At 70.7% G+C, this 230,686-nt stretch carries 201 protein-coding genes, 1 tRNA gene, 1 pseudogene and 1 riboswitch (2 of these 204 only partly in view); of the genes and pseudogenes, 121 read left to right on the top strand and 82 right to left on the bottom strand.

The window, feature by feature from the left end:
* A protein-coding gene (locus tag OG257_RS07130) for a phage holin family protein (protein WP_329205753.1) crosses the window boundary here: on the top strand, positions 1-463 show its final stretch. The gene continues 1,700 nt to the left of window position 1, outside the view; only the last 463 of its 2,163 coding nucleotides appear in the window; its start codon lies off the left edge, out of view; its stop codon occupies positions 461-463.
* 30 nt (positions 464-493) lie between these two features.
* Here OG257_RS07130 and OG257_RS07125 read toward each other — a convergent pair whose 3' ends face one another.
* The 3 genes from OG257_RS07125 to OG257_RS07115 all read right to left on the bottom strand — a co-directional run bounded on the left by OG257_RS07125 (position 494) and on the right by OG257_RS07115 (position 3,238).
* The gene (locus OG257_RS07125; RefSeq protein ID WP_329205750.1) at positions 494-1,546 is read right to left on the bottom strand and encodes a LacI family DNA-binding transcriptional regulator; all 1,053 of its coding nucleotides are present in this window, start codon (positions 1,544-1,546) and stop codon (positions 494-496) included.
* A gap of 51 nt (positions 1,547-1,597) precedes the next feature.
* Positions 1,598-2,008 carry a DUF305 domain-containing protein gene (locus tag OG257_RS07120; protein WP_443054319.1) on the bottom strand — a complete coding sequence of 137 codons (411 nt, stop codon included), beginning with the start codon at positions 2,006-2,008 and terminating at the stop codon, positions 1,598-1,600.
* A 294-nt stretch (positions 2,009-2,302) separates the two neighbouring features.
* On the bottom strand, positions 2,303-3,238 hold the full coding sequence (locus OG257_RS07115; protein ID WP_329205748.1) for a DUF1996 domain-containing protein: 936 nt from the start codon (positions 3,236-3,238) through the stop codon (positions 2,303-2,305).
* Between the two features lie 238 nt (positions 3,239-3,476).
* Between OG257_RS07115 and ligA the strand changes: the two genes are divergently transcribed.
* The 5 genes from ligA to OG257_RS07090 all read left to right on the top strand — a co-directional run bounded on the left by ligA (position 3,477) and on the right by OG257_RS07090 (position 10,452).
* Entirely contained in the window at positions 3,477-5,576 is a 2,100-nt protein-coding gene (gene ligA, locus OG257_RS07110; protein WP_329205746.1) for an NAD-dependent DNA ligase LigA, read from the top strand.
* Positions 5,577-5,724: 148 nt separating this feature from the next.
* Positions 5,725-6,564 carry a rod shape-determining protein gene (locus OG257_RS07105; RefSeq protein WP_329205745.1) on the top strand — a complete coding sequence of 280 codons (840 nt, stop codon included), beginning with the start codon at positions 5,725-5,727 and terminating at the stop codon, positions 6,562-6,564.
* Entirely contained in the window at positions 6,561-7,226 is a 666-nt protein-coding gene (locus OG257_RS07100; protein ID WP_329205743.1) for a hypothetical protein, read from the top strand. Before OG257_RS07105 ends, OG257_RS07100 begins: the two co-directional genes overlap by 4 nt.
* A 33-nt stretch (positions 7,227-7,259) precedes the next feature.
* A complete protein-coding gene (gene secD / locus OG257_RS07095; RefSeq protein WP_329205741.1) occupies positions 7,260-9,566 on the top strand; it encodes a protein translocase subunit SecD in 2,307 nt (768 codons plus the stop codon).
* 142 nt (positions 9,567-9,708) lie between these two features.
* Positions 9,709-10,452, top strand: a complete 744-nt coding sequence (locus OG257_RS07090; RefSeq protein WP_329205739.1) for a YoaK family protein — start codon at positions 9,709-9,711, stop codon at positions 10,450-10,452.
* On the opposite strand, the gene OG257_RS07085 is transcribed toward OG257_RS07090, so the two are convergent.
* A complete protein-coding gene (locus OG257_RS07085) occupies positions 10,442-11,236 on the bottom strand; it encodes a helix-turn-helix domain-containing protein (RefSeq protein WP_329205738.1) in 795 nt (264 codons plus the stop codon). The genes OG257_RS07090 and OG257_RS07085 overlap by 11 nt on opposite strands.
* A 58-nt stretch (positions 11,237-11,294) precedes the next feature.
* On the opposite strand from OG257_RS07085, the gene OG257_RS07080 reads away from it, so the two are divergent.
* A complete protein-coding gene (locus tag OG257_RS07080; protein WP_329205736.1) occupies positions 11,295-11,600 on the top strand; it encodes a 4a-hydroxytetrahydrobiopterin dehydratase in 306 nt (101 codons plus the stop codon).
* On the opposite strand, the gene OG257_RS07075 is transcribed toward OG257_RS07080, so the two are convergent.
* Positions 11,533-12,570 (bottom strand): LysR family transcriptional regulator, encoded by a 1,038-nt coding sequence (locus tag OG257_RS07075; protein ID WP_329205735.1) that lies wholly within the window; start codon positions 12,568-12,570, stop codon positions 11,533-11,535. The genes OG257_RS07080 and OG257_RS07075 overlap by 68 nt on opposite strands.
* A 91-nt stretch (positions 12,571-12,661) precedes the next feature.
* Here OG257_RS07075 and OG257_RS07070 point away from each other — a divergent pair, with 91 nt between their 5' ends.
* The 3 genes and pseudogenes from OG257_RS07070 to OG257_RS07060 all read left to right on the top strand — a co-directional run bounded on the left by OG257_RS07070 (position 12,662) and on the right by OG257_RS07060 (position 14,732).
* On the top strand, positions 12,662-13,405 hold the full coding sequence (locus tag OG257_RS07070; RefSeq protein WP_329205733.1) for a class I SAM-dependent methyltransferase: 744 nt from the start codon (positions 12,662-12,664) through the stop codon (positions 13,403-13,405).
* A gap of 116 nt (positions 13,406-13,521) precedes the next feature.
* A pseudogene (locus tag OG257_RS07065) lies at positions 13,522-13,767 on the top strand (helix-turn-helix domain-containing protein); the annotation flags it as partial.
* Between the two features lie 50 nt (positions 13,768-13,817).
* Positions 13,818-14,732 carry a class I SAM-dependent methyltransferase gene (locus OG257_RS07060; protein ID WP_329205732.1) on the top strand — a complete coding sequence of 305 codons (915 nt, stop codon included), beginning with the start codon at positions 13,818-13,820 and terminating at the stop codon, positions 14,730-14,732.
* 9 nt (positions 14,733-14,741) lie between these two features.
* On the opposite strand, the gene OG257_RS07055 is transcribed toward OG257_RS07060, so the two are convergent.
* The 4 genes from OG257_RS07055 to OG257_RS07040 all read right to left on the bottom strand — a co-directional run bounded on the left by OG257_RS07055 (position 14,742) and on the right by OG257_RS07040 (position 19,231).
* Positions 14,742-15,215: an RICIN domain-containing protein gene (locus OG257_RS07055; protein ID WP_329205730.1), complete on the bottom strand. Its 474-nt coding sequence runs from the start codon at positions 15,213-15,215 to the stop codon at positions 14,742-14,744.
* A 73-nt stretch (positions 15,216-15,288) separates the two neighbouring features.
* On the bottom strand, positions 15,289-16,122 hold the full coding sequence (locus OG257_RS07050; RefSeq protein WP_329205728.1) for an aldo/keto reductase: 834 nt from the start codon (positions 16,120-16,122) through the stop codon (positions 15,289-15,291).
* Between the two features lie 187 nt (positions 16,123-16,309).
* Positions 16,310-18,109: an AMP-dependent synthetase/ligase gene (locus tag OG257_RS07045; RefSeq protein ID WP_329205726.1), complete on the bottom strand. Its 1,800-nt coding sequence runs from the start codon at positions 18,107-18,109 to the stop codon at positions 16,310-16,312.
* A 228-nt stretch (positions 18,110-18,337) separates the two neighbouring features.
* Positions 18,338-19,231 (bottom strand): LysR substrate-binding domain-containing protein, encoded by an 894-nt coding sequence (locus OG257_RS07040; RefSeq protein ID WP_329205724.1) that lies wholly within the window; start codon positions 19,229-19,231, stop codon positions 18,338-18,340.
* 117 nt (positions 19,232-19,348) lie between these two features.
* Between OG257_RS07040 and OG257_RS07035 the strand changes: the two genes are divergently transcribed.
* The gene (locus tag OG257_RS07035; RefSeq protein WP_329205722.1) at positions 19,349-20,380 is read left to right on the top strand and encodes a bile acid:sodium symporter family protein; all 1,032 of its coding nucleotides are present in this window, start codon (positions 19,349-19,351) and stop codon (positions 20,378-20,380) included.
* Between the two features lie 31 nt (positions 20,381-20,411).
* The gene (locus OG257_RS07030; protein ID WP_329205720.1) at positions 20,412-20,627 is read left to right on the top strand and encodes a DNA-binding protein; all 216 of its coding nucleotides are present in this window, start codon (positions 20,412-20,414) and stop codon (positions 20,625-20,627) included.
* A gap of 161 nt (positions 20,628-20,788) precedes the next feature.
* Here OG257_RS07030 and fdhD read toward each other — a convergent pair whose 3' ends face one another.
* Genes fdhD through OG257_RS07005 form a run of 5 tightly spaced genes read right to left on the bottom strand, consistent with a single transcriptional unit; the run spans position 20,789 to position 27,339 of the window.
* Positions 20,789-21,637, bottom strand: coding sequence for a formate dehydrogenase accessory sulfurtransferase FdhD (gene fdhD / locus OG257_RS07025; RefSeq protein WP_329205718.1), 849 nt, complete (start codon positions 21,635-21,637; stop codon positions 20,789-20,791).
* Positions 21,638-21,642: 5 nt separating this feature from the next.
* A complete protein-coding gene (locus OG257_RS07020; RefSeq protein ID WP_329205716.1) occupies positions 21,643-22,503 on the bottom strand; it encodes a 2Fe-2S iron-sulfur cluster-binding protein in 861 nt (286 codons plus the stop codon).
* Positions 22,500-24,407, bottom strand: coding sequence for an NAD(P)H-dependent oxidoreductase subunit E (locus OG257_RS07015; RefSeq protein WP_329205714.1), 1,908 nt, complete (start codon positions 24,405-24,407; stop codon positions 22,500-22,502). Before OG257_RS07015 ends, OG257_RS07020 begins: the two co-directional genes overlap by 4 nt.
* The gene (locus OG257_RS07010; RefSeq protein ID WP_329205712.1) at positions 24,398-26,353 is read right to left on the bottom strand and encodes a molybdopterin oxidoreductase family protein; all 1,956 of its coding nucleotides are present in this window, start codon (positions 26,351-26,353) and stop codon (positions 24,398-24,400) included. Before OG257_RS07010 ends, OG257_RS07015 begins: the two co-directional genes overlap by 10 nt.
* Positions 26,350-27,339: a 2-dehydropantoate 2-reductase gene (locus OG257_RS07005; protein WP_383800872.1), complete on the bottom strand. Its 990-nt coding sequence runs from the start codon at positions 27,337-27,339 to the stop codon at positions 26,350-26,352. Before OG257_RS07005 ends, OG257_RS07010 begins: the two co-directional genes overlap by 4 nt.
* 277 nt (positions 27,340-27,616) lie before the next feature.
* Here OG257_RS07005 and OG257_RS07000 point away from each other — a divergent pair, with 277 nt between their 5' ends.
* From OG257_RS07000 to OG257_RS06920, 17 genes are all read left to right on the top strand, one after another.
* Positions 27,617-28,567: a beta-ketoacyl-ACP synthase III gene (locus tag OG257_RS07000; protein ID WP_329205710.1), complete on the top strand. Its 951-nt coding sequence runs from the start codon at positions 27,617-27,619 to the stop codon at positions 28,565-28,567.
* Between the two features lie 65 nt (positions 28,568-28,632).
* Positions 28,633-29,310 (top strand): GntR family transcriptional regulator, encoded by a 678-nt coding sequence (locus OG257_RS06995; protein ID WP_329205709.1) that lies wholly within the window; start codon positions 28,633-28,635, stop codon positions 29,308-29,310.
* 262 nt (positions 29,311-29,572) lie between these two features.
* A complete protein-coding gene (locus OG257_RS06990; protein ID WP_329205708.1) occupies positions 29,573-30,754 on the top strand; it encodes an ROK family transcriptional regulator in 1,182 nt (393 codons plus the stop codon).
* Positions 30,755-30,955: 201 nt separating this feature from the next.
* On the top strand, positions 30,956-32,482 hold the full coding sequence (locus OG257_RS06985; RefSeq protein WP_329205707.1) for a sugar ABC transporter ATP-binding protein: 1,527 nt from the start codon (positions 30,956-30,958) through the stop codon (positions 32,480-32,482).
* Positions 32,479-33,531, top strand: coding sequence for an ABC transporter permease (locus OG257_RS06980; RefSeq protein ID WP_329205706.1), 1,053 nt, complete (start codon positions 32,479-32,481; stop codon positions 33,529-33,531). Before OG257_RS06985 ends, OG257_RS06980 begins: the two co-directional genes overlap by 4 nt.
* Positions 33,532-33,601: 70 nt before the next feature.
* A complete protein-coding gene (locus OG257_RS06975) occupies positions 33,602-34,639 on the top strand; it encodes a substrate-binding domain-containing protein (protein WP_329205705.1) in 1,038 nt (345 codons plus the stop codon).
* Between the two features lie 47 nt (positions 34,640-34,686).
* Positions 34,687-35,925, top strand: coding sequence for a Gfo/Idh/MocA family protein (locus tag OG257_RS06970; protein ID WP_329205703.1), 1,239 nt, complete (start codon positions 34,687-34,689; stop codon positions 35,923-35,925).
* Between the two features lie 12 nt (positions 35,926-35,937).
* The gene (locus OG257_RS06965; RefSeq protein ID WP_329205702.1) at positions 35,938-36,942 is read left to right on the top strand and encodes a sugar phosphate isomerase/epimerase family protein; all 1,005 of its coding nucleotides are present in this window, start codon (positions 35,938-35,940) and stop codon (positions 36,940-36,942) included.
* Positions 36,943-37,331: 389 nt separating this feature from the next.
* Positions 37,332-41,030: a ThuA domain-containing protein gene (locus OG257_RS06960; RefSeq protein ID WP_329205700.1), complete on the top strand. Its 3,699-nt coding sequence runs from the start codon at positions 37,332-37,334 to the stop codon at positions 41,028-41,030.
* 97 nt (positions 41,031-41,127) lie between these two features.
* Positions 41,128-42,246: an inositol-3-phosphate synthase gene (locus OG257_RS06955; RefSeq protein WP_329205697.1), complete on the top strand. Its 1,119-nt coding sequence runs from the start codon at positions 41,128-41,130 to the stop codon at positions 42,244-42,246.
* Positions 42,243-43,415, top strand: a complete 1,173-nt coding sequence (locus tag OG257_RS06950; RefSeq protein WP_443054318.1) for an SCO3242 family prenyltransferase — start codon at positions 42,243-42,245, stop codon at positions 43,413-43,415. Before OG257_RS06955 ends, OG257_RS06950 begins: the two co-directional genes overlap by 4 nt.
* On the top strand, positions 43,412-44,275 hold the full coding sequence (locus OG257_RS06945) for a sugar phosphate isomerase/epimerase family protein (RefSeq protein WP_329205695.1): 864 nt from the start codon (positions 43,412-43,414) through the stop codon (positions 44,273-44,275). The genes OG257_RS06950 and OG257_RS06945 overlap by 4 nt, the downstream gene beginning before the upstream one ends.
* Positions 44,269-44,892, top strand: a complete 624-nt coding sequence (locus OG257_RS06940; RefSeq protein WP_329205693.1) for an EboA domain-containing protein — start codon at positions 44,269-44,271, stop codon at positions 44,890-44,892. The genes OG257_RS06945 and OG257_RS06940 overlap by 7 nt, the downstream gene beginning before the upstream one ends.
* Positions 44,892-45,740, top strand: a complete 849-nt coding sequence (locus tag OG257_RS06935) for a TatD family hydrolase (protein WP_329205691.1) — start codon at positions 44,892-44,894, stop codon at positions 45,738-45,740. Before OG257_RS06940 ends, OG257_RS06935 begins: the two co-directional genes overlap by 1 nt.
* Positions 45,741-45,744: 4 nt before the next feature.
* Positions 45,745-46,920, top strand: a complete 1,176-nt coding sequence (eboE, locus tag OG257_RS06930; protein ID WP_329205690.1) for a metabolite traffic protein EboE — start codon at positions 45,745-45,747, stop codon at positions 46,918-46,920.
* On the top strand, positions 46,917-48,299 hold the full coding sequence (locus OG257_RS06925; RefSeq protein WP_329205688.1) for an alkaline phosphatase family protein: 1,383 nt from the start codon (positions 46,917-46,919) through the stop codon (positions 48,297-48,299). Before eboE ends, OG257_RS06925 begins: the two co-directional genes overlap by 4 nt.
* Before the next feature lie 40 nt (positions 48,300-48,339).
* Complete coding sequence (locus tag OG257_RS06920) at positions 48,340-49,395, top strand: sugar phosphate isomerase/epimerase family protein (protein ID WP_329205686.1); 1,056 nt, start codon at positions 48,340-48,342, stop codon at positions 49,393-49,395.
* A 73-nt stretch (positions 49,396-49,468) separates the two neighbouring features.
* Here OG257_RS06920 and OG257_RS06915 read toward each other — a convergent pair whose 3' ends face one another.
* From OG257_RS06915 to OG257_RS06900, 4 genes are all read right to left on the bottom strand, one after another.
* Positions 49,469-50,860 carry an OFA family MFS transporter gene (locus tag OG257_RS06915; RefSeq protein ID WP_329205684.1) on the bottom strand — a complete coding sequence of 464 codons (1,392 nt, stop codon included), beginning with the start codon at positions 50,858-50,860 and terminating at the stop codon, positions 49,469-49,471.
* Positions 50,861-50,986: 126 nt separating this feature from the next.
* Positions 50,987-53,143, bottom strand: a complete 2,157-nt coding sequence (locus OG257_RS06910) for an acetate--CoA ligase family protein (protein ID WP_329205683.1) — start codon at positions 53,141-53,143, stop codon at positions 50,987-50,989.
* 2 nt (positions 53,144-53,145) lie between these two features.
* Positions 53,146-54,384 (bottom strand): formyl-CoA transferase, encoded by a 1,239-nt coding sequence (gene frc / locus OG257_RS06905; RefSeq protein ID WP_329205681.1) that lies wholly within the window; start codon positions 54,382-54,384, stop codon positions 53,146-53,148.
* 16 nt (positions 54,385-54,400) lie between these two features.
* Positions 54,401-56,092 (bottom strand): thiamine pyrophosphate-binding protein, encoded by a 1,692-nt coding sequence (locus OG257_RS06900; RefSeq protein WP_329205680.1) that lies wholly within the window; start codon positions 56,090-56,092, stop codon positions 54,401-54,403.
* Between the two features lie 166 nt (positions 56,093-56,258).
* Between OG257_RS06900 and sucC the strand changes: the two genes are divergently transcribed.
* From sucC to OG257_RS06885, 3 genes are all read left to right on the top strand, one after another.
* Entirely contained in the window at positions 56,259-57,395 is a 1,137-nt protein-coding gene (gene sucC / locus OG257_RS06895) for an ADP-forming succinate--CoA ligase subunit beta (RefSeq protein WP_329205679.1), read from the top strand.
* Positions 57,396-57,397: 2 nt separating this feature from the next.
* Entirely contained in the window at positions 57,398-58,282 is an 885-nt protein-coding gene (sucD, locus tag OG257_RS06890) for a succinate--CoA ligase subunit alpha (protein ID WP_329205677.1), read from the top strand.
* A gap of 203 nt (positions 58,283-58,485) precedes the next feature.
* Entirely contained in the window at positions 58,486-60,039 is a 1,554-nt protein-coding gene (locus OG257_RS06885; protein WP_329205676.1) for an aldehyde dehydrogenase family protein, read from the top strand.
* A gap of 13 nt (positions 60,040-60,052) precedes the next feature.
* On the opposite strand, the gene OG257_RS06880 is transcribed toward OG257_RS06885, so the two are convergent.
* Entirely contained in the window at positions 60,053-61,414 is a 1,362-nt protein-coding gene (locus OG257_RS06880; RefSeq protein ID WP_443054316.1) for a DUF2254 domain-containing protein, read from the bottom strand.
* Between the two features lie 202 nt (positions 61,415-61,616).
* Here OG257_RS06880 and OG257_RS06875 point away from each other — a divergent pair.
* A tRNA-Leu gene (locus tag OG257_RS06875) sits at positions 61,617-61,704 on the top strand.
* A 122-nt stretch (positions 61,705-61,826) separates the two neighbouring features.
* Positions 61,827-64,607, top strand: coding sequence for a SpoIIE family protein phosphatase (locus tag OG257_RS06870; protein WP_329205674.1), 2,781 nt, complete (start codon positions 61,827-61,829; stop codon positions 64,605-64,607).
* Positions 64,608-64,650: 43 nt separating this feature from the next.
* Here OG257_RS06870 and OG257_RS06865 read toward each other — a convergent pair whose 3' ends face one another.
* Entirely contained in the window at positions 64,651-65,529 is an 879-nt protein-coding gene (locus tag OG257_RS06865; RefSeq protein ID WP_329205672.1) for an ABC transporter substrate-binding protein, read from the bottom strand.
* Positions 65,530-65,782: 253 nt separating this feature from the next.
* Between OG257_RS06865 and OG257_RS06860 the strand changes: the two genes are divergently transcribed.
* From OG257_RS06860 to rbsD, 8 genes are all read left to right on the top strand, one after another.
* Positions 65,783-66,523: an HAD family hydrolase gene (locus OG257_RS06860; protein ID WP_329205670.1), complete on the top strand. Its 741-nt coding sequence runs from the start codon at positions 65,783-65,785 to the stop codon at positions 66,521-66,523.
* A 2-nt stretch (positions 66,524-66,525) separates the two neighbouring features.
* Positions 66,526-68,919, top strand: coding sequence for a glycoside hydrolase family 65 protein (locus OG257_RS06855; protein ID WP_329205668.1), 2,394 nt, complete (start codon positions 66,526-66,528; stop codon positions 68,917-68,919).
* A 103-nt stretch (positions 68,920-69,022) separates the two neighbouring features.
* On the top strand, positions 69,023-69,478 hold the full coding sequence (locus OG257_RS06850) for a universal stress protein (RefSeq protein WP_329205666.1): 456 nt from the start codon (positions 69,023-69,025) through the stop codon (positions 69,476-69,478).
* A 302-nt stretch (positions 69,479-69,780) separates the two neighbouring features.
* Positions 69,781-70,806 carry a LacI family DNA-binding transcriptional regulator gene (locus OG257_RS06845; protein WP_329205665.1) on the top strand — a complete coding sequence of 342 codons (1,026 nt, stop codon included), beginning with the start codon at positions 69,781-69,783 and terminating at the stop codon, positions 70,804-70,806.
* Complete coding sequence (locus OG257_RS06840; RefSeq protein ID WP_329205663.1) at positions 70,803-72,359, top strand: sugar ABC transporter ATP-binding protein; 1,557 nt, start codon at positions 70,803-70,805, stop codon at positions 72,357-72,359. Before OG257_RS06845 ends, OG257_RS06840 begins: the two co-directional genes overlap by 4 nt.
* Positions 72,349-74,316: an ABC transporter permease/substrate-binding protein gene (locus OG257_RS06835; protein ID WP_329205662.1), complete on the top strand. Its 1,968-nt coding sequence runs from the start codon at positions 72,349-72,351 to the stop codon at positions 74,314-74,316. Before OG257_RS06840 ends, OG257_RS06835 begins: the two co-directional genes overlap by 11 nt.
* Positions 74,317-74,347: 31 nt before the next feature.
* Complete coding sequence (locus tag OG257_RS06830; protein WP_329205661.1) at positions 74,348-75,286, top strand: ribokinase; 939 nt, start codon at positions 74,348-74,350, stop codon at positions 75,284-75,286.
* Entirely contained in the window at positions 75,283-75,672 is a 390-nt protein-coding gene (rbsD, locus tag OG257_RS06825; RefSeq protein WP_329205659.1) for a D-ribose pyranase, read from the top strand. Before OG257_RS06830 ends, rbsD begins: the two co-directional genes overlap by 4 nt.
* A gap of 9 nt (positions 75,673-75,681) precedes the next feature.
* Here rbsD and OG257_RS06820 read toward each other — a convergent pair whose 3' ends face one another.
* Positions 75,682-76,728 carry a questin oxidase family protein gene (locus OG257_RS06820; protein ID WP_329205657.1) on the bottom strand — a complete coding sequence of 349 codons (1,047 nt, stop codon included), beginning with the start codon at positions 76,726-76,728 and terminating at the stop codon, positions 75,682-75,684.
* Between the two features lie 281 nt (positions 76,729-77,009).
* Here OG257_RS06820 and OG257_RS06815 point away from each other — a divergent pair, with 281 nt between their 5' ends.
* The 4 genes from OG257_RS06815 to OG257_RS06800 all read left to right on the top strand — a co-directional run bounded on the left by OG257_RS06815 (position 77,010) and on the right by OG257_RS06800 (position 82,879).
* Positions 77,010-78,398: a hypothetical protein gene (locus OG257_RS06815; protein WP_329205655.1), complete on the top strand. Its 1,389-nt coding sequence runs from the start codon at positions 77,010-77,012 to the stop codon at positions 78,396-78,398.
* 106 nt (positions 78,399-78,504) lie between these two features.
* The gene (locus OG257_RS06810) at positions 78,505-79,767 is read left to right on the top strand and encodes an AAA family ATPase (protein ID WP_329205653.1); all 1,263 of its coding nucleotides are present in this window, start codon (positions 78,505-78,507) and stop codon (positions 79,765-79,767) included.
* Positions 79,764-81,008: a vWA domain-containing protein gene (locus OG257_RS06805; protein ID WP_329205651.1), complete on the top strand. Its 1,245-nt coding sequence runs from the start codon at positions 79,764-79,766 to the stop codon at positions 81,006-81,008. The genes OG257_RS06810 and OG257_RS06805 overlap by 4 nt, the downstream gene beginning before the upstream one ends.
* A 269-nt stretch (positions 81,009-81,277) precedes the next feature.
* Entirely contained in the window at positions 81,278-82,879 is a 1,602-nt protein-coding gene (locus OG257_RS06800; RefSeq protein ID WP_329205649.1) for a hypothetical protein, read from the top strand.
* Here OG257_RS06800 and aac(3) read toward each other — a convergent pair.
* A complete protein-coding gene (gene aac(3) / locus OG257_RS06795) occupies positions 82,804-83,658 on the bottom strand; it encodes an aminoglycoside 3-N-acetyltransferase (protein WP_329205647.1) in 855 nt (284 codons plus the stop codon). The genes OG257_RS06800 and aac(3) overlap by 76 nt on opposite strands.
* 221 nt (positions 83,659-83,879) lie before the next feature.
* Here aac(3) and OG257_RS06790 point away from each other — a divergent pair, with 221 nt between their 5' ends.
* Positions 83,880-84,296, top strand: a complete 417-nt coding sequence (locus tag OG257_RS06790) for a VOC family protein (protein ID WP_329205645.1) — start codon at positions 83,880-83,882, stop codon at positions 84,294-84,296.
* A gap of 131 nt (positions 84,297-84,427) precedes the next feature.
* On the opposite strand, the gene OG257_RS06785 is transcribed toward OG257_RS06790, so the two are convergent.
* Positions 84,428-85,465, bottom strand: coding sequence for an alcohol dehydrogenase catalytic domain-containing protein (locus tag OG257_RS06785; RefSeq protein ID WP_329205644.1), 1,038 nt, complete (start codon positions 85,463-85,465; stop codon positions 84,428-84,430).
* 75 nt (positions 85,466-85,540) lie between these two features.
* Positions 85,541-85,954: a (R)-mandelonitrile lyase gene (locus OG257_RS06780; protein ID WP_329205642.1), complete on the bottom strand. Its 414-nt coding sequence runs from the start codon at positions 85,952-85,954 to the stop codon at positions 85,541-85,543.
* Positions 85,955-86,117: 163 nt separating this feature from the next.
* Between OG257_RS06780 and OG257_RS06775 the strand changes: the two genes are divergently transcribed.
* Entirely contained in the window at positions 86,118-86,984 is an 867-nt protein-coding gene (locus tag OG257_RS06775; protein ID WP_329205641.1) for a helix-turn-helix domain-containing protein, read from the top strand.
* A 37-nt stretch (positions 86,985-87,021) separates the two neighbouring features.
* Here OG257_RS06775 and OG257_RS06770 read toward each other — a convergent pair whose 3' ends face one another.
* From OG257_RS06770 to OG257_RS06725, 10 genes are all read right to left on the bottom strand, one after another.
* The gene (locus OG257_RS06770) at positions 87,022-87,813 is read right to left on the bottom strand and encodes an N-formylglutamate amidohydrolase (protein WP_329205639.1); all 792 of its coding nucleotides are present in this window, start codon (positions 87,811-87,813) and stop codon (positions 87,022-87,024) included.
* A 112-nt stretch (positions 87,814-87,925) separates the two neighbouring features.
* On the bottom strand, positions 87,926-88,906 hold the full coding sequence (sph, locus tag OG257_RS06765; protein ID WP_329205637.1) for a sphingomyelin phosphodiesterase: 981 nt from the start codon (positions 88,904-88,906) through the stop codon (positions 87,926-87,928).
* Positions 88,907-89,051: 145 nt separating this feature from the next.
* Positions 89,052-89,666, bottom strand: a complete 615-nt coding sequence (locus OG257_RS06760; protein ID WP_329205635.1) for a class F sortase — start codon at positions 89,664-89,666, stop codon at positions 89,052-89,054.
* Between the two features lie 83 nt (positions 89,667-89,749).
* Positions 89,750-90,112, bottom strand: a complete 363-nt coding sequence (locus OG257_RS06755; protein ID WP_329205633.1) for a hypothetical protein — start codon at positions 90,110-90,112, stop codon at positions 89,750-89,752.
* Positions 90,113-90,229: 117 nt separating this feature from the next.
* On the bottom strand, positions 90,230-92,233 hold the full coding sequence (locus OG257_RS06750; protein WP_329205632.1) for a sensor histidine kinase: 2,004 nt from the start codon (positions 92,231-92,233) through the stop codon (positions 90,230-90,232).
* Positions 92,217-92,936 (bottom strand): response regulator transcription factor, encoded by a 720-nt coding sequence (locus tag OG257_RS06745; protein WP_329214949.1) that lies wholly within the window; start codon positions 92,934-92,936, stop codon positions 92,217-92,219. Before OG257_RS06745 ends, OG257_RS06750 begins: the two co-directional genes overlap by 17 nt.
* Before the next feature lie 49 nt (positions 92,937-92,985).
* Positions 92,986-94,254: a hypothetical protein gene (locus OG257_RS06740; protein WP_329205630.1), complete on the bottom strand. Its 1,269-nt coding sequence runs from the start codon at positions 94,252-94,254 to the stop codon at positions 92,986-92,988.
* Between the two features lie 167 nt (positions 94,255-94,421).
* A complete protein-coding gene (locus tag OG257_RS06735) occupies positions 94,422-94,910 on the bottom strand; it encodes a GtrA family protein (RefSeq protein WP_329205628.1) in 489 nt (162 codons plus the stop codon).
* A gap of 273 nt (positions 94,911-95,183) precedes the next feature.
* Positions 95,184-95,435, bottom strand: a complete 252-nt coding sequence (locus tag OG257_RS06730; RefSeq protein ID WP_329205626.1) for a hypothetical protein — start codon at positions 95,433-95,435, stop codon at positions 95,184-95,186.
* A gap of 102 nt (positions 95,436-95,537) precedes the next feature.
* On the bottom strand, positions 95,538-96,635 hold the full coding sequence (locus tag OG257_RS06725; RefSeq protein ID WP_329205624.1) for an ATP-grasp domain-containing protein: 1,098 nt from the start codon (positions 96,633-96,635) through the stop codon (positions 95,538-95,540).
* A gap of 379 nt (positions 96,636-97,014) precedes the next feature.
* Here OG257_RS06725 and OG257_RS06720 point away from each other — a divergent pair, with 379 nt between their 5' ends.
* Positions 97,015-98,103 (top strand): alpha/beta fold hydrolase, encoded by a 1,089-nt coding sequence (locus tag OG257_RS06720; protein WP_329205623.1) that lies wholly within the window; start codon positions 97,015-97,017, stop codon positions 98,101-98,103.
* A gap of 21 nt (positions 98,104-98,124) precedes the next feature.
* On the opposite strand, the gene OG257_RS06715 is transcribed toward OG257_RS06720, so the two are convergent.
* On the bottom strand, positions 98,125-99,000 hold the full coding sequence (locus OG257_RS06715; RefSeq protein WP_329205622.1) for a septum formation family protein: 876 nt from the start codon (positions 98,998-99,000) through the stop codon (positions 98,125-98,127).
* Positions 99,001-99,161: 161 nt separating this feature from the next.
* On the opposite strand from OG257_RS06715, the gene OG257_RS06710 reads away from it, so the two are divergent.
* Together OG257_RS06710 and OG257_RS06705 are read left to right on the top strand one after the other, a co-directional pair.
* On the top strand, positions 99,162-99,791 hold the full coding sequence (locus tag OG257_RS06710) for an ankyrin repeat domain-containing protein (RefSeq protein ID WP_329205620.1): 630 nt from the start codon (positions 99,162-99,164) through the stop codon (positions 99,789-99,791).
* 89 nt (positions 99,792-99,880) lie between these two features.
* Positions 99,881-101,254 carry an FAD-dependent oxidoreductase gene (locus OG257_RS06705; protein WP_329205618.1) on the top strand — a complete coding sequence of 458 codons (1,374 nt, stop codon included), beginning with the start codon at positions 99,881-99,883 and terminating at the stop codon, positions 101,252-101,254.
* Positions 101,255-101,275: 21 nt separating this feature from the next.
* Here OG257_RS06705 and OG257_RS06700 read toward each other — a convergent pair whose 3' ends face one another.
* The 4 genes from OG257_RS06700 to OG257_RS06685 form a co-directional block, all read right to left on the bottom strand.
* Positions 101,276-101,626 (bottom strand): DUF6234 family protein, encoded by a 351-nt coding sequence (locus OG257_RS06700; RefSeq protein WP_329205616.1) that lies wholly within the window; start codon positions 101,624-101,626, stop codon positions 101,276-101,278.
* 75 nt (positions 101,627-101,701) lie between these two features.
* Positions 101,702-102,253: a DinB family protein gene (locus OG257_RS06695; protein WP_329205614.1), complete on the bottom strand. Its 552-nt coding sequence runs from the start codon at positions 102,251-102,253 to the stop codon at positions 101,702-101,704.
* A gap of 48 nt (positions 102,254-102,301) precedes the next feature.
* Complete coding sequence (locus OG257_RS06690) at positions 102,302-102,796, bottom strand: cupin domain-containing protein (RefSeq protein ID WP_329205613.1); 495 nt, start codon at positions 102,794-102,796, stop codon at positions 102,302-102,304.
* Between the two features lie 155 nt (positions 102,797-102,951).
* On the bottom strand, positions 102,952-103,758 hold the full coding sequence (locus OG257_RS06685; protein WP_329205611.1) for a class I SAM-dependent methyltransferase: 807 nt from the start codon (positions 103,756-103,758) through the stop codon (positions 102,952-102,954).
* Positions 103,759-104,016: 258 nt separating this feature from the next.
* Between OG257_RS06685 and OG257_RS06680 the strand changes: the two genes are divergently transcribed.
* Entirely contained in the window at positions 104,017-104,700 is a 684-nt protein-coding gene (locus OG257_RS06680; RefSeq protein WP_329205609.1) for a DUF899 family protein, read from the top strand.
* Positions 104,701-104,807: 107 nt separating this feature from the next.
* Here the strand turns inward: OG257_RS06680 and OG257_RS06675 are convergent, their stop codons facing one another.
* A complete protein-coding gene (locus OG257_RS06675) occupies positions 104,808-106,868 on the bottom strand; it encodes a HEAT repeat domain-containing protein (RefSeq protein WP_329205607.1) in 2,061 nt (686 codons plus the stop codon).
* A 228-nt stretch (positions 106,869-107,096) separates the two neighbouring features.
* Here OG257_RS06675 and OG257_RS06670 point away from each other — a divergent pair, with 228 nt between their 5' ends.
* Together OG257_RS06670 and OG257_RS06665 are read left to right on the top strand one after the other, a co-directional pair.
* A complete protein-coding gene (locus OG257_RS06670) occupies positions 107,097-107,651 on the top strand; it encodes a DUF6234 family protein (protein WP_329205605.1) in 555 nt (184 codons plus the stop codon).
* Positions 107,652-107,722: 71 nt separating this feature from the next.
* Entirely contained in the window at positions 107,723-108,475 is a 753-nt protein-coding gene (locus OG257_RS06665) for a class I SAM-dependent DNA methyltransferase (RefSeq protein WP_329205604.1), read from the top strand.
* A 3-nt stretch (positions 108,476-108,478) separates the two neighbouring features.
* Here OG257_RS06665 and OG257_RS06660 read toward each other — a convergent pair whose 3' ends face one another.
* Complete coding sequence (locus OG257_RS06660; protein WP_329205603.1) at positions 108,479-109,294, bottom strand: SAM-dependent methyltransferase; 816 nt, start codon at positions 109,292-109,294, stop codon at positions 108,479-108,481.
* A gap of 129 nt (positions 109,295-109,423) precedes the next feature.
* Entirely contained in the window at positions 109,424-110,020 is a 597-nt protein-coding gene (locus tag OG257_RS06655; RefSeq protein WP_329205602.1) for a TetR/AcrR family transcriptional regulator, read from the bottom strand.
* 366 nt (positions 110,021-110,386) lie between these two features.
* Here OG257_RS06655 and OG257_RS06650 point away from each other — a divergent pair, with 366 nt between their 5' ends.
* Positions 110,387-111,262 carry an NmrA family NAD(P)-binding protein gene (locus OG257_RS06650; RefSeq protein ID WP_329205600.1) on the top strand — a complete coding sequence of 292 codons (876 nt, stop codon included), beginning with the start codon at positions 110,387-110,389 and terminating at the stop codon, positions 111,260-111,262.
* A gap of 51 nt (positions 111,263-111,313) precedes the next feature.
* Here the strand turns inward: OG257_RS06650 and OG257_RS06645 are convergent, their stop codons facing one another.
* A complete protein-coding gene (locus OG257_RS06645) occupies positions 111,314-113,848 on the bottom strand; it encodes an ABC transporter permease (RefSeq protein WP_329205599.1) in 2,535 nt (844 codons plus the stop codon).
* Positions 113,845-114,546 carry an ArsR/SmtB family transcription factor gene (locus OG257_RS06640; protein ID WP_329205597.1) on the bottom strand — a complete coding sequence of 234 codons (702 nt, stop codon included), beginning with the start codon at positions 114,544-114,546 and terminating at the stop codon, positions 113,845-113,847. The genes OG257_RS06645 and OG257_RS06640 overlap by 4 nt, the downstream gene beginning before the upstream one ends.
* Positions 114,547-114,714: 168 nt before the next feature.
* On the opposite strand from OG257_RS06640, the gene OG257_RS06635 reads away from it, so the two are divergent.
* Both OG257_RS06635 and OG257_RS06630 read left to right on the top strand, forming a co-directional pair.
* The gene (locus OG257_RS06635; RefSeq protein WP_329205596.1) at positions 114,715-115,359 is read left to right on the top strand and encodes an NADPH-dependent F420 reductase; all 645 of its coding nucleotides are present in this window, start codon (positions 114,715-114,717) and stop codon (positions 115,357-115,359) included.
* 132 nt (positions 115,360-115,491) lie between these two features.
* Positions 115,492-115,707 (top strand): hypothetical protein, encoded by a 216-nt coding sequence (locus tag OG257_RS06630; protein WP_329205594.1) that lies wholly within the window; start codon positions 115,492-115,494, stop codon positions 115,705-115,707.
* 18 nt (positions 115,708-115,725) lie between these two features.
* Here OG257_RS06630 and OG257_RS06625 read toward each other — a convergent pair whose 3' ends face one another.
* From OG257_RS06625 to OG257_RS06615, 3 genes are all read right to left on the bottom strand, one after another.
* Complete coding sequence (locus tag OG257_RS06625) at positions 115,726-116,178, bottom strand: hypothetical protein (protein ID WP_329205592.1); 453 nt, start codon at positions 116,176-116,178, stop codon at positions 115,726-115,728.
* Between the two features lie 119 nt (positions 116,179-116,297).
* On the bottom strand, positions 116,298-116,708 hold the full coding sequence (locus OG257_RS06620; RefSeq protein WP_329205590.1) for a VOC family protein: 411 nt from the start codon (positions 116,706-116,708) through the stop codon (positions 116,298-116,300).
* Between the two features lie 85 nt (positions 116,709-116,793).
* The gene (locus tag OG257_RS06615) at positions 116,794-117,186 is read right to left on the bottom strand and encodes an AraC family transcriptional regulator (RefSeq protein WP_329205588.1); all 393 of its coding nucleotides are present in this window, start codon (positions 117,184-117,186) and stop codon (positions 116,794-116,796) included.
* A gap of 124 nt (positions 117,187-117,310) precedes the next feature.
* On the opposite strand from OG257_RS06615, the gene OG257_RS06610 reads away from it, so the two are divergent.
* Both OG257_RS06610 and OG257_RS06605 read left to right on the top strand, forming a co-directional pair.
* Positions 117,311-117,691 carry a hypothetical protein gene (locus OG257_RS06610; protein ID WP_329205586.1) on the top strand — a complete coding sequence of 127 codons (381 nt, stop codon included), beginning with the start codon at positions 117,311-117,313 and terminating at the stop codon, positions 117,689-117,691.
* 66 nt (positions 117,692-117,757) lie between these two features.
* Positions 117,758-118,345 carry an Imm21 family immunity protein gene (locus OG257_RS06605; RefSeq protein WP_329205584.1) on the top strand — a complete coding sequence of 196 codons (588 nt, stop codon included), beginning with the start codon at positions 117,758-117,760 and terminating at the stop codon, positions 118,343-118,345.
* A gap of 64 nt (positions 118,346-118,409) precedes the next feature.
* Here OG257_RS06605 and OG257_RS06600 read toward each other — a convergent pair whose 3' ends face one another.
* Positions 118,410-119,054, bottom strand: coding sequence for a YceI family protein (locus OG257_RS06600; RefSeq protein WP_329205582.1), 645 nt, complete (start codon positions 119,052-119,054; stop codon positions 118,410-118,412).
* Positions 119,055-119,648: 594 nt separating this feature from the next.
* Here OG257_RS06600 and OG257_RS06595 point away from each other — a divergent pair.
* Positions 119,649-120,026 (top strand): hypothetical protein, encoded by a 378-nt coding sequence (locus OG257_RS06595; RefSeq protein ID WP_329205580.1) that lies wholly within the window; start codon positions 119,649-119,651, stop codon positions 120,024-120,026.
* A 56-nt stretch (positions 120,027-120,082) separates the two neighbouring features.
* On the opposite strand, the gene OG257_RS06590 is transcribed toward OG257_RS06595, so the two are convergent.
* Positions 120,083-120,250, bottom strand: a complete 168-nt coding sequence (locus OG257_RS06590; protein WP_329205578.1) for a hypothetical protein — start codon at positions 120,248-120,250, stop codon at positions 120,083-120,085.
* Between the two features lie 146 nt (positions 120,251-120,396).
* Here OG257_RS06590 and OG257_RS06585 point away from each other — a divergent pair, with 146 nt between their 5' ends.
* The 15 genes from OG257_RS06585 (at position 120,397) to OG257_RS06515 (ending at position 141,121) form a co-directional block, all read left to right on the top strand.
* Complete coding sequence (locus tag OG257_RS06585) at positions 120,397-121,686, top strand: cytochrome P450 (protein ID WP_329205576.1); 1,290 nt, start codon at positions 120,397-120,399, stop codon at positions 121,684-121,686.
* Entirely contained in the window at positions 121,683-122,906 is a 1,224-nt protein-coding gene (locus OG257_RS06580; RefSeq protein ID WP_383804829.1) for a cytochrome P450 family protein, read from the top strand. The genes OG257_RS06585 and OG257_RS06580 overlap by 4 nt, the downstream gene beginning before the upstream one ends.
* Before the next feature lie 126 nt (positions 122,907-123,032).
* Positions 123,033-123,143: riboswitch (SAM riboswitch) on the top strand.
* A gap of 49 nt (positions 123,144-123,192) precedes the next feature.
* Positions 123,193-123,603 (top strand): hypothetical protein, encoded by a 411-nt coding sequence (locus OG257_RS06575; RefSeq protein WP_329205574.1) that lies wholly within the window; start codon positions 123,193-123,195, stop codon positions 123,601-123,603.
* Positions 123,604-123,880: 277 nt separating this feature from the next.
* On the top strand, positions 123,881-124,864 hold the full coding sequence (locus tag OG257_RS06570; RefSeq protein ID WP_329205572.1) for an arabinan endo-1,5-alpha-L-arabinosidase: 984 nt from the start codon (positions 123,881-123,883) through the stop codon (positions 124,862-124,864).
* Positions 124,846-126,330, top strand: a complete 1,485-nt coding sequence (locus tag OG257_RS06565; RefSeq protein ID WP_329205570.1) for a family 43 glycosylhydrolase — start codon at positions 124,846-124,848, stop codon at positions 126,328-126,330. Before OG257_RS06570 ends, OG257_RS06565 begins: the two co-directional genes overlap by 19 nt.
* 70 nt (positions 126,331-126,400) lie before the next feature.
* Entirely contained in the window at positions 126,401-127,192 is a 792-nt protein-coding gene (locus OG257_RS06560) for an ATP-grasp domain-containing protein (protein WP_329205568.1), read from the top strand.
* 135 nt (positions 127,193-127,327) lie between these two features.
* Entirely contained in the window at positions 127,328-128,416 is a 1,089-nt protein-coding gene (locus OG257_RS06555) for a pectinesterase family protein (protein WP_329205566.1), read from the top strand.
* A 191-nt stretch (positions 128,417-128,607) separates the two neighbouring features.
* Entirely contained in the window at positions 128,608-129,615 is a 1,008-nt protein-coding gene (locus tag OG257_RS06550) for a LacI family DNA-binding transcriptional regulator (RefSeq protein ID WP_329205564.1), read from the top strand.
* Between the two features lie 149 nt (positions 129,616-129,764).
* Positions 129,765-131,291, top strand: coding sequence for a VMAP-C domain-containing protein (locus tag OG257_RS06545; protein WP_329205562.1), 1,527 nt, complete (start codon positions 129,765-129,767; stop codon positions 131,289-131,291).
* Positions 131,288-132,337 carry an AAA family ATPase gene (locus OG257_RS06540; RefSeq protein ID WP_329205560.1) on the top strand — a complete coding sequence of 350 codons (1,050 nt, stop codon included), beginning with the start codon at positions 131,288-131,290 and terminating at the stop codon, positions 132,335-132,337. Before OG257_RS06545 ends, OG257_RS06540 begins: the two co-directional genes overlap by 4 nt.
* Positions 132,337-136,659 (top strand): FxSxx-COOH system tetratricopeptide repeat protein, encoded by a 4,323-nt coding sequence (gene fxsT, locus OG257_RS06535; RefSeq protein ID WP_329205559.1) that lies wholly within the window; start codon positions 132,337-132,339, stop codon positions 136,657-136,659. Before OG257_RS06540 ends, fxsT begins: the two co-directional genes overlap by 1 nt.
* A gap of 96 nt (positions 136,660-136,755) precedes the next feature.
* Positions 136,756-137,925 (top strand): hypothetical protein, encoded by a 1,170-nt coding sequence (locus OG257_RS06530; protein WP_329205557.1) that lies wholly within the window; start codon positions 136,756-136,758, stop codon positions 137,923-137,925.
* Positions 137,922-139,028, top strand: a complete 1,107-nt coding sequence (locus tag OG257_RS06525; RefSeq protein WP_329205555.1) for an effector-associated domain 2-containing protein — start codon at positions 137,922-137,924, stop codon at positions 139,026-139,028. The genes OG257_RS06530 and OG257_RS06525 overlap by 4 nt, the downstream gene beginning before the upstream one ends.
* Positions 139,029-139,129: 101 nt before the next feature.
* On the top strand, positions 139,130-139,318 hold the full coding sequence (locus OG257_RS06520; RefSeq protein ID WP_329205552.1) for an aldo/keto reductase: 189 nt from the start codon (positions 139,130-139,132) through the stop codon (positions 139,316-139,318).
* 39 nt (positions 139,319-139,357) lie between these two features.
* Positions 139,358-141,121: an HEXXH motif domain-containing protein gene (locus OG257_RS06515; protein WP_329205550.1), complete on the top strand. Its 1,764-nt coding sequence runs from the start codon at positions 139,358-139,360 to the stop codon at positions 141,119-141,121.
* Positions 141,122-141,178: 57 nt separating this feature from the next.
* Here the strand turns inward: OG257_RS06515 and OG257_RS06510 are convergent, their stop codons facing one another.
* The 7 genes from OG257_RS06510 to OG257_RS06480 all read right to left on the bottom strand — a co-directional run bounded on the left by OG257_RS06510 (position 141,179) and on the right by OG257_RS06480 (position 152,110).
* Positions 141,179-141,889 (bottom strand): glycoside hydrolase family 12 protein, encoded by a 711-nt coding sequence (locus OG257_RS06510; protein WP_329205548.1) that lies wholly within the window; start codon positions 141,887-141,889, stop codon positions 141,179-141,181.
* Positions 141,890-141,918: 29 nt separating this feature from the next.
* On the bottom strand, positions 141,919-144,138 hold the full coding sequence (locus tag OG257_RS06505) for a glycosyl hydrolase family 95 catalytic domain-containing protein (protein WP_329205547.1): 2,220 nt from the start codon (positions 144,136-144,138) through the stop codon (positions 141,919-141,921).
* Entirely contained in the window at positions 144,135-146,111 is a 1,977-nt protein-coding gene (locus OG257_RS06500) for a beta-galactosidase (RefSeq protein WP_329214945.1), read from the bottom strand. The genes OG257_RS06505 and OG257_RS06500 overlap by 4 nt, the downstream gene beginning before the upstream one ends.
* Before the next feature lie 14 nt (positions 146,112-146,125).
* The gene (locus OG257_RS06495) at positions 146,126-148,381 is read right to left on the bottom strand and encodes a WD40/YVTN/BNR-like repeat-containing protein (RefSeq protein WP_329205545.1); all 2,256 of its coding nucleotides are present in this window, start codon (positions 148,379-148,381) and stop codon (positions 146,126-146,128) included.
* A gap of 90 nt (positions 148,382-148,471) precedes the next feature.
* A complete protein-coding gene (locus OG257_RS06490; protein ID WP_329214943.1) occupies positions 148,472-149,395 on the bottom strand; it encodes a carbohydrate ABC transporter permease in 924 nt (307 codons plus the stop codon).
* A gap of 17 nt (positions 149,396-149,412) precedes the next feature.
* Positions 149,413-150,435, bottom strand: a complete 1,023-nt coding sequence (locus OG257_RS06485; protein ID WP_329205543.1) for an ABC transporter permease — start codon at positions 150,433-150,435, stop codon at positions 149,413-149,415.
* Between the two features lies 1 nt (position 150,436).
* Positions 150,437-152,110, bottom strand: a complete 1,674-nt coding sequence (locus OG257_RS06480; protein WP_329205540.1) for an extracellular solute-binding protein — start codon at positions 152,108-152,110, stop codon at positions 150,437-150,439.
* 382 nt (positions 152,111-152,492) lie between these two features.
* Here OG257_RS06480 and OG257_RS06475 point away from each other — a divergent pair, with 382 nt between their 5' ends.
* From OG257_RS06475 to OG257_RS06440, 8 genes are all read left to right on the top strand, one after another.
* Positions 152,493-155,351, top strand: coding sequence for a glycoside hydrolase family 3 C-terminal domain-containing protein (locus OG257_RS06475; RefSeq protein WP_329205538.1), 2,859 nt, complete (start codon positions 152,493-152,495; stop codon positions 155,349-155,351).
* A gap of 61 nt (positions 155,352-155,412) precedes the next feature.
* Positions 155,413-157,680, top strand: coding sequence for an alpha-xylosidase (gene yicI / locus OG257_RS06470; RefSeq protein WP_329205537.1), 2,268 nt, complete (start codon positions 155,413-155,415; stop codon positions 157,678-157,680).
* A gap of 244 nt (positions 157,681-157,924) precedes the next feature.
* Entirely contained in the window at positions 157,925-159,457 is a 1,533-nt protein-coding gene (locus OG257_RS06465) for an aldehyde dehydrogenase family protein (RefSeq protein WP_329205535.1), read from the top strand.
* An 82-nt stretch (positions 159,458-159,539) separates the two neighbouring features.
* Positions 159,540-161,111, top strand: coding sequence for a GMC family oxidoreductase (locus OG257_RS06460; RefSeq protein ID WP_329205533.1), 1,572 nt, complete (start codon positions 159,540-159,542; stop codon positions 161,109-161,111).
* Positions 161,108-162,160, top strand: a complete 1,053-nt coding sequence (locus tag OG257_RS06455; protein WP_329205532.1) for a quaternary amine ABC transporter ATP-binding protein — start codon at positions 161,108-161,110, stop codon at positions 162,158-162,160. Before OG257_RS06460 ends, OG257_RS06455 begins: the two co-directional genes overlap by 4 nt.
* A complete protein-coding gene (locus OG257_RS06450) occupies positions 162,160-164,142 on the top strand; it encodes an ABC transporter permease (RefSeq protein ID WP_329205530.1) in 1,983 nt (660 codons plus the stop codon). The genes OG257_RS06455 and OG257_RS06450 overlap by 1 nt, the downstream gene beginning before the upstream one ends.
* Before the next feature lies 1 nt (position 164,143).
* Complete coding sequence (locus OG257_RS06445; protein ID WP_329205528.1) at positions 164,144-165,127, top strand: ABC transporter substrate-binding protein; 984 nt, start codon at positions 164,144-164,146, stop codon at positions 165,125-165,127.
* 42 nt (positions 165,128-165,169) lie between these two features.
* The gene (locus OG257_RS06440) at positions 165,170-165,964 is read left to right on the top strand and encodes a hypothetical protein (protein WP_329205526.1); all 795 of its coding nucleotides are present in this window, start codon (positions 165,170-165,172) and stop codon (positions 165,962-165,964) included.
* Between the two features lie 51 nt (positions 165,965-166,015).
* Here the strand turns inward: OG257_RS06440 and OG257_RS06435 are convergent, their stop codons facing one another.
* The 3 genes from OG257_RS06435 to OG257_RS06425 form a co-directional block, all read right to left on the bottom strand.
* A complete protein-coding gene (locus tag OG257_RS06435) occupies positions 166,016-167,911 on the bottom strand; it encodes an ABC transporter ATP-binding protein (RefSeq protein ID WP_329205523.1) in 1,896 nt (631 codons plus the stop codon).
* A 61-nt stretch (positions 167,912-167,972) separates the two neighbouring features.
* Positions 167,973-169,358 (bottom strand): cytochrome P450, encoded by a 1,386-nt coding sequence (locus tag OG257_RS06430; RefSeq protein WP_329205521.1) that lies wholly within the window; start codon positions 169,356-169,358, stop codon positions 167,973-167,975.
* 84 nt (positions 169,359-169,442) lie between these two features.
* Positions 169,443-171,227, bottom strand: coding sequence for an ABC transporter ATP-binding protein (locus OG257_RS06425; protein WP_329205520.1), 1,785 nt, complete (start codon positions 171,225-171,227; stop codon positions 169,443-169,445).
* Between the two features lie 103 nt (positions 171,228-171,330).
* On the opposite strand from OG257_RS06425, the gene OG257_RS06420 reads away from it, so the two are divergent.
* Entirely contained in the window at positions 171,331-172,113 is a 783-nt protein-coding gene (locus tag OG257_RS06420) for a ThuA domain-containing protein (RefSeq protein ID WP_329205519.1), read from the top strand.
* On the opposite strand, the gene OG257_RS06415 is transcribed toward OG257_RS06420, so the two are convergent.
* The 3 genes from OG257_RS06415 to xylB form a co-directional block, all read right to left on the bottom strand.
* Positions 172,059-172,910 (bottom strand): hypothetical protein, encoded by an 852-nt coding sequence (locus OG257_RS06415; protein WP_329205517.1) that lies wholly within the window; start codon positions 172,908-172,910, stop codon positions 172,059-172,061. The two genes, OG257_RS06420 and OG257_RS06415, sit on opposite strands and share 55 nt — an antisense overlap.
* Positions 172,910-174,187 (bottom strand): VWA domain-containing protein, encoded by a 1,278-nt coding sequence (locus OG257_RS06410; RefSeq protein WP_329205516.1) that lies wholly within the window; start codon positions 174,185-174,187, stop codon positions 172,910-172,912. The genes OG257_RS06415 and OG257_RS06410 overlap by 1 nt, the downstream gene beginning before the upstream one ends.
* A gap of 71 nt (positions 174,188-174,258) precedes the next feature.
* The gene (gene xylB, locus OG257_RS06405) at positions 174,259-175,740 is read right to left on the bottom strand and encodes a xylulokinase (RefSeq protein ID WP_329205514.1); all 1,482 of its coding nucleotides are present in this window, start codon (positions 175,738-175,740) and stop codon (positions 174,259-174,261) included.
* A 236-nt stretch (positions 175,741-175,976) separates the two neighbouring features.
* Between xylB and xylA the strand changes: the two genes are divergently transcribed.
* A complete protein-coding gene (gene xylA / locus OG257_RS06400; protein ID WP_329205512.1) occupies positions 175,977-177,143 on the top strand; it encodes a xylose isomerase in 1,167 nt (388 codons plus the stop codon).
* Between the two features lie 49 nt (positions 177,144-177,192).
* Here the strand turns inward: xylA and OG257_RS06395 are convergent, their stop codons facing one another.
* Positions 177,193-178,449, bottom strand: coding sequence for an ROK family protein (locus OG257_RS06395; RefSeq protein WP_329205511.1), 1,257 nt, complete (start codon positions 178,447-178,449; stop codon positions 177,193-177,195).
* A gap of 81 nt (positions 178,450-178,530) precedes the next feature.
* On the bottom strand, positions 178,531-179,328 hold the full coding sequence (locus tag OG257_RS06390; protein WP_329205509.1) for an IclR family transcriptional regulator domain-containing protein: 798 nt from the start codon (positions 179,326-179,328) through the stop codon (positions 178,531-178,533).
* Between the two features lie 232 nt (positions 179,329-179,560).
* Here OG257_RS06390 and OG257_RS06385 point away from each other — a divergent pair, with 232 nt between their 5' ends.
* From OG257_RS06385 to OG257_RS06370, 4 genes are all read left to right on the top strand, one after another.
* Positions 179,561-180,517: an ABC transporter substrate-binding protein gene (locus tag OG257_RS06385; RefSeq protein ID WP_329205507.1), complete on the top strand. Its 957-nt coding sequence runs from the start codon at positions 179,561-179,563 to the stop codon at positions 180,515-180,517.
* Positions 180,514-181,341 carry an ABC transporter permease gene (locus tag OG257_RS06380; RefSeq protein WP_329205506.1) on the top strand — a complete coding sequence of 276 codons (828 nt, stop codon included), beginning with the start codon at positions 180,514-180,516 and terminating at the stop codon, positions 181,339-181,341. Before OG257_RS06385 ends, OG257_RS06380 begins: the two co-directional genes overlap by 4 nt.
* Positions 181,338-182,114 carry an ABC transporter permease gene (locus OG257_RS06375; protein WP_329205504.1) on the top strand — a complete coding sequence of 259 codons (777 nt, stop codon included), beginning with the start codon at positions 181,338-181,340 and terminating at the stop codon, positions 182,112-182,114. The genes OG257_RS06380 and OG257_RS06375 overlap by 4 nt, the downstream gene beginning before the upstream one ends.
* A gap of 65 nt (positions 182,115-182,179) precedes the next feature.
* Positions 182,180-182,956, top strand: a complete 777-nt coding sequence (locus OG257_RS06370; RefSeq protein WP_329214941.1) for an ABC transporter ATP-binding protein — start codon at positions 182,180-182,182, stop codon at positions 182,954-182,956.
* Between the two features lie 84 nt (positions 182,957-183,040).
* Here the strand turns inward: OG257_RS06370 and OG257_RS06365 are convergent, their stop codons facing one another.
* The 4 genes from OG257_RS06365 to OG257_RS06350 all read right to left on the bottom strand — a co-directional run bounded on the left by OG257_RS06365 (position 183,041) and on the right by OG257_RS06350 (position 186,386).
* Positions 183,041-184,345 carry a phytase gene (locus OG257_RS06365; RefSeq protein ID WP_329214939.1) on the bottom strand — a complete coding sequence of 435 codons (1,305 nt, stop codon included), beginning with the start codon at positions 184,343-184,345 and terminating at the stop codon, positions 183,041-183,043.
* 183 nt (positions 184,346-184,528) lie between these two features.
* The gene (locus OG257_RS06360; RefSeq protein ID WP_329205503.1) at positions 184,529-185,188 is read right to left on the bottom strand and encodes a DUF305 domain-containing protein; all 660 of its coding nucleotides are present in this window, start codon (positions 185,186-185,188) and stop codon (positions 184,529-184,531) included.
* The gene (locus OG257_RS06355; protein WP_329205501.1) at positions 185,185-185,835 is read right to left on the bottom strand and encodes a DUF3105 domain-containing protein; all 651 of its coding nucleotides are present in this window, start codon (positions 185,833-185,835) and stop codon (positions 185,185-185,187) included. Before OG257_RS06355 ends, OG257_RS06360 begins: the two co-directional genes overlap by 4 nt.
* 128 nt (positions 185,836-185,963) lie before the next feature.
* On the bottom strand, positions 185,964-186,386 hold the full coding sequence (locus OG257_RS06350) for a hypothetical protein (protein WP_329205499.1): 423 nt from the start codon (positions 186,384-186,386) through the stop codon (positions 185,964-185,966).
* A 70-nt stretch (positions 186,387-186,456) separates the two neighbouring features.
* On the opposite strand from OG257_RS06350, the gene OG257_RS06345 reads away from it, so the two are divergent.
* The gene (locus tag OG257_RS06345; RefSeq protein ID WP_329205497.1) at positions 186,457-187,326 is read left to right on the top strand and encodes a phospholipid scramblase-related protein; all 870 of its coding nucleotides are present in this window, start codon (positions 186,457-186,459) and stop codon (positions 187,324-187,326) included.
* Between the two features lie 65 nt (positions 187,327-187,391).
* Here the strand turns inward: OG257_RS06345 and pcaDC are convergent, their stop codons facing one another.
* The 4 genes from pcaDC to pcaH are packed head-to-tail and all read right to left on the bottom strand — an operon-like array spanning position 187,392 to position 191,228.
* Positions 187,392-188,540 carry a bifunctional 3-oxoadipate enol-lactonase/4-carboxymuconolactone decarboxylase PcaDC gene (pcaDC, locus tag OG257_RS06340; protein WP_329205496.1) on the bottom strand — a complete coding sequence of 383 codons (1,149 nt, stop codon included), beginning with the start codon at positions 188,538-188,540 and terminating at the stop codon, positions 187,392-187,394.
* Complete coding sequence (gene pcaB / locus OG257_RS06335) at positions 188,537-189,874, bottom strand: 3-carboxy-cis,cis-muconate cycloisomerase (protein ID WP_329205495.1); 1,338 nt, start codon at positions 189,872-189,874, stop codon at positions 188,537-188,539. The genes pcaDC and pcaB overlap by 4 nt, the downstream gene beginning before the upstream one ends.
* Positions 189,874-190,449: a protocatechuate 3,4-dioxygenase subunit alpha gene (pcaG, locus tag OG257_RS06330; protein WP_329205494.1), complete on the bottom strand. Its 576-nt coding sequence runs from the start codon at positions 190,447-190,449 to the stop codon at positions 189,874-189,876. The genes pcaB and pcaG overlap by 1 nt, the downstream gene beginning before the upstream one ends.
* Positions 190,449-191,228 (bottom strand): protocatechuate 3,4-dioxygenase subunit beta, encoded by a 780-nt coding sequence (gene pcaH, locus OG257_RS06325; protein ID WP_329205492.1) that lies wholly within the window; start codon positions 191,226-191,228, stop codon positions 190,449-190,451. The genes pcaG and pcaH overlap by 1 nt, the downstream gene beginning before the upstream one ends.
* 158 nt (positions 191,229-191,386) lie before the next feature.
* On the opposite strand from pcaH, the gene OG257_RS06320 reads away from it, so the two are divergent.
* Complete coding sequence (locus OG257_RS06320) at positions 191,387-191,851, top strand: MarR family winged helix-turn-helix transcriptional regulator (RefSeq protein ID WP_329214937.1); 465 nt, start codon at positions 191,387-191,389, stop codon at positions 191,849-191,851.
* Positions 191,852-191,878: 27 nt separating this feature from the next.
* Here OG257_RS06320 and OG257_RS06315 read toward each other — a convergent pair whose 3' ends face one another.
* Positions 191,879-192,631, bottom strand: a complete 753-nt coding sequence (locus OG257_RS06315) for a VOC family protein (RefSeq protein WP_329205490.1) — start codon at positions 192,629-192,631, stop codon at positions 191,879-191,881.
* Positions 192,632-192,757: 126 nt separating this feature from the next.
* On the opposite strand from OG257_RS06315, the gene OG257_RS06310 reads away from it, so the two are divergent.
* Positions 192,758-194,467 (top strand): FUSC family protein, encoded by a 1,710-nt coding sequence (locus OG257_RS06310; protein ID WP_329205488.1) that lies wholly within the window; start codon positions 192,758-192,760, stop codon positions 194,465-194,467.
* Positions 194,464-194,970, top strand: coding sequence for a MarR family winged helix-turn-helix transcriptional regulator (locus OG257_RS06305; RefSeq protein WP_329205487.1), 507 nt, complete (start codon positions 194,464-194,466; stop codon positions 194,968-194,970). The genes OG257_RS06310 and OG257_RS06305 overlap by 4 nt, the downstream gene beginning before the upstream one ends.
* A 51-nt stretch (positions 194,971-195,021) precedes the next feature.
* On the opposite strand, the gene OG257_RS06300 is transcribed toward OG257_RS06305, so the two are convergent.
* Entirely contained in the window at positions 195,022-195,822 is an 801-nt protein-coding gene (locus tag OG257_RS06300; protein WP_329205485.1) for an IclR family transcriptional regulator, read from the bottom strand.
* 430 nt (positions 195,823-196,252) lie between these two features.
* Between OG257_RS06300 and OG257_RS06295 the strand changes: the two genes are divergently transcribed.
* From OG257_RS06295 to OG257_RS06270, 6 genes are all read left to right on the top strand, one after another.
* Entirely contained in the window at positions 196,253-197,917 is a 1,665-nt protein-coding gene (locus OG257_RS06295) for a sensor histidine kinase (RefSeq protein ID WP_329205483.1), read from the top strand.
* On the top strand, positions 197,914-198,321 hold the full coding sequence (locus OG257_RS06290; RefSeq protein WP_329205480.1) for a roadblock/LC7 domain-containing protein: 408 nt from the start codon (positions 197,914-197,916) through the stop codon (positions 198,319-198,321). The genes OG257_RS06295 and OG257_RS06290 overlap by 4 nt, the downstream gene beginning before the upstream one ends.
* Positions 198,318-198,686: a DUF742 domain-containing protein gene (locus OG257_RS06285; protein WP_329205478.1), complete on the top strand. Its 369-nt coding sequence runs from the start codon at positions 198,318-198,320 to the stop codon at positions 198,684-198,686. The genes OG257_RS06290 and OG257_RS06285 overlap by 4 nt, the downstream gene beginning before the upstream one ends.
* Positions 198,667-199,281, top strand: a complete 615-nt coding sequence (locus OG257_RS06280; protein ID WP_329205476.1) for a GTP-binding protein — start codon at positions 198,667-198,669, stop codon at positions 199,279-199,281. The genes OG257_RS06285 and OG257_RS06280 overlap by 20 nt, the downstream gene beginning before the upstream one ends.
* A gap of 93 nt (positions 199,282-199,374) precedes the next feature.
* Positions 199,375-200,937 carry a cytochrome P450 gene (locus tag OG257_RS06275; protein ID WP_329205475.1) on the top strand — a complete coding sequence of 521 codons (1,563 nt, stop codon included), beginning with the start codon at positions 199,375-199,377 and terminating at the stop codon, positions 200,935-200,937.
* A 76-nt stretch (positions 200,938-201,013) separates the two neighbouring features.
* Positions 201,014-202,360: a 6-phospho-beta-glucosidase gene (locus OG257_RS06270; RefSeq protein WP_329205473.1), complete on the top strand. Its 1,347-nt coding sequence runs from the start codon at positions 201,014-201,016 to the stop codon at positions 202,358-202,360.
* A 26-nt stretch (positions 202,361-202,386) separates the two neighbouring features.
* Here the strand turns inward: OG257_RS06270 and OG257_RS06265 are convergent, their stop codons facing one another.
* Positions 202,387-202,821 (bottom strand): hypothetical protein, encoded by a 435-nt coding sequence (locus OG257_RS06265; protein ID WP_329205472.1) that lies wholly within the window; start codon positions 202,819-202,821, stop codon positions 202,387-202,389.
* Positions 202,815-203,273 carry an ATP-binding protein gene (locus OG257_RS06260; RefSeq protein ID WP_329205470.1) on the bottom strand — a complete coding sequence of 153 codons (459 nt, stop codon included), beginning with the start codon at positions 203,271-203,273 and terminating at the stop codon, positions 202,815-202,817. Before OG257_RS06260 ends, OG257_RS06265 begins: the two co-directional genes overlap by 7 nt.
* Before the next feature lie 205 nt (positions 203,274-203,478).
* On the opposite strand from OG257_RS06260, the gene OG257_RS06255 reads away from it, so the two are divergent.
* From OG257_RS06255 to OG257_RS06235, 5 genes are all read left to right on the top strand, one after another.
* Positions 203,479-204,339, top strand: coding sequence for a helix-turn-helix domain-containing protein (locus OG257_RS06255; protein WP_329205468.1), 861 nt, complete (start codon positions 203,479-203,481; stop codon positions 204,337-204,339).
* On the top strand, positions 204,339-204,575 hold the full coding sequence (locus OG257_RS06250; protein WP_329205467.1) for a DUF397 domain-containing protein: 237 nt from the start codon (positions 204,339-204,341) through the stop codon (positions 204,573-204,575). The genes OG257_RS06255 and OG257_RS06250 overlap by 1 nt, the downstream gene beginning before the upstream one ends.
* Before the next feature lie 64 nt (positions 204,576-204,639).
* Positions 204,640-205,449 carry an SAM-dependent methyltransferase gene (locus tag OG257_RS06245; RefSeq protein ID WP_329205465.1) on the top strand — a complete coding sequence of 270 codons (810 nt, stop codon included), beginning with the start codon at positions 204,640-204,642 and terminating at the stop codon, positions 205,447-205,449.
* A gap of 60 nt (positions 205,450-205,509) precedes the next feature.
* Positions 205,510-205,959 (top strand): YchJ family protein, encoded by a 450-nt coding sequence (locus OG257_RS06240; protein ID WP_329205463.1) that lies wholly within the window; start codon positions 205,510-205,512, stop codon positions 205,957-205,959.
* A gap of 44 nt (positions 205,960-206,003) precedes the next feature.
* Positions 206,004-206,588, top strand: a complete 585-nt coding sequence (locus tag OG257_RS06235) for a GNAT family N-acetyltransferase (RefSeq protein ID WP_329205462.1) — start codon at positions 206,004-206,006, stop codon at positions 206,586-206,588.
* 19 nt (positions 206,589-206,607) lie between these two features.
* Here OG257_RS06235 and OG257_RS06230 read toward each other — a convergent pair whose 3' ends face one another.
* Complete coding sequence (locus OG257_RS06230; protein ID WP_329205460.1) at positions 206,608-208,680, bottom strand: MDR family MFS transporter; 2,073 nt, start codon at positions 208,678-208,680, stop codon at positions 206,608-206,610.
* Positions 208,681-208,735: 55 nt separating this feature from the next.
* Entirely contained in the window at positions 208,736-209,572 is an 837-nt protein-coding gene (locus OG257_RS06225) for a hypothetical protein (RefSeq protein WP_329205459.1), read from the bottom strand.
* Between the two features lie 106 nt (positions 209,573-209,678).
* On the opposite strand from OG257_RS06225, the gene OG257_RS06220 reads away from it, so the two are divergent.
* A complete protein-coding gene (locus tag OG257_RS06220) occupies positions 209,679-210,905 on the top strand; it encodes a cytochrome P450 (RefSeq protein ID WP_329205457.1) in 1,227 nt (408 codons plus the stop codon).
* An 11-nt stretch (positions 210,906-210,916) separates the two neighbouring features.
* On the opposite strand, the gene OG257_RS06215 is transcribed toward OG257_RS06220, so the two are convergent.
* The 4 genes from OG257_RS06215 to OG257_RS06200 form a co-directional block, all read right to left on the bottom strand.
* On the bottom strand, positions 210,917-212,131 hold the full coding sequence (locus OG257_RS06215; RefSeq protein WP_329205456.1) for an acyl-CoA dehydrogenase family protein: 1,215 nt from the start codon (positions 212,129-212,131) through the stop codon (positions 210,917-210,919).
* A 4-nt stretch (positions 212,132-212,135) separates the two neighbouring features.
* Positions 212,136-212,609, bottom strand: a complete 474-nt coding sequence (locus OG257_RS06210; RefSeq protein ID WP_329205454.1) for an SCP2 sterol-binding domain-containing protein — start codon at positions 212,607-212,609, stop codon at positions 212,136-212,138.
* A 69-nt stretch (positions 212,610-212,678) separates the two neighbouring features.
* Entirely contained in the window at positions 212,679-212,942 is a 264-nt protein-coding gene (locus tag OG257_RS06205) for a hypothetical protein (protein ID WP_329205453.1), read from the bottom strand.
* 209 nt (positions 212,943-213,151) lie between these two features.
* Positions 213,152-214,366: a helix-turn-helix domain-containing protein gene (locus tag OG257_RS06200; protein ID WP_329205451.1), complete on the bottom strand. Its 1,215-nt coding sequence runs from the start codon at positions 214,364-214,366 to the stop codon at positions 213,152-213,154.
* A gap of 671 nt (positions 214,367-215,037) precedes the next feature.
* On the opposite strand from OG257_RS06200, the gene OG257_RS06195 reads away from it, so the two are divergent.
* From OG257_RS06195 to OG257_RS06120, 16 genes are all read left to right on the top strand, one after another.
* Entirely contained in the window at positions 215,038-215,676 is a 639-nt protein-coding gene (locus OG257_RS06195; protein WP_329205450.1) for a hypothetical protein, read from the top strand.
* Between the two features lie 89 nt (positions 215,677-215,765).
* Complete coding sequence (locus OG257_RS06190) at positions 215,766-217,337, top strand: DUF6801 domain-containing protein (protein WP_329205448.1); 1,572 nt, start codon at positions 215,766-215,768, stop codon at positions 217,335-217,337.
* A gap of 83 nt (positions 217,338-217,420) precedes the next feature.
* Complete coding sequence (locus tag OG257_RS06185; protein ID WP_329205446.1) at positions 217,421-218,365, top strand: hypothetical protein; 945 nt, start codon at positions 217,421-217,423, stop codon at positions 218,363-218,365.
* Positions 218,366-219,076: 711 nt separating this feature from the next.
* Entirely contained in the window at positions 219,077-220,060 is a 984-nt protein-coding gene (locus OG257_RS06180) for an ABC transporter ATP-binding protein (protein ID WP_329205444.1), read from the top strand.
* On the top strand, positions 220,057-220,911 hold the full coding sequence (locus tag OG257_RS06175; RefSeq protein ID WP_329205442.1) for an MlaE family ABC transporter permease: 855 nt from the start codon (positions 220,057-220,059) through the stop codon (positions 220,909-220,911). The genes OG257_RS06180 and OG257_RS06175 overlap by 4 nt, the downstream gene beginning before the upstream one ends.
* A gap of 9 nt (positions 220,912-220,920) precedes the next feature.
* On the top strand, positions 220,921-221,718 hold the full coding sequence (locus tag OG257_RS06170; protein WP_329214935.1) for an MlaE family ABC transporter permease: 798 nt from the start codon (positions 220,921-220,923) through the stop codon (positions 221,716-221,718).
* Positions 221,718-223,022 carry an MCE family protein gene (locus OG257_RS06165; protein WP_329205441.1) on the top strand — a complete coding sequence of 435 codons (1,305 nt, stop codon included), beginning with the start codon at positions 221,718-221,720 and terminating at the stop codon, positions 223,020-223,022. Before OG257_RS06170 ends, OG257_RS06165 begins: the two co-directional genes overlap by 1 nt.
* Positions 223,019-224,050 carry an MCE family protein gene (locus OG257_RS06160; RefSeq protein WP_329205439.1) on the top strand — a complete coding sequence of 344 codons (1,032 nt, stop codon included), beginning with the start codon at positions 223,019-223,021 and terminating at the stop codon, positions 224,048-224,050. The genes OG257_RS06165 and OG257_RS06160 overlap by 4 nt, the downstream gene beginning before the upstream one ends.
* The gene (locus OG257_RS06155) at positions 224,047-225,063 is read left to right on the top strand and encodes an MCE family protein (RefSeq protein WP_329205438.1); all 1,017 of its coding nucleotides are present in this window, start codon (positions 224,047-224,049) and stop codon (positions 225,061-225,063) included. The genes OG257_RS06160 and OG257_RS06155 overlap by 4 nt, the downstream gene beginning before the upstream one ends.
* Before the next feature lies 1 nt (position 225,064).
* Complete coding sequence (locus tag OG257_RS06150; RefSeq protein WP_329205436.1) at positions 225,065-226,186, top strand: MCE family protein; 1,122 nt, start codon at positions 225,065-225,067, stop codon at positions 226,184-226,186.
* Entirely contained in the window at positions 226,183-227,325 is a 1,143-nt protein-coding gene (locus OG257_RS06145) for an MCE family protein (RefSeq protein WP_329205434.1), read from the top strand. The genes OG257_RS06150 and OG257_RS06145 overlap by 4 nt, the downstream gene beginning before the upstream one ends.
* Positions 227,322-228,575 carry an MlaD family protein gene (locus OG257_RS06140; RefSeq protein ID WP_329205432.1) on the top strand — a complete coding sequence of 418 codons (1,254 nt, stop codon included), beginning with the start codon at positions 227,322-227,324 and terminating at the stop codon, positions 228,573-228,575. The genes OG257_RS06145 and OG257_RS06140 overlap by 4 nt, the downstream gene beginning before the upstream one ends.
* Complete coding sequence (locus OG257_RS06135; protein ID WP_329205430.1) at positions 228,572-229,093, top strand: hypothetical protein; 522 nt, start codon at positions 228,572-228,574, stop codon at positions 229,091-229,093. Before OG257_RS06140 ends, OG257_RS06135 begins: the two co-directional genes overlap by 4 nt.
* Complete coding sequence (locus OG257_RS06130) at positions 229,090-229,692, top strand: hypothetical protein (protein WP_329205428.1); 603 nt, start codon at positions 229,090-229,092, stop codon at positions 229,690-229,692. The genes OG257_RS06135 and OG257_RS06130 overlap by 4 nt, the downstream gene beginning before the upstream one ends.
* 13 nt (positions 229,693-229,705) lie before the next feature.
* Positions 229,706-230,236, top strand: a complete 531-nt coding sequence (locus OG257_RS06125; protein ID WP_329205427.1) for a nuclear transport factor 2 family protein — start codon at positions 229,706-229,708, stop codon at positions 230,234-230,236.
* 43 nt (positions 230,237-230,279) lie between these two features.
* A protein-coding gene (locus tag OG257_RS06120) for a hypothetical protein (RefSeq protein WP_329205425.1) crosses the window boundary here: on the top strand, positions 230,280-230,686 show its 5' portion. It continues 358 nt past the right edge of the window; the window shows 407 of its 765 coding nt (coding positions 1-407); its start codon is at positions 230,280-230,282; its stop codon lies beyond the right edge, outside the window.

Genomic DNA, 230,686 nt, shown 5'->3' with positions numbered 1-230,686 from the left:
ACCCGACGGGGCCGAGGTCCCCGTCCCCGAGCTGACGGACGGGGAGGGGCCGATCGCCGCCTTCGGGGCGGGCGCGGCCGAGGCGGTGCGGCGCACCGACACCTTTCCGCACGTCGCCGACGTCATGGTCAATTCGATGTACGACCCCGAGACCGGCCGCGTACACGCCTTCGAGGAGCAGATCGGTTCGCACGGCGGGCTCGGTGGCGAACAGTCCCGGCCGTTCCTGCTCTGGCCGCGCACGCTGGCGGACCCGAGGGACATCGTGGCGGCGGAGGGAGGGGCGGCCTCGTGCGGTCCGGTGGGTGCGGAGGCCGTGCACCGGATACTGGCGCGCTGGCTGCGGGAGCTCTCCGGGCCCCAGGTGCCGTTGCTGACCGAGGGCTTCACCGGGGCGGAACGGGCCGACGAACCCTTCCCCGACGTGGACACGGACGCCGACGTACCGGGCGCCCGGGGCTGACGGACACCGGCCTGCCCGGCGGCGGCCGCGTCAGGTGGACTTGCGCTCCACCAGCGTCGGATGGAAGACGACCGAGGGCGTCGGGCCACCCGGCCGGCCGATCTGCTTCAGCAGGAGCCGTGCCATCTCCGCGGCCATCTCCTCCACCGGCTGCCGCACCGTCGTCAGCGGCGGATCGCAGGCCAGCGCCGCGCTGCTGTCGTCGAAACCCACCACCGACACGTCCGACGGCACGTCCTTGCCCGCCCGCAGCAGCACGGGCAGGGCACCGAGCGCCATCAGGTCCGAAGCGATGAACACCGCGTCCAGGTCCGGCCGGTCACGCAGCAACTGCCGCATCGCCGACGCGCCTCCCACATGGGTGAAATCGCCCTCGGCACGCGCCACGTCGTGGATGCCGTGCAGGGCGAGTGCGTCAAGGAACCCCGTCAGGCGGGCCTGCCCCGCAGGCATGTCCTGCGGCCCCGCGACCGTGCCGATGCGCAGACGCCCCAGTGATGCCAGGTGGTCGGCGGCCAGCTGGGCCCCGGCACGCTGGTCGGCCTCGACGTACGTGAGCGGGGACGGCCGCCTGGGCCTGCCCGCGAGCACGGCGGGCAGCCGCGTGTCATGGAGCAGACCGGGCAGCGGATCCTCCGCGTGCGAGGAGATCAGCACCACGCCGTCGACATGGCCCTGGCGCAGGTACGAAAGGAGCTGATTGCGCGAGGCCTCGTCGTCGGCCAGCATCAGGACCATCTGGATGCCCGCGGGCCGGAGCACCTCGAGCAGACCGCTCACCACGCGGCCGAAGTACGGGTCGGAGAACATCCGGCCTATGAACGGTTCGGACACCGGCCGCCGTTCCCGCTCGGACACGACGAGGGCGATCGAGTCCGTCCTCCGCGTCACGAGCGAACGCGCCGCACGGTTGGGGACGTACCCCGTGGTGGCCACCGCCTCCTCCACGACCCGCCGAAGCGCCGGGTCCACCGTGGTCGCGCCGTTGATCACCCGGGACACCGTGGCCCGGGAGACGCCCGCCACCGCGGCCACATCCTCCAAGGTGGCGGGGCGTGCGGGCGGGGTCACGTGGGCAGTCATGCAGCCTTTATACCGGGTGGTCCAGCGGCTCCGTGCATCGGTTCGGGCACGTCAGCCGCCGTTCACGGCCAGCGCGTCCAGGTCCGCCAACTGGCTTTCGCGCGCCGTCACGAGGGCCTTTGCCCGCTCCTTGGCGTCGGCCCTGGTGCCCGCCGTCGTCTCGGAGCGCGATACCTGCGCGGACTGGCGGAGGTGGTCGCGGATCTGCGCCACGAGCAACCGGTCGAACGCGTCGCCCTCCGCCGCGCGGGCCTCCACGAGGTCGTCGGCCGTCACCATGCCCGGCATGTTGTGCCCCGCGTGCACATCGGTGGCGGGCAGGCCCATCCGGTCCCGCAGCCCGCGCAGCGCGGTCAGTTCGGCGTCCTGCGCGGTACGCAGACGGGTCGCCCAGGACCGGAGCCGTGGGTCGGCCGTCCTCCTCTCGGCCATGGCCAGCAGCGCGACGGCCTGATCGTCCATCGGGATCATCAACTGGACCCAGGCGGAGTCCGTCGGGTCGCCGGACCGTGATGGTGCCGGGCCGGAAGCGGGAGGGCCCGCCGGACGGGGCGGAGGTTCCGGGGCATCGGAAGCGTTACACGAGGTGAGCCCGGTGGCGAGGATCAGGGGGAGCAGGAGCGACGCTGCTGCGCGACGAACCGCCTTCACAGGGGTGTCCTTGGGTGTGGAACCGGTCGGTCCCCGTCCGGAGGCAGTGCGGCCCCGGACGGGAACCCACCGGTGGAGTGGGTGAATATCGCGACGGCCGGACCGTCAGGGAGTGCCGTCAGCCCCGCACTTCACGATCGCGTTGATGCAGTCGCGTACACGCTGGGCCATTTCCGCCTCGGGCCACACGTTGAAGAAGTCGCCGTGCATCGTGTAGCCGCGACCCGATGCCAGTCTGAGGCGGGCGGGATCGCCGTTGACCGGATAGCGCAGCACCTGGCGCAGCTTGGGCACCGGGACGGGGTGAGTGGCCGGGCAGGCGCCGCCCACCGGGTAGGCCATGTGGCTCTTGTGGTCGGCCGAGTCCAGGTCCCTGCCGTTCCAGCACTGCGGGAAGTCGAGGTACGACTCCAGCATCGCGCCGGCAGGGCAGTTGACGAAGTCATGGGACGGGTTGACCTCGCCGTGGTGCAGACACGACCAGCGCGCGATCGTGTTGTCGTCGGGGCCGGTCGCCTTCGCGTTGCCCGCGACGATCCGCAGACCACGGGGGAAGGGCTTGATCGTGCGGATGATGTCGTCCCGGACTCCCTCTCCCAGGTAGTAGAAGGTGGTGCCGGTCGGTTCCACCTCCGTGTTGCCGTCGTACATCGTGGGGACCCAGTACGAGGAGATGTCGGTGGAGGGGGCGCAGCTGGTGCCGCCCTTCTCCAGGGACGCCAGATCGGAATGGGCGTTCGTGGTGTCGTTCCCGAAGAAGCTGTGCATGTGGGAGGCGCCCGGCAGGTTGGGCAGCACGATCGGGTCGTCGGGAGCACGGTGGGTGTACGGGCACTCCGCGAGGAACTCGGCGACCCGGACCACATCGGCCGGGGCCTTGGGCGCGGCACCGGCTGTCGTGTCACCGGCCGCGTTGCCCACGTCGGCCTGGACGAGGGACAGGGCGAGGGCGGCGACCGCCAGCCCCGCGATTCTGTGGCGCCACGGGGGCAGGGTTCTGCGCCCGCGGTGTTCGGTCGTGCGTCGGTTTCGGAAGAGCACGGCACTCCTGTTCTGAGGAAGTGGGGTTCCTTTGACCAGTTCTCTGACCACTGTAGAGAGCGCTCTCTCGCAGAACGTAAGAGTGTGACGTAAGCATGTCAAGCAATCGCGCAGTACCATCAACTGCCTGGTCATTGAACCCACTTGGGGGCACAAGAGGCAGGAGAGCGCTCTCTCGAAAAGGGTGCCAGGTAGGGGTCGTGGGGCGTTGTCAGTGGTGGGCGGCAGGATGGTGGTCATGACGACGAACTCAGCTGTTGTGCTCGCCGATGCAGCCGCCTACGCCGCCGCGGTGGAAGGGGCGACGCAGGCCGCCGCCGCTTACTACGCCACGGGCGAGAGCACGCTCGACGACGACGCGTACGACCGCCTGGTGCGGGGGATCGCGGCCTACGAGCTGGAGCACCCGCAGGAGATGCTGGACGCCTCGCCGACGGGGAAGGTCGCGGGCGGCGCCGCCGTGGGCGACGTACCGCACACGGTCCCCATGCTCTCCCTGGACAACGTGTTCTCCGCCGAGCAGTTCGTCACCTGGACCGCGTCCCTGGAGCGCAGGATCGGCAGGCCCGTCGCGGCCTGGAGCGTGGAGCCCAAGCTCGACGGCCTCGCGGTCGCCGCGCGCTACCACCAGGGCCGTCTCGACCGGCTGATCACCCGGGGCGACGGAACCGCCGGCGAGGACGTGTCGCATGCGATCGGCACGGTGCTCGGCCTGCCCGAGCGGCTCACCTCGCCTGTCACCATCGAGGTGCGCGGCGAGATCCTCATGACCAACGAGCAGTTCGAGCAGGCCAATACGGTACGCACGGAGCACGGCGGCGCCCCCTTCGCCAACCCGCGCAACGGGGCGGCGGGCACCCTCCGCGCCAAGGACCGGCCCTATCGCGTCGAGATGACCTTCTTCGCGTACGGAGCGCTCGCACTGCCCGAGTCCGGTGAGCTGACCGGCACCCTGGCCGAACTCCCGCACAGCGAGGTCCTGGAGCTCGTCGCCGGCCTCGGCGTGCACACGGCGGCGGACACGGCGGTGGCGCCGCGCACCGTCGGTACGGCCGAGGAGGTGCAGGCCGGGGTCGAGGACATCGCCGCGCTGCGCGCCTCGCTGCCGTTCGGGATCGACGGCATCGTGATCAAGGCGGACCTGGCGGCCGACCAGCGCGAGGCGGGTTCCGGGACGCGGGCGCCGCGCTGGGCCATCGCGTACAAGCTCCCCGCCGTCGAGAAGGTCACCCGCCTCCTGGGGGTCGAGTGGAATGTCGGCAGGACCGGCATCATCGCCCCGCGCGCCGTGCTCGAGCCCGTGGAGATCGACGGGTCGACCGTCGGGTACGCCACCCTGCACAACCCGGCCGACATCACCCGCCGCGATCTGCGCCTGGGCGACCAGGTGATGGTCTACAAGGCGGGCGACATCATCCCCCGGATCGAGGCGCCCGTCGCGCATCTGCGGACGGGTGACGAGAAGCCGATCGAGTTCCCCGAGGCCTGCCCGCAGTGCGGCTCCGAGATCGACACCAGCGAGCAGCGCTGGCGCTGCACCAGGGGGCGCAACTGCCGTCTGGTCGCCTCCATTTCGTACGCGGCCGGGCGCGACCAGCTCGACATCGAGGGCCTCGGTGCCACCCGGGTCGTCCAGCTCGTCGACGCCGGTCTCGTCACCGACTTCGCCGACCTCTTCACGCTCGGCCGGGAGCAGCTGCTCTCCCTGGAGCGGATGGGGGAGACCTCCACCGACAATCTGCTCGCCGCCATCGACACGGCGCGTACGCGCCCGCTGTCCCGCGTGTTCTGCGCCCTGGGCGTACGAGGCACGGGGCGCTCCATGTCCCGGCGGATCGCCCGCTACTTCGCGACGATGGACCGGATCGTCGCCGCCGACGCGGAGACCCTGCAGCAGGTCGACGGCATCGGCAAGGAGAAGGCCACGGGGGTGGTCGGCGAGCTGGTGGAGCTGGCCCCGCTGATCGGAAAGCTGGTGGCCGCCGGGGTCAACATGACGGAGCCCGGTGCGACCCCGCCGCCGGAGCCCGGGGACGTACAGGCGGACGCCGAGGCGGGAGACGGGGCGGCGGCAGGGCTTCCCCTCGACGGCATGACCGTCGTGGTCACCGGCGCCATGACCGGGCCGCTGGAGAAGCTCTCGCGCAACCAGATGAACGAGCTGATCGAGCGGGCCGGCGGTAAGTCCTCGTCCAGTGTCTCCAAGCGCACGAGTCTGCTGGTCGCGGGGGAGAAGGCCGGGTCGAAGCGCGCCAAGGCCGAGGACCTGGGCGTCAGAATCACCGCGCCGGACGAGTTCGCGGAGCTGATCGCGTCATTCCTGAGCCCGGAGGTATGAGACGGGACAGCGAGGGCGCGGCCCTTGGAATCGGTGAGGGAGTAGCGTTCCTGACCCCGTTATTGCATAGTGAGGGTTCGGTCATGCCTCGCTATCTGCGGGTCGTGGGTGGTGAGCGGCTGCAGTGGCAGGCCGGGGGTGAGGGGCGATGCGTTCTTTGCGCGACGGACGGCGGCACAGCCGGCCCGTCCACCGGTGGCCCGGCGGCCGTCCCGCTGCGGCGGACCACCACGGGGCGACCCGGGGACTGGCCATCGACCTGGGAAGTTCCGGGGCCCGCGCCTGGGTTCCCGGCCGTGGCCTCGTCACCGGCCCCGCGCCGCAGGAGGGCGCCGGCCGTCCGGTCCGGCGTGGACGCATCGTCGACGCCGATTCCTGCGGCAGACTCCTCGGACACCTCGCCGATGCGGCGCTGGGCGCCGACCGCAGCGGCACCGTGATCGTCCTCAGCCATCCGGTCCTCGCCGGGGCCGAGCACCGGTCCCTGGCCAGAAACCTCCTCACCGCCCTCGGCCCCTCCGGGGTCGTGGTCCTCAGCAGCGCAAGAGCCGCCGCCGCGTACGCCGGGCCGCGGAGCGGCGGTCCGCTGCTCGTCGTCGACATGGGCGCCGAAATCACCGAGGTCACCCTGCTCGTCGACGGGACGGTCGCCGACGCCAGACAGGCCGAGACCGGGCTCATCGACCTGGAACCGGACGCGCCTCCCGCGGAACCGGTGCGGACCGTGCTCGACATGGTCATGTCGATGTGGCGACAGGACAAGCACGGAGCGGTCAGCGGCGCGCTGCGCAGAGGCCCCGTGCTCGCCGGGGGCGGCGCGCTGCGCAGGGACGTCACCGACGGGATCGCGGGGTGCCTCAGCGTACCCGTACGCCTGGCAGATGACCCCTCGACCACGGTCGTACGGGGCGCGGGCCTGATCCTGGACTCCGTCCTGCGCCACGCCGGTACGGGTGCGCCGGCCGTCCTGCCGGGCCGAGCGAGGTGAGCCCCCACCCGGGGGCGCCCCGGGGGAACGCGCCCCCGCGGGGGCGGCCGGACGCCCCGGCGCACCGGGCCCGGCACGCCCTGGCCGCGCTCCTTCTCGCCGTCCTCACGCTCGTCGCGGGAGCGCCCGCCGCCGCCGGATCGGTGCTGCCCTTCGGTGCGCTCGCAGGCCGGTCCCCGGCCACCGCGAACGCGCCGGGAGCGCAGCCGCCCTCTCCTCACTCCGACCGGACCGCGCGCCAGGGTTCGGCCCACGACACCCGCCGCTTCCGTGCGGCCGCAGCAGCGTCGCCCTTCTCGGGCAGCCTCATGTCCGGCGAGTCCGTCAAGGCAGGCACAGCAGGCACGGCCGGCACGTTCGCCGAGGCCGCCGCCCAGGGGGCGCGGGCCGAGGCCCTGCCCCGGCCCGGGCCATGGGCAGGGGCCGACCGCCCGCACTCCCCGCACCACTTCCCGCCGCCGGACCACGGAGCGCTGCCGCCGTGCGCGACGGCCCTTGCCGAACCCCGTGACGCACCCCGAGCGGCTGCCGGGACCCGCCTCTTCGTACCCGGCCGGGTCCGCACCGCGCTGCCCGGAGTGCGGGGCCCTCCAGGGGTGACGGCCGGTCAGCCGGCCGTTCACCGGTCCTGTTCGACAGACCTGTCGTCGCGTCCTGACTGAAGAGGGGCGGACGACGCCCCTCGGAGGATTCCCATGACTCGCGCCGCCACGGTGCGAGCAGTTCTGGCTGCCGCCGTTCTGCTCGTCTCCGTGCTCATCACGCTGACCATGTCACCCAGACTCGGACTCGACCTTCAGGGCGGGACCCGGATCGTGCTGCAGACCAAGGACTCGGACACCGCGAAGGCGGACCGGGAGAGCACCGAACGCACCCTGGAGGTGCTCCGCGGTCGCATCGACTCCCTCGGTGTCGCCGAACCCTCCCTGACACGTTCCGGCGAGAACCGGATCATCGTCGAACTGCCGGACGTCCAGGACCCGCGCCAGGCCGCCGAAGTCATCGGCAGAACCGCCCAGCTGAGCTTCCACGCCGTTCAGGGCCCCGGAACCGAGCAGAAGGACGACGCCCCACGGACGGGGCCGACGCTCCCGGACGAACAGGGCACTCTCCTCGCCCTCGGCCCGGTGCAGCTCGACGGCGCCGGGGTCAAGGACGCCACCGCGGCCTTCGACGCCCAGCAGGGCACGGGCTGGTCCGTATCCCTCGACTTCCACAAGGACGCGGGCAGGAAGTGGACCGGGCTGACCGGGGAGGCGGCCTGCAACCCGCCCCAGGACGAACGGCGCAGGGTCGCGATCGTCCTCGACGGGAAGGTCATCTCATCGCCCCAGGTCGATCCGTCGATCGGCTGCAAGGCCGGACTGCCCTCCGGATCCACCCAGATCACGGGCTCCTTCAGCGCCGACGAGGCACGTGATCTCGCCCTCCTCATCAAGGGCGGCGCACTTCCCGTCCCGGTCGAGATCGCCGAGCAGCGGACCGTCGGTCCGACGCTCGGGGCCGCTGCCATCGACGCCAGCGCCCGGGCGGCGCTCATCGGCGCGGCGGCCACCGCGCTCTTCATCACCTTCGTGTACCGGCTCTTCGGCGCTCTCGCAGCCGTCGCACTCGCGGCCTACGGCGTCATCTCCTACGCGGCTCTCGTCGCACTCGGCGTCACCCTGACGCTTCCGGGGCTCGCCGGATTCGTCCTCGCCATCGGGATGGCGGTCGACGCGAACGTCCTTGTCTTCGAGCGGGCCCGCGAGGAGTGCGCGGCCCGCCCGAGCCGCTCGCTGCGACCTGCCCTGACCGCGGGGTTCCGTAACGCCTTCAGTGCCGTCGCCGACTCCAACGTCACCACCCTCATCGCGGCGGGCCTGCTCTTCCTCCTCGGCTCGGGACCGGTCAAGGGCTTCGGTCTCACGCTCGCGATCGGTGTCCTCGCCTCGATGTTCTCGGCGCTCGTCATCGCCCGCGCGCTCACCGAGACGGCGGCGGGCTCCCGGTTCGTGAGCGACTACCGGAGCGTCAACGGCATCGCACGGCCGGGCCGCGTACGCACCTGGCTGAACGAGCGCGACCCCCAGCTGTTCCGGTCGCCGCGCCGCTGGCTGCTGGTCTCCACAGCGCTGGTCGCCGCAGCCGTGCTCGGCATCGTCGTTCGCGGCGTCGATCTCGGCGTCGAATTCACCGGCGGCCGGCTCGTCGAGTACTCCACCAGCCGCCCCGTCGACGTGGAGACCGCCCGCACGGCCGTCGCCGCCGCCGGGTTCGGCGATGCCGAGGTCACCACGGCGGGCGAGGGCGACCTCTCCGTACGGTCCGGACACCTCGACAACGACGGGGAGCACGCGCTGCGGACGGCGCTGGCCGCCGAGGGCGGCGGGACCACCAAGGTGCGCGACGAGCTGATCGGTCCCAGCCTCGGTGACGAACTCCGGCGCAACGCGCTGATCGCTCTGGCCGTCGCCGTGTTCGTCCAGCTCGCCTATCTCGCGGCCCGGTTCCGCTGGACCTTCGCCGTGGCCTCGGTCGGGGCACTGGTGCACGACGTCATCATTCTGGTCGGCGCCTTCGCCTGGCTCGGCCGCCCCGTCGACGGGATCTTCCTGGCTGCCCTGCTCACCGTGATCGGCTACTCCGTCAACGACTCGGTCGTGGTCTTCGACCGCGTACGGGAACTGTGGGCCAGGAACCGGCTTACTCCGGTCGGTGACATCGCCAACCGGGCCGTTCTGCAGACCGTCCCACGAACCGTCAACACGGGCATGGGCGCCCTGTTCATCCTGATCGCCCTGGCCGTGCTGGGCGGGGACTCGCTCGCGGACTTCGCCCTCGCCCTCCTGATCGGCATCTGCGTGGGCACGTACTCCTCGGTACTCACCGCCGTCCCCGGTGCGCTCCTGCTGGAGAGGAGCAGCAAGGCCCCGCCACCGGCCCGGAAACGTGCCCCGGGACGCAAGCAGGGCGCCGGACGGGCGCGCCGGGATCCGCGCGACAACGGCGCACGCGTGTAGCGCATGCGGTGAAGCAGGGCCGTCCCCCTCCGGACGATGCTTGCCGGACAGGTGGATTCGGGCCCGTCCGGCGCGTGCGGACAGAACAGCCCCCGCGCTGCGGCACACTCCGATCACATCCAGTGATCGGAGTGTGCCGCCCATGCCCGTCGTCCTGCGTGAGGCCTGGGCCACCCTCGTACCCGACATGACCGGCCGGCACGGCCCCCTGCCGCCGCTGATGCTCGCCCTGACCGTGCTCACCGGGCTGGTCGACGCGTTCAGCTATCTGCTGCTGGGCAAGGTCTTCGTCGCCAACATGACCGGCAACGTGGTCTTCTGCGGCTTCGGCGCCGCCGGCGCCCCGGGGTTCTCGCTGGTCGCCTCGACCGTGGCCCTGGGCGCGTTCGCCGCGGGCGCGCTGGCCGGGGGGATCGTCGTGCGCCGGGCCCGAACTCACCGGGGCAGGCAGCTCCAGCACGCGCTCCTCGTCGAGACCGCCTTCGTGGCGGCCGCCATGGTGGTCACGCTGACCTCGGGCGAGCCGTACACCGGAGCCGCCCGCTTCACCCTCATCGCGCTGCTCGGCCTCGGCCTCGGGGTCCAGAACGCCGCCTCACGTGCGCTCGCCGTCCCCGACCTCACCACCACCGTACTGACTCTCACGATCACCGGGGTCGTCGCCGACAGCCGGCTCGCCAAGGGGCCGGGGCGCCGCGCAGGGCCCCGTATCCTCTCGGTCGTCGCCATGCTGGCCGGCGGCCTTGCCGGAGCCGTGGCCGTACTGAACGGGCATCCGACGCTGCCGTTGCTGATCACCGTGCTGTTCCTGGTCTTCGCGACCACGGCCGCGATCCGCTTCGCCCGCAGTGACGCCCCCTGGACCCGTCCGCTCGTCACGGCATGAGCGTGTGCAGATACGCGGCGGTCGCGCGGTCGGCGGGCAGGAACGTCTCGATGGCCAGCTCGGCCACGGTGATGTCCATCGGTGTGTTGAACGTGGCGATGGACGAGATGAACGACAGTTCCCGCCCGCCGTGCGCGATCCGCAGCGGCAGCGCGAGCGACGGCACGCCCGTGGCCTCCGCCGTCCCTGCCGGGTCCGCAGGGTAGGCCGCGACCTCGTCGTACAGGGCGCGGAGCTCCGCGGAACGGGCCAGGGCGATCTGACGCTCCATCTGGGCCAGCAGATCGGCCCGCCACTCCGGCAGATTCAGGATGCGCGGGGCCAGGCCGTCCGGGTGCAGGGTGAGCCGCATGGCATTGACGGGCGGGGTGAGCAACTGCTCCGACACGCCTTCGAGCAGCAGCCGCATCCCCCGGTTCGCCGCCACCACCGTGTACATCGCGTCGAGGACGAGCGCCGGGTACGGGTCGTAGCAGGCGAGCAGCCGGTCGATGGCCTCGCGCAGCACCCCCATCGACGGGTCGTCGAGTGCGGTCCGGGCGAAGCGGGGGGCGTAACCGCCCACCACCAGCAGCGCGTTGCGTTCCCTGACGGGAATGTCCAGGTGCTCGGCCAGCCGCAGGATCATCTCCTCGCTGGGGCGTGAGCGGCCCGTCTCGATGAACGAGATGTGGCGGGCCGAGGAGTCCGCACGCAGGGCCAGCTCCAGCTGGCTGATCCGCCGCTGTTCCCGCCAGCCGCGCAGCAGCGGCCCTACCCCCGTGTCAAGCGCGACAGTTGTCATATCCAGACCGTAACGTCACGGGCACTGCTGATCGCACCGATCCCGGTAGGAGCCCCGCATGCCTGCTGAACCACTGTCCCCGGAAGCCATCGAGGCCGGTCTGCGCGACCTGCCCGGCTGGGAACTGGAGGGGGACAGGATCACCCGTACCTACCGGCTGCCGTCCCACTTCGCCGCCGCCGGGCTGACCGTCCACGTCGCCGGGATCCAGGACGAGCTCAACCACCACTCGGACCTGACACTGGGCTACAACACCGTGCGGTTGTCCGTGAACTCGCACGACGCGGGCGGCGCGGTCACACAGAAGGACCTGACGCTGGCGGGCCGGGTGGAGGCGGTGGCTCCGGGCCACGGAGCGACGTAGCAGCCTCCCAGGGCGTCGGGCCGAACCTGGGATGGGCGGCGAGCCAGCGCGTGTAGCTGTCGCTCCGCCGCACCGCCTCCGCGTACGCCGAGCGGGTGTGCCCGCTCACCGCACCGGCCGCCGCGTCCGCCGCGGGGGAGCGCGGGTTCCGGCCCAGCAGATGGCGCCAGCTCAGCGGCGATCCCGCCAGGGGCCGGGTCACCAGTCCCTGCGTCGGCGGGAACGTGGCCCGGCACAACCCGATGGCCCGCCCCACCTGCACCAGGTGGACGACGGACGTCGTGTCCGTCTCGTACACCGACAGCGGGGTGAAGCCGGCCCGGGCGCAGGCGGTGGCGAAACAGTCCGCGAAACAGCCGTCACCCGGCACGTCGGCCCAGGACTCGCCCGCCAGAGCGGAGAGTTCGAGCTCCGTCTCCCCGGCGAGCGGATGGTTCTCCGGCAGCATCACGAACACCGGGTCGATGCCGATGACCTGCCAGACGAGCCGGTCCGCCATGGGCGGGGGACTCTCCCCGCACCCACCGATCAACGCGAAGTCGAGCCGTCCGTCGATCAGCAGCGAGGCGATCTCGGCCACCGACCACGAGGTGTGCGTCGTCACCGGCGCCGTCGGATGCGCGGCGGCCAGCCGGTCGACGAGGCCGCCCAGCAGCGGACCGTGCGTCCCGCCGAGCCGGAAGCGCTCCACGGTGGCCCAGGCGTTGGCGAAGCGCACCGCCTCCTCCTGGAGCTCACTGACCGCGGGCAGTACCACCCGGGCACGCGTCAGCACCAACTCGCCGAGCAGGGTGGGCCGGGCCCCCGTGTGGTCCCGGTCGAAGAGCGGGCCGCCGAGCATCTTCTCGATCCGCCGCAGCTGCGCACTGAGCGCGGGCTGCGCGAGCCCCAGAACGGCAGCCGCCTTGGTGAGACTGCCTGTGTCGGCGATGGCCCGCACCGTGCGCAGATGACGTAACTCCAGCTCCATGAACGCACGTTATGTCCGACGCCACTCACCGGCAATACCACCGGCACCCATTGTCCGCCGCGGTCCGGACGGGCCTCCTAGACTCACCCCCGTGCTGGACTACAACGCCGAAGCCGCCGCCTACGACGCCACCCGGGGCGGGGTTCCCCGCGCCGACGCCGCCGCCCGCGCCGTACTCGGGCTGGTGCCGACGTCCGCCCGCACGCTGGTGGACGTCGGCTGCGGTACGGGACTGGTCTGCGAGCGGATCGCCCTCGGCCGTCCCGCACTGCGGGTGTTCGGCACCGACATGTCGTACGGCATGGTGCGGCTGGCCCGGCAGCGGATCGGAGCAGTCGCCCTCGCCGACGCGCGGAGGCTTCCGCTGGCCGGTGCGACGGCCGATGCCGTCAGCGCGGTCTGGCTGCTGCACCTGCTGAGGGGCGACGGCGAGGTGCGGGCGGTGGTGGCCGAGGCCGCGCGGATACTCCGGCCCGGCGGGGTGTTCGTCACGACGGTCGACAAGGACGCCGGGCACCACGTGGGCAGCGACATCGACGCGGTGCTCGCCCCGTACAGCGCCCCGCAGCCCTCCGACTCCGCGGAATCGGTCACCGCATACGCCGAATCCCACGGCCTGGAACGGGTGGGCGGGGCCGGGTTCGCCGGCCATGGCCAGGGCCGCACCCCCCGGCGCGCGGCGCGCTCGGTACTGCGGGGCGACTACGCCGCGCACCTGTCGCTGCCCGGGACGGCGGCGGAACGGCTCTCGGCGGAGCTGACCGCGCTTCCCGACCCCGACCGGCAGCGTCCCGACCCGGCCTACCGGCTGCTCGCCTTCCGCAGACCGGGCTGAGCCGGCCCGCCCGCGCCGGTCGCCGGTGAGCGGACGGCCCGGCTGCAGCGGGGTAGGCCTCAGTGGTGCCAGGAGCCGTCCTCCGCGGCTTCCCGGGCGAACACGGAGAAGTCCTTCGAACCGGAGTGTCCCGGGCCGGACTGGCCCGGAGGTTCACCCAACTCGTGGGCGAGCCCTCGATGGCCTATCTGGCCGGCTGGCGCCTCGCCCTGGCCGCCGATCTGCTGCGCGAGACGGATGCCACGATGGAGGCGGTCGCGCGCAAGGTCGGCTACAGCGGCTCCTTCGCGTTCAGCGCAGCCTTCAAGCGCGTGCGGGGCCTCAGCCCTCAGGAGTACCGCAACGGGAAACAGGCTTGCTGAAACCGCAAGGAAACTGGCCCCGGGTGTCCTTCAGGGAGAAGGTGAGCCCCATGAGCAAGCACACCGCGCACGGTCACACCCATGCCCATGCCCACGCCCACCGCACCGAGGACCTCGACTGGGACACCGTGGGTCCGAGCCTCGAGGAGGAGGCCGAACTCAGCAGGCCCCAGTACGAGGCAGCCGCCCGCTGGATCGCGGAACTCCCCGAGGCGCAGCACGTGCGCAGAGTCCTCGACGTCGGCAGTGGCCCCGGCGTGGTCAGCTGCCTGCTCGCCGAGGTGTTCCCGGCGGCCGAGATCGTCGCCGTCGACGGCACTCCGGCCCTCCTGGAGCGCACGCGGGCCCGCGCGGAACGGCACGGCCTCGGTGAGCGGGTGCGGACCGTGCACGCGGAGCTCCCCAAGGACCTGGGGAAGCTGGGCGAAGCCGACCTGATCTGGGCGGGCAACTCCCTGCACCACATCGGCGACCAGCGCGGCCTCCTCGCGGGCTTCGCCGGGCTGCTCCGTCCCGGTGGCGTCGTCGCCCTGCTCGAAGGAGGTCTGGCCGCCCGTCAGCTCCCGCGCGACATCGGCATCGGCAGGCCGGGACTGGAGGCCAGGCTCGACGCGCTCCACGCCGACCGGTTCGAGGACATGCGGGCGGGACTTCCGGACAGCACCCGGGAGATCGAGGACTGGAGCGCCCTCCTCACCGCCGTCGGCCTGGCGCCGCAGGGCACCCGCAGCTTCCTGCTCGATCTGCCCGCCCCGCTCACCGGCGTCGCGCGCGACCGTACCGTCACCGAATTCGCCCGCAGGCGCGAGGCGTTCGCCGACCGGCTCACGGCCGAGGACGCCGCGACGCTCGACCGGCTGCTGGAACCCGGTGCCCCCGAGGGGCTGGGGCTGCGCCCGGACCTCTTCCTGCTCTCCGCGCGCACCGTGCACCTGGCCCGGCGGGAGCCCGTCGCGGCCGGCTGACGTCCCGGCTCAGGACTCGGGCACCGGCTCCAGCCGCCACCACTGGCCGGGGGAGTCGGTGTCCTCCCACTGCTGGACGTTGGCCCCGTCGTCGGTGGCTCCGTCGGCGACCTCCAGAACGAGACCGCTGACGAAACTGACCAGTGTCACGGTGCCGGGTGCCTCCAGGTGCTGCTCGATGAGCCATTCCTGGGCACCGAAGTTGTTCGCCTTCCACTGCTGGACGTTCGCGCCGTTCTCCGTGGAGGCGCCCGCGACGTCCAGCCGCTTGCCGCTGTGCGCGTTGACCAGGTGGTACAGGGCGGCGCCCTCGTGCACGGGGGCGAGCCGCCAGTGCTGCGCCGCGGTTCCGTTCTCCTTGCCCTGCTGGACGTTGGCGCCGCTGCCCGTCGCCCCGCCGTACACCTCGAGCAGCAGTCCGCTGCCCACGTTCCGCAGGCGGTACACGCCTGCCTCGACTACGGGCGCGGTCTCCCCGCTCATGGTCCGTTCCCCTTCGGAGTGCCACGGGTACGGCGCCCCGCCGCAAGGGGCGGGGCGCCGTACACCTGTCGTGTCAGGCGCCCACGGCGAATTCGGCCGGGTCGGGGCCGATGCGCTTGCCCTCGTCCAGTGCGGCGAACGCGGCGAGGTCGTCCGCGTCCAGCTCGAAGCCGAACACATCGAGGTTCTCCACGATCCGCGACGGCGTCACGGACTTCGGGATCGCCACGTGGCCGGTCTGCAGATGCCAGCGGAGCACCGCCTGGGCGGGGGTCCGGCCGTGCTTCCGGGCGATCGCGACGACCGTCGGGACGTCCAGGCCCTTGCCCTGTCCGAGGGGGGACCAGGCCTCGGTGACGATGCCGTGCCGCGCGTGGAAGGCGCGGGCCTCCGCCTGCTGGAGTTGGGGGTGCAGCTCGATCTGGTTGACCGCCGGGACGACGGAGGTCTCGCCGATCAGGCGCTCCAGATGCGCGGGGAGGAAGTTCGACACGCCGATGGCCTTGGCCCGGCCGTCGGCATGGATCTTCTCGAGGGCCTTGTACGTGTCGACGTAGGCGTCCTTGGCCGGCAGCGGCCAGTGGATCAGGTACAGGTCGACGTAGTCCAGACCCAGCTTGTCCAGCGAGGCGTCGAAGGCCCGCAGCGTCGAGTCGTAGCCCTGGTCGCCGTTCCACAGCTTGGTGGTGACGAACAGCTCGTCACGCGCCACACCGGAGGCGGCGATGGCCTTGCCGGTGCCCTCCTCGTTGCCGTAGATCGCGGCGGTGTCGATGCTCCGGTACCCGGACTCGATGGCCGTGGCGACGGCCGTCGTGGCCTCGTCGTCCGGCACCTGCCAGACTCCGTAGCCGAGCTGCGGCATCTCGAGACCGTTGTTGAGGGTGATGGAGGGGACCTGGCTCACGAGCAGTCGATCCTTACGTTGTCGGTTGGTACTCCCGTTGAGAAACGATCAACGAAGCCTATGCATTCCCGTCGGCGGAGAACCGGGGAACGGGAGAACCGGGGACAACGGAACCGGGGACCACGCAACCGCCGGGCCCGCGCAGCGTGACGACCGCCGGCACCACCCGCATCAGGGGCCCCAGCGGTCAGTGGTAGAGAGCCTCGACCTCGGACGCGTACGCCGTCTCGATCGCCTTGCGCTTCAGCTTGAGCGACGGTGTCAGCAGACCGTGCTCCTCCGTGAACGGGTGCGCCAGGATACGGAACGTGCGGATGGACTCCGCCTGTGACACCGCGGTGTTCGCGGCCACCACGGCGCGCCGGACCTCCATCTCCAGATCCGGGTCCCGCACCAGGTCCGCCGCGCGCATCGGCGCGCGGCCCTGCATGGCGAGCCAGTGGTCCACCGACTCCTGGTCCACGGTCACCAGCGCGGCGATGTAGGGCCGGTCGTTGCCGACGACGATGCACTGCGCCACCAGCGGATGCGAGCGCACCCGCTCCTCCAGGCCGGCCGGGGCGACGCTCTTGCCGCCCGACGTCACCAGGATCTCCTTCTTGCGCCCGGTGATCGTCAGATAGCCCTCCTCGTCGAGTGCGCCGATGTCCCCCGTGGCCAGCCACCCGTCGTGCAGCACGGCGTCCGTCGACTTGGGGTCGCCCAGGTATCCGCCGAAGACATTCGCGCCGTGGACCCAGATCTCGCCGTCCTGGGCGATGTGCACCGTGGACCCGGGGATCGGCTGCCCGACCGTGCCGTACCGGGTGCGCTCGGGCGGATTGGCCGTCGCCGCGGCGGTCGACTCGGTGAGGCCGTAGCCCTCGTAGACGATGACGCCCGCGCCCGCGAAGAACAGTCCGAGCTGACGGTCCATGCCGGAGCCGCCCGACATCGCGTGCCGCACCCGGCCGCCCATCGCGTCGCGGACCTTCTTGTAGACGACCTTGTCGAAGAACTGGTGCTGCATCCGGAGCCCGGCGGAGGGGCCGGGGCCCGTCCCGAATGCCCGCTCCTCCAACGCCTCCGCGTACTTCACCGCGACTTCGACGGACTTGTCGAAGGGCCCGATGCGGCCCTCCGCCTCCGCCTTGCGGCGCGCGCCGTTGAAGACCTTCTCGAAGATGTACGGCACCGCCAGGATGAAGGTGGGCCGGAACGACACCAGGTCCGGCATCAGTGCCTTCGCCGACAGCTCCGGCTGATGGCCCAGCTTCACCCGGCCGCGCAGCGCCGCGATCTCCACCATGCGGCCGAAGACATGGGCGAGCGGCAGGAAGAGCAGCGTCGCCGCCTCGTCGCCGGGCTTGGAGTGGAACACCGGCTCCCAGCGGCTGACCATGGTGTCGGCCTCGAACATGAAGTTGGCGTGTGTGATCACACAGCCCTTGGGGCGTCCGGTCGTACCGGAGGTGTAGATGACGGTGGCCACGGAGTCGGGCGTCACCGCGCGCCGGTGCCTGTGCACCGTCTCGTCGTCGATCTGGACCCCCGCGTCCACGAGCTCGGTCACCGCGTCTGCGTCCAGCTGCCAGAGCCGCTTCAGGTTCGGCAGCCGGTCGATCACCGAACCGATCGTCATCGCATGGTCCTCGTGCTCGACCATGACGGCCGCGACCTCGGCGTCATGGAGCATCCACAGGACCTGCTCGGCCGACGACGTCGGGTAGATCGGCACGGACTGGGCGCCCACCGTCCAGAGCGCGAAGTCGAAGAGTGTCCACTCGTAGCGCGTACGGGACATCAGAGCGACGCGGTCGCCGAAGCGCACGCCGTGCGCGATCAGCCCCTTGGCCAGCGCCAGCACCTCGTCGCGGAAGACGGCGGCGGAGACGTCGTGCCACTGGCCGTCCGCGTCCTTGCGCCCGAGGGCGATCCGGTGGGGATCGTCCTCGGCATGGTCGAAGACGGTATCGGCAAGACCGCCGACTTGAGGGGCGGCTGCCATGGGTGGGACAGTGAATTCGCGCAATGACCTGCTCCTTGTGGCGCTCCGCACGGCGCCGCGACGCTACCCCAACGAGCGGGGAAGCGGGAGGGTCCGAAGTCTCCGGATAACGTGGCATCTGCACAGGTCAGCCACTGAAATCGGGCCAGATGGGCAAGGCTCGGGCGCACTTCTGACCGCCGGGTAAGTAGCTCGCACGGGAATCTCCACGGAATCTGTACGCGGTGATTACGCCCGCTCCGGGTGGGCGGGCAGGTCCGTCACCCGGTGAAGACGGTCGCCGCCCGCGAGGATCGCCGCCGCCAGGGCGTCGGCCGCCTCCTGCGCGGCGTCTCTGCGCCTTCCGTGCAGCAGGACGAAGTCCACGTCGCCGAGCTCCGGGAGCCCCGCTCTGGCAGGCACCGGGACCAGCCCCGGCGGAATCAGCCCCCGCGTGTGCGCCATCACCCCCAGGCCCGCGCGGGCAGCGGCGATCAGGCCGCTCAGGCTCGCGCTCGTGCAGGCGAACCTCCAGGACCTGCCGTGCTCCTCCAGGACCTCCAGGGCGCGCGCCCTGGTGATGCCGGGAGGCGGGAAAGCGATCAACGGCAGCGGCCGGTCCGGGTCGATCCTCAGCTGCGGGGCGCCGATCCAGGCCAGCGTGTCCTGCCAGACCACCTCGCCGTGCGTGTCCCCGGTGCGCCGCTTGGCGAGTACGAGGTCGAGGCGGCCCGCCGCGAGCTGCTGGTGCAGCGTCCCGGACAACTCCACGGTCAGTTCCAGCTCGACCTCGGGATGCTCGCGCCGGAAGGACTCCAGGATCTCCGGCAGCCGCGTCAGGACGAAGTCCTCGGAGGCGCCGAAGCGCAGCCGTCCGCGCAGCCGGGTGCCGGTGAAGAACGCCGCAGCCCGCTCATGGGCCTGCAGGATCGTCCGGGCGAAGCCCAGCATCGCCTCACCGTCCTCGGTGAGGTCGACCCGGTGGGTGTCCCGGGCGAAGAGCTGGCGGCCGGCCTCGGCCTCCAGCCGGCGTACGTGCTGACTGACCGTGGACTGCCTGATCCCGAGTCTGCGTGCGGCCTGGGTGAAACTCAGGGTCTGCGCGACGGCCAGGAACGTGCGGAGCTGGACGGGGTCGTACATGGGCCCAGGCTATCGCGAACCGTGATGACAGTCAGAGCGGTATGCCGGATTCCCGATCACGGTGATCAGGAGCAGGATGGGGAGGGCACGACCCCGCCGAGAGAGCACGTGGAGCACATGAGCAGCCGCACCAGCCGCCGTATCCCGACGCTGCCGTCCTGGCTGCCGGTGGACCCGTACATCCTGGCGCTGATCGGCACGGTGGCCCTCGCGGCGCTGCTGCCCGCTTCCGGAGCGGCCGCCGAGGCGGCCTCGGGGGCGTCGACCGGGGCGGTCGCCCTGCTCTTCTTCCTCTACGGGGCACGTCTCTCGACTGCCGAGGCGCTCGACGGACTGAAGCACTGGCGGCTCCATCTCACGGTCCTGGCCTGCACCTTCCTCGCGTTCCCGCTGCTGGGACTCGCGAGCCACGGCCTCGTGCCCCACGTGCTGACCCCGCAGCTGCAGGACGGCTTCCTCTTTCTGTGCCTGGTCCCTTCGACCATCCAGTCGTCGATCGCCTTCACGTCGATGGCCCGCGGCAATGTGCCGGCCGCGATCTGCGCGGGCTCGTTCTCCAGCCTCGCCGGGATCCTGCTCACCCCGCTGCTCGCCGCACTGCTGCTCGGAGGCGGCACGGGGGGCTTCTCGGCGGACTCCCTGGTGAAGATCGTCCTCCAGCTCCTGGTGCCCTTCCTGGCCGGGCAGCTGCTGCGCCGCTGGGTCGGCGGTTTCGTCGCCCGCCACAAGAAGGTGCTGGGCTACGTCGACCGCGGATCGATCCTGCTCGTCGTCTACACGGCGTTCAGCGAGGGCATGGTCGGCGGGATCTGGCACCAGGTCACCCCGGTCAGGCTCGGTGCGCTCATGGCCGCGGAAGCGGTTCTGCTGGCGCTGATGCTCTCGCTGAGCTGGTACGGGGCGAAGCGGCTCGGCTTCGGGCGGGCGGACCGGATAGCGATCCAGTTCGCCGGGTCGAAGAAGAGCCTGGCCGCAGGGCTGCCGATGGCGAGCGTGCTGTTCGGTGCGCACGCGAGCCTTGCCGTGCTGCCGCTGATGCTCTTCCACCAGATGCAGCTGATGGTCTGCGCGGTGATCGCCAAACGCCGCTCGCGCGACCCGTTGCCGGAGTCCGGTGAGATGTCACAGGTGCCCGTTACGGTGGCTTGAGAAGCTGCCCGGAGCCGGAAGGACGACACCGTTGACGACTGACAGCACGACACCGCCGGACGACTTTCCGCACGGCATCGGCAATCCGGCCCGCCGCGCCCTGCACGCGGCGGGCTACACCGCGCTGGACCAGCTCCCGGCCGTCAGCGAGGCGGAGCTGTTGCGGCTGCACGGCGTGGGACCGAAAGCCGTGCGAGTGCTGCGTGCGGCGCTGGAGGCGAAGGGGCTCTCGTTCGCGGGGGAATGAGCGCAGACCCCGTGGGGCAGAGCGGACCCCGTGGGGTGCCGAGCCGGCGGGAGACCACGGGCACGGAGCCGCCAGGGGGACAGCGGGCACGGAGGGACCGGCCGGCGCAGGGGGCGCTCCCCGCCGGCCGGACCCCTGACCCGTGCAGCGGGTGAGGAGCCTCAGCCCTGGCTCACCGCTGCCTCCAGGGCGATGCGGTGCTCACCCGCGTACACGTTCATGGACGGACCCCGGAGGAAGCCCACGAGGGTCAGTCCGCTCTCGGCCGCCAGATCCACGGCCAGCGACGACGGCGCGGACACCGCCGCGAGCATCGGGATCCCAGCCATCACGGCCTTCTGTACCAGTTCGAACGAGGCGCGCCCCGACACGAGCAGGATCGTCTGCGAGAGGGGCAGCCGATGGTCCGTCAGGGCCCGCCCGACCAGCTTGTCGACCGCGTTGTGGCGGCCGACGTCCTCCCGGATGTCGAGCAGCTCACCCTCCGGGGAGAACAGGGCCGCCGCGTGCAGACCCCCGGTCCGGTCGAAGACCCGCTGCGCCTCGCGCAACCGGTCGGGGAGGGCGGAGAGCAGCGCGGGTTCCACCCGGACCGGGGGAGTGTCGGCGACGGGATGACGGGTCGTGGTGCGGACGGCGTCCAGGCTCGCCTTGCCGCAGAGCCCGCAGGACGACGTCGTGTAGACGTTGCGCTCCAGCGTGATGTCGGGGACCACGACGCCCGGCGCGAGCTTCACGTCGACCACGTTGTACGTGTTCACGCCGTCCTCCGTCGCGCCGGCGCAGTACACGATCGACTGCACCTCGGAGCCCTCACCGAGCACGCCCTCGCTCACCAGGAAGCCGGCCGCGAGCGCGAAGTCGTCTCCCGGGGTGCGCATCGTGATGGCGAGCGGTCTGCCGTTCAGCCGGATCTCCAGGGGCTCCTCGGCGACGAGGGTGTCGGGGCGCGTGGTGACTGCCCCGTCCCGGATGCGGATGGTGCGGCGACGCTCGGTGACCCGTCCCATAGCCGTTAAACCCGATTCTGTACGTGTTGGTAGCCGAAGCGGCCTTTGATGCAGAGGTTGCCGTGGGTCACCGGGTTGTCGTGCGGTGAGGTGACCTTGACGATCTCATTGTCCTGCACATGGAGCGTGACATTGCAGCCCACGCCGCAGTACGCGCAGACGGTCGTGGTCTGCGTCTGCGCGGGCTCGTCCCAGGTGCCCGCCGCCCGCATGTCGAACTCGGTGCTGAAGGAGAGCGCCCCGGTGGGGCACACCTCGATGCAGTTGCCGCAGAAGACGCAGGCCGAGTCGGTGAGCGGAGCGTCGTGCTCGGTGGAGATGCGGGCGTCGAAGCCGCGCCCCGCCACGGCGATCGCGAACGTGTTCTGCCACTGCTCCCCGCAGGCGTCGACGCACTTGTAGCAGAGGATGCACTTGTCGTAGTCGCGGACGTAGAGGTCGTTGTCGATCCTCGGCTGCTCATTGACCCGGGCGGCGTCCGCGCCGAAGCGGCCGGGTTCCGCGTCGTACTCCTTGATCCATTCTGCGGCCCGCGGTGTCGTCGACAGATCGGTCGAGGAGGCCAGCAGCTCCAGGACCACCTTCCGGCTGTGCCGGGCCCGCTCGGTGTCCGTGCGGACCGTCATGCCCGGCTCGGCGCGCCGGGAGCAGGCCGGGGCGAGCGTGCGGGCACCCTCCACCTCGACGACGCAGACCCGGCAGGCGTTCTTCGGGGTGAGCGTGTCGCCCTGGCACAGGGTCGGGATGTCCTTGCCGGCCGACCGGCAGGCGTCCAGGATCGTCGAACCCTCGGGGACCCGGGTCTCCGAGCCGTCGAGCGTGAACGAGACGAGACGGCGCGGCGGCTGGAGCGGTACAGCGGTCACTTGTAGACCCCCAGACGGTCGATGGCGGACTCCACGGCATTCCACGCGGTCTGGCCCAGACCGCAGATCGAGGCGTCCCGCATGGTCTGCCCCACCTCTCTCATGAGTGCGACGTCGGCGGCGGCCCCGGCTCCCGTACGGTCCACGATCCGGTGCAGGGCCTCCTCCTGGCGGACCGTGCCCACCCGGCAGGGCACGCACTGGCCGCAGGACTCGTCGCGGAAGAACTCCGCGATGCGCAGCAGGATGCGGGGGAGCTCCACCGAGTCGTCCAGGACCAGGACCACGCCGGAACCGAGCGTCGTCCCGGCCGCGCGGGTGCCTTCGAAGGTGAGCGGGATGTCCAGCTCGTCGGGGCGTACGAAGCCGCCCGCGGCGCCGCCGAGGAGGACCGCCCGCATCCGCTCCGGCGGACCCGCGAGGGCGAGCAGGTCGCGCAGGTTCGCTCCGAAGGGCAGTTCGTAGATGCCGGGGCGGGCCACCTGTCCCGAGACGCAGAACAGCTTGGTCCCGGTGGACGTCTCCGTGCCCGTCGCGGCGTACGCGGCGGCGCCGTGCTCCAGGATCGGCAGCACGTTCACCAGCGTCTCGACGTTGTTGACCGCGGTCGGCTTCCCGAAGAGGCCCTTCTCCACCGGGAACGGGGGCTTGGAGCGGGGCTCACCGCGCTGCCCCTCGATCGAGTTGAAGATCGCGGTCTCCTCGCCGCAGATGTAGGCGCCGGCGCCCCGCCGGATCTCGATGTCGAAGGCGTACCCCTGTCCGAGGACGTCGGGGCCGAGCAGCCCGCGGGTGCGGGCGCTCGCCAGGGCGTGGCTCAGGCGCTCGTACGCGCGCGGGTACTCGCCGCGGAGGTAGATGTAACCGTGCGCGGCACCGATCGCGTACCCGGCGATCGTCATCGACTCGATCAGGGCGTACGGATCGCCCTCCATCAGCACCCGGTCCTTGAAGGTGCCCGGCTCGCTCTCGTCGGCGTTGCAGACCAGGTAGTGCGGGCCGTCGGCCTGCTGGGCGGTGGCCTGCCACTTGCGGCCCGTGGGGAACGCGGCGCCGCCCCGGCCGACCAGGCCCGCGTCCAGCACCTCACGGATCACGCCCGCGGGGCCGAGCGCGAAGGCGCGGCGCAGGGCGGTGTATCCGCCGGTGGAGCGGTAGTCGTCCAGGGAGGCCGGGTCGACGGTGCCGATGCGCTTGAGCAGGACGAGGCCGGGGTCACCGGCCTGGGGCACGGCTGCTCCTGCGGGGGGTTCGGCGGGGGCGGCCTCGGGGGCGCGGGTGGCTGTGACGACGGCGGGTGCGGTGGCGGGCGCGAGCACGGCGGAACACCGGAAGACGCCTGCGACGGGCTCGTCCGCCGCCGGAGGTGCACCTGCGACGGACTCCTCCCCCGCCGGAGGTGCGCCCGTCTGCAGCAGAAGTGCCGCAGGGGCCCGTTCGCACAGGCCCAGGCAGGGGCTCTCCTGCCAGACCGCGCCCTCGGCCGGGGTGCCGGCGGGACCGAGGCGGTCCGCCAGATCCGCGCACAGGGCCCCCGAGCCGCGGGCCGCGCATGCCAGGTCCGTACAGACGTGGAGGACCTTCGCCGGGCGGGGCACCACCGAGAACATCGCGTAGAACGTCGCGACGCCGTACGCCTCCGCCGGGGCCACCGTCAGCCGCCGGCAGATGTAGTTCAGCGCGCCCTCGCTGATCCAGCCCACCCGGTCGTTCACCGCGTGCAGGGCCGGCAGCAACTGGTCGCGGCGGTCCCTGGCCGCTGCCGCTCCGCCCCTCGCCCAGCGCAGATCCTCGTCGGTCCGCTCCTCCGCACCCTCCCAGCCGGAGGGCGGCGGTCCCAACAGGGAGTCCACCGCCGCCCGTTCGGTGTCCGTGGGGGCGGCATCGGTGTACCTCAGGTCCATGCGGGCACCAGCTTCTCTATCCGTACGGCGGAGGCCTTGAACTCGGCGGTGCCGGCGATCGGGCAGTTCGCCTCGATGGTCAGCTGGTTGGTGTCCACCTCGTCCGGGAAGTGCATCGTCATGAAGGCCAGACCGGGCCGCAGGCCGGTATCGACCCACACGGGCGCGGTGACGCTGCCTCGCCGGGACGAGACGCGCACCTCCTCGCCCACTGCGACGCCGTAGGCCTCGGCGTCCTCCGGACAGAGCTCGATGTACTCGCCCCGGCGCAGCGGCGAGGCGTAACTCCCGCTCTGTACACCGGTGTTGTACGAATCAAGCCGCCGCCCGGTCGTCAGGCGCAGCGGATAGGACTCGTCGGTGAGGTCGACCGGCGGGTCGTGCTGCACCAGGCCGAACGGGGCGGCAGCGCCACGCCGTACCGGATCGGTCTCCCAGAGCCGGGCGTGCAGGAAGCTCGACGGGAGCTTGTCCGTGTCGGGGCAGGGCCACTGCAGGCCCTGATGCTCGGCGAGGCGCTCGTACGTCATCCCGAAGTGGTCGGGGGAGAGCGAGCGCAGCTCGTCCCAGACGGCCTGGGAGTCCTCGAACTTCCAGTCGTGGCCGAGGAGTCCGGCCATGGCGCAGATGATGTCGACGTCCTCGCGTGCCTCGCCCGGTGGTACGAGCGCCGCCCGTACCCGCTGCACCCGCCGCTCGCTGTTGGTCGTCGTACCGTCGGTCTCGGCCCAGCCGGCCGTGGCGGGCAGGACGACGTCGGCCATCTCGGCGGTCTTCGTCAGGAAGATGTCCTGCACCACCAGATGGTCGAGGGCGGCGAGCCGGCGGACGGCCTGGTCGCTGTCGGCCTCGGACTGTGCGGGGTTCTCCCCGATGCAGTACACGGCACGCAGTTCGCCGGTCTCCATCGCCTCGAACATCTCGGTCAGTGTCTTTCCGTACCGGGGCTGGATGACGGCGTCCCAGGACCGCTCGAACTTCTGCCGGGACCGCGGGTCGAGGATGTCCTGGAAGCCGGGCAGTTTGTTGGGGATGGCGCCCATGTCGCCGCCGCCCTGCACGTTGTTCTGCCCGCGCAGGGGCTGGACCCCGGAGCCGTACCGTCCGACGTGGCCGGTGAGCAGGGAGAGATTGATCAGCGCCCGGACGTTGTCGGTGCCGTTGTGGTGCTCCGTGATGCCCAGGGTCCAGCACAGCTGGGCCCGTTCGGCCGTGGCGTAGGCGTGGGCGAGGTCCCGGATCGCCTCGGCGGGGACCCCGGTCACCTTCTCGGCGGCGGTCAGGGTCCAGGGCTCGACGAGCGCTACGTAGTCCGCGTAGCCGGTGGTCGCCCGGTCCACGAAGGCGTGGTTGACGAGTCCGGCACGGATGATCTCGCGGCCGATGGCGTGGGCGAGCGGAATGTCGGTGCCGACGTTGAGCCCGAGCCAGCTCTCCGCCCACTCGGCGGTCGAGGTGCGGCGCGGGTCGACCGCGTGCATCCGCGCCCCGTTGCGGATGCCCCTCAGGACGTGCTGGAAGAAGATCGGGTGGGCGAAGCGGGCGTTGGAGCCCCACATCACGATGAGGTCGGTGTGCTCCACCTCCTCGTAACTGGAGGTCCCGCCGCCCGATCCGAAGGCGGCCGACAGCCCGGCGACGCTGGGGGCGTGACAGGTGCGGTTGCAGCTGTCGACGTTGTTGGTGCCCATCACGACGCGGGTGAACTTCTGCGCCACGTAGTTCATCTCGTTGGTGGCGCGGGCGCAGGACAGCATGGCGAAGGCATCGGGGCCGTGCGCGTCACGGGTCTGCCGGAATCCGGCAGCCGCCCGTGTCAGCGCCTCGTCCCAGCTCGCGCGCCGCAGTACTCCGTCGGTGCCGCGGACCAGGGGGTGGGTGAGGCGCTCGTAGGTTTTCGGCTGCCGGCCCTTGCGGTTCCGGGGGCCTGTGCGGTCGCTGTTCATGGTGCGCTCCCTGCTGGGGCCGAGGAGGTGGTGGCGAGGAGATCGGCGAGCGCGTGCACGGCGCGCAGCGTCGGTACGGGCGTGCCGGCCAGCGAGGCCAGTTCGACGACGGCCGCGAGCAGCACGTCGAGTTCGAGTGGCTTGCCCTTCTCCAGGTCCTGGAGGGTGGATGTCTTGTGGTCGCCGACGCGCTCGGCGCCCGCGATGCGCCGCTCCACGGAGATCTCGGGCCGACAGCCGACGGCCGCCGCCACGGCGAGGGTCTCGCGCATCATCGACTCCACGAGTGCGCGGGTGTCGGGATGGCGGCAGATCTGGCCCATGGTGGCCCGGGACAGCGCGCTGATCGGGTTGAAGGAGATGTTGCCGAGCAGCTTGATCCAGATGTCGTTGCGCAGATCCGGCTCGACGGGGCACTTGAGTCCGCCCGCGACCATGGCCTCGCTGAAGTCCAGACAGCGTCTGGACACGGACCGGTCCGGTTCCCCGATGGAGAACCGGGTGCCTTCGAGGTGGCGTACGACGCCGGGCGCCTCGATCTCGGTGGCCGCGTAGACGACACATCCGATGGCGCGCTCGGGCGGCAGAGTGGCGCTCACCGAGCCCGCCGGGTCGACGCTGTTCAGCCGGCGCCCGGTGTAGGGCCCGGCCAGACCGTGGAAGTACCACCAGGGGATGCCGTTCTGCGCGGCGATCACGGCGGTGCGTGCGTGCATCAGCGGATGGACCAACGGGCCCGATACCGCGTACGAGTTGGCCTTGAGGCCGAGGAACACATAGTCGACGGGCCCGACGTCCGACGGGTCGTCGGTGGCGGCCGGACGTGCGGTGAAGTCACCGCGCGGGCTGAGCACGCGCACGCCGTCACGGCGCATGGCCGCCAGATGCGGGCCCCGGGCGATGAGATGGACCTCGGCGCCTGCGCGGTGGAGCGCGGCCCCGACATAGGCGCCGATGGCACCGGCACCGACAACTGCGACTTTCACGGGGCTCTCCGTTCGGTGAGAGGACCGAGCGAGGGTGTCAAGTCGACAGAATATTGTCTACAGTATGCCTTCGGGCAGGGTCAATACTCATGACAGCGGGTGACTTGTCCGTCGGGGTTACGGTGGGTGCGCAGCGGTAGGTGCGTAAGTTCCCGGGGAGCCGTTCGAGACGCTCCAAGCTCCGGCCCATATATCTGTGGGGTTACGTGCCCTTGTACCGATCGGTAGCAACCAAGACTGGATAGTTCCTGCCATACGTAGCGAGGGGAACCCGTACATGACCGGCTCACGTGTCGTGGCGCTCGGCCACTATCAGCCCGCCAAGGTGCTCACCAACCACGACCTGGCCGCCATGGTGGACACCAGCGACGAGTGGATCACCAGCCGGGTCGGCATCCGGACCCGGCACGTGGGGGGCCCCGACGAGCCCGTGGACGAGCTGGCCGCGCACGCGGCTGCCAAGGCGCTGGCCACGGCCGGCCTGCAGCCCGCCGACATCGATCTGGTCCTCGTCGCCACCTCCACCGCGATCGACCGCTCGCCGAGCATGTCGGCCAGGGTCGCCGCCCGTCTGGGCATGGGTTCGCCCGCGGTGATGGACATCAACGTGGTCTGCTCGGGTTTCACGCACGCGCTGGCCACCGCCGACCACGCCATCCGCGCGGGAGCCGCCACCCGCGCCCTGGTCATCGGTGCGGACAAGATGGGCGACATCGTCGACTGGACCGACCGTTCCACCTGTGTCCTGATGGGTGACGGTGCGGGCGCCGCCGTCGTCGTCGCCGACCCGGATGCCGGGGACCGGCCCGGGATCGGCCCGGTCCTGTGGGGTTCGGTGCCCGAAATGGGCAACGCGGTGCGGATCGAGGGGACGCCTTCGCGGTTCGCGCAGGAGGGGCAGTCCGTCTACCGCTGGGCCACCACGCAGCTGCCGCCCATCGCCCGCAAGGTCTGCGAGAAGGCCGGCGTCACCGTCGAGGACCTGGCCGCCGTGGTGCTGCACCAGGCCAATCTGAGGATCATCGAACCCGTCGCCAGGAAGATCGGCGCGGTCAACGCGGTCATCGCCCGGGATGTTGTGGATTCCGGCAATACGTCCGCCGCGTCGATCCCGATGGCCCTGTCCAAGCTGGTCGAGCGCGGGGAGGTCGAGAGCGGTGCTCCGGCCCTGCTCTTCGGCTTCGGAGGAAACCTCTCTTATGCGGGTCAAGTGATCCGCTGCCCCTGAATCGCATTGTGCTCGGTAGACTGTAGACGATAGGCAATTGCCCGGCGCCCGGAGGGGGAACCGCGATGTTGTCCGCAGGACTGCCGCAAGGAACGGTGCCGAAGCTGGATCGGCCAGGGCCGCTGCGCGAGCGTGTCTACGAGGCGCTGCTCGAACTGATCACCACGCGTGCGCTCGGCCCCGGTCAGCACCTCATCGAGAGTGAACTGGCCGGGCACCTCGGGGTATCGCGACAGCCGGTGCGCGAGGCGCTCCAGCGACTCAACACCGAGGGCTGGGTGGACCTGCGGCCCGCGCAGGGCGCCTTCGTCCACGAACCCACCGAGGAGGAGGCGGACCAGCTGCTCTCGGTCCGCACGCTCCTGGAGGCCGAGGCGGCCCGGCTGGCCGCGGCCAACTCCGGGAGTGCGGGCATCGAGGCCCTCGAAGCGCTCTGCGTCAAGGGGGAGCGGGCCGTCGCCGACGACGACGTGGACCTCGCCGTCGCCACGAACGCCGCCTTCCACGCCAAGGTGATGGAGCTGGCCGGCAACGTCGTCCTCTCCGAACTGGCCGCGCAGGTCGACCGCCGGGTCCGCTGGTACTACACGCCGGTGGCCCGCCAGCGTGGCACCCGCTCCTGGATCGAGCACCGCTCGCTGATCGCGGCCATCTCCTCGCGGGACGGACAGCGGGCGACCGAGATCATGCGGGCGCACACGGAGCACACGCGCAAGACGTACCACGAGCGCGAGAAGAACTGACCGTCGCGCACGGGAAGAAGGCCGGGGTCGACCGCCCCGGCCTTTTTGCTGCTCCAGGGCCCGTCCCCGACGCCGGGCCACCCCCGCCGGCGGCTGCCGGTGACCTCTGCCGGGCGGCACCTCCGGACACCTTTGTCCTCGGTGTGGAGAAAGTTGGAGTGGATTCATGCTCAACTTCTTCCCACTCGGGGAAAGCGCTGCTACGTTCCCCTCGAAAGCCCGACGGACTGGCCGATGTGGCGGGGAGGGACGCGTGAGACGGATGACGGCACGACCCGCAAACGCCCATCAGGCGCGATTGCTGCGGCTGTTGCGCGACGGCGGTCCCAACTCCCGTGCGCAGCTGGGTGACCAAGTCGACCTCTCCCGCTCCAAGCTCGCCGTCGAGGTGGACCGGCTGCTGGAGACCGGACTCGTCGTCGCCGACGGACTCGCCGCCTCACGCGGCGGACGCCGTTCGCACAACATCCGGCTCGCTCCCGCACTGCGATTCCTCGGCGTCGACATCGGTGCCACCTCCATCGACGTGGCCGTCACCAACGCCGAACTGGAGGTGCTCGGCCACCTCAACCACCCCATGGACGTACGCGAGGGACCCGTCGCCGTCTTCGAGCAGGTGCTGGAGATGGCCTCCAAGCTGCGGGCCTCCGGGCTCGCCGAAGGGTTCGACGGCGCAGGCATCGGCGTACCGGGACCGGTCCGCTTCCCCGAGGGCGTCCCGGTCGCACCGCCGATCATGCCGGGCTGGGACGGCTTCCCGGTCCGCGAGGCACTCAGCCAGGAACTGGGCTGCCCCGTCATGGTCGACAACGACGTGAACCTGATGGCCATGGGGGAGCAGCACGCGGGCGTCGCACGCTCCGTCGGCGACTTCCTCTGCGTCAAGATCGGTACGGGCATCGGCTGCGGCATCGTCGTCGGCGGAGAGGTCTACCGCGGTACGACGGGCAGCGCCGGCGACATCGGGCACATCCAGGTGGAACCCGACGGACGCGCCTGCGCGTGCGGCAACCGGGGCTGCCTGGAAGCCCACTTCAGCGGTGCGGCCCTCGCACGCGACGCGGAGGACGCGGCGCGCGCGGGGCAGTCCGCGGAACTGGCGGCCAGGCTGGACGCCGCCGGAAGACTCACGGCCATCGATGTGGCCGCCGCCGCCGCAGCCGGTGATCCCACCGCGCTGGACCTGATCCGCGAAGGCGGAAACCGCGTCGGCCAGGTCATCGCGGGACTCGTCAGCTTCTTCAACCCGGGCCTCGTCGTGATCGGCGGCGGGGTGACCGGGCTCGGCCACAACCTTCTGGCCAGCGTCCGGACCCAGGTCTACCGGCAGTCCCTGCCGCTGGCCACCGGCAACCTCCCCATCGTGCTCGGTGAACTGGGGCCGACCGCCGGAGTGATCGGCGCGGCCAGGCTCATCAGCGACCACCTGTTCTCGCCGGCCTGATGTCCGGGCCGGTGCGCCGCTCACCAAGCGCTCCGCAGTCACCCCCGTAACAGCCCGTTCCGAGCTCTGCCCGCAGCACCCCGCCCAGCAGTTCCGTCAGCAGTACGGCACCGCCGGCACTGCGCCCTGCCCGCTCACCGGCCTTCCCCGAGCTCTCGGCCCCGCCGAGCAGGGGAGACCCCGTTCGCCGAGGGGATCGTCATGGCACCCGAACCACCCCTGCTCACGATGTCAGGCATCACCAAGTCCTTCCCCGGCGTGCGCGCCCTCGACGGTGTGGACCTCGAGGTCCAGGCCGGCGAAGTCCACTGCCTCCTCGGCCAGAACGGCGCCGGCAAGTCCACCCTCATCAAGGTGCTGGCCGGGGCCCACCAGCCCGACGGCGGCGCCATCACCTGGCGCGGCGAGCCCGTCTCGCTCTCCTCGCCCATCGCCGCCATGCGCCTCGGAATCGCGACCATCTACCAGGAACTCGACCTGGTCGAGGGGCTGTCGGTCGCCGAGAACATCTTCCTCGGCCATGAGCCGACCTCCGCGGGCTTCGTGGTCCGCACCCGCGAGGGCCGCACCGCGGCCGCCGAACTGCTCGCGCGCCTCGGCCACCCGGAGATCGACCCCGCCCGTGAGGTCGGCGACCTCTCCGCCGCCCACCAGCAGATCGTCTCCATGGCGCGGGCGCTCTCCCACGACGTACGGCTCATCGTGATGGACGAGCCCTCCGCCGCCCTCGACCCCGACGAGGTCGACAACCTCTTCCGGATCGTCGACGGTCTCACCGCCGAGGGTGTCGCCGTCGTCTACATCTCCCACCGGCTCGAGGAGATCCGCCGCATCGGCGACCGGGTGACCGTCCTCAAGGACGGCCGGGCCGTGGCCGTCGGCCTCCCCGCCAAGTCGACACCCACGCGCGACGTCGTGGCCCTGATGACGGGCCGCAATGTCGAGTACGTGTTCCCCGAGCGGCCCGGGCACTCGACGGAACAGGCCGTCGCGGAGCCCGTACTGAAGGTCGAAGGGCTGTCCAGGAAGGGCGAGTTCGCGCCCGTCGACCTGGAGCTCAGGCCCGGCGAGATCGTCGGCCTGGCCGGACTCGTCGGCTCGGGGCGCTCCGAGATCCTGGAGACCATCTACGGCGCCCGCAAGCCCACGGCGGGGCGGGTCACCGTGGCCGGGAAACCCCTGCGACCGGGAAGCGTCCGCGCGGCCGTCGCCGCCGGGATCGGCCTCGCACCCGAGGAACGCAAGGCGCAGGCACTGCTGTTGACCGAGTCGGTCACCCGCAACGTCTCCCTCTCCTCCCTGTCCCGCTTCTCGCGCGGCGGCTGGGTCGACCGGGGCGCCGAGCGGAAGGCGGCACGGACCGCCACCCGCGAACTCTCCCTGCGCCCGGACCACCCGGACGCCGCCGTCCGCACCCTCTCCGGCGGCAACCAGCAGAAGGCGGTCCTGGCCCGCTGGCTGCTGCGCGGCTGCCGGGTCCTCCTGCTCGACGAACCCACCCGTGGTGTCGACGTCGGCGCGCGCGCCGAGCTCTACGCCGTGATCCGCCGGCTGGCCGACGAAGGCCTCGCCGTTCTGCTCGTCTCCAGCGAAGTGCCCGAAGTGCTGGGCCTCGCCGACCGGGTGCTGGTGCTCCGCGAGGGCCACGTCGTGCACACGGCGGACGCCCGGGAGCTCGACGAGCACCGCGTACTCGACCTCGTCATGGAAGGGAGCCCGACGTCATGACACAGCCCGCACCGTCGGCGCAGCACCACGGGCCGGACAAGGGGACCCTGCCCGGCCCCTCCGCCGCGCCGCCCTCGAAGCAGAGCGGTGGCCTGCGCGCACTCGGCCTGCGCGCCGACGTCCGCAACCTCTCGCTGCTCGGCGTACTCCTCGCCCTGGTGGCAGTCGGTGGCCTCACCGAACCCGAGGCGTTCCTGGACACCGGGAACCTCCAGCTGATCCTGACCCAGTCGTCCGTCATCGGTGTCGTCACCGTCGGCATGACCCTCGTCATCATCGGCGGCGGCATCGACCTGTCGGTCGGCGCGATGGTCGCACTCGCCTCCGTGTGGGCGACGACGCTGGCCACCCAGGAGTTCGGCTTCGCGGGAATCCTGTTCACCGCCGTGATCGTCGGACTGGCCGCCGGACTCGTCAACGGGGTCCTGATCGCCTACGGGCGCATGGTCCCGTTCATCGCGACGCTGGCCATGCTCGCCTCGGCCCGCGGTCTCGCCCTGCAGATCACGGACGGCAAGACACAGATCGTCACCGTGCCCTCCGTTCTCGACCTGGGTCTTCCCGACTCGTACGTCCTCGGGATCCCGCCCCTGGTCCTGGTCTTCGCCGCGGTCACCGTGGCCGGCTGGCTGATCCTGAACCGGACCACCTTCGGACGCCGTACGGTCGCCGTCGGAGGCAACGCGGAAGCGGCACGGCTCGCCGGCATCGACGTACGCCGCCAGCGGCTCTACCTGTACCTGCTCTCCGGCCTGTGCTGCGGCATCGCCGCCTTCATGCTGATCATCCTGTCCGGCTCCGGCCAGAACACCAACGGCAACCTCTACGAACTCGACGCGATCGCCGCCGCGATCATCGGCGGCACCCTGCTCAGCGGCGGCCGCGGCACGATCGTCGGCTCCGTCCTGGGCGTCCTCGTCTTCACCACCATCACCAACATCTTCGCGCTCAACAACCTGCAGAGCGATGTCCAGCAGATCGCCAAGGGCGCGATCATCGTCGCCGCCGTCCTGGTCCAGCACCGCACGACGCGCCACGGCGAGACCTGACACACCCCCGTCTCCTCACCACCCACCCGCTGTTCCGTATGCCACGCACCGGATGAAGGGTTTGACAGCCATGCCAGAAACCAGCCGCAGAGGACTGCTCTTCGGTACCGCAGCCGTCTCCGCGGGCGCCTTCCTCACCGCCTGTACCAGCAACGAGCCGAAGGAGAAGGCGGCAGCACAGACCAACGTGCCCGCTGCCGACGACAAGCCCGGCAAGCCCGTCACCATCGGCTTCGCCGGCCCGCAGGCCGACCACGGCTGGCTCAACGCGATCAACGTCAACGCCAAGTCGCGGGCGGAGAAGTACTCCGAGGTGACCCTGGAGATCACCGAGGGCTCCAACGACACCGCCGCCCAGATCGGCCAGGTCAAGACCCTCATCAACAAGAAGGTCGACGTCCTCGTCATCCTCCCCGCCGACGGCAAGGCGCTCACCCAGGTGGGCCTCGAGGCCATGAAGGCGGGCATCCCCGTCGTCAACCTGGACCGGATCTTCGCCTCTCCGCAGGCCTACCGCTGCTGGGTCGGCGGCGACAACTACGGCATGGGCCTCAACGCCGGGCACTACATCGGTGAACAGCTCAAGGGGAAGTCGAACGCCAAGGTCGTCGAGCTCGCGGGCATCGACAACCTGGAGCTCACCAAGCAGCGCAGCCAGGGCTTCGCCGACGCCCTCAAGAACTACTCCAACATCAAGCTGGTGGCCCGTCAGGCCGCCGAGTTCACCGTCGAGTCGGGCCAGGCGAAGATGGCCCAGCTCCTGCAGGCGCAGAAGCAGTTCGACGCCCTGTGGAACCACGACGACGACCAGGGCGTGGGCGCGCTGCGCGCCATCGAGCAGGCCGGCCGCGACGAGTTCATCATGGTCGGCGGCGCCGGGGCCAAGTCGGCCATGGACGCCATCAAGGCCGGCAACAGCGTCCTCAAGGCCACCGTGCTGTACCCGCCGACGATGGCCGCGTCCGCGATCGACCTGGCGCGTGCTCTCGGCCAGGGCAAGGGCGTCTCGGGCCTCTCCGAAATGGAGATCCCGACCTCCCTCACCCTCTACTCGGCCGTGGTCACCAAGGACAACATCGACCAGTACCTGCCGACGGGCTTCAGCTGATCCCGCACCGCCGCCGCCACCGAACCACCGACGAGGAGGAAGTCCGCATGGCCCGTAGGGAAGAGACGGAGCAGGAGCCCGCAGCTCCGCCGCCGGTACAGCAGCCGACGGCGACGCTCGGGGTCGGCATGGTCGGTTACGCGTTCATGGGCGCCGCCCACTCACAGGGTTGGCGCACCGCGGGACACGTCTTCGACCTGCCGATGAGACCCGCTCTCGCCGCGATCTGCGGACGCGACCGTACGGCCGTCGAGGCCGCCGCCGCCCGGCACGGCTGGGCGGCGGCGGAGACCGACTGGCGCGCGATGATCGCCCGGGACGATGTGCAGCTCGTGGACATCTGCACCCCCGGCGACAGCCATGCGGAGATCGCCATCGCCGCCCTCGACGCGGGCAAGCACGTGCTGTGCGAGAAGCCGCTCGCCAACACGGTGGCCGAGGCGGAGGCCATGGTGGCGGCCGCCGAGCGGGCGGCGGCGCGCGGCCAGGTGGCGATGGTGGGCTTCAACTACCGCAAGGTGCCCGCCGTCACCTATGCCCGCACGCTCATCGCGGAGGGGCGGCTCGGCGCTCTGCGACACGTACGGGCCACCTACCTCCAGGACTGGCTGGTCGACCCGGAGTCGCCGCTCACCTGGCGGCTCGAGCGGGAGCACGCCGGATCCGGCGCGCTGGGGGACCTCGGGGCGCACATCGTGGACCTCGCCCAGTACCTGACGGGCGAGCTGCTGGTCGGCGTGTCGGCGGTGAGCGAGACGTTCGTACGCGAACGCCCCCTGCTCGCCGGCTCCTCGGCCGGTCTCTCGGGCGCCGCGGACGGTACCGCGCGGGGGGCGGTCACCGTCGACGACGCCGCGCTGTTCACGGGGCGGCTGGCCTCCGGTGCGCTGGCCTCCTTCGAGGCGACGCGGATGGCGGCCGGCCGCAAGAACGCCCTGCGGCTGGAGATCAACGGGGAACGGGGCTCGCTCGCCTTCGACCTGGAACGGCTCAACGAGCTCTCCTTCCACGACCACACCGAGCCCGCCACCTCGGCCGGGTTCCGGCGGATCCTCGTCACCGAGCCCGAGCACCCCTACCTCGAGGCGTGGTGGCCGCCGGGCCATGCGCTCGGCTACGAGCACACGTTCGTCCACCAGGCCCGCGACGTGGTGCGGACGATCGCCGAAGGGGCCGCGCCCGTACCGTCGTTCGCCGACGGGCTCCAGGTGCAGCGGGTGCTCGCAGCCGTCGAGGAGAGCGCCGAGAAGAACTCCGTGCACACCCCGGTACCGGTCCCGTTCTAGGAGGTCCCGCACATGCCCCGCCCCTTCACACTCTTCACCGGCCAGTGGGCCGACCTGCCGCTGGAGGAGGTCTGCCGGCTGGCCCGGGACTTCGGCTACGACGGGCTCGAACTCGCCTGCTGGGGAGACCACTTCGAGGTCGACAAGGCGCTCTCCGACCCCGGCTACCTCGACGGGCGGCACCGGCTGCTCGACAAGTACGGCCTCAAGTGCTGGGCGGTCTCCAACCACCTGGTGGGCCAGGCCGTCTGCGACAGCCCGATCGACGAGCGCCACCAGGGGATCCTCCCCGCCCGGATCTGGGGGGACGGGGAGCCCGAGGGCGTGCGCCGGCGGGCCGCCGAGGAGATCAAGAACACGGCCCGCGCGGCGTCCGCGTTCGGCGTCGACACGGTCATCGGCTTCACCGGGTCGTCGATCTGGCACCTGGTCGCCATGTTTCCCCCGGTGCCGCCGCACATGATCGAACGCGGCTACGAGGACTTCGCGGAGCGGTGGAACCCGATCCTGGACGTCTTCGACGCCGAGGGCGTGCGCTTCGCCCATGAGGTGCACCCGAGCGAGATCGCGTACGACTACTGGACCACGCACCGCGCCCTGGAGGCCGTCGGCCACCGCCCCGCGTTCGGGCTGAACTTCGACCCGAGCCACTTCGTGTGGCAGGACCTCGACCCGGTCGGCTTCCTGTACGACTTCCGGGACCGGATCTACCACGTGGACTGCAAGGAGGCCCGCAAGCGCCTCGACGGGCGCAACGGCAGGCTCGGCTCCCATCTGCCGTGGGGCGATCCCCGGCGCGGCTGGGACTTCGTCTCCGCGGGGCACGGCGACGTGCCGTGGGAGGACGTGTTCCGGATGCTGCGGTCCATCGACTACCAGGGACCCGTCTCCGTCGAGTGGGAGGACGCGGGAATGGACCGCCTGACCGGTGCCCCGGAAGCGCTCGCCTCGCTGAAGCGGTTCGACTTCGACCCGCCGAGCGCGTCGTTCGACGCCGCGTTCGGGGGCGGCGACTGAGAGGTCCGGGCTCCGTCCCGGACCCGTTCCGCCCCTGCCGGGGAGGCCCGACGCGCAGCCCGGACACGTGAGGTGCCGCACGGCACCTCACGCGGGCCGCCGCATCGGGCCTGCCCGGCGACCACAGCCCGCGGTATCCGCACACCGCCGCCGGGCCGCCTCGCCCTGCCCCCGCACCGCTTTGTCCTGCCAGAGGAAAAAGGCCGATCCGAGTGCTGCGTAAGGGCTTTCCGTCCCGGACGAACAGGTCTACCGTCCCCTAGGTGTACACAGCATGACTCGCGTAACCCGGGTCCCTCACGGCGCCCCGGGGTCACGAGCGCGGCAGTCCCCGCGCGAAACGTACGGATCCACCCGCCCGTACAACCGGCACTCTCCGGAGGACGCACGTGCACAGAAGCAGCAGACGGCTCCGCGCCCGCAAAACACTCGCTCTCCTGACCGGCGGACTGCTCGCAGCCGCCACCCTCACCCTGGGGTCCTCGCCCGCGGCCACCGCCGACGCACCGGCCGCCCCGGCCGCCGCCGAGGACTTCCAGCAGGTCACCCTCGCCAAGGGCGTCGCCGAGACCGGCGAACCCATGTCGCTGGCGGTGCTCCCCGACCGCAGCGTGCTGCACACCTCCCGCAGCGGAGAGCTGCGCATCACCGACAGCGCCGGCAACACCCGGATCTCCGGCACCATCCCCGTCTACTCGCACGACGAGGAAGGGCTCCAAGGGGTCGGCATCGACCCCGGCTTCGCCGAGAACCGGGCCATCTACCTCTACTACGCCCCGCCGTTGGACACCCCCGCCGGCGACGCGCCGGAGACCGGCGCCGCCGCCGACTTCGCGAAGTTCGACGGTGTGAACCGGCTGTCCCGCTTCGTGCTCAAGGAGGACGGCACCCTCGACAACGCCAGCGAGAAGAAGGTCCTCGACATCCCCGCCAGTCGCGGCATCTGCTGCCACGTCGGCGGCGACATCGACTTCGACGCGCAGGGCAACCTCTACCTGTCGACCGGTGACGACTCCAACCCGTTCGCCTCGGACGGCTTCTCCCCGATCGACGACCGGCCCGACCGCAACCCGGCGTTCGACGCCCGCCGCACCTCGGGCAACACCAATGACCTCCGCGGCAAGATCCTCCGCATCAAGGTCGCGGACGACGGCTCGTACACCGTCCCCGAGGGCAACCTCTTCGCCCCCGGTACGGACAGGACCCGCGCCGAGATCTACGCGATGGGCTTCCGCAATCCCTTCCGCTTCAGCGTCGACAAGGCCACCGGCATCGTCTACGTCGGCGACTACGGCCCCGACGCCGGCGCCGCCGACCCGAACCGCGGACCCGCGGGCCAGGTCGAGTTCGCCCGGGTGACGAAGGCCGGCAACTTCGGCTGGCCCTTCTGCACCGGCGGCAACGACGCCTACAGGGACTACGACTTCGCCACGAAGACCTCCGGACCGGCCTTCGACTGCGCGGCCCCGAAGAACGAGTCGGCCCACAACACCGGCCTGGTCGACCTGCCTCCCGCGCAGGCCGCCTGGATCCCGTACGACGGCGGGTCCGTGCCCGAGTTCGGCACGGGCTCCGAGTCCCCGATGGGCGGGCCCGTCTACCGCTACGACGCGGACCTCGACTCACCGGTCAAGTTCCCCGAGGAGTACGACGGGGACTTCTTCGCCGGTGAGTTCGGACGGCAGTGGATCAAGCGCATCGAGCAGGACGGTGACGGAGCCGTCCAGTCCGTCAACGACATCCCGTGGACCGGGACCCAGGTGATGGACATGGCCTTCGGGCCCGACGGGGCGCTGTACGTCCTGGACTACGGCATCGACTGGTTCGGCGGCGACGAGAACTCCGCCGTGTACCGCATCGAGAACGCGACGGGTGGCCGCTCACCCATCGCCGAGGCCTCCTCCAGCAAGACCTCCGGCATCGCACCGCTGAGGGTGAAGTTCTCCTCGGCGGGCACCACCGACGGGGACGGCGACGCCCTCACCTACGCGTGGGACTTCGGCGACGGCGGAAAGTCCACGGAGGCCAACCCCTCGTACACGTACAAGAAGAACGGCACGTACACCGCCACCGTGACGGCCAAGGACCCGACCGGCCGCACCGGCGCCGCGAGCGTCCATGTGACGGTCGGCAACACCGCACCCGTCGTGAACCTGCAGTTCCCCTCCGACGGGCAGCAGTTCGAGTTCGGGGACGAAGTGCCTTTCAAGGCCACCGTCACCGACCCGGAGGACGGCACCATCGACTGCAGCAAGGTCGTCATCAAGTTCACCCTGGGCCACGACAGCCACGGCCACGACATCACCACGGAGCACGGCTGCGAAGGCACCATCAAGACCGCGATGGAAGGCGGGCACGACCCGAACGCCAACATCTACGGCGGCGTCTCGGCCTCGTACACCGACGGCGGGGGCGGCGGCCAGGCCGCACTCACCGGCCGCGACCAGGCCCAGCTGCAGCCGCGCCACCGCCAGGCCGAGCACTTCGACGACTCCTCCGGCATCACCACACCGGAGAAGGCGAGCGCCCACGGCGGCCGGACCGTCGGAGACATCGACAACGACGACTGGATCTCCTTCACCCCGTACATCCTCGACGGCACCACCAAGCTCACCGCCCGCGTCTCCTCGGCCGGCGCGGGAGGCTTCCTGGAAGTGCGGACCGGATCGCCCACCGGAACGATCCTCGGCTCGGCGCCCGTACCCGTGACCGGCAGCTGGGACACCTTCCAGGACATCGACGTGCCCCTGCGCGGTGCACCCAAGAAGGCCACCGAGCTCTTCCTGGTCTTCAAGGGCGGCGCCGGAGCGCTCTACGACGTCGACGACTTCGAGCTCTCCAACAGCGCCCCCGACCGGACCGCCAAGCGCGTCCTGGTCTTCTCCAAGACCGGCGGCTTCCGCCACGACTCCATCCCGACGGGCGTCGCCGCACTGAAGGAACTGGGCAAGGACACCAACATCACCGTCGACTCCACCGAGGAGGCCGGCCAGTTCACCACCAGCAACCTGGCGCGGTACGACGCCGTCGTCTTCCTGTCGACGACCGGTGACGTCCTCAACGGCGACCAGCAGAAGGCCTTCGAGAACTACGTGGCCACCGGAGGCGGCTACATGGGCGTCCACGCGGCCGCCGACACCGAGTACGACTGGGAGTTCTACGGCGGGCTCGTCGGCGCGTACTTCGACTCGCACCCGCAGATCCAGCCCGCGACCGTCCGCGTGGAGAACCACGACCACCCGGCGACCGCCCACCTGGACGACGCCTGGGACCGTACGGACGAGTGGTACAACTACCGCACCAACCCGCGGGACAAGGCCCAGGTCCTGGCCACACTGGACGAGACCAGCTACACCGGCGGGAAGATGAAGGGCGACCACCCCATCGCCTGGTGCCAGGCCTACCAGGGCGGCCGCTCCTTCTACACCGGCCTCGGCCACACCAAGGAGTCCTACGCGGAACCCGCCCTGCGCCAGCACCTGCTGGGCGGACTGCGCTACGCCACCGGCCAGGTGAAGGCCGACTGCAAGCCGGACACCGGCTACCGGTCGATCTTCAACGGAAAGACGCTCGAAGGCTGGAAGCAGGGCGGCCCGGGAAGGTTCGCCGTCACCGACGGTGAGCTGCGCTCCGAGGGCGGCATGGGGCTGCTGACCTACCAGGCCAAGGAGCTGAAGTCGTACTCGCTGAAGCTCGACTGGAAGATGGCGGGCGACGACAACTCCGGCATCTTCGTCGGCTTCCCGGAGTCCGACGACCCCTGGTCCGCGGTGAACAACGGCTACGAGATCCAGATCGACGCCACGGACGCCGCCGACCGCACCACCGGGGCCGTCTACACCTTCAAATCGGCCAACATCAAAGCCCGTGACCAGGTCCTGCGGCCTCCCGGGCAATGGAACAGCTACGAGATCCGGGTCCAGGGCGAACGTCTCCAGATCTTCCTCAACGGAGTGAAGATCAACGACTTCACCAACACCGACCCGGTGCGCAGCCTGAAGGACGGCTACATCGGCCTGCAGAACCACGGGGCCGACGACCAGGTGTCCTTCCGCAACATCCAGCTGAAGGAGCTGCCCTCCACGTAGGGCGGCCACCCTCTGCCGACGGCGGGCGGGGGAGGCTCACACACCTTCCCCCGCCCGCCGTCCTCCACCCCTCTTCATCCCCCCAGGGAGGCAGCCCGTGACCGCACATGCCGTTCGTACCGGAGTCTGGTTCATCGGAGCACGCGGCTCCGTCGCCACCACCGCCACCGCGGGGTGCGCCGCCATCGCCGCGGGCCTGCACCCGCCGACCGGCATGGTCACCGAGACACCCCCCTTCGCAGACAGCGGACTGCCACCCCTGACCTCCCTGGTCTTCGGCGGCCACGACACCATCGACTGCCCGCTGCCCAAGCGGGCCGAGGCCCTCGCGGCCGGAGAGGTCCTCCCGTACGGACTGCCGTCCGCCGTCCGGGCCGAACTCGCCGCCGCGGACGCCGAGATACGCCCCGGGGGACCCCTCCCCGGCGACACCCGCTCCGACGAGGAACTCATCACGGCCTTCGCCGCGGACCTCGACGACTTCGCCCGCCGCCACGCACTCGCCCGCACGGTCGTCATCAACGTCGCCTCGACCGAACCGGCACCGGGCGAGGACGCCACCCGCCTGCCCGCCAGCTCCCTCTACGCGGCGGCAGCCCTCCGCGCCGGCTGCCCCTACGTCAACTTCACCCCGTCCACGGGGCTGCGCAGCCCCGCACTCCAGGACGCCGTCGACTCCTGCGGACTTCCTCACGCGGGACGCGACGGCAAAACAGGCCAGACGCTGCTCCGTTCCGTGCTCGCCCCGATGTTCGTGCAGCGCGCCCTGCCGGTACGGGCATGGTCGGGCACGAACCTCCTGGGCGGCGGGGACGGAGCGGCGCTGGCCGACCCGGCCGCCGCGGCGGCGAAGAACGCCGGCAAGGAACGCGTACTGGCCGACACGCTCGGGGCGGCTCCCGAGGGCGAGGTCCACATCGACGACGTCCCCGCGATGGGCGACTGGAAGACCGCTTGGGACCACATCGCGTTCGACGGCTTCCTCGGCTCGCGGATGATCCTTCAGACGATCTGGCAGGGCTGCGACTCGGCGTTGGCCGCCCCACTCGTCCTGGACCTGGCCCGGCTGATGGCCCGCGCCCAAGAGAGCGGGCTGACGGGGGCGCGCCCGGAGCTGGGCTTCTACTTCAAGGACCCGGACGGCGGCCCGGCCGCGCTGTCCGAGCAGTACGCGGTGCTGCTGGCCTTCGCCGAGCGGCTGCGGGCGGCCCTGTGAGGCCGCTCCGGCTGTTCGCGACGCTGACGGGAGTGCCCGCACTGCTCGGTGCAAGGAGCACTCGGAGTGTCCGGAGCACCGGCCGTACCCGGAGCGTGAGCTCACCAGACAGCCTGTCCGGTGTGGGCGGGACTGCGCCCGCACCGGACAGGCCCCCTGCCCGGGTGCCCCTCCGCGCCTGGGCGGAACTGCTCCGGGTGTCGGCCCTGTTCACCGTCCCCGGTGACGCACTCGCCGGGGCGGCTGCCGCCGGCCGGCGCCCCACCCGCGGTACGGCCCTCGCGGTCGGCGCGTCGCTGTGCCTGTACGAGGCGGGCATGGCCCTCAACGACTGGGCCGACCGCGACGAGGACGCCGTCGACCGCCCGCACCGCCCGATCCCGTCCGGCCGGATCGCACCCGGCGCGGCGCTGGCGGCGGCGGGCGTCCTGACAGCCGCGGGTCTGACCCTGGCGGCACGCGCAGGCCGCCCCGCCCTGGCGGTGGCATCCGGCCTGGCAGCCACGGTCTGGGCCTACGACCTGCACCTGAAGCACACGAAGGCGGGCCCGGCAGCCATGGCGGCGGCCCGCACACTGGACCTCCTGCTCGGCGCGACGGCCACGGGTCCGGCCACGGCTGCGACGACGGCACCGACAGCGGCCACGGCGACGGGGGCAGCGGAACGAGGGGCCACCCGCGCCGCACTCCCCGCCGCACTCCTGCTCGGGGGGCACACCTACTCGGTCACCGCCGTCTCCCGCCACGAGGCGCAGGGCGGGTCCACGGCAGTGCCCCTCGCGGCGCTCGCGGCGACCATGGCGCTCGGCGCCGCCGTCGTACGCGAGCGAAGGGGCGACCAAGGCCCACCGCAGTTCACGGCAGCGGGCGCGGCGGGCGGGGCAGAGGAACCACCCCGATCACCCCTCCGCCCCCGGGCCGCCACCGACCGGCTCCTGCTCACCACCTTCGCCGGGGCCTACCTCCGTACCGCCGCGCCACCCCTGCTCCACGCCGCCCTCAACCCGTCCCCGCCCCTCACCCAGCGCGCTGTCGGCGGCGGCATCCGGGCGATGATCCCGCTGCAGGCCGCGCTGGCCGTCCGGGCCGGGGCGCCCTTCGCCGGGCTCGCCGTCATGGGACTCGTCCCCCTCGCCCGCACGCTCGCACGGAAGGTGAGCCCCACATGACCCTCCGCCTCGGCTACGGCACCAACGGCCTGACCGACCTCCGCCTCGACGACGCCCTCGGGCTCCTCGCCGACCTCGGGTACGACGGGGTCGGGCTGACCCTCGACCACATGCACCTCGACCCCCTCGCCCCCGACCTCGCCGCCCGCACCCGCCATGTGGCCCACCGGCTCACCGAGTTGGGCCTCGGCGTCACCGTCGAGACCGGCGCCCGCTACGTCCTCGACCCGCGACGCAAACACGGTCCGTCCCTCCTGGACCCCGACCCCGAAGCCCGAGCGGCCCGCACCGCGCTGCTCGTCCGGGCCGTCGACGTCGCCGCCGACCTGGGGGCGCACGCCGTGCACTGCTTCAGCGGCATCACCCCGCCGGGCACCACCACCGACACCGCCTGGCAGCGGCTGACCGACGCACTCGCCCCCGTACTGGACACCGCCACCCGCGCCGGCATCCCCCTCGCCATCGAGCCCGAGCCGGGGCACCTCCTCGCGACACTCGCCGACTTCCACCATCTGCGCACCCTCCTCGGCGACCCGGAACCGCTCGGGATCACCCTCGACATCGGCCACTGCCAGTGCCTGGAACCCGCCCCGCCCGTCGACTGCGTCAAGGCCGCCGCACCCTGGCTGCGCCACGTACAGATCGAGGACATGAGGCGCGGGGTCCACGAACACCTGCCGTTCGGCGACGGCGAGATCGACTTCCCACCCGTGCTCGAAGCCCTCGCCGCCACCGGGTACGGCGGCCTCACCGTCGTGGAGCTGCCGCGCCACTCCCACGCAGGGCCCGAACTCGCCCGCACCTCACTTGAGTTCCTGCGACAGGCCGCCGGAGCCACGAACGGAGCCGCCGCGTGCTGACCAGCCGCAAGGAACTCGACGCCCTGCTGCGCGGAGCGGCCAGAGCCTGGCTCGACGAGGCGCTCGCCGAGGCCGCGCACGCCGCCGCACACCCCGGCACCGACACGGGCACCCCGCCCTGGGAGCTGCGGTTCGCCTCCGCCGGCCGGCACTGCGGACTCGAACACGCCGACTCCGTACGCGCACTGCTGCTCCTCGAAGCCCGAGCCGGACTGCCCGCCGTGACCAGGCTCTACGAACAGGGCACCGCCGCCGAGCGCCGGGCCGTCCTGCTCACCCTGCACCGGCTGGACCTCGGTGCCACCGCCCTTCCGCTCGTGGAGGACGCCCTGCGCACCAACGACACCCGGCTCGTCGCCGCGGCCGTCGGCCCGTACGCCGCGGCCCACCTCGACACGCACGGCTGGCGGCACGCCGTCCTCAAGTGCCTCTTCACCGAGGTCCCCGTCGAGGCGGTCGCCGAGCTCGCCCGCCGCGCCCGCGGCGACGCCGAACTCGCCCGCATGCTCGGCGACTTCGCCGCCGAGCGCACCGCGGCCGGCCGAGCCGTCCCGGTCGGCCTGCGGACCGTCCTCGATCTCACGGCCCCCGCCCCCGCCCCCACGGAGGAGTCCTGATGCGCATCTTCGACCCCCACATCCACATGACCTCCCGCACCACGGACGACTATCAGGCGATGTACGACGCGGGCGTCCGCGCCCTCGTCGAACCCTCCTTCTGGCTCGGCCAGCCCCGCACCTCGCCCGCCAGCTTCTTCGACTACTTCGACGCCCTCCTCGGCTGGGAACCCTTCCGCGCCTCCCAGTACGGCATCGCGCACCACTGCACACTCGCCCTCAACCCGAAGGAGGCGAACGACCCCCGCTGCACGCCCGTCCTCGACGCGCTGCCCCGCTACCTCGTCAAGGACTCCGTCGTCGCCGTCGGGGAGATCGGCTACGACTCCATGACTCCGGCCGAGGACACCGCCCTCGCCACCCAGCTCCAGCTCGCCGCCGACCACGGCCTGCCCGCGCTCGTCCACACCCCGCACCGCGACAAGCTCGCCGGTCTGCACCGCACCATCGACGTCGTCCGCGAATCAGACCTGGCCCCGGAACTCGTCCTGCTCGACCACCTCAACGAGACGACCGTGAAGGACGCCGTCGACAGCGGGTGCTGGGCCGGCTTCTCCATCTACCCGGACACCAAGATGGACGAGGACCGCATGGTCACGATCCTCAGGAACCACGGCACCGACAAGATCCTCGTCAACTCGGCCGCCGACTGGGGCAGGAGCGACCCGCTGAAGACCCGCAAGGTCGCGGACGCCATGCTGAAGGCCGGGTTCACCGAGGACGACGTAGACAAGGTCCTGTGGCGCAACCCGGTGGCCTTCTACGGACAGAGCGGCCGGCTCCAGCTCGACATCGCCGCCCCCGACCCGCTCCACGAGGGCAACTCCATACTCCGCGGCGGGGAGTGACACGATGCGCTTCCGCCACCCCGACGGCTCCGTCGTCCACCTCGCGTACTGCACCAACGTGCATCCGGCGGAGACCCTCGACGGAGTCCGCGCCCAGCTTCGCGACCACTGCGAGCCCGTACGCAGACGGCTCGGGCGCGACCGGCTCGGTATCGGTCTCTGGCTCGCCAAGGACGCCGCCCGCACCCTGATCAACGACCCCTCCGAACTGCGATCCCTGCGGACCGAACTGGAGCACCGCGGCCTCGAAGTGGCGACCCTGAACGGCTTCCCGTACGAGGGGTTCGGGGCCGAGGAGGTCAAGTACCGCGTCTACACACCGGACTGGACCGACCCCGAACGGCTCGCCCACACCACCGACCTCGCCAGGCTCCTCGCCGCCCTGCTGCCCGACGACGTCACCGAGGGCACCATCTCCACCCTGCCGATCGCCTGGCGCACCCCGTACGCCGCCGATCCCACGGCGGCAGGCATCGCGCAGAAGGCGCTCACCACGCTCGCACAGCGGCTCGACGCCCTCGCCGAACTCACCGGGAAGTCCATCAGGATCGGCCTCGAACCCGAGCCGGGCTGCACCGTGGAGACCACCGCCGACGCCATCGCGCCCCTGACCGCCGTGGGCCACGACCGCATCGGCATCTGCGTCGACACCTGCCACCTCGCCACCTCCTTCGAAGACCCGGACACCGCACTCGACGCCCTGTCCGCGGCCGGGGTGCCCGTCGCGAAGGCCCAGCTCTCCGCGGCCCTGCACGCGGAGCACCCCCACCTGCCCGAGGTGCGCAGCGCACTGGCCGCCTTCGCCGAACCGCGCTTCCTGCACCAGACACGGACCCTCACCGCCGCGGGCCTGCGGGGGACCGACGACCTCGACGAGGCCCTGACCGGCGGGACACTCCCCGACAGCACCCCCTGGCGCTCCCACTTCCACGTACCGCTGCACGCACCCCCGGCGCCCCCGCTCACCTCCACGCTCCCCGTGCTCCAGTCCGTGCTGACCCGGCTCGTCGGCGGCCAAAAGCCCCTGACGCGGCACCTCGAGGTCGAGACGTACACCTGGCAGGCACTCCCGGCGGAGCTGCGGCCCCGAACCCGCGCCCAGCTCGCCGACGGCATCGCCAGTGAACTCACCCTCGCCCGCGACCTCCTGGTCGACCTCGGACTCAAGGAGCTGCCATGACCGCCGACCCCACCCCGCTCCTGGTCCTCGACGTCGTGGGCCTCACCCCCCAGCTCCTGGAACACATGCCGAACCTGCGGGCCATGGCGGCAACCGGTGTGCAGGCACCCCTGTCCACCGTCCTGCCCGCCGTGACCTGCGCCGCCCAGTCCACCTTCCTCACCGGCACCACCCCCGCCGAGCACGGCATCGTCGCCAACGGCTGGTACTTCCGCGAGCTCGGCGACGTCCTGCTGTGGCGCCAGCACAACGGCCTCGTCGAGGGCGACAAGCTCTGGGACGCCGCCCGCCGCGCCCACCCCGGGTACACCGTCGCCAACATCTGCTGGTGGTACGCGATGGGCGCCGACACCGACTGGACCGTCACCCCCCGACCCGTGTACTACGCCGACGGCCGCAAGGAGCCCGACTGCTACACCCGGCCGCCCACCCTGCACGACGAGCTCACCGAGAAGCTCGGCACCTTCCCGCTCTTCCACTTCTGGGGTCCGGGCGCCGATCTCGTCTCCTCGCAGTGGATCATCGACGCGACCCGGCACATCATCGCCACCCGCAACCCGGACCTGGCCCTGTGCTACCTCCCGCACCTCGACTACGACCTCCAGCGCTACGGCCCGGACGACCCCCGCTCCCACCGGGCGGCGACCGACCTCGACCGGGCCGTGGCACCCCTCATCGAGGACGCACGCGCCGAGGGCCGCACCGTCGTCGCGCTCTCCGAGTACGGGATCACCCGTGTCGACCGGCCCGTCGACATCAACCGCGCCCTGCGCCGCGCCGGGCTGCTGGAGGTCCACACCCAGGACGGCATGGAGTACCTCGACCCGATGGCCTCCCGGGCCTTCGCCGTCGCCGACCACCAGCTCGCCCACATCTACGTACGGCGCCCCGAGGACCTCGACGCGACCCGGGAAGCCCTCGCGGACCTGCCCGGCATCGAACAGCTCCTGGACGACGAGGGCAAGAAGGGCAACCACCTCGACCATCCGCGCTCCGGGGAACTCGTCGCCGTCGCGGAGAAGGACGCCTGGTTCACGTACTACTACTGGCTCGACGACGCCCGTGCGCCGGACTTCGCGCAGCTCGTCGAGATCCACCGCAAACCCGGCTACGACCCCGTCGAGCTCTTCATGGACCCCCAGGACCCCTACGTCCGGGTCAAGGCCGTGACAGCGGTCGCCCGCAAGAAGCTCGGGATGCGCTACCGCATGGCGGTCGTCCCCCTGGACCCCTCACCCATTCGCGGCAGCCACGGGCGCCTTCCCACGAGCGACGACGAAGGTCCGCTCATCCTCTGCTCCACCCCCCACGCGTTCACCGGCCGAGTCCAGGCCACCGAAGTGAAGTCCCTGCTCCTCCGGCTTGCCGGACTGCACTGACCATCCGCTCAGCCCGCACACCCACACAGGGAGTTACGTGATGACGAGCCGCACCCCGAAGGACTCCGAACTGGCCCGCAGACTCAGCCGCCGCAACGTCCTGGGCGTCGCCGCCGGAGCCGCCGCCGCGACGCTCCTGGGCGCCGCGACCGCCCAGGCGGCAAGCAGTACGGGTCAAGGGCACGGCCATGGGCACGGCAAGGGCCGTGCCGTCCTGCCCCCCGGCCGCCTCGGAATCCAGCTGTACAGCCTCCGCGACAAGGTCTCCACGCTCGGCTTCGCCCCCGTCTTCGCCGAGCTGGAGAACTACGGCTACGACGAGATCGAGTTCGCCGGATACACCCAGGGCTCGGCCGGCGCCATCACCCTCGCCCAGCTCAGGAAGCTGGCCAAGGACCACGGGCTGAACCCCATCGGCAGCCACGTCGGCTACTACGACGACAACAACCCCGGCGCCTACACCTTCGCCCAGAACCTCACCAAGGTCCTCGACGACGCGGAGGCCCTCGGGCTGAAGCACATCGGCACCGCGTCCGGCCCGTTCCGCTACGGCTCCACCGTGGACGGCTGGAAGCGTGCGGCCGAGGAGTTCAACACGTACGGAGCGGCCGCCCGCAAGCGCGGCATGAAGTTCTACCAGCACAACCACGCGGAGGAGTTCTCCTTCGCCACCGACAAGCCGGGCGTGCGGCTCTACGACGTCCTGCTCGCCGAGACCGACCCCGACCTGGTCTATCTGGAGATGGACATCTACTGGGCGTTCTGCGCGCAGTTCCGCTTCGGCAAGAAGGCCGACGGCACCCCCGCCCCCTTCAACCCCGTCGACTACGTACTCAGGCAGCCCGACCGCTATCCCCTCTTCCACGTCAAGGACGGCACCCGTAACGACTCCGCACGCGACGGCTACGACATGACGGACGTCGGCGACGGAGACATCGACTACAAGACCTTCCTCAGCCGCGTCACCGAGCGGACCCACCGCGGCCGCACCTACCACCACTGGCAGACCGAGCACGACAACCCGGTCGAGTCCTTCGCGTTCGCCCGCAAGTCCAGCGAGCACCTGCACTCCCTCCGGGAGCGCTGCGGCGACTGACGCCCGACGGCACACACGTGTGGGGCCCGGTTCCAGGAACCGGGCCCCACACGTCAGTGCTGCGGGTGGGAGGTCACTCGCTCTCCCGGCTTATCGGGGACGGGTTGGCCTTCACCAGGAGCCGGCCCTTCCGGTCGCGTCCGGGTGCAGCCAGGAACAGGGCGAGGAATCCCGCGAAGAACGAGATGCTGCCCGCCAGGATGAAGGCGCCGTTGAGCCCCCAGGCGTCGACGACCAGGAAGCCCATCCCCGCTCCGAGTCCGGACACGAGCTTGGAGCTGTAGACCATGCCGTAGTTGGTGGCGTTGTTGTTCTCACCGAAGTAGTCCGCGGTCATTGCGGCGAACATCGGGAAGATGGCTCCGCCGCCGAAGCCGGAGACCGCGGAGAAGAACAGGAACAGCGGCAGGCTCTTCAGCTCGGCCGACCAGATGATGCCGAACTGGGCGATTCCCAGGATGACGCAGACGTAGAGCAGGCACTTCTTGCGGCCGTAGAGGTCGGACAGCCAGCCGATGACGCCGCGCCCGGTGCCGTTGACGATCGCCTTGAGCGACATGGCGGTGGCCACGATCCCGGCGGCGAAGCCCGCCTCCTGGCCGATGTCGATCTGGAAGGCGATTCCGAAGATGTTCACGCCGGAGGTACAGGCGAGGCAGCACCACATCAACGCCACGCGGCCGGTCCTCCAGGCCTCGCCCGGGGAGAACTGCTTGACGGCCGGCGGGTTCTTCTCCAGCGAGCGGCGGGCCCGCGGGTCCTCGGGCGGGTTGAGCGGGTCGACGTCGGCGGGCCACCAGTTCTTCGGCGGGTCCCGGAAGAAGAAGCCGGCGCAGGCCACGAGCGCGGCAAGGAAGACGCCCACCGAGACCAGGACCCACTTGAAGTTGGTGATGTCCATGAACCCGGTGAAGATGAAGACGAACGGCACCGATCCGTAGGCGAAACCGCCGTTGACGAAGCCCGTCTTGCCGCCCCTGCGCTCCGGGTACCACTTGCCGACCATGTTGACGCAGGTGGCGTACACCATGCCCGCACCCATGCCGGAGAACACACTGAAGCCGATGTAGGCGAAGATCACGTGCGGCGCGTACGCCAGTGACAGGTAGCCGAGGAGGGTGCCCGTCGCGCCGAGCATCATCGCCCAGCGGGCGGGCAGCCTGCCGGTCTCCCGCAGCCTGCCCGCGGGCATCGCGACCGCGGCCTGGAAGAACACCCAGACGGTCATCATCCAGTAGATGTGACCGCTGTCCCAGTTGTGCGCGTGGTGCAGCGTGTCCTCCGCCGACGCGAACGCGTACTCGGCCGAGCTGATGCCCATCATGCCGACCCACGGCAGGATGACCATCCACTTGCGCTTGCGGCCCATGATGTCGACATCGGTCTCGCCGACGCGGTACATGCGCCCGTTGGCGTCCGTCACCTCCCTGAAGGGGACGGGTGTGGAGATGTGAGTTGTCGTCATTGTCGATCGAACCCCTTGCGTGGAAGAAGTCTGGCCAGCGCCCCCTGCCCGTTCTCACTTCGCGTCGCGCGCGGGGTCCACGGCCGAGCGGTCAGCCGCAGACCCCGTGGTCCGAGTCCTCTCAGGTCATCGCCCACCGCCCAACAGGCCTGCCGCGCGCGCCCACCGGTACTTGGCGCCCAGCACGGCCACCGGCGTCTCCGTGGTGTACGGGTAGGCGACGACACCGTGCTCGTAGAGGTACTGGCACGCCTCCTCCACCTCCGTGTCACCCGCCAGCGACGCCACCACGGGCTTCTCGATGCCCCGCTCCCTGAACTCCTGGACCACCCGGGCCGTCAGTTCGGCGAAGACCATCGGGGGAGTGACGATCGTGTGCCAGTAGCCCAGCACCAGGGCATGGATGCGCGGATCCTCCATCCCCAGCCGGATCGTCGCCTCGTACGTCGAGGGCGGCTCGCCGCCCGTGATGTCGATCGGGTTCCCCGCCGCGCCGAACGGCGGGATGAACGCCTTGAACGCCGCGTCCAGATCGGGCGGAATCTCCATCAGCGAGAGCCCGTTGTCGACGATCGCGTCCGACAACAGCACGCCCGAACCGCCCGCCCCGGTGATGATGACGACGTTGTCGCCCTTGGGTGTCGGCAGTACCGGCAACGCCCTCGCGTACTCGAGCATGTCGTTCAGCCCCGGCGCCCGGATCACCCCCGCCTGCCGCAGGATGTCGTCGTACACCGCGTCGTCGCCGGCCAGCGCGCCCGTGTGCGAACCGGCCGCCTTCGCGCCCGCGGTGGTGCGCCCTGCCTTCAGGACCACGATCGGCTTCTTCGGTACGGTCGCCCGCGCCGCCTCCACGAACGCGCGGCCGTCCTTGAGGTCCTCCAGATGCATGGCGATGCACTGGGTGTTGGGGTCCTCACCGAACCACGTCAGCAGGTCGTCCTCGTCGATGTCCGACTTGTTGCCGAGCCCGACGATCGCCGACACACCGGTCTTCGTCGACCGGGCGAAACCGAGGATCGCCATGCCGATGCCACCGGACTGGGAGGTCAGCGCCACCCCGCCCTTGACGTCGTACGGTGTGCAGAAGGTGGCGCAGAGGTCCTGCCACGTGGAGTAGTAGCCGTAGATGTTCGGGCCCAGCAGCCGCACACCGTACCGCTCGCCGATCGCCACGATCTCGTCCTGCAGCCCCTGTTCGCCGGTCTCGGCGAACCCTGACGGGATGAGCACGGCATTGGGAATCCCCTTGCGCCCCACCTCTTCCAGCGCCGATGCCACGAACTTGGCGGGGATCGCGAAGACCGCCACATCCACCTCACCGGGAACGTCGGTGACACTCTTGTACGCCTTGCGGCCCAGAATGTCATCGGCCCTGGGGTTCACCGGATGGATCTCGCCCGTGAAACCTCCGTCGACGAGGTTGCGCATCACCGAATTGCCGATCTTCCCCTGCTCGTTGGAGGCGCCGATCACGGCGACCGAACGGGGTTCCATCAGCCGGCGCATCGACACGAGGATCTCCTCGCGGCTGTACGTGCGCCGTGCCTTCACCTCCTCGGTGGTCAGCAGGATGCGGATGTCCGCGGCGATCGCACCGTCCGGTGACGCGATCACCGGATTGAGGTCCACCTCCGCGATCTCCGGGAAATCCGTGACCAGCCGGGAGACCCGCCGGATCTGCTCGGCCAGCGCCCACCGGTCGACCGGTGGCGCGCCGCGCACGCCCCGGAGGATCTCCGCGGCGCCGATCGAGTCGAGCATCGACTGCGCCTCGTCCGCGGTGACGGGAGCCAGCCGGAAGGTGATGTCCTTGAGGACCTCCACCAGTACCCCGCCGAGCCCGAACGCGACCACCTTCCCGAACGTCGGGTCGGTGACCGCACCGATGATGACCTCCTGGCCCGGCGGAACGAGCTGCTGGACCTGCACGCCGTCGATCCGGGCGTCCGGTGCGTACGCCTGCGCGTTCTCGACGATCCGGCGGAAGGCGGAACGCACCTCCGCGGCACCCGAGACCCCGACGACGACCCCGCCCGCATCCGTCTTGTGCAGGATGTCGGGGGAGACGATCTTCAGTACGACGGACCCGCCGAGGCGGGCGGCGAACGCCACGGCCTCCTCGACGTCCCGGGCCAGCTCCTCGCCCGGGACGGCGATGCCGTACGCGTCGGCGACGACCTTTCCCTCCGGTGCGGTGAGCGCGCTGCGCCCCTCGCTCCGGACGGCGTCGAGCAGCGCCCGTACCCGTAGCTGTTCCTTCTCTTCGACTGTTCCGGCCATGCTCAGATGACTCCGTTCGTCTTCAGCAGCAGCAGTTCCTCGTCACCCAGGCCCAGTTCGCCGACGTACACCTCGGCGTTGTGCTCACCGAGCAGCGGGGACGTGAGGATCTCGACGGGGGAGTCGGACAGCTTCAGCGGGCTGCCGACCGTGGTGAACGTGCCGCGCTCCGGATGGTCGACGCGCACCACCATCTCGTTGGCGGCCAGGGACTCGTCCTCGACGATCTCCTTCGTGGAGAGGATCGGGCCGCACGGGATGTTGTGCGCGTTCAGCTGCTCCAGGACCTCCCACTTGGGGAGCGTGGCCGACCATTCCTCGATCAGCTGGAACATCTTTCCGAGCTTCGGCAGCCGGGACTCCGGCGATGCCCACTCGGGGTCCTCCGCCAGCTCCGGCCTGCCGATCAGCGCGGACAGGGGCTTCCAGCCGACGGGCTGCACGATGACGTACACGTAGTCGTTGGGGCCGCCCGGTGCGCACTTCACCGCCCATCCCGGCTGGCCGCCGCCGCTGGCGTTGCCGCTGCGCGGCACCTCGTCGGCCTCGGCGGTGTCCTGGGCGTTGGGGTACTCGGCGAGCGGCCCGTGAGCCAGGCGCTGCTGGTCACGCAGCTTCACCCGGCAGAGGTTGAGCACGGCGTGCTGCATCGCCACGTTCACCCGCTGCCCGCGCCCGGTGTTCTCCCGCTGGAACAGCGCGGCGAGGATGCCGGCCACCGCGTGGACACCGGTGCCCGAGTCGCCGATCTGCGCACCGGTGGCGAGCGGTGGCCCGTCCTCGAAGCCGGTGGTCGACATCGAACCGCCCATGGCCTGCGCGACGACCTCGTACGCCTTGAAGTTGGTGTACGGCCCGTCGCCGAAGCCCTTGATGGAGGCATAGACGATCCGGGGGTTGATCTCCTGGATCCTCTCCCAGGTGAACCCCATGCGGTCCACGGCGCCGGGGCCGAAGTTCTCGACCATCACATCGCTGCGCCGGATGAGCTCGGTCAGGATCTCCTTGCCGCGCTCGCTCTTCGTGTTGAGGGTGATGCTCCGCTTGTTGCAGTTGAGCATCGTGAAGTAGAGGGAGTCGACGTCTGGCAGATCCCGCAACTGCTTGCGGGTGATGTCGCCGCTCGGCGCCTCCAGCTTGACCACGTCCGCACCGAGCCAGGCGAGCAGCTGTGTGGCGGAGGGACCGGACTGTACGTGCGTCATGTCGAGGACGCGTACGCCCTCAAGAGCTTTGGTCATGCCAACGGCTCCTCTGCTACTTGTACATGGTCTGGTTCATCGTTCCGGGGGCGTACGCGTCGGGGTCGACCCAGACGTTGATGAGCGAGGGCAGCCCCGACTCGCGCGCCCGCTGCAGCGCGGGGGCGATGTCCGCGGGGTCGCGCACCTCTTCGCCGTAACCGCCGAGCATCTGGGCGAACTTGTCGTAGTGGACGTCGCCGAGGGTGTTGCCGACCCGCTCGCGCTCGTCGCCGTACTTGGCCTTCTGGCCGTAACGGATCTGGTTCATCGAGGAGTTGTTGCCGACGATCCCGACGAACGGGAGCTTGTAGCGGACCAGCGTCTCGAAGTCCCAGCCGGTCAGGGAGAACGCGCCGTCGCCGAAGAGCGCCACGACCTCCTTGTCGGGCCTGGCCTGCTTGGCGGCCAGGACGAAGGGCACGCCGACACCGAGCGTGCCGAGGGGCCCCGGGTCCATCCAGTGGCCCGGTGTACGGGGCTGGACGACCTGGCCGGAGAAGGTGACGATGTCGCCGCCGTCCCCGATGTAGATGGAGTCCTCGGTCAGGAAGTCGTTGATCTCGCTGACCAGCCGGTACGGATGGATGGGTGAGGCGTCCGACCTGAGCTGGGGCAGTCGCTTGTCGATCGCCGTCTGCTCGGCGGCCCGGAGCTCGTCGAGCCAGGCCTTGCGCTTCACCGAACCGCCGTTGAGGCGCCCGCTCGCCGCCTCCGTGACCGCCTTGAGTACGAGTGAGGCATCGCCGACGATCCCGAGGTCGATGTCGCGGTTCTTGCCCACCGTGCGGTAGTCGAGGTCGATCTGGACGACGGTCGCGTCCTGCGAGAGCCGCTTTCCGTAGCCCATGCGGAAGTCGAAGGGGGTCCCCACGATGACGATGAGGTCGGCGTTGGAGAACGCGTACCGCCGCGAGAGCTGGAAGTGGTGCGGGTCGCCGGGAGGCAGGGTGCCGCGGCCCGCGCCGTTCATGTACGCGGGGATGTTGAGGGTCCGGACCAGCTCGGTGGCCGAGTCCGTGGCCCGCGTCGTCCAGACCTGGCTGCCCAGCAGGATGGCGGGCTTCTCCGCGTGGACGAGGAGATCCGCCAGCTTCTCGATGTCGGCCGGGTCTCCGGCCGCGCGCGTCGAGGCCCGGTACTGCCCGGCCTCGGGCACCCGCGCCCTGTCCACCGGCACCTTGGCGTCGAGGACATCGCGGGGGATCTCCAGGAAGGAGGGCCCGGGTGCGCCGTGGTAGCACTCCCGGAACGCCATCGACACCATGTCCGCCGCCCGCGCGGTGTCCGGCACGGTGGCCGCGAACTTGGTGATCGGCGTCATCATGTCGACGTGCGGCAGGTCCTGGAGCGAGCCCATCTTGTGCTGGGTGTGCGCCCCCTGACCGCCGATCAGCAGCATCGGTGACTCCGCGCGGAAGGCGTTGGCGACACCGGTGACGGCATCGGTCGTCCCCGGCCCCGCGGTGACGACGGCGCATCCGGGCTTCCCGGTGATGCGGGCGTAGCCGTCGGCTGCGTGGGCGGCGACCTGCTCGTGGCGTACGTCGACGACCTCGATGCCCTCGTCGACGCAGCCGTCGTAGATGTCGATGATGTGGCCGCCGCAGAGGGTGTAGATGCGCTCCACCCCCTCCGCCTTGAGTGCCTTGGCGACCAAGTGCCCACCGGAGATGAGGTTCTGGGTGTCGTGGCTGTCCTCAGGCATGGCGATGTCCTGTCCCTTCGTAGGGGAGTGCGGGAGCCGCTCCGCCGCTCTCGCGGTACATTGCATACAGTCGACGAATACTGTATGAAGCTTGTTATCCCGCATCCGGTGGGTGGTGTCCAGGGGGCGTGCGGCACTTTCACAATCGGCACGATCGGGAGTGGCTATGGATCTGTACGAGCATCAGGCAAGGCAACTCTTCGCGGATCACGGCATATCCGTACCGGACGCAGAGGTCGTGGACGACCCGTCCGAGGCCCGTGCGGCGGCCGAACGGCTCGGTGGCCGCGTCGTCGTCAAGGCACAGGTGAAGACCGGCGGCAGGGGCAAGGCGGGCGGGGTGAAAGTGGCGGCGGACCCCGGGGCCGCCGTCGTCACCGCACGCCAGATCCTCGGCATGGACATCAAGGGCCACCGAGTCCGGACCGTCATGCTCGCCCAACCCGTCGACATCGAGGCGGAGTTCTACGTGAGCTACGTCCTCGACCGGGCCTCGGGAACCTTCCTCGCCATCGCCTCGGCGGAGGGCGGCATGGACATCGAGGAGGTCGCGGCCACCCGTCCCGAGGCGGTGGCCCGAATCCCCGTCGACCCGGTCGAGGGAGTGACGGCGGCCAAGGCCGCGGAGATCGCCGAGGCCGCCGCACTCCCCGCCGCCACAGCCCCCGTACTCCAGGCGCTGTGGCAGGTACTCACCCAGGAGGACGCCCTGCTGGTCGAGGTCAACCCGCTGGTCCGTACCGCGGACGGCCGGATCCTCGCCCTGGACGGAAAGGTGACACTCGACGACAACGCCGCCTTCCGGCAGTCCCGTCGGGGCGCGGACGCCGCAGACCCGCACGGGGACCCGCTGGAGGCAGCTGCCGCAGCCAAGGGCCTCAACTACGTCAAGCTCGACGGCGAGGTCGGCATCATCGGCAACGGCGCCGGACTGGTCATGTCCACCCTCGACGTGGTCGCCGGCTGCGGGGCGCGGCCCGCCAACTTCCTCGACATCGGGGGCGGCGCCTCGGCCCGCGTCATGGCCGATGGCCTCACCGTCATCCTCTCCGACCCGTCGGTGAAGTCCGTTTTCGTCAACGTCTTCGGCGGCATCACCGCCTGCGACGCGGTCGCCGACGGGATCGTCCAGGCGCTGGACTCCGTCCACCTGACGAAACCGCTGGTCGTACGCCTCGACGGCAACAACGCGGCCCGCGGCCGGGCGATCCTCGACGACCGCGCACACCCCCTGGTCCAACAGGTCACGACGATGGACGGCGCAGCAGACCGAGCAGCCCGACTGGCCCTGGGAGGGCACTGATCATGGCCATCTTCCTCACCAAGGAGAGCAAGGTCCTCGTCCAGGGCATGACCGGTGCCGAGGGCATGAAGCACACCCGGCGGATGCTCGCCGCGGGCACCCAGATCGTCGGGGGCGTCAATCCGCGCAAGGCCGGCCGGACCGTGGACTTCGACGACCGCACGGTCCCGGTCTTCGGATCCGTACGCGAGGGAATGGATGCCACCGGGGCGGACGTCACCGTCGTGTTCGTCCCACCGCCGTTCGCCAGGGCGGCGGTCATCGAGGCGGCCGACGCGGGCATCGCGCTGGCCGTGGTCATCACGGAGGGCATCCCCGTCCACGACGCGGTGGCCTTCCACGCCCACGCGCGCTCACGCGGCACGCGCATCCTCGGGCCCAACTGCCCCGGCGTGATCAGCCCCGGCCAGTCGAACGCGGGCATCATCCCGGCCGACATCGCCACCAAGCCGGGCCGCATCGGCCTGGTCTCCAAGTCGGGCACCCTCACGTACCAGTTGATGCACGAACTCCGCGAGACCGGCTTCTCGTCGGCGGTGGGCATCGGAGGCGACCCGGTGATCGGCACGACGCACATCGACTGCCTGACAGCCTTCGAGAACGACCCCGACACCGAACTGATCGTCCTGATCGGCGAAATCGGCGGCGACGCGGAGGAACGGGCCGCGGCGCACATCGCGCAGCACATCACCAAGCCGGTGATCGGCTACATCGCCGGCTTCACCGCCCCCGAGGGCAAGACGATGGGCCACGCGGGAGCGATCGTCTCGGGCTCCTCGGGTACGGCGGCCGCCAAGAAGCTGGCGCTGGAGGCCGCAGGGGTAGCGGTCGGTGCCACCCCGACGGAAACGGCACGACTGGTGGAGGAACGGCTGCGAGCAACCTGAACTCACCTGTGAGGGCATCTTCAAGCCCGTCCGGCGATTGAGGCCCGGGGCCCGGGGCGGAGCCCCGGTTACGGGAAGGGGCGGGGAGGGGACAACGCCCGCCGCAGGCGCCCCACCCGCTCCGGCCCCCGCACGACAACCGCCCCCGCACCACAACCGCAACACACCCCCCGCCCGCGTACGTGCACCGAGAGCGGAGACCCATGAAACCCCCAGCACCCAGCACCCTCACCCTCAAACCCCACACCACCTGGCCCGAAGCCTGGCAACGCGCACGCGCCGCCGCCCCCGAGGCCTTCCAGGACGACCACGTCCGCAACCTATGGGCCGCCACCTGGCACCAGGACGGCCGCACCCTCCCCGCCACCAGCCCCGTCGACAACACCCCCATCGTCGGACCGCCCCGCCTGGACGCGACGACCGCCCAACAGGCCGTACGGGCCTCCCTCGACCAGCACCGCGCCTGGCGCCACATCCCCCTCCCCGAACGCCGCGCCCGCGTGGGCGCCGCCCTCGACGCACTGGCCGAGCACCGCGAGCTCCTCGCCCTCCTCCTCGTCTGGGAGATCGGCAAACCCTGGCGCCTCGCCCGGGCCGACGTCGACCGAGCCATCGACGGTGTCCGCTGGTACGCCGACCACATGGACCGGCTCCTTGCCGCCAGGACCCCTCTGCCCGGCCCGGTCTCCAACATCGCCAGCTGGAACTACCCCATGTCCGTACTGGTCCACGCGATGCTCGTGCAGGCACTGGCCGGCAACGCGGTGATCGCCAAGACGCCCACCGACGGTGGCGTCGCCTGCCTCACCCTGGCCTGCGCACTCGCCGCCCGCGAGGGCATCCCGCTCACCCTCGTCAGCGGGAGCGGCAGCGAACTGTCGGCCCCCCTCGTCCGCTCGCCCGAGATCGGCTGCGTCTCCTTCGTCGGAGGCCGCGACACCGGCGCCCGTATCGCCACCGCGGTCGCCGACCTGGGCAAGCGGCACATCCTCGAACAGGAGGGCCTCAACACCTGGGGCATCTGGAACTACTCGGACTGGCCGTCCCTCACCGCCGTCATTCCGAAGCTCTTCGACTACGGCAAGCAGCGCTGCACGGCCTACCCGCGCTTCGTCGTCCAGCGCACGCTCTTCGCGGACTTCCTGGCCGCCTACCTCCCCGCCGTCCGCGGCCTCCGCACCGGCCACCCCCTCGCGGTGGAGCACCCCACCGATCCGCTGCCCGACCTGGACTTCGGCCCGCTCATCAACGCCGCGAAGGCCAAGGAGCTGGCCGACCAGGTGGCCGAGGCGATCGACAGGGGAGCCGTTCCCCTCCACCACGGCTCCGTCGCGGATGCCCGGTTCCTCCCCGGCCAGGACACCAGCGCCTACCTCCACCCCGTCACGCTGCTCAACCCTCCCTCCTCCTCCCCGCTGCACCACGCGGAACCCTTCGGCCCGGTCGACACGATCGTTCTGGTCGATACGGAGGCGGAGCTCCTGGCGGCCATGAACGCCTCCAACGGGGCGCTGGTGGCCACCCTGTCCACGGACGACCCGGCCACGTACGAGCGACTGGCCCCGCAGATCCGCGCCTTCAAGACCGGACACGGCAAGCCCCGTTCGCGGGGCGACCGCGACGAGCTCTTCGGCGGCTTCGGCGCCTCGTGGCGGGGCGCCTTCGTGGGCGGCGAGCTGCTCGTACGGGCAGTGACCGAGGGCCCGGCGGGGGAGCGGCTGCCCGGCAACTTCCCCGACCACCACCTGATGCCGTGACCGGCCCGCGGCGTCAGCCGATCCCCTGACGGTCCGGGTCCAGGGCGAAGGCCCGCCCGGCAGCCTCGGGCACCGTCCGCTCCACCGCCCCCACCAGGAGCGCACGGTGCCTGAGCAGCGGCTTCCTCCGCTCCTCGGCCGCGAGGAGCAGCAGATCGTCGAGGCCGGCCAGCATCCGCCGCGTGACCTGCGGACTGCCGGCCGCGTGCCCCCGGATCTCCTCGAACGCGAGGTCCACGAGATCCGGCCACCCCGGCACCTCCTGGACGAGCCGCACAGCACCCCGCCGGTCCCGGTGGTGCAGCTGCCCGAGCGGCAGGCGCACGGCGACCGAGAGGAACTGCACGATCCGGTCGAGGCACTGCACCGCTGTGGTCGGATCGTTCACGGACGGCGACAGGGCACGCAGGGCGATGTCCGACAACTGCCGCAGCCCGAACGCCGGATCCTGGTGCACCGTCCGCTCGACCCCGACACCGACGGTGTGCCTCAGGGCGCGCGAGGGTGGCGCGGCCCCACCGTGCACGGCCAGCAGCGGCGTCCCCGGCACCAGGAAGTCCCCGGTCCGCGGGATCAGCCGCAGTACCACCCCATGCCGGCGCGCGGCCCGCACCAGCCGGGCCACATTCACATCCCTCACCACCCCCGCCCGCTCCCGGTACACGACCCACGCCGTCGCGGGCCCGAGCAGGGCTTCCCCGTGCTCGCCTCCGGGCTGGTGCTCCAGGGCCCGGACCGCCTCACCCGTGATGCGGTCGAGGACGGGGCCGACCTGCATCAGCCGCAGCGTGGAAGAGACGAAAGCGATGAACAGCAGCAGGCTCAGGCCGACCATGCCCAGCGTCAGCATGCTCTGCAGCACCGGTACGGAGGTGATCCGCCGCGGATTCGCGGCCGCCCCTCCCTCGTACGACGTCAGGACCAGCAGCGAGAACGCGAACGTCGCCAGGAACACCGTCAGCGTGAGCTTGCTGATCCGGCTCCGCACGAAGATCCGGACCACGCGCGGAGTGAGCTGTCCGCTCGCCATCTGCACGGCCACGAGCGAGATGCTGAAGACGACCCCGATGAACGTCATCATGGCCGCGCTGATCGTCGTGACGATCAGCCTGGCGTCCTCGGCGAAGGAGAGGAGGTCCCCGAGCTCCTCGTACGCCTCCTCTTCCTTCAGGTAGGTGACGATCTTCGTGTCCACCTCGGAGAGGACCCACCACAGGGCGAAGGCGCAGGCCAGCCCCACCGTCGGCGCGAACCAGAACGTGTCGCGCAGACGCTCGCGCAGGGAGGCCAGCGCGCGGGGCTGCGAGACGCGGGGCGTCAGCCCGGTGCGATCGGTCGTGCCGCTCTTGCCACTCGTGCCGTACGTGCCAGTCATGCCCGCGAAGGTAGCCCGGACGACTCCTCGTACACGGCAGGCGACAGACCGTACGCGCGTCGGCGCGTGCCGGCCGCCGGTCGGCGCTCCGTCCCCGCCCGCACCGCACTGACCACCGAAAATGCAGGTGAGAGGCACCCCAAACCCCTGGTATTGTTTTCTTTGTCGCCACGGGGAACACGCCGTGAACGACAGACACCTTGTCCGGGTGGCGGAATGGCAGACGCGCTAGCTTGAGGTGCTAGTGCCCTTTATCGGGCGTGGGGGTTCAAGTCCCCCCTCGGACACCAGATGCGAATTACCGGTGAGTCATATGACTCACCGGTTTTTTGTCGTTCCTGACGTATCCGGTCGGCAATGGCACGGCCCGTCCTGAGCCGCGCCGGACGGGCAGGTCACGGATACTTGGAAAATGGGCAAACTTGGGCGATACGGGCCGGCGGGCCGACGGCGCGACCGTGTGCCGCCGACGGCCGGGCCGCCGGAACCCGGCCCGGAGGCCCGTCACCGTTCGGCCGGCCGCAGGTTGCTGTCGTCGCTGAGGCCGCGCAGCGTCGCCACTCAGGTCTTCCTGCTGCAGCTGGGGGTCGTCCTGCTGCTCATCGCCACGGCCGTGGTGGCGCTCGTGATCCAGGACCGCAACCGCGCGATCCAGGAGGCCGGCGACCGGTCACTGGTGGCGGCCGAGTCGTTCGCGAACGCCCCAGGCACCGCCGCGGCGATGAAGAGCGATGACCCGACGGCGGCGCTCCAGCCACATGCCGAGGCGTTGCGGATGAAGACCGGCGTCGACTACGTCGTGGCGCTGAGCCCCTACGGCTTCCGGTGGACCCACCCGGATCCGGACCAGATCGGGAAGCACGTCTCCACCTCCTACGGCCAGGCGCTCGAAGGCGAGCCCCACCAGACCACCTTCGACAGCAGCCTGGGGAAGGCGGTCGACTCGACGGTGGCCGTCTTCGACACGAACGGTGTCGCGGTCGGCCTCGTCACCGTGGGGGTCACGGTGGACAAGGTGACCAGTGTGGTGGAGCACCAGCTGCCGGTGATCCTCGCAGCGGGCGGTGTCGCCCTGTTGCTGGCCGCGGGCGGATCGGCACTGGTCAGCAGGCGTTTGCGGCGCCAGACCGGAGGCCTGGGGCCGGTGGAGATGACCCGCATGTACGAGCACCACGACGCGGTGCTGCACGCGGTCCGTGAAGGCGTGATCATTCTGGACGGTGAGGGACGGCTGCAGCTGGTCAACGACGAGGCGCGCCGGCTGCTCGCCCTGCCGCCGAAGACCGAGGGCATGGCGGTCACCGCACTGGGGCTGAGCCCGGCCCTGGCCGGGCTGCTGGGATCGGGCAGGGCGGCCACGGACAAGGTCTTCCTGGCCGGGGACATCCTGCTCGCGGTCAACGTGCGGCCGGTGGGCCCGAAGGGGGGCAGCGTGGCCACCCTGCGGGACACCACGGAGCTGCGCGCCCTCGCGGGCCGGGCGGACGTGGCGGGCGGGCGCCTGCAACTGATCTACGAGGCCAGCACACGGATCGGCACCACCCTCGACGTGAAGCGCACCGCCGAGGAGCTCACCGAGGTGGCGGTCCCGCGCTTCGCCGACTTCGCCACCATCGAGCTGTTGGAACCCGTGCTGCGCGGTGGTGAACCGACGGGGGCGAGTATGGAAATGTGCCGCGCCGCAGTTGCGGGCATCCGGGACGACGCGCCCCTCGACCCCGTCGGGACGCGTATCGACTACGTGCCCGGCAACCCTGTGGCCCTCGGTATGGCCACCGGCCGGCCGGTCCTCGTGGAGCACCTCGCGACGACCGACGCATGGCGGGCCCAGGACCCGGAGCGGGCCCGGAGAGCCATCGAATTCGGTATCCACTCCATGATCTCGGTGCCGCTGCAGGCCCGAGGCCAGCTGCTGGGGGTCGTGGAGTTCTGGCGTTCGGAGCAGGACCCCTTCGGGCCGGACGACCTGTCCCCCGCCGAGGAACTCACCGCCCGGGCGGCCGTGTGCATCGACAACGCACGCCGCTACACCCGCGAGCACACCACGGCCGTCACCCTCCAGCGCAGCCTGCTGCCCGGAGTGTTCCCCGAGCTGTCCGCCCTGGAGGTCGGGCACCGGTACCTGCCCGCCCGGGCGGGAGTGGGCGGCGACTGGTACGACGTCATCCCGCTGCCCGGTGCCCGGGTGGCCCTGGTGGTCGGCGACGTCGTCGGACACGGCCTGCACGCCGCCGCGACGATGGGCCGCCTGAGGACCGCGGTGCACAACTTTGCTGCCCTGGACCTGCCTCCGGACGAGCTTCTCGCACACCTGGACGACCTTATTACCCGTATCGACCAGGATGCGACGACCGAAGGCAACACCGAGGCCATCACCGGTGCCACCTGCCTGTATGCGGTCTACGACCCGGTCTCGGGGCGGTGCGTTCTCGCCCGGGCCGGTCATCCCGGTCCGGCGCTGGTCTCGCCGGACGGCTCCGTGACCTTCCCCGACATCCCCGTCTCCCCGCCACTCGGTGTGGGAGGAGGTCTGCCGGTCGAGACCGCCGAACTCCTGCTGGCCGCCGACAGCCGGCTGGTCCTCTACACCGATGGCCTGGTCGAGGCCCGGGGCCGTGACATCGACACCGGGCTCGGCATGCTGAGGGAGGCGCTCGCCGGTACGGACGGCGCCACCCCGGACGAAACCTGCCGGGCGGTGCTCGGCGAGATGCTGCTCGCCAGGCCGAGTGACGACGTCGCTCTGCTCGTCGCGCGCACTCGACTGCTCGACCCGGAGCAGGTCGGGGAGTGGGAGGTTCCCGCCGACCCCGCAGCCGTCTCCCGGATCCGCACCGAGACCACCCGCAAGCTGGAAGCCTGGGGGCTCGGCGACGCCACCTTCACGACCGAGCTGATCCTCAGCGAACTGGTGACGAACGCCATCCGGTACGGAGAAAGCCCCATCAGCCTGCGGCTGCTGCGTGACCGCGACAGCCTGATCTGCGAGGTCAGCGACGGCACCAGCACCTCCCCGCACCTGCGTCGCGCGGCCATCACCGACGAGGGAGGCCGTGGTCTGTTCCTCGTCGCGCAGTTGTCCCGTCGCTGGGGGACCCGGTACACCGACCGGGGCAAGATCATCTGGGCTGAACAGGCGCTCGACGCCGGAGCCGCCGGTGACCTGAGCGGTCTCCTGATGGCGGACCTGTGAAGCGGGACGGAGAACCGGGCCGGCGTGCGCGTGCCCGGAGCGTTCAGGAGCCGTCGGCCGTGAAGTACGGGATCTTGGCCGGGTCCTGGTTGAAAGCGGCCCCGAGGTAGACGGCCGACAGTTTGGCGAGCGTCCCGTCGTCGATCAGCTGCCTGATGATCCGGTCCAGCTCGTCCTTCTCGGCTGACCCCTTCGGGTACAGGGCGCCGTAACCCTGGTCGGTCCTGTACTGGCCCACGAGTCGCACCCTTCCCTTCCGCTTCTGGGGGTACGCCAGCAGGATCGTCGTGTCGTGGACGACCGCGTCGATCCGGTCCTCCTCCAGCGCCGTGACCATCTCCGGATCGTTGGCGAAGACGGAGAGGGGCTTGGCCGGCTTGAGGCGGTCCCTGACGAACTCCTCACCCGTGGTGCCCTCGGCCACTCCGATGCGGACGTCGCGGATGTTGTCCTCGTTGATCTTCTCCCCGTCCCTGATCAGCACTCCCAGGGTCGACGAGAGGTAGGGCGGGGAGAACGCGGCGACCTTGCTCCGTTCCGGGGTGATCGTGATCTGCGCCAGGGCCAGGTCGAAATCCTTGGTCCGGCCGGACACGACCTCCGGGAAGGGCGCGTTCTCCACTTTCACCCGGTCGAGTCCTGCCCGGTGGGCGATGTTGGCGGCCATGCAGTACTCGTAGCCGCTCTTGACGGAGTCCGGCGTCGAGCCGTTCCACCAGCCGGGCGCGGGCAGAGTCGTTTTGACCGTGAGGGCGCCCGCCGTCACGGGCGACAGCTGGAACTCCCCGTAACGTCCCGAGACCTTGCAGTCGCCGTACTGGGCGCCCGACGACTCCGACCCGCCTTCGTCGCAAGCCGGTGTCGCCACGATCAGCGCCCCGCTGACGGCCAGAGAGACGATCGCTGCGGCGGTGCGCTTCATTGCACCTCCGGTAGGGGCGTATTCCTTGAGTCACCATAAATCACCCCGATCCATACGACCGCCGGAGCCACGTCGGAGGACCCGGGAGCCATGCGCCCGGTCGGGGGACAGGGCCGGCCTGCGCGACGGGTGAACGGGTGGACCGAACGTCCCGGCCGAGGGCCGAAGGGCCTATCGTCGCCGCGCCGCGCACGATGGGACGGTGGCAGTGGGGCCGGCTCTCCGATCAGCCGGCCGAAAGGTGGTGTGAGCGATGATTGCCGCCCTGCGGGCCTCGGAGGCAGTGGTCTTCGACACCGACGGAGTGATCACCGACTCCGCGCGGGTGCACGCCGCCGCGTGGAAGAGGGCCTTCGACGCGTGTCTGCGGGAACACCCGCCCGCGGATCCTGAGCTGAGGCGCCCTTTCGACACGGGCACGGACTATCTGCGGTACGTGGACGGCAGGTCGCGGCTGGACGGCGCCGCCGGGTTCCTCGCCTCACGCGGACTGCGGCTGCCCGACGCCACCGTGCGATCCGTCGCCGCGGCCAAGGAACGGCTCTTCACCGAGCGCTTGCGGGAGGGCGGCATCGACGCCTACCCGGGAACGGTGACGCTGCTGCACGTGCTGCGCCGAGCGGGGGTTCCTCTTGCCGCTGCCTCCGCTTCCCGGCACGCCGGTGAGCTGCTCGTGGGAGCCGGGGTGCTGGATCTCTTCGACGCGCTCGTCGACGGCGGCGAAGCCGCACGCCTCGGGCTGGCCGGCAAGCCCGACCCGGCGCTGTTCCTGGAGGCCGCCCGCCGGCTCGGTGCACCCGTAGCCCGTACCGCGGTGGTCGAGGACGCCCTGGCCGGGGTGGAGGCGGGCCGACGCGGCGGATTCGGCCTGGTGGTCGGCGTGGACCGCGCCGCGGGGCCGGACACCGGCGCAGCACTGCTCCGGCACGGCGCGGACCTGGTGGTCCACGACCTGGCCGAGCTGCTCGACGACCGCGCGGACGGGAAGGACTGACGATGCCGGACTGGACGTGGACGTACGAGGGCTACGATCCTGACGCCGAGCGGCTCAGGGAATCCTTGTGCACCCTGGGAAACGGCTATTTCGCCACGCGCGGAGCCGCCCCGGAATGCGCGGCGGATTCCGTGCACTACCCAGGCACCTACGTGGCGGGCTGCTACAACCGCCTCACTTCCGAGGTGGCCGGGCGGCGCGTCGAGAACGAGGACCTGGTCAATCTGCCCAACTGGCTCCCGCTGCAATTCCGTTCGGCCGCCGGTGACGACCCCGTACCGTGGCTCGCACCGGACACGGCGACGCTCCTCGACCACCGCCTCTCCCTGGACCTGCGTTCCGGGACCCTGGAGCGGCATGTGCGGTACGAGGACGGCGAGGGGCGCAGGACGCACGTGCGGCAACTGCGCCTGGTCCACATGGCACATCCCCATCTGGCCGCCCTGCGCACCGAGTTCACCGCTGAGAACTGGTCCGGCGACCTCCAGGTCGAGGCCGCGATCGACGGTGGCGTGACGAACGCCGGAGTGGAGCGCTACCGGCAGCTGAACGGCAACCATCTGGCCCATGTCAGCACCGGCAGTGCCGCCGCGGACACCGTGTGGCTGCGCTGCCGCACCAGCACCTCCGACATCCATATCGGCATGGCGGCACGCACCACGGTGAACGGGCCCATCACGCAGACCTCCGACGGCCACACCGAACTGCGCGCCGCGCAACTCCTGACACTCCCACTGCTGCAGGGCCGTCGAACGACCGTCGACAAGACCGTGGCCCTGCACACTTCCCGGGACCCGGCGATCGGTGATCCGCTCCGGGCCGCGGTCGACCGCGTGGGAAGTGCCCCCGGCTTCGACGCACTGCTCACGTCGCATCGGACAGCCTGGCGGGAGCTCTGGCGCGAAGCGCAACTGGACGTGGCCGGTGACACCGGCCGCATCCTGCGGCTCCACCTCTTCCACGTGCTGCAGACACTCTCCCCGCACACCGCGGACCTGGACGTCGGCGTCCCGGCCCGAGGGCTGCACGGTGAGGCCTACCGCGGTCATGTCTTCTGGGACGAGCTGTTCGTCCTGCCGTATCTCAACCTGCATTTCCCGGAAGTCTCACAGGCTCTCCTGAGCTATCGCCACCGTCGGCTCGAACAGGCACGCAGCGCCGCCCGCGCCATCGGGCGCAAGGGCGCGCTCTATCCGTGGCAGAGCGGCAGCGACGGTCGTGAGGAGACCCAGCAACTGCATCTCAACCCGCACTCGGGGCGATGGCTGCCCGACCACTCCCGGCTCCAGCACCATGTCGGCTCCGCCGTCGCGTACAACGTGTGGCAGTACTGCGAGGCCAGCGGGGACACCGAGTTCCTGCACACCAAGGGCGCGGAGATGCTCCTCCAGATCGCCCGGTTCTGGGCGTCGTCCGCCGTCCACGACGACAGTCTGGGCCGCTACAGGATCCGCGGTGTCGTCGGCCCGGACGAGTACCACGACGCCTACCCGGGCGCGAAGGAACCGGGGCTCGACGACAACGCGTACACCAATGTCACGGCGGCCTGGGTACTCGCTCGCACCCTCGACGTCCTGCGCGCCCTTCCCGAGCCGCGCCGCCGGGAGCTGTTCGAACGGACCGGGCTGGAGTCCGGTGAACTGGACCGCTGGGAGGACGTCTCCCGCAAGCTCCGGGTCCCTTTCCACGCCGGTGTCATCAGTCAGTTCGACGGATACGGCGACCTCGCGGAACTGGACTGGGAGGGCTACCGGTCCCGTCACGGGAACATCCGACGCCTCGACCGGATCCTCGAAGCTGAGGGCGACACGGTCAACCGCTATCAGGCGTCGAAGCAGGCCGATGTGCTGATGCTCGGCTACCTCTTCCGGCCCGACGAGCTCCGGGACCTGTTCCACCGGCTCGGGCACGATCTCGACGAGCAGATCTGGCGCCGCACCGTCGATTACTACCTCCAGCGCACCAGCCACGGCTCCACGCTGAGCGGACTGGTCCACGGCTGGGTGCTCGCACGCGCACGGCGAGCCGATGCGTGGACGTTCTGCCGGGAAGCCATCGAGGGAGACATCGCCGATCTGCAGGGCGGGACCACCGGAGAAGGGATCCACCTCGGCGCCATGGCCGGCACCCTCGACCTGGTCCAACGCGGCCTGACCGGTCTCGAAACAAGGTCCGGGGCACTGCGACTGGACCCTGTGCCCCTCCCCGGACTCAGCGAATACAGTTTTGCGCTGCGTTATCGGGGCCACTGGGGCGTACGGCTGCGCATGCGGCCCGGACGGCTCGACGTCAGCGTCCCTCCCTCCGACTGCGCGCCGATTTCCCTCGAGATCCCCGACCGTGCGGTCACCCTCGAACCGGGGGAATCGTGTCGGCTGACTCTGCGGGATCACTGATCCCCGGGCCGACCCGGGTTCGCCACGTCGTGGGACCCGGCTGGCGGACTGTCCGTGGCGCGCGCAACGTGGAATGCGGGGGTACCGGAGAGAGGTGACAGAAATGGGCAGCAACGACTCGGCACCCCGTGTTGTGGTCGGCGTCGACGGGTCGCCGTCGTCGCACGCGGCACTTCGCTGGGCGGTACGTCACGCCGGCCTGATCGAAGGCGTGGTGGACGCGATCTGCGCGTGGGAGCTGCCGGGGGTACAGGGATGGTCGGCACCCCCTGTGGACACCGAATTCGACAAGGAGTTCGCCGCGCGTCGATTCACCGCCGAGATCCAGGAGGTTCTCGGCGACGTACCATCCGCAGAGGTTCGGGAGCACCTCACCCACGGGAACCCGGTGGAGGTGCTGATCGGTGCGGCGGACGGGGCAGAAGTACTGGTCGTGGGCAGCCGGGGCCGGGGCGGCTTCGCCAGCCTGCTCCTCGGCTCGGTGAGTCAGCAGTGCGCCCTGCATGCCAACTGCCCGGTCGTCATCGTCCGTCCCGACAGCAAGGCCGGCGAGAGGTAGTCCGGCAACCCCGCAGCAGACGAGAGACCAAAAGACCCCAGATCACCTGGGGTCTTTTACGTATCCGGTCCCTTGTGCGCCGTGCCTCCGGGGGCTGCGCCGGCCCTGTCCGCCGACACCGCCGGTCCACCCACCCCGCCGCACGCCACGCGCGGACCCTCCCCATCACGATCCGGTCTCGGACGCCACTCGGGGGGTTGTTTTCAGTCATGTAATCGATTCCAATCGTCCATGTAATCGATTCCACGACCCCTGGTCCGCTGGTTTCGAGGCCCTCGGAACCACAAGGAGGTGGTCCGGAAATGGCGAGCATCAAGGATGTCGCGGCCCAGGCAGGAGTCTCTGTCGCCACGGTCTCCCGCGTCCTCAACAGCCATCCCTCGGTCAGCCCGGACGCGCGCAGACGCGTTCTCGCCGCCGTCGACGCCCTCGGCTACCGGCCCAACGCCGTGGCCCGCTCGCTGCGCACCGATCAGACGCGGACGCTCGGCCTGGTCATCAGTGACGTGCTCAATCCGTACTTCACCGCCCTGGCCCGCTCCGTGGAGGAGGAGGCCCGCGCGCTCGGGTACAGCGTGATCATCGGCAACGCCGACGAGCGGCCCGAGCAGCAGGACCACCATGTCCGTACGCTCCTGGACCGCAGGATCGACGGCCTCCTCGTCTCACCGGCCGACGGCGACTCCCCGCTGCTGCTGGACGTCGCGCGGACCGGTACCCCGATGGTCTTCGTGGACCGCTGGATGCCCGGCGTCGATGTCCCCGTCGTGCGCGCCGACGGGCACCGGGCGATCCAGGACCTGGTCGCCCACCTGTACGGACTCGGCCACCGCAGGCTCGCCATCATCGCCGGCCCCGCAGCCACGACCACCGGGAACGAGCGCGTCGAGGCCTTCCGGGAGGCGATGCGCACGCACGGACTGGCGCTGCCCGACGCGTACATCGGCCAGGGCGACTTCCAGGCCGACAGCGGCCGGCGCGCCACCGAGCAGTTCCTCGCGCTCCCCGAACCGCCCGAGATCGTCTTCGCCGCCGACAACCTGATGGCTCTCGGCGCGCTGGACGCAATCCGTGCACACGGACTGCGGGTCCCCGAGGACATCGGGCTCGCCGCCTTCGACGACATCCCGTGGTTCGTCCACACCGGACCGCCGATCACCGCGATCGCCCAGCCGACCGGCGACCTCGGCCGCGCCGCCGTGCGCGCGCTGGTCGACATCGTCGAGGGCCGCCCCCCGCAGTCCGTCACCCTGCCCGCCCGCCTCGTCGTACGCAGCTCCTGCGGCGAGCCCACCCCGAACCTCTCGGACCGGAGGAGCGACTTGTGAGCGAGTCAGTCGAGTTGCTGCGCATCGAAGGCGTACGCAAGACCTTCCCCGGCGTGGTCGCCCTGGACAGCGTCGACTTCGACCTGCGCAGCGGCGAAGTGCACGTCCTGCTCGGCGAGAACGGGGCAGGCAAGAGCACCCTCATCAAGATGCTGTCCGGTGCCTACCGCCCGGACAGCGGCCGGATCTTCGCCCGCGGGAAGGAGGTCCGCATCCACGGCGCGCAGGACGCCGAGAAGCTCGGGATCGCCACGATCTACCAGGAGTTCAACCTGGTACCCGATCTGACGGTCGCCGAGAACATCTTCCTCGGCCGCCAGCCGCGCCGCTTCGCGATGATCGACAGGCGCCGCATGGAGGCCGACGCCGAGGTGCTCCTGCGCCGCGTCGGCCTGCACATCTCGCCGAGGGCCAAGGTGCGCGAACTGGGCATCGCCCGGCTGCAGATGGTCGAGATCGCCAAGGCGCTCAGCCTGGACGCACGCGTACTGATCATGGACGAACCGACCGCCGTGCTCACCTCCGAGGAGGTCGACAAGCTCTTTCGGATCGTGCGGCAGCTGCGCGCGGACGGGGTCGGCGTCGTCTTCATCACCCATCACCTCGACGAGATCGCGGCGCTCGGCGACCGCGTCACCGTCCTGCGCGACGGCCGCAGCATCGACCAGGTGCCGGCCTCGACCCCGGAGGACGAGCTCGTCCAGCTGATGGTGGGCCGCAGCATCGACCAGCAGTACCCCCGTGAACGCCCCGAAACGGGACAGCCGTTGCTGTCCGTACGCGGACTCACCCGCGACGGGGTCTTCCACGACATCAGCTTCGAGGTGAAGGCCGGTGAGGTCGTCGGACTCGCCGGACTCGTCGGCGCTGGCCGCACCGAAGTCGCCCGCGCGGTCTTCGGGGCCGACCCCTACGACGGCGGCAGCGTCGACGTACTCGGCGAGCGCCTCGGCAAGCACGACGTGACGGCTGCCATGGCGGCCGGGATCGGTCTCGTCCCCGAGGACCGCAAGGGCCAGGGCCTGGTGCTCGACGCCTCCGTGCAGGAGAACCTCGGCCTGGTCACCCTGCGCGCGGCGAGCCGGTCCGGCCTCGTGGACCTCAAGGGCCAGCGCACGGCCGCCGCCCGCATCGCCGAACAGCTCGGCGTACGCATGACAGGCCTCGGCCAGCACGTCCGCACACTCTCCGGCGGCAACCAGCAGAAGGTCGTCATCGGCAAGTGGCTGCTCGCCGACACCCGCGTACTCATCCTCGACGAGCCGACCCGTGGCATCGACGTCGGCGCCAAGGTCGAGATCTACCAGCTCATCAATGAACTGACGGCCTCCGGCCACGCGGTGCTGATGATCTCCAGCGACCTGCCCGAAGTCCTCGGCATGAGCGACCGGGTGCTCGTCATGGCCCAGGGCCGTATCGCCGGTGAACTCCCCGCCCACGAAGCCACCCAGGACGCCGTGATGGCACTCGCCGTCAGCGCCGTCCCCATAGCGACGCCCGCGGAAGACGCGGCGAACGCAGAGAACGAGAAGGAGAGCCCCCGTGGCCACTGACACGCTCAAGAGCACAACGGGCGCGGGCGGCGCCGCAGGACACACGGTCCGGCGCCTCCTGCTCGACAACGGCGCCCTCAGCGCCCTGGTCGTCCTGGTGGTGGCGATGTCGCTGCTCTCCGGCGACTTCCTCACCACCCAGAACCTGCTCAACGTCGGTGTGCAGGCCGCCGTCACCGCGATCCTCGCGTTCGGTGTCACCTTCGTCATCGTCTCCGCGGGCATCGACCTCTCCGTCGGCTCGGTCGCCGCGCTCTCCGCGACGGTCCTCGCCTGGTCGGCAACCTCCGCGGGGGTCCCCGTCTGGCTGGCGGTCATCCTCGCCGTCGCCACCGGCATCGCCTGCGGCTTCGTGAACGGCGCCCTCGTCTCGTACGGCAAACTGCCGCCGTTCATTGCGACGCTGGCCATGCTCTCGGTCGCCCGCGGCCTGTCCCTGGTGATCTCCCAGGGCAGTCCGATCGCCTTCCCCGACTCCGTGTCGGTCCTCGGTGACACGCTCGGCGGCTGGCTCCCCGTCCCCGTTCTCGTGATGATCGCGATGGGCCTGATCACCGCACTCATCCTGGCCCGCACCTACATCGGCCGCTCCATGTACGCGATCGGCGGCAACGAGGAGGCGGCCCGGCTGTCGGGCCTGCGCGTCAAGAAGCAGAAGCTGGCCATCTACGCCCTGTCCGGTCTCTTCGCCGCTGTCGCGGGCATCGTCCTCGCCTCCCGCCTGGTCTCCGCGCAGCCGCAGGCCGCGCAGGGATACGAACTCGACGCGATCGCCGCGGTCGTCATCGGCGGCGCCAGCCTCGCGGGCGGTGTCGGCAAGGCTTCCGGCACCCTGATCGGCGCGCTCATCCTCGCCGTGCTGCGCAACGGCCTCAACCTCCTGTCCGTGTCCGCCTTCTGGCAGCAGGTCGTCATCGGTGTCGTCATCGCGCTCGCGGTACTGCTGGACACGCTGCGCCGCAAGGCCGGATCGGGCGCCGCGTCCGCGTCGGGTTCCTCGGCGGCACCCGGATCACCGGGATCGGGCCGCAAGGGAGCCATGAAGCTCGGCATCGCCGTGATCTGCGTGGCGGCCGTCGTCGCCGCGGTGACCTTCTTCAACTCCGGATCCTCCGGCGGCACCACGAAGGTGGGCATGTCGCTCTCCACCCTCAACAACCCCTTCTTCGTGCAGATGAAGGAGGGCGCGCAGGCGGAGGCCAAGGCGGCCGGGGTCGACCTCACGGTCACCGACGCCCAGAACGACGCCTCGCAGCAGGCCAACCAGCTGCAGAACTTCACCAGTTCCGGCGTTAACTCCATCATCGTCAACCCGGTGGACTCCGACGCGGTCGGGCCCGGCGTCCGCAGCGCCAACACGGCCGACATCCCGGTCGTCGCGGCAGACCGCGGAGTCAACAAGGCACGGACCGCGACCCTCGTCGCCTCGGACAACGTGGCAGGCGGAAAGCTCGCCGCCAGGACACTCGCCGACAAGCTCGGCGGCAAGGGCAGCATCGTCGTCCTCCAGGGAACCGCGGGCACCTCCGCCAGCCGCGAGCGCGGTGCGGGCTTCACCGAGGGCCTCAAGGCCTACCCGGGCATCAAGGTCGTGGCCACGCAGCCCGCCGACTTCGACCGCACCAAGGGGCTGGACGTGATGACCAACCTGCTCCAGTCCCACCCCGGGATCAACGGTGTCTTCGCCGAGAACGACGAGATGGCACTCGGTGCGGTCAAGGCCCTCGGCAGCAAGGCAGGGAAGTCCGTCCCCGTCGTCGGCTTCGACGGAACCCCGGACGGACTGAAGGCCGTCGAGGCCGGCACGCTGTACGCCTCCGTGGCCCAGCAGCCGAAGGAACTGGGGAGGATCGCCGTTCAGAACGCGGTCAGGGCTGCCGAGGACAAGAAGGTCGACAGCACGGTGAAGGTGCCGGTCAAGGTCGTCACCCGGCAGAACGTCGCCGACTTCTCCTGACCCCGCAGGCCCAAGGAAGGCAGCACCACAGATGTACGAGAACGAGGAATCCGCCCCCGTCAGGTACGACCTCCTGGTCGTCGGCTCGGCCAACGCCGACCTGGTCATCGGCGTCGACCGCCGCCCCGCACCCGGGGAGACGGTGCTCGGCTCCGACCTCGCTGTCCACCCGGGCGGCAAGGGGGCCAACCAGGCCGTCGCCGCCGCCCGCCTCGGCGCGCGTACGGCACTGCTGGCCCGGGTCGGCGACGACGCCCACGGTCGCCTCCTGCTGGAATCGCAGCAGGACGCGGGGGTCGACACCGGCGGAGTCCTCGTCGGCGGGGCGCCCACGGGGGTCGCCCTGATCACGGTCGACCCCTCGGGCGACAACAGCATCGTCGTCTCCCCGGGGGCCAACGCACGGCTGACCCCCGAGGACATCAAGGCGGCCGGCGCCCTGTTCCGCGCGGCCCGGGTCGTCTCCGTACAACTGGAGATCCCCCTGGAAACGGTCGCGGAGACGGCGCGCTCCCTCGCCCCCGGAAGCCGTCTCGTCCTCAACCCCTCCCCGCCCGCGCCCCTGCCCGAGGACGTACTGACGGCCTGCGACCCGCTCGTGGTCAACGAGCACGAGGCGCGGTACATCCTCGGCATCCTCGGCGACACGGCGGGCCCCGCACCGGAGGACTGGGCGCGGACCCTGCTCACGCACGGCCCGCGCTCGGTCGTCGTCACGCTGGGCGCGGCGGGCGCGCTGGTCGCCGACGGCCGGACGGCCGACTGCGTCCGCGTACCGAGCCCCGAGGTCGACGCGGTCGACACCACCGGCGCGGGCGACGCGTTCACGGCCGCGCTGGCCTGGCGCCTCGGCCTCGGCGAGGAGCTCGCGGCAGCTGCCGCGTTCGCCGTCCGGGTGGGAGCGGCGGCTGTCACCGGGCAGGGCGCGCAGGCGTCCTTCCCGACCGCGGAGGAGGTCGCCGCGCTGTGAAGAAGTCGGGCATCCTCAACCGTCATCTCGCGGGAGCCATAGCCGAGTTGGGCCACGGCGACGGCGTGCTGGTCTGCGATGCGGGCATGCCGATACCGCCGGGCCCCCGCGTCGTCGACCTGGCCTTCCGGGCCGGAGTCCCGTCGTTCGCCGACGTGCTCGACGGACTGCTGGACGAGCTCGTGGTGGAAGGCGCGACGGCCGCGGAGGAGGTACGCGACGCGAACCCGGAGGCGGCCCGCCTGCTGACCACCCGCCTCCCGGCTCTCACCCACGTCCCGCACGACGAGCTCAAGGCGCTCTCGGCACAGGCCCGGCTGGTGGTGCGGACGGGAGAGGCCAGGCCTTACGCGAACGTGCTGCTGCGGTGCGGGGTCTTCTTCTGAGCAGACGGATCACCGCGGCCCGACCAGCGGTTCGCTCAGCTCGATGGAGCGCAGGGCCGCCGCCAGTGCCCGCTCGTCGCCGACGTCGAGAGCCGTGTCGGTCAGCTTGATGACGTGTTCGTCGCCGTGCGCGATGGCCCGTTCGAAGACCTCTTCTGGGGTGTAGGTGCCCGGCGGGCGGTACGCGACCGGGGCGTCGGGCGCATACATGGCGGTCACCGCGGCAGAAGCCGTCCAGGCGGCCCGCAGGCTCGGTACCCACAGGACACGCGGGAGCGCGGGCAGGGTACGCAGTACGGCGTTGGGGGCCGTCGCCGCGTGGACCAGCATCGTCTCCTCGCCGTGCCCGTGCGTGGCGTACCGGTGGGTGGCGGCGCGCACGAGTTCGGTGAGGCGGCCGTGCGCCTCGTCGGGGTCCGTGACCGTCGCCGCCCACACAGGCAGCCCCGTGAAGCGGCCGAGCCTGGCGGTGAAGCCGCCGTCGCGTTCGGCGATCGGGGCCACCGCGTCGAGGGCGGCGGCCGCCGTGTCCGTGCCTGGCAGCAGGGCGAGGCCCGCGACGGGGTGGAAGCGGGCGGCCCAGTAGCCGAGGCCGTGGGCGAGCTCGGCCAGCCGCGGCCCGGTGACCCCGCCGGCTTCACCCGCCTCGGTGTTTTCGGCGACCAGAAGCGTGCGCACGGCGTGGCCGACCCGGATCACCGGGTGCGTCGAACCGCCGTACATGCCCGGCAGGAGACGGGGCCACCACTCGGTGAGCACGTCACGCCAGGGGCGGTCGGCGATCTCGCGGCCGAAGTGATCGATCCAGTCGGCGGCACGGCGCGAATCGCCGAGCGCCGACTGCCAGTTGCCGGCCGTGACGGCCTCGACCCGGGAGGGGAACTCCTCGAGCTTGGGTGCGTACAGGTCGAGCCACCGGTGCACCGACCCGGACCGACCGTGCGCGGCCAGGGCCTCGACGGCCATCGGCGCGTGGTTGGTGAGCCGCCCGAGCCGCTCCGGCCCCGAACTGTGCAGTCGTTGGAGCGCCTCGTCGAGAATTCCTGTCGTATCCATGGCAAGGACGCTAGGGAAAACACGGATGCGGCGTAACAGGCTGAAGGCCTAGGACCACCGTCCGATGGCCGTACGACTTCGGGCGATGCCCGTACGCACTTCGGCTCAGGCCCGCACGGACTTCGACCGAGGTGTCCCCGCAGCCGGGCGCCGCGGAGCGCGGGCGTCGGGCCGAGGACGGAAATGTTCTGGCAGCCCGGCGGGGAGGGCGCTAGGCTGCCCGCGATGAAGACATACTCCAGTCACAGATTGGGGGACCCGTCCGCGCAAGGTGAGTGCTGATGCTCACTCAGACCGCGAACGGGGAATCCCTACCGTCCTTCTGGCCACGCGTGCGCGAGTTCGCCGTGCCGCCCTCCATGATCGAGACTGCGACCGCCCGCCGTCGTGCCGGGGACTGGGCAGGAGCGTGCGCCGCCGCAGGCGTCGACGTCGATCTCGACCTACGGTCCGTGGCGCGACTCCACGGTCAGGAACTCGCCGCCCGGATCCGGGCCGACCTGCGCCATCTGGCACCCGACCTGCTGCGCTGGCACATGCCGAGGATCGGTCCGCACGGTCTGCTGCGACCGGGCGTGACGATCGCCCTGGCCCGGTACGAGGCTGAGGGGAACGACGGCGCACGCCCGCTGCACCTCGTGGTCCGGACCCCGCCGGCCTGGGCGGACGCGGGCCAGCGGATGAGCCTCGCCCTGTGGGACGGATCCCACGCCGGGGCGGGCGCCCGCCGCCATCCGCATCCTCATCCGAACCGGCGGTTCCGCCTCGACCTGCACCGCCACCTGTGGGACGCGCGCAGAACCGGCGAGCTGTGGATCCGTTCCGGGGCCGGCAGGCAGCCCCTCGGCGGCCAGGCGGTGGACCCGGACGGCCTGGACCTGGTGCCGCAGGGGCGCCGCTGCGCCGTCGACCGCTGGGCGGCAGAGGCCGGGGTGCTGCTCCACTCCGAGGGGCGGACCTCCGGAACCGTCGCCGTGCGCCTCGGGAGCCGGTACCGGCTCCACCTGCACGTTCTCGCGGACGGTCCCGGCCCGCCCTCCCTGCGGATCGCGGAGGCGACCGACTGCGGCGTCCTGGCGCCGGTCCTCCCGGACGCGGCGACCTGGGTACTGCCCGACCTCGAACTCCTGCGTACCGGCGCGGTCGAGGCCGACCGGCTGCACCCGCTGGTCGTCGCGGCACTCGTACCGGACCACGTGCCGGCCGGGTCGTCGCCGACCCCGCACGCGGCGGGACAGCCGCGGCTCGTGGACTGCCGGGGGGCTCGGCACCGGATCGGCCTGGTGGACGGGGTACTCGCCCCGCTCGACCACGACCCGGTCGAGATCCGCCGGGAGGAACTGCTGGTCGCGCTGACCGGTACCCCGCTTCCCTGCCTTCAGGCCATCGACGAGGCGCACCGTCATCCGGACTGCCTCACCGGCGTCCGCGAACGGCTGGACCACGGCGACACCGCCGGTGCGCTGGCCGTCGTCGAAGGCCTGCTGGGTCCCGGCGCGGTGCTGCGCAGCGGTGCTCTGCGGGACGAACTGGAGGCGGCCGCCCAACGGCGGATCACCTACGGGCTGTTCAGGGCGGACCTCGTCGGACCGGGCCCGGTCCGCTACCGCCCGGACCACGTCCTGCTCCGCGACCCCCGCTCGCGCCCGCGCCACCTGACCCCCCGCTGACCCGGGGGACCCTACGTCCCCGCGCCCTGCGCCGTTCTTTTTCTGTCCTTCTTCGTTCCCCGGTCCTCAGTCGCACCCCGCCACGAACCCGAAAAGGTGATCACACATGTCCACTTGCACGCCGCCCGTCACGAACGCCACCCCCTCCGACCGAGCCCGCCTCTCCCAACTCGCCGTCGCCGACGGTCTGATGGCCCTGCTGCGCGACACCACCACCGAATCGCGCCCGGACGAACAGCTCGAGGCCCTGACGCTGGCCGTGGCAGCCGATCTGCCCGTACTCCTGTGGGGTGAGCCCGGGATCGGGAAGACCGCGGCCATCACCCAACTCGCCGAGTCCCTCGACCTGCCGCTGACCACGGTCATCGCCAGCGTCCACGAACCGTCAGACTTCTCGGGGCTGCCCATCGTCGGCGACGACCCCGCGGCGAACGGTGTCCCGATGGCCCCGCCGGACTGGGCGGTGCGCCTCGTACGGGCCGGCCGGGGGCTGCTGTTCCTCGACGAACTGTCCACCGCGCCGCCGGCCGTTCAGGCCGCCCTGCTCCGCCTCGTGCTCGAACGGCGGATCGGCGCCCTGCAACTGCCGCCGGGCGTCCGCATCGTGGCCGCCGCCAACCCGCGCTCCTCGGCGGCCGACGGCTGGGAACTGAGCCCGCCGCTGGCCAACCGGTTCGTCCACCTCCAGTGGCATCACGACCACGAGGTCGTGGTGCGCGGCCTCGGCGGCACATGGCCGCGCGCCACCCTGCCGCAGCTCGACCCGGGGAGGCTCTCGGAGGCCGTGGACTTCGCCCGCCGCGCGGTGTGCGGGCTCCTCGCCGCCCGCCCCAAGCTCGTGCACCAACTGCCCAGCAGCGAAACGCGGCGCGGCGGACCCTGGCCCTCGCCCCGGAGCTGGGACATGACCCTGTGCCTGATCGCCTTCGCGACCGCGGCGGGCTCCTCCCGCGACGTACTGTCCCTGCTGGTCAGGGGTGCGGTCGGGGACGGGCCCGGGCTGGAGCTGCTGGCGAGCCTGGACCGGATGGACCTCCCCGACCCCGAGGAACTCCTCGCCGACCCGGCGGGTGCCGTCCTCCCCGAGCGGGGGGACCTGCGCCAGGCCGTGCTCGACGGTGTGGTGGCGGCGGTCCGCAACCGCCCGGACCGGTCCCGCTGGGATGCGGCGTGGGCGCTCCTCGTCCGGGCGCTGGAGACCGGAGCCCCGGACCTGGTGGTGGTGCCCGCGACCACACTGGCCTCGCTGCGCCAGGAGAACTGGGACGTCCCGGCGTCGATCGAACGGCTCGCCGGAGTGGTGTCCATGTCCCGGCGCGCGGACCAGGCCGCGGCCCGGGCAGCGGTCGCCACGAAGGCCCGCCGATGACTCCGGGGGCAACGGGGGCTCTGGACCTCGACAAGCTCTTCGCCGCCCGGCTGCACGCCGCCCGGGCCCGCCCCTACCTGGCGACCGCGCTGTTCGCACTGCACACCGTGGAGTCGCGGCGGGTGCCGACGATGGCCGTCGACCGGTACTGGCGCTGCTACGTCTCGCCGGCGTTCGTGGCGCGCACCTCGGAGGAGGAACTGGCCGGGGTATGGGTGCACGAGGTGTCGCACCTGCTGCGCGACCACCACGGGCGCAGCGACCGGGTCGCGCGGGAACGGGGGCTGACCGGCCCCGGCGAACGGCTGCGGATGAACATCGCCGCCGACTGCGAGATCAACGACGACGCGTTCGGTGACGGGCTGGTCCGGCCCGAAGGTGCCGTCCGGCCGGGGACCCTGGGACTCTCCGAGGGCCGGCTCATGGAGGACTACCTCCGCCAGTTCCGGCTCGGGCCGTACACGGAGGGTCTCGCCTGGCTGGACTGCGGCAGCGGCGCCGATGGACTGGAGCGGGAGTGGGACCTGGGGCCGGACGGCGCGTACGGCCTCAGCGCGCAGGAACGGGACGCGGTGCGGTTCCGGGTGGCGCAGGGCATCACCGGCCGTCCGGGGCACACCCCGGAGGGGTGGCAGCGGTGGGCGGAGGAGGCGTTCCACCCGCCCCAGCCGTGGCGGGAGTTGCTCGGGGCGGCGGTCCGCTCGGCAGCGTCCGGCGCGGGCGCGGGCGAGGACTACACCTACGGCCGCCCGTCACGGCGCTCGGCCGGAATGCCCGGCGTCGTCCTGCCGAGTCTCCGGCGCAAGCCGCCCCGGGTCTCCGTGGTCATCGACACCTCCGGATCGGTCAGTGACGCCGAACTGGGCAGCGCGCTCCTCGAAGTTGCCGCGATCTCCCGTGCCGTGGGCGGCCGCCGCGACCTGGTCAGCGTCCTGCCCTGCGACGCGTCCGCCCGGGTCGTGCACCCGCTGTGCCGTGCCGAGGGGATCCCGCTGGTCGGCGGTGGCGGCACGGATCTGCGTACAGGTTTTGCGAAGGCACTGCGGACACAGCCCCGGCCGGACGTCATCGTCGTGCTGACCGACGGGCAGACGCCCTGGCCGAGTTCGCAACCGGCGTGCCGGACGGTGGTGGGCCTGTTCCCCCGGCGGGACGCGGGCGACGGTGGATGGGACGAGGACGATCCCGACTACGTCCCGGACTCGCCGCCCGCGTGGGCCCGGGTCGTCGACATCGGGTAGGCGCCCCGGTGTCCATCGGTGTGTGGGACGACGAGCCGCTCGGCCTCGCCCCCGTTCCTCGGCCTCTTGGGGACCGACCCCGGATCACCAGGACCACCGTCGAAGGAGACCTCCGCCCTGCGGCGTAGGCCGCACTGCCGGACGCGCAAGCGGGAATCTCCCGGCCCCTGTTGCTCCGCGACGGCGCGCCCCCAGCCGTCCGGATCCCCGCTTCGGGCAGGGTGTCCTCTGTTGAGTTTGCGTGCATCTGTCGCGATAGGGGAGCAGTTATGCAGGAGTGTCGGCCACCGCGCTCGACGCCGAGGGCCGAACCCCTTCAGCTCCGCAGGCCCGCCTCCCGGCCGCTGCCGTGGCTGATCACGGTCGCCGTGGTCTTCGTCGTCGTCCAACTGGCCGTCGTCGTACCCGGGTCGGGGCTGGCCTGGGACGAGACCGTCTACGTCAGCCAGGTCGGCGGCAACGCCCCTCCCGCGTTCTTCAGCGCGCCCCGTGCGCGCGGCATCTCCTACCTCGTCGCTCCGGCTGCCGCCCTCACGACCTCCACGACCGTGCTGCGGATCTACCTCGCCCTGCTCTCCGCCGCCGCGCTGGTCGTCGCCCTGTGGATCTGGCGGAAGGTGCTCCCCGCGCCCGTACTCGTGGGCGCGGGCGCACTGTTCGCCGGGCTGTGGCCCACCCTGTTCTACGGCCCGATGGCGATGCCGAATCTCTGGTGCGCGCTCGGAGCCCTGGCTGCCGCCGGCTGGGTCGTGAGAGCCGTGGGCGGTGCCCGTGGACGCGCGGAGCTCGTCGGGGCGGGGGGCGCCGTGGCCCTGGTCGCGCTGATGCGCCCCGCCGACGGGGCCTGGCTGACACTGCCGTTGGCCCTGGCGGCGGTCCTGGTGCCCGGCCGGCGGCGCCCCGACCTGTGTGCCGCGCTCGTGCTCGGGCTGCTGGCGGGCTGCGCGCCCTGGGTCGTCGAGGCGTACGCACACCACGGGGGCGTACGTGCCCGACTGCACCGGGCCAGTGAGATCCAGGGCGGCCTGGGATGGAACATCGCGGTGGACGACCAGGTGAGATCCCTGGAGGGGCGCACCCTCTGCCGCCCCTGCGACATTCCGTGGAAGCGCCCGGGAACGGCCGTGTGGTGGGCCGCCGTTCCCTTCCTCGCCGTCTGGGGAACGGTCGTCGCACGCCGTGCGGGCCGAGGCACTGTCGCCCTGGTGGCAACGGCGACCGCGGGGTCATCGGCCGTGCCGTACCTGTTCCTCATCGAGTACTCGGCGCCCCGGTTCCTCCTCCCGGCCTACGCGTTGCTGGCCGTACCCGTGGCCGAATGCTTCTTCCATCTGTTCACACGGGCGCGGGACGCCCGACGGCCGGTGGGCGTCGCGTTGCTGGCCCTGGTCCTGGCCGGTCACCTCGCCGTTCAGCTTCAGGTCCTCAGCCGGGTGGCGGCCAGCAGCCACTCCACGAGCGCCGACTACGCGGCCGTCGCCGGTGCGTTGAACCGGCTCGGGGTCCGTCCACCGTGCGTGGTCAGCGGGGAGCAAGCCGTCCCCATCGCGTACTACGCCGGCTGCTCCTCGCGTCAGACCAGCGGGCACGATACGAGCATCACACCCGGCGCCATCATGGCCGCCGCACGCCGGACACCGGTGGCCGTCCTCGTGACGGGCCGTGCCGAGCCGCCCGCCTACGCCCGCGCATGGCGCTCCGTCCCCTTGCCGCCCACGCGTGGCGCCGGACCGTACCGGGGCCTCCTGCCGTGGACGGACACCGCTCCGGGCGCGATCGTCGCGGGGCCGCCGGGCTACGGGGTTCCACCCAGCTTCTCCTCGATCCACGTGACACCGAAGCGCACGACCTCGGCGGCCTCGAACAGGTAGCTGGTCGCTGCGCCGACCCGGCCCCGGCGGCCGACTCCGGCGGCCAGCATGTCCTCGACGACGGCTTCGAACGGATCCTGGTCCGCGGACACGACGGACGAGTAGTCGAAGGCGCCGTGTTCCGAGTCGATGTCGCGGAACCACCGCCAGGTCCGCCGCCCCTCGACGCGGATCGGCTGCTCGTAGTCCACGAACCGCTTGCCCGGTGCCACGGCGAGTGCCTCGGCGTGGTGCAGGAGCGTGAGGGTGTCCAGCGGGGCACCCAGGAGAAGGACCCGGCCGTCCAGGGCGACCAGTTTCGCCAACGGGCTGCCGGGGCCGTGCGGGTGGTCCCAGGGGTGGTCGGCCATCAGCGCCTGAGCGGCGGCACCGAGCGCGGCGAAGCTCGCGTCGGGGTGGCGGCTGCGGACGGCGCCCGGCCGCCGGCGCAGTGCCTCCGGCAGACGGCCGACGTCGTGGTCGGCCTCGCTCAGTTCGGGGTCGTACGCGGGATGCTCCGCGCGCACGGCGTCCTGCCACGCCTGCGGCCAGTCGGTGAAGCCGTAGGGCGGGGCGTCGTTCCAGCCGCAGGTCACCATCAGGGTCCCGCGCTCCCCGACGACGTCGCCGAGCGCGTCGATGACTGTCTGAGGGCCGCCCGCCACGTATCCGATGGCGGACATCCGCGTATGGAACATCACGATGTCGCCGTCGGTGAGGCCGAGCGTGGTCAGGTCCTCGGCGAGCCGACCACGGGTGACGGGGCCGTGTGCGCGCCGGAGCGATGCCGAGTCGTCCATGGACGCGAAGATATCCGCCGCCCGGCGGGCGCGTGGACGGACGCGCTAGGATCGGCCGCGTGACTGCCGGGTCGGCCATGGGCCATGTACGAGAGAGGCGCCCGGCCTTGGCATGACCGCGTGGCGGGCGCGAGCCCCGCCCTCCCTCCGTGTCGTCCGTCCGGTGCCCGCTTGCGGCGCCGTCGTCCCAACGGAACCCACGAACCGGAGAGTTGTCACAGATGTGCAGCCAGTACGCACCCGAGCAGGGTGTCACCACCGTCCAGCTCGACCACACCGCCGTATACGCCACCGACCGGCACCTGTCGGCCGAGTTCATGGCCGCGATCCTGGGGCTGGGGGTGGGCCGTCAGTTCGGCCCGTTCCTGCCCGTCGATCTTGGCAACGGCGTGACGCTCGACTACTACGAGAAGCGGGACGAACCGATCCAGGGGCAGCACTACGCGTTCCTGGTGCCCGACGCGCAGTTCGACGCCATGATCGGCCGCCTCCAGAAGCTGGGCGTCACCTATTACGCGGACCCCGCCCACACCGAACCCGGCCACATCAACCGGCTGTTCGGCGGGCGCGGCGCGTACTTCGACGACCCGGACGGCCACAACATGGAGATCATGACCCGGCCGTACGCCCGGCCGTAGGAGAGAGAACGCGGGCCGTGTCCCCTCGCTCCGCCGGAGACCGGGCGTCCGCCGGCCGTGAAGCGGACCGTCTCGCGTGACTCCCGGCGCAGGACGGCTGCCCACCCGTCCTGCGCCCGGCGCGGCGACCGTCAGGGAGTGACGAGCACCTTCAGTGCCTCACGCCGGTCCATCGCGCCGTAGCCCTCGGCCACCTCGTCCAGGGACACCGTGCGGTCGAAGACCCGCCCGGGGTCCACCGTTCCGTCCAGCACCGCGGGCAGCAACTCGTCGATGTAGGCGCGCACCGGAGCGGGGCCGCCGGTGAGGGTGATGTTCGGGCCGAACAGGCTGCCGAAGCCGATCGCCGCGTCCTCGTACTGCGGTACGCCGACCCGGCTGATCACACCGCCGGGCCGGACGACACCGACGGCCATGTCGTAGGCGGGCATGTGGCCCACGGCCTCCAGCACCGTGTGGGTGCCCTGGCCTCCGGTCAGCTCGCGGACCTTCTCGATGCCCTCCTGGCCGCGCTCGGCGACGACATCCGTGGCGCCGAAGAAACGGCCGAGATCGGTGCGGTCCTTGTGGCGGCCCATCAGGATGATCCGCTCGGCGCCCAGCTGCTTCGCGGACAGGACGGACATCAGACCGACCGCGCCGTCCCCGACGACCGTGACCGTGGTGCGCGGGTTGACGCGGGCCTGCTTGGCGGCGTGGTACCCCGTGCCGTACACGTCCGCCAGGGTCAGCAGGGACGGCAGCAGCGGGGAGTCCTCCCCGACGGGCAGCTTGACCAGGGTGCCCTGGGCCTGCGGGACACGCACCGCTTCGGCCTGGGCGCCGCCGACGCCGCCGGAAGCGAAGAACCCGCCCTGCGGGCAGGAGGTGTGCAGGCCCTCCCGGCACAGGTCACACGTGTTGTCGGCGTACGCGAACGGTGCCACGACCAGGTCGCCGCGCCGGAGGCCGGAGACGTCCGCGCCCAGTTCCTCGACGACGCCGAGGAACTCGTGGCCCATCGGGGCCGGACCGTCGGAGGCCGCCATCGTGTGGAAGGGGTGCAGGTCGCTGCCGCAGACGCAGGAGCGCACGACGCGTACGACCGCGTCGGTCGGCTGCTGGATGGCCGGGTCCGGCGCGTTCTGCACGCGCACGTCACCGGCGCCGTACATGAATGTTGCTCGCATGGGGGGTCTCTTCTCCGGTGGTGCTCAAAAGGGAGGACAGCGGTCCCGGGAACGGGCACCGGGCGCCGTCCGGTGTCAGCGGCCTGTGGTGCGCGGGCGGCCGTACTGCTCGTCGGTGACCTTCTCCAGCCACGTGGTCTCCGGACGGTCGTCGCCGAGGCCTTCCCACAGTGCGAGGTGCTCCATGAACCGGTCCGGTACGGCCCCGTGCCAGTGCTCCTCACCGGGCGGGCAGGTCACGGTGTCCCCGGGGTGCGCCTCGATGACCGTGCCGTCCCGGGTGCCGATCAGTGCGACCCCCGACACGATGTGCAGGGTCTGGCCGACGGCGTGGTGGTGCCAGGCGGTATGGGCGCCGGGGGCGAAGCGGACCATGTTGGCGCGCATCCGGGAGGGCTCCCGGCCCGCCTGAACGACGTCGAACCACACATCGCCGGTGAACCATTCGGCCGGGGCCTTCGTCGTGGGCTGCTGCTTCACCAATTCCATGGGTACCTCTCCTTCGGAAAACCACTGCCTGTGCCGGCCGCTCCGCCAAGGTTTACACCCGCATGCGCGGCCGCAAAGGGGAGACTTTCCTCCGGGGAGAGAAACATCCTGGGAGAGATCTCTCCCCCTCTCACAGCGGCCGACCGGTGCCAGACTGGAACACATGACCTCCGATGCGCATCTGAACGAGCTGGGCGAGTTCCTCAAGGCCCGCCGCAGCGAGCTCAGCCCTCGTACCGTGGGTCTGCCCGAGAGCGGCGGCCCCCGCAGGGTCCCTGGGCTGCGCAGGGAAGAGGTTGCCCAGCTGGCCTCGATCTCCACCGACTACTACACCCGTCTGGAGCAGGGGCGCATCCAGGCGTCCACGCCTGTGCTGAGGGCTCTCGCCCAGGCCCTTCACCTCGACGACGACCAGCGCGACTACCTCTTCGGCCTCGCGGGAAAGGAGAACGCGCGGCCCCGGCGGCGCGCGAGGCAGAAAGTGCAACCGCAATTGCGGCGGGTCCTGGACGATCTCAGTGCCACCCCGGCCGTTGTCCTGGGACGCCGTATGGACGTCATCGCATGGAATTCACTGGCCGCCACCCTGGTCACCGATTTCGGCAAGGTTCCGGAAAAGCAGCGGAACTACGTGCGGATCCTCTTCACGGATCCCGCCATGCGGACGCTGTACGCCGACTGGGAGACCGTGGCCCGCACCTGCGTCGCCCAACTGCGCATGGAAGCCGCCAAGTACCCCGACGACCCCAGGCTCACCGCCCTCGTGGGGGAGCTCTCCGTCCAGGATCCGGACTTCCGCCAGTGGTGGGCGGCCCACCAGGTCGCCACCCTCAGCGTGGGAACCAAGGCGCTCCACCATCCGATAGCCGGCGAGCTGTCCCTGGACTGGGACACGCTCACCGCCACGACCGACCCCGACCAGCAGCTCGTCGTCTGGACGGCGGAGCCCGGCACGCCCTCGCACGACGGGCTGCGCATCCTCGCCTCCTGGGCCGCCGAGCACAGGCCGGCGCCCGACGCCGCCGGCTGAGGACCGATCGCGGCCGGGGCCGGCCGTCGGGACCGACCTACAGTCCGTCCACCAGCTCGGCCAGCGCGGACGCCAACGCCTTGAGGCCCGGCCCCGCGGGGCCGCCCGGCTCGGTCATGTACTGGTCGCGGCGGATCTCGATCATCAGCGCGCTGACCCGGCGGTCCTTCCCGTAGTGCTTCAGCGGCACATAGGTACCCGGGAACGGGCTGTCGAGCCCCGTGCCCCCGAACCCGGCGAACGCCGCCTCGGCCCCGGCCAGCAGGCCGGGCGGTGTGTGGAAGCTGTCGGTGCCCAGGCAGACCGGCGGGCGCGGGCCCGCACCGTGCAGTTCGTACGGGAGCGCCGTGGTCGGGTAGGAGTGGACGTCGATGACGACCGCCCGCCCCGTGGCGGCCAGCCGTTCGTCGACCGCCGCCGTCATTGCTCGTGCGTACGGATGGAAGTAGCGGTCGAGCAGCGGCTGCGGGTCCACGCCGGACGCGCGGAGCCGTTCGCGGAAGGTGGTGTGCGTGTAGACCGCGCCCATGCCGACCGCCAGCATCTCCTCCCGGTCGTCCGGGAACCGCTCGGGGTCGATGACCAGGCGCGACAGACCGTTGAGGAACTGCCAGGGTGCCTGGGCGCAGGCTTCGCGGGCCAGGGCCGCGAGCGCGGCGGTGTGCGCGTCCGTGATCTGGTCGAGCTCCCGCTCCAGGGCTCCGTCGTCCAGCAGGATGCCGTCGCGTACGTGCGCCGGGACGGATCGGGACGAGTGGGGGACGTGGAGCAGCACCGGTGATCCGGCGGCGCCCGGAACGAGCTGGAACGGCTGGGGCTCAGGTCGCAAGAGACGGTCCTTCGGGGTACGCGGGCGGGCCGGGCGGGAGGAGGGCCGCGGCGCGGTGCACCCTCCACCGCGCGTTGCCCGCCCCTCACCCGTCCGATTGTCCCCTGTGTCCCTACTGACCGGACGCGACCACCGGATAGTGGTCGGAGAGGTTCGTGTACGTGTAGTCCGTACCCCAACTGCTCACCGTCCAGGGCGCGCTGTTCTCCTTCACCACGTGGTTCGTCCACCCGGACGGCTTCGCGTGGCCCGCGCGGTGCAGGACGTAGTCCAGGTCCTCGCGGGGGTCGTCGGGGTAGCGCTCGGCGGCGATCGAGTTGTCCTGGGTGTCGAACGAGTACGGGTGTCCGGTACGGGCGTCCGAGCCCGCCAGCCCGCCGTCGGCGAGCATCGACGCATACTCGGGGGAGTGCGAGTCGACGTTGAAGTCGCCTGCCACGACGACCTGTTCGGACGCGGGGATGTTCTTCGCGTCGAGGAACGCGTCGATCTGCCTGAACTGCAGGCTGCGCATCCGGGCCGCCTCGCCCGCCCCGCATCCGGGGTCGGTCGACTGCGCGTGGGTCCCGACCACGTGGACGCGGGCGCCGTTGACGTTCAACTCGGCGTACGCGAAGCCCTTGTTGGACCACCAGTCGCTCCCGCAGGCGTCCTTGTAGACGTGCTGCTCCTTGCGGACGATGGGCCACTTGCTCAGAACGGTGACGCCACCGTCCTCCGGGGTCGTCGCCGAGTAGGCCCCGCTCGTCGCGTCCCAGCCGCTCTTGCTCCGTCCCACCACAGGTGTCCGGTACGGGTACTGGGCGGAGGCGTTCTGCAGCAGGGCGTCGGACGCGGCGTTGTCGAACGCCTCCTGGAGCACGACGACGTCGTTGCCCTGGAAGAAGGCCGTCCTCGGTATCTCCCTGGCCCGGTGGTCCTGGCCCCAGTTCGGGTACAGGGTCTTGCTGAAGAGGAACGTGTTGTACGTGAGAACGCGCAGCGACGGGGTGTCCGCCGCCGATGCCTGCGGGGCGTTGAGTGCGAGCGTGGCTGCGGCGAGGGCGGCGGCCAGGGTCGCGCCGGAGATACGGCGGATCGCGGTGTGCGGCACAGGCTCTCCTGGTGTGGGGTTCGGAGCGGTGACGCCCATCAAACCAGGGGGAGTTACTCGTGGGTAGAGGTGGGATGTACGGCGTCTTGCGGCAGCAGTACGAACAGGTCGGGACGAGGAACGGGCCGCGGCGTCCGGGGTTCCGTCAGCTGAGCGTCGCGTAGACGATGAGGTTGTCCACCGGGTGCCCATCGGCGTCGAACGATCCGTCGCACGTGATGAGCCGGAGCACGCGGTCGCCGGTCTCCCCGTAGACCTTCTCACTGGGGAAGGCGCTCTTGCTGACGGTCTCGGTGCCCGTGACCGTGAAGTGCGTCCGCTCGCCGAGCCCGTTGAGGACCGTGATGTCCGCACCCTCGGCAATCCTCTTCAGGTCGTGGAAGACAGCCTTGCCGAACCGGGTGTCGTTGTGGCCGATGACCACGGCGGCGCCCGGCTCCCCGGGAACGGCCCCTCCCGCGTACCAGCCCGCCGTCATGCCCTTGTCCGCGGGCGGAACCTCCACGGTGCCGTCCGCGTTGAGCCCCAGCCGCATCAGCTGACTCGTCACCCCGATCGAGGGGATGGAGATCTGCGTGGGAGCCGGTGCGTTCGGGGACTCCGACGCGTTCGGGCGCTCCGCCGCTCCGGACGCCGACGTGACCGCGGCGGGCGGCTGCGCAGCGCCGGAGGTTGAGCAGCCGGTGAGCGGGACCAGGATCAGAACGGCGGCGGCCGAGGACATGAGGGCGCGGCGGAAGACGTGTGCGGTACGGGGCATGGTGGCTCCGGGCGTAGGCGGATCGGGTGGAACAGCAGGGTGGCGCCGCCCCGTCACGCGGAGCGGCGCCACCCGAGGGCAGGTCAGCCGTTGCGGTCTGCGGCGGAGCGGCGGCGCAGCACGAACGTGCCGGCGCCGGCGAGCAGGACCGCTCCCGCCGCCGAGCCGTACAGCGCCGTGCTGCCGCCCCTCTCCGCGGCCGCGCGCTCACCTGCGGCGACGCCGCCCCGGGGCGTCACCCTGCTCCTGAACTTCTCGGCCGGGGCCGGTGCCGCGGAGGGCGCGGCCTCTTCCGGCGCGGGGCTGGGTGTGGCGGTGCGCTCTGCGGCGGTCGGCACCGGCTTGGGAGTGGCGTCGTCCGCGACGGCCGCGGCCGACGGGACGAGGACCGCGCCCGCGGCGACGGCGGAGAGGACTGCGGTGCGCAGGGTCGAACGAGGGGACATGTGAAGGACTCCGATTCCAGCCCGGCTTTGGTGGGGCCCGCACGCGAATGCGCTTCGGACGCCGGGCATGCCGACAGACTGGAGTGAAGTTATGAGGAAGCTGTCAGGACGCTGTGTTCATCGCATCAGGCCCGCGTCCCCGGGATCGGGGACCGCCTGGGGCAGCCTCAGAGTGAAGACCGATCCCTCACCCACCGTGCTGACGACGTCGGCCGTCCCGCCATGCGCCTCGGCGAGCTTTCGGACGATGGCCAGACCCAGCCCGCTGCCTCCCGTGCGCCTGCTGCGGGACTTCTCTGCGCGCCAGAAGCGGTCGAAGACGTACCGCAGATCCTCCGCCGGGATACCGCTGCCGGTGTCGGCGACCTCCAGAGCCACCCGCCCCTGCTCCTGCTCCTCCTCCTCGGGCCCGGTGGCGTACGCGCGCAGTGTGACCCGCCCGCCCGCAGGGGTGTGGCGTACGGCGTTGGAGACCAGGTTGCCCATGGCCTGCCGCAGCCGTACCGGATCGGCGGTGAGTGAGGGCAGGGGTGCCCCGGCGGTCGAGGCGGCCACCGTCAGACCGACCTCCGCCGCGTCGGCCTGCGCCTGGTGGGCCGCGGCGACATGGGCGAGCAGTTCCTCGATCCGTACCGGCTCGGGGTGCAGGCGCAGCACCCCCGCATCCGCCGCCGACAGGTCCTGGAGGTCGTCGATGATGTGCTGCAGCTGCACCGCCTCCTCGAGGAGAGAGGAGATGAACATGGCGTCGGGCTCGGCGATCCCGTCCTGCGCGCCCTCCAGCCAGCCGCGGATATTGCTCAACGGGGTACGCAGCTCGTGGGCGACGTCGCTGACCATCACCTTGCGCTGCTCCTCCAGCCGTGCGCGATGCGCGGACATGTCGTTGAAGGCGGCGGCCAGCCGACCGATCTCGTTGTCCGCGGCGACCACCACGGGTGCCGAGTCCTCACCGTCGCGCATCCGCTGGGCAGCTCCCGTGAGCGCGTGCAGCGGTCGTACGAGCCGGGCCCCCGCGAGGACGGAGGCGCCCACGGTGAGCGCGAGGACGAGCGCCGCGACCCCCGTGATCCTGGCCGTGTTCGCGGGCGACAGGTCGAATGCGGGAACGGCGCCGCCGCCGGGGTCGCTGATGAACAGCAGTGAGGGCGGGGCGACGTAGGAGCTGAGCTGTTCGCGGCGTGCGACGGCGACGCACGAGGCGATGGCCCGGTCGTTCTCACTGGTGAGGGCCGTGGGCTCGGGGGACGGAGCCACCTGGGCCTCCCGGGGGGCGCTGCTCGGCACGGGCGTCGGCGCGGCGGTTGCCGGGACCGGGAAGGGCTCGCCGGCCGTGTCCCAGGAGAGGTCGAGGCCGAGCCGGACGGGCTCGCGGCTCTGCCGGCTCAGACAGGCGTTGGCCAGCCGGCTCAGAGCGCTGAGCGCCTTCTCCTCGGTGGGGGTCGGGCGGTCCAGGTCCTCCGTCGTGCACCGGGTGCCCTGCAGACGGTCGGGATCGTTGCCCACGTCCTGGATACGGGGCCGGCCGCTCGGCCCCTCCACGACGTCCGAGGCGATACCGGACCGGTTGAGGCACCGTGCCACCTCCTCGGCGGCGCGGCGCAGCGACGCACGCTCGGCGTCGGGCAGCCGGAACGGTCCGACGGCGCGGGGGTCGACACGGTCGCTGCGGGACCTCATGCCCACGGGAATCGTCGCTGATCCGGCCCCGGACGACAGGGCGGCGTCCACGGACATGGGATCAACGACCGCCGATGCCTGGGGAGGCAGGGCCGGTGGGGGAGGGGAACCGTCGGCGGAGTCGGCGAGGATGCCCCTGCTCTGCGTCGTCAGCGTGATCCGCCGGCCCGACTCGTCGGCCAGCTCACGCACGGTGGCCCCGACACCGTCCCAGGTGGGGTGCGCCGCCGCGTAACCGAGCAGGGTGTCGTGGATACGGGTGTCGGCGGTGAGGTTCTGACCCTGCTCCTGCTCGATCGCGCCGGACGTGGTCTGCACGGCCAGCCATGCGGTCGCGGCGACCGAACAGGCCGCGACGAGCGCCGACACGGCGAGCAGGCGGCCCAGCAGGCTCTTGCGGAGCGGCAGTCGGTGCCGGTCGTTCTCACCGGCCCGGCGCACGCGAGGCACCCTTCACCGGATCCGTCAGCTTGTAGCCGACACCGAAGACGGTGAGCAGCCGGACCGGCCGGCGGGGTGCGTGCTCGATCTTCTTCCGCAGGTTCATGATGTGCACGTCGACGGTGCGGCTGCTGATGTACCGGTCGAACCCGTGCAGTTCCGCCAGCAGTTGCTCCCGGGTGAAGACGCGGTCGGGTTCGGCGGCCATCGCGGCGAGCAGCCGGAACTCGCCCGGCGTGCACTCGATCCGCACCCCGTCGGCCGCCACTTCGTGACGTACGGGATCGACGGCCAGGGCACCCACCCGCAGCACCCCGCCCTCACCCGGGCCGCCTTCGCCCGCACGCCGATGGGTGCGCCGCAGGAGGGTACGCACCCGGGCCATCAGCTCGCGCGGACTGTACGGCTTGGTCATGTAGTCGTCCGCGCCCAGGTCGAGCCCGAGCAGCAGATCGTCCTCCGTGGCCCGTGCGGTCAGCATGAGAACCGCCAACTCCCGTTCCTCGGAGCGCAGTACACGTATGACGTCCAGGCCGTCGGCTCTCGGCATCATCACGTCGAGGACGAGCAGGTCCGGCGTGCCCTGCCGGACCTGCTCGAGCGCCGCGAGGCCGTCCGCCACCACCGTGACCGCGTGCCCTTCACGTTCGAGGTAGCGGCGTACGAGTTCGGCCTGCTTCGCGTCGTCTTCCGCGACTATCACGTTTGCGCACACGCGGTCGATCGTAGAGGAGCCCGTCGTGCGGCCTTCCTCACCGGTCGAGCAGGTCGACGGCCTCCCGGAAGTCGGCCAGCGCCTCGCCGTACCGCTTCCCCGCGATCAGCAGGGTCGATCGATCCGTCAGAGCCCGGGCGAGCGGGGCGCGGCCCTGTGCCTCGTCCACATCGGCCAGCCGGCGGGTGAGGGCCACCCCCTCGTCGAACAGGGGGTGCACGCGGTCGACGAACAGATGGGTGCGCGACTCCCAGTACATGGTCGAACGAATCGTCAGCCGACGCTGCAGAACGGCGAGTTCGGCGAGATAGGACGCCGGGTCGGCCTGCGCCGGCGGTGCCGACGACGCGATCTCGGCCTCGAGTGTTTCGCGGCCGTCGAGGTAGGCCTGCCTGACATCGGGCGACCAGCCGTCGTTCAGGCCGAACGCCGGGGCGGGCTCCCCGGGCACGGGTACTTCGTCGGTCCGCCCGGACATGGCCAGCAGGACGAGCCACCAGGAGACGATGTTGCTCCAGCTCTGACGTTCGCCGCTCCCGGCCAGCTCGATAAGGAACCCGAGAGCCTCCTTCCGCGTGGTTCGGGCTTCGCCGCGGCGTCCTTCCGCGTCGAGCATCTGGGCGAGACGGATCAGCTCCCACGTCACGATGGCGAGTGAAGTGCGGCCCTGGTCCAGCTTTTCGCGGCCTGCCGACACCAGTTCGGTGAAGGACTCGATGGCCGCGCCGTGCTGACCGGAGGCGTCCAGCTCGGCCGCCCACGCGACCATCGACCAGAAGGACACACCGGTAGGACCGCTCTCCGCCCGCTCCTCCTCGACCATCTCCCCGTGCAGCCGGGCCGATTCGCTGTGGCGTCCCTCCTCGGCCAGAGCGACGGCCAGCGGATGGTGCCCGTACAGAGGGCTCGCCACCTGCCCCGCCGCGTACGCCTCGCGTCCCTCACGGGCCATCTCCTCGCAGACGGCGAAGGCCTCCTTACGCCGTCCGAGGATGTACAGCTCGTGCCGGCAGGCCCGTAGGGCGCGAGTGAGCAGCTCGGCCCGCTTCGGCTCCGCCGGGTCCATCGCCCGCGCGGCAGCGGCGGCCTCGGCCCGCAGTGCCAGCCGGAGCTCCGGGTCCTGCAGCTCCCGGTAGCCGTACGTCACCAGTTCCGAGGCGAGGCGCGGCAGGTAGACGGCCGGGCTCACCCGGGCGAGCACCCGGTACGCGTCGATCTCCTCGTCGATGTTGATCCTTCCGGATCCGAGCAGCAGCATCCGTGCGCGCAGCACCGCATCATGATCGACGTTCTCGGCGTGATTCATGAGGGTGATTCTGGGAGTCGGCCGAGGTGCCCAACAAGGTTTGGGGACAGTGCTGTTCGTCCTACGAAAACACGGCCTGACCTGTCATGATGGGTATGTCATCGCTCCTCGGGAGGGTGGCGGCGAGGCAGCGGAGCAGTGGTCGGCGCGACACTTCGCGTGTGGCGTCACGCGGCCATGGCCACGGAGGCCCTGCCGAGGGCGGCATCGTTCGCGGGCGACGCGGACCGGGCGAAGACGACGACCCGAAGCAACGCGAAGCGCCCCACCCCGGCCAACGCGGAGGCCGACAGGTAGACACCCTGCTCGAGCAGCGCCGAGGGCGCGGAGTGCACGGCGTGCAGAACGAGCAGCGCCCCCGTGGTGAACGCGTAGCTCACGGCCACCGTCAGACCGGACTGCAGGTGGACGCCCCAGCCCCGCCGATCGCTCCGGAACGAGACCCGGCTGTGCAGCTCGGTCGCGATCACGGTCGAGACGACGGTGACGATCGCGTTGGCGACCATCATCGGCATCGACCCGCTGAGCAGCACGAGCACTCCGCTGGAAGCGAGCCCCACGCCGCCACCGCAGACGACGAAACGCACGAAGGACGCGACGAGCGAGCGGGCTGTGCGCGTCGGCCGATCGTCGGGTCGGGGCGAGGGGGCGGTCACGGGGAGCCTCCGGAGGTGTTCTGGGACGGTGCTTCGATTCCACCTCAGAACCTAGGGACAGCGCGTCATCCGAACGACCCGGGTGGTCCCCGACTTGGGTGGGGGGTATCCCCCAGAGGTCCCTGGGAGGTACCCCCCAGTGGGTGGCGCGACAACGGAATGGATCACTGGTCCCACGGTGCGGCGGCAGGGTGGAATCCGGGTCGAAAAACCCTGGTGCGGAGCTGGGCCAGAACCGGTCACCGAGGACCTGGAACACCCCGACGGCGGCCGCTAAGGGTGATCGTCGCAGGGCACGAACCTGCTCAGCCGGTAGGTGGTCGGCTGGACCGTACGCCCGCACAGCGTGTCGAGGCGAAGCTCCGACGGGTCGGCGGTCTCCCGCGAGTCCCGGACGCGGCGCACGTACGCCTGCCATTCGGCTTCGTCCTGGGTCTCGAAGACGACTTCCCAGCGCCCCGCACGGCCGGGGTACGCCGAAGCCCGCCTGGCGGCCTCCCGTTTACGCTTCCGCTGTCCCGGCATGCGCCCCAGCCTGGCGAGTCGCCCCCGCGCAGGCAAGGCATTTTTTTTGAAAGGGCAGCGTCCGGTCCGCGGGTGCAGCCCTTAGGTGGCGTACGGAGTACGTCAGAGTGTCACGGGGACTTCGCCGGGTGCCGGAAGGCCGACGGTGGGCTCCTCCGACCGCTGCCCGGGCAGTACCACCGGCCGGAGCGCACGCGGCCCGGCGATCACGGAGTAGTCCTCGCCCAGGAAGCCCGGGGTCAGATCGCCGGGGTCGTTGCCGAGCGCCAGACTCACCGCAGCCCAGGGCGCGTTCAGGCCGCACTGGGACAGCTGGTGCAGTCCGCCGGCCGGGCGCGTGTTGACGTCCATCAGGACGGGTCGGCCCTCGTACACACGGAACTGGATGTTCGTGAGCCAATGCAGCCCGAACGTGTGGGCGATCAGCCGGGCGGGGTCGATCCACGACGGGCGGAGCGTGAACCCGCGACGGCGCCCGTTCTTCGTACGCCCCACAGCCATCCGTACCCCGCCGTCCGGCCCGGTGAGACAGTCGACGGACACCTCCGGCTCGTCCAGGCGCGGCATCACGAGCCAGTCCACGGACCGGTCGCTGCGGCGCAGGGCCTCGACGATGAGGTCCAGCGGTACGTACGGGCTCGGGAACCCGCCCAGGTGGAGCAGGGAGAACGGGGCCCGGGTGACGATACGGAAACCGACCCCGCCCGCACCGGCGGCCGGCTTGAAGCAGGCCTTGCCGCCATCGGCCTCGATCGCATCGACGGCCGCGAGCAGTTCGTCCTCGGTCCGCACCCGCCACCACGGAGGCACGGGAATTCCGGCCGCCGCGACCGTCTCGTACGCGGTCGCCTTGTCCTGGAAGAGCGCGGAGGCTTCCGCGGGCGGGGCGATCAGCGTGGTACCGAGTGCCGCGAACTCCGCACGGTGCGCGGCGATCGCCGCCTGGTGAAGGACGGGGACGAAGACGTCGACGGCACGCCTGGCGCACTGGTCCAGCGCGAACTCGACGTAGCCGGCGGGGGAGAGCCCCTCGGGTTCGGGTGCGGCGGTGTCGGCTGCTGCGAGGACGGGGGAGTCGGGATCCCCGTGGGTGGCATGAATCGCGACCGGCCGCTTCTCCGGATTATCTCGGAGCTGATCGATGAAGAAGACGTTCTCCGCGTACGTGCGGTTGAGCCATATACGTACGGGAGAGACCATTCAGGCCGCCTTCCAGGGGTCGCGGGCAGGGCGGCGCGTCGGCCGTACCCGGTCGGGGAGAGGGAGACACACGGCACCACGGCCGACGAGGGGAAGTCGTCGGCGGAGGGCGTGCTGGGGCGATCATAGGGTGCGCCGACGCCCGCAACTGCTACGCGCGTGTTACGGGTTCCCCCACCTCCCGGCCGCGCCGGTCCCGCATGCGCCCGCCACTCCGATCGCTGCCTGAAACGTCCCGGAAACCGCCTGGGATCCGGAGCTTTCTACGCTCGCTCAGGAGCCGTCCGAGCAGAAGACCGTCTGATGAAGACCGGGACTTGTCAGAGCAGAAGACCGTCCGATCAGGGCACCGTCCGATCGGAGGAACCGGAGGCGATCCATGGCCGGCGCACCCCACCCCGAACCAGGAACGTTCCTGTCCCCGTCCCCCGCCCCGTCCCCGTCCCGCGCGAGCGGTCTGCATCCGGTCGCGGAACAGGGCGAGCACGATGTCCCGCTGCGCCACCGCGTGATCCACGGTTACCGCCGCGCGTACCGGATGGCCGGGTCGGGCCCCGCGATCCTGCTCATCCACGGCATCGGCGACTCCTCCGCGACCTGGGCCGACCTGATCCCCGACCTGGCCCGCAACCACACGGTGATCGCCCCGGACCTCCTCGGCCACGGCGCCTCGGACAAGCCCAGGGCGGACTACTCGGTGGCCGCCTACGCGAACGGGATCCGGGACCTCCTGGGTGTCCTCGGCATCGAACGCGCCACCCTGGTCGGTCACTCGCTCGGCGGGGGAGTGGCCATGCAGTTCGCGTACCAGTACCCCGAGCGCACCGACCGCCTGATCCTCGTGAGCGCGGGCGGGGTGGGACGCGAGGTCAACCCGGTCCTGCGGGCGGTGTCCCTGCCCGGCGCCGACCTGATGCTGTCCACGCTCCGCCTGCCCGGCATGCGCAGCCAGGTCGGCCTCTTCACGTGGCTGATCAAAGTGCTCGACACCGACCTGGGCCAGGACGCCGGGGAGCTGCTCCACCTCGTGGACGCCCTCCCGGACGCCACGTCCCGCAGCGCCTTCATCAGCACGCTGCGGGCGGTGGTCGACTGGCGGGGCCAGGTGGTCACCATGCTGGACCGCTGCTACCTGACCCAGGGCATGCCCACCCTGCTGCTGTGGGGATCCCGGGACAGCGTGGTCCCCGTCCAGCACGCCTACGGAGCCCACGCGGCCATGCCCGGCAGCCGCCTGGAGATCTTCGAGGGCGCGGGCCACTTCCCCTTCCACGCCGACCCGGTCCGCTTCCGCACCCTGGTCGAGGACTTCATGCGCACGACGGCCCCTGCGGACTGGAGCCAGGAACGCTGGCGCGAACTCCTGCGCAGCGGCCGCCCGGGCAGCCCCGGCGGCGCTCCGGACGCCGCGTACGACCGCGCGGTCGACCGGAACCTGCGCGAGGCGAGCGAGCGGAGCGCCACCTGAGGAGCGAGTGGGCGGAGGAGGTCAGCCGGCCCAGACCTCGGCCTCGTCGGCCGGGACCGTCGTGGCGAGGTTCAGTTCCTTGCGGGCGGCGACCGTCTTGCTCGGGTCGATGCCGGTGAAGGCCACGTCGTAGGCGATGTAGAAGGCATCCGTGTCGGCGGCCGATGCGGCCTTCTTCCAGTCCCCGGCGGCCTTCTCCAGCTTGACGCGCAGCTTGCCGGTCTCCGGCTGCTCGATGTTCCGCAGACCCTTGAGGTGGGCGTCGAGCGCGGCGGCGACCGCCTTGGCCTGCTTCTTGTATCCGGGGAGGTCGTTCTCGATCTGGTCGGCCTCGGGCTGGTTCATCCACAGGGCGTCGTAGACGCCGTTCGAACCCTTGAGGTACGCGAGCTGGTCGGCCTTGAGGGGGGCGCTCTTCAACGAGCCGGAAAGCTTGCCCGAATCCTTGGTGTAGGCGCAGCTCACACCGCGGTCGCCCGTCGCCCAGCTCTCCTTGGTGGGGTGGTAGTAGAAGACGTCGACGCCTGCGGGCAGCGCCCAGTTGTCCGGGGCGAACTTCTGCGCCTCGACGGGGCAGCGTTCGTCGGCGATCACCGCGACCTCGTCGTCACCCGGGTAGGCACCCTTGTCGTCGATCGTGAACTCGCCGACGACCTGGCCCTCGTGGGCCTCCTCGCACGGCACGATCTCGATCGCGAATTCCTCGGTCTCGGCCTTGCTGTTCGGGTTGTAGCAGTCGCCGGGGGCGAGCGAGAAGACCGAGCGCTGGCGGGCGACCTTCTTCGCGCCGTCCTTGGCGCTGTCGATGGCGTCGGAGCATCCCGCCGCACCGACTGCGAGAAGGGCGACGACAACAGATATACCGCGCAGGGAACGGGACGTGGCACCGAAAGACATGACGTGTGCATCCTCAAACGGAGAACTTACGAGCTGGTGTGCGCATGGTATGGCACTTCTGTGACCACTCTGTGCGGGGCCCCGGCCTCGGGCGCCCTCTCCAGGCCTCCGGCTGCGAGGCACTCCCTTCCCTCGGCACGGCAACCCGGGATGATCAAGAAATGGACAGCGAGAGTGCCGTGGACCGGCTGGTACGGGCAGCGGAGGACGGCGATGCGAGCCAGGTGGCGCGACTCCTGGACGAGGGGGTTCCGGTGGACGCCCCGAAGAGGGGCGGGCGCGGGCTCACGGCCCTGGACATGGCAGTGCGGCGAGGACACGCGGAGGTGGTCCGCGTGCTCGTCGAAGCCGGCGCGGATCCGCACCAGGCGGTGCACGACTACGGCGAACTCACACCGCTCACCTCGGCCGCTTCGCACGGCCGTACGGACATGGTCGCCATCCTGCTCGATGCCGGCGTTCACCCCGACACGGCGTCCCGGGACGGCAACGCCCTGATGTTCACGGTGACATCCGCCGCGGGGCGCCCGGAGATCGTGGACCTCCTGCTGGACCACGGCTCCGACATCCATCTGCTGACGAAGGGCCGGACGCCCCTCGAATGGGCATCCGCAGCCGGAAGACCGCAGATGGTGCGGCACCTGCTCGACCGCGGCGCCGCCCCCACGGCCAAGGCCGTGCGCCTCGCGCGTACGTGGGGCAACAACACATACCCCGAAACGTGGACGGAGTTCGAGAGGGTCATCGACCTGTTGAGTGCGGCAGGCGTCGACACCAGTACGGCCCCGTAGGGTCCCGCGCCCCCTACGAAGGCCGGTTCTCGAACGAAGATCGCCAAGCAGTAGGCTCATCCCGCAACACGACGCGAAGGGGATCTTCAGTGGCGCGGGTTGCGGTGGTCGGTGGAGGTATCAGCGGGCTGGGGACGGCGCTCATGCTTGGCCGGCGGGGCCATCCGGTCACGCTGTTCGAGCAGGACGCGCGGCAGGCCGGCGAGGATCTGAACCGGGACTTCTTCCACTGGGGCAGGCCCCGGATCCCGCAGGCGATCCAGCCCCACTCGCTCCTCGCACCCGTGCGCACCGTACTGCGCACCGAGGCCCCTGATGTCTACGCGGACGTGCTGGCGCGCGGAGCCCGGGAGTACCACGAGTTCGACTGGTTCGGCGAGCATCCGCCGCACCGGGCCGGCGACGAGGACCTGGTGACCCTGCGCACCCGCCGCATCGTGCTGGAGGCCGCCCTGACAGCGGCGGTGCGGCGGGAACCCACCGTCGAGGTGCGGCGAGGCTGCCGGGTGAGCGCCCTCATGGTCCGGGAGGGCCGCCCGGCCCGGGTCACCGGCGTGCGGGTGGGCACGGAAACACACCCGGCGGACCTCGTCGTCGATGCGTCCGGTCGTCGCTCACCGGTTCCCGCCTGGTTGAAGGCGGCCGGCTGCCGTCCGCCCGTGGTCGACAGCCACCGCACCGGGATCGCCTATCTGTGCCGCTGGTACCGCCTGCGTGCCGAAGGCCCGCGTGACCCCGGGCGGGTGAAGACGGGCTCGGCCGCACCGTTCGCGTTCGCGGGTGTCTTCCCCTCCGACAACGACACCTTCGCGGTGAGCATCGTCCTCTCCACGGGTGATCCGACCCGCGGCGCGCTCACCGACCCCGCCGTGTTCGAGGCCGCGGCCCGCCGCTTCCCCGCCACCGCCGCCTGGCTCGACCTGGCCCCCGAACCACAGACAGCCGTCCTGGCGATGGCCGGCCTGGACAACCGCTGGACCGCACTCGCCGACGACGACGGACCCGTCGTCACCGGCCTGGTCAACGCAGGGGACAGCCTCATCCACACCAACCCCACCTTCGGCCACGGCGTGGCCCTCGGCCTGCTCGCCGCCCAGCACCTCGCCCACCATGTCGACCGGATCGCCGAAGACCCCACCGGTTACCAGGCCTGGACGGCAGAGGCCCTCCGGCCGTGGTTCGACGAACAGGTGAAGGCCGACAGCACCAACGGGCAGCGCCTCGCGCAGAGTTCACCACCCATGGACCGGCGCGCCGCTGCCGTGGCCGCCTGCGCCTTCGACGACCCGGTCGTCATGAGAGCCCGAGCCCAGGTACGCCACCTCCTGCGAACGGCGCACGACGCCTACGGCACCGACGAGGTGGACCGACACGTCACCGCATGGCTGGCCGCCCGCCCGGACTTCTCGCCGGTGCACGACGGGCCGACCCGGGACCAGTGGGATGCACTCGTCCCGGGCTGAGTACGTGCCCAGGTTCCGGGCCTACAGGGACTTGGCGCGCCGATTCCGATGCCCGGAACGGTGCCGGCGGAAGGACCGGGCGGCCCATCGGGAGCACTCCGTGCCGATCCCCAGTGCCAGAACCGCCGCGAGTGCGGCGGCGACCAGGGCCTGAGCGACGGCGGTCGCCGGCAGTCCGGTCCGGACGGCCCCGTAACCGATCCCGGCCGATCCGGCGGGCCCGGCCGTCAGCACCACCCAGAGCCGAACCTCGGAACCGGCGACCGGCTTACCCCCGGCCCCCCACTTCCTGAGCCCCTCCAGGAACCAGAACGCGACCAGGGCGGTCACCTCCAGTGCGGTCAACAGGACTGCCAGGACTGCATCCGCCACCCCAGTGAGCATGCCTGCAATACTGCGCCGAGCCGACCGCCCGCGCCTGAGTACGGCTACTGGGATCGGCTGCTCTCACAGGCCCCTGGCGCCGTCGATCCGCTCGCGGAGCAGGTCGGCGTGCCCGTTGTGCCGGGCGTACTCCTCGATCATGTGGATGAGCACCCAGCGCAGCGACACGGTTCCCCGCCACGCGTCATCACCCACGATGTCGAGGTGCGGCGCCTGCCTGGCAAAGGTCTCGGCGAACATCGCCTCGGCCCGCCAGGCCTCCCACGCCCCCGCGACCGCCGACGGGTCGGACACCGCGCCGTCGAAGTCCCGGTCCGGGTCATCCTCCGAGGAGAACAGGGGTGGAGCGTCCTGCCCGGCCAACACCCGCCGGAACCAACGGCGCTCCACATCGGCGAGGTGTCGGACCAGGCCGAGCAAGGAGAGCGTGGACGGCTCCACGGACCGCCGGGACAGTTCATCTCCCAGGCCGGCGCATTTCAGCTCCAGAGTCGCGCGGTGATCTCCGAGGAAGCCAAGGAGTATGCGCCGCTCGTCGCCGGTCGCGGGGCCACTGAACCGGTGGTCGGGTGCACCGCCGACGAACACTTCAGCTCTTCTGCTCGAGATGGTCATGTCCGCAATTATTGATACCAGTTGAAGCGATGGTCTCGCCTTTTCCGGCTACTTGGCGGCCTTGAGGACTGCGTCCCACGCGGGGCTGTCGACGTAGTGGTTGTCGTACAGCTCGGAAGAGTCCTTGATCTCCTGGAAGTCGGCTTCCCCGCGCATGACCCGGCCGAGAAGGCGAAGGTAGTCGAAGCGGGGCATCCCGGGGGTGAAGACGAACAGGACGTCGGCCTCGGCGCCGGGGGCTGCGGCGAAGGCGTGGGCGGTGTGGGGCGGAACGAGGAGGAAGTCCCCCTTGTCCAGGACCTGGACCGTGTCGTCGACGAGGACCTGGAGTGACCCGTCGAGGACGAAGAACAGCTCCGAGGCCTTGGTGTGGAAGTGGGCGGGGGCACCGACCGCACCCTTGGTGAAGGAGGAGCGGTAGCTGGTGAGCGAGCTCCCGTCGGTCCCGTAATCGGCGAGCAGGGTCATCACACTGCTCGGGTCACTGGTGGTTTCCGCAGTCGCGGAACGGGTCAGAACGGGCTTCAGCGCGGTGGTGTTCATCAGGCACTCCCTGCTTGGCGATCAAGGCCCGGGCGTTCGCCCCAACCTCGTGATCACCACTCTAGGCAGCCGAATGACATGCCAAGAGGTGCATTCAAGCGCTGAAACCATGGGTCAATTCTGTCCTGAGCCGCCTGCGTACGGCCGGGTGAGGGCTACGGGCGACGCCGACCCCACGCGGAGATCATCGGGGCGGTGGCCAGGTCGAGACGGCCAGTGGCAACGTTCGCCAGATGGCGGTCGATCTCCTCGTCGGTGGCAATTCCGTTCCCCACCAGACGGTGGCGGATCTGTCGCACCGTCGCATCCTCGAGTACCGCGCACGCCGGCGAGGTGATCGGGAAGTACGCGTCCGCCTGCACATCGTCCAGACCGGCTTCGCGGAGCACCCTCGGCAGGGTCCGCCCGTACGCGAGGTCCGCGCCGCGCGCCGCCATCAGGGTGCGGAAGCCGGACCGCAGCCGGTTGGCGAGACGCTGTTCGGGACCCGACTCGTCCGGGCACAGCAGCGGCTGCAGAGAGGGGTCGGCGTCCTCCAGGAGCAGCCAGCCGCCGGGCCGCAGCGCCTGGACCATCCGGCGCAGTGCCTCGGCGCGGTCGGTGACGTGCACCAGGACCAACCGTGTGTGTACGAGGTCGAAGCCGCCGGGCGGCGGCGGGTCCGCCGCCACGTCGTGGGTCCGGACCTCGATCACGCCGCCGGCGACGTCCCGGGTCCAGGACACGTCGATGTCGGTGGCGACCACCGCACCGGTCGGGGCGACTCGCTCGGCCAGCCCGAGGGGTACGGAGGGACCGCCCGCGCCGACCTCCCAGCACCGCATGCCGGCACCGATCCCGAGCCGGTCGACGTGCCGGAACGTCACCGGATCGAACAGCTCCGCGAGGGCTCCGAAGCGGATACCCGCCTCCGACTGCTTGTTGTCCAGCAAGTAGCCGCGGTCGCTGTCGTCCTCAGTCATCCGGCGATTCTGGCAGGCGGACGCTGAACGGGCTCGGCAGCAGCCACCCCCCCCCGGTGGTCGATGCGATTACCCCAGCAGGCACCCCGGCGCTCGCACGTCCGTCGGCCCACTCGCGGATGCACACCGGCCGGTCCTTGCTCAAGTGTCGGCGGGCCCGGAGCGCCCATAAACTTGGTGGCCTGGTTCGAGACGCGGGGACCGGGATCGCGGGAGCCGGTCCGAGCTACCGGAGGGACGGCTACCCAGGAGGACGCGATGCCGCGGAACACAAGGCCGGCGGGGGAGACAGCGGAGCACATCGCCGCCCGCGAAGCCCTGCGCCAGGCCGAGCTCGACCTCATGCGCCAACGCGAGAAGGTCGCCGCGCAACGTCGGGCGCAGCCGCCGGGGCCGCCCGTCGACGACTACGTGTTCATAGAGGGCCCCGCCGACCTCGACGCCGGCGACACACCGGTCCGCGAGGTCGCCCTGAGTGAACTGTTCACCGCTCCCGGGCGCCCGCTGATCGTCTACCAGTTCATGTACGGCAAGCTGCAGACCGAGCCGTGCCCCATGTGCACCATGTGGATCGACGGCTTCAACGGCATCGCCCCCCACATTGCCCGCAAAGCCGACTTCGTGATCGCCGCAGCAGCCGACCTGCCCGCCCTGCGGCAGCACGCCCGCAACCGCGGCTGGCACCGGCTCCGGTTCCTGAGCTGCGGCGACAGCACGTTCAAGTACGACACGGCCAGCGAGGACGAGGACGGCGAACAGGAGTCCACCGTCTCCGTCTTCACCCGCGACGGCGACGGCACGATCCGCCACTTCTACTCCGCCCATCCACGCATGTCCGACGACTTCGACGAGCGGGGGATCGACCTCCTGGCCCCCGCGTGGCACCTCCTCGACCTGACTCCGCGGGGCCGCGACGGCTGGGAACCGAGCCTCGACTACTGACCGATTCCCCGAAATTCGGGGCAGCTCATTCGCTACGTACGAGCCCGTCCGCGAAGATCACGTTCCGTGGTGATGGCCACCTCGTCCCGATCGCGGTTCCTGGCGCGTCAGTCGCACGCGGCGAGCAGCTCGCGAACGGCGGTGCTGAAGGACTCGTCCTGAGTGAAGCCCCGCCAGCCGCCGCTGCTGCGAAGCCGCCGATCGCTTGTCGGTACACCACGCACGAGCTGGGCGGCGGGCCGGGCGGCGCGGCCGATGCGGGCCAGGTAGCGCACTGCGGGGAGCATGACCGGCCGGCAGGTACCGTCGGCCAGCCCTCGCAAGGCAGTCATCAGGGCCGGTACGGTGGTTTCGGTGTCACCGGTGACAGCCCACAGGGCGTGTGCTGCTTCGATACGGGTCCAGGGTTCGGTGTCGGAGGTCATTGTCCGGAGCCGGTCCGCGTAGGCGGCGGCGTGCGTGCCCAGGTCGGCGAGCATCTGCAGGGCAGGGCGCGGGAAGCCTCGCTCGGTGACGGTTCGTCCAAGTGCCTCCAGGGCCGGGCCGGGTTCGCCACCGACCTTGTAAGAGGCCCAGGCCGCCAGTTCCGTGTGTGCTCCGTCGGAGACCGACCGGGCCAACAGGGGTTCCAGCGCCCCGTTCCCGGCTCTTCCGATCCCTGCCAGTGCTCTCGCTGCCGCCGGCCAGGTCCGATCGTCCTCCAGCAGGCCGAGCAGTTGCGGAACTGCTGCATCTGCAGCGGGCCCCCAGCCCGCCAGTACTTGGCAGTACGAGTTGAGTACGTGGTCGGCCACAGCGGTATCGAGCCGGCCGCAGATCATGGGAAGAAGCAGTCCGGCATGGTCGGGGAGGTGGCCGACGACCTCATGGACCGCGGGGAGGACCGCGTAATGCCAGTCGGCGGATGGGTAGTGAGCAGAATTGGAAGCGAAACCGGATCGTGGGTGAGCCGCCGCATCGATCAGGCCCGGCACGCAGCGAGGGTCGTTCATCCGGGCCAGCGCCCACACGGCTGCTTCGGCGACGGTCTCCCGTTTGCGTGTGGTCCGGGCATCGGTGTCGCCGAGCAGCGCGGCGACCTCATCGGCGTGAGCCGCGGCCGCCGGACCGAGGCAGGCCAGCAGCTCGGCCGCGCGGAAACGGACCTCGGCGGCAGGATCGTCCAGCCGTGCGACGAGACGTGGAAGAAGCGCGGTGGTCGGTGAGCGCCACTGCGCCAACAGCCCGCCCGCACGTGCCAGGCCGCCGATCCGCTGCTCGACGTCGGGGTGGTCATCCAGCAGGCCGAGTGTGAAAGAGGGAGAGGGGCCGGTGAGCAGCGCAGCCGTCCAGTGGTGAACACCCTGCACACCGCTCTCCACCGCGCTGGTGTGCTGCCACAACTCGACGCTCGGATCCCGTACCGCTTCCAACAGCATGCCCAGCTGTTGCGCCGGAAGGGCCGGGTCGGCCGGGGCGATCGCGTGCACCGCTGCCAGGCGTATCTGCGCCTCCGGAGCATCGAGCAGTTCGCGGAGCAAGTGGCGGACCGCGGTGCCGTGTTCGCCGGTCGGCTCCTGAAGAGCCGCTCGGCCGATTGCGAGGATCAGGTCGAGACGCGTCGCCGGATCGTCCTCCGCCTGCCAGCGCCGTAGCAACGCAGGCAGAGTGAGCTCACCGGGACTCCGGCAGGAGCCGATCACGTCGGCTGCGGCTCGCCGTATCTCAGGCTCAGGGGCGTCGAGGAGGACCAGCACCTCCGGCAAGGCGCGCTCCCATGCCGATGGCCAGCCGGGGTCCACCCACTTCTCGGCGACCAGCACGGCCTCGGACACCAGCCTCGAAACGAGTTCCAGCAGTGTGCGACGGCTCGGCACGTCCGGTGTCGCGGCCAGTCGCAGCAGAAACGGCAGCGTGGCCGGGGCGGCGGAGCAGATGTAGCCGCCCTGATGGAAGAGGTGGTTGAGGAGGTCGTCCGCCGCGATCTCCGCATCCTCCGGATTCGGTCCCGCGCACCGGCGCAGCAGGCCGGGCACGTCCTCGGCCGACCCGTAGTTGTGCCTCAGCGCTGCCCAGTCGATCAAGTCCACTTCCGCCCACATGTGCGCGACCCTATGTTGGATGGGCAGCCGTAGTCGCAGCGGAGGTGGTGAGATGCCACCGCGCACCCGGAGCCACGTGCTCGCCATGGTGCAACGGGTGTGCGCGGGTTGAGCTGTCCCGTGGTCGGACGAGCGACGCGGGGCGTCAGGAGCACATGGGGCCGGGGGCGATGGCGAGGTCCGCTGCCGGCCGCGAACCGCATCCAATCGGGACAGCCACCGGTCGTTGCTGCTCTCGCGCACGGAGGGCACAACTCGGTCTCGCCTTGACGGACGGTGGCGTGGAGTGCGTGGTTCCGTACCAAGGTTTCGTTCATGACCACAGAACCGGGCTCCGGCACCCCGCTCCTGCCGGGGGTCGCGCACCGTCTCCCGGATGCCCCGGAACCCGGCGGCAACACTCTCGGGGGCGGGTGCCTGACCGTGCTTGCCCTGATCGTCGAGATCCCTGTCGTCTTCCTGATAGCCCTGTCGCTGGGCATGCGGGGCTGGGCCCAGTCGACGAGACAGAAGATAGAATCACCGGGGCACGTCGGACCGCCCCCGATGGACTGGGTCCCGGTCCTCTGGCTCGGCGCGTTCACCCTGGCCGTCTTCGTGGTCGCCGGGCTGTTCCTGCGCTCGGGGCATCCGTACGCGGGGTCGGTCCAGTTGCTGGTCGGCGCGGTCGTACTGGCAGCCACCATCGCCGTGGGGACGGCCGAGCACGAGCGGGCCCACCCTGCGCCGCTGCCGCGGTGCCCGACGCCGGCCGGAGTGCCGTGCGCCCCGCAGGATCCCGGTGCCCCGCCTGCGAACGATCGAGGTTCCCAGGGACATCAGTGCCGCAGCGGCGGCAACAGTGACGAATGCGCGGACAGCGGCCGCTGACCGGTTCAGGCGGGGACGTAGCGCGAAATCCGGTGGCTCGGACACCGCGCGGCCTGGCAGCCTTCGGCCGCATGGACCCGGACGTGTGGAACGAACAGGTGGCACTGGGCTACGACGAGTCATCGGCGCACATGTACAGGCCCGAAGTCCTGGGCCCAACCGTTGATTTTCTCGAGCGCCGTGCCGGTCAAGGGCCGGCGCTGGAGTTCGCGGTGGGAACCGGGCGCGTCGCGCTCCCGCTGAGTGCGCGAGGCATGCGTGTGGCCGGGATCGAGAAGTCGGAGCCGATGGCCCGGGAGCTCGCCAGGAAGCCTGGTGGCCGCGATGTGGTGGTGACCGTGGGAGACATGACGACCTGCCGGGCGCCGGGCACGTTCAGCCTGGTCTACCTCGTCTACAACGCCATCACCTGCCTGCTCACCCAGGACGAACAGGTCGCGTGCTTTCGCAACGCCGCGAGGCACCTGGAGCCGGGCGGCCGGTTCGTGATCGAGGTCTTCGTCCCCGAACTCCAGCGTCTGCCACCCGGCGAGACCGCCCGCCCGTTCCACGTCGGCGAGCACCACGTCGGCTTCGACACGTACGACCTGGTGAATCAGCAGGTGGTCTCCCACCACTACACGATCGTCGACGCACGCGGCGGTTCCACTTTCCGCTCGCCCCACCGCTATGTCTGGCCCTCCGAGCTCGACCTGATGGCGAAGCTCGCCGGGCTGGACCTGGCCGAACGGTGGGCCGACTGGGACGAGGCGCCTTTTATCGCGTCCAGCAGGTCACATGTCTCCGTGTGGCAGAAGCCGGGAGGCCGTCCCGCGGAACGCTGATCGTCAGGGCTTGCGGGCCAGGCCGCCGTGCTCACCGATGGCCTCCAGGACGGGGGCGCCGGGGGCCGGGCGCCAGAGCGGGACCGAGACGACCCCGGGGTCCAGGAGTTCGAGGCCGTCGAAGAACCCCTCGATCCTGTCGACGGGGCGCAGGAAGTAGGGGACCGCACCGGTTTCGTTGTAGGCGTCCTGGGCCTGTTCGTAGTCGGCGTCGGTGCCCCGTGAACCGTCGTTGATGGAGAGGTAGCTGCCGGACGGCAGTCCGTCCATCAGGCGGCTGACGATGCTGCGTGCCTGGTCGTAGTCCGCGACGTGGCCCAAGATGTTGCTGAGGATCAGGGCAGTGGGGCGAGTGAGGTCCAGCGTCTCGGCGGCGACCGCGAGGATGCGGTCGGGGTCGGTCAGTTCGGCGTCGATGTAGGCGGTCGCCCCCTCGGGGGTGGAGGTGAGCAGGGCGCGGGCGTGCGTGAGGACCATCGGGTCGTGGTCGACGTAGACGATCCTGGCGTCGGGGGCGAGCCGCTGGGCGACCTCGTGGGTGTTGTCCTCGGTCGGCAGGCCGGTACCGACGTCCAGGAACTGCCGGATGCCCGCGTCGGTGACCAGGTGAGTGATGTTGCGGCTCAGAAAGGCGCGGCTGCTGCGGGCGATCGTGACGATGCCGGGGAAGACGGCGCTGTACGCGTCGCCGGCCGCCTCGTCGACGGGATAGTTGTCCTTCCCGCCCAGCCAGTAGTTCCAGATCCGGGCGGAGTGCGGGACCGACGTGTCGATCTTCTGCTGCGCCGCCGAGTCGGGCGTTGTCGCGTGGTCCGTCATGGGTACCGTCCGTCTTCCAACCGAGGCGTGAACGCTGAACTCTTCAGCGCACCTGCGCCTCAACAGTACCGATACGCACACCAGTTCATGTCGTCGGCGCTCCGCTGCCCGCCGTGTCCGGAGCGACGGTCAGTCATCACTGTCGTTGTCGTCGGCCAGGACCTTTGACACGTACGAAGCCAGCTCCGACCTCATTAGATCAGCCGTGAAGTGCTCCTGGCCCGACAGGTGTTCGACGAGGTCGGCGCGGGTCGCGGCCAGCAGGGCGTGCGCCGCGAAGTCGCCGGACGGGACCGAGGGGATCTGCCGCAGCGTGTCCCGGAGTGTGCGGTGCCACCACGTGTAGTGCTCCGCATGGTAGGGACTGCCGCTGCCTGCCTCCTCCAGGGCCAGGGCGAGGTGGCGGTTGTCGAGCTTGAAGCGGAGTACGGCGTCGAGCAGGGCCCGAACGCGGTCGTGCGGCGGGGTCGAGGGGCCGAGCGGCGGCGGGCCTGAATCCACCGCGTCGCGCAGAGGCTGGATGCGGGCCTCGTACAGGGCCTGGATGAGGCCCGTGCGGTCGCCGAACCGGCGGAACAGCGTGCCCTTGCCGACTCCGGCAGCCGCAGCGACGTCGTCCATGGACACGCTGCGAGGGCTTTGGCTGCTCGCGAAGAGGTCGTCGGCCGCGGCAAGGACGGCCTCGCGGTTGCGCAGGGCGTCGGCGCGCTCTTTGCGCTGGGTCATGACCTCTCCTTGCTAAACGGACTATCGGTCCGTATGGTTTCAATCATTAAACGGACTGGCGGTCCACATTCTAGGGGTGGCCGTCCAGTGAGTGAAGCGATGAGCCCTGAGCGCCTGCACAGCCACAGCCTGCGGCTTCTGCTGGAGAACGACATCGACGGCTGGGTCGCACCGTTCGACGACGACGTGGTGGTCGAGTTCCCGTACGCGCCGGAGGAGTCCCGTCGCCGTCGTCACCGTCAAGGGCGGCCGCATCACCCACTACCGCGACTACTGGAACCCCCTCGCCATCCCCGGCTCCCCGGAGCACCTGAAGTTCTTCCCCAGCGCGTGAGCGTGAGTGTGAGGGAAGAGGAGGAGAAGACAGTGACTACTCGTGCATCTGTTCTGGTCACCGGAGCGACCGGCAACACGGGCAGCCGTGTCGTCGCCCGGCTCTCCGGGCTCGGCCACGCCATCACCCGGGCCTCCCGCCGACCCGCCGGGACGGCGGCTGGTGCGCGCGAGGTCCGGTTCGACTGGTACGACGCCGAGACCTACGGCCCCGCACTGCGGGGTGTCGACCGCGCCTATCTCGTACCGCCCATCGGGGATCCGGAACCCGCCGCCGTCATGCCGCCCTTCCTGGAGCAGGCTCTCGCGGCAGGGGTGCGGCGGGTCGTGCTGCTCAGCTCCTCGGCCATCCCCGTGGGCGGGCCCGGAGTCGGGCGGGTGCACGAGGTGCTTGCCGACGGGCTGTTCGGTGAGTGGGCCGTGCTGCGACCCAGTTGGTTCATGCAGAACTTCACCGGCCGCCACCCGCATGCCGAGAGCATCCGCAAGGAAGGCGCTGTGTCGAGCGCGACCGGGAGCGGAAGAGTCGGCTTCGTGGACGCCGACGACATCGCGGAGGTCGCCGTGCGGGCCCTCGCGGACGTCGAGTCGCCTGATACGGATCTTGTCATCACCGGTCCGGAGGCGCTGAGTTACGACGAGGTCGCGGCCGTCATGGCCGAGGTCACCGGGCGACCGGTTGTGCACCGGCAGCTCACGTACGAACAGATGCGCGACCGCCTTGCCGCCGAGGGCCTTCCCGAGGAGTTCGCTGCCATGCTGGCCGGCATGGACCGGGCCATCGCCGACGGTGCGGAGAACCGTGTCACCGGGACCGTCGAGCGGATGACCGGACGGCCTGCTCGCACGTTCCGTGCGCATGCGGAGAGTGCGTTCGGGGCGGAGCCAGGGTGCATGCCGGAGGCGTAGAGCCGGTGGGGCACCGGCTCTACGCCTCTCCGCCGTCGCACCCGGCGGACGCTATTCCCTGGCTGTAGCCACCGTCACTGCGGGAACCCGCAGGGCAACGCGACCGGGCAAGGCAGTTGCGACGAGCGCGAGCAGTCCGGCTCCGGCGACAACCGTGACGTACACGAGAGGGGTGACGGTCGGTGCCGCCCGGCCCGTCATGCCGAGGCTGAACGCGGTCAGGATGGCCAGGGCGATGGAGCTGCCGAGTGCGGTGGCCAGAAGAAGGACGGACAGGGCCTCGATGCGCAGCATGCGCAGTACCTGACGGCGTGTTGCCCCGACGAGCCGCAGCAGTGCGAACTCCCGGATGCGCTCGGAGACCGACATGGCGAGTGTGTTGACGACGGCGATGGCGGTGAAGGCAAGGACAAGTCCCATGGCGATGAGGTTGACCTCGGCGGCAGACTGCTGGCGCTGCGCCTGCAACGAGTCCGCGGCAGTCGGCGAGAGGGTGGTGACACCCGGGAACTCCCGCAGCGTGGAAGTGACATGTGCCTGCGTACGCTTCGTGCTGACGAGGAGTGAGGCGGAGAGCGGGTTGTCGACGTGGCGTGCCACGAGGTCGTGCACGAGGGTGAGGTCTCCGAAGCCGAGGCCTCTGGCGTAGACGGCCGCGACCGTGAGCGTGGCGGGTGTGCCGTCGCCGAGCGTGAGCTTCAGGGTGCTTCCGGGTTTCAAGTGGAGCCGTTCTGCCGCCAGTTCGCTGACCGCGATGGTGTGATGGGTGAGCCCTTCGAGAGAGCCGGCGGTGACGTCCGGGTTCCAGGTGCGGGTGAGGCCTGCCGGAGTGACGCCCTGGGCCGTGTACTTGTCCAGGCCTACCCTGACCGTCGTACGGACCACCTCGGTGACGACGTCGTCGTGCGTACGCAGCCGTTGCGCCGCCTCGGCCGGGACGCCCGGTCCCTGGGACGTGACAACCCAGTCTGCGACGACGCCCTCGCGGGCCTCGGTGCGGGCGGCGTTCCCGAGGGTGGGCTGGACGAAGAGCACCGTGCAGGTCATGCCGACGAGCAGAGTGAGAGGTGTGACGACGGAGGCCATACGGGCGGCGGTGCCACGGATGTTGGCGGTGGCGAGCCTGCCGCCGTGGCCGGTCAGGCGCAGGGGACCGGCGAGGACGAAAGCTGCTCCCCTGACCAGGAGAGGCCCGAGCAGGGCGACGGAGGCGGACAGGACGACGACCGCGAGGAACGTCACCGGTGTCGAGGCGGGCTCGGTGTGCAGGACGCCGAGCAGGGCGACGAGGACGCCACCTCCGACGAGCAGCAGAGAGCCGGCGACGAGGCGGCCCCACGCGGGCCGGGTGGACTCGATCTGGGCCTCGGCCAGCGCTTCGGCCGGCCGGATCCGGGAAACCCTGCGGGAGGCGATCCGTGCGGCTGCCCAGGCGCCGAACAGGGTCGCGGTGACGGCGGCGAGCGCCGGGAACACACTGACGGTGTGCTGAAGCGTGGCGGGCACGGCGCCCAGGCTGACGAACCTGCCGTGCAGCCACCCGCCGAGGGGAAGGCCCACCAGGGCTCCGGCCGTGCCCGCGGCCGCTCCGACGATCAGGGCCTCGCGCCCGAGCAGCCTGCGGATCTGGCCGGAGGTCGCGGCGATGGCGCGGAGCAGGGCGAGTTCGCGGTGGCGCTGCTGGACGGTGAGCGCGAAGGTCCCGACCACCACCAGGATCGCCACGAGCAGCGAGGTGCCGGCCATCGCCCCGCCCATGCTGACCAGCTTGATGCGCCCTGCGGCGGCGTCCAGGAACTCCACCGGGCCCCGCGCGTCGCCTGTACTGACCTGCGCGCCGGTGCCGTGCAGCGCCTCGGCCACGGCCCGTCCCAGAGGGCCCTTGTAGGTAGCCGTCCCGGCGTCCGGGAGGACACCGAAGGCGGTGACCTGGCCCGGGCGGTCGGCGAGACGGCGGGCCTCGGCGGCGGAGAAGAAGAGGGACGTCTGGTGGCGAACGGCTGTGGCGGGAGCGGCCACACCTGAGACGCGGTAGGAGCGCGGGGCCTGCGTCGACTGGACGGTGAGGCGGTCCCCAGGTTCCAGGCGGGCGCGCTCGGCGAGGTAGCGGTCGATGACCACATCGGTGGCCGCTGTGGGGGCGGAGCCCGCGGTCAGCCGGTACGGGGTCAGCTCGGCGGACGCCCAGTCGTGTCCGTATGCGGCCCGGCCGCCGGTACCGCCCGGGGTCAGTGGCTCGGCCAGGAAGGTCAGTTCGGGGATCACGCGGCCGACGCCGGGAGTATCGGCGAGGGTCTGCCCGATGTCCGCGGGGAGCCAGGCACGTTCGGCGATGGGTTTGGCCTTGTGCTTGACCTTGGTCTTGCCCTTCTTCTGCTTGACGGTGGTCCGGTGGACATTCTGGTCGGCGGAGACCATGACCGGAGCAGCGGCGTAGCGCTCGGTGCGGATGGTGCCGCGCAGTCCCGTCTCCAGGAGGGTTCCGCACGCGGTGATCATGGCTGCGGCGCACATGAGAGCGACGAAGGCACCGGCGAAGCCTGCCTTGCGCGCACGGACGGTCTTCAGGGCGTAGCGCAGCATCATGAGGGGTCCGTCTCTCCGCTGTGGGATACGTGGGCGTCTTCCCGGCCGGCCCCGGTGGCGTCGCCGTCAGCCGTGGGCTCGGGAGCGGGGAAGGCGAGGAACCGGGTGAGCAGGGTGCGGGCGCCGGCCGGTGTCTCGGAATCGGGCCGCTTGTACCTGTTGAGGAGAGCGATGTACTCCTCGAAGAACGCGTGGAGTTCGGGCAGCGTGAGCCGGACGGTGCCGCGCGAGTACGGGAACGCGTCCGCCCAGGGGCCGTCGTCCGCGTCGCGCTGGAGCCGCTCGAAGAGGTCCAGGTCGGCGGCGTACGCATGGTGGTTCAGCTCGTCCATGACGTGCCGCGTCTCAGGGCTCTGACGGCTGCGCGGCGGAAAGCGCCGGTCACCGGGGACAGCCCGCCACCAGCGCTGCCGACGCCCGGATGCCGCAACCTCCGCCCCGTCCGTGGCGTCCGCCTCCTCGGCGAAGCCGTACCTGGCCAGCTCGCGCAGGTGGTAGCTGGTCGACCCCGTGTTCAGCCCGAGGGCACGGGCGAGCATCGCCGACGTGGCGGGCCCGTGCAGGGTCAGGTGCTCGAGCACGCGCTGACGGCGCGGCTGGGCGAGTGCCTTGAGCGCGGCGAGATCGCCGATCTCGACGGGCGCCGGGGACGGACGTTCCGGCTCTGCGGGCCGGGGTGCAGCGGGTTGCTGTGGCATACGTACACAGTCGTCTGTGCACAGGTGTCTGTGCATTGCGGCAACCCGGCGTCCTCAGCGGGGGGTTATCCCTACCGGCCGGGGCCGGAGGCGTAGGGCTCATGGGGGAGGGCAGACCGGTCTTCGGGCCGAGGCGACGGCGGGACGGTCCGTCATAGCGTCACGACCATGAGAATCGGAATCTTAGGAACGGGCAATGTAGGACGGGCGCTGGCCATGGGCTGGACCCGAGCGGGACACGACGTCGTACTCGGATCGCGGCGGCCGGACGACGCGCAACTGCGGTCGGAACTGACATCCGCGGTGGGGGACGACATCCCGGTCGTGGACACGGCAGCGGCCGTGGCTGGTGCAGAGGTGGTGGTCAACGCGACACCTGGCACCGCGTCCGTAGAGCTGCTCGCGGGAGTCGGGGCGCCTGCCCTGGCCGGCAAAGTACTGATCGACGTCGCGGTCGGCTTCGGCGAGGACGGCTCGCTCTCGCACCCCTTGGAGAGCCTGGGCGAGGAGATCCAGCGGACGTTCCCGGACGTACGGGTCGTCAAGACGCTCTGCACCGTCGACGCCCGGCTCATGGTGGCACCGGACTCAGTTGAGGGCCCCAGCACCCTGTTCCTGTCGAGCGAGGACGCAGCGGCCAAGGCTACGGCCGTCGCCCTGCTGAACGACCTGGGCTGGCCCTCGGACTCGCTGCTCGACCTCGGCGGCATCACCACCGCGCGCGGTCAGGAGCACTACAGCCTGCTCTTCATGGGGATCGCCGAGGCCCTCGGCTCCTACGGCTTCGGGGTGCGGGTGGTGCCTCAGGTCTGATCCGGGAGGGCTACCCGCCTCACACCCCGGCCTCCACCAGGCAGCGCACGCCTCGGCGGCGGAGCAGCCGCGCTGACTGCCGCCGCGACGGCCGCGGCCTGAGGTGGTGCTCCCGCTCAGTCGCGCGGAACGGTGGCGGGGCTCGGCCTCGATGCCATCCGCACGCTGGTCTCGGCGTCCGCTCCCGGCGCGCGCTGGTCGGTCCTGCGCCGGGAGGCGGAGGCGCTGGGTTCCCGGATCGCCGCCGCGCAGGTGTCCTTGGACCTGATCGAGTGTGCGCTCGCCTGCGAGCACGAGGACTTCATGGAGTGCCCGCACTTCCGGGGGACGGCCGGGCTCGCGCCCTGACGGCCGGGACCGTGGCAGTCAGGCGCACGTGATTGTCGCGCGCAGATCCCGTAGAGCTGCAAGGTAGTCGCTTTGCGCTGCATCCCCTGAGGGGAGGCGTGAGAGGTCCCCTTCCGCAAGCTCTTGGGCTGGGCGGAGGAAGGCATGCACAAGATCCTCAATGCTTGATCTCCCCAGGGGCGTTCCCTTTGTCGATACCGACACAAATCCTTTGTTGTCACGCGTGAAATCGAGCCGGAAAGATGTGTCGGCGCCTATGAACGCGACCATTCTCTTCTCGCCGGTGAGGAGTGTCCTGAGAGAGTCGAGCAGGAGGGTCACCGACGGATAGATCATCATTCCTTGGTCGGGAACATGGCCGTCCGATCCTGCCGTGCCGTTTTCTCCCTCACAGGAGATGTCCCCGAGGTCGTACCCACCGGGCTCTCCCTGCCCGGCGCGCACGGAGAACTCAACTTTGATCATGGACACATCGCTCTCCTGTAGGGATGAAGGCGCTTCTTCCCCGTCGCTGGCGGGCGGGTCGCCCGCCCACCGGTGGCGACGGCGTGACCGCCGCCGCGATCCCGGCGCCCCCGCGGCCGCGCTCTTCAGGCCTTCAATTGGGTGAAGCGGAGGTGGTTGCCGAAGGGGTCGCGCAGGCCGCAGTCGATCCCGTACGGGCGCTCCGTCGGCTCATCCGTGAACTCCACGCCCTGGGCCAGCAACGTCTCGTACGTCTTGCGGCAGTCGTCCGTGGTGAGGATGAGCGCGCTGCCCAGCGCGCCCTTGGTCAGGAGTTCGCGGACCTGCTCGGCTGTCTCCTCGGACATCGCCGGAGGGCCCGGCTTCTCCAGCAGGACCTGGCGGTCGGGGTGGCCGGGGACGCTGACCGTGAGCCAGCGCATGAAGCCCATGTCGACGTCGGCGTTCACCTCCAGGCCGAGTTTGCCGACGTAGAAGTCGAGGGCCTGGTCCTGGTCGAGGACGAAGATCTGTGAGTGTGTGATTGCGTTGAACATGTGCATCACGCTAGTCGGCGGGCCGGGCGAAAACTTATCCAAAACTGCTCAGCCGTCGGGCCGGGTGGAGGGGACCCACCGGCGTTCAGCCACTCGGCCGCGTCCATGCCTTCGTGAAGCACGTGGGTACGTTCGTGGCCGCCGTCTCCTTGCGGTACGTCCTCGGCGACCGGCCGACGATGTCGCGGAACGTGCGGCTGAAGGTACCGGTGCTGCCGAAGCCGACCTCGTAACAGATGTCCGTGACACTGCGGTCGGTTTCCCGCAGCAGGAACATCGCCCGCTCGACGCGGCGCCGCTGCAGGTAGCGGTGCGGTGTCTCGCCGAAGGTGGCCCGGAAGGTGCGGGCGAAGTGCGCCGGTGACACATGGGCGATCCTGGCCAGCGCCGGTACGTCCAGTGGCTGCGCGTACGCACGGTCCATCGCGTCCCTTGCCCGGAGCATGCGGCGGTTGGTCTCTTCCACGGTGCGGCTCACGGCGCCATCCCACCACAGGATTCCGGCCCCTCGGCGACAGCTCAGCCGCTGAAGGGCACGGCAGCCGCGAGCCCACCGGTTGCGGCGTCCGGCGACTGTCGTACCCCCTCAGTACGCTCGGGCCATGAGTGTCTCTCTGTATTACTGCGCGAGCCGGGCGATGCCGCTGACGGATGCCGAGACGGCCGATGTCGAGCGCATTGTCGCCGCCCACATGGCGTCCTTCCCGTACGAGGACCAGGAGAGTCTGTACCTGTACGACAGCGATGACAGCCGACCGGACGAGGTGGTTGCCGGGTCCACCAAGATGCCGCTCGATCCTGACCGAGTGCTGACCGTGCTCGACCATGTGCTGGGTTCGGTCACCGAGCTGCGCCGTGCTCTTCCGGGAGCGGAGTGGCGCGTGCACCTGGACGACCTCGACGTCCCGTGGGAGGAGACCGACGGTTACGCCTTCCCCGGTATGCGCGATGCGGACCTCGCAGCCGAACTGGGCGGCCTCTGAGGCCAGGCTTCTGCCGGCTCGCACCCGGCAGCGCGTGTTGTCAGTGGGTGGCGCCACACTTTCGCCATGAGCACCTATCGGTCCACCTCAGCCGACACATTCGACGCCACCTCTGTCTGGGTGGAGTCGATGGGCGGCCCATTGGTCGTCATTCCGGTCTCCGCACTGGCTTCCTGGAACGGGTGCACCGAGGCCGGTGTCATCGTGGGGGACGCGAGCGCTCCGGACGATTACGACCGCGCCTGCGCGGTGGACGATCTGGCGGGCGTGATCGCCGTCGGCGACAGCGGCGCACAAGCCCTTGTCCTGGCGGACGAGCCGGCCACCAGCTGTTTCCTGCCTGAGCATCAGGCATTCCTGCGTTGGCTCGGCGCCGACTCCGAGGACGGACTGAAGGCAGCAGCCGAGGCAGTGCTCGCGGACCCCGCCACCGAGTGGGAGGAGTGCGGCACATGGGCGTCGGACGGCCCGGCCGTACTCATGGACTCCGCGGAGGCGGGAGCCGATCTGGGCGTCGATTATCCCGGCGGCGGGGTGCCCGCTCAGGCGCCCGTCCCACTGCCCGCGGGTCGCTGGACGGTTCGCGCCGTCCACACCGAGGCGGACGACAGAAACTCGGTCGGGCTGGTCCAGTTGCTCCCCATCGACGCCTGACCGGGGCAGTCGCTTCGTCCGGCTCGGGCGGCGGACCTGACCACGTGCCGTTGGACGTCCTGGGTCAGCCCGTGGCGCGGATCGCGGCGATGTCGAACTGGAGGCGGAGCCTCTCGCTCACCATCGCCCCGCCCTCGGCCAGCCTCGCGTTGTAGGTCAGGCCCCAGTCGGAACGGTTGATGGTGGTGGTGCCGTCGAAGCCGACGCGTTCGTACCCGAACGGGTCGGTCACGTAACCGATGTAGGTGAGGTCCAGGGTTACCGGGCGAGCGATTCCCCTGATGGTGAGGTCGCCGGTCATGCGGAAGACCTCCTTGCTCGCCATCTGCACGGCGGTGCTGGTGAAGGTGATCCGCGGGTGCCTCGTGGCGTCCAGGAAGTCACGGCCGACCAGATGGGCGTCACGCTGCTCCACGCCCGTGTCGACGCTCGCGGTGGCCAGTGCGATCTCGGCCCTGGAACGGGCCGGGTTCCGGCCGTCGAAGTAGAGGCGGCTCTCGTACTCCGCGAAGGAGCCGCGCACTGTCGTCACCATGGCGTGCCGCACGGAGAACCCGATCCTGCTGTGCGCGGGGTCGATCATCCACTCTCCCGTGAGAGCCGCCAGGGCCGGGTCCGGCACCACCGCGGCTGTGGGGGGCGTGGAGGCCACCGGGGCGTTCGGGGCCGCTGGGCGTCGGAGGGTGGAACTGCGGCTGAAGAGGTTCATGATCGTCTTGTTACTCCGGGGTAAGCAGGACCCGCAAGGCCGGCTGAGGAAACCCGACCATTCATGAGCAGACCTTCACACCGTGGAGTGCCGGTCGGCGTCATCGGTCACACGCCGTAACCGGCCGGGACGACGCCTGCACCCGCTCGTCCCGAGGGCGGCTGCTTCTTTCCGGAGCGCGGAGAGCCGGCCCGCCGGGAACGGTCACGATTCCTGCGGGGATGTTCATCACGGCGACCGGAGGTCGGACGCAGGAGGGCAGAGGTGCGGGCCGGGCCCCACGCCACCGCCGCCGGCGTTCGGGCCTACGTGGCCGAACTGCGTCCCAAAGTAGGTTCGCTGAATCTTCGTCAGGTCGTGCGGCGCGGACCGCATAGAGTCGGTTCGATCCGCCCCGACGAAGCACGCCAAGGTGCCTACCGGCCGGGGCAGGGCGGGGCCGACGACTACTGGTTCTACAAGAAGGACAATGACCTGCTCATCACCAAGGGTGATGGGAGTTCGTTTCGATGTTCCCGTTGAGTGGACCGAACAAGTGGTAAGAAGGCGCCACCAAAAAGTATGAGCCTTTCTCGCACTGAGGAGCCCAAAGGTGTGATGTTCCTGCCAGCAGATTCGCTCATCGGCCATAAAGTGACCTGTGTGGCCGAGGTGATTGACGGAGATGGCGATGTTGTCGGTCTTCAGCTGAATCTGGTCGGCGGGGGAAGTTACATGCTGACCGACTGGACGGACTGGAGCCTTCGCGTCGAGCGGCGTTCGGACCAGAAACTTCCCGACTACTTCTGGCCCCCTGGGGATCACTCCCTACGGGTTCTCGAGGAAGACAGTCAGGGAGTGGAGATTGCGAGCGTCGAGTCGAAACGCGATGAAGTGGGAGAAACCGTCGGCGTCGTGATCGGTATGACTACTTTCGGCGACTATGCCGCGAGCGCACACGCCGATGGCTTTACCTTGGAAAAGGTGGGCTGAGCCGAACGGGTCCTCAGCTCCACCCTGCTTCACCTGAAGCGGCTCCTGCTGGTAGTTCACAGCAGGAGCCGCTTCAGGTTTCGCTGGTTGAGCTTCGAGACGGGCGGCGCTTCCGTCTCCCGCGCCTCGGCGACGGCGCACCGAGGGGCTGAGCCGGCGACCCGGGAGCCGAGCCGGGTGTCCCACCTGCCGCCCCGGAGCGCGTTCTGTCCGTTTTCGATCATTCGCGAACCGGTCGGGAGATGACGTGATCGTTAAAGGTCGGAAATCGGCGCGATTGGCGCCCGATGCTTCACCCAACCTCCTTATAGTGGTCCCGCGTTGATCGTATGGCCGCAACGCGCGAAGCCGTCTCCCAGGAGTCCGTACGATGACGACCCCTCGTCCGTCCGCCGCGCCCGCATCCGGCGGTGGCTGCCCCGCGCACGCCGCCACCGCCGCCGTACCGCTCAGCGGACCGGAGTTCCACACCGCTCCGCAGGCCCTCTACCGGACCATGCGGCACGAGTACGGGCCCGTGGTGCCGGTCGAGCTCCCCGGCGGTTTCCCGGCCTGGCTGGTCGTCGGGTACCGGGAGCTCCACCAGGTCACCAGTGACGGCGAGTTGTTCCCGAGAGATGTCGGGCTGTGGAACCAGTGGGAGCACATACCCGAGGACTGGCCGCTGCTCCCCATGGTCGGCCGCCCCATGCCGTCCATCTACTTCACCGCGGGCGCCGAACACCGGCGGCATGCCGAGATGGTGGTGCCCGCGCTCGAGAGTGCCGATCCGTTCGAGATCCGGGGGCACTGCGAGCAGCTCGCCGACCGCCTCATCGACGACATCTGCAGCCGGGGCACGGCCGATCTCGTGGCCGAGTTCGCCGAACCGCTGCCCGTTCTCGTCCTCGCCCGGCTCGTCGGCTTCCCCGATGCCGAAGGAGCGGACATCGCCCGGGTCCTGAAGGACCTCGCCGACGGGGGCCCCGACGCGCAGAAGGCGTACGGGCGGTTCGCCGAGCACATGCAGCGGCTCGTGGCGGTCAAGCGGGACACCCCCGGGGACGACGTCACCTCCCGGATGCTCGCGAACCCGGAGCCGTTCACCGATCAGGAGTACGCGCTCGACCTCATGGCCATCACCGCCGCCGGCCATCTGACCACCGCCGACTGGATCGGCAACTCCCTGCGGCTGATGCTCACCGAGGACCAGTTCGCCGACTCGCTCTCCGGCGGACGTCGCAGCATCGGCGACGCCATGAACGAGGTCCTCTGGGAGGAGAGCCCGACGCAGATCCTCGCCGGCCGGTGGGCGGTCCGCGACACCCAGCTCGGCGGACGGACGATCCGCGCGGGGGACATGCTGCTGCTCGGCCTGGGGGCGGCCAACACCGACCCCCTCGTGCGCCAGGACCTGGAGTCCGACGGTGCCACGAGGCACAGCAGCAACAGTGCGCACCTGGCCTTCAGCCACGGTGAGTACCGCTGCCCCTTCCCCGCGCAGGAGATTGCCGAGACCATCGCCCGTACCGGGATCGAGGTCATCCTCGACCGGCTGCCCGACCTCGCACTCGCCGTCCCCGAAAAGGACCTCGTCCGGCGGCCGTCCGCCTTCCTGCGCGGGATGAACGCGCTCCCCGTCCGGTTCGCTCCCGTACGTACGACAGGAGATCTGCTGTGAACTGCCCTCACGCGACCGTGGTCATCGACCCCATGGTCCAGAACCTCGACGGTGAGACCGAGCAGCTGCGCCAGGCGGGCCCGCTCGCGCGCATCGAGCTGTTGGGGGTCCCCGCGTGGACCGTCACACGGCACGCCGAAGCACGTCAACTGCTCGTCGACCCACGGCTGGTGAAGGACCTGGACGCCTGGGGGCTGTGGAGGAGCGGTGAGGTCACCCATGCCTGGCCGCTGATCGGAATGATCGATGCCGGACGCTCCATGTTCACGGTCGACGGCGGCGAGCACCGGCGGCTGCGGACCAAGACCTCCCAGGCACTCACGCCGCGCCGGCTCGAGGCGGTCCGCCCCGCCATCGAGAAGTTCACCGAGGAGCTCCTCGACTCGCTCGCCGAGCAGGGCAAGGAAGGTGTCGTCGACCTCAAGGCCGTCTTCGCCCAGCCGCTGCCGATGCGGGTCGTCGGGCTGCTGATGGGGGTGGACGAGGATCAGTTCCCGATGCTGACGAAGCAGTACAAGGCCTTCTTCTCCATGCTCACCCCGCAGGAGGAGCGCCTGGCGCTGCTGCAGGAACTGGACGTCTTCTACACCGACCTCGTACGCGAGAAGACGGCGCGGGCCACCGACGACCTCACCAGCGCCCTGATCCTGGCCGACGAGGGCGGCGAGCCCCTCACCGAGGAGGAGGTCGTCGGCAACCTCAAGGCCATGGTGGCCGCCGGGCACGAGACCACGATCGGCCTCATCCTCAACGCGGTACGCGCCCTGCTCGCCCACCCCGACCAGCTGCAGAAGGTGCTCGACGGGGAGATCCCGTGGGAGACGGTGGTCGAGGAGACGCTGCGCTGGGACACGCCCACCACACACCTGCTGATGCGTTTCGCCACCGAGGACATCCAGGTCGGTGACCAGGTGATCGCCGCGGGGGAGGGCGTCGTCATCTCCTACCGGGTCATCGGACGCGACGCCGAACAGCACGGCGAGGACGCCGATTCCTTCGACATCACCCGTCCGACACCGATCCGGCACATGACCTTCGGTCACGGCCCCCACATCTGCCCCGGTGCGGCACTGTCACGGGTGGAGGCCGGCATCGCACTCCCCGCCCTCTTCGCGCGCTTCCCCGCGCTCAAGCTCGCGATACCGGACGACGAGATCCGCAAGCTTCCGGTGATGACGCAGAACGACATGGAGGCCTTCCCCGTCCTGCTGCACGGCTGAGGCGGCTTCGACGAGGAGGACCTGCGCAGGGGAGCCGGAAGCGTACGGGCGGGGAGGCGTCGCGCCCGTACGCGGGGGTTGCGCGCGGCCCCCGGCGTCCTCCCGGCTCCTGTTACGCTTTTGACGGGTCATGAGTTCCAGTGGAAAGCCCCGGCTCGCTGGACGGCACCCCGCTCCGCTGCGGGTGCTCCGGGTGACGACCCGCCCCGCGCGGCACCGTGCGGGGAACAGCGGACCACCGGGGACGGGCCCCCGGGGTCCAGGACCCCGGAAGGCGACGACAGCCATGCTCCCTCACCTCATTCACCACGACGCCTGCTCGCGGTACGCGCCCGGCCACCACGTGCACTGGATCCACGCCAAGAAGTGCGTACAGGAACCCGGCCAGGCGGTGGAACTCCTGCTGACCGCGGGCGATGTCCGCGACGACGGCTGGCTGGTGCTGCGCGCGGCCTTCGAACACCCCGGCGGCCTCCCCGAGGTATGGATGCACGCCCCCGCCGACCTGCGGGAGTTGCTCACGGACCACCGCGGGCGCGTGTACTGGCTGCCCCGCTGGCACGCGCTGCGGTTCGTCGGCCTCGACGGTGAGGCGACCGGCCTCGTGAACGTCGGAACCGAGGGCGGTCCGCTGTGCGGGACCACCGCACCCGATCCGCAGCACACGGGCCGCGGGAACTTCACCTACGGGCTGTAGTCAACAGGCCCCAGGAACAGTCGCGTTCGGCCGGTACCGCCCGATGAGGGCGGGCCGGTCCGTTCGCGATACCGGACAGGGTCCGGGTTTTCGTTGAATACGTGCTCAATCCGTTGACGCAAGACGTGTTCGATTCTACGGTCCCGTCCTGATCGCCCGTCCGAAGTTACGGGCGCCGTTCGATCAGTCGAACAAGTGAATGTCATGCGCATGGCAACCTCCTGTCCCCTCGGTGACGACTGCCGGGTACCCCGACACGACCGAAGAAGGTCTCCTGATGAGCCGCATTCCGAGAAGAATTCCGCGAAGGACCCTCGCCGCCCTCCCCGCCGCACTCCTGCTGGCGCTCGTTCCGACCAGCGCGTCCGCGTACCCCAACCCCGGTGTCGTCAACGGCGACATCGTCGTCCACGACCCCTCCATGATCCGGAGCACGTCCGGCCAGTACCTGCTCTACTCCACCGGCGAAGGCCTCCAGCTCCGCACCTCCACCGACCGCACCGCCTTCGGCCGGTCGGGCAACGCCTTCACGACGAAGCCGAGCTGGTGGAAGAACTACTCGTCCGCGTCGGACCCCTGGGCACCAGACATCTCCTATCGCGGCGGCAAGTACCTGATGTACTACGCCGTCTCGTCCTTCGGCTCGAACACCTCGGCGATCGGCCTCGCGGCCTCCACCACCGGCCAGGCGGGCAGCTGGAGCGACTACGGGATCGTCTACACCTCGAACTCGTCGAGCGACTACAACGCCATCGACCCCAACCTCTTCGTGGACGACGACGGCAAGTGGTGGCTGTCCTTCGGCTCCTGGTGGACCGGGATCAAGATGATCCGTGTCGACCCGTCGACCGGCAAGCAGTACGCCGGAGACACCGCACGCCGCTCGCTCGCCTCCCGCCCCACCGGAACCAAGGCCGTCGAGGCGCCCTCCATCGTGAAGCGCAACGGCTACTACTACCTCTTCGCCTCGTACGACACCTGCTGCGCAGGCACCAGCTCCACGTACAAGATCAAGGTGGGCCGGGCGACGAGCGTCACCGGGCCCTACTACGACCGCAACGGCGTGAACATGCTCAGCAACGGCGGCACCCCCGTCATGGAGTCCCACGGCCGGTACATCGGCCCCGGCGGCCAGTCGATCCTCGCCGACTCCGACGGTGACCTGCTCGTCTACCACTACTACGACGGCCAGGACAACGGCACCCCGAAGCTCGGCGTCAACCTACTGAACTGGAGCAGCGGATGGCCCGTCGCCTACTGACCCTGCTGAGCGCCCTCCTGCTGGCCCTCGCACTGGGGCAGCCGGCCTCCACGCAGGCCGCGCCGTCCGGGACGTCCTCCGCGCAGGCCGCCGAGGGGCGTCCGTACACCAATCCCGTCAAGGCGCAGAAGGGGGCCGACCCCTGGATCTCGTACCACGACGGCAACTACTACCTGGTGTCGACGAGTTGGACCGACGTCATCACCATGCGCAAGTCGCCGACGCTCGCCGGCCTCGCGACCGCGCCGAGCGTGCAGGTCTGGAAGGGCGACGCCGCCTCGCGCTGCTGCAACATCTGGGCGCCCGAGCTGCACTACTCGGGCGGCCGCTGGTACCTCTACTTCGTCGCCGGGCAGAACATCGCCGACTACAACCCCACCCAGCGGGTGCACGTGCTGGAGAGCGCGGGCACGGACCCGATGGGCCCCTACACGTACAGGAACCAGCTCGGCAGCACCTGGATGCTGGACCCGAGCGTGCTCACCCTCAACGGTTCGATGTACCTGCTGGGCAGTGCGAGCGGCGGCGGTACGCAGAACCTGGTGATCGCGCCGCTGTCGAACCCGTACACGCTCAGCGGGTCGTTCTCGACGATCTCCACGCCGACGTACGACTGGGAGAAGTCCGGCGGCACGGTGAACGAGGGCGCCGAGGTGCTGCAGCGGGGCGGAAAGACGTTCATCGTCTACTCCGCCAGCGGCTGCTGGACCCCCGACTACAAGCTCGGGCAGCTCACCCTGACCGGATCCAACCCGCTCTCCGCCTCCTCCTGGACGAAGAAGTCCACCCCGGTCTTCCAGCGGAACAACGCGGCAGGGGTGTACGGGCCGGGGCACAACGGCTTCTTCACCTCTCCCGACGGCACGGAGAGCTGGATCGTCTACCACGCCAACGACTCGGCGTCCGAGGGCTGCGACAACGGGCGGACGGCGCGGGCCCAGAAGTTCACCTGGAACAGTGACGGGACACCGAACCTCGGCACGCCCGTCGCCCTCGGCACCACACTGGCCGGGCCCTCCGGCGAGAGTGCGGCCACGCCGACCGCGTACACGGTGGTCAACAGGGCCACCGGAAAGTGCCTGGACGTGAACGGTTCGTCGACCGCCGACGGAGCGAACGTCCAGCAGTGGACCTGCAACGGTGGCACAGAGCAGAAATGGCGCATCGAGGACCAGGGCGACGACACGAGCCGCCTGGTCAACGTCGCTTCGGGCAAGGTGCTCGACACGGCGGACTGCTCCGCTGCCGACGGCGCCGACCTGCGCCAGTGGTCGTGGCTGAACAACACCTGCCAGCGCTTCGGCCCGGTCACCACGGCGGCAGGCGGCTGGGTGCGCATCGTCAACCGGGCGAGCGGGAAGGTCGCCGATGTGGCCGACTGCTCGGCCGCCGACGGCGCGGACGTACGGCAGTGGTCGTGGCTGAACAACAACTGCCAGCAGTGGAAACTCACTCCGGCAACCTGAGGACCAGGGGTCCGGGCCCCGCCCGGACCCCTGGGTCCCTTCGTCACGGGAGGCCCTAGGCTGCGGTCGTATGGTCCCTCTCCTGGCGCTCGCCCCGCACCGTTCCAGCACGGCCGGGCTCCTGGCGGAAGCGGCGCGCGACCGTGGCATGGAGGTCGTGATCCTGCCCCGCGACGGGATCCCGGACCGGCTTCAGGGGAGCGGGAGCACGCACTACTACGGCGGCCCGCACTTCGCCTCCGATGCTGCCGGGCCCCTGGGCGTATCACTCCTGGAGCCGGACGAGGGCTGGCTGGACGCTCTGCCGTACGCGTTCACCGGACGCAGGATCAAGCGCGTCACGCTGTCGGAGGCCCGCCGCGAGAAGAGCCCCGTCTTCGTGAAGCCGCCCACCGACAAGAGCTTCCCGGCCGCGGTGTACGAGGACGGCAGCGCGCTCCAGGTGCCCTCGCCGCGCAGCGACCCGCTGGTCCAGGTCAGTGAAGTGGTGACCTGGGCCGAGGAGTTCAGACTCTTCCTGCTCGACGGGGAGATACGGGCCGGCTCCCGGTACGCCACCTTCGGCCGGCTGGACGCCGCACCGCTGGAGGGGCACCCGGACGAGAACGGGATCCGGGACTTCGCGCGGCGGCTGGCGGAGGCCTGCGGGGCCACGCTGCCCAGCGGGGTGGTGGTCGACATCGGGCGGATGCGGGGGACGGGCGGCCGGGACACCGAGCGGTGGGCGGTGGTCGAGGCCAACATGGCCTGGTTCAGCAACGTGTACGCGGCCGATCCGGCCGGTGCGCTCGATGTGGTGCTGCGGGCCGCGGGACCCCGCGGACAGGTCCGGGCGCGGGACGCTCGGTTCTGCAGGCAATGAGGCGGGGCACGCCAGGCCCCGGCCGGTGATCCGGTGAGGCCACGAGCCGTGGGTCGTGGGTGGCGGCAACCTTTCGGGGCGCGGCGGCGACTACCTCCCGGAACCCCACCTCTTCCCCACGGAACGGATCAAGCCATGGCAGCGAATCGACATGCCGCGCTCCGCCGAGGACGGCGCACCGGCCTCGTGGCGGCGGCAGCGGCGACAGCACTGGCCGCAGTCGTCCCGGTACAGGCATACGCATCGGCCTCCGGTGCGGCGGCCGCGGCCACACTCACCGTCGCCAAGGACGGTACCGGCCAGTACACCACCGTGCAGGCTGCCGTGAACGCGATTGCGGCGGGCAACACCGCACGCGTCATCGTCTCCATCAAGCCCGGTACCTACCGCGAGACCGTGAAGATCCCCGCCACCAAGCAGAACGTCACGCTCCAGGGCAGCGGATCCGGCCGCGGCGACACCGTCATCGTCTACAACAACGCCTCGGGCACGCAGAAACCCGACGGGTCCGGCACCTACGGGACGAGCGGCAGTGCCACCGTCGCCGCCGAGGCGGACGGCTTCCAGGCCCGTAACCTCACCGTCTCCAACGACTTCGACGAGGCCGCGCACCAGAACATGAGCGGACTGCAGGCCGTCGCCCTGCGCACCGCCGCGGACAAGGTCTTCCTCGACTCCGTCATCGTCACCGGAGACCAGGACACCCTGTTGCTCGACACTGCGTCCAAGGCGACGCTCGGCCGTGTCTACATGACCAACTCCTACGTCGTCGGCAACGTCGACTTCATCTTCGGGCGGGCCAGCGCGGTGATCGACAAGTCCGTCATCACCCTGAAGAAGCGATGGGACGGCAGTTCCGCCGGCTACATCGCCGCGCCCAGTACCGCCGCGGACCGCAAGGGTTTCCTGATCAACAACTCGACGGTCAACGGGGACGTCTCCGCGGCGAGCTTCTACCTCGGCCGGCCCTGGCACGCGGGCGGCGACGCCTCCCTCGACCCGATGGCCACCTTCCGCAACACCACGCTCAGTGCCGCGATCAAGTCCGCCCCGTGGACCGACATGAGCGGCTTCTCCTGGAAGGACGACCGATTCGCCGAGTACAAGAACACCGGGCCGGGCGCAGGATCGGCGAGCAGTAACCGGCCGCAGCTCTCGGACTCCGGGGCCGCGGAGCAGGAGACCGCCGACTGGCTGGCCGGGTGGACACCGTCGGCATCCTGAGTCACGGTGTGCTGGGCGGAGCCGGGGATCGCATGGTCGAAGCGCTTCGACGCCACTCTGGACAGTCCCTGTGAGCGAGTCTAGGCTCCACGGTGTCTATGCATGTCAGAGTGTAAAGGGAACCAGGAGTGAACGCTGTCGAAGCGCTTCACCAGGTCTCCTTTCGGTCCTCATCTGTAATGGAGAGCTGAATGGTCACGCTTGCCGAGGTCGCCCAGCACGCCGGAGTCTCCGCGAGCACGGTGAGCTACGTCCTCAGTGGGAAGCGGTCCATCTCCGCCTCCACCCGGGAGCGGGTGGAGCACAGCATCCAGCAGCTCGGCTACCACCCCAACGCCGGGGCGCGGGCCCTCGCCAGCAGCCGGTCCAACATCATCGCCCTGATGGTGCCGTTGCGCACCGACATGTATGTGCCGGTGATGATGGAGATCGCCATCGCGGTCGCCACGACCGCACGGACGCACGGCTACGACGTCCTCCTCCTCACCGGGGAGGAGGGGCCCGCCGCCGTCCGGCGGATCGCGGGGAGTTCGCTCGCGGACGCGATGATCCTGATGGACGTCGAACTCCACGACGAGAGGCTCCCGTTGCTGCGGGAGTCCGGGAGGGCCGCCGTCCTCATCGGCTTGCCCGCCGACACCACCGGACTGACGTGCGTGGACCTCGACTTCGAGGCCACCGGGGCGCTGTGCGTGGAACATCTCACGGGCCTGGGACACCGCGAGATCGCGGTGATCGGTGAAGCCGCCGCCGTCTACGAGCGGCACACCGGATTCGCCGAGCGGACGGTGGACGGGATACGGGCCAAGGCGCAGGAGTCCGGGGCCAGGGTCCTGCACCGGCCCTGCGAGGGCGGGTACGCGGCGATGGCCGGCACCCTGAGCCGGATCTTCGACGAGCGGCCGGGCACGACCGGGTTCATCGTGCAGAACGAGGCCGCCGTCGAGCCGCTGCTCAACCTGCTTCAGCAGCAGGGCCGCGCCGTGCCGGAGGACGTGTCCGTCGTGGCCATCTGCCCCGAGCAGGTAGCCACCCAGGCCTCCGTGCGTCTCACCTCCGTCGCCATTCCCGCCCAGGAGATGGGCCGCCGTGCGGTCGAACAGGTGGTGGCCAAGCTTGCCGACCGCGGCACGGACGAAGTGGAGCTGTTGGTGCCGGAGTTGACGGTCCGAGCAAGTACCGGACCGGCTCCGGCCTGAACGGCGCCGGGTCGCCTCACCCGTTCGGATGGACCGTCTCCCGGCGCTCCGCGGTACGCGCGGGGCCTGCGGCGGAATAGGGGTCAACGGGGCTGGGAATGAACCTGGTTGCTCAAGATTCGGCGTGATAACTTCGCGATCAGTTGTGGATGATGATCCGGCTCGGCGGGGGTTGGTCGGTGGTGGCACATGTGCCGCAGAGGCCTGGGGAGGCCGATGCGTTTCTGATCAGGTCCCTGGTCGATGAGTTATGCGAGCTGGACTTCGTGCGCGACCCCGACCAGTGCGTACTCTTCGTCGCCTATGTGAGCAAGCAGCTCGGCGTGGAGATCACCTATCTGCGGAGGAATCCGCGGGTGGAGATGCTGTCCCTCGTCATGATCGTGGTGAAGCGCGTCCGGGGTCTCGACGCGCTCGTCGACGGAGTGAGCGTCATCGCCGGCCGGGACTACTCGGCGGGGCTGGCCAGGCTGGTGGACATCGGCATGCCGGACGGGGCGGTGGCCGAACTGTCGGCGGAGTTCGACGACATCGCGGTGGAGCGGATCAGGCGGCTGCTCGCCGACGTGCGGACCGCCGACGAAGGCCGTCTGCACGCAGTGCTCGTCCACGAACTGGGCATCGTCGACCTTCCTTACGGCCAGTCGCCCTCCCAGCGCTTCGACTACCTGCGCGAGAGGAACGCCCAGGCCGACGGATTACCACCGGCCCTGGTGCTGGTCGAGATCACGGCGCTGCAGGTGCAGCCGGTGCTCCGCGAACAGCTCAGGGACTGGTCGGACCGATGGGCCCGGGAGGCCGGCCCGGAGGTCGTGAACGCCCTGGCCGACCGCAGGCGCGCGATCGCGGCTCTGCCGGTGTCCGATCCGGATGTGGCACGTTGTCTCGTCGTGATGGTGGAGCCCGCCGACGACAGTTCGGCCGATGTCTTCGTACGCCATTGGGTCAACCCCGCCCCGGGCTACTGGGAGCCGGTGGCCGGGCGTATCGAACGAGCGACCCTGGACACTCTGGCGCCCGCTGTCGGGCGAGCGATCGACCGTGGCGGGTCACGCTGGGCGGGCGTCGCGAAGGACGAGAACAACCCGCCCGTACAGGTCGAGTTCGTGCTGCCCTTCGAGTTCCTCAACCTCGACATGGCGCGGCTCGAACTGGGTACGCGGACTCGTGTCCCACTGCCGATCGGTCTTCGTTACCATATTCATCTGCGGAGCCTCGAACGCATGAGGGACCGCAACACCGAGGAACTCGGGCGCTGGCGGGCCCGTTGGAAGCAGCTCAAGGAGTCCGGTGCGGCCCAGGCCCACCGCTGGCAGGGTGAGCAGGGCGGCCGGCTCGACATCTGGCGTGCCGACCTGGAGGCGAACCCGCGTCTGACCGCGGTCATACTCGACGTTCCCGCACTGCCCGACCGTGGTCTGGAAGCACTCATCACCGCCATCGAACTGGGAGTGGGCCTTGCAGCCTGGGACCGCAGACCTGAGAGCCCCGACCTGTCGGGTGAGGTCCTGGCTCTGCTGCTCGCGAGTCCTCCGTCTCAACTGTCCGCGAGAATAAGTCAGTTGCGTAAAGACGCCGAGCGGCTGGGTCGCGACAGCCTGTCGTTGGGTAAGCACATTGCGTTCTTCTGGGACGACCCCAACCGCCTGGTCGACTGTGAGGAGTTGACAGCATGACCGAGCAGGACACGGCAGCGCAGCCTGTCACGCCGCCTTCCTGGAGGGTGTTCCACGCAACGGGGCAGCCCCCCGCGGGCGAGCTGCCCGAGCTTCCGGCGCCACCCCCCTGGAGAGTGTTCTCCGGAAGCCCGCTCCAGGACGCACCGCCCGACGACGCCCAGTCGGCGCTGCGCCGGCTGGGTATCGTGCAGGAGGGCCCTCAGCTGCGCGACGAGGCGATCGACGCGGTCAACGCCGCACTCCTCCTGCGACGTCCCCTGCTGATCACCGGGCCACCCGGTGTCGGCAAGTCGACCCTCGCGTATCTCATCGCTCGGGAACTGGGCCTCGGCCGGGTGCTGCCGTGGAGCATCGTGAGCCGCTCGACCCTTCGCGGCGGCCTGTACGAGTACGACGCCATCGGACGGGCCCAGGCCATCGCCGCCTGGCGGGCGGGCGGCGACGGCGGTCCGGGAGAGGCGGGCAGCGCTCCCGACCTCGGGGACTTCCTGACCCTCGGCCCTCTGGGAACCGCGCTCCTCGCGTACGAACGGCCGCGGGTCCTGCTCGTGGACGAGCTGGACAAGAGTGATATCGACCTGCCCAACGACCTGCTCCATGTGCTGGAGAACGGCAGTTACGAGATCCCGGAACTGGTGCGCGCCGGTGCGGCCGACGTGTCCGTCTTCACCGATGACCCCCGCAGCCGGGCCGTCATCGAGTCAGGCCGCGTCGAATGCTCCGAATTCCCCGTCGTCGTGATCACGAGCAACGGCGAACGCGAGTTCCCGGCCGCGTTCCGTCGCCGCTGCCTGCCTCTGGAGATGCGCCCGCCCAGCCGCGAGCAGCTCGTCTCCATCGTCGTCAGCCACCTGCGCAGGCGGCCCGAAGACATCGAGGCGCTCGTGGACGACTTCGTCAGGCGCCTGGACGGCGGCGGCACCCAGTCGGTCGATCAACTGCTGAACGCCGTGCAACTCACCACCGCTCATGGATTCCGGGCCGACAGCGACGGGCGTAAGCTCATTGAGATGCTTCTCCGCGACCTCTCGAAAGGCCGCTGATGAACGGCTCGCCACGGGAACGCGCCCCGGACTCGACGGCCACGTCGAGCGGCACCGCCACCCATGACACGGAGGGTGACGCGAGCTGGCGGGACCTCGGAGACGGTGTCTGGCTGGCGGCTGCGTGGCGCAGGGCGGGCCGTACCTCGCACGGGGACGCGGAGACCATCCCGGAGGGCTTATCCGCCGAGCCGGAATCGCTTCCCGATGTGGATGCCCCGCCTTCGGGCACCGGCGCGCAGGACGTCGTGCCCGCCGGGGCCACCGATGTCGACGCCCGTGACCTGGAGCTGCGCACCATCGAGGAGACCCGGGCCGGCCGGCCGGAGGGGCAGCTCCCGAAGTCCCCGCGGCCCGCACGGCGCGCGGTGCCGCTCCGTCTGGCCAAGGCTCTGCGCGGGCTCGGCCGGCGTGTGCCCTCGCGGCACCTGAACCGGCTCGACGAGGCACGCACCGCCGAGAACGGTCTGGCCGACGGACTGTGGATCCCCTATCTCGAACCGGTCCAGGAGCGTGCCTTCGACCTGATGCTGCTCGTGGACCGGGCGCCCACCATGCCCGTCTGGGGCGGCACGGTACGCCAGTTGGCCGAGGAGGCCGTGCACAGCGGCGCCTTCCGTGACGTCCGTACGGTCGAGGTGTCCCTGCCCGGCGGGGGCGCTCCCGTACTGCGCTGGCCGGGCAACCGGCACGCCGACCCCGCTGAGCTGCTCGACGGCCGCGGGGCGCGGTTGTTCCTCGTCGTCACCGACGGACTGGCCCCCGGCTGGGCGGAGCGCGGAGCCGACGAGCTCATGGGACGGCTCTCCGCGGCAGGTCCCACGGCGCTCGTCCATCTGCTGCCCCCCTACCTCCGGCACCGGTCCTCGGTCTACCCCTTCAGGGCGCGGCTCGACGCCGCGGGGTTCGGCGCACTCAACCGGCACTTCATCTGCCACCCTCCGCACGGCGTGCACGAGCGGAGCCACGTCCTGCCCGAGACGGGCGGCGACGGCTCCGTGGCCGTACCCGTTCTCAGCCTCCGCCCCGGTTCGTTCCGCGCCTGGGCCGACCTCGTCACCGGCGAGCGCGGGGTGCGTCGGGCCCTGCCCGTCGTCCTGGCCGGCGCGATGGCCAAGGGCGTGTCCGCGCCCGGTCTTCGGACCCCCAGGATCGACGGACCCCGCGCGGCGGCGGACGCCGTACGGAGGTTCATCTCGCTGGCCAGTCCGCTCGCCCAGCAGCTCGCGGTCCTGTTGGCCGTGGCACCGATGCGCTTCGACATCATCGAGGAGCTGCGCGACCGGGCCTTCCCCGAGTCCGGCCCCGACCATCTGGCCGAGATCATGATGGGCGGCCTGATCGACTGGGACCGGGACGACGAGGACGGCCCCGACTTCGCCGACGGAGTACGCGAAGCACTGCTGGCCACCAGCAACCGAACCCAACTGGCCCGCGCCGTCGGCCTGCTGGCGGAGTCCCGGGCCAGTCAGGCGCAGGGCATCCGGCTCCGGGCGGCGCTGCGCGACCCCGCGCAGGCGGCGCTCCCGGACCGCGAGGGCGGTCAGGCGTGGCTGCGCATCGAACTGGCCGTCCTGCGCGCCCTGGGAGGCCTGCCGTACAGGCGCCGGGCAGTGCGCCTGAACGACGAACTGCTGCGCGGCGCGGTACCGGAGGCGACAAGAGATGATAAAGAGGCATTTGATGTGAATGGCAATGCCCCCGCACCCCGGTCGCGTCCGACCGTTCCACCAGGAGGATCCGTGTCGCCCCAGACACCCGTAACCGTTGACGAGGATGCCCGGAGGGCCGAGCAGGGCGGGGGAGCCTCAGCACCGGAGCTTCGCTTCGTGCGCACCGGCCAGCCGAAGATCATGGGCAACGTGCCGCCGAAGAACCCCAACTTCACCGGGCGCGAACGTCTTCTGGCGGCGGTCGAGAGGCAGTTGCAGGAGGACGAGACCACTGCCGTCCTCCCGCACGCGCTGCACGGCACGGGCGGTGTCGGGAAGTCGCAGATCGCCGTGGAGTACGTGTACCGGCACAGCGGCGAGTTCAACGTCATCTGGTGGATCCCCGCGGAGCAGGAGAACCTGATCCTCGGCGCTCTGGCCGACCTCGCGCGCAGGCTCGGCCTGGAGGTGGGCCCGCAGGCGAACGCCGCGGTGCCCGCCGTGCGTGAGGCGCTCCGTACCGGTAAACCCTTCGACAACTGGCTGCTGGTCTTCGACAACGCCGAGAACATCGAGACGGTGCGGTCCTACTTCCCCAACGGCGGTCCGGGGAAGATCATCGTCACCTCGCGCAACCGCGAGTGGGAACGCGTCGCCACACCCCTCAGCGTCGACGTCTTCGACCGGGCCGAGAGTGTCGCACTCCTCCAGCGCCGCGCGCGCGGTATGAGTGCCGAGGACGCGGGCAGACTCGCCGAGGCGCTGGGCGACCTGCCGCTCGCCGTCGAGCAGGCGGGCGCCTGGCACGCCGCGACCGGTATGCCGGTGAACGACTACATCCGCCTGCTGGAGGAGCGCCGGCCCGAGATCCTCGAACTCGACCCCTCCCCCGACTATCCGCTGCCGGTCGCGGCCGTCTGGGACATCTCTCTGGGGCGCCTCTCGCAGGACAACCCCGCGGCACGACAGATCCTCGAGATCTGCGCGTGCATGGCACCGGAGCCCATCCCGCTCAATCTGTTCAGGGGCGGCCGCAACGTCCAGATCACCCCGGAACTCGACCCGGTCCTGCGCGACCCGCTGCTGCTCGCCCGCGCCACGCGTGACCTCAGCAAGCTGTCCCTGGTCAGGCTGGACCACAAGACCTCCACCCTGCAGATGCACCGGCTGATGCAGAACGTGATCGTGGCCAGGATGGATCCCGAGGAGCGGGCGAGGATGACGCGGGCGGCCCACCTGCTGCTCACCACGGCCAAGCCCGGGGCGCCCGCTTCCGCCGACCAGTGGCCTGCCTACCAGGCGATCCTGCCGCACGTGATCGCCTCCGGAGCGGTGACGAGTTCCGATGCCTGGGTCCGTGACCTGGTGTACGACATGGTGTTCTTCCTCTACTACTGGGGCGCGCACGAGTCCGGCGCGGCCCAGGCCCGGCTGGCGTGGTCCGCATGGCGCGCCGATTCCGGGGACGAGGATCTGCACGTCATCAGGATCACCAAGCTCCTCGGCTTCTACCTGAGGCTCCTGGGACGGCCCGACGAGGCGGTCGTGCACAACGAGCGGGCTCTGGCGATCTCGCGCGGTGCGCAGATCCCGGACGAGGAACTCATCGACTCCATGTGGCAGATGGCGGGAGCGCTACGGCACCGGGGAGAGTTCGAGCAGGCGCGTGAACTCGCGGAGGAGGCGTTCACCCGGGCCAGCGATCTGTTCGGCCCCGAGGACCCCACCACGTTGAGTGCGGCGCACGACTTCTGCGTCGCGCTGCGGCTGAACGGCCGCTTCGCCGGTGCGCGGGAGATCGACGAGGAGACGGTACGCCAGCGCGAGCTGCTGTACGGCCCGGCGAGCGGGCTCACTCTCAATACCTTGAACGGGCTGGCCATCGATGTACGCGAGGCCGGTGACTATCTCGGTGCGCGTGAGCTGCAGGAGTCCACCTACCTCTCCTATGTGACCCACTTCGGCGAGACGAATGCCGCCACCCTCCGCGCCTCCCTCAACCTTGCCGTGTGCCGGCGCAGGGCCGGTGTGGTCGAGGGCGGCTCCGCGCTCGCGGAGCAGATCCTCGAACGGTTCACCACCCGCTACGGCCTCAACAACACGGATGCCATGGGCGCCGCCGTCCACGCCCTGGTGGAACGGCGGCTGAACGGCGACCTCACGGGCTCCCGCGAGCTCGGTGAGCAGGCGCTCGCCGCCTACCGCAAGGTCCTAGGGGAGCAGCACCCCTACACGCAGTTCGTCAAGGTGAATCTGGCGGCGACACTGCGGGCTCAGGGGGACGTCGACAGGGCCGAAGCCCTGGACGTCCAGGCGGTGCAGTTCCTGGAGAGCACACTCGGCAGGACCCATGTCAGCACCCTCACGGCCGCGCTGTGCCGGGCCAACGACCACTACGCGCGGCTCGACTTCGCGCAGGCGAAGGCCGCCGACCAGGTCGTTCTCCCGACGCTCACCGAGGCTGCGGGCGCCGACCACCCGCTGACGCTCGCCTGCACGGCCAACCTTGCCCTGGACCACCGCGGTCTCGGGGAGTCGGCGGAAGCCGACCGGCTCAACTCGGCTGCGATCGCAGGTCTTTCACGTGTCCTCGGGGACAACCACCCCTGGCACACGGCCGCCAGACTGCACCAGCGCATCGAATGCGACATCACGCCGCTGCCGATGTGAGGCGGCAGCGCGGCTGAGAGAGGGCCGTCGGTCCGGTCCATCGCCCGGGAGGGCGGCGGGCCGGGACGGCGGTAACACGGCAACGGGGGCGGACACATGACCACGGTGGTCTTCACACACGGCACAGGTGTGCGCGAACCACACCTCACCACACTGCTCGAACAGGTCGCATCGGGGCTGGCGGCAACAGCCCCTGACGCCCGTCTGGTCGCTTACCGCTGGGGCGAGCGGTACGGCGCCCGGCTCGCCGCGGGCGGCGCGAGCATCCCGGAGGGCCCCGGCAGCGGTACGGGCCGGAGCGCCGGGCACCCCGACGAGCAGGGTGACGAGGTGGAGGAGTGGGCCCGGCTGTACGACGACCCGACCGCCGAACTCGCCACGGCGGCGGCCGGAGCCACCGTGCGCGTCACGGCGCCGGGCGCGGCCTTTCCGGACGAGCGGCCCAGAGCCCTCCTGCGTGACGTGGCGGCGCACGGCGAACCCCTGGCCGACCTGCTCGGCCCAGGACTCCCGCAGGCGGCGGCCCGGCTCGCGCGCGACCCCCTGCTCGCGCCCGCAGCCGAGGCACTGGACCCGGACACGCTGGCCTGGGTGCTGGCGCGGGCGCTGGCCGCCACCGTCATCGCCGGGGCCGTCGAGGAGGACAGCCCCGTGCAGGGCGGCGGAGACGCCCGGGACGCTGCAGTCGGGGCCCTCGCCGGGCGCCTGGGCGCGGCTCCGGAGGGCACCGGGCGCGGCCCGCTGCTGCGGATGGCGGGGAAGCCGCTCGTACGCCTCGGCTCCCGCTACGCGGTGCGGCGCCGCCGCGCTCTCACGGACGCGGCGCACCCGGCTGCCGGTGACATCCTCAAGTACCTGGCCCGCGGCGAGGACATGCGCCAGGGTCTGCGCGAGCTCGTCGCCCCGCTGGAGCCGCCCGTGGTCCTGCTCGGACACAGTCTCGGCGGCATCATCTGCCTCGACACCCTGGTGTCGGGTCCCCTGCCCGGCGTCGAGCTGCTGGTCACCGTCGGCTCGCAAGGCCCCTTCCTGTACGAGACCGGCGCGCTGCCCGCGCTCGCCCACCCGGATCCGCTCCCCGGCCACGTCCCGCCGTGGCTGAACCTCTACGACCGGCGCGATCTGCTCGGGTACGCGGCGGAGCCGCTCTTCGCCGGCCGTGCCCACGACATAGCCACCGACAGTCGTCAGCCCTTCCCCGTGGCGCACAGTGCCTACTGGACCGATCCGGCCGTCTACCGCGCCATCGGGGAGCGCCTGCCGTGACCCGGAGGCCTGTGGAACCGGAGCGGATCGTCGCCCTGGTCATCGGAATCGAAAAGTATGCGGCCGGAGCGGACTGGAACCTCCCCGGTCCGGTGAGGGACGCCCTGCGCTTCCGCGACTGGCTGCTGGCCCGCGGTGTTCCGGATGCCAACATCCTGCTCCATCTCGCACCGCTGCCCGGCACGGAGCCGGAAGTCCGGTACCGGCCGGCCGACCACGACACCCTGCGACGCGCGTTCGTCACCGACATCCCCGCCCGAAGCGGTGACGCGCTGTGGGTGTGGTGGGGCGGACACGGTGTCCTGGACACGGACGAGCACCTGCGCCTCTACTGCGCCGACGCCACCGTGGCCGACCGGCGCAACATCGACGCCGAGTCCGCCCGCGGTGTGCTCAGGAGCGACGCGGTGACGGGATTCGGGCGGCAGATGTGGATGATCGACGCATGCCGGACCTTCGACGAACGGCACCACTTCCCCCACTCGCTGCCCAGCGAGCGGCTGCCCACCGGGCAGCGGGTCGAGGCGCACGAGCAGATCCTGATGTTCGCGACCGGCCGGGGGCAGCGGGCGGCCAACGATCCGGTGCGCCGGCTCGGCGTGTTCTCGGACATCGTTCTGGACGAGCTGCCCGCCGATCCGCTGCCGGATCCTGAAGCGCTCTTCGAGGCCGTACAGGTGCGGATGAACGCTCTCCGCGCGGCGGGCGGCACCGATCAGCTCCCCGGCATCCACATGATCCGACCGGAACGGACCGAGACCGTGCCGGGCGTCCTGCCGTCCGCGTCCGGCCCCGGAGCCACATCGGCGGGCCGGCTGCTGGCCCGGCTGATCGAGGCCCTGCTGGCGTATCCGCTGATGAGCGACCGTGACGAACGCCAGGCACTGGTCAACGAGTTGCCCGCGAAGGTCGTCGCGCGGATGCCGAGGCACCCGATGCCGCGCACGGATGTGATCGGGATCGTACGCACACTCAGGGCGCAGCCGGACCGGCTGTGGGAGCTGTACGACGCGGTGACCCTGCTGGACGACGAACCAGGCCGGGCCGCCGAACTGAAGTCGTCGGTACAGGACTTCGTGGCAGGACCCGGGCCCGGAATGTGATCGGCTGGCGTGATCACACGGGTTTCGGGAAGGGGTCTCAATCATCATGATGGAGTAAACGGTGGCATCCTGTGCCGCCGCTCGCGAAGGGGGAGCGCGCCTTGTACCAGCCGGTACCCGCCGACGGCACACCCGATCACCTCGAGTCGGACCTCATGGATCTGACCTCCGTGCGCGTCGCCGATCTGCGACTGGTCCCGGACCCCGACATGGGGCCACGACTGCTCGCGGAAATCCGCCGCGCGCGCAGCAACGCGATGGGCGGATCGGAACCAGGGCGGGCCGAATAGAGCCCGTCCGCGCACCATCCGTCCACGACAGGGAGCGATGTGTACGCCCCGATCCGTATGCCGGGCCCGTTGTTCGACGAGATCGCCGCAGGGGGCGGTTCGCCGGAGGCCATCGCGTTCCTGGTCCAGGGCGAACGGACCCGCCGCCTGCTGCTGCTGCGTGAGCTCCTCGACCTGTTCGACGCGGATCCCGGCATCCTTGCCCCGCTGGACGCGGGGGCGGTCTGGCCCACCCTGGAGGCCGCCGCCGAACAGGCTCCCGAACCGGTCGAGGAGCTGCTGCTGAGCCCACAGGTCGGCAGCTGGCTCGCCCACACGCTGCGCCGGCTGCACGGAACGGCGTCCGGGCCGCCGCTGTGGGCCGACGCCGGGCAGATCGCGGTCGTGGCCGCGACGGCAGCCGTTCACGCCGGCACGGACACCGAGTTGCTCCTGCCCGCCCGGGGGCGGACCGTCAGCCTGCCCGCACTCGGCCTGGTACGCCTGCCGGGTCCGGACGGCGACGACTTCCACGCCGTGCGGACCGTGGTGTCCGGCGGATCGCTCACGGTCGCCACCCGCAACGGGCCCGACGTCGTCGTACACCCCCTCACGGATCCGGAATCGGCACAGTGGCTGCCCGTGCACAGACTGACCGCCGGGCCCGGAGCCCGCGCCGTACAGCTCGACGACCTCGACCCGTACCGCGATCTGGACGAGCCGATCGCCCCCGGCCGTCTCGACCCCGCGGAACTACGGGCCTGGCAGGGCTTGTTCCACGACGCCGTGGCCATCCTGCGGCGCGGCGGCACGGGTCCCGGCGGGCTGCGGCCCGAGGAAGTCAGCCGGATCGTCCCCTGGCGCGCCCAGGACGGTGCGGCCGGGCTCCCGGTGCCGGCTGCCGGGCTCAGCGCCTCGACGGGTGACGCCTTCGCCTCCATGGTGATGGCCCGCCCCGAGGACGGTCTCTCCCTGGCGGAAACCCTCGTCCACGAATTCCAGCACAGCAAACTGGGGGCGCTGCTCCACCTCTTCCCGCTGATGGAGGACGACCGCTCCGAGCTCTACTACGCGCCCTGGCGCGCCGATCCACGCCATCTGCCCGGCCTCCTGCACGGCGCCTACGCCTTCGTCGGCGTCACCGGCTTCTGGCGTGACCGGATCGGGGACACGGACGCCGACCCGGACGGACGGGCACCGTTCCTGTTCGCGCTGCGCCGCCTGCAGACCCGTATGGTGCTCCGCACCCTGGCCACGCGCGGACAGCTCACGGGTCCCGGGCGGCGACTGGTCACCCGGCTGTCCGAGACGGTCGACGGCTGGCTGAGAGAACCGCTGGAGCCCGCGACCGAGGTCAGGGCCCGGGCCGCGGCGGTCAGCCACCGGGTGGAGTGGCGGCTGCGCAACCTGCGCTGCGGGGACGGTGAACGGGACACCCTCGTCAAGGCGTTGCGCTCGGGCGCCGATCCGGTGCCGGGAGGTGACCCGCTGGTCGCCCCCGACGCGGGCAGCGGGTACTGGCAGGACGACCGCGGCCGGCTGTACATGCGGCGCGAACCCGGTCACGGGGCCGTGCCGACGGCCGATGAGCTGCTGACCGCGGGAGACGCGGAGGCCGCGAGCGACGCGTACGCCCGACAGCTGACCGGAGCCGGACCGCCCGACCGGCACGCGCTGGCGGGCTGGCTGCTCGCGCACACGGAACTGCATCCGCGCGACAGACGCCTGCTCGCCCGCCCCGAGCGCTTCGCGGCGGTGCTGGAGGCGGGCATGCCCGAACGCTGGGCGGAGACGGCCCGATGGCTGGCCCGCACGGGGGAGTAGCGGAGCCGGAGCCGGCCCCCGCGAGGGGACCGGCTCCTTGGCCCGTTCGGATCAGGATCAGCTGGAGGAGACGCCGAATCCGTTCGTCACGAAGTCGAGACCGCCCGGCGACGAGGTGATCTCGTAGCCGAACTGGACGTCACCGATGGTCTCGTTGCCCCACCAGCCCTTGGTGTCCTTGATCCACTTCAGGATCGGCAGGATGTTCACGGTGCCTGAGGAGGAGTCCGAGGTCCGCAGGAACGAGAAGACCTGGTTGGCGCCGTTGTCGCCCTTGTACACGGCCCAGGTGTGGCCGCCCAGGGTCACATTGCCCTGCGGGGTGCCGAGCGGGCCGACCGCACCGTTGTAGTTGACCCAGAGCATCACTTCGTAGTCGTAGTCCGTGTCCCAGATGTCGTACGACGTGTTGTAGGCGCCGGAGGACGGGACCGTGACGTTGTAGTTGCTCGTCAGCGACGAGAGCGACGTGATCGGCTTGTTCACGATCTTCTTGGCGTTGGGGTACGACTTGATGCCGCCGGTGTTCGGGTGGTCGGCCCAGACGCCCCAGTTGCTCGAGGAGTTGGCCCAGACCGTCTGTGCGCCCGCGCCGGAGCCCCAGATGTTGTTGTAGAGGATGTAGCCGTCGGACGTGGTGTAGTTGCCCCACTGGTCCGACGAGGACCAGATCACGGCGTGAGCAGGTGCCGCTGCGAAGCCGATCAGGGCGGCCGCCGCAGTCGCGGGGGCCAGCAGGAGCCTGGTCAGGGTGCGTCGTTGTGCCATGGTGTCCCTTCCATGGGTGGGGGGAATCGCTACCGCGGTCTCAGGGTGAGGACGCGGTCCACGCCGGCCGTGAGGACCAGCGGAGCCTCGGGGTTGTCCGCGCCGGTCTCGACGAGTACGAGCCCGTCTCCCGGGCGTACGTCGACACGGGCCTCGCGGGTCGGGTGCAGGACCGCCGTCGCGCCCCGGTCGGACCAGCTGAGGTCGAGCCCCGCGCCGAACCGGGTGCGGATGCCGCGCAGTTCGCCGGCGGGGCAGATCCCGGGAACGGCGGGAAGAAGGACCAGGCGGGCGGGCGTCGACTGGACGAGCGACTCGATGACGGCGGCCGGCAGCGCATGCGCCGCATCCGCGTTGTAGACGTTGCGCGCCGGATAGTGCGCGCTCATCAGCGAGTCGTGGAAGAAGTCGCCCGCCAGTACCGCGTCCAGGGCGGCGGACACCCGGGACGGGTCCCGGAGCCGTGCCGCGATCAGCGCATGGTGGAGATGGCCGTGGGCCGAGTCGTTCTCCGAGCCCCGCAGTTCCAGGGCGCGGTGCGCGGCGGCCGCCTGTCGCGGTGTGTCGTACGGGTTGATCTCGTCCAGCGGCCACACGGGGTAGAGATGGCTGAGGTGACGGTGATCGTACGTCTCCTCCAGCCCCGGCCACGCCCACTCGGCGAGCGCACCGTCCTTGTTCACCAGATAGTCGGGGAGCCGGGCCGCGAGCTCCCGCCAGCGGCCCGCGGAGGGATGGCCGGAGGCTCGATCGGCGGCCGTGGTCAGGGCGTGGCGGGCCGCGGCGATGTCCATGGTGGCGTTGACGGTGCCCCAACTCGCGTTCGCCGGACGGTTCTCCGGGGAGTAGGACGGCACGATCGCGATGCGGCCGTCCGGGTCCTCGCGGGTGAGGAAGTCCTCGTAGAACAGCGCCGCTTCGACGAGCGCGGCGGTCAGGCGGGCATCCGTCGCGCCGCTCGTCACCTCGGCGTGTTCGAGCAGCGGCTGCAGCAGCCAGTCCGCTCCCGCCGTCCACAGATGCAGCGGATAGGCGCGCTGGTAATGCCGGGTGTGGCCCGACTCGCCGTCCGTGTGGGACGGGGCGACGATGCCCCGGGCGCCGAAGATCGCACGCGCGTTGTCCTGCCAGTGTCCCAACTGACCGTGCACCAGCGCGGCATGGGCCTCGGTGACCTTCGGCAGGTCCGCCGTGGCGGCCGAGGCGATCTGGAGGTTGAGGTTGGCGTTCGTGGTGAACGCCCCGGACCACGCGGTGTCCCAGTCGCCGGTCCACAGCCCGGTCAGCCGGGGCGGCAGCAGCCCCGAGGAGGAGAGCAGATGGTAGCGGCCCGCCGCGAAGAGGAGCTCCAGGAGCGCCGGACTCCGAGGGCTGCCGAGCAGCTCGCTGCCCGGTAGCTCGCGGTCCTGGACCGCGTCCCGCAACGTCAGCGTCGTGCGCCCGAACGCCTCGCGGTGCAGCGGCTGATGGCGGCCGAGCAGGGTGGCGTAGTCCCCGTCGGGCAGAGCCGCCCACAGGGCGCCGAGGTCGAGGTGGCCGACCCCGCGCCGGACCCGGGTCGCCAGGGTGAGGCTCCGCGCCCCTTCGACCCGGATGCCTTCGCCCGCGACGGACACCTTGCCGCCGTCCACCGTGGCGACGGTGACCCCCGTGTAGGTGAGGTCACTGCCCGGATAGCCGACCCGCAACGCCATCTTGGCGCCGTCCGGGGTCAGCACGGTCGAGCGGCCGACCGCCAGGTGCGCCGGAGCGCCCGGCAGACCGTGGTCCAGGACCAGGTCGGCGGTCAGCCCGAGATCCGTGATGTGCTGGACGATCACGTCGTCGGCCCGCGACACGAAGACACGGCTGCGCCAGGCCTCGTAGGAAGCGCTGACCTCGCCCGTCGTGAAGTCGACCTCGCGCCGGTAGCCGGCGACCGCCTCGTGCAGCCCGCGGCTCCGGCGGACGCGGGTCTGGAACGCGGGATGGAAGGGCTGCACCCACGCCAGCGGACGCCCCGCGCCGAACTCCTCGGCCGCCGTGGTGTCCCCGGAGAGCAGGGCGTCCTGGAGGCGGCCGAGCCGGTCCGCGAGCTCGGGTGGCCGTACCCCCTCGCTGCCGTTCGGCCGGACCAGGGTGTGGTGGTTGACGATGACCCGGTCGTCCGCCGGATCGCCGTACACCATGGCCCCGTGATGGCCGTTGCCGCTGAGGAAGGCGTCCTCCCAGCGGGTGGCGGGGCGCGGCTCCCACGTACCGTCGATCATGCGGAGGCGTCTCTGAGGACGGCCACGCCGTACCGGCCCAGTTCCACCTTGCCGTCGGTCTCGGTACCCGTGAGGAGATCGGTGTGCCGGCCCGGAACCATGACCGTCACCGTGGACCGGCCGTGGTGGAGCAGGAAGAGCAGGGAGCCGCGGCGCACCGCCTCCACCCCCGCCGGCAGTCCCTCGAGCACGGGGCGTGCGCCCGACTTGGCCGCTACCCGGCCCAGCAGTTCGCGCAGGGCCTCCGGCTCGGGCAGCGTGGACACGTACCAGGCCGTGCCCTTGCGGAGCACCGCGGGCAACCCGTCCAGTTCGCCGCCCCGGTAGGCGGAGACCGTCTCCGCCCTGCCGTCGGACTCCAGCTCCTCCGACCACAGGCTGCCGCTGAAGCCGTCGCACTCGACCGATGCGCCCGCGTCCAGCGGCCACCACTCGTGCACCGTACGGATCCCGAGCAGCTCGCGCAGCCGGCTGTCCATGCCGTCCGGCCTGATCCGGTCGTCGGCGTCCGCGATTCCGGTGAAGAACCCGCAGACGAGGGTGCCGCCGCCCCGCACGTAGGAGACGAGGTTGTCGATCGCCGCGTCGCTCAGCAGGTAGAGCTGCGGGACGACGACCATGCGGTAGGCGGTCAGGTTCGCCTCGGGGCGGGCGAACTCCGTCCTGGTCCCGTTCTCCCACAGTGCCCGGTGCCATGCCTGCACCACATCCGGGTACGACACGAGCGAGGACGGCCGGCCCTCCTGGGCGCTCGCCCACCACGCGTCCCAGTCGTGCAGGACCGCGACCCCGGCCGGTACCGCTGTGCCGCTCACCTCGCCGCCGATCAGGGCGAGTTCGGCTCCGAGCTGCTTGATCTCCCGGAAAACGCGCCCCTGTTCGCCCGCGTGGGTGAGCATCCCGGAGTGGAACTTCTCCGACCCCTGCCGGGACTGCCGCCACTGGAAGTAGCAGACGGCATCCGCGCCCCGGGCCACCGCCTGCAGCGACCAGAGCCGGTTGAGGCCCGCGGGCTTGGGGTGGTTGACCCCGCGCCAGTTGACCGGGCCCGCCGCCTGCTCCATCAGCATCCACGGGCCCGCGGCCTGCGAGCGCGTCATGTCGGCGAGCATGGCGTTGTACTGGCCGCCCTGCGGGTCCTGCGGGTCCGGATAGATGTCGACGGAGACGACGTCCTCCTGCTCCGCCCACGCCCAGGCGTCCTGGCCCGACCACAGCGGCATGAAGTTGGTCGTCACAGGGATGTGCGGGGTGTGCCGGGCGACGATGTCCCGCTCGGCGATGTAGCACTCCATCAGGGCGTCGGAGGTGAACCGCTTGAAGTCCAGGACCTGCGCCGGGTTCCTCATGTACTGGGCGCGGCGGGGCGGCAGGATCTCCGCCCAGCTGTCGTAGCGCTGGCTCCAGAAGGCCGTCCCCCACGCCTCGTTGAGCGCGTCGAGGCCGGGGTGGCGGGCGGCCAGCCAGCGGCGGAAGTGGGCAGCCGTCTCGTCGCACCAGCAGTGCGTGCAGTACTCGTTGTTGATGTGCCACACGGTGAGCGCCGGATGGTCCGCGTACCGTGCCGCGAGGTCCTCGGTGATCGCGGCGGCGTAGCGGCGGTAGACCGGCGAGCTCGGGCAGAAGTGCTGCCGCGAGCCGTACGAGACCAGCGTGCCGTCCTCGGCGCGCGGCAGGGTCTCCGGGTGCAGTGCGCCCATCCACGGCGGCGGCGACGCCGTCGGGGTGGCGAGCACGACACCGATGCCGTGCGCGTGCATCAGGTCCATCAGCCGGTCCAGCCAGCCGAACTCCCGTGCGCCGGGGCGAGGTTCGACTTTTGCCCAGGAGAACACACCGACGGTGACGGAGTTGACCCCGGCCTCCTTCATCAGCCGGGCGTCGTCGGCCCACACCTCCTCGGGCCACTGCTCGGGGTTGTAGTCGCCTCCGAAGAGGATGCGGCCACGGGTGGCGTCGTGCAGGGACGGCATGGACTTCTCGTTCCTCATTCGGGGTCTGCGTACTGGATGCCGCGGCCGTTCGTGCCCAGGTAGACGCGGCCGTGGATGCGGGGGTCACCGGTGATGACCTCACCGGTCCACCCCCACTGGTGCGAGTCGTCGTTGATGCGGACCCAGGTCCCGCCCGCGTCGTCCGAGCGGAGCACGGCGACACCGTCGTGCGTGGCGGACACCCGTCCGGTCTGGAAGACCGCGGGGTAGGGGGAGCGGCCCCGCCGCTTCGTCCCGGCGGCGGCCCTGCCGAAGCCGAGGGCGTGCGAGGCCTGGCAGCCGGCCACCGCGGTGAACGTCAGCCCACCGTCGGTCGAGCGCAGCAGCCCGTTGTCCTTGGCCGACAGCCACAGGTCGCCGGAGCGGCCGGGCGCGGCGGCGATGCGGAACTGCACATCGCCGGAGGGGAGCCCGGAGGCGCCCCGGGTGAAGGTGACGCCCTTGTCCGCGGAGACGAACACGGTGCCGGTGTCCGTGTCGTAGACGTAGAAGCGGGCGGGGTCCAGCGGGTCGGCGACCGGGGCGCCGCCCTTGGGGAACGTGGAGATCTCGGCCCAGGTGGCGCCACCGTCCGCGGAGCGGTGCGCGGCGTACTTCGTGCCGTCCCAGTGGACGAAGGACCAAAGGAGCGTGGCCCCGTCGGCGGACACCGCCACCGGTCCGGGAGCGGAGCCGGCGATCGCGGGCTGGGAGGCGAACGGCTGCCAGCTCGCGCCCCCGTCGTGCGAGTACGCTCCTGCGGCGCCCGAGCCGGACGGCCAGCCCGTCCTCACGACGTACGAGGGTTCGAGCGCGGCCAGGGCGAGTCCCGTCGCCGTCCCGAAGACCGGATTCGACGCCATGCCCAGCGAGGGGGAGGCGGTGAGGGAGTCGTGGTACATCACACCGATGTCACCGAGCCCGCTCAGCAGCCGGGCGCCCGACGGAGGTGCGATCAGCTGCCGCACCGCCGACTCCTCCAGGCCTCGGATCTCCGGCGCCCAGTGCACCAGGTCGCGCGTCCCGAAGATCGTCGCCCCGGTGCCGTACACGAGGTGCGCGGAGTCGAACGGATCGACGGCCACGGCCTGGATCCACCAGCCGAACTTCGGGGTCTCACCACCCCACTTCAGATAGGGCGTCTCCGAAGCGTCGAGGACCGCCGAGTCCTTGAGCGAGGTCCAGCTCGCACCGCCGTCCGTGGAGCGGAACAGGGTGTCCACCGGTCCCCAGCGGTTGTTCGTGGAGACGACGACCGTGCCGGGGCGGGTGGCGTCGACCGCGACCCCGCCGTAGCCGAACGCGTCTGCGGCGGCCGGCGCGACCGGGGTGACGTCCATCCACGTGCCGGTGACCGTGTCGAGCCGGTGCACCGAGCCGTCCGTCTGGTTGTTGGGCCCGGGGCCGTTCGCGTAACTCACGTACAGCGCCCGGGTCCCGGCGTCGTACGCGGCACGGATCGGCACCTTCGACGAGGCCGCGCCGGCGGGCGGCTGACCGGGAACGGGCTCCCAGCCGCCGGCGGCGGCCGTGCGGTACAGGGCCGTCCCCCCGTCACCCCAGCCCGCGTACACCGTGCGGCCCGCCGCCACCAGCAGCGTGACGCCCTGGCCGCTCGCCGACGCGGCCGCCGGGAACGAGGTGTCGGCGGCCCAGGTCGCCCCGCGGTCCGTGGAGCGCAGCAGCCCGTCGTGCCGCGTGCCGAGCCAGAGGGTCTCGCTGTCACGCGGGTCCACCAGGAGCCGTTCGCCCGCGCCCCGGCCGTCCTCGTTGGCTCCCAGCCGTACCGTCAGGTCCGTACGCACCCAGCTGGCACCCCGGTCCTCGGATCTGAGCACCGCGCCCGGACCTGCCCACGACTGTGCGTAGGTGCCGAGCGCCAGATACAGCCGGTCCGGGTGGGCCGGATCGACGGCCATGGCCTCGACACCCAGCAGATTCCAGTCGTCCCATCCGAGGTGGTCGGTCAGCGCCGTCCAGCGCGCCCGGCCGTCGTCCCACCGGTAGGCGCCGCCGATGTCCGTACGGGCGTAGGCCAGGCCCCGGACGGCCGGGTGGAACAGGATGCCCGTGACGAAACCGGTCCCGCCGATCGCCGCCGTACGCCACCGGTGCGGCTGGGACTTCCTGGGCCGCGCGGCCGCCACGGCCGGGGCGGCCAGGGGCAGCGCGGCGGCGGCTGTCACCGCGGCCGCACCGGCGAGCACGGTACGGCGCCGGGGCGCGTTCTCCTGTGCGGGTTCGGGCTGCGGGACGGACGAAGCGCGCATGACGAACACACCTTCGGGTGGGAGTGGTGGAGTCCTGCTGTTCGGGGAGTTCGGGGAGTTCGGGAGTCCGGGGCGTGAGGCGGGGCGGAATCAGCCCTTGATCGCGCCCGTGAGCATGCCTTCCTTGAAGTGCTTCTGCACGAAGGGCGACAGGACCGCGACCGGCAGCAGCGCCAGCACCATGACCGCCATCTGGATGGCGAGCGGTGACAGATGGCCCGTGTTGATGACCTGGGCCAGGCCGGTGGGCCTCTCCTGCTTGATGACCAGCTGGTTCATCACGTTCTGGAGCGGGAGCATGTCCGGGTCGCTGAGGTAGATCGACGCGTTGAACCAGGCGCTCCAGTAGCCGACCGCGTAGAACAGCGTGATCACCGCGATGACGGCCCGCGAGAGCGGCATCACGATCTGCCACAGGATGCGGACGTCGCCGGCCCCGTCGATACGGGCGCTCTCGATGAGCTCCTGCGCGGTGCTCATGAAGAAGGCGCGCAGGACCAGGATGTTGAACACATTCAGGGCGCTCGGGAGGATCAGCGCCAGATACGAGTCGGTGAGGCCGAGCCCCTGTACCACCAGATAGGTGGGAATCAGGCCCGCGCCGAAGAACATCGTGGCCAGCATGAACACCAGCAGCGGCCGGTGCAGTACGGAACCGGTGCGCGAGAGACCGTACGCGCACATGATCGACACCGTCATGCTGAAGAGCGTCCCGACGACGGTCACGCCGATGCTGACCAGCGCCGCCCGGGTCACCTGGCCGCCGCCCAGCAGCTCCTGGTAGGCGACGAACGTGATGCCGCGGGGGATCACGACCAGGCCGCCGGTCTCGGTGATGGTCTTCACCGAGGACAGGCTGGTGACGACGACGACCCAGAGCGGGAACAGGACGCCGAGGCAGACCAGTACGAGGACCACGCCCTTGGAGGCGAGTCCCGCCTTCGACGGCTCCTCCTCCCACGCCGGACGCAGACGGCCGCGCGTTCCGGGCTTCACCCCGGCAATGCCGGTGATACCGGCGAGCAGGCTGCTCACTTCTTGTACACCCCCTGCTCGCCCATGAGATGAGCGACCTTGTTGGCCCCGAGGACCAGCAGCAGACCGAAGATTCCCTTGATGATTCCGACGGCCGCCGCGTAGCTGAAGTTGCCGTAGGTGATGCCGACGTTCCAGACGTAGGTATCGAGGACTTCGGAGGCCCCCGGGCCGACGGCCGTGCGCTGGAGAAGGATCTGCTCGAAGCCGACGGTCAGTGCGTTGCCGACCTGGAGCACGAGCAGCAGGGCGACGACCGGGCGCAGGGCGGGCAGCGTGATGTGCCACATCCTCCGCCAGCGGTTCGCGCCGTCCATCGCGCTCGCCTCGTACAGGTCCGGGCTGACGGAGGCCAGGGCGGCCAGGAAGACGATGACGCCCCAGCCGGCGTCCTTCCAGATCATCTCGAAGGTGATCAGGAACTTGAACAGACCGGGGTCGGTCATCAGGTCGATGCCGTCGTGACCGTGGTCGCGCAGTGTCTGCGCGATGAGTCCCGCGCCGCCGAACATCTGCTGGAACACGGTGACGACCAGGACCCAGGAGAAGAAGTGCGGCAGGTACAGGATCGCCTGGGCGACCGCCCGGACCCGGGGGCGCACGAAGCTGTTGATGAACAGCGCGAGCAGGATCGGGACCGGGAAGAAGAGGGTCAGCTGCAGCAGGAAGATCACCAGCGTGTTCTGCAGCGACGACCAGAACAGCCGGTCGTTCACCATCTGCTGGAACCACTCGAGGCCGACCCACGGACTCTGCGCGATCGACTGGAACGCATTGTCCGCGATGTACGGGTCGTAGTCCTGGAAGGCGACGACGTTGCCCGCCAGGGGGATGTACGCGAAGACCAGCAGGAGCAGCATCGCCGGCAGGGTCATCAGGATCAGTGTGCGGTCCCGGCGGAGCCGGTGACGCAGGGTGATGCCCCCGGCCGCCCGGCCCTTTCGCCGCTCCGCCCCGCCCGTCTTGACCGGCGGCGTCCGTGTCGCTCGCGCGCGCCGGTCCTCTGTGCTCAGTGACATGTCAGGAGGCCGACTCACCGGTCTCGTCGAGCAGCTTCTTGTACCAGTCGCGAAGCTTGTCGCCGCCCCTGGTCTTCCAGTCGGAGACGTTCTGCTGCATGTCGCTGATCTTCTTGCGGCCGCGGACGATGTCCTTCTCCAGGTCCTCGAACTGCGAGTTGAGTTCGGCGAACCGGGCGGGCTCCTGGATCTGCATCCCGTAGAAGAGCGGCTTCTTCACATGGGCGCCCTGGCGCTGCTGCCACTCGACCATGCCCTTGGCCACGTCGGGCTGGTCGGCGAAGGCCCGGAAGGGAGCGGGGGAGGCGATGTACTCGTAGGTCGCGAAGACCTGGTTGTTGCCCAGCTCCGTCTTGGTGAGGACACCGTCCTTGAGGGTGTGGTGGGTGCCCTCGACGCCGTACGCCCGCAGACGCTGCTCCTTGGTTCCGTACGGGGCGGCGGTGTAGTTGGCGAGCGCCAGGATGTCCTCGATGGTCTTCTTGTCGGCCTTCTCGTTGATGAAGCACCAGATGTTGGAGGGCGAGGCCGCGTAGAGGACGGGGGTGCCGCCGTCGTGGGCGAAGATGTCCATCGCCGCCATCCGGAACTTCGGGTTGTCCAGCCGCTGGACCGCCGTCTTGCCGTACCAGTCGGAGATGTCGGCGTTGTACATGAGGACCTTGCCCGAGGCGAAGACGTTGCCCAGGTCACCCTGCTCCGCCTTGGCGTCGGGGTGGACGAAGCCCGCCGAGTAGAGCGAGCGCGACCACTCCAGGGCCTCGAGGTACTCGTCCGTCTCGTAGCGGTTGACCAGCTTGCCGTCGACGAGCTTCCAGTAGTACGGCTTCTCCTGCAGGACCCCGAAGAAGTTGTACGCCGACCACGTCATGTCGGCGCACGCCCACACCTTGCTCTTCGGAGCGTTGATCTCCTTGCAGAGGTCGAAGAACTCCTGCGTGGTGGTGGGGACCGAGTAGCCCTTCTCCTCGAAGATGTCGGCCCGGTAGAACGGGGTGATGTTCGGCGTCGCCTCGGCCGGCATCGGGAGCCCGCGCAGCTTTCCGGCGAAGATCGCCCGCTGCCAGGCGCCGGTGGGGATGGCCGCGAGGTTCGGGTACGCCTTGACCTTGTCGCCGGAGAGGTACGGGCCGAGGTCGGCGAACTTGTTGGCGATTGCGCTGGGTATCTTGCCGCCCAGCTCCCAGCCGGGGACGACGACGGCATCCGGGATGTTGCTGGACGCGAGGACCGCGCCGAGCTTCTGCCCGTAGGTGTTGCCGTCCTGGTTCTGCCACTTGACCTTGACGCCGGCGCCTTCGTCCATCGCCGTCCAGTACGGGTTGCCCTCACCCGGAGAGGTGCCCCACAGCGGCGCCAGGATGCTCAGCTCGCTGCCCTTGCCGAGCTTCTTCGGCACGGAGACGGCGAGCTGGTCGGCGGGCAGCGCGGTGGTGAAACCGGCGGCCGAGCCGTTCTTGCTGGGGATGTCCGGGGTGACCGCGTTCGACGGCACGTAGGCGGGAAGCACGTCCTTCAGCTTCTTGCCGGTGGTGGTGCCCTCGTTCTTCGAGCTGCTGCCCGAACCGCCGCAGGCGGCGAGGAGCGGGATCCCCCCGCCCACGGCTGCCGCGACGACCGCGGTCGAGGCGAGGAAACTCCTCCGGCTCGGGACGGAGGGGGAGTTCGGCGTCATTGCGTCAACCCTTCGTGGTGCACCAGGACAGTCCGGCGGTGGCGAGTGCCGTCCGGCTCCTGTGTCTGAGATAGCGGGCGTTACCGGCCGAGCCGGCAGCACTGCACCGGCTGAGGCGAAGCGGGTCGATCAAGTGTGTCGTCGAAGCGCTTCGATGTTGCAGCGAGATTAAGTGAAGCCATCCGGCCGCACAAGAGTCGGTTTCCAGATTCCTCGGACCTGTTTCCTAACTGTTTCCCGGTGGAACGAGGCCCGGGTACCCGCAGTGCTCGGCTCGCACCCTTGACACCTGCGGATTGTGCACAGAGCATCGAAGCGCTTCGAAGATCCTTCGAAGCGCGCCTTCCCTGAATACCTCCCACCTTTCCAAGGGGACCCGCACGTGACGGACCATCCGCTTCCCTTCCGCGACCCGCAGCTGACCTTCGCCCTGCGCACCGCCGATCTCCTCGGGCGGCTCACGCTCGACGAGCGGATCGCGATGCTGCACCAGTTCGCACCCGCGGTGGAGCGGCTGGGCCTCGGGCCGTTCCGTACCGGACAGGAGGCCCTGCACGGAGTCGCCTGGATGGGCCCCGCCACGGTCTTCCCGCAGGCCGTCGGGCTCGGCGCGACCTGGAACGACGAGCTGGTCCGGCGGGTCGGCGAGGCCGTCGGCAACGAGGTGCGGGCCAAGCGCGCCGAGGACGACCGGGTGGGGCTCAACGTCTGGGCCCCGACAGTGAACCTGCTGCGCAACCCGCTGTGGGGACGGGGCGAGGAGGGGTACTCCGAGGACCCGGCGCTCACCTCCGCGATCGCCGTCGCCTACACCCGGGGGCTGCGGGGCGACGACCCCCTCTACTGGCGCACGGCCCCGGTCCTGAAGCACTGGCTCGCGCACAACAACGAGACCGACCGGGACACCGCCTCCTCCTCGGTCCGCCCGCGCGTCCTGCACGAATACGATCTGCGGGCCTTCCGCAGCGCGGTCCAGGCAGGTGCGGTGGCCGGTGTCATGCCCGCCTACAACCTGGTCAACGGCCGCCCCAACCACGTCTCCCCGCTCCTCTCGCAGGAGCTGCGCAGCTGGACCGAACAGCCGCTCGTCGTCTGCTCGGACGCCGGGGCGCCCTCCAACCTGGTCGACTCCGAGCACTACTTCGACACCCACGAGGAAGCCACAGCCGCCTCCCTGAAGGCCGGTGTCGACAGCTTCACCGACCACGGCCAGGACTCCACCGTCATGACCGGACGCATCCGCGACGCGCTCGCCAAGGGCCTGCTCGACGAGGAGGACATCGACAACGCGGTCCGCAGGATCCTCGAACTGCGTTTCAGGCTCGGTGAGTTCGACCCCGAGCTCGATCCGTACGCGGACGCCGCCGACTTCGACACGGCCGGGCACCGGGCACTCGCGCTGGAGGCGGCGGAGCAGTCCGTCGTGCTGCTCCGGAACGACGGACTGCTGCCGCTCGAGCCGCGTGACGGCCGGACCGTCGCCGTCGTCGGGCTGCTCGCCGACGCCTGCAAGCTCGACTGGTACAGCGGCACGCTCCTGCACCGCTCGACCCCGCTCGACGGACTTCGTGAGCGGTACGGCGCCGAGAACGTCCTCTTCGCCGAAGGCGCGGACCGGGTCCGGCTGAAGTGCGCCGAGGGCTGGCTCAGGGTGCCCGAGGCCGGAGCGGCGACCGACGGCGAGGCCCGTGGCGCCGAGGGCGCACTCGACCCCGCGCTCCTCGCCGGCCGCACCGATCTGCCGCCGCTGACCTGCGGCGGGACGGCCACCGAGCTCGCCCTCGTCGACTGGGGCGACGGTGTCCTCACCTTCCGTACCGACGAAGGCCTGTACCTCTCCGTCGCCGACGACGGCTACGTACGGGCGTCCGCGGACGAGCCGGGCGGCTGGGTCGTCCAGGAGACGTTCCGCCTGGAAGCGGTGGAGGGGCACGACGGCGGACACCGCCTTCTGCACATCGGGACGGGTGGGTACGTCACTGTCGCCGCCGACGGCGCAAAGGTTGCCGAGTCCGGCGAAAAGATTCCCGCGGCCCGCGCCACGGTCTTCGAGACCGAGACCGTCGAACGCGGTGAGGACGCCGTGGCCCGGGTCGCCGCAGCCGCCGACACGGTCGTCGTCGTCGCCGGGAACGACCCCCACATCAACGGCCGTGAGACCGAGGACCGCACGACGCTCGCCCTCCCCGCCCAGCAGGACCGGCTGTGGCGCACCGCGCACGCCGCCAACCCGCGCACCGTCCTCGTCCTCACCTCCGCCTACCCGTACGCGGTCACCGACGCGGCGGCGGAGCTGCCCGCCCTGCTCTGGACCGCCCACGGCGGCCAGGCCGCGGGCACCGCGCTCGCCCGGACCCTCGCCGGCGACGTGTCCCCGGCCGGACGGCTTCCGCAGACCTGGTACGCCTGCGACGACGATCTCCCCGGACTGCTCGACTACGACATCATCGGCTCGCGGCAGACGTACCTCTACTTCGACGGCACCCCGCTCTACCCGTTCGGACACGGGCTCGCCTACACCGACTTCACCTACTCCGCCCTGAGGGCGGTGCTGGAGGAGGGTGGCCTGCGGGTCTCGCTGACCGTCACCAACGACGGCGCCGTCGCCGCCGACGAGGTCCCCCAGCTCTATGTCCGGGCGGCGGACTCCTCGGCGGACCTGCCGCTGCGCCGACTGGTGGGCCACCGCAGGGTGCACCTCGCGGCGGGTGCCGCCGACCGCGTCGAGTTCCTCGTGCCCGTCGAGGAGCTGGGCCACTGGAGCGTGGCGCACGGCCGCTGGACCGTCGAGCCGGGAGCGTACGAGATCCTGGCCGGGGCATCGAGCGCCGACATCCGGCTCACCGCCACCGCGGTCGTCGAGGGTGAGGCGTCCGGCCCGCGCCCCGTCGTGGAGCGCGGGCTGGAGGCCGCCGACTACGACGAGCAGCAGGGCACGGAGATCCTCGACCGTACGAAGGTGGTGGGCGACACCGTCGCGGCCGTCGACGACATCGGCCAACTGCTCTTCCGTGCCTGTGACTTCGGTTCCGGTGTACAGGCGGTTACGGCGTCCGCCTCGGGTGCCGGATCCGTCACGGTGACGGTGGACGGGCGAACGGCGGAGATCGTCGTCCCCGCGACCACGGGACCGTACGACTACCGCACCTTCGAGGCCGCGCTCGACGCCCGTGGGGTGCACGACATGCGCGTCACCCTGCAGGGATCCGTACGTCTCGCCGGACTCGGGTTCACCGCGTGACGACCGTGCCGCACGCCCCCACCCCCCGACCGTTTCCCTGTGCCCCCGGCAAGGAGTCCTCATGAAGTTCACCGACGGCTTCTGGCTCATGCGTGAGGGCGTCCGCGCCTCCTACGCGACCGAGATCCGCGATCTGCGCGTCGAGGCCGACCGGTTCACCGCGTACGCCGCGGTCAAGCGGGTGGCCGCACGCGGGGACACGCTCAACACCCCTCTGATCACCGTCGACTGCTTCTCACCGGCCGAGGGAGTCATCGGCGTACGCGTCACGCACCACGCCGGAAAGGCCCGGCGCGGGCCCGACTTCGCCCTCCTGGGCGACGACAGCACCGCACCCGCGGCCCGCACCCGCAGGGACGGCGCGGTCACGGAACTCACCAGCGGCCCGCTGACGTTGCGCATGGACGGCGACGGCCCCTGGGGCATGGCCTTCCTCGACGCGGACGGTCGGCGCCTCACCGGTGTCGATCCCAAGGGCACGGCGTTCGCCACGACACCCGACGGCGCCCACCACATGATCGCCCAACTCGCCCTGAGCGTCGGCGAGAACGTCTACGGCCTGGGCGAGCGCTTCACGCCGTACGTGAAGAACGGCCAGACCGTCGACATCTGGCAGGCGGACGGCGGCACCAGCAGCGACCTGGCGTACAAGAACATCCCGTTCTACCTCTCCTCGCGCGGCTACGGCGTCTTCGTCAACCACCCCGGGAAGGTCTCCTTCGAGATCGGCTCGGAGTCCGTGGGCCAGGTGCAGTTCAGCGTCGAGGACCAGTCGCTGGAGTACTACGTCGTCGCCGGCCCGACCCCGAAGGAGGTCCTGGCCCGCTACACGGCCCTGACCGGCCGGCCCGCGCTGCCGCCCGCCTGGTCGTTCGGCCTCTGGCTCACGACCTCGTTCTGCACGTCGTACGACGAGGAGACCGTCACCTCGTTCGTCGACGGGATGGCCGAGCGCGACATCCCCCTCAGCGTCTTCCACTTCGACTGCTTCTGGATGCGCGAGTACCAGTGGTCGGACTTCCTGTGGGACCCCGAGGTCTTTCCCGACCCGGAGGGCATGCTGACCCGGCTCAAGGAGCGCGGGCTGCGGATCAGCATGTGGATCAACCCGTACATCGCGCAGAAGTCCGTGCTGTTCGCGGAGGGTGCCGAACTCGGGTACCTGGTGAAGCGGCCCAACGGCGACATCTGGCAGTGGGACCTGTGGCAGCCCGGCATGGCGCTGGTCGACTTCACCGACCCCGCAGCCCGCGAGTGGTACAACAGCAAGCTGCGCGCGCTGCTCGACCAGGGTGTCGACTGCTTCAAGACGGACTTCGGCGAGCGCATACCGACCGACGTCGTCTGGCACGACGGCTCCGACCCCGAGCGGATGCACAACTACTACGCGCAGCTCTACAACCGCACCGTCTTCGAGCTCCTGGAGAAGGAGCGCGGAACGGGCGAGGCGGTGCTCTTCGCCCGCTCCGCGACGGCCGGCGGACAGCAGTTCCCGGTCCACTGGGGCGGCGACTGCTTCGCCTCGTTCACCGCGATGGCCGAGTCGCTGCGCGGCGGTCTCTCGCTGAGCCTGTCCGGCTTCGGTTTCTGGAGCCACGACATCGGCGGCTTCGAGGGCACCCCCGACCCGGCGGTCTTCAAACGCTGGCTCGCCTTCGGCCTGTTGTCCTCGCACAGCCGGCTGCACGGCAACGTCTCCTACCGGGTGCCGTGGGCGTTCGGTGAGGAAGCGGTCGACGTGGCACGGAAGTTCACCCTGCTCAAGCACCGCCTGATGCCCTACCTGTACGGGGTGGCGGCCGAGGCCCACCGCACGGGCGTCCCGATGATGCGCCCCATGCTGGTCGAGTTCCCCGGCGACCCGGCCTCCCGCACCCTGGACCGGCAGTACATGCTCGGCTCCGATCTGCTGGTCGCGCCCGTCTTCACCGAGGACGGAGAGGTCGAGTACTACGTCCCCGAGGGCACCTGGACGTCGCTGCTCACCGGCGAACGGATCACCGGTCCCGCCTGGCGCCACGAGACCCACGGCTTCGACAGCCTGCCCCTGCTGGTCAGGGACGGGGCGGTGCTCCCGTGGGGCGCCGACGACCAGCGCCCGGACAGCGACTGGCTGGACGGCCTCACCCTGCGGGTGTTCGGCTCCGGAGACGGTGAGCGGACGGTCACCGTGCCGGACCTGACCGGGGCCCGCGCGGCGGCGTTCCGCGTCGTACGGGACGCCTCGGGCGTGCACGTCGTGGCGGAGGGCACCGACCGTCCGTACCGCGTCCGTGCGGAGGAGTCCGGAGCGACGGGGGAGGGGACGGGGACCGTGACAGTCCTCTGATCCGCCGCCCACCCGCACGACGGCCCGCCGTCGGCCCCAGCCCAGGGGCCGACGGCGGGCCTTTCCGCGTTACCAGGGGTACGGCAGTGAGTCATGTCACCCAGAGTGAATTTCTCGGCATACATTCCGCCGGCCTGGACAGGTGTCCAGGCCGCTGGTGCGCCCTCATCCCGGTGCACCCGCGCGGAACAGTGCTCGGCCGGACCGGTGCGGAGCGATTCAGGCACGGAAGGCAGATCACTACATGTCGGCTCACCCCTCGTCGGCTCATCCCGCGACGGTGCTGGACACCATCCACATCGACGGGGCCTGGCAGGCCGCGGCCTCGGGCGCGACGCGCGAGATCCTCGACCCTGCCGACGCCACCGTCCTGGCCCTCGTCGCCGAGGGCGGCTCCGACGACACCGACGCGGCCGTCGCCGCCGCGCGCCGCGCCTTCGACGACGGCCCCTGGCCGCACAGGCCCGTCGCCGAGCGTGCCGGGCTGCTGCGCCGGGTCGCCGACCTCCTCCAGCGGGACCGCGAGGAGATCGCGATCACCGAGAGCCGCGACACCGGCAAGACCTTGGAGGAGGGGCGCGTCGACGTCGACGACGTGACCAACGCCTTCCGCTACTTCGCCGACCTCGTGATGAACGAGAGCGGCGGCCGGGTCGTCGACGCGGGCGACCCCGATGTCCACAGCGTCGTGGTCCACGAGCCCGTCGGCGTCTGCGCCCTGATCGCCCCGTGGAACTACCCGCTGCTCCAGGCCAGCTGGAAGATCGCACCGGCGCTCGCCGCCGGCAACACCTTCGTGCTCAAGCCCAGCGAGGTCACGCCGCTCTCGACCGTCCACCTCGTCCGGCTGCTCTCCGAGGCGGGTCTGCCGGACGGCGCGGCCAACCTCGTGACCGGCGCGGGCGACCCCGTGGGAGCCCGGCTCTCCGAGCACCCGGACGTGGACCTGGTCTCCTTCACCGGCGGCCTCGCCAGCGGTACGAAGGTCGCCCTGGCCGCCGCACCCACGGTCAAGAAGGTCGCCCTGGAACTCGGCGGCAAGAACCCCAACGTCGTCTTCGCCGACGCGTGCGCCACAGACGAGGACTTCGACACCGCCGTCGACCAGGCACTGAACGCGGCGTTCTTCCACAGCGGCCAGGTCTGCTCCGCCGGGAGCCGGCTCATCATCCAGGAATCCGTCTCCGAACGCTTCGTCACCGAGCTCGCCCGCCGTGCCGACGCGATCCGGCTCGGCCGCGGCACCGTGGACGGCGTCGAATGCGGCCCGCTCGTCTCCGCCCAGCAGCTGGCCAAGGTCGAGGCGTTCGTCGCCTCTGCCCGCGCGGAGGGCGCGATCGTGCGCTCGGGCGGCGCCCGCCCCGAACCCTCGGACGTACGGCCCGCGAGCGGCTACTTCTACCGTCCGACCGTCCTGGACGCCTGCCACCGGGAGATGCGGGTCGTCCGCGAGGAGACCTTCGGGCCGATCCTGACCGTCGAGACCTTCAGTACCGAGGAAGAGGCCGTCCGGCTCGCCAACGACACGGACTACGGGCTCGCGGGCGCCGTCTGGACCACCGACGCGGGCCGTGCCCGACGCGTGGCGGGACGGCTGCGGCACGGCACCGTCTGGATCAACGACTACCACCCGTACCTCCCGCAGGCGGAGTGGGGCGGCTTCGGCAAGTCCGGTACGGGCCGTGAGCTCGGGCCCACCGGGCTCGCGGAGTACCGCGAGGCCAAGCACATCTACCAGAACCTCAACCCGCGTCCGCAGCGCTGGTTCGCGGGCTGAGCCGGTCGCCGTCCCCTGACGTACCCCCGGCTGTTCGCAGCACCACGCACACGCAAGCACCTTGCAGAAGGAGCAGTGACCGATGCCCCCGTCCCCCCGCACCGCACGCCCCGAAACTGTCGACTACGTGATCGTCGGCGGCGGCACCGCCGGCTCGGTGATCGCCTCCCGCCTCACCGAGGACCCCGACGTCACCGTCACGGTCATCGAGGGCGGCCCCACCGACATCGACCGCGACGACGTCCTCACCCTGCGCCGCTGGCTCGGACTCCTCGGCGGTGACCTCGACTACGACTACCCCACGACCGAACAGCCGCGCGGCAACTCCCACATCCGGCACAGCAGGGCCCGGGTCCTCGGCGGCTGCTCCTCGCACAACACGCTGATCAGCTTCAAGCCGCTGCCCGGCGACTGGGACGAGTGGGCCGAGGCGGGAGCCGAGGGCTGGGACGCGGCGTCCATGGACCCGTACTTCGCCCGGCTGCGCAACAACATCGTGCCGGTCGACGAGAAGGACAGGAACGCCATCGCCCGCGACTTCGTCGACGCGGCGCAGGCGGCGGCCGGGGTCCCGCGCGTCGACAGCTTCAACAAGAAGCCCTTCCACGAGGGCGCCGGCTTCTTCGACCTCGCCTACCACCCGGAGAACAACAAGCGGTCGTCCGCGTCCGTCGCCTACCTCCACCCGCACATCGAGGCCGGTGACCGCCCCAACCTCGAGATCCTGCTGGAGACCTGGGCGTACCGGCTGGAGTTCGAGGGCAACCGCGCCACCGGCGTGCACGTGCGCACCGCGGACGGCGAGGAGGTGCTGCTGCGCGCGGCCCGTGAAGTCATCGTCTGCGCGGGCGCGGTGGACACCCCGCGACTGCTCATGCACTCCGGAGTCGGACCGGCGAAGGACCTGAAGGACCTGGGCATCCCCGTCGTCCACGACCTCCCGGGCGTCGGGGAGAACCTGCTCGACCACCCGGAGTCGGTCATCGTCTGGGAGACCGACGGGCCCATCCCGGAGAACTCCGCCATGGACTCGGACGCGGGACTGTTCGTACGCAGGGATCCCGAATCCCGGGGCCCCGACCTGATGTTCCACTTCTACCAGATCCCCTTCACCGACAACCCGGAGCGCCTCGGCTACGAGAAGCCCGCGCACGGGGTGTCGATGACCCCGAACATCCCCAAGCCGCGCAGCCGCGGCCGGCTGTACCTCACGAGCGCCGACCCCGAGGTCAAACCCGCCCTGGACTTCCGCTACTTCACGGACGAGGACGACTACGACGGCCGCACCCTGGTCGACGGGATCAAGCTCGCCCGCGAGATCGCGAGGACCGAACCGCTGGCCCACTGGCTCACGCGCGAGGTGTGCCCCGGCCCGGAGGTGACCTCCGACGAGGACATCAGCGAGTACGCCCGCAAGGTCGCGCACACCGTCTACCACCCGGCCGGCACCTGCCGGATGGGCGACCGGGAGGACACCGCCGCGGTGGTCGACCCCCAGCTGCGCATCCGCGGCCTGCAGGGCATCCGTATCGCGGACGCGTCCGTCTTCCCGACCATGCCCGCGGTGAACCCCATGATCGGCGTGCTCATGGTGGGCGAGAAGTGCGCCGAACTGCTCTCAGCAGCCCCGACCGCCGGAGGCGATGTCCGATGACCGAAGCCAGTACCCCTGTTTTCAGCGTCCGCGACCTCTGGAAGGTCTTCGGCCCCAAGGCCGACCGCATCCCCGGCAGTGAGTACGCGGATCTGCCCGCCGCCGAACTGCGGGCACGCACCGGCTGTACCGCCGCCGTACGCAACGTCTCCTTCGACGTGAAGAAGGGTGAGGTCTTCGTCGTCATGGGCCTGTCGGGATCCGGCAAGTCCACCCTCGTCCGCTGTCTCACCCGGCTGATCGAGCCCACCAGCGGCACCGTCGCCATCGACGGCGAGGACGTCCTGGCCATGGACCGCACCCGGCTGCGCGAACTGCGCCGCCACCGTGCCGCGATGGTCTTCCAGCACTTCGGGCTGCTGCCGCACCGCACCGTCCTGGACAACGTCGCCTACGGCCTGGAGATCCAGGGCCTCGGCAAGGCCGAACGTCGCGCCAGGGCGGCCGAGCTGGTGGACAAGGTCGGCCTGACCGGTCTCGAGAGCCGCCGCCCGGCCCAGCTCTCCGGTGGCCAGCAGCAGCGCGTCGGGCTGGCCCGCGCACTCGCCGTCGACCCGTCCGTCCTCCTGTTCGACGAACCGTTCAGCGCACTCGACCCGCTGATCCGCAGGGAGATGCAGGACGAAGTCGTCCGGCTGCACAAGGACGAGGGCCGCACCATGGTCTTCATCACCCACGACCTGAGCGAGGCACTGCGCCTGGGCACCCGCATCGCCCTGATGCGTGACGGCGGCATCGTGCAGCTCGGCACCCCCGAGGAGATCGTCGGGTCGCCCGCCGACGACTACGTGCGCGAGTTCGTACGCGACGTACCGCGCGAACAGGTCCTCACCGTTTCCACCGCCATGCGGCCCCCGGCCGCCGGAGAGAGCGAACACGGCCCGGCACTGCGCCCCGAGGCCACCGTCTTCGAGGCCATAGAGGCGGTCGCCCGCTCCGGCGACCGGACGGCACGGGTCATGGACGACGGCAGGCTGGTCGGCATCGTCGACCATGCCTGCCTGCTCGACGTGGTCGCGGGCACGGGGGCCCACGAGGTGAGCGTCTGATGGCAACCGCCCAGGCCGCCACCACGGCCGCAGCAGGCCCCCCGGGCAGCGGACCCCTCGCCGCCCTGCGCGGCCGCCCCGCACTCGGCAAGCTCCTGATCCTGCTGGCGATCGCCGCAGTCGCCGTTCCGATGCTCCACGCGCAGTGGGGCGGGGGCGTCTGGCCCGCCGCCCTGACCGTCGACCTGACCGAGCCGCTCGGCGAGGTCAACGACTGGATCATCGCCAACCGCGACAGCCACCCGCTCTTCCTCTACTTCTTCGGCCACATCAGCAACGCCGTCGTCCTGTCCGTGCGCGGCGTGTACCTGGTGCTGCTCGCGCTCGGCTGGGCCGGTGTCACCGCCCTCGCCGCGGTCGTCGCCTGGCGGGTGGCCGGACTGCGGCTCGCGCTGACCGCCGCCCTCTGCTTCGGCGTCTGCGGACTGCTCGGCATGTGGGTGCCGACCATGCAGACGCTCGCGCTCATGATCGTCGCCGTGCTCGCCTCCGTGGTGCTCGGCATGCTCCTCGGGCTCGCCGCCGGACTGTCGGACCGCACGTTCCGGGTTCTGCGGCCCGTCCTCGACACCATGCAGGTGCTGCCCGCCTTCGCGTACCTGCTGCCCGTCGTGCTGGTCTTCGGCATCGGAGTGCCCGGCGCGGTCCTCGCGACCGTCGTCTACGCGGCTCCGCCGATGGCACGGCTCACCGCACTCGGCCTGCGCGGCGCCGACTCAGGTGTCATGGAGGCCGTCGCCTCGCTGGGCGCGACCGGCAGGCAGCGGCTGCTGACGGCACGGCTGCCGCTTGCCCGCAAGGAACTGCTCCTCGGCCTCAACCAGACGATCATGATGGCCCTTTCGATGGCCGTCATCGCGTCCATCATCGGCGCCGGCGGTCTCGGCGACCGCGTCTACCAGGCACTGTCCTCCGTCGACGTCGGTGCCGCCCTCGCCGCGGGCATCCCCATCGTGCTGCTGGCCGTCGTCCTCGACCGTACGACCGAGGCGGCAGGCCGGAGGATCGGCGCGGAACCCACCGGGCCCGTCGCCCTGCGCGGGCTGCGCGGCTGGGGACTCGCCGCGGCGATCGCCGCCGCCGTCGCCGTCGTCGGACGGTTCACCGGCGGCCGTATCTGGCCCGAGGGCGGGATCGTGGCCATCGCGGGCCCCGTCAACACCGCCAAGGACTGGATGGTCGACCACCTGTACACCGGTGTCCCCGTCATCGGGGGCACAGCCGACTGGGCCGCCCACTTCACCAGCTGGATCCTCAACCCGCTGCGCAGCGGACTGCAGGGCCTGCCCTGGTGGTCCGTCCTGCTGGTCGTCGCCGCGCTCGCCTGGACCATCGGCACCTGGCGCACCGCCCTGACGGCCGTGCTGGCCATGGCCGCCATCGGGGTCCTCGGTGTCTGGGGGCCCTCGATGGACACGCTCAGCCAGGTCGTCGCCGCCGTCGCGGTCACCCTGGTCCTCGGCTTCGCCATCGCGATCGGCGCCGCACGCAGCGAACGCCTCGAACGGCTGCTGCGCCCCGTCCTGGACGTCTTCCAGACCATGCCGCAGTTCGTCTACCTCATCCCGGTCGTCGCCCTCTTCGGCGTCGGCCGCGCCCCCGCCGCCGCGGCAGCCGTCGTCTACGCCCTGCCCGCCGTCGTCCGCATCACCACGCAGGGGCTGCGGGGCGTCGACCCGGCCGCGATGGAGTGCGCACGCTCGCTCGGCGCCACCCCCGGACAGCAACTGCGCCAGGTCCAGCTGCCGCTGGCCAGGCCCGCACTGCTGCTCGCCGTCAACCAGGGCGTCGTCCTGGTCCTCGCGGTGGTCATCATCGGCGGCCTCGTCGGTTCCGGAGCACTCGGGTACGACGTCGTGTTCGGCCTCGCCCAGGGCGACCTGGCCACCGGCCTCGTCGCCGGTGCGGCCATCGTCTGCCTCGGGCTGATGCTGGACCGGGTCACCCAGCCCACCACCCGACGCCGCCGGAAGGAGAGCTGACATGGCTCGCACCCGTACCCGCGCACACCTGCGCACGTCCGCGACCCTCGCCTCGGCCGCAGCCCTGCTGGCCGTCACCGGCTGCGGTGCGGCGGACATGACGAAGCAGGCGTCCCCGTTCGCCGCCCCCGCCGACATCAAGACCGTCACGCTCTCCGTGCAGTCCTGGGTCGGCGCCCAGGCCAACGTGGCCGTCGCCCAGAAGCTCCTGGAGGACGAACTGGGCTACCGCGTCGACCTCGTCCAGACCGACGAGGTCCCCGCCTGGGACGCCCTCAGCCAGGGGCGCGTGGACGCCATCCTGGAGGACTGGGGCCACCCCGACCAGGAGAAGCTGTACATCCAGGACAAGAAGACCATCGTCCCCGGGGGCGACCTCGGCGTCACGGGTCACATCGGCTGGTACGTCCCCAAGTACTGGGCGGACGAGCACCCCGACGTCACCGAGTGGAAGAACCTCGACAAGTACGCCGACGAGCTGCGCACCCCGGAGAGCGGTGACAAGGGCCAGCTGATGGACGGTTCACCGTCCTACGTCACCAACGACAAGGCGCTGGTCAAGAACCTCGGCCTGGACTACAAGGTCGTCTTCGCCGGCTCCGAGGCCGCGCAGATCACTCAGATCCAGCAGTTCGCCAAGGAGAAGAAGCCCTTCCTGAGCTACTGGTACCAGCCGCAGTGGCTGTTCAACGAGGTGCCGATGGTCGAGGTGAAGCTCCCCGAGTACACCGACGCGTGCGGGGCCAAGGACCCGGCCGACATCGACTGCGCCTACCCGCAGACCCCGCTGCAGAAGTACCTCAACGCGGACTTCTCCAAGCGGGGCGGCGAGGCCGCGGCCTTCCTGAAGAAGTTCAACTGGTCGGAGAAGGACCAGAACAAGGTGTCCGAAATGATCGCCTCCGAGCGGCTGGCGCCCGGCGAGGCGGCCGAGCGCTGGATCAAGGAGAACCCCGGCACCTGGAAGAAGTGGCTGGACCGGTGACGTTGCCCGGGAGCCGAACACCCGGTGGCCGCTGCTGCGATCATGGCAAGGACAGCAGTGGGCGCGACCGAGGGGGACGGGTTGATTTCCGAGCCGGAGATGGTGGGGGAGTTCGGCGCGGTCGAAACCCCTGAGGTGATGGGCGACCTCGACCGGGTGCCGGACAGCCGGCGGCGCAGGCCGTGGCTGTGGGCACTCGGCGGGGCGGCCATGGCGTCGGCTCTCTGGGCGGCGGCGCTGTTCTCCTACGGGGTGGGGGACCGGTCACCGGACATGCACGGGTACCGGCTGGACCGCGATCCCTGCCCCTCGCTCCGGCTGCAGTCGATCGGCACGGCGATCACCCCGAGGGAAGCCGCGAACGCGACCGAGTCGGAGCTGTCGAAGCACGAGGCACTCGACCAGGTCACGTGCTTCATCCAGCTGAGGTCCCGGTCCGGGGAGGAGCAGCCCGCGAGCGGCTGGTCCATCGAGTACACCGTCGGGATCACCGTGGAACTGCACAAGAAGACCGACCCCGGCGCCGAGTTCGAAGCACGGTTGCGGACGGCCGGTCCCTGGATCGACCGTGAGGCGAAGCTGGAGAGCGTTCCGGACCTCGGCGGAACGGCCTATCTGAGGACCTCGGACGACGGTTACACGGACCTGTGGGTGCTCGAAGGCGGCGCGGTCCTCTCGCTGAGCCTCTCCGCGTCCTCGGAGTACTGGAGTGAGGAACAGGGCGAGATGCCCGGCGGGGACGAGAGCGGTGAGGAGCCGGACCTTCCCGATCTGTCCCCTCACCACGCGGCCATGATCAGCGACATGCGTGACCTCATGTCCGGCCTCAAGAACTGAGCTCGGAGCCCATGTCCCCCCGTACCTGAAACGCGTCCGCCCGGGCGGCGGTCAGCCGGCCACGGGCCGGGCCGCCGCCTCGCTGCCCGGGCGTTCGAACTGGGTGCGGTACAGCTCCTCGTACCGTCCGCCGATGGCCAGCAGCTCCTCGTGCGTGCCCCGTTCGGCGACCCGGCCCTCCTCGATGACCAGGATCAGGTCGGCGGCCCGCACCGTGGACAGCCGGTGGGCGATCACCAGTGCGGTGCGGCCCTCCAACGCTTCGGCCAGGGCCTCCTGGACGGCTGCTTCCGAGGTCGAGTCCAGGTGCGCGGTCGCCTCGTCGAGGATGACGACCCGCTGACGGGCCAGCAGCAGCCGGGCGATGGTCAGCCGTTGCCGCTCGCCACCGGAGAGCCGGTAACCACGCTCGCCGACCACCGTGTCCAGGCCCTCGGGCAGGGAGGCCACGAGGCCGTCCAGACGGGACCGGCGCAGTGCGTCCCAGATGTCCTCCTCCGTGGCCTCCGGCCTGGCCAGGAGCAGATTGGCGCGCACCGACTCGTGGAAGAGGTGCCCGTCCTGGGTGACCATGCCGAGGGTCTCGCGGATGGAGTCGGCGGTCAGATCGCGTACGTCGACGCCGTTCAGCCGTACGGAGCCCGCATCGGCGTCGTACAGCCGCGGCAGCAGCTGCGCGATCGTCGACTTGCCCGCGCCGGACGAACCGACGAGCGCGACCATCCGTCCGGGCCGGGCGGTGAAGGAGACGTCGTGCAGGACCTGCGTACCGCCCCGTGAGTCGAGCGTGGCGACCTCCTCCAGCGAGGCGAGGGAGACCTTGTCGGCCGACGGGTAGCCGAAGGACACTCCGTCGAACTCCACGGACACCGGACCGTCCGGCACCCGGCGGGCGTCCGGCTTCTCGGCGATGAGCGGCTTCAGGTCGAGGATCTCGAAGACCCGCTCGAAGCTGACGAGGGCGCTCATCACCTCGACGCGGGCACCGGCCAGTGCCGTCAGCGGGGCGTAGAGGCGGGTGAGCAGCAGAGCGAGCGCGACGACCGCCCCGGGTTCGAGGCTGCCCCGCAGCGCGTAGTGGCCGCCGAGTCCGTAGACCAGCGCGAGGGCCAGGGCGGACACCAGGGTGAGTGCCGTGATGAACGTGGACTGGAGCATGGCCGTACGGACGCCGATGTCGCGGACACGGCCCGCGCGGGCGGCGAACGCGGTGGACTCGTCGGCGGGGCGGCCGAAGAGTTTGACGAGGGTCGCGCCCGGCGCCGAGAAGCGCTCGGTCATCTGTGTGCCCATGGTGGCGTTGTGGCCGGCCGCCTCGCGCTGCAGCGCCGCCATGCGGGAACCCATCCGGCGGGCCGGGACGACGAACACCGGCAGCAGGACCAGGGCGAGCAGAGTGATCTGCCAGGAGATCGTGAGCATCACGGCCAGTGTCAGCAGCAGGGTGACGGAATTGGAGACCACGCCGGACAGGGTGCTGCTGAAGGCCCGCTGTGCGCCGATCACATCATTGTTGAGCCGGCTGACCAGCGCACCGGTCCGGGTCCGGGTGAAGAAGGCGACCGGCATCCGCTGCACATGGTCGAAGACGGCCGTACGCAGATCGAGGATCAGTCCCTCGCCGAGCGTGGCGGACAGCCACCGGGTGAGGAGACCGAGCCCGGCCTCCGAAACGGCGATCAGGGCGATGAGCAGGGCGAGCCGTGTGACCGTACCGGTGTCCCGGCCCTGCACGATCGCGTCGACGACGCGTCCGGCGAGCACGGGTGTGGCCACCGCGAGCAGCGCGGTGGCCACACTGAGGAGCAGGAAGCGCTGGATCCGCCCCCGATGCGGCCGGGCGAACGCCGCGATGCGGCGCAGCGTCGCCCGGGAGAAGGGCCTGCGGTCCTGCTGCGCGTTCATCGTGCTGTGCAGCGATGTCCACGCCGTGACTTCCATGTCCATGCGAGTGCCTCCGGAGTCGGGTCCTACGCATGGAACGCTATGACCTCAAGTCAGCTTGAGGTCAACCTTGAGAGGGTCGGCGCGTCCGCCGCACGGTCGCCATGACCTCCCGGTCCGGCTGCAGCGTCAGTGTCGGCATGGGGTTGATCACGCCCGGGTCCACCTCCAGTTCGAACCGGCGCGCCAGGACGGCGAGGACCAGGACCGCCTCGACCATCGCGAAGCGCGTACCGAGGCAGACACGGGGGCCGCCGCCGAACGGATACCAGGCGTACTCATGGATCTCGTCCCCGTGCTCCGGGTCCCAGCGCTCCGGACGGAACACCTCCGGCCGGGGGAACCAGCGCTCGTCCCGGTGCGTCGCCCACTGACTGCTCCACACCCGGGTGCCTTCCGGCATCGGAACGCCGCCGATCCGGGCCCCCTCCTTCGCGATCCCGGTGACGAGCCAGATCGTCGGGTACAGCCGCAGGGTCTCCTTCACCACCGCCTGGGCGTAGGTCAGTTGCGCGTAGTCGTCGATGCCGGGCTCCCGGTCGCCCAGCACCCGGTCCAGCTCCTCGGTGAGCGCCGCCCGTGCCTCGGGGTTGCGGGACAGCAGGTACCAGGCCCACACCAGAGTCGAACTGGTCGTCTCGTGCCCGCCGATGTACAGGGTGACCGTCTCGTCGCGTATCTCCTCGTCGGTGAGGTGCGCGCCGGTCTCGTCCACCGCGGTGAGCAGCCGGCTCAGCAGGTCGGGGCGCTCGCCGTCACCGTCGCGGTGGCGGGCCACCACCCGGCCGACCTCGGCGTCGATCACCGCGGCGGCCTTCTTGATCCTGGCCCGGCCGGGCGTCGGCACCCAGTCGGGCAGGATCGCGCCGAGACCGCTGAACTCCTTGCCGATCTCCTGTTGGGCGATGTCCATCGCCCGGCCCATCGACTCCGCGTCCGCAGGGGTGTCCACCCCGAAGATCGTGCGGACCGCGATCTTCTGGGTCAGGGCCGCCATCTCCCTCTTGATGTCGATGCGTTCGCCACCGGACCAGGTGTCCGCGAGGTCCACCGTGCAGTCCGTCATCGTCGACGCGTACGACTTCACCTGCTTGGGCCGCACCGACGGCTGCACCAGCGAACGCTTGCGCCGCCAGTCCGGACCGCGCGCGACCACCACGCCGTTGCCCATCACCGTGCGGAAGGCGATCCCCAGCAGCGGCTGGTCGAAGGTGCGTTCCGTCTCGGTGAGCAGCTCGCCTATGCAGTCGGGGTCGGAGATGAACACGCAGTTGTTGCGGCCGAAGCGCCAGCTCACCATGGACCCGTACCCGCGCAGCCGCTCGAAGAAGGCGAGCGGGTCCTTGCCGAACTGCGGCAGACTCCCCAGGAGGGGCAGCCCCTTCGGACCCGGTACGAGCGAATGGCCGCGCGGCTCGGCATCGACAGCCGCACCGGTTTCCGTGGACATGAGGGACTCCCGTCATCTGCCGTGTGGTGTAAGTGAGTTGCTGAGCGTAGCTCCCAGCCTGACAGGTGTTCGAACGTGACGGTCCTATGCCGGCCGCTTCGGCTGGAGCCCCGCGTACACCCCGCCCCCGCGCACCAGCTCCTCGTGCGTACCCACCTCGGCTATGCGGCCCCGGTCCATCGCCACGATGCGGTCCGCCGCCCGGATCGTGGAGAGCCGGTGCGCCACCACGAACACCGTGCGGCCGTGCACCAGCCGGGCCAGCGCCTCCTGGACCAGCGCCTCCGACCGGGTGTCCAGGGCGGACGTCGCCTCGTCCAGAATCAGCACCCGCGGATCGCGGATCAGGGCGCGTGCGATGGCGAGGCGCTGCTTCTGCCCGCCCGAGAGCCGTGCGCCGCGCTCACCCACGACCGTGTGGATGCCGTCGGGCAGTGCGTCGACGAACTCCAGCGCGTTGGCGTCCGCGAGCGCGCGGCGGACCGCCCGCTCGTCCGTATCGCCCATGCCGTAGGTGACGTTGTCCCTGATGGTGCCCTCGAACAGGATCGACTCCTGCGGTACCACGGACAGGAACTGCCGGTAGCTGCGCAGATCGAGCGTCGCCATGTCCGTGCCGTCGAGCAGGATCCGTCCCGATGTTGGCCGGATGAAGCCGATGAGGAGGTTCAGTACGGTCGACTTGCCGGCGCCCGACGCCCCCACCAGCGCCACCGTCTCACCAGGGCGGGCGGACAGGGTGAAGTCCTCCACCGCGGCGCCGCCCGAACCCTCGTACGCGAATCCGACCTGCTCGAAGTCGATGCGGCCTTCCACCCGCTCCACCAGGTCCTTGCCCGCGTTGTTCTCCAGGTCGGGCGCCTGGAGCACCTCGCCGGCCGAACGGACCGACTCCAGGCCCTTGCTGATGACGGGGGCCAGGCTCAGCAGCGTCGACATCGATCCGGTGAGGGTGGTGAAGAAGGCGCTCAGCATGACGACATCGCCCGCCGTGATCGGCAGCCAGCCGTGGTAGGCGACGAGGGCCGAGCCCGCGAGGCAGGCGACACCCAGTGAGTTCAGGAGGATCCAGGCGAGCGCGCCGAAGCGGCCGTTGAGCAGATCGAGGCGCAGACCCGCGAGCAGCACCTGGCGCAGCGAGCCGTCGACACGGCCCAGCGCCGCGTGCTCCAGGCCGTGGGCCCGGGTGATGGGGATCAGGCTCGTCATCTCGCTGACCCGCGCGGACAGCTGCTCGACCTCCTGCCGGAACGACTCGTTGTGACTGCGCAGCCTGGACCGCAGTTTCATGACCAGGAGGGCGGCGAGCGGGACGACCACCAGGAACACCGGAAGGAAGGAGGGGACCCGCACGGCGATGACGACGAGACCACCGGTCAGCGTGACGATGCCGGCCAGCCCCATGTCGGCGGACTGCTGGACCATCTGCTCGACGGTCTCCACATCCCGCACCACCTTGGCCTGCAGGACCCCGGCGCTCGTCCTTGAGTGGTAGCCGATGGACAGCTGCTGCATCCGGCGGCAGAGCGCGTCGCGCAGCGAGGTGCCCATGCGCCGTACACTGCCGTTCAGGCAGCGCACATACAGCAGGTGCAGCGGGTAGTTGAGCACGAGCACGAAGAGCAGGGCGCCCGCGTTCGCCCACAGTTCCCGCTCCGGGCGGTGCTGGACGACGACATCGATGATGTTCGCGGTGATCAGCGGAAGCAGCCAGATGGGGCTGTGCTTGACGATGAAGGCCGCCACACCGAGAGCGAGCCGGCGCCGGTCGGGGCGCAGGAGGTAGCCGAGGGTACGGATGGGGTGTTCGCCCCGGTAGCGGTGGTCGAGGGCGGAGAGCTGCCGTGGCAGAGAAAGCGGTTGCTGCATACGATCAGCCAAACCCGGTCCGTCCCCCCGTGCAAGACCGTTTCGCATCGTGGCGCGCCGGGGCCGCAGGGCCTGCCGTGTCCGTTCGTCCGAGGAGCCGTCGATGCCCACCACCGGCCCGCCTGGCGTCCTGGTGTACACCCGCACCACCGACTACCGGCACGCATCGATCCCCGACGGCATCGCCGCGTTCCGGGATCTGGGTGCGGACCACGGGTTCGCCGTCGACGCGACGGAGAGCCCGGAGGTGTTCGAGAACGGCCTCGCGGCCTACGGGGCCGTGGTGTTCCTCTCCACCAGCGGCGACGTCCTCACCCCCGAGGGCCGCGAGGGGCTCCGGGCCCACTGCGCGGCGGGCGGCGGCTTCATGGGCGTGCACGCCGCGGCCTGCACCGAGTACGGCTGGCCGTTCTACGGCGAGCTCCTCGGCGCCCGCTTCGCACGCCATCCCGCGCTCCAGCCGGGCACCGTCCTCGTGGCGGACCGCGACCACCCGGCGACCCGGCACCTCGGGCCCCGCTGGGACTTCACCGACGAGTGGTACGACTTCCGGACGGTCCCGCGCGACACCGTGCGGGTGCTGGCCTCCGCCGACGAGTCCTCGTACGACGGAGGGGGCATGGGCACGGACCACCCGCTCGTCTGGACCCATGAGTACGGCGGCGCCCGCGTCTTCTACACCGCGCTCGGGCACACACGCGAGGCGTACCGCGACGCGGCGTTCCGGGCCCATCTCCTCGGAGGACTGCGCCAGGTGATGCCCGGACACGCCGGAGGGCCGCCGGCCGGGGCACAGAGCCCGGTCGGCAGCCCTCCGTTCGACGGAACGCGTCAGACGCCCGGCGGGACCCGGGAAGGACGGCCGCCGCCGCGGGTCAGGCCGTAGCCGAACACGGCTGCCAGCGCCGCGAGTACGCCGCCGCCCACCGTCCACAGCCAACGGTCCGTCCACCAGCCGGAGGCCCAGCCGTCCTCCGGCTCGCTGCCGAGCGAGACCCTGGGCTTGTCCGTGCCGTCGCCCGTGTCGGCGGCCTGTTCGACCGAGGACGCGCCCGGCACGAGAGGTTCGGCGAGCTCGCCGCCCACGTCGTGGGCACCGCCACTGTCGACGGAGGTCACCTCGGTCTCGGCGTGGACCGGCAGGCCCAGGTCCTCCTCGGCCGCACCGACGACCGTCAGGCGTACGTAGTAGCTGCCGGGCAGCGGGTCGTCCGCCCACGGCTCCGACCACGCCCGCACCGTACGCAGCACACAGGACAGCTCGACGGATTCCGCGTCCGCCGCCGCCTTCCTGGTCTGGTGGCCGTACATGCAGGCCTGGCGACGGCGCAGCCCGTCGTACACATCGACCTGCCAGGTCGACGCACCGTGCCTGGCCGCACTCCCGGGCAGGGTGACCTTCGCCCGGACGGTGGGGCGTTGACCGGTGTCGGCGGGGAAGACCCAGTACAGGTAGTCACCCGTGGAGGCGTCCGCGGTGGCGGTCATGTCCTGCTGGATCGCGGTGGCGGTACGGAACGTGGTGCCCGCCTCGGTCGGGCCGGCCTTGCCGTCCTCGGCGGGGCTCGCGCTCGCCGACGGGTCGTCGGCGACAGCACCGCCCGCCGAGGTGAACAGGGTGACTCCGGCGAGCAGCGCGACCGCACAGGCGCGCATCACGGTGTTCCTGCGGGTGGTACGCATCAGTTGGTCCTCCATACGGCGACGCGCCAGCGTGAGATCCAGCCGGTCAGCAGGCCGGCGACCAGCCCGGTCAGGACCATGACGCCCAGCAGCCACCAGCCACGGCCGAGTCCGAACGCGGCCGCGTCGGCGGCCTCGTCGGGCGCGGCCACCAGGTCGATGGTCAGCTCGACGGGCATGCCGGGGGTCGTCTTCACGGACGCGGGCGCCGAGAAGGAGTTGCTGAGCTGGAGGCAGACGGTCTCGGCGGCGGGCTTCACATCGCTGTCCGTGCCGTCCTGTTCGGCCTTCGGGTAGCGCAGGCCGGAGGAGATCACATCCGTACGTCCGGTGCCGGACTCAGCGCCCCGGACGATCTCGCGCCCGTGCGCGGTCACCGCCCGCAGCAGCACGCCGTAGTCGTTGTTGACGGCGCGGTCCGCGGCCACGCTCACCGAGGCGCGCAGCTCCTGACCGGGCAGCACGTCCACCCGGTACCAGCGGTGCTTGCCGAACTCCTGGCGGTCGGTGTACAGACCGGCCTTCAGCTGGGGTGCCTCGGAGCAGCTGCCCGCGCCCTCGGTCGCCACCGGGGTGACGACGGGCTCGGCGGCCCGGTCCACCAGCTGTTTGACGCGGCCGGAGAGTTCCTCGGTGTGCTGGACGGCTGTGTAGGTGCCGCCGGTGGCCTCGGCGATGCAGGTCAGCTGCTGCCGGATCTTGGCGTTGGGCACCAGGCCCAGCGTGTCGATGACCAGGTGGATCCCACGGGCCGCGATGTCGCGCGCGACCTCGCACGGGTCGAGCGGGCCGCAGGTGTCCTCGCCGTCGGTGATCAGGACGATCCGCCGGGTGGAGTCACCGCCTTCGAGGTCGTCGGCCGCGCCGAGGAGGGCGGGGCCGATCGGGGTCCAGCCGGTCGGCGCCAGTGTGGCGACCGCGGCCTTGGCCTCGGTGCGGTCCAGGGGCCCGACCGGGTAGAGCTGCTTGGTGTCCTTGCAGCCGGTCTTCCGGTCGTCGCCCGGGTAGTCGGCGCCGAGTGTCCGGATGCCGAGCTGGACCTCCTCGGGGACCGCGTCGAGCACGTCGTTGAACGCCTGCTTGGCGGCGGATATCCGGGACTGGCCGTCGATGTCGCGGGCACGCATGGAGCCGCTGACGTCAAGGACCAGTTCGACCTTGGGCGATGCGGAGGAGGAGGGTTCGTCGGCGGCGGCCGGGAGCGCGGTGCCGAGCCCGGCGGCCAGGGTGGCGAGCAGCACGCACACCCCGGCCGTCAGCCGTTTTCTTGTGATCATCGCCGGATCCTATTGAAGATCCGCGGTCATCCCCAAAAGCAGTCCGCGGGACGCCTGTTCGCGTCCCGGGCTCAGCCGCCGAGCAGCGGCCCGGACGCCTGTTCCAGCACCGAGCCGACCCGCTCCCACGTCTCCGTATCGCGTTCCACGGGCGGGAGTTGAGTGTCCTCGGCCTTCTCGTTCCAGCGGGTCGCCACCGCGACCGGGTCGCCGCCGCCGGCCGCCGACGCGGCGAGAGCCGCCGCGCCGAGTGCGACCAGTTCGCCGCTGCCGGGCACGATCAGGGGCCGCCCGGAGAGGCGGCGCACGGTCTCCACCCAGGTGCGGCCCTGGGCGCCGCCGCCGATGAGCCGCAGCGGCCGGCCGGCGACATCGGGGTCGGCCGGGTCCAGACCGCACGACCGCAGCAGTTCGTCGAGCGCGCGCAGCACGGTGAAGGCCGCGCCCTCGTAGGCGGCGCCCAGCAGTTGCTGCGGGGTCGTGTCGTGCCGGAGCCCGGTGAGGAGACCGGACGCGGTGGGCAGATCCGGGGTGCGTTCGCCGTCCAGATAGGGGAGGAGCACGGTGGCGCCGCCCGGCGTCGCGTCGTCGCGGTGCAGGCCGAGCAGCGTGGCGACCTTGTCGACGGCGAGGGTGCAGTTGAGCGTGCAGGCCAGCGGGAGGTACGTACCGTCCGCCGCGGCGAACCCGGAGAGGGCCGTGGACGCGGGCCTGGCCCTGGACGCGGCGAAGACCGTGCCGGAGGTGCCGAGGCTGAGGACGGGGTGGTCCAGGAGTCCGGCGCCGCCGAGACCGAGGCCGACGGCGGCGGCCATGTTGTCACCGGTACCGGCTGCGACGGCGATCCCGGCCGGCAGGCCGAGGGACTCGGCCGCGGCAGCGGTCAGCGAGCCGATCCGGGTCGCGCCGGTGGCGGCGACCGGGGGCAGCAGCGAGGCGTCCAGGCCGAGCAGGTCCAGCAGCTCGGTGTCGTACGCGCCGGTGGCGGTCGAGTACCAGCAGGTGCCCGAGGCGTCGCCCGGGTCCGTCGCGGCGGTGCCCGCGAGCCGCTCGGTCAGGAAGTCGTGCGGCAGCCGTACGGCCGCGGCCGCGGCGGCGTTCGCCGGATCGTTCTCGCGCAGCCACTGCCACTTGGACGCGGTCATCGCCGCGACCGGCACGGAGCCGGTGCGGGCGGTCCAGGCCTCGGGTCCGCCGAGCGCGGCGGTGAGGGCGGCGGCCTGCGGGGCCGAGCGGGTGTCGTTCCACAGCAGGGCGGGGCGGAGCGGTCGGCCGGTCTCGTCGAGCACGACCAGTCCGTGCTGCTGTCCGGCCACGGCGATGCCGGTGACGGCGGACGCGGAGAGCCCGGACTCCTTGAGCCCGGCTGCGACGGCGTCGCACAGCGCCCGCCACCAGACCTCGGGGTCGCTCTCGCGTGCCCCGCCCTCGCCGGTGACCACGTGCGGGGCGCGGCCGACGGCGAGCAGCTCGCCCGTCTCGGCGTCGGTGACGGCCGCCTTGGTGGACTGGGTGGAGCTGTCCACGCCGATGACGACGGTACGCGGCGGCATGGGCTACCTCTTCTCGTGCAGGGGTTCCGGTGGTACGCAAGGGGGCGCGCAGATTTTGGTTGTGCGACAAACAAATTACGTGATCGACGGCGTCGGGAACAGAGGCGGCCCCCGTTTCGTCGTCCGAGGGGTTACGTCGGCGAGGTGCCCCGTGCATGATTAGTCATGCGACTGAACAAATTGGTCCGGCCGGGGCGGCCGGTGCCGGAGCCGACGCATGAGAAGGCGGACAGACGATGACGGAACGCTTCACGCCCACCCCTGCGGACAAGTTCAGCTTCGGCCTGTGGACCGTGGGCTGGCAGGGCCGCGACCCGTTCGGTGACGCCACCAGGGCAGCTCTCGACCCGGTCGAATCCGTCCGGCGGCTGGCGGAGCTCGGCGCCTACGGTGTGACGTTCCACGACGACGACCTCATCCCCTTCGGCTCCACGGACACGGAGCGCGAGGGCCACGTCAAGAGGTTCCGGCAGGCTCTGGACGCCACCGGGCTCATCGTGCCGATGGCCACCACCAACCTCTTCACGCACCCGGTGTTCAAGGACGGCGCGTTCACCGCGAACGACCGCGACGTGCGCCGCTACGCGCTGCGCAAGACCCTGCGCAACATCGACCTGGCCGTCGAGCTGGGCGCCACCACGTATGTGGCCTGGGGCGGCCGCGAGGGCGCCGAGTCCGGCGCCGCCAAGGACGTCCGCGTGGCGCTGGACCGCATGAAGGAGGCCTTCGACCTGCTGGGCGACTACGTCACCGAGCAGGGCTACGACCTCCGCTTCGCGATCGAGCCCAAGCCGAACGAGCCCCGCGGCGACATCCTCCTGCCTACCATCGGGCACGCGCTGGCGTTCATCGAGCGCCTGGAGCGCCCCGAGCTGGTCGGCGTCAACCCGGAGACCGGCCATGAGCAGATGGCAGGCCTGAACTTCCCGCACGGCATCGCCCAGGCGATGTGGGCGGGCAAGCTGTTCCACATCGACCTCAACGGCCAGTCCGGCATCAAGTACGACCAGGACCTGCGGTTCGGCGCGGGCGACCTGCGCCAGGCGTTCTGGCTCGTCGACCTGCTGGAGAGCGGCTACGAGGGTCCGCGCCACTTCGACTTCAAGCCGCCGCGCACCGAGGACTACGACGGTGTCTGGGCCTCCGCCGCGGGCTGCATGCGCAACTACCTGATCCTCAAGGAGCGCGCCGCGGCCTTCCGCGCCGACCCGGCCGTGCAGGAGGCCCTGACCGCCTCCCGCCTGGACGAGCTGGCCCGGCCCACCGCGGCCGACGGCGTCGCGGGGCTGCTCGCGGACCGCTCGGCGTACGAGGAGTTCGACGTCACCGCCGCCGCAGAGCGAGGCATGGCGTTCGAGGCCCTGGACCAGCTCGCGATGGACCACCTGCTGGGCGTGCGCTGACGGCGGCCTCCCACGGGGGCGGGCCGGCCCGTCCCCGTACAGCCGGTGGTCAGGCCTCCGGCGGGGCGGGCCGTGCGTACGCCACCGGATCCGCCAGCACGTCCTGCACCACCAGCGCCGCCGCGCCCCGCGCCGCGTCCCCCGCGACGGACGACGCGCGCAGCCGGCCGCTGCCCCGCGACCAGAGGCCCGACACCACGCGGCCCGTGAGCTCGTCGTCGGCCGGCGGCGAGAGCCACGGCATCAGGCTCCGGTAGATCCCACCGAGCACCACCGCGTCCGGGTCGAAGAGGTTCACCGCGCCGGACAGGACGCGCCCCAGCATCAGACCCGCCTCGGCGATGGCGGCGAGCGCCCGGGCCTCACCGGCCTGAGCGCGGCGCTCCAGCTCCATGACCCCGGTGGCCCCGCCGCCGGCCTCCTCGATCCCTGCCGAGCGGAGCAGCGCCGTCTGGCCGGCGTACTGCTCGAGGCAGCCGCGCGAGCCGCACCGGCACTCCGGACCGGCCGGGTCCAGGACCACGTGCCCGATCTCCCCGGCGAACCCGTGCGCACCGCGCAGCAGTTCGCCGTCCAGCACGAGGGCGCCGCCGACACCGATCTCGCCCGTCAGATACAGAAAGGTGCGGACCGTACCGAGCCCGCCGAACCACAGCTCCGCCAGCGCCGCCAGGTTCGCCTCGTTCTCCGAGCGCACCGGCAGCCCGGGCGCACCGGGGCGCAGTGTGCTCAGGGCCTCCGCGAACAGGTCCTGCGCCGCGACCCGGTTCCAGCCCAGGTTGGGCGCCTGGCGGACCGAACCGCCCGAGACGAGTCCCGGCAGTGCGAGCGTCGCCCCGACCGGGTACAGGTCCTGCTCCCGCGCCGAGTCCAGGGTGCGCGCGGCGATCGCGGCGGCCCTCGCCAGCACCTCGCCGGGCGGGGCGCCGCGGTTGTCCAGGTGCTCGGTCTGCCGGACCCGGCCGGTCCCCGCCAGGTCCACGACGCACACCGACACGTAGTCGATGTTGATCTCCACACCGAGGCCCGCGGGGCCGGTGCGGGCCACCTTCAGGGCGGTGCCGGGGCGCCCTGCCTGCCCGCTGAACGTCTTGCCGGACTCGGTGACGAAACCGCTGTCCAGCAGTTGCTCGACGAGGGAGGACACCGCGGCCCTGGTGAGCCCCACCCGGGCCGACACCCCGGCGCGGGTCGCCTCGCCGGCCTCGCCCTCGTCCCGTACCGCGCGCAGCACGAGGCTCAGGTTGTGACGTCGCACCGTGTCCTTGTCCGCCTTGGACCCCAGCGGTGTGAGGTAGCTCTTCATATCGTCGACGAGCCTATGCGATGGCGTACGTGCGTACGGACCCCAGGAGGGCCCGTCCGGCCGGCGGCGGGCAGGCCTGGTTCAGCGTGCGCGCGCGGTGCCCTGCGGTACGACCCTGAGGTCCGCCTCGATCCGGGCGGCCGTGGCCAGGAGCGGCGGCAGCAGGTCGCGCCGGATCGAGTCGACCGAGTTCCGGCTCGCGTGCACGGGGATGTTCACCGCCGCGACCACTGTCCCCTCCCGGTCCCTGACGGGAGCCGCCACCGAACGCAGCCCCTCCTCCAGCTCCTGGTCGACGATGGCGTGGCCCTGCCTGCGGACCCGGCGCAGCTCGTGGAGCAGCAGATCGGGCCCGACGACCGTCCGGTCCGTGAACGGTTCGATCTGCGCGCGGCGCACCCGGGGTCCGATCTCGCTCTCCGGCAGGTGTGCGACGAGTACCCGGCCGACCGACGTCACCAGGGCGGGGAACCGGGTGCCCACCGTGATGGACGCCGTCATGATCCGGGTGGTCGGCACCCGTACCAGGTACACGATGTCGTCCCCGTCCAGCACGCAGAGCGACGACGACTCCCGGACCTCCGAGACGAGCCTCTCCAGATGGGGCTCGGCCACATGGGGCAAGGAGTAGCTGGATATGTAGGCGTAGCCCAGTTCGAGGACGCGCGGGGTGAGCCGGAAGAGCCGCCCGTCGGTGTGCATGTAGCCGAGGTCGACGAGTGTCAGCAGGAACCGGCGGGCCGTGGCCCGCGTGATGTCGCAGACCCGCGCCACCTCGCTCAGGGTGAGCTCCGGACGGTCCGCGTCGAAGGCGCGGATGACGGCGAGGCCGCGCTCGAAGGACTGCACGAAGTGCGGCTCACGCGCCTGTCCGTCCATCGGTCGACCCTCCGTCGCGAGAGCGCGCACACCTGTGCGCCAGGTGCACGCTAGGGGGCGGCCGAGGCGGCGTCAATGGACCTGATGCCTTCTCAGAAAGCAGTGGCACCAAGGCAGAAGGGTCGGTGCACGGTGGTTGACCCCCCTCGGCGGGCAGCCCTATGTTCCCACCGGGAACCACTGTTCGTTCCCCGCACGCCATGTCGAGCGCCACCACCACTCCGGGGGCACCATGCGTCGTCTGCTTGTCGGGTTCACCGCCGCGCTCCTCGTCTCCACGACAGCGGCCTGTGGATCGTCGGACCCGTCCACCTCGTCGAAGGGCGGGAAGGCCGCCGTCAAGGTCGGAGTCATCCCGATCGTCGATGTCGCACCCGTCTACCTGGGCAAGGAGAAGGGCTTCTACAGCAAGCGGGGCATCGACCTGACGCTCGTGGGCGCCCAGGGAGGCGCGGCGATCGTGCCCGGCGTGGTCAGCGGCCAGTTCCAGTTCGGCTTCTCCAACGTCACCTCGCTGATGATCGCCGCCGACAAGAACGTCCCCGTCAAGGCCGTCGCCAACGGTGTCGCCTCGACCGGCAAGGACGGCGGGGACTTCGCGGGCATCGTGGTGAAGGGGAACAGCCCGCTGAAGACCGCCAAGGATCTCGAGGGCAGGAAGGTCGCCGTCAACACCCTCAAGAACATCGGCGACACCTCCGTGCGCGAGTCGGTCCGCAAGGCCGGCGGAGACCCCTCGAAGGTCGGATTCGTCGAGCTTCCCTTCGATCAGATGCCGGCCGCGCTCGACGGCGGACAGGTCGACGCCGCCTGGGTCGTCGAACCCGCGCTCGCCACCGTCAAGGGCAAGGGCGGCCGTGTCATCGCGTCCAACTTCGTCGACCTGGCACCGGACCTGACGGTCGCCCTCTACTTCACCTCGCAGCAGTACGCCCAGAAGAACCCGGAGCTGGTGAAGAAGTTCCAGGAAGCGACCCGGGAGTCCCTGGCCTACGCCGACAGCCACCCCGACGAGGTCCGCAAGGTCCTCACCACCTACACCAAGATCCCCGAGTCGACGCTCCAGGCGATGACCCTGCCCAAGTGGCCGGCCGAACCGAACCGGGCATCCCTCGATACCCTCGGCCGGCTCGGTGAGCGCGACGGTCTCCTCTCCGGCACCCCGGACCTGGACGCACTCCTGCCATGACGACCGACACACCGACGAAGACCCCCGCGGCACGCGGCCGAGGAGTCCGGCAGGGTCCGGTCGACGCCGCACTCGGCCTCGCCGGACTGGCCGGCTTCCTCGCCCTCGTCGAAGTCGTCCCGCGCACCGGCCTGGTCTCGCCCGACTACCTGCCGCCCACGAGCCGTATCGCCGGCGCACTCGCGGACGAACTGGCCGACCCCGCGTTCTGGACGGCGCTCGGCGACACCCTCACCGGGTGGTCCGTCGGCCTGCTGATCGCCACGGTGCTGGGCGTCGCCGCCGGAACCGTCATCAGCGGCGTCCCGTACCTGCGCCGCGCCACCGCGTCCACGGTCGAGTTCCTCCGCCCCATACCCTCGGTGGCCCTGATCCCCCTCGCCGTCCTGCTCTACGGCACCGACCTGCGCTCCACCCTGCTCCTGGTCGTCTACGCCGCCTTCTGGCAGATCCTCGTCCAGGTGCTGTACGGGGCACAGGACGTCGACCCGGTCCCCGACGAGACGGCCCGCAGCTACGGCCTCTCCGCCCGGGCGCGCATCCGCCATGTCGTGTGGCCCACCGCCCTGCCGTACGTCATGACCGGCGTCCGGCTCGCCGCCTCCGTCGCGCTGATCCTCGCCGTCACCGCCGAACTCGTCATCGGATCCCCGGGGCTGGGCGCACGGATCGCCGTCGCGCAGACCTCGCAGGCCGTCCCCGAGATGTACGCCCTGGTGGTCGTCACCGGTCTGCTCGGCCTGGTCGTCAACGTCGGCGCGCGCGCCGTGGAGCGCCGGGCGCTCGCCTGGCACCAGTCCGTCCGCGGCGAGGTGGCCGTATGAGGCGCGCCCTCGCCCAAGTGGTGTTCGCCCTCGGGCTGCCGGCCGTCCTCTTCGCTGTCTGGTGGGTGGCCTCCGACACGAGCACCCAGGTCTACTCGCCGCCCCTGCGCACCATCCTCACCGCCTTCGGGGACGTCTGGACCGGGGACCGGATCTCCGCCGACGTCCTGCCCAGCATCCTGCGCCTGCTCGCCGGATTCTCCGTGGCGGCCGTCCTGGGGGTTGCCGCCGGGATCGTCATCGGCTCCTACAGACGGGTGCGGGCCGCGACCGAGCCCGTGCTCGAATTCCTCCGGGCCGTACCCCCGCCGGTCCTCGTCCCCGTCATCATGCTGTTCGCCGGGATCGGGGACACGATGAAGATCTTCGTCATCGCGAGCGGCTGCGTCTGGCCCGTCCTGCTCAACACGGTCGAGGGTGTGCGGGCGGTCGACCCCGTCCTGAGCGAGACCGCCCGCGCGTACGGCTTGCGGGGCGGCGTCCGCCTGCGCCACCTGCTGCTGCGCTCCGCAAGTCCCCAGATCTTCACGGGACTTCGGCAGGCACTCTCGATCGGGATCATCCTGATGGTGATCAGCGAGATGTTCGCGGCCAGCAACGGCCTCGGCTTCGCCATCGTGCAGTTCCAGCGCGGCTTCGCGATCCCCGAGATGTGGAGCGGCATCCTCCTGCTCGGCCTCCTCGGCTTCCTGCTCTCCGTGCTCCTCCAACTCGTCGAACGCCGCGCCCTCGCCTGGTACCACGGTCTGCGCGCGTCCCGGAGGCAGCCGTGAAGGAACCGGTGCCCGACCCCGTCAAGGACCCTGTGAAGGACCTCGTTGTGAAGGGACCGCAGCACATGCTCGATGTACGGGGACTGCACAAGGTCTACGAGGGGCAGGGCCGCCGTGTGGAAGCCGTACGCGATCTGACCTTCACCCTCGCACCGGGCGAACTGGCCTGCCTGGTCGGCCCGTCCGGCTGCGGAAAGACGACCCTGCTCAAGTGCGTCGGCGGGCTGCTCACGCCCACGTCCGGCGAGATCCACCTGAACGGCACACGCGTCACAGGGCCGCCGCCCGGAATGGCCGTGGTCTTCCAGGAGTACGGGCGCAGCCTGTTCCCGTGGATGCGGGTACGGGACAACGTCGGCCTTCCGCTGCGGCAGAAGAGATCGCTGGACAGGGCGCGGCGGCACGAGCTCGTCGAGCGCTCCCTCGCCGCCGTCGGTCTCGCGGACGCGGGCGGAGCCTATCCCTGGCAGCTCTCCGGCGGTATGCAGCAGCGCGTGGCGATCGCGCGGGCCATCGCCTACGAGCCGGAGGTCCTGTTGATGGACGAGCCGTTCGCCGCCGTGGACGCCCAGACCCGCGCCGATCTGGAGGACCTGGTGCGTGGGCTCTGGCAGGAGCTCGGGATCACCGTCCTCTTCGTCACGCACGACATCGACGAAGCGGTGTACCTGGGGCAGCGGGTGCTGGTCCTCTCGGGGGCACCGACCGTGGTGCGGGAGCAGGTGAAGATCGATCTTCCCGACGAGCGGGACCAGTTGACCACCCGTGTACTGCCGCGCTTCGCGGAGCTGCGCACCCATGTGTACGAGCAGATCCAGGCGGCGAAGCGGGGGGAGACGTAAGGCCGCTCCGGGCCGGCCGTCGGGGCGGCGCCGAGGGACACGACGGCTCCCGCCGCCGCGTCCCTCCCGTGATGCCCGGCGGTCCTACATGTCCGCCGCGTCGGTCACCGCACCGAGGTCGACGAACTTGAATCCGGTGGTCTCCCGGCCTTCCTCGCTGCCCGACCCGGACGTCTCGTGCCCGTCCTGGACCACCAGCAGACCGCGCGGGTAGCGGGCGCCCAGCGGCTCGTTCAGCACGGCGGCACCGTCGCACTCCTCACTGCCGTCGAGGTCCGCCGACACGGAGGTGATGCGGAACCCGCCCTCGTACTCGTTGTGCTCGGACACCTCACGGTCGTACAGGGCGAAGGTGTTGTCGCCCTGGCTCGACGCCATGAGGTAGCCGTCGCCGTCCGCCTCCCGGAAGAGAGTCAGACCCTCCACGTCCGCGGCCAGCCGCTTGCCGCCGAAACCGGGGTCGGTGCCGGGCGCGCACTCCTCGGTCCCGGGGTCGTACGTTCCGGGGACGCCGTACTCGCGGACCTTGTCGACGAGGACCGGGCGCCCGTCGAGACCGGCCGGGATGCGCCAGATGCCGACGTCCTCCTGGCCGGCGTAGAGCACACCGTTCGCCGGGTCGATGACCATGCCCTCCACCTGCGGCAGCTCGCCCGGCTCACCGCACGGGGTCCACGACGTGCCGTCGGGGAGCCGGAAGGACGAAGGAAGGGCGAGGGTGCGCACCGTGCGGTAGCCGACCGTGCCCGCGGCCGTCGGCCGCAGCTCCAGCAGCGCCAGTTCGGTGGCGTTGCGCCGGCTGACGACGGCGTACGAGCGGCCCGTGCCGGGGTCCTGCCAGGCGGCCAGACCGTACGTGGTGCGCTGGTCGTTGATCTCGGCCTGGTCCGCCGAGAAGACCGGGGCGGCGGCCGGGTCCGTGATGTCGGTCAGCGGCTTCCCGGGGCGCGAGGGGTCGATGCGGTAGATGCGGAGGCGGTCGTTGCCCCGGTCGCTCACCACGGCCACGCCGGCACGGCCGGCCGGGGTGCGCAGCCCCGTGACGAGGTCGACGTTGTTGAACCGGCCCGGTGCGTCGTCCTCCGTCGCGGGCGACGGCGCCGGAATCGACTGGACCAGGGCGGCGTCGAGCCCGTAGACCCGGAGCCCGCCCTCCTTGGCGGTGGCGACGACCAGGCTGCGGCCCGGGTCGGCCGGGTTGCGCCAGATCGCCGGGTCGTCGGCGTTGGCGTTGCCACCCGCCTCGTCGTCGTACAGCGCCGCCGTCTCCGATGTCGCCCCGACGGCCGGCAGGGACCGTGCCTGCGCGGGGGACAGCGGGGCGAGGGTGATCAGTGCCGTACCCAGGAGGGCGGTGACGGTCAGACGCGAGGAGCGGTGCATGCGCACGGATGCTTCCTGTCGTGAGAGGGACATGTCCATGACTCGTCAGGAAGTGTCGGGTGACGGGGCGGTGCTCCGGTGTCGGGTTGATGAGCGGGGCATGGGCGGGAGGTGAATTCGCGCCCGTCCGTGCGACGGCCGGGGTCCCGGTGGTGCGCCACCGGGCCCCGGCCTCCGCTGCTCGCGGGCTCAGGGCTGTGCGCCCCGGGCCTTCAGCATGTCCGCCATGAGTGCGATCTCCGACTCCTGGGCGCGGGCCATACCCGCCGCCAGGTTCCTGATCTCCTCCGTGCCCGCCGCGTCCGCCGCGGCCTGCGCCATCTCGGCGCCCGCACGGTGGTGGACGGTCATCAGCCGGAGGAACAGCACCTCGGCGTCCCTGCCGCCGGCCGCGCGCAGCCGGTCGAGCTCGGTGTCGGTGGCCATGCCGGGCATCAGGGCGCCGTCGGCCCCGGGTGCGGCGGTGTGCCCCATCCAGCCCATCGGCGGCCGGTCCGAGCTCTTGGGCCGGCCCCAGGTCTCCAGCCAGCCGAGCATCATGCCGCGCTGGTTGGCCTGCGTGTTGATGATGTCGTACGCGAGCCGCCGTACGTCCTCGTCGTCCGTGCGGTCCCGGACGATGAACGCCATCTCCACCGCCTGCTGATGGTGGATCGACATGTCCCGGGCGAATCCCACATCGGCCGAGTCCTCGGCGGGGGCGGACGCCCCGGAACCCGACGAGACCTGTCCCGACGGGGACGCCGAGGACGGCCGCACGACCATCAGCAGCACCAGCCCCACGGCCACCAGGAACACCACTGCGCCCGCCGCCACCAGGGATCGGGGGGCGCGCACGGGTGAGGTCACTTCGCGATCCCGCCGCTGCAGGCGGCACCCGGCTCCGGGGTCTGCGCGCCCTGGACGTACTTGGTGAAGAACTGCCCGACGCGTGCGTCGGTGGCGCTCTTCACCGTGACCTGCTTGCCCCAGGCGCTGAGGACCAGCGGATCCTTCTGGTCGGCCACCGGGCTCATCAGGGAGTACGGGGTCTTGGACACGCGCTCGGCGAGCGCGTCGACATCGGCGCCCTTCGCCTTCTCGTTGTACGTGACCCAGACGGCGCCGTGCTCCAGGGAGTGGACCGCGTTCTCCTTCGGTATCGCCTCGGTGTAGACGTCGGCGTCGCAGTTCATCCAGACCGGACTGTGGTCACCGCCGACCGGCGGGTTCATCGGGTAGTCGACGGGCTTCTCGACGTGGTTCCGCTCCAGCTTGTCCCAGGACCGCTCACCCGTGACGGGGGAGGTCTTGGCCTGCTCCTCGGCCTTGTCCTGTTCGTCGGCGGCGGACATCAGGTACCCGCCACCCGCCACGAGCGCGGCGACCACGGCGACGGCGGCGCTGATGGTGATGATGCGGCTGCGGCGCTCGCGGGCCCGTTCCTTGCGGCGGGCCTCCTCGAGCTTGGCACGGCGGGCTGAGGCAGGGCTGTTCTGGTTCTTGGCGGAAGCCATCTCGGGTCCTCGGGTTCATCGGGTTCACGGGGAACGGAACGCAGGCGCGGGACGCGCGCGATGCGGGGTGACGAGACACGGGCCGCCCCCTCGGCGCCGTTCGCGGCGACAGGGAGGAGCCCGGGCTCCTAGATCCGTTGAACCTGCAGACGGAGATGATCGACGGCGCCCGCACCGTCGTTGGAGGGCCCCCGGATGGCCGCGGCGCCGGTGAGGGGGCCGGCCGTGGGCAGGGCCGAGGTGCAGGGGAGGGCGGCGGGAGCGCCGGGGCCCGGGAGCACGACGGCCTTCGAGTGGTCCGTCACGCCGTGGCAGGAGCTGCCGAGTCCGCGCTCGCCCGGGGCGTCGGCCGTGACGACCGACAGGGACGCGGCAGGTACCGGGGTGAAGGCCCGGACGGCTGACGCGGCAGGTACGTCGGCGCGGGGAGCGGCCGTGACGGACGGCGAGCAGCAGAAGAACACGGCCACGAGGACGAGCACCCAGCCCAGCGCGACGGACGGGGTGACTCCGCCCCGTCGCCGGTCCGTCCGCTCAGTCCGCCTGGTCATCGCCGCCATCGTACGGGTGCGTGAAACTTCAATGAGTGTGGCCCACAGCTTGGCAGGATAGTGTGCCCCGGTGACGACGCAATCGAACATACCTGCGGGTTGGCATCCGGATCCCCATGGCGCGCCCCAGCTGCTGCGCTACTGGGACGGCTCGCAGTGGACCGAGCACACGCATCCGGCCCAGGCTCCTGCCGCCGCCCAGGCTCCCGCCGCCGGTCAGGCCCCCGTGCAGCCCCAGGCCGCGGTGCCGCAGCAGCAGGCGGCCCCGCAGCAGCAGATGGCCCCGCAGCAGCAGGTTCCCCAGCAGCAGGCGGCCCCCCAGCAGGGTGCTCCCGGTGCCGGGTCGCTGTTCAACCAGCAGGTCCTGGTCGTGAACCAGAAGGCCAAGCTGATCGAGGTCACGAACGAGTACCGCGTCTTCGACCAGCAGGGCAACACCGTCGGTTCCGTCGTCCAGGTCGGACAGAGCGCCTTCCGCAAGGTGCTCAGGTTCGTCTCCAGCATCGACCAGTACCTGACGCACCGGCTGGAGATCCGCGACGCCTACGGTCAGCCGCAGCTGCTCCTGACCCGGCCGGCGAAGTTCATCAAGTCCCGGGTCGTCGTGCAGCGTCCGGACGGACAGCTCGTCGGCGAGATCGTCCAGCAGAACGCCATCGGCAAGATCAACTTCGCCATGATGGTCAACGGCCAGAAGGTCGGCGCCATCAAGGCGGAGAACTGGCGCGCCTGGAACTTCGCCATCGTCGACCACAACGACGCCGAGATCGCCCGGATCACCAAGACCTGGGAAGGCCTCGCCAAGACGATGTTCACCACGGCGGACAACTACGTGCTGCAGATCCACTACCAGCTGCCCGAGCCGCTGCTGAGCCTCGTCGTGGCGACCGCCCTGACCGTGGACACCGCACTCAAGCAGGACGCCCGCGGCTTCGGCTGAGCAGGCCGGCCCGGAACGCCCCGCCGCGCACATCCGTGCGGGGCGGGGCGTTCCGGCGTGCCGCGTCAGGCCCTGACGTCGTCCGGGCCCTCCATGTCCTCCAGCACCCGCTTGGCGACGGCGAACGCCGAATTCGCCGCGGGAACCCCGCAGTAGACCGCGGTCTGCAGGAGGGCGGCACCGATCTCCTCCGGGCTCAGCCCGTTGCGTACCGCCGCGCGGACGTGCATCGCCAGCTCGTCGTGGTGCCCGTGCGCGACGAGTGCCGTGAGCGTGATCAGGCTGCGCTCGCGCCGGGACAGTGTCGGGTCGGTCCAGATCTCGCCCCAGGCGTAGCGGGTGATGAAGTCCTGGAACCGTGCGGTGAACGGCGTCGTGGCGGCCTGCGCCCGGTCGACGTGCGCATCGCCGAGCACCTCGCGCCGCATCTCCGTCCCGCTCCCGCGTTCCGTGGGTGCGAAGTGGGCGCGCATGGCCTCCCGAACGGCCTGGGGGCGCTCGGCCGGTGCCAGGTGCGAGGCGTGCGGCAGTTCGACGAGCGTCGAGTCCGCGACCCCGTCGGCGATCTCCCGGGCATGCGCGGGCGGGGTCGCGGGGTCCTCGCGGCCCGCGATCACCAGCGTCGGCGCCCGCACCTGTGAGAGCCGGGAGCGCAGATCGTACGAGGCGAGCGCGTCGCAGCACGCGGCGTACGCCGCCGGGTCGGTGCCCAGGAGGTCGTCGAGCAGCTCCGGCGCGGTGAACCCGGGGGTGAACCAGCGGGCCGCGGCGCCCTCCGCGACCGGGCCGATGCCCTCCGCGCGCACGCGGGCGGCCCGTTCACGCCAGGCGCCGGGGTCGCCGAAGCGGGCGGAGGAGCAGACCACGGCCAGCCGGTCGATCCGCTCAGGACGGTGTACGGCGAGCCAGAGCCCCACGGCGCCGCCGAGCGAGACCCCGGCGTACGAGAAGCGGTCCAGGGACAGCGAGTCGGCGAGGGCGAGGACCAGTCCGGCCAGATCCGCGACGTCGGCGCCGGGACCGATCAGCCCGGCGGGCGACCCGCCGTGCCCGGGCAGGTCCCACCGCACGACGCGGTGGCCCGCGGAGAGTTCCGGCGCCACCCTGTCCCAGAGCGCCGTGGACGTGCCGAGGGACGGGCCGAGCAGGAGCGGGGGAGCCGAGGCGGATCCCTCGGCGCGGTGGTGCGGAAGGCGGGCGGGAGTCGTGGTCATCGGCGCTCCAGGGCGCGGTCGGTGAGCGGGCCGGCGGCACCGGTGTACCGGTCCGGGTCGGTGAGTGCGGTGAGGTCCAGACCGGCGAACGCGGGCTCGCCGGCCAGCACGTCCGCGAGGGATCTGCCCTCGTCCCGGGCGCGCCCGGCGGCCCCGGACAGGATCTCCGCGGCGCGGGACCGGCCCACCCGGCCGGCGGCGACCGCGGCCAGCCGCTCCGAGACGATCAGCCCGCCGGTGACCGGCAGATGGGCCCGCATCACGGCGGGGAGGACCCTGAGCCCCTCGGCGAGTGCCGCGGCATCGCGTGCGGCCCCGCCGACCAGCCGCAGCAGGTCCCGCAACGGCTCCCACTCGGCGTGCCAGGCGCCGGCCGGGCGTTCGTCCTCCGCGGCGAGCGAACCGTAGAGGGTGGCGGCCGGTCCGGGCGCGCGCCGCGCGGCGGCGGCGATCAGGGTGGCGCGGACCGGGTTGGCCTTGTGCGGCATGGCGGACGAGCCCCCGCCCCGTCCTTCCGCGACTTCGCCGATCTCGGTACGGGACAGGACGAGGACATCGGCCGCCGCCTTGCCGAGAGCGCCCGCGGTGAAGGCGAGCGCACCTGCGAGATCGGCGATCGGGGTACGGAGCGTGTGCCAGGGCAACAGCGGTTCGGCCAGCCCCAGTTCCCGTGCGTACGCGGCGACGAGCGGCAGCCCCGCATCGCTGTGGCCCTCCGGGGAGAAGGCCCCGAAGGCGGCCAGGGTGCCTGCCGCGCCGCCGAGTTGGACGGGCAGCGAGTCGCGCACCGCCGTCAGCCGGTCCCGTGCGTCGAGCACCAGCGACCGCCAGCCCGCCGCCTTGAGGCCGAACGTCGTGGGTACGGCGTGCTGGGTCAGGGTGCGGCCCGGCATGGGCGTGTCGCGGTGTGCGGCGGACAGCCCCTCCAGTGTGTCGGCCGTCCGCCGCAGGTCGTCGATGACGAGCGCCAGGGTCCGGGCCGCCACCAGCATCGCGGCCGTGTCGAGGATGTCCTGACTGGTCGCGCCCCGGTGCACGTACGGCCGGACGTCCTTCTCGACCGCCGCGGTGAGATCGGCGACCAGGGGGATCACCGGGTTGCCGCCGGACCGGGCCCGCAGCGCCAGATCCCGTACGTCGAAGCGGCCCGCGTCGGCGGCCGCGGTCACCGCGCGGCCCGCCCCGGCGGGAGCGAGGCCGCAGAGCGACTGGGCGCGGGTGAGCGCCGCCTCGGCATCCAGCATCGCCTGCAGGAAGGCACGGTCACCGGTGGCGGTCTCGGCGGGGGAGCCGGCCCGGCCGGGGGCGAGGAGACCGGCATCGCTCTCGTACATCAGCTGAACTCCAGAAAGACCGTCTCGCCCTCGCCCTGGAGACGGATGTCGAAGCGGTAGGTACGCGGGTCCGTGTGTGTCGCGATCAGTGTGGCGCGGCGCTCGGGCTCCAGCGACTCCAGCAACGGGTCCGCGGTCCCCGTGCCCCGTTCGAGCAGGTCCGGGAGGTAGACGCGGGTGTGGAGGTGGTGCAGTAGACCACGGGCGAACAGGGCGACACAGAGGTACGGGACGCCGCCGGGCGGCAGGGTCCGCACGGCCCAGTGCCCGTCCGCGTCGGTCGGCACACGGCCGAAGCCGGTGAAGTCCACACCGTTGCGCCCGATGACCCGGCCGGTGGCCGCATCACGGCGGAGCGACCCGGGGCGCCCGGTGCGCGATCCGTCCGGAGCGGGCTGCCACGTCTCCACGACGGCGTCGGGAACGGGGGCCCCGCTGCCGTCGCGTACGACTCCGTGCACGGTGACCGTGTCCGGGTGGCCGGCCGGGGCGATCTCACCGCCCCCGGTGAAGGGCAGCGCGTATCCGTAGAAGGGGCCCACGGTCTGGGACGGTGTCGGCGGGAGGTACGTCATCAGGCGCGGCCTTCCTCGGTCCAGGTGGCGCCCGGACCGTCGAGGACGATGTCCCAGCGGTAGCCGAGCGACCACTCGGGGACGGACAGATCGTGGTCGTACGACGCGACGAGCCGCTCACGGGCAGCGGAGTCCGTGACCGAGCGGAGTACCGGGTCGTACGGGAAGAGCGGATCGCCCGGGAAGTACATCTGGGTGATCAGCCGCTGGCTGAACGCCGTACCGAACAGCGAGAAGTGGATGTGCGCGGGGCGCCAGGCGTTGACGTGGTTGCGCCAGGGGTAGGCGCCCGGCTTGATCGTCGTGAACGCGTAGCCGCCCTCGTCATCCGTCAGACAGCGTCCGAAGCCGGTGAAGTTGGGGTCGAGCGGAGCAGGGTGCCGGTCGAGCTGGTGGGCGTACCTCCCTGAGGCGTTGGCCTGCCACAGCTCGACGAGCTGCCCGCGCACGGGGCGCCCTTCGCGGTCCAGGACCCGGCCCTGGACGGTGATGCGCTCGCCGAGCGGTTCGCCCAGGTGCTGCGCGGTCAGATCGCGGTCCAGCGCGGTCACGTCGGTGACGCCGAAGGCGGGTCCGGACAGCTCGACCGCCTCGGGGTCGCGTACGGGGACCGGCGGCCGGTGCGGATGGCGGTAGTGGCTGCTGCGGTACGGGGGGTAGTCGCGCGGTGGATGGTGCGCACCCGCCGGGGCGGCTGCCTGGACCCTGGCCACCTCGGAGTCGATCTGTTGCTGGCTCAGCCCGTCGGGCAGCGGGTGGGCGGTGTCACGTGCGGTCATGTCACTGCTCCGTGAGAGTTGCGGCTCGGCCGATAATGCTCAGTACACTGATCAATATGCGATGGAAGTGAAGCTACTCATGGCATGTTGCTGAGGTCAAGAGGATCAGTACACTGCTTATCTCAGTGAAGAACAGAAGCGCAGAAGAGGACGGTGCCGTGTCCGCGGTCGACCTGAGCAGCCATCCCGGGCATCTGGCCCGGCGACTTCAGCAGGCGCACCATCTGCTGTGGAACACCATGGTCTCGGAGGAGATCACCTCTCCCCAGTTCGCCGTACTCAACGCCCTGACCGCCGAGCCGGGGCTGGACCAGCGCACGGTGGGGGAGCGCGTCGGGCTCGACCGGTCCACCGTCGCCGAGGTGATCACCCGGCTGCTGCGCCGGGAACTGCTGGACAAGGTCCGAGACCCGCACGACGGGCGGCGCTTCCTGCTGCGGCTCACCGACGACGGCGTCCGTACGCACCGGAGACTCGCGGTGCGCACGGCGCGGATGAACCAGGTCTTCCTCGGTCCGCTCTCCGCCGATGAGCAGCAGGTGCTCTTCGACCTGATGCGGAGGGTGTCGGACGCGGCGGAGAGCCTGCGGGTGCCGGAGGACGTCCGGGCCGCCGGCCGCTGAGGACGCGTGCCGTCCGGGGGTGCGCGGTTACGGCGTGTGGATGCCGAACGCCGCCTCCTGCGGATCGCGGAGCACGGCGATCCACCGCCCGCCCGGCAGGCGCCTCGGCGGCATGAGCTGGTCGCCGCGCGCGCTCAGGGCGGTGGCGGCCGTCGTCTCGACGTCCGGGACCGCGAAGTAGGGCATCCAGCGCGGCGGCGTCTCCTGCGCCTCGTCCCCGCTCATCGCCGTCATACCGCCGAAGTCGTCACCGTCCACACCCCAATGCGTGTACTGCTCCGAGGCGTTGACCGTCCAGCCGAACACGGCCGGGTAGAAGGCGAGCGCGCCGGCCGGATCGGGAGTGCGGAGCTCGGCCCAGCCCAGCGTGCCCGGCTCGTTGAAGCGGGACGTGCCGGCGAAGGCGCGTGCCTGCCAGAGCGAGAACACCGCGCCCGCAGGATCGGCGACCACCGCGAACCTGCCCTGTTCGAAGACGTCCATCGGCCCGACGAGCAGTGTGCCGCCGGCCGAGCGCACGGCGTCGACCGTGGCGTCGACGTCCTCGGTCGCGAAGGAAACGGTCCAGGCGGGCGTCTGGTCCGGCCGGTAGGAGGGGGTGAGCGCGGCGACGGCGTCCTCGCCGAGGCGCGCCATCGTGTACCCGCCCGCTTCGGGGCGCGGGTCGGTCTCGGACCGCCAGCCGAAGAGTGCGGCGTAGAACGTCTTGGCGGCAGGAACGTCCGAGGTGCTCAGCTCCACCCAGCAGGGGCGACCGGGGACCGGTTCGACGAGCGTCATGCGATTCCTCCAGGGGCGAGCGGCGGGGCGCGTTCACAGCTGCTGTGCAGAACGCTATGGCCGCGCGGTTGAGGGGGCTACCGGAGGATTGTCGTTTACGGGTGTAATACCTGTTAACGTATTCAGGTGAGTGATACAGCAGTGCGCCCCCGGAAGCCGTCCGTCCGAAGGCTGCCGGTGACCGGCACCCTGCGGCTGAACAGCCCGGCGGAGATCTGGTTCAAGCCCGCGCTGAGCGTGGTCGTCGCCTCCGCGGCGCCGAATCTGCTGCTGTACTCGATGGACCGCCTCGACCTCGTGATGTACACGATGGCCGGCTCGCTCTGTGCGCTGTACGGGCACAACCTGCCGTACGCGCGCAGGGCCCACACCCTCGTTCGCGTGGTCCTCGGCATGGTCGCCGGCCTCGCCGTCGCCCTGCTCGCCGCCTCGGCCACCGACTCGACCGCCGTGCTGATCGCCGTCGGCGCGCTGCTCGCGGCCGTGCAGAAGACCTTCTGCGACGCCTCCCGGATCGGCCCGCCCGGCAACCTGATCTTCACCTTCGTCACCTCGGCCGCGCTCTTCGCCCCGCAGGAGACCGGACAGATCCCCGGGCACCTCGCCCTGGCGCTGGCGGCGGGAGCCTTCTCCTGGCTGGTCACCGTCGGGCCCGCGCTGCGGCGCAGGGAAGGCCCGGAGCGGCGCGCCACCGCCCGCGCACTCGACGCCGCCGCCGCCTACGCGGCCGAGCCCGGCCCGCGCACCCGTCATGCCGCGGTCGCCGCCGTCCACGGCGCCTGGCAGTCGCTGCTCGCCGCCGGGCGCCCCACCCCCGTACGACAGGAACTCGAACGCCTGCTGGTCCACGCGGAGCGGACCCTTGCCGGAGCCACCGCTGACGGCTGCGGCCCCGGCCCCGGCCCCGGCCCCGGGCAACTGGGCGCATGGGCGACGATGACGCGGGCACGCGGGCCGGTGCCGAGCCCTCCGGCGGCCCCCGGCACCGTCGATCAGCTCTTCGGGACCGACGCCGAACGGGCGGGCCGACGGACCGGGCGGGGGAGGCGCGAGGCCCGGCGCGCGCTCCTGCGCGCACTCGCCCCCGGCTCCCCGGTCCTGCCGATCGCCCTCCGTACGCTGATCGGCTGCGCGCTCGCCGGCTACGCGTCCTCGGCTCTCGGCGTGGGCCATCCGTACTGGGCCATCGTCACCGCGGCCTCCGTGTACCAGCCCAACGTGACGCTCTCCTGGAGCCGGGCCGTGCAGCGCACCGTGGGCAACCTCGTCGGCGTCCTGGTCTTCGCCGCCGTCATCCCGGTCGCCCGGATCGGTCCGCTCGCCCTCATCCTGTGCGTCCTGGCGTTCAATTTCGCCGCCGAGGCCCTGATCACCCGCAACTACTGGCTCGGTTCCGTCGCCGTCACTCCGATGGCCCTGCTCGTCATGGAATTCGCGGACACCCACCCGGCCGGTGGGCTCATCGCCGACCGCGCCCTGGACACGCTCGTGGGAGCCGCGGTGGGACTGCTCGTCGCGATCGCCGTCCCCAACCGCCGTGCCGCGGGCCGTGTCGAACGGGCCCTCACCGCAACCGCGGAGGCGCGCGCCCGCGCCGAGGACCTGATCGCCGACCCGAACTCCGACGCCCTCGCGCTCGACCTGGCCCGCAGGCGGCTGACGTCCTCCCTCGTCGAACTGCGCGACGCCGGTGACATCGCGGCAGGGGAGTGGTGGCAGCGCGCCCTGCCCGAGGAGGAGATGCTGGCGGCGGAGCATGCGGGACACCGTACGCTCGCGGCGACAGCACAACGGCGGGGAGCGAGCATCCCGCCCCCGGAGAACGGAGCGGTGTGACCGACGACATCGTGGCCTCGGTGGTACGGCAGTGGCACGCCGTCAATCCGGAGCTCGACACCGGACCGATGGAACTCATCGGCCGCATCAACCGATGTGCCGCCCTCCTCCAGCAGGCGGAGGACGCGCCGTTGCGCGCCGCGGGACTGACCCGTGCCGAATTCGACCTGCTGGGCGCGCTGCGCCGCACCGACCGTGAGCTCACCCCGGGGGACCTGGCCCGCGAGACCTTCTCCTCCGGCGCAGCGGTGACCAAACGGCTCCGCGCCCTCCAGGAGGGCGGCCTGGTCGACCGCCGCGGCGACGACCGGGACCGCCGGGTCGCACACGTCCGGCTGACCGGCGAGGGCCGCGAGCTGGTCGACCGGCTGCTGCCCCAACAGCTCGCCTACGAACGCACCGTCCTCTCCGGCCTCGACGAACGGACCCGTACACGGCTCAGCGGCCAGCTCAGCGAGCTGCTGGTGCAGCTGGAGGGCCGTATCGGCGGATCCCGCCGCTGACCCGCGCGCGGTAGCCGCACCGGTCATCGCCGCCGGCCACGCGTGGGCCGGTCAGGGCGCCTCCACGGGCGGTGGTGCGACCGACTGCCGCAACTGCGCCGCCCGTTCGGCGAGTGCCGCGTCGCCGCCGCGGTCGGCGGGTGCGGACGCGCTCAGGGCGAGCCGGTCGCGCCGGCCCGGTACGGCCAGGGGCACCGCGACGGCGTTCAGGCCCAGGACCGACTCGCCCCGGCTGAAGGCCCTGCCGAGCTCACGCACCTCCGCCAGTTCGGCCAGCAGCCCGGTCCGGGAGACGAGGGTCTGTGCGGTGAGCGCGGGCAGCCGCTCCTGCGGGTAGAGAGCGCAGACCTGGTCGACGGTCATCCGGGAGAGCAGCACCTTCCCGGCGGCGGTGGCGTGGGCGGGGTGGGCCCGGCCCGTCTCCAGCATCACGCGCACCGGGTGCGGGGACTCGCGGCCGTCGGTGACGATCACCTGATCCCCGATCAGAGCGGCGCTCTGCACGGTCTCCCCGGTGCGCCGCACGGCTTCGTCGAGTACGGCTCCGAGCCGCGCGCGCACCTCCGTGCCGAAGCCTGCCGGCCGCCCCAGGCGGAGCAGCTCCGGCCCTGCCTCGTACCCCCGGCCCGAGGGGTCGCGGACCGCGAAGCCGCGGCCCTCCAGGGTGCTGAGCACGCGGTGCGCGGTGGACCTGCCGATACCCAGGCGACGAGCGGCTTCGGAGACGGTGAGGCTCTCCTGCGTGAGGAACAGCTGCATCAGACGCAGGCCGGTGTCCAGCGATTCGATGGTGTAGCCCCGTGCCGCCGGTACCGCCGCGGAGACCTCCCCGTACATCCGTCCGTCGATCACGAATCTGCTCCTTTCGATCCGATTCGATCGCATGTGCCCTTGTCCCGCCCTGCGGTGTTCAGGGTTTCGTGTGCGTCTCGAATACTCGCCCACATGTGCGTTTTGAATCCGCCACTTCGGCTTTCCGGTGCCCGCCGCACCGTCGACCTGTCGCCGATGTGTCCCGTAGAGAGGGACGCGGGGGCCTGGTTTCGGCCGATTCCCGCTTTCCGTCACTCCCTGCGCACGCGTGACGGCGTTGAGTGCAAAACCTGGTGAGTGTATTACCGCCGGAGTGCTCGTGCAGGGGGTTGGGCGAATATGCCGAAGCGCTGTTCTGATCTGGCTAGGCTCACGCTCAGTGAAGTCGAGTTGATATGAATTCGAGCACTTGTTCATAGCTGTCCGTACAAGTGCGTATACCTGCCGAATCAACCGCCAGAGGTTTTAGATGGTTCGTGTTGAATCACCGCCGACAAACAGAGACATTCCCGTTGTCCGCGCCGCGCTGTTGCCCGTACTGCTGATGGCCTGCGCCACCACCGCCGGTGCGGTGCCGCTGACCGGGGACGCGCGGACGGCAGTCGTCTGGTGCGGTGCGGCCGCCACGGTCGTGGTCGCCGTGCTCGCCGTCGCACTCAACCGCCGCCGCCGCGCGATGCGCGTCCAGCGCGCGGAGTACGAACAGCGCATCGCCTTCCTGGAACACCGCCTCGCGGCCCACGACCAGGAGACCGTACGGCTGACCAAGGAACTCCTGCCCGCCGCGATCCGCCGGCTGCGCGCGAGCAACTCGCCGCAGGAGGTGATGCGCGACGTCGTCGACGCGGACGAGACCTACCGCAACCTCCCCAAGGCGCAGCGCGCCCTGGTCCTCCAGGTCCTCGACATCATCGACAACGAGGAGGCGATGCGTGACTCCGCGCAGCGCGCCTTCGTCAGTGTCGCCCGCCGCGTCCAGGCGATCGTCCACCGACAGGCCAGCGAGCTGCGGGAGATGGAGGACCATCACGGGCGCAACCCCGAGGTCTTCGACGACCTGCTCCGCATCGACCACGGCACCGCGCTGATCGGTCGGCTCGCCGACTCCATCGCCGTGCTCGGCGGTGCCCGCCCCAGCCGCCAGTGGCCCAAGCCCGTACCGCTGTTCAGCGTGCTGCGCGGCGCGATGTCCCGGATCCTCGAGTACCAGCGCGTCGACCTGCACTCGATCGCCAAGGTCGCCATCGTCGGCACGTCCGTCGAACCGCTCATCCACGCATGCGCCGAACTCCTCGACAACGCGACCCGCTACTCACCGCCCCAGACCCGGGTGCACGTCACCGCGGTCGAGGTGCAGACCGGCATCGCCATCGAGATCGAGGACGGCGGCGTCAGCCTCAGCGAGGAGGCCCGCGCCAGGGCCGAGAACATGCTCGCCCAGGCCCAGGCCGGCATCAACATGAACGACCTGGGGGAGTCCCCCCGACTGGGCATGGCCGTCGTCGGCCGGCTGTCGAGGATGTACCAACTCCAGGTATCCCTGCGGCAGTCCGCGTACGGCGGTGTCCGCGCCGTTCTCATCGTGCCGCGCGACATGATCACCACCGGGCCCGCTCCCGGTATCGCGCACGGCATCGGCGCCACCTCCCGGCCCCAGAGCTCGCTCGACATGTCGCAGCTCCAGCACGTCGTACCGCCGCCCGGCAAGCGCAGGGCACGCCCCGCGGCCACCGGCCCCGTACCGTCGGTCGGCGCGCCCCTGGCCGGATCCACGTCCGCGACGGGAACCTCCTCCGCGTCCGCCTCGCGTCCCGCCGCCACGGCGTCCGCGATGGGCGACGACGAAATCGTGGTCACCGAGTGGACCGAGGGCGGGCTTCCCCAGCGCCGCAGCCGCGGTCGCGCACCGCTCGGCTCGCACAACCTCCCGCAGCAGCACGCGGCCCCGGCCGCCGAGCCCGCCGCCGGAGCGCACAACGGATCGGGCGGGCACGGCGGCGGACGGCCGGGCGGACAGGAACCGCCGCCCGGTCTCTGGCTGGAGGCCTTCACCCAGGCCGTCAACGGCGTGCCTCAGGAACCGAAGACCGGCGAAGACTCTGACGATGCGTGGGACAAGGGAGACCTGAAGTGATCCAGCAGCGGGGAAACATGGACTGGATGCTCAAGGAACTGGCCGACGACGTACCGAGCATCCACCAGATCGTGGTGCTCTCCTCGGACGGGCTGCGCATCGCCCGGCACGGCGGCGACCCCGATGTGGCCGACCGGCTCGCGGCGGCCTGCGCCGGACTGCAGAGCCTGGCCGCCGCGGTCGCCACCGAGATCCCCTACAGCGACGGCCTGATGAAGCTCGTCGTCATCGAGGTCACCGGCGGATTCTTCTACCTGATGGCAGCGGGCACCGGCGCGTACCTCGCGGTGCTGGCCGGTGAGACCGTCGACGCCGGACTGGTCGGGGCCCGCATGCGGGACATGGTCGTCCGGATCGGAGCCCACCTGACGAGCCCGCCCCGACATGACGGGCAGGCCGGATGAGTGCTCCCCGACGAGAACGCCGAAAGGCCGACCCGGCACTGAACGACCCGGAACGGCTGTACGTGATCACCGGTGACACCGACGGTGAGAGGGCGGCGCTCGACCTCGTCACGATGGTCGTCGCGCAGGCCGAGCCGTCGCCCACGGTCCAGCCCGAGCAGGCCGCGATCCTGCGGCTCTGCAGGGCGCCGTTGTCCGTCGCCGAGATCTCGGCCTATCTGAGCCTGCCCTTCAGCGTGGTCACCTCGCTCCTGACGGAACTCCTGGCGACCGAACTGATCGAATCGCGCGCGCCCATCGTCCGCGCCGCACTTCCGGACCGGTCCCTCCTCGAAGCGGTGATGCATGGACTTCAGAAGCTCTGACACGATCACGGGCCCCCGCAGCGAGGACGTCCTCCCCACCACGGCGACGGCCGCGGTGAAGGTCGTCATCGTCGGCGGCTTCGGGGTCGGCAAGACGACCATGGTCGGCTCGGTGAGCGAGATCCGGCCCCTGACGACCGAAGAGACCATGACGCAGGCCGGCGTCGGCGTGGACGACAACGTCGGGGTGGAGAGCAAGACCGCGACGACGGTCGCCATGGACTTCGGACGGATCAGCCTCAGCGAGGAACTGATCCTCTATCTGTTCGGCACCCCCGGCCAGGAACGCTTCTGGTTCCTGTGGAACGGACTGTTCGAGGGAGCACTCGGAGCCGTCGTCCTGATCGACACCCGCAGGCTCCAGGTCAGCTTCGACGTGATCGGCCGGCTGGAGGAGCGCGGTGTGCCCTTCGTCGTCGCGGTCAACACCTTCCCCGACGCGCCCCACCACCCGGTCGAGGCGCTGCGCAACGCCCTCGACCTGCCGGACGAGGTTCCGATAATCGACTGCGACGCCCGCCTGCGTGCCTCCAGCCGCGATGTGCTGATGACCCTGATGCGCTATCTGCACAGCCTGGCCGTTCCCCTCGCCTGACGGCGGGACGAGGCTGCCCCAGGCCCCCACCTGTGCGCACCCCGCCCCGCACCCCCCGCGCCCGACCTTGGAAGCCCGATCCCTGGAGCGACTGTGACAACCCCCTTCCACTACGAACCCGGAGCGGCCACGGGGCCGGTGCCGCCGCCGGAGTGCCCGGCCCACGGGATGGGCCGAGGCCCGGGCGGACTGCGCCGGTTCTACGGGCCCGAGGCGGAGAACGACCCCGCTGGCCTCTACGACAAGCTGCGTGCCGAGCACGGCGCGGTGGCACCGGTGCTGCTGCACGGAGACGTGCCCGCCTGGCTCGTGCTCGGCCACAGCGAGAACCTCCACATGACCAGGACGCCCTCGCAGTTCTCCCGTGACTCGCGGCGCTGGAGCGCGCTGCAGGACGGCAGTGTCGCCCCGGACCACCCGCTCGCCCCGATCTTCACCTGGCAGCCGGTCTGCGTGTTCGCCGACGGCGACGCCCATGAGCGACTGCGCGGCGCGGTCACGGACAGCATGGCGCGGATCGACACCCGCGGCGTCCGCCGGCACGTCAACCGCTTCAGTAACCGTCTCGTCAACGACTTCTGCCAGAAGGGCTCCGCCGAGCTCGTCGGCCAGTTCGCCGATCATCTGCCGATGATGGTGATGTGCGCGATCTTCGGCATGCCCGAGGAGTACAACGACCGGCTGGTGCAGGCCGCCCGCGACATGACCCGGGGCACCGCCACGGCCGTGGAGAGCAACGCCTATGTGCTCTCCGCGCTGACGAGGCTCGTCGAGCGGCGGCGTATCGCCCCTGCCCATGACTTCGCCGGCTGGCTCGTCGAGCATCCCGCCGGGCTCAGCGACGTGGAGGTCGCGGAACACCTGCGGCTCATCCTCATCGCCGCGTACGAATCGACCGCGAACCTGATCGCCAACGTCGTACGCATGGTGCTGACCGACCCGCGCTTCCGCGCCCGGCTCAGCGGTGGGCACATGACCGTGCCGGAAGCGGTGGAGCAGACGCTGTGGGACGAGCCGCCGTTCACCGCCGTCTTCGGCCGCTGGGCCGTGGGCGACACGGAGCTCGGAGGCCAGCAGATCAAGGCGGGTGACGCCCTCCTCGTCGGGATCGCACCGGCCAACACCGACCCGTCGGTACGGCCCGACCTCACCGCCAACATGGAGGGCAACCGCGCCCACCTCGCCTTCAGCGGCGGCCCGCACGAATGCCCCGGCCAGGACATCGGGCGCGCCATCGCGGATGTCGGGGTCGACGCCCTGCTGATGCGGCTGCCCGACCTCGAGCTCGCCGTCGACGAGAGCGAGCTGGACTGGATCGGCAACATCATGGGCCGCCATCTGGTGGACCTGCCGGTGAAGTTCGCGCCCAGCCCGCAGCAGGAGGTCGACGCGGACCCGCAGACATCGATGTCGGCCAGGCCGCGGCCCCGCACCGACTGGGAGGTGTCGTCGCCGGCCGTACCGAAGCCCGCGACGGCCGGCGGGCCGGGACCGCGACCCGGCTACGCCCCCGGCACGCGCCCGGTTGCCGAACCGGCCGCCGTGCACCGGGACGATCCGTCGGCCGCACCGGTCGCCGCCCCCGTGATTCCCGCACAGCGGAGCGGGCCGACGAGGATCTGGCGGGCCGTGACCCGCTGGTGGAACGGCTACTGACACAACGGACGCCCCGGGCCTCCTGGCCCGGGGCGTCGCGCCCCGGGCCGCGGCCGCCCCCGTACCATCGAGCAGCGTGAAGCTGACAATTCTTGGCGGTGGCGGATTCCGGGTGCCTCTCGTGTACGGGGCACTGCTCGGCGATCATGCCGAGGGCCGCGTATCGCGGGTGACCCTGTACGACACGGACACCGGTCGGCTCACCGCCGTCGCCAGGGTCCTCGCCGAACAGGCCCGCGGCATCCATGACGCGCCCGCGGTCGTCGCCACCGACGACCTCGACGAGGCCCTGCGCGGTGCGGACTTCGTCTTCTCGGCCATCAGGGTCGGCGGCCTCGAAGGCCGTGCCGCCGACGAACGCGTCGCGCTCGACGAAGGCGTCCTGGGCCAGGAGACGGTCGGAGCCGGCGGCATCGCGTACGGGCTGCGCACCGTCCCCGTCGCGGTCGAGCTCGCCCGGCGCATCGCCCGGCTCGCACCGCACGCGTGGGTCATCAACTTCACCAATCCGGCGGGCCTGGTCACCGAGGCCATGTCCCGGCACCTCGGCGACCGGGTCATCGGGATCTGCGACTCCCCGGTGGGACTCGGCCGCCGGATCGCCCGGGTCCTCGGCGCCGACCCGGACCGGGCGTGGATCGACTACGTCGGGCTCAACCACCTCGGGTGGGTCCGCGGGCTGCACATCGAGGGCCGCGACGAGCTCCCCCGGCTGCTCGCCGATCCGGCGCTGCTCGGTTCGTTCGAGGAGGGCAGGCTCTTCGGCACGGAGTGGCTGCGCTCCCTCGGTGCCGTTCCCAACGAGTACCTGCACTACTACTACTTCAACCGGGAAGCGGTCCGCGCCTACCAGGAGGCCGAACAGACCCGCGGCGCGTTCCTCCGCGACCAGCAGGAGGGCTTCTACGCGCGGATGAAGGACCCGGCCGCCCCCGCGCTGACCACCTGGGACCGCACGCGCGCCGAGCGCGAGGCGACGTACATGGCGGAGAACCGGGACGTGGCGGGGGCCGGCGAACGAGAGGAGAGCGATCTGGAGTCCGGCGGCTACGAACAGGTCGCGCTCGCCCTCATGCGGGCCGTCGCCCGTAACGAACGGACCTCACTGATCCTCAACGTCCGCAACCGCGGGACCCTCTCGGTGCTCGACACGGACGCCGTCATCGAGGTGCCCTGCCTGGTCGACGCCAACGGCGCCCACCCCGTCGCCGTCGACCCGCTCCCGTACCACGCGGTCGGCCTGGTCACGGCGGTCAAGGCCGTGGAACGCGCGGTCCTCGAAGCGGCGGAGACCGGTTCACGCGCCGCGGCCGTGCGGGCCTTCGCACTGCATCCGCTGGTCGACTCCGTGACGGTGGCCCGCCGCCTCGTCGACGAGTACACCCAGGTCCACCCGGGGCTCGCGTACCTCGACCGCCCCTGACCCGCCTCTTCCGAGGAGTCCGGGACTCAGGGAGCGGGTACGGCCCTCGGCCGGCCGGCGGGTGCCCAGGACGGTGCGACCCCGGTGACCTGGCACACCATGAGGAAAAGCGGAATGGGCGGCGTATAGGGCGTACGGCTGTCCGGTGCGTGGATCAGCCGGGGGCGGCCGGCCGGAACGTAGGCGCCGGTGGCGTAGGAAGCCTGTTCCGGCCAGTCCAGATCGAGGTCCGAACCCGAGGGCACGATCCACCACCACTGGTCCGCGTCGGCGAACACGCACCCGGCGCGGGGCAGATGGGACATCAACCGGAATCCGTACCGCGCGGGCACGCCCACGGCGTCGCAGCCGAGGCTCGCCGAAAGTGCGGGTGGCAGCGGCAACTTGACCCGGCCGTCGGCGTCCTCGCCGATCCGGGACCTACGGGCTCCGAGGAGCTGGGACAGGGCGTTCTTCAGCATGGCTGCTCCGAGCTGTGCGGCAGTTCCGCCCAGACGATGCGGCCCGATGCGTTCCCCGTGTCGTACGAACCCCAGGCGGCGCTCATGGAATCGACGAGCAGCAGTCCTCGTCCGTGCTCGTCGTCGGCCTGCAGGGACAGCCGTGGTCCGCCGGGCTGGTGTCCCTGGTCCTGCACGGATATGCGCAACCGGCCGTCGGAGCAGCGGAGCTCGCAGACGACGCGCGCGCTGGCGGTGTGCACCACCGCGTTGGTGACCAGCTCGGAGACGATCAGGACCGCCGCGTCGTAGGCGTCACCGCTCAGCCGCCACTCGGCGAGCCGGGCCCGTGTCAGCTGCCGCGCACCCGCCACCGATTCGGGGTGCGCCGACAGCGCGAAGCAGTAACGGAGCGCTTCCGTCCCGGGGCTGAGGTCCACGAGCCGGGGGATGAGCGCACTGCCAGGTGCCACGACCAATTCCTCACAGTGGGGGCTGCGTCACGCTTCGCACCGTGGTGGATCGAGGGTCGGGCGCGACAACGTGAACTGGTTCACCCCAACTCTCCCTCTGACATGAACACTTGGCAAGAGGCACTCTGAAAAATTCAGAGTGCCTGTGTCCATGGAGCCATGCGCATGGCACACTGCTCGCAAACAGCGCATCGGGAGGTCTGAAGTGAGCGAACCGCGGTCCGCCCCGACCGTGGGTCAGGTCGTTCTCGGCAAGCGTCTGCAGGATCTGCGGGAGCGAGTCGGTCTGAGCCGCGACCAGGCAGCGAAGGTGCTTCGTGTCGCTCCCGGGACGATACGCAGGATGGAGACGGCCGAGGTCGGGCTGAAGATCCCCTACATCCAGCTCCTCCTGAAGGCCTACGGGATCGCGGACGACGAGACGGACGCCTTCGTCGAGCTCGCGGAGGAGGCCAACAAACCGGGCTGGTGGCAGCGCTTCCACGATGTGCTGCCCGACTGGTTCAGCATGTACGTCAGCCTGGAGGGCGCCGCGAGCCTCCTGCGCACCTACGAGCCGCACTTCGTTCCCGGTCTGCTCCAGACCGAGGACTACGCGCGCTCCGTGATGCGTACCGGGGCGGTCGGCCAGACCAGGCCCGAGGACATCGAGCGCCATGTGGCGCTGCGGATGGAGCGGCAGTCGCTGCTCACCAGGGAGGACGCGCCGAAGCTGTGGGTGGTCATGGACGAGACCGTCCTGCGCCGTCCCGTCGGCAGTCCCGACGTCATGCGCGGCCAGATCGACCGGCTGCTCGAGGCGACGGCCCTGCCCAACGTGACCCTGCAGATAGCGGAGTTCGCGACCGGCCACCACCCGGGCACCTACGGGCCGTTCGTCCTCTTCCGCTTCGCCGTCCCCGAACTGCCCGACATGGTGTACAGCGAGTACCTGACCGGCGCCGTCTACTTCGACGCGCGTCCCGAGGTGGCTTCCTACCTCGAGGTCATGGACCGCATGGCGGCTCAGGCCGCAACTGCACAACGCACGAAGGAAATCCTCAGGGACTTCCGCAAGGAGCTGTGATGAACCACATATACAACGGCATGCCGGCCGCCGATCTCGGCTCCGAAGGCTGGTACAAGCCGTGGAGCGGTGGTAACGGGGGCAACTGCATCGAGGCCATGAAGCTGGCCGACGGCAGGGTCGCGGTCCGCCAGTCCTCGGATCCCGACGGCCCCGCCCTCATCTACTCCAACGGCGAGATCGCCGCCTTCATCCAGGGGGCCAAGGCGGGTCAGGCCGACTTCCTTCTCACCTGACATACCGCCATATATTCTCGCACCACCAGCTGTTCGCCGTTACCGCCGACCAACGGAGCGCGCCATGACCGGGATCGACCACCCAGCCGTCGAGATCGACACCAGCAAACCGCATCCCGCGCGAATGTACGACTGGTTCCTCGGCGGCAAGGACAACTACCCGGTCGACGAACAGATGGCCAAGCAGCTGCTCGCTCTGGACTCCCGCGGCCGCGACATGGCCCGGGTCAACCGGGCCTTCATGCACCGCGCCACCCGCTGGCTCGCCGAGAACGGCGTACACCAGTTCCTCGACATCGGTTCGGGCATACCCACCGAGCCGAACCTCCACCAGATCGCCCAGCAGACCGTCCCGGCCGCGCGCGTCGTCTACTGCGACAACGACCCGATCGTGCTCGCGCACGCGGCGGCCCTGCTGCGCTCCACCCCCGAGGGCGCCACCGAATACATCCAGGCCGACGCCCGCCGGCCCGAGTCCATCCTGGAAGAGGCCGGCAAGGTCCTCGACTTCACCGAGCCGATCGCCCTGTCGCTGCTCGCGCTGCTCCACTTCCTGGACGACGAGGACGGCGCCGCCGAACTCGTCGACCGGCTGGTGGAACAGCTCCCCTCCGGCAGCTACCTGGTGCTCTCGCAGACCACGGGCGACTTCAACCCGGAGGGCGCCGCCCAGGCCCGTGCCATGTACAAGGCGCGCGGCATGACCCTGCGGCCCCGCTCGCGCGCCGAACTCACCGAGTTCTTCCACGGGCTCGAGTTCGTCGAGCCCGGCGTCTCGCTCTCCGCCGACTGGCATCCGGAACTCGGCGAGGTCATCGACGTCCCGGGCGACGAGCCGATCCCCGGCTACGCGGGCGTGGCGCGCAAGCCCTGAGGGCCCGGACCCGCCACCCCGGTCCGGGAGGGACTCCGGAAGGCGGGTCACAATGGAGGCATGTCACGACGCCCCTCACGCCCGCGCCGAACGGTCGCCCCCGGAGCCGGTGCCCCGGAGATCACCCCCGCGTCCCCGTGCCCGTGCGGCCTGCGGTCCACCTACGGGGACTGCTGCGGCCGCCTGCACGCAGGCACGGCCAAGGCCCGGTCCTGCGAGGAGCTGATGCGCAGCCGGTACACGGCGTTCGTCGTCCGGGACGCCGCGTACCTGCTGCGCACCTGGCACCCAGACACCCGTCCGCCCGCCGTCGACTTCGACCCGGCGATGCGCTGGGTGGGCCTGGACATCCTGGACACGGCCGAAGGCAGCGCCTTCCACTCCACGGGCACGGTCACCTTCCGCGCCCACTACACGTACGACGGCAGTCCCGACTCGCTCCACGAGCAGAGCCGCTTCGTCCGCCACGAGGGGCTGTGGGTCTACTCCGCGGCGGTCTTCATCGACTGAGAATCCGTTGTACGCGGCCGCGTCGCCGCCCGTACGATCCGCGCATGAGCGAGAACACGACGGACCCGGACGACGAACGAGCACGCTGCTGGCGCGGCCGGAACCTCGCGTTCACCCCGCTGGAGATCGACGACGCCGAACTGATCCAGCACTGGCGCTCCGACCCGGCGGCCGCCCATGAGACGGGTGCCTGGCCCACTTCGCTGTACGGGCTCCGCGAGCGCATCGAGCGCAACCTCGACGACGACTCACGTGACGACTTCCTGGTTCTCCTCCCGGACGGCACCCCCATCGGCCTCATAGCCCTGCACGACCAGCAGCCGGCCGACAGCACCGCCGAGGCCTATCTGATGCTGGCCCCCGAGCACCGGGCCAAGGGCCACGGCGTGGCCGCCCTCGACGCGCTCACCGACCTGGCCTTCGGCGAACTGCCGATGCACCGGGTCGAGGCGTTCACCCACACCGACAACACCAGGGCCCTCTCCGTGCTCACCGCAGCGGGATTCGTCCATGAGGGCGTACGCCGCTCGGCCTGCCTGCACCGCGGCCGCCGCCACGACCTGGCGGCCCTCGCGCTGCTCCGCCCCGAGTGGGAGGCCCGCGACCGCCCCCGGTCCTGGGAACTCTGATCAGGTCTTTCCGTGCGGATCAGACCGGGGCCACCGCCCGCTGTTTCGGTGCCAGCTCCTGCGCCAGGTCCTCCGCCAGCAGCCGCTTGGCGATCACATCGACCGCCGCCCGCAGCTGCCCGTCGTCGGGCCGTGCACCGTCCTCGGCCAGGCGTTCGTTGAGCCAGCGCCCCCAGGCGTCGGAGATGGTGGCGGCCTCCCGCCGGCCTGCCGCCGTGTGGGTGAAGAGGTGGCCGTCCCCGGTCAGGTAGCCCTCCTCGATCATCCGGTCGAAGACAGGCACCAGCACCTCGGGTGGGATCCGGTGCCGGGTCGCCATCAGACGGAGGCCGGCATGGCCGACCATCCGGGTGAAGAGGTCGACCTGCATCACCGCCCAGGCCCCCGCCATGTCGAGGCGTGTGTCGGAGTCGGCGACGATCCGCCGGGCCGTGTCCGGACCTGCCTCGTGCAGGATCCTGGCCACGGCGAACTCGAGCACCTTCGCCGAGTCCCCGGTGCTCGGCTGGGCGAAGCCGTCGCCCATGTCGGTCGAGTTCGCCCGCGCACTGTCGCGCAGTTTCACCTGCTTCAGGAAGAGCGATACGACGAATCCGATGAGGGCGACCGGGACCGTCCACAGGAAGACCGTGTGCAGCGTGTCCGCGTACGCCTGTGCCAGCGGAGCAGACTGTTCGGCGGGCAGCGCGTGCAGGGCCTGGGGGCTCTCGGCCGCCCGCGCCAGTACCTCGGGGTCCCCGCCGGCCTGCGCGGCCTCCGTGATCCCCTCCGTCAGGTTCGGCGTGAGCGCGTTGGCGTAGATCGTGCCGAACACCGCCGTACCGAACGAGCTGCCGAGGGTGCGGAAGAAGGTGACGCCGGAGGTCGCCGTGCCCAGGTCCGAGTAGTCGACGGTGTTCTGCACGGCGATCGTCAGCACCTGCATCGACAGGCCGATGCCCACGCCCAGCACCAGCATGTACAGGGACTCCAGCCAGACCCCGCTGTCCGGGCCCATGCGGGAGAGCAGGAAGAGACCGACCGCCATGACGAGCGAACCGACGATGGGAAAGATCCGGTAGTGGCCGGTCTTGCTGACCACGTTGCCGCTGAAGATCGAGGCCACGAGCAGCCCGATCACCATGGGCAGGGTCCGTACCCCGGACAGCGTGGCCGAGTCCCCGTCCACGTACTGCAGATACGTCGGCAGGAAGATCATCGCGCCGAGCATCGCGAAGCCCACGATGAAGCTCAGGATGGAGCAGACCGTGAACACCGGGTTCCGGAACAGCCGCATCGGCAGCATCGGCTCCTTCGCCCGCACCTCCACCACACAGAACAGGGCCAGCGCGACGAGACCGCAGACGAACAGGCCGATGATGACCGGGGAACCCCAGGCGTACTCGTTGCCGCCCCAGCTCGTCGCCAGGATCAGCGCGCTGGCGCCGACCGCGACCAGGGTGATGCCCAGGTAGTCGATGACAGGCCGTCCGGCCGCCCTCACCGCCGGGATGTTGCGGGCGGCGGCGATGACGACCACGATCGCGATCGGCACATTGACGTAGAACGCCCAGCGCCAGGTCAGATGGTCGGTGAACAGCCCGCCCAGCAGCGGTCCGACGACCGTGGCCACACCGAAGACCGCTCCGATCGCCCCCTGGTACTTGCCCCGGTCGCGCAGCGGGATGACATCGGCGATCAGCGCCATCGACGTGACCATGAGACCGCCGGCGCCGATCCCCTGCAGACCGCGCCAGATGATCAGCAGCAGCATGTTCGACGCCAGGCCGCAGAGGAACGAGCCGGTGATGAAGATGATCGCCGAGATCTGGAAGATCAGTTTCCGGCCGAACATGTCACCGAACTTGCCGACCAGGACGGTCGCCACGGTCTCCGCCAGCAGATACGCGGTGACGACCCACGACATGTGCGCCGCGCCGCCGAGGTCCGAGACGATGGTGGGCAGAGCCGTGCCCACGATCGTCTGGTCCAGGGCCGCCAGCAGGATCCCGAGCACGATCGTCGCGAAGACGATGTTCCTGCGGCGCGGATCGAGGACGGGCGGAGCGGCGGCACTCTGCACGGCGGGGGCGGTCTCGCTGGCAGTGGTCACGCTTGCACCCTCACACCGGTGCCCGCCCCACGCATGCGGGCGAAGGCCGGACGGGTCAGGCGAGCAGCTCCCGTACAGAGGCCTTCATCCGGGCCACGAACGCCTCCCTGACCGGCTCCGTGACACGGTCGAGCGAGAGGTACGGATTGAGGTCCTCCAGCTCGACGAGCAGCAGCTCGCCCTCCGCCGTCCGGCAGGCGTCGACCCGCTGGATGCCGTGCGTGAGGCTGTTCCACTCCACGAAGCGACGCGCGAAGCCGAGATCCGCCGGGCTCGGGGTGTAGGGCTCCAGTACCCAGCGCCGATCGGGGTGCGGCGCGTTCAGCGCGTACTGGAAGTCCCGGTCGACGAAGTAGAAGGACACCTCGTAGCGGAAGTCGATCCTCGGCTGGACGAGCAGCGTGCCGTCGGTTCCCGCAGGCAGCTCCGGGTCCCGGGTGAACCGCAGGCCCACCGAGTCCGCCCCCAGCTTCGGCTTGACGACGTACTCGGAGGCCTCGGGCAGCAGCCCGAGATCCGCCGCACGGTCCACGGTGGGGATCACCGGGAACCCGGCACGGCTCAGATCGACCAGATACTGCTTGCCGCCCATGTCACCGCGGCCGTCCAGCGTGTTGTAGACCCGGGTCCCGAGCTCCCGCGCCCGCGCGCAGAACGTGTCGTACGCCTCCTGGTAGTGCAGCACCGGGCCGCTGTTGCGAACGACCACCGCGTCGAACCCGTCCAGCAGCGCCTCCGCGTCCCGGGGGTGACAGAGCGCGACGTCGAACTCCTCGCGCAGCCTGGACGTCAGGAAGATGTCCTCGTCGCAGTAGCGGCGGCCGCGCGCCTCGTAGGCGAGATCGGTGACGAACAGCACGGACGCGCGCGGCCGACCGGATGAGGTGTGCATGACGTTCCCCCGGGGGGTGTGGATCGGACAGCCGGTCAATAGCCTTGTGGGGAAAGCTCGTTCACAACCCCGGAACGTACTGATGTCTGCCCCACAGGAGTCACACGTGTCCCAAGCGTTGCCACTGCCCGATATTCTCTCTCCCGCCTTCGCCGCCGACCCCTACGGGGCCTACCGCACGATGCGCGAGAGTGCTCCGCTGCTCCGGCACGAGGCCACCGACAGTTACCTCGTCTCCCGGTACGAGGACGTCGAGCGGGTCTTCAAGGACAAGGCCCAGGAGTTCACCACCGAGAACTACGACTGGCAGCTCGAACCCGTCCACGGCCGGACGATCCTCCAGCTCAGCGGCCGGGAGCACGCTGTCCGCCGGGCACTGGTCGCCCCCGCCTTCCGCGGTGCGGACCTCCAGGAGAAGTTCCTGCCCGTCATCGAGCGCAACGCCCGCGAGCTGATCGACGCGTTCCGGGGCAGCGGCGAGACCGATCTCGTGGAGTCCTTCGCCACGCGCTTCCCGGTCCTGGTGATCGCCGACATGCTCGGCCTGGACAGGACCGATCACGAACGCTTCCACGGCTGGTACACCACCGTCATCGCCTTCCTCGGCAATCTCGCGGGCGACCCCGACGTCGCGGCGGCCGGCGAGCGGACCCGCCAGGAGTTCGCCGCCTACATGATCCCGGTCATCCAGGAGCGCAGGCAGGCACCCGGCGACGACCTGCTCTCCGCGCTCTGCGCCGCCGAGGTCGACGGCGTCCGGATGAGCGACGAGGACATCAAGGCCTTCTGCAGCCTGCTCCTCGCGGCGGGCGGGGAGACCACCGACAAGGCCATCGCCTCGATCTTCGCCAATCTGCTGGCCCACCCCGAGCAGCTCGCCGCGGTCCGCGCGGACCGCTCACTCATCGACCGGGCCTTCGCCGAGACCCTGCGCTACACCCCGCCGGTCCACATGATCATGCGGCAGACGGCGCACGAGGTGGAGCTGACCGGCGGCACCGTTCCCGCAGGAGCCACCGTCACCTGCCTGATCGGCTCGGCCAACCGTGACGCGGACCGCTACCGCGAACCGGACCGCTTCGACATCTTCCGCACCGACCTGACCAGCACCACCGCGTTCTCCGCCGCGGCCGACCACCTCGCTTTCGCACTCGGCCGGCACTTCTGCGTGGGCGCGCTGCTGGCCAGGGCGGAGGTGGAGACCGGGGTGAACCAGTTGCTCGACGCGATGCCGGACCTCCGGCTCGCCGACGGCTTCGTACCGGCCGAGCAGGGAGTGTTCACCAGGGGCCCGGGATCGCTCCCGGTGCGCTTCACCCCGGTCGGTGACTGAGCGGCACGGGCTCAGCGGATGTGGCGCCCGGAGATGGCCCGTGCGATGACCAGGCGCTGGATCTCGCTGGTCCCCTCGAAGATCGTGTAGATCTTGGCATCGCGGTACATCCGCTCCACGGGGTGCTCCCTGCTGTACCCGGCGCCGCCGAGGATCTGGACGGCCTTCTCCGTCGCGGAGACGGCGAGTTCACCCGCGCGCAGCTTCGACATGGAGCCCTGGCCCGCATCGAAGGTCCGGTCGTTGCGGGCCATCCAGGCGGCCTGCCAGATCAGCAGACGTACGGACTCGATCTCGGTACGGATGTCGGCGAGCGCGAAAGCGATCGACTGGTTCTCGATGATCGGCCGGCCGAACGCCTCGCGCCGTCCCGCGTACTCAAGCGCGTACTCGTACGCCGCCCGCGCGATGCCCAGCGCCTGGGCGCCCACGGTGGGGCGGCTGACCTCGAAGGTCGCCATCGCCGCCTGCCCCTTGGCGTTGCCGCCCTCGCGGGCGCGGGCGAGCCGGGTGTCGAGCTTCTCCTTGCCGCCCAGCAGACAGTGGCCCGGTACGCGGACGTCGTCGAGGAAGACGTCCGCGGTGTGCGAGGCGCGCAGGCCGAGCTTCTTGACGGTGCGGCCCGCCTCCAGGCCCGCGGTGCCGGGCGGCACGATGAACGCCGCCTGTCCGCGGGCTCCGAGCGAGGGGTCGACCGAGGCGACGACCACATGGACCTCGGCGATCCCGCCGTTGGTGATCCACGCCTTCTGGCCGGAGAGGACCCACTCGTCCCTGGCCTCGTCGTAACGGGCCTTCGTGGCCATCGCGGAGACGTCCGATCCGGCCTGCGGCTCGGAGACGCAGAAGGCCGCGACCTTCGGGTCGTCCTCGTCGCCGAAACACTGCGGGACCCACTCGGCGAGCTGGTCAGGAGTGCCGGAGGCGAAGATCCCGGCGACCGCGAGCGAGGTGCCGAAGAGCGCCATGCCGATCCCGGCGTCGCCCCAGAACAGCTCCTCGTTGGCGATCTGGAGGGAGAGGCCGCTGGGGTCCCCGTACATGTCGGCCAGCGACTCGAACCCGTACAGACCGATCCGGGCCGCTTCCTGGATGACGGGCCACGGGGTCTCCTCCCGGGCGTCCCATTCTGCCGCCGCCGGGCGCACCACCTGGGCGGCGAAGCCGTGTACCCAGTTGCGCAGATCCTGCTGTTCCTCGGTGAGGGCGAGCGAGAAGTAGCTCATGGGTTCAGGCCTTCGGGATGTCGAAGTAGCGGGTGAGTCCCGAAGCCAGGCCGACATCACCGGCGATCTTCAGCTTGCGCGTCATGAACATCGTCACGGGGTTGGCGTTGCCGGAGACGAGCCTGAGGAACTCCGCATCGCCCAGCACCAGCGTCGTACGGGGCTCACCGTCGGAGCGGCCCCCGCTCACGGTGCACCGGCCGTCGGCTATGGAGGTCTCGTAGACCTCGTCGGTCTCGCCGGTGATCTTCCAGCGGATCAAGGCCTTGAGCTGACCGGCCGCCTCGGGCCGGAACTGCTGCCGCATCCGGCCGAAGACCTCGCTCAGTACACGGGTGCGCAGTTCTCCGTGCATGACCTCGCCGAGCTGCTTGGCGGACAGGCCCTTGACGATCCGCGCGAACTCCTCGGGGGAGACAGCTGCGAAGTCGAGCCCGGCCAGGTCGTCGGTGAGGTTGCCGCTGGTGTTGTCGGGCACGCCAGTTCCTTACTCCGGAGTAAACTTACTTTTGAGTAAGGTAAGGGTGTCGTCGCCTCTTCGCAAGCACTACCAGGCGCCGCCCGGCAGCACCGCGAGCCGGGGGTGATGGGCCGCGAGCACCTTGTTGGCCCGCGCCAGTTCGGACAGCGCCTGCTCACGGTCGGCCTGGTCCTCGATCCCCAGGCGCGGTCCACGGAACCTGCGGACCTCGCGGGCCGCGCAGTCGGCGTCGAACTCCGCCTGAAGGATGTGCGGCGGGATGCAGGAGCCGATCAGTGCGGCGACCCGGTCCGGGATCGGTACGGGGACGAGCAGGTGTGAGGCGGTCATGGGGGTTCCCTCTCGGATGGTTGGCCAGGAGGCGGTGCGCGGCGGCTGCCGGGTGGGCTGCCGACTCCTCCATATGTACGGGACGCAGTTCCGGGTTTCTCGTTGAGAACGTCTCCGTGTCGCAACCGTTTGGGACTGACCGTCTATTTCTCTTTACCCGCAGGTAAGTTGACTCGTACGGAATGCTGTGAGCAGGACTCTTCGCCGTGTCAGGCGATCGTCTCCTCGCCTCGCGAGCGCAACTGGAGTGCCCGCAGCACGGCTTCGGTGGAGAACCTGCTCCTGGGGTCGGTCAACTGCTCGCCGAAGATGGACTCCAGATTACGCATGCGGTAGCGGACCGTCTGGGGGTGGACGTCCAGGAGCTCGCCCATCTGCGCCGCGGTGCCCCGGGTGTCGAGCCAGATCCGCAGGGTCTCCACCAGCCGCTCGCGCCGGGTGGAACTGATCCCGGAGACCGGCGCCAGTTCGCGCCGGGCGAGCTGGTCGAGGAGAGCCGGGTCGGACAGGAGCCACAGGGTGATGAGGTGGTCCTCGCACGGGACGAGGGGTGTGTCGTCGATGACGCCCGAGTCGATGAGCTCGACGACGCGGCGGGCCCACCGGATCGAGTCGGACGCGAAAGCCGTCGGCACGGTCAGCCCGATGACGGCGCGCGCACCGACCAGCGCGCGTTCGAGCATCTGCCGCCGCGTGTCGTCCATCGGCCCCGGCACCAATAAGTGCGGCTGCGGGTCCCCGAGATCGGCCAGTACGTCACGGGCGAGGTCGGCCGGGTCCACGCCGGCGGGCGCGCGTACGGCGATCAGTGTCACCTGCTCGGGCAGCGCCCACCCGGTCTGCTCGCACAGTTCGGAGATGGCGGTACGTGGCACCGGGCGGCCGGCCAGGATCAGGTGCAGGAGCCGGCGGCGCATCGCTTCGCTCTGCTGGTCGGACTGGGCCTGTACTTCCATGTAGCCCTGGCGGGACAACGACTCGAGCTCATCGACGTAGGCGAACAGCGCATCGGCGAAGCTGAGCATCAGGGTCGGGGAGAAGTTGTAGCTCCGGCCCACCTTCTTCGCCCGGCGCAGAGCGATCCGCGCGCCCAGCCGGTAGGCGCCCTGAAGGGTGTCCATGCTGCGGCCCTCGTACGCTTCGAACCGCCCGAATCTTCGGCACATGTCGTCGCGGAGTGTTGTCGAGGAGGAGGGCTCGGCGACCAGGTCGACGAACGAGGACAGACTCTGTTCCACGCCGACCCGGATGGTCTGTCCGTTGGGCCCGTTCAGCAGTCGCGCGTAGTCGGGATAGGCGCGGGTGACCTCCATGCCGATCTCTTTGATCAGACTCGGGAGTTCGGGGCGCATGATCGCGGCGAATTCCTGAGGGAGCGGCCCCAGCGGATCACCGGTGTCCAACGGCTGTATGAGTCTCGGCATGACTGTCCCCTTGCTCTCCGGTGCCCGTGTGGGTGGGGCAATGGGGGAAGCGCTCCCACGGACCGACTGGTGTATACCAACTTCGGCGACGAAGGTAGACCAAGTCAGGCTACGTGCACACCATTTGCGCAAGATCGAAGTGCAGGGGGCACTTACTTTCGCCTCATTGTGGGGCTTCGGTGCAGGTGAGGGCGGCATTGCTCACTTCCGGACAATGTTTTCGGACGCCTGCTCTCCTGGAGACAAGAAAGTAACCCTGGGTAACGGGTGTCTGCGTGTTGCCGGCCGACGGGTGTTGATAACGCGGGAACCGCTCGGCGGTGGGAATGCTTCGCCCCGTGCGCGCCCGGAGCCGCGGCTGCCCGGGTGAAGATCACGGCAGGGACCGGACCCCTGGCGACGAATATTGCGCACCAAGTGACAAGTGGTCCGCCCCGATTAGTGACCTGCGGACGAGGAAAAAGAATGCCCGGAGTCAATTTCGACGCCGGGATTGTGCTCCAAGTTTCCCGCAAGTAACGTCACGCCCTGTCACAGAATCCATGTGGCTGAATCAACTGCACGGCCCCCACGCAACTCGGTTCACTGCCGCGCTTCCTACGCCTATGCAGGACCAGTCGCGCGAATCCCCGCAACAGTGCACTCGCATTGTCGAATCGGAGGAACTAACTGTGCGTAACACCCTCAAGAAGCTTGCCGTCACCACCGGTGTCGCTTCCGCCGCCCTCGCGCTCAGCGCGACTCAGGTCATGGCCTTCCCCGCGACCACGTGGACGGTCTCGCCCAACCCCGCCTCGTTCACGGCCTCGTCGACCAGCGTGGTCCTCTCGGTGAACAGCATTCCGATGACGTGTACGACGGCCACCGCGAGCGGCGTCGCGTCCAGCGCGACGGGCAACCCGGCCAACATCGCCAGCATCAACGCGGCGGTGTTCGGGAACCCGCCGACCGCCCCCTGCACGAGCGGCCTCGGCCCCGTCACCCCGGTCACCACGATGCCGTGGGCGATCTGGGCCGAGGACTACGACACCGCCACGGGCACGACCGTCGGCTACATCAGCAACATCAAGGCGAAGCTCAAGGTCCTCACCTGCGAGTTCACCGTGGAGGGCTCGGTCTACGCCTCCTACGTCAACAGCACCAAGAAGCTCAAGGCCACGAGCACCAAGATCATCTCGACCCAGCCGACGCGTCAGCTGAAGGTGACCACCGCGACCGCGCCCTGTGCCGGTCTCGTCGCCGTCGGGATGATCCCGACGTTCAACGCCACCTATTCGGTGAACGGCATCACCAGCATCATCGGCACCTGAGGTCAGTCCGGCATCCCTGATGCCGGCCGGTCGCACGGCGGGGGCCCCCGCCGTGCGACCGCACCATCGAGGGAAGGGATCCATGAAGGATGACGACGCGCGGCACATCGAGGCGGGGTCGCGGGCGTGCGGCCGCACGGGGCGGAGCCGTTCTGGCCGGGGTCCTGATGGCGGGAATGATCCCGGGTGCACAGGCCTCCGCGGGTAACCGCGAAATCGATGTCGAGCTGGCCTATGCCTGTGCCTTTCCCTCAGGAGAGAGGGAGATCGAGGCGCGGGTATCGGCGGTCGTCCCCGAGAAGGGCCAGGCCGGCGAAGCCGTGCAGGTGAGTGAGGTGAACACGGAGCTGGCCCTCCCCGCCGACGCCGTGGCGGATCTGGTGAAGGACCCGGGCACAACGGACTCACCGGCCCCGGCCGGACCCACCGCCGGGGCCGGATCCACCACCGTACCCGGAGCCGGATCGAAGGGCGTCGTGGCGGAGACACGTCTGTCGGTCGACGTGGCGCAGGAAGGACACTCCGCCGAGGCCGTGTGGATCGGCAACACCCAGGGTCCGTCGGCCGTCCCGGGCACGGGGGATATCACGTTGGCCGCCTCCGGCGCGGTCCCCTCGGTGACAGCCGCCGCCGGCGGCGGTCTGACCTTCACCGCCGGGCAGTTGGCGGTGAAGCTCACTCCGGTCAGTGACGACGGAGCCCCGACCAGGTCCTCGCCTCTGGACCTGACCTGCACGCCGGTGGCCGACCAGGATCTGCTGCTGGCGAGCGTGAACATCGGCGGCGCCGAGGAGACCGCGCCCTGGCCGTCCGAGACGGGTGAGGGGCAGGGTGAGGACGGGGGCGAACGTGACCTGGCGGCGCCGAGAGTAGGGGCCCGGGACGCCGCACCCGCCGCCGAGGCGCCGGAGTGCCTCGGCGATCCGGAGAACGAGTCCCACCTGGTCGCCTACATCACGGGATACGCGAACGTCACCAAGCTCAAGGGCGCGGCGAAGTTTCCGGTGGCCTGCGCGAAGATCCTGCAGGGGCCACAGGGCATCGTGCCACCCGAGGAATCCCCGGACGGACTGGCGCATCTGATCCAGGACTCCACCGCCATGGTCGACTACCTCGGCCGACCGCAGCTGCCACCCGCCACCACGACCTTTCTGACCTTCGGCTTCATGCCCACCACGGCCACGATGGAAATGACCCAACTGCCGTTGGAGAAGGACGCCGACGGTCTGCCGATCTACAACGTGCATTCGGATCTGACCCTCAACGGCCTCGACACCTTCGGGTCCACCGTCATCACCATGGACTTCTCGCTTCGTCTCCGTGACGTCAAGGTCAATGGAGCGGCGCTGGAAGTCGGCCCCAACTGCCGTACCAGTAAGCCCTTCCGGCTGACCCTGTTGGGGAAGGTGTTCTTCAAGGACTTCATATTCACCGGGTACACCCTCACCGGAGGGGGACCGCTCACCTCGTCGGTCACTGTGCCACCGTTCTCCGGCTGCGGTGTCGGGGAGGACCTTGACGATCTCTTCACCGCCTCCATTTCCGGGAAGTCCGGATACGTGAAGCAGATTCAGGGCCCGCCCTGCGCAGCAATGGTGAACGACGAGACCCTGTGCACTGCGGACCGGCAGCCCCTGAACGTTCCCGTGGCGGAACGCTGACAACCCTTCTGCCGCACAGCACTCCATCCGGCCATGTGCCGATTCAAGCAACTCCGCATATTCGACCATGAATTGAGGAAGCAATGAGATCTGTCCCGAAGAGATGGCGTGCCGGGCTTGCCGTCACCGCGATGGCGGTCGCCCTTCCGCTGAGCACCACACCCGCCTCGGCCGCGTCAGCCTCGGCAAGTCTCAACGGGGACTGGGCCCCCTTCTCCCGCTGTCCGGTCGACGCCCCGGCCATGCTCGCGGCCGACGGACAGGACCTGGTCGCCTCCTGTGTGTCCTCCTACTCGCCCGGTGGTTCCATAAAGCTCGGCAACACCGAGGCCACCACCGGGTTCAACGACATGCAGTTCGGGGTCGTCCAGGACACGACGGCGGGGACCTTCAAAGTCGTCCCGCCGGCGGGCGGCGCCCTGGTGGGCGCACCGACGGAGATCCCCGGTGGACTGCTCGGGCTGATGTGCGACGACACCCCCGTGATCTCGGTCATCTGCAACCAGATCACGAACGCGAGCCTGAACAAGATCACGGCAACGGTGGAGTCGGCCGGCACGCCCACGGAGTTCAACCTCATGGGGGGTCTCACCACCGGCGTGCCGATCGTGAAGCTGCCGATCCGGATCCACCTGGAGAACCCGCTTCTCGGCTCCAACTGCTACATCGGATCGGCTTCCGACCCGGTCGTCCTGCGTCCGCAGAACACCACCGCCCCGGCCGTCGCCGTGCAGCGGTTCGACGGGAACGGCACGCGCAACGACGAGGGGGACATGCTCCGGTTCGCCCTCACCGAGAACCAGCAGGGTGACAGTGCCTTCGCCGTGCCGAAGGCGACCGGCTGCGGCCTCCTGGGGAGTCTGAGCTGGGCCGTGAACCTGAAGACCGGCCTGCCGTCGTCCGCGGGGAACAACAGCCTCGTGCTGAACAACGCGTCGACCTACAACGCCGCTCTCACCGCCCCCGGCCTCTTCCTGCCCGATGCGGGCAAGGTGCTCGCGCAGAACTGGCACTCAGCGGTCAAGTAGTCCGCCGAAGGCCCGATCTGCGGCACACTCCGTTCGTCAGTTCTCGTGTGGTTGTCGCACGGTGCTTTTCCAGGCCCGCTCCGGCCGGATCATTCCTGATCGGGGCGGGCTTCGGCATGTCAGGAGTGCCGTGGTCCAGTCCGGCGACGCCTCAGGAAGGCCTCACTTTTCGACAGGTTTGGCAGGCCGGTTACTCAGTCGCGAACAAGAAAATCGGGATGCGCAATCGGAGCGCAGAAACTTTATGAACCACTATTGCGCAGTCAGGTTACCGGCCCGTAGCGTCCCCGTTGAGCAGCTCGGAAACAGCTCCGTACCTGCTTGTTCGGCCCATGTGGAGTCCTGGTCGAGCCCCCCTTGGCCGAGATTCCCCATCGGGACTGTTCCAAGCCGCAAACCCTCCACTCCGGGGCGGAACATCCCGCAGTCGGGGCACCGTGGCCCGGCCCCCCGGGCCACGGTGCCCCGACCCGCACACCTGAGACCTTGCGCAGATTTCGACAAAAGCACGGAGGGACTTTGTCACTCGGTGACAAGTGATCCACACCCAGTACCCGATTCGCTGATTTCCGCTGCTCAACGGCTTGTCCTGGCGGTTTCGGCGGACATAACGTGCGCCTCCTGGTGCATGCGTGACGAGCCGCCATTGGATTTCTCAGAGCCGGAGCGATGACAGATGACTTCGTTCACCGACATGTCGAAGGAGGGCCGATGGGAATCGAAGTAGTCGTCGAGGGCCTGACGAAATCCTTCGGTAAGCAGAACATCTGGCAGGACGTCACCCTCACGCTGCCGGCCGGTGAAGTGAGCGTGATGCTCGGTCCGTCCGGAACGGGAAAGACCGTTTTCCTCAAATCCATCATCGGTCTGCTGAAGCCGGAACAGGGCCGCGTCCTCATCAACGGCGTCGACATGGTCAACAGCCCCGAGCGGGAGATCATGGAGACCCGGAAACTCTTCGGCCTCATGTTCCAGGACGGCGCTCTCTTCGGGTCCATGTCGCTCTTCGACAACATCGCATTCCCGTTGCGCGAACACACACGCAAGAAGGAATCCGAAATCCGCCGCATCGTCATGGAGCGGATCGACATCGTCGGACTGCTCGGTGCGGAGGAGAAGCTCCCCGGCGAGATATCCGGTGGCATGCGCAAGCGTGCGGGCCTCGCCCGGGCCCTCGTCCTGGACCCGCAGATCATCCTCTGCGACGAACCGGACTCCGGACTCGACCCGGTCCGCACCGCGTTCCTGTCCCAGCTGCTCATCGATCTCAACGCGCAGATCGACGCCACGATGCTGATCGTCACCCACAACCTCGACATCGCGGCCACCGTGCCCGACAACATGGGCATGCTGTTCTGCCGCAACCTCGTCACCTTCGGTCCGCGCGAGGTCCTGCTGACCAGTGACACGCCCGTCGTCTCCCAGTTCCTCTCCGGACGCCGCGAAGGACCCATCGGCATGTCGGAGGAGAAGGACGCGGCCACCCTCGCCGCGGAACAGGTGAACGGCCACGACTACGCACCGGTGCCGCGCACCGTCGTTCCGCAGCTGGAGCCCTCACCCGGAATGCCCGTACGGCAGGGCGCGCTGCGCCGCCGGGAGCGGGTCATCTCCATGATGGGCCAGCTGCCGGAGGCGGCCCGTACGGCCATCATGAACAGCTACACGCCGACCCTGGGCGGTGGGCGCCTGTGACGGCCCCGCTGCCCGTGCGGCCGCCCGAACCGCCCACGACGACACCGGCACCCGAGGACAGTGCGCCGCGGCAGCGGCAGCCTGCACGGCTGCTCGCACCGCTGCGCGAGACCGGGAAGCTGTTCGCGCTCGCTGCCGCGGTATCCCGCGCGATCTTCCGCCGGCCCTTCCAGGTGCGGGAGTTCATCGAACAGTTCTGGTTCGTCGCCAGCGTCACGATCCTGCCCGCCGCACTCGTCTCCATCCCGTTCGGCGCCGTCATAGCCCTCCAGGTCGGCTCGCTCACCGAGCAGCTCGGCGCACAGTCCTTCACCGGCGGTGCCAGCGTCCTCGCCGTCATCCAGCAGGCCAGCCCGCTCATCGTGGCGCTGCTCATCTCCGGAGCCGCCGGCTCGGCCATCTGCGCCGACCTCGGATCGCGGAAGATCCGCGAGGAGCTCGACGCGATGGAGGTGATGGGCGTCTCGCCCATCCAGCGGCTCGTCGTCCCGCGGGTCCTCGCCACCATGTTCGTCGCCGTGCTGCTCAACGGACTGGTCTCCGTGGTGGGCACACTCGGCGGCTACTTCTTCAACGTGATCATGCAGGACGGCACACCGGGCGCCTACCTGGCCAGCTTCTCCGCCCTCGCGCAGCTGCCCGACCTGTACATCGGTGAACTCAAGGCGCTGATCTTCGGCTTCATCGCCGGCATCGTCGCCGCCTACCGCGGGCTGAACCCGCGCGGCGGCCCGAAGGGCGTGGGCGACGCGGTCAACCAGTCCGTCGTCATCACCTTCATGCTCCTGTTCTTCGTGAACATGGTCCTCACGGCGATCTACCTCCAGATCGTCCCCCCGAAGGGGGGCTGACCGGTGTCGATGCTCAGCTGGCTCGATCGGTCGGGTGACCAGCTCACCTTCTACGTACGGGCCCTCATCTGGATCCCCAGGACCCTGCGCCGCTATCTCAAGGAGGTCCAGCGGCTCCTCGCCGAGGTCGCCTTCGGCAGCGGCGGCCTGGGCGTCATCGGCGGCACCATCGGTGTGATGATCGCGATGACCCTCGCCACCGGTTCGGTCGTCGGCCTCCAGGGCTACGCGGCCCTCGACCAGATCGGCACCTCCGCGTTCACCGGCTTCATCTCCGCGTACTTCAACACCCGTGAGATCGCCCCGCTCGTGGCCGGGCTGGCCCTCTCCGCGACCGTTGGCGCGGGCTTCACCGCCCAGCTGGGCGCGATGCGGATCAACGAGGAGGTCGACGCGCTCGAAGCGATGGGTGTGCGGTCCATGCCCTACCTCGTCACCACCCGGATCATCGCCGGCGTCGTCGCGATCATCCCCCTGTACGCGATCGGGCTGCTCTCCTCCTACCTCGCCTCCCGCTACATCACGGTCCTGTTCAACGGTCAGTCCGCGGGCACCTACGACCACTACTTCAATCTCTTCCTCTCCCCGGACGACGTGCTCCTGTCGGTGCTCAAGGTGCTGATCTTCAGCGTGCTGGTGATCCTTGCCCACTGCTACTACGGCTTCCACGCCACCGGCGGCCCCGCCGGAGTCGGCGTGGCCGTGGGCCGGTCGGTGCGCAACGCCATCGTGCTCATCAGCGTCACCGACTTCTTCCTCTCGCTCGCCATCTGGGGCGCGACGACAACGGTGAAGGTGGCCGGCTGATGCCCTCGTCCAAGGCGCAGACGGTGCGCCGCAGAATCGCCGGTGTGGCCTTCGTACTCGTGCCCGCCGTGCTCGTGTGGGTGTCGGTCTCGGTGTACGAGAAGGACTTCAGCGACGACGCCACCGTGACCGTACGCACCGGGAGCGTCGGCAACGAGATGCACGACAACGCCGACGTGAAGCTGCGCGGTGTCGTCATCGGACAGGTGCGGGACATCGCGGCCGACGGCGACGGGGCGCGCCTGACCCTCGCCATCCAGCCCGACAGGCTCGGGCAGATACCGGCCGACGTCACCGCCCAGATGCTGCCGACCACCCTCTTCGGGGAGCGGTTCGTCGCTCTCGTACCGCCGCCCGTTCCGTCCGCACGGACCCTGCGAGCGGGTTCCGTGATCCCGCAGGACCGCTCCAGCAACGCCATCGAGCTGGAGGAAGTCCTCGACAACGTCCTGCCGATGCTGACCGCGGTCAAACCGGAGAAGCTCGCCGCCACACTCAACGCCGTCTCCCAGGCACTGGAGGGACGCGGCGACAAACTCGGCGACACGCTGGTCACGCTCGACGCCCATCTCAAGGAGTTCAACCCCCAGCTGCCCACGCTCAACGCGGACATCAAGGAGCTCGTCAAGGTGAGCGCCCTCTACGCGGATGCCGCCCCCGACGTCCTGGACGCGCTCACCGACTTCACGACGACCAGCGGCACCATCGCCGAACAGCAGGCGGAACTCGCCGATCTGTACGGCTCCACCACCGCGTCCGCCCAGGACGTCACGTCGTTCCTGCGGCGGAACAAGGACAACCTCATCCGGCTCTCCGCCGCCGGCCGCCCGACGCTGGAACTCCTCGCCGAGTACTCGGACGCGTTCCCCTGCACCCTGCGCACGATGGCGGGATTCGTCCCCGCCATGGACAAGGCGCTGGGCAAGGGCACCGGTCAGCCCGGCCTCCACGTCACCCTCAAGGCCGTGAAGTCGAAGGGGAAGTACGTGGCAGGCAAGGACACCCCGGTCTACAGCGCGACCGGCGGCCCGCACTGCTACTCGGTTCCCTACGTGGGCAGGACGGTCCCGACCGCCGACGCCCGCGCCGCCGCCGACACGGACACCGGCCCGGCAGCAGGGGAGGAAGCCACCGCGCCCGCCGCCAACGACAGCGCGCTGGGCATTCCCAACTCCCCCCAGGAGAGCCGGCTCGTCAACGAACTCATCGCCCCCTCACTGAAAGTGCAGCCGCAGTCCCTGCCCGACTGGAGCAGCGTGCTCATCGGTCCGGCCTTCCGCGGTGCGGAGGTGAAGCTCAAGTGAAGCGCCGCTCCCTCGCGGGACCGCTCGCGAAATCCATCGTCTTCGTCGTGGTGACCGTCCTGGCCACCACCGTCCTGGCCCTCTCCATCGCCAACACGGGGGTCGGAGACACGACGACGTACCGGGCGAGGTTCACGGACGCCACCGGGCTGGTCGTCGGTGACAGCGTCAGGATCGCCGGAGTCAAGGTCGGACAGGTCGAATCGATCGAGGTGGCCGACAAGCGGCTGGCCGAAGTCGCCTTCGCCGTCCGCAAGGGCCGCAAGCTGCCCGCCTCCGTGACCGCGTCGATCAAGTACCTGAACATGGTCGGCCAGCGCTACATCGACCTGGACCAGGGCGCAGGACCCGTCGGCAGGAGCTTCGCCGCCGGGGCGACCATCCCGCTCTCCCGAACGACCCCGGCGCTCGACCTCACCCAGCTCTTCAACGGATTCCAGCCGCTCTTCGAAGGGCTGTCCCCACCGGACGTCAACCAGCTGGCGGGCTCCATCGTCCAGGTGCTCCAGGGCGAGGGCGGCACCGTCGACAGCATCCTCTCCCACGTCGGTTCGCTGACGGGCACCGTCGCGGCCAAGGACAAGGTGATCGGCGAGGTGATCAAGAACCTCAACACGGTCCTGAAGACCGTCAACGACCGTGAGGCGGGCTTCAACGACCTCGTCGTCACCCTCCAGAAGCTCGTCACCGGGTTCTCCGGCGACCGCAAGCCGCTCGGCGAAGCGGTCACGGCCATGGGCGCGCTCACGACCGTCACCGCCGGCCTCCTCGAGGACGGACGCAAGCCGCTCAAGGAGGACATCAAGCAACTGGGACGTCTCACAGGCCAGTTGGAGAAGGGGCAGCCGCAGATCGAGAGCTTCCTCGCGAAGACCCCGGCCAAGATGGAGGCGATCACCCGTCTCACCTCGTACGGATCGTGGCTCAACCTCTACCTGTGCGAGGCCAAGGTCTCCGGAGTGAGCACCGAGGACGGCAGCGCCCCGCCCACCGGCATCGCGATCACCCAACCGAGGTGCCTGGCATGAGAATCAAGCCCGTACGGGAACGCAACCCCGTGGCCGTCAGCATCGTCGGACTCCTCGTCCTGTCCCTCCTGGGCCTGGCCGCCTACCGCGCCGACGCGCTGCCCTTCATCGGCGGCGGAACCACCTACAGCGCCGACTTCACCGAGTCGGCCGGACTCGACAGCGGCGACGAGGTGCGGATCGCCGGCGTCAAGGTCGGAGAGGTCACCGGCGTCTCGCTCGACGGCGCCAAGGTGAAGGTCGACTTCAAGGTGAAGGACGCCTGGATCGGCAACTCCTCCACCGTCGGGATCGCCCTCAAGACCCTCCTCGGGGAGAAGTACCTCGCCGTCGACCCGCTCGGCAACGCCCCGCAGGACCCCGGCTCCCGCATCACCGCGAGCCGCACCACCTCCCCGTACGACGTCACCCAGGCGTTCAACGGACTCGGCGAGACCATCGGGGAGATCGACACCGCCCAGCTCGCCCAGAGCTTCGAGACGATCTCCGAGACCTTCAAGGACTCCCCGCCCGACGTACGCAGCGCGGCGAACGGGCTCTCCGCACTCTCCAGGACCGTCTCCGAACGCGACGCCCAGCTCGCCACCCTGCTCAAGGGCAGCAAGCAGCTCACCAAGACGCTCGCCGACAAGAAGAGCAGCTTCGAAACCCTGCTGGAGGACGGCAACCTGCTCCTCGGCGAGATCCAGGCCCGCCGGGACTCCATCCATCTGCTGCTCACCGGAACCCGGAACCTCGGCACCCAGCTCACCGGGCTTGTCACCGACAACAACAAGCAGCTGAAACCCACCCTGGACTCGCTCGGCCGGGTCACCGCCGTCCTGGTGAAGAACCGCAAGAGCCTCGACAAGGTGCTCTCGATGGCCGGCTCCTACAACCGGCTCGTCGGCAACACACTCGGCAACGGCCGCTGGTTCGACAACTACGTGTGCGGAGTCGTCCCGAAGGACTACCTGCCCGCCGCCACCCCTCCCGAGGACGACTGCATGCCGCCGAAGCAAGGGGGCCGCTGACATGAGACCCGCACGCATCATCGGCATCGGCGCCGGACTCGCCGTCGTCGCCGTGGCCGCCACCTCCGGTGTGATGGCCATGGACGACGCCGGAAGGACGACGGTCACCGCCTACTTCGACCAGGCCACCGGGGTGTACGCCGGCTCGGACCTGCGGATCCTCGGCGTGAAGGTCGGCACCGTCGAATCCGTGGAACCGAAGGGCAAGGAGGTCGCGGTCACCCTCAGGCTCGACGAGGGCGTCAAGGTCCCCAAGGAGGCCCACGCCGTCGTCGTCGCCCCCAGCCTGGTCGCCGACCGCTACGTCCAGCTCGCGCCCGCGTACAGCGGAGGGGCGCAGATCGAGGACCACGCCGTGCTGCCCGCCGCGAACAACGCGACACCCATCGAGGTCGACCAGCTGTACGAGTCGATCACGGAGCTCTCCACGGCGCTCGGCCCGGACGGGGCCAACGCCGACGGGGCCCTGGCGGGACTCCTGGAGACCGGCGCGAAGAACCTCGACGGCAACGGAAAGGCCATCGGGGACTCCATCGAGCAGTTCGGCAAAGCGACGAAGACGCTCGACAAGAGCAGCGGGAACCTCTTCGACACCCTCTCCTACCTGCAGACCTTCACCACGATGCTCAAGGAGAACGACGGCAATGTGCGCGCCGCCGAGCAGCAGCTCAACTCCGTCACCGGATTCCTCGCCGACGACAAGAAGAACCTCAGCGCGGCCCTGAAGGAGCTCGGCAAGGCGCTCGGCCAGGTCAAGGGCTTCATCCAGAAGCACCGCGGCGCCCTCAAGGAGAACGTGGACCTCCTGGTGCCGCTCACCCAGACCCTGGTCGACCAGCGCGCCTCGCTCGCGGAGTCCCTCGACACGCTGCCGCTCGCGGCCACCAACGTACTCAACGCCTACGACCCGGCGAACCGGACCCTCAACGGCCGTACGAACCTCAACGAACTGTCCATGGGCGGACCGCTCACCGAGGCCGAAGCAGCCGGTCTGCAAGGGCTGGCACCGGTGGACGCCACCCGGCAGAAGGCGCTGCCCGTGCTGCCGCTGCCCGCGATCGGCACCGTCTACGGCACCCCGGGCAGGACCGGGACGGACAGGAAGAAGGAGGCGAACCGATGAGCCGTGCCCTGCGCAGACCCGGAGCCCGCGCGACCACGGGCCTCGCCGCCCTGCTCGCCGTCGGTGTCGGCCTCGCACTCGTCGTCACCAGCGTCGACATGCCCTCGTTCACCGGCATCGACCAGGTACCCCTGCCCGGCGGCGCCGACCTCGGCGACCACCCGTACGAGATCACCGCCGAGTTCGGGGACGTCCTCAGCCTCGCGCCGCAGTCCTCGGTCAAGGTCAACGACGTCGCGGTCGGCAGGGTCACCAAGATCTCCCTCACCCCCGGCGGCTGGACCGCGAAGGTCACCATGCGGGTCAACGGGAAGATCAGGATGCCCGCCAACGCGTACGCCCACCTCGAACAGTCCAGCCTCCTCGGCGAGAAGTACATCCAGCTCTCACCGCCCGCCGCCGGAACGGCCGAGGGCGCACTGGCGGACGGCGACCGGATCCCGCTCACACGCACCAACCGCAACCCGGAGGTCGAGGAGGTCTTCGGCGCCCTGTCGATGCTCCTCAACGGCGGGGGCATCAACCAGCTCAAGACCATCACCACCGAGCTCAACAAGGCACTGGCCGGACAGGAACCCCAGATCCGTTCGATGCTCAGCCGCGTCGACACGCTCGTCACCAACCTGGACGACCACAAGGAAGACATCACCGAGGCGCTCGACGGCGTCAACCGCCTCGCCGCCACCCTCGCCACCCGCAAACAGGACGTCGGCACCGTCCTCACCGGGCTGAGCCCCGGAATGAAGGTCCTGGAGAAGCAACGCGGTTCGCTCCTGACCATGCTGCGCTCGCTCGACACGCTCTCCACCGTCGCCGTGGGGACGATCAACAAGAGCAAGGCCGACACGATCGCGGACCTCAAGGCGATCGCCCCCACGCTCAGGGCCCTCGCCGACTCGGGCCAGGACCTGCCCGACTCCCTCCAGGTACTGCTCACCTACCCGTTCACCGACGAGGTGCTGCGCGGAGTGAAGGGCGACTACCTCAACGTCTACCTGGATGTGACGGCCATGCCCGGTACCCAGATCATCCCGGCACTCACCCCGGGCGGCACCGCGCCAACGGTCCGGCAGAAGGCGGCGCTTCCCCTGCCCCTTCCCTCGATCACGACACCGGGCACGGAGGGCAGCAGCCGATGATCACGCTCGCCACCCGGCTCAAGAACATCGCCTTCCTCATCATCGCGGTGCTCGTACTCGGCTACCTCGGTGTGCGGTACGCCGACCTCGGCCACTACGTCGGCCTGCGCAGCTACTACACCGTGACGGTCCAACTGCCGCAGACCGGCGGCCTGTACACCCACTCCAACGTCTCCTACCGGGGCGTGTCCGTCGGCAGGGTCGGCCCGATCGAACTGACCGACGACGGTGTCGAGGCCGAGCTGCGCATCGAGAACGACGCACCGCGCATCCCGGACAGCCTGGAGGCCGTCGTCGCCAACCTCTCCGCCGTGGGCGAGCAGTACATCGACCTGCGGCCCACCCGTGAGGACGGTCCCTTCCTGGAGAACGGCTCGGTCATCGACCAGGCCGACACGACCATCCCCGCTCCCGTCACCAACGTCCTCACCAGCGTCAACGACCTGACGGCATCCGTAGACGCGGAAGCGCTGCGCACCGTCGTCGACGAATTCGGTGCGGCCTTCAACGGGCGCGGCGACGACCTCCAGGTCCTGCTGGACACCGGCAGCGAGTTCGTCGAGGCGGCGGACGAGGCCCTGCCGACCACCACGAAGCTCATGGCCGACGGCGAGACCGTGCTGCGTACCCAGGCCGAACAGGGCGACGCCCTCAAGGGCTTCGCGTCCGGTGCCGAGGAACTCGCCGCCGAACTGAAGGGATCGGACGCCGACCTGCGCCGGCTGATCGCCGCCGCCCCCGACGCGACCGCACAGATCAGCGGGCTGCTGCGTGACGTGGAGCCCGGCTTCGGCGTCGTCGTCGCCAACCTCCTCACCACCTCCGAGGTCGCCGTCACCCGGCAGCGCGGACTGGAGGAACTCCTGGTGAAGGTCCCCGCGGTCGCAGCGGCGGGAGCGAGTGCGGTCGACGAGGACGGCGCCCGGTTCGGCATGTCGGTCACCTTCTTCGAACCGCTGCCCTGCACCGCCGGATACGGCTCCACGACCTACCGCGAGGGCACCGACCTCTCACCGGCCCCGGCCGTCAACACCAAGGCCCGCTGCGCCTCCTCGCCCGGTACCGGGATCAACGTCCGCGGCAGCGCCAACGCCCCCAGGGGCGGGCCCGTGCCCGTTCCCGCCGTTCCCGGCCCGCTCCTCACCGGCAGCGACGGGGACCGGCTCCCGGGTGCGTTCGGCACCACCGGCGACACGTCGCCGGCGCCCCGGGGCATGGCCGGCCTGCTGGGCCTCGGAGGTGGCCTGTGAACGCCCGGACGAAGAGCCTGAGCGGCTGGGCCGTGCTCCTGGCCGCCGTACTGATCTGCGCGCTCGGCGGCTGGTCGTACGCGCAGGCGCGGGGCGACGACACCCTGTCGTACGCGAAGAGCCGCGACGCCGCACTCGACGACGGGAAGCGGCACATCGCCCGGCTGAACACCATGGACGGCAAGGACGGCACGACCGTCGCCTCGGGGCTCGACGCGTGGCTCGCCTCCTCGACGGGTCCGCTGCACGACGGGCTGAGGAGCAGCCGCACGAAGGACGCGAGCGAACTCGCCAAGTCCGGTGCCACGGCGCACGGGAAGGTCACCGACGCCGCGCTCACCGCGCTCGACGAACGGGCCGGGACCGCCGCGATGATCGCGACCGTCGACGTCGAGGTCACCCCGCGCACCGGCAAGGGAGGCACGGAGCGCAAACGCTTCGAGGCGAGCCTCGCCCGGACCGGCGACGGCTGGAAGGTCAAGGCACTCGAGGCCATACCCGTCGGGAGCGGCACATGAAGCAGACCGGAGGGACCACGGTGGCGATCACCACCATCGACACCGACCCGGAGGCGGGCACGGTGGAACCCGGGGCGGAGGAGGGGGCCGCGCCGAACCGCCGACGCCCGGCACGGACCGTCGCCGCGGTCCTGGCCGTCGCCCTGCTCGTGGCCGGCGGCGCGTTCTTCGTCGCCGGGCAGCAACTCCGCGACACCCCCGCCACATCCAACAGCGCGCTGACCGACACGGCGGCGACCACCCGGGTCGCGGGCGATGTCAGCAACGCGCTGGGCAAGGTCTTCTCGTACAGCCCGCAGGCCACCGCCGTCACGAAGGAGTCGGCGAAGCAGCTGCTGGCGGGCAAGGCGCTCCAGCAGTACGCGGCACTGTTCGGCCAGGTCGAGAAGCAGGCCGCGGACCAGAAGCTGACGCTCACCACCCACGTCGTACGGGCCGGAGTGACCCGGCTCAGCGGCAGCAGCGCCCACCTGCTCGTCTTCCTCGACCAGGTGTACGAGCGCGAGGGGAAGGCCGCCACCACAGCGGCGGCCCAGCTGTCCGTCACCGCCGAACTGCGGGACGGACGCTGGCAGATCGTCGAGATCACCTCCAGGTAGGGGAGAGGCACCGATGGCACGGGTACGGACGACGAGGAATCCGCTGGTGGCGGCAGCGATCGCGCTGACCGCCGTGGCGGCGGTCGCGGCGGGCTGGGGCGGCTGGTCCCGGTACGACGCCGCTCACGACGACTCGGCGGCCTACGCACAGGCCCGCGACGACGCGCTGGCCGCGGGGGAGCAGGCCGTGCAGAACATGAACACGCTCGACCACGCGAAGCTCGACCAGGGTCTCGACAGCTGGGAGGACTCGACGACGGGCGACCTCCACAAGCAACTCGTCGACGGGCGCGACGGGTTCGCCGAGCAGATCGAGGCGGCCGGGACCGTGAGCACGGCCGAGGTGCTGTCCGGAGCGGTGACCGAGCTGGACGAACGGGCCGGCAAGGCCGGCGTGATGGTCGCCCTGCGGGTCACCGTGACCGCACCGAAAGGCAAGCCCGCGGTGAAGGAGAGCCGGATGCTCGGGCAGCTCACCCGTACCTCCGAGGGGTGGAAGCTCAGCGCCCTCGGCCAGGCGCCCGTCGGCAACACCGCCGGCTGACACCCCCTCCCCGGACCGCACCGCCTTCGAGAGGAACCGAGAGATGTCGACGACCCGTCACCTCGTCAACCGTCAGCGACGGTTGGCCTCCGCCGCGACGGCGACCGCCCCGCCCCGGGGGCGCGTCACCCCTGACCGGCCGCCCGTGGAGAACGGGCCGGCCACGGAGGATACGGCCGCGGATGGTGCAGTCGCAGGCCCAACAGCCCTGGAGGAAGCGGACATCGAGGATCCCGGCGTGGATCAGGAGGCCGCGGAGGAGGAGCCCGGGACCCGGCGCAAGCGCACGCCCCGGCTCCGCATCCGGCTCCCCGCCGTCCTCTGCGCCGCCACCGTGCTCCTCGGCGCCTTCGCCGCCTGGGCGTTCGCCTCGGCCGGCACACTGCGCGACGACCCGAGCCGGCAGAACACCGCCCTCACCGACATCGGCCGGACCAGCGAGGTGAAGGG

This window comes from Streptomyces sp. NBC_00683 (assembly GCF_036226745.1).
GTDB lineage: Bacteria > Actinomycetota > Actinomycetes > Streptomycetales > Streptomycetaceae > Streptomyces.
The sequence above is the reverse complement of the archived record's forward strand: the minus strand, read 5'-3'. Positions and strand labels throughout refer to the sequence as shown.

Coding starts and splice junctions, on each gene's coding strand:
- OG257_RS07125 (WP_329205750.1), bottom strand. CDS start 1,546: ATGACTGCCCACGTGACCCCGCCCGCACGCCCCGCCACCTTGGAGGAT.
- OG257_RS07120 (WP_443054319.1), bottom strand. CDS start 2,008: ATGGACGATCAGGCCGTCGCGCTGCTGGCCATGGCCGAGAGGAGGACG.
- ligA (WP_329205746.1), top strand. CDS start 3,477: ATGACGACGAACTCAGCTGTTGTGCTCGCCGATGCAGCCGCCTACGCC.
- OG257_RS07105 (WP_329205745.1), top strand. CDS start 5,725: ATGCGTTCTTTGCGCGACGGACGGCGGCACAGCCGGCCCGTCCACCGG.
- secD (WP_329205741.1), top strand. CDS start 7,260: ATGACTCGCGCCGCCACGGTGCGAGCAGTTCTGGCTGCCGCCGTTCTG.
- OG257_RS07090 (WP_329205739.1), top strand. CDS start 9,709: ATGCCCGTCGTCCTGCGTGAGGCCTGGGCCACCCTCGTACCCGACATG.
- OG257_RS07085 (WP_329205738.1), bottom strand. CDS start 11,236: ATGACAACTGTCGCGCTTGACACGGGGGTAGGGCCGCTGCTGCGCGGC.
- OG257_RS07080 (WP_329205736.1), top strand. CDS start 11,295: ATGCCTGCTGAACCACTGTCCCCGGAAGCCATCGAGGCCGGTCTGCGC.
- OG257_RS07075 (WP_329205735.1), bottom strand. CDS start 12,570: ATGGAGCTGGAGTTACGTCATCTGCGCACGGTGCGGGCCATCGCCGAC.
- OG257_RS07060 (WP_329205732.1), top strand. CDS start 13,818: ATGAGCAAGCACACCGCGCACGGTCACACCCATGCCCATGCCCACGCC.
- OG257_RS07055 (WP_329205730.1), bottom strand. CDS start 15,215: ATGAGCGGGGAGACCGCGCCCGTAGTCGAGGCAGGCGTGTACCGCCTG.
- OG257_RS07045 (WP_329205726.1), bottom strand. CDS start 18,109: ATGGCAGCCGCCCCTCAAGTCGGCGGTCTTGCCGATACCGTCTTCGAC.
- OG257_RS07040 (WP_329205724.1), bottom strand. CDS start 19,231: ATGTACGACCCCGTCCAGCTCCGCACGTTCCTGGCCGTCGCGCAGACC.
- OG257_RS07035 (WP_329205722.1), top strand. CDS start 19,349: ATGAGCAGCCGCACCAGCCGCCGTATCCCGACGCTGCCGTCCTGGCTG.
- fdhD (WP_329205718.1), bottom strand. CDS start 21,637: ATGGGACGGGTCACCGAGCGTCGCCGCACCATCCGCATCCGGGACGGG.
- OG257_RS07015 (WP_329205714.1), bottom strand. CDS start 24,407: ATGGACCTGAGGTACACCGATGCCGCCCCCACGGACACCGAACGGGCG.
- OG257_RS07010 (WP_329205712.1), bottom strand. CDS start 26,353: ATGAACAGCGACCGCACAGGCCCCCGGAACCGCAAGGGCCGGCAGCCG.
- OG257_RS07000 (WP_329205710.1), top strand. CDS start 27,617: ATGACCGGCTCACGTGTCGTGGCGCTCGGCCACTATCAGCCCGCCAAG.
- OG257_RS06995 (WP_329205709.1), top strand. CDS start 28,633: ATGTTGTCCGCAGGACTGCCGCAAGGAACGGTGCCGAAGCTGGATCGG.
- OG257_RS06990 (WP_329205708.1), top strand. CDS start 29,573: ATGACGGCACGACCCGCAAACGCCCATCAGGCGCGATTGCTGCGGCTG.
- OG257_RS06985 (WP_329205707.1), top strand. CDS start 30,956: ATGGCACCCGAACCACCCCTGCTCACGATGTCAGGCATCACCAAGTCC.
- OG257_RS06980 (WP_329205706.1), top strand. CDS start 32,479: ATGACACAGCCCGCACCGTCGGCGCAGCACCACGGGCCGGACAAGGGG.
- OG257_RS06975 (WP_329205705.1), top strand. CDS start 33,602: ATGCCAGAAACCAGCCGCAGAGGACTGCTCTTCGGTACCGCAGCCGTC.
- OG257_RS06970 (WP_329205703.1), top strand. CDS start 34,687: ATGGCCCGTAGGGAAGAGACGGAGCAGGAGCCCGCAGCTCCGCCGCCG.
- OG257_RS06965 (WP_329205702.1), top strand. CDS start 35,938: ATGCCCCGCCCCTTCACACTCTTCACCGGCCAGTGGGCCGACCTGCCG.
- OG257_RS06945 (WP_329205695.1), top strand. CDS start 43,412: ATGACCCTCCGCCTCGGCTACGGCACCAACGGCCTGACCGACCTCCGC.
- OG257_RS06935 (WP_329205691.1), top strand. CDS start 44,892: ATGCGCATCTTCGACCCCCACATCCACATGACCTCCCGCACCACGGAC.
- eboE (WP_329205690.1), top strand. CDS start 45,745: ATGCGCTTCCGCCACCCCGACGGCTCCGTCGTCCACCTCGCGTACTGC.
- OG257_RS06925 (WP_329205688.1), top strand. CDS start 46,917: ATGACCGCCGACCCCACCCCGCTCCTGGTCCTCGACGTCGTGGGCCTC.
- OG257_RS06920 (WP_329205686.1), top strand. CDS start 48,340: ATGACGAGCCGCACCCCGAAGGACTCCGAACTGGCCCGCAGACTCAGC.
- OG257_RS06915 (WP_329205684.1), bottom strand. CDS start 50,860: ATGACGACAACTCACATCTCCACACCCGTCCCCTTCAGGGAGGTGACG.
- OG257_RS06910 (WP_329205683.1), bottom strand. CDS start 53,143: ATGGCCGGAACAGTCGAAGAGAAGGAACAGCTACGGGTACGGGCGCTG.
- frc (WP_329205681.1), bottom strand. CDS start 54,384: ATGACCAAAGCTCTTGAGGGCGTACGCGTCCTCGACATGACGCACGTA.
- OG257_RS06900 (WP_329205680.1), bottom strand. CDS start 56,092: ATGCCTGAGGACAGCCACGACACCCAGAACCTCATCTCCGGTGGGCAC.
- sucC (WP_329205679.1), top strand. CDS start 56,259: ATGGATCTGTACGAGCATCAGGCAAGGCAACTCTTCGCGGATCACGGC.
- sucD (WP_329205677.1), top strand. CDS start 57,398: ATGGCCATCTTCCTCACCAAGGAGAGCAAGGTCCTCGTCCAGGGCATG.
- OG257_RS06885 (WP_329205676.1), top strand. CDS start 58,486: ATGAAACCCCCAGCACCCAGCACCCTCACCCTCAAACCCCACACCACC.
- OG257_RS06880 (WP_443054316.1), bottom strand. CDS start 61,414: ATGACTGGCACGTACGGCACGAGTGGCAAGAGCGGCACGACCGATCGC.
- OG257_RS06870 (WP_329205674.1), top strand. CDS start 61,827: ATGGGCAAACTTGGGCGATACGGGCCGGCGGGCCGACGGCGCGACCGT.
- OG257_RS06865 (WP_329205672.1), bottom strand. CDS start 65,529: ATGAAGCGCACCGCCGCAGCGATCGTCTCTCTGGCCGTCAGCGGGGCG.
- OG257_RS06860 (WP_329205670.1), top strand. CDS start 65,783: ATGATTGCCGCCCTGCGGGCCTCGGAGGCAGTGGTCTTCGACACCGAC.
- OG257_RS06855 (WP_329205668.1), top strand. CDS start 66,526: ATGCCGGACTGGACGTGGACGTACGAGGGCTACGATCCTGACGCCGAG.
- OG257_RS06850 (WP_329205666.1), top strand. CDS start 69,023: ATGGGCAGCAACGACTCGGCACCCCGTGTTGTGGTCGGCGTCGACGGG.
- OG257_RS06845 (WP_329205665.1), top strand. CDS start 69,781: ATGGCGAGCATCAAGGATGTCGCGGCCCAGGCAGGAGTCTCTGTCGCC.
- OG257_RS06830 (WP_329205661.1), top strand. CDS start 74,348: ATGTACGAGAACGAGGAATCCGCCCCCGTCAGGTACGACCTCCTGGTC.
- OG257_RS06820 (WP_329205657.1), bottom strand. CDS start 76,728: ATGGATACGACAGGAATTCTCGACGAGGCGCTCCAACGACTGCACAGT.
- OG257_RS06815 (WP_329205655.1), top strand. CDS start 77,010: ATGCTCACTCAGACCGCGAACGGGGAATCCCTACCGTCCTTCTGGCCA.
- OG257_RS06810 (WP_329205653.1), top strand. CDS start 78,505: ATGTCCACTTGCACGCCGCCCGTCACGAACGCCACCCCCTCCGACCGA.
- OG257_RS06805 (WP_329205651.1), top strand. CDS start 79,764: ATGACTCCGGGGGCAACGGGGGCTCTGGACCTCGACAAGCTCTTCGCC.
- OG257_RS06800 (WP_329205649.1), top strand. CDS start 81,278: ATGCAGGAGTGTCGGCCACCGCGCTCGACGCCGAGGGCCGAACCCCTT.
- OG257_RS06790 (WP_329205645.1), top strand. CDS start 83,880: ATGTGCAGCCAGTACGCACCCGAGCAGGGTGTCACCACCGTCCAGCTC.
- OG257_RS06785 (WP_329205644.1), bottom strand. CDS start 85,465: ATGCGAGCAACATTCATGTACGGCGCCGGTGACGTGCGCGTGCAGAAC.
- OG257_RS06780 (WP_329205642.1), bottom strand. CDS start 85,954: ATGGAATTGGTGAAGCAGCAGCCCACGACGAAGGCCCCGGCCGAATGG.
- OG257_RS06775 (WP_329205641.1), top strand. CDS start 86,118: ATGACCTCCGATGCGCATCTGAACGAGCTGGGCGAGTTCCTCAAGGCC.
- OG257_RS06760 (WP_329205635.1), bottom strand. CDS start 89,666: ATGCCCCGTACCGCACACGTCTTCCGCCGCGCCCTCATGTCCTCGGCC.
- OG257_RS06755 (WP_329205633.1), bottom strand. CDS start 90,112: ATGTCCCCTCGTTCGACCCTGCGCACCGCAGTCCTCTCCGCCGTCGCC.
- OG257_RS06740 (WP_329205630.1), bottom strand. CDS start 94,254: ATGAATCACGCCGAGAACGTCGATCATGATGCGGTGCTGCGCGCACGG.
- OG257_RS06730 (WP_329205626.1), bottom strand. CDS start 95,435: ATGCCGGGACAGCGGAAGCGTAAACGGGAGGCCGCCAGGCGGGCTTCG.
- OG257_RS06725 (WP_329205624.1), bottom strand. CDS start 96,635: ATGGTCTCTCCCGTACGTATATGGCTCAACCGCACGTACGCGGAGAAC.
- OG257_RS06720 (WP_329205623.1), top strand. CDS start 97,015: ATGGCCGGCGCACCCCACCCCGAACCAGGAACGTTCCTGTCCCCGTCC.
- OG257_RS06715 (WP_329205622.1), bottom strand. CDS start 99,000: ATGTCTTTCGGTGCCACGTCCCGTTCCCTGCGCGGTATATCTGTTGTC.
- OG257_RS06710 (WP_329205620.1), top strand. CDS start 99,162: ATGGACAGCGAGAGTGCCGTGGACCGGCTGGTACGGGCAGCGGAGGAC.
- OG257_RS06695 (WP_329205614.1), bottom strand. CDS start 102,253: ATGACCATCTCGAGCAGAAGAGCTGAAGTGTTCGTCGGCGGTGCACCC.
- OG257_RS06690 (WP_329205613.1), bottom strand. CDS start 102,796: ATGAACACCACCGCGCTGAAGCCCGTTCTGACCCGTTCCGCGACTGCG.
- OG257_RS06685 (WP_329205611.1), bottom strand. CDS start 103,758: ATGACTGAGGACGACAGCGACCGCGGCTACTTGCTGGACAACAAGCAG.
- OG257_RS06680 (WP_329205609.1), top strand. CDS start 104,017: ATGCCGCGGAACACAAGGCCGGCGGGGGAGACAGCGGAGCACATCGCC.
- OG257_RS06675 (WP_329205607.1), bottom strand. CDS start 106,868: ATGGCGAGCACGTGGCTCCGGGTGCGCGGTGGCATCTCACCACCTCCG.
- OG257_RS06670 (WP_329205605.1), top strand. CDS start 107,097: ATGACCACAGAACCGGGCTCCGGCACCCCGCTCCTGCCGGGGGTCGCG.
- OG257_RS06665 (WP_329205604.1), top strand. CDS start 107,723: ATGGACCCGGACGTGTGGAACGAACAGGTGGCACTGGGCTACGACGAG.
- OG257_RS06660 (WP_329205603.1), bottom strand. CDS start 109,294: ATGACGGACCACGCGACAACGCCCGACTCGGCGGCGCAGCAGAAGATC.
- OG257_RS06655 (WP_329205602.1), bottom strand. CDS start 110,020: ATGACCCAGCGCAAAGAGCGCGCCGACGCCCTGCGCAACCGCGAGGCC.
- OG257_RS06645 (WP_329205599.1), bottom strand. CDS start 113,848: ATGATGCTGCGCTACGCCCTGAAGACCGTCCGTGCGCGCAAGGCAGGC.
- OG257_RS06640 (WP_329205597.1), bottom strand. CDS start 114,546: ATGCCACAGCAACCCGCTGCACCCCGGCCCGCAGAGCCGGAACGTCCG.
- OG257_RS06635 (WP_329205596.1), top strand. CDS start 114,715: ATGAGAATCGGAATCTTAGGAACGGGCAATGTAGGACGGGCGCTGGCC.
- OG257_RS06620 (WP_329205590.1), bottom strand. CDS start 116,708: ATGTTCAACGCAATCACACACTCACAGATCTTCGTCCTCGACCAGGAC.
- OG257_RS06610 (WP_329205586.1), top strand. CDS start 117,311: ATGAGTGTCTCTCTGTATTACTGCGCGAGCCGGGCGATGCCGCTGACG.
- OG257_RS06605 (WP_329205584.1), top strand. CDS start 117,758: ATGAGCACCTATCGGTCCACCTCAGCCGACACATTCGACGCCACCTCT.
- OG257_RS06600 (WP_329205582.1), bottom strand. CDS start 119,054: ATGAACCTCTTCAGCCGCAGTTCCACCCTCCGACGCCCAGCGGCCCCG.
- OG257_RS06590 (WP_329205578.1), bottom strand. CDS start 120,250: ATGATCGAAAACGGACAGAACGCGCTCCGGGGCGGCAGGTGGGACACC.
- OG257_RS06585 (WP_329205576.1), top strand. CDS start 120,397: ATGACGACCCCTCGTCCGTCCGCCGCGCCCGCATCCGGCGGTGGCTGC.
- OG257_RS06575 (WP_329205574.1), top strand. CDS start 123,193: ATGCTCCCTCACCTCATTCACCACGACGCCTGCTCGCGGTACGCGCCC.
- OG257_RS06570 (WP_329205572.1), top strand. CDS start 123,881: ATGAGCCGCATTCCGAGAAGAATTCCGCGAAGGACCCTCGCCGCCCTC.
- OG257_RS06565 (WP_329205570.1), top strand. CDS start 124,846: ATGGCCCGTCGCCTACTGACCCTGCTGAGCGCCCTCCTGCTGGCCCTC.
- OG257_RS06560 (WP_329205568.1), top strand. CDS start 126,401: ATGGTCCCTCTCCTGGCGCTCGCCCCGCACCGTTCCAGCACGGCCGGG.
- OG257_RS06555 (WP_329205566.1), top strand. CDS start 127,328: ATGGCAGCGAATCGACATGCCGCGCTCCGCCGAGGACGGCGCACCGGC.
- OG257_RS06550 (WP_329205564.1), top strand. CDS start 128,608: ATGGTCACGCTTGCCGAGGTCGCCCAGCACGCCGGAGTCTCCGCGAGC.
- OG257_RS06545 (WP_329205562.1), top strand. CDS start 129,765: ATGATGATCCGGCTCGGCGGGGGTTGGTCGGTGGTGGCACATGTGCCG.
- OG257_RS06540 (WP_329205560.1), top strand. CDS start 131,288: ATGACCGAGCAGGACACGGCAGCGCAGCCTGTCACGCCGCCTTCCTGG.
- fxsT (WP_329205559.1), top strand. CDS start 132,337: ATGAACGGCTCGCCACGGGAACGCGCCCCGGACTCGACGGCCACGTCG.
- OG257_RS06530 (WP_329205557.1), top strand. CDS start 136,756: ATGACCACGGTGGTCTTCACACACGGCACAGGTGTGCGCGAACCACAC.
- OG257_RS06510 (WP_329205548.1), bottom strand. CDS start 141,889: ATGGCACAACGACGCACCCTGACCAGGCTCCTGCTGGCCCCCGCGACT.
- OG257_RS06505 (WP_329205547.1), bottom strand. CDS start 144,138: ATGATCGACGGTACGTGGGAGCCGCGCCCCGCCACCCGCTGGGAGGAC.
- OG257_RS06500 (WP_329214945.1), bottom strand. CDS start 146,111: ATGCCGTCCCTGCACGACGCCACCCGTGGCCGCATCCTCTTCGGAGGC.
- OG257_RS06495 (WP_329205545.1), bottom strand. CDS start 148,381: ATGCGCGCTTCGTCCGTCCCGCAGCCCGAACCCGCACAGGAGAACGCG.
- OG257_RS06485 (WP_329205543.1), bottom strand. CDS start 150,435: ATGTCACTGAGCACAGAGGACCGGCGCGCGCGAGCGACACGGACGCCG.
- OG257_RS06480 (WP_329205540.1), bottom strand. CDS start 152,110: ATGACGCCGAACTCCCCCTCCGTCCCGAGCCGGAGGAGTTTCCTCGCC.
- yicI (WP_329205537.1), top strand. CDS start 155,413: ATGAAGTTCACCGACGGCTTCTGGCTCATGCGTGAGGGCGTCCGCGCC.
- OG257_RS06465 (WP_329205535.1), top strand. CDS start 157,925: ATGTCGGCTCACCCCTCGTCGGCTCATCCCGCGACGGTGCTGGACACC.
- OG257_RS06460 (WP_329205533.1), top strand. CDS start 159,540: ATGCCCCCGTCCCCCCGCACCGCACGCCCCGAAACTGTCGACTACGTG.
- OG257_RS06455 (WP_329205532.1), top strand. CDS start 161,108: ATGACCGAAGCCAGTACCCCTGTTTTCAGCGTCCGCGACCTCTGGAAG.
- OG257_RS06450 (WP_329205530.1), top strand. CDS start 162,160: ATGGCAACCGCCCAGGCCGCCACCACGGCCGCAGCAGGCCCCCCGGGC.
- OG257_RS06445 (WP_329205528.1), top strand. CDS start 164,144: ATGGCTCGCACCCGTACCCGCGCACACCTGCGCACGTCCGCGACCCTC.
- OG257_RS06440 (WP_329205526.1), top strand. CDS start 165,170: ATGGCAAGGACAGCAGTGGGCGCGACCGAGGGGGACGGGTTGATTTCC.
- OG257_RS06435 (WP_329205523.1), bottom strand. CDS start 167,911: ATGGACATGGAAGTCACGGCGTGGACATCGCTGCACAGCACGATGAAC.
- OG257_RS06430 (WP_329205521.1), bottom strand. CDS start 169,358: ATGTCCACGGAAACCGGTGCGGCTGTCGATGCCGAGCCGCGCGGCCAT.
- OG257_RS06425 (WP_329205520.1), bottom strand. CDS start 171,227: ATGCAGCAACCGCTTTCTCTGCCACGGCAGCTCTCCGCCCTCGACCAC.
- OG257_RS06420 (WP_329205519.1), top strand. CDS start 171,331: ATGCCCACCACCGGCCCGCCTGGCGTCCTGGTGTACACCCGCACCACC.
- OG257_RS06415 (WP_329205517.1), bottom strand. CDS start 172,910: ATGCGTACCACCCGCAGGAACACCGTGATGCGCGCCTGTGCGGTCGCG.
- OG257_RS06410 (WP_329205516.1), bottom strand. CDS start 174,187: ATGATCACAAGAAAACGGCTGACGGCCGGGGTGTGCGTGCTGCTCGCC.
- xylB (WP_329205514.1), bottom strand. CDS start 175,740: ATGCCGCCGCGTACCGTCGTCATCGGCGTGGACAGCTCCACCCAGTCC.
- xylA (WP_329205512.1), top strand. CDS start 175,977: ATGACGGAACGCTTCACGCCCACCCCTGCGGACAAGTTCAGCTTCGGC.
- OG257_RS06395 (WP_329205511.1), bottom strand. CDS start 178,449: ATGAAGAGCTACCTCACACCGCTGGGGTCCAAGGCGGACAAGGACACG.
- OG257_RS06390 (WP_329205509.1), bottom strand. CDS start 179,328: ATGGACGGACAGGCGCGTGAGCCGCACTTCGTGCAGTCCTTCGAGCGC.
- OG257_RS06385 (WP_329205507.1), top strand. CDS start 179,561: ATGCGTCGTCTGCTTGTCGGGTTCACCGCCGCGCTCCTCGTCTCCACG.
- OG257_RS06380 (WP_329205506.1), top strand. CDS start 180,514: ATGACGACCGACACACCGACGAAGACCCCCGCGGCACGCGGCCGAGGA.
- OG257_RS06375 (WP_329205504.1), top strand. CDS start 181,338: ATGAGGCGCGCCCTCGCCCAAGTGGTGTTCGCCCTCGGGCTGCCGGCC.
- OG257_RS06370 (WP_329214941.1), top strand. CDS start 182,180: ATGCTCGATGTACGGGGACTGCACAAGGTCTACGAGGGGCAGGGCCGC.
- OG257_RS06355 (WP_329205501.1), bottom strand. CDS start 185,835: ATGGCTTCCGCCAAGAACCAGAACAGCCCTGCCTCAGCCCGCCGTGCC.
- OG257_RS06350 (WP_329205499.1), bottom strand. CDS start 186,386: ATGACCAGGCGGACTGAGCGGACGGACCGGCGACGGGGCGGAGTCACC.
- pcaDC (WP_329205496.1), bottom strand. CDS start 188,540: ATGACCACGACTCCCGCCCGCCTTCCGCACCACCGCGCCGAGGGATCC.
- pcaB (WP_329205495.1), bottom strand. CDS start 189,874: ATGTACGAGAGCGATGCCGGTCTCCTCGCCCCCGGCCGGGCCGGCTCC.
- pcaG (WP_329205494.1), bottom strand. CDS start 190,449: ATGACGTACCTCCCGCCGACACCGTCCCAGACCGTGGGCCCCTTCTAC.
- pcaH (WP_329205492.1), bottom strand. CDS start 191,228: ATGACCGCACGTGACACCGCCCACCCGCTGCCCGACGGGCTGAGCCAG.
- OG257_RS06315 (WP_329205490.1), bottom strand. CDS start 192,631: ATGACGCTCGTCGAACCGGTCCCCGGTCGCCCCTGCTGGGTGGAGCTG.
- OG257_RS06295 (WP_329205483.1), top strand. CDS start 196,253: ATGGTTCGTGTTGAATCACCGCCGACAAACAGAGACATTCCCGTTGTC.
- OG257_RS06285 (WP_329205478.1), top strand. CDS start 198,318: ATGAGTGCTCCCCGACGAGAACGCCGAAAGGCCGACCCGGCACTGAAC.
- OG257_RS06280 (WP_329205476.1), top strand. CDS start 198,667: ATGGACTTCAGAAGCTCTGACACGATCACGGGCCCCCGCAGCGAGGAC.
- OG257_RS06265 (WP_329205472.1), bottom strand. CDS start 202,821: ATGCTGAAGAACGCCCTGTCCCAGCTCCTCGGAGCCCGTAGGTCCCGG.
- OG257_RS06250 (WP_329205467.1), top strand. CDS start 204,339: ATGAACCACATATACAACGGCATGCCGGCCGCCGATCTCGGCTCCGAA.
- OG257_RS06245 (WP_329205465.1), top strand. CDS start 204,640: ATGACCGGGATCGACCACCCAGCCGTCGAGATCGACACCAGCAAACCG.
- OG257_RS06240 (WP_329205463.1), top strand. CDS start 205,510: ATGTCACGACGCCCCTCACGCCCGCGCCGAACGGTCGCCCCCGGAGCC.
- OG257_RS06235 (WP_329205462.1), top strand. CDS start 206,004: ATGAGCGAGAACACGACGGACCCGGACGACGAACGAGCACGCTGCTGG.
- OG257_RS06225 (WP_329205459.1), bottom strand. CDS start 209,572: ATGCACACCTCATCCGGTCGGCCGCGCGCGTCCGTGCTGTTCGTCACC.
- OG257_RS06215 (WP_329205456.1), bottom strand. CDS start 212,131: ATGAGCTACTTCTCGCTCGCCCTCACCGAGGAACAGCAGGATCTGCGC.
- OG257_RS06205 (WP_329205453.1), bottom strand. CDS start 212,942: ATGACCGCCTCACACCTGCTCGTCCCCGTACCGATCCCGGACCGGGTC.
- OG257_RS06200 (WP_329205451.1), bottom strand. CDS start 214,366: ATGCCGAGACTCATACAGCCGTTGGACACCGGTGATCCGCTGGGGCCG.
- OG257_RS06190 (WP_329205448.1), top strand. CDS start 215,766: ATGACGACGCGCGGCACATCGAGGCGGGGTCGCGGGCGTGCGGCCGCA.
- OG257_RS06185 (WP_329205446.1), top strand. CDS start 217,421: ATGAGATCTGTCCCGAAGAGATGGCGTGCCGGGCTTGCCGTCACCGCG.
- OG257_RS06180 (WP_329205444.1), top strand. CDS start 219,077: ATGGGAATCGAAGTAGTCGTCGAGGGCCTGACGAAATCCTTCGGTAAG.
- OG257_RS06170 (WP_329214935.1), top strand. CDS start 220,921: ATGCTCAGCTGGCTCGATCGGTCGGGTGACCAGCTCACCTTCTACGTA.
- OG257_RS06165 (WP_329205441.1), top strand. CDS start 221,718: ATGCCCTCGTCCAAGGCGCAGACGGTGCGCCGCAGAATCGCCGGTGTG.
- OG257_RS06155 (WP_329205438.1), top strand. CDS start 224,047: ATGAGAATCAAGCCCGTACGGGAACGCAACCCCGTGGCCGTCAGCATC.
- OG257_RS06150 (WP_329205436.1), top strand. CDS start 225,065: ATGAGACCCGCACGCATCATCGGCATCGGCGCCGGACTCGCCGTCGTC.
- OG257_RS06145 (WP_329205434.1), top strand. CDS start 226,183: ATGAGCCGTGCCCTGCGCAGACCCGGAGCCCGCGCGACCACGGGCCTC.
- OG257_RS06140 (WP_329205432.1), top strand. CDS start 227,322: ATGATCACGCTCGCCACCCGGCTCAAGAACATCGCCTTCCTCATCATC.
- OG257_RS06130 (WP_329205428.1), top strand. CDS start 229,090: ATGAAGCAGACCGGAGGGACCACGGTGGCGATCACCACCATCGACACC.
- OG257_RS06125 (WP_329205427.1), top strand. CDS start 229,706: ATGGCACGGGTACGGACGACGAGGAATCCGCTGGTGGCGGCAGCGATC.